The sequence below is a fragment of the Pseudomonas sp. Leaf127 genome (assembly GCF_001423155.1).
Taxonomy (GTDB): Bacteria; Pseudomonadota; Gammaproteobacteria; order Pseudomonadales; family Pseudomonadaceae; genus Aquipseudomonas; species Aquipseudomonas ovata.
The window spans coordinates 282,589-511,762 of sequence record NZ_LMOA01000020.1; the positions used below are offsets into that span (position 1 = coordinate 282,589).

Consider the following 229,174-nt stretch of genomic DNA (forward strand, 5'->3'; position numbering starts at 1 on the left):
CGTCGTGCCGCGCGCCGCCATCAGTGTCGACGATGCCGTGCGCTCTTACCTGTTCAACAGCCAGCTATTGACCCGAAGCGACGGTTCGATGCTGCTGGTGGTGCCCCAGGAGTGCCAGGACAACCCTCGGGTCTGGAGCTACCTGCAAGGCCTGTTGGCCGAGGGTGGTCCCGTCGCGCAAGTCAAAGCCTTCGACCTCAAGCAAAGCATGCGCAACGGTGGCGGGCCGGCCTGCCTGCGCTTGCGCGTGGTGCTGAATGAGCAGGAGCTGGCGGCGGTCAATCCGGGCGTGATATTGAATGAGGCCCTGTATGAACAGTTGACCGGCTGGGTGGCGCGGCATTACCGCGACCGCATGCACGAACACGACCTGGCCGACCCGCAATTGCTGCTTGAATGCCGCACGGCATTGGATCAACTGACGCAAATCCTTACACTGGGGTCCGTTTACCCTTTTCAACAGAACTGACGATACAGCGTGATCGTGCGCTGAGGTTCATTTGCCTGGAGCATCCCCGTTATGAGCGACACCCTGCAGTTGATTCTTGAAGATGCCGACGGCAAGCAGACCGAGATTTCTTCGACGCGCCTGGCCGTGGTCTGGCAAGGCAAGCAAGTGTGGATCCAGCAGGACGGCCGTGGCCAGTTGCTGATCGGGGTCGATGTCGAAGAGGACGACGAAGAGTACGCCAACCTGCTGCTGCGCCCGCTGGCCACCAACCTGGTCAGCCTGCAGCTGGAGATGGAACCGGCTGACCCTGACGCCGGTGACGACCATGTCCACGGTCCGGACTGCAACCACTGAGGATCTGCCTATGCTCGCCCTCGGTAAACTGCTTGACCTGACTCTGGCGGGCCGCGAGCCTGCAGAAAAGACTCAACTGACCGTCGGCGGCGTACGCCTGCGCTGGCTGGACCAGGGCGCGCTGGAAGTGCGGCCCCCCGAGGGCCGCGACAACGGCCTGGACCTGTTGCTGTCGGCCGGCATCCATGGCAACGAAACCGCGCCCATCGAACTGCTCGATGCGCTGATCCGCGCCATTGCCCGGGGTGAACTCAAGCCCCGGGCCCGCATTCTTTTCCTGTTCGGCAACCCTGAGGCCATGCGCCGTGGGGTGCGCTATGTCGAGCAGGACGTCAACCGGCTGTTCAGTGGCGGTCACGAGCAAAGCAGTGGCCTTGAGGCCCTGCGTGCCTGCCTGCTGGAACGGCTGGCAGCCAGCTTCTTCAGCCTGCCCGGGCGCGAGCGTGTGCATTACGACCTGCACACGGCGATTCGTGGCTCGGCGATCGAGCAGTTTGCCCTGTGTCCGTGGAAAGAAGGGCGTCAGCCTTCGCGTGCCGAACTGGCACGCCTGCAGGCGGCCGGTATCAGTGCTGTGCTGTTGCAGAGCAAGCCTTCCACCGTATTCAGCGCCTACACCTGTGATCGACTCGATGCCCAGGCCTTTACGCTGGAGCTGGGCAAGTCCCGGCCCTTTGGTCAAAACCAGCAGGTCGACCTGTCAGCCTTGCGCGAACGCCTGATGCAGATGATCGAAGGCCGCGAGCCTGAAACCGACGGCTCGTTGCAAGGCTTGCAACTGTTTCGGGTGGATCAGGAAGTGATCAAGTACAGCGAGGCCTTCCTGCTGCACCTGGCCGAGGATGTGGAGAATTTTTCACCCTTGCAGAAGGACTATGTGCTGGCCCAGGACATCGGCGGCAAGCGCTGGGTGATCGAGCGCAAGGGCACGCGCATCATCTTTCCCAACCCGCGGGTGGCCAGCGGCCTGCGGGCAGCACTGCTGATCGTGCCGGCCACAGATGCTGTACTGGAGGATTGAGCCGCCTTTGCGGGCAGGCAGGTTGCTGATACAGCACTGCTACGCAGCAAACATCGGACGCTCATCAAACACAACGTATGATCGGCATGAAAATCACCTTCCTGGAGCGACCGACGGTCGCGAACGCCGCAGTGAATCATGCGGATCTTTTCGCGACCGTTGGTCGCTCCTACAGATCGGGTGTTTGCTGCGCGACAGCACGGCAACAATTAAACATCCAGAAAGCAAAAGGTTGTGGCTTTCTGACAGCAGCTGCCTGAGCCGCGGATCCTCGAATCAGCCTGCCGCTTTCTGCGGCGCGGCCAGGTGATGCAGCTGACGCACCTTGGCCAGCGTATCGGCGCAGGTGCGCGCGGCTTCTTCACCTTTGTGCACGAAGTGCTCAAAGAAGAATTTGTGGTGTTCTTCGCCGGCGTGGAAATGGTGCGGGGTCAAAACCACCGAGAACACTGGCACCTGGGTTTCCAGCTGCACTTGCATCAGGCCGCTGATCACCGACTGGGCGACGAATTCGTGACGGTAGATACCGCCGTCGACCACCAGGCCTGCAGCGACGATGCCGGCATAGCGGCCGGTGTTGGCGAGCAGTTTGGCGTGCAGGGGAATTTCAAAGGCGCCGCCGACTTCGAACAGGTCGATATCGTTTTCGCTATAGCCCAGGCGGGTGATTTCGGCGAGAAAGCCCTTGCGGCTCTGGTCGACGATGTCCTTGTGCCAGCTGGCCTGGATGAACGCGATGCGTTCGTTGGCGTGGCTCTTGCTGTTGATAGCGGTAGGTTGCACGTGTTCTGACTCCTGTTTATCAATAAAACAGGGCGTTTTGATCGAAGGGGATACCGGTGGCGCATGAGCGCATCGAAACCTTGCAAGCTTTCGATACAACACTCGATACGGTCGACACACATCCCGTTCTCTCTTCATCCGGACTGTGACCGTCGGCCCCGGGATCACACCGGGTCTGCTGACCTGCGGCCATGAGGCTGCAGCGCTCGCGGGCTAGACGTTGTGCGTCATTACCGCCGGTGGGGACTTGCACCCCGCCCTGAGAACGTTGCCGACACTGTGTGGCGCCGGCGCAGGATTTTTATCACAGTTATGGCCAAGATGCTTGGACACTTTAGTATGGTGTTCATGCATTTTACTTATAACGGCGGCGCTCTGCCACGATGCCCGCGTTTTGCTCAGGGAGTTTTTCATGATCACGATCGATCTGCGCAGCGACACGGTTACCCAGCCCTCTGTCGGTATGCGAAAGGCCATGGCCGAGGCACCGCTGGGCGATGATGTGTACGGTGAAGACCCCACCGTCAATCGCCTGCAAGCGGTGCTGGCCGAACGCCTGGGTTTTGAGGCGGCGTTGTTCGTGCCCAGCGGCACCATGAGCAACCTGCTGGGCCTGATGGCCCATTGCGAGCGAGGCGATGAATACATCGTCGGCCAGCAGGCACACACCTACAAATACGAAGGCGGCGGCGCGGCGGTACTGGGTTCCATCCAGCCACAGCCGCTGGAAGTGCAGGCCGATGGCTCGTTGGACCTGCAGCAGGTGCTGGCTGCGATCAAGCCGGACGACTTCCACTTTGCCCGCACCCGCTTGCTGGCCCTGGAAAACACCATGCAGGGCAAGGTGCTGCCGCTCGATTACCTGGCCGCCGCCCGCCAGTTGACCCACGCGCACGGCCTGGCCCTGCACCTGGACGGCGCCCGGTTGTACAACGCCGCGGTGCGACTGGGTGTCGATGCCCGGGAAATCACCCGGTATTTCGACTCGGTTTCGATATGCCTGTCCAAGGGCCTGGGCGCGCCGGTAGGGTCGGTGCTGTGCGGCTCGCAGGCGCTGATCGGCAAGGCGGCGCGGTTGCGCAAGATGGTCGGCGGCGGCATGCGCCAGGCCGGCCTGCTGGCGGCCGCAGGGCTCTATGCCCTGGATCACCAGGTGCAGCGCCTGGCGGACGACCACGCCCATGCTGCCCGTCTGGGCGAGGGACTGAGCGCGCTGGGCCTGGAAGTCGAGCCGGTGCAGACCAATATGGTCTATGTGCACATGGGCGAGCGTGCCGCCGCACTCAAGGCGTATTGCGCTGCGCACGGCGTGATCGTGAGTGCCGCGCCGCGCTTGCGCCTGGTGACGCACCTGGATGTCTCGGCGGCGCAGATCGAGCAGGTGCTGGAAGTATTTGCAGGCTTTGTCCGCGCCTGAAGCCCCCAAGGCACCTTTGAAAGCGCCGGCGATGACAACGCCTGTAGTTTCTGGGGTGCCCGATAGTCCAATTGAACGTCCCTATCACACAAACACACTGTACCGAGGCGGTAACGCCTATATAATGCGGCCCTTTGCCGTCGTTACGTCGCGTGACGTTGTGTACGGGCCTGGCTGCAGTTTCCGTGGAAGAACCTAATGAAAAGCGCAGAAATCCGTGAAGCCTTCCTGAGCTTCTTCGAAGAGCAAGGCCACACCCGTGTTGCCTCCAGCTCCCTGATCCCGGGCAACGACCCGACCCTGCTGTTCACCAACGCCGGCATGAACCAGTTCAAGGACTGCTTCCTGGGCCAGGAAAAGCGGGCCTACACCCGTGCCGTGACCAGCCAGAAGTGCGTGCGTGCCGGTGGCAAGCACAACGACCTGGAAAACGTCGGCTACACCGCCCGTCACCACACATTCTTCGAAATGCTGGGCAACTTCAGCTTCGGTGACTATTTCAAGCGTGATGCCATCACCTTCGCCTGGACGTTCCTGACCTCCGACAAGTGGCTGAACCTGCCCAAGGAAAAGCTGTGGGTCACCGTCTACGCCACCGACGACGAAGCCTACGACATCTGGACAAAGGAAGTCGGCGTACCGGCCGAGCGCATGGTGCGCATCGGCGATAACAAGGGCGCGCCTTACGCTTCGGATAACTTCTGGACCATGGGCGACACCGGTCCCTGCGGCCCGTGCACCGAGATCTTCTTTGACCATGGCGCCGACATCTGGGGCGGCCCGCCCGGTTCGCCCGAAGAAGATGGTGATCGCTACATCGAGATCTGGAACAACGTCTTCATGCAGTTCAACCGCACCGCTGATGGCGTGTTGCATCCGTTGCCAGCGCCGTCGGTCGACACCGGCATGGGCCTGGAGCGGGTCAGTGCGGTCATGCAGCATGTGCATTCGAACTACGAGATCGACCTGTTCCAGAACCTGCTGGCCGGCTCGGCCCAGGCCATCGGTTGCAGCAACGATGCCCAGGCCTCGCTCAAGGTCGTGGCCGACCACATTCGCTCGTGCGGCTTCCTGATCGCCGACGGGGTGCTGCCGTCCAATGAAGGTCGCGGCTACGTGCTGCGTCGCATCATTCGTCGTGCCTGCCGTCACGGCAACAAACTGGGCGCCAAGGGCAGCTTTTTCCACAAGATCGTCGCCGCGCTGGTGGCCGAGATGGGCCACGCCTATCCGGAGCTGGTGCAGCAGCAGGCGCACATCGAGCGCGTGTTGCAGGCCGAGGAAGAACAGTTCGCCAAGACCCTGGAGCAGGGCCTGAAAATTCTCGAGCAGGACCTGGCCGAACTCAAGGGCACCGTGGTGCCGGGTGAAGTGGTGTTCAAGCTCTACGACACCTACGGTTTCCCGATGGACCTGACCGGCGACATCGCCCGCGAGCGCGAGCTGACCCTGGATGAGGCCGGCTTTGAGCGTGAGATGGAAGCCCAGCGTGTGCGTGCGCGTTCGGCCAGCTCGTTCGGCATGGACTACAACAGCCTGGTCAAGGTTGATGTACCGACCGTGTTCACCGGTTATGCCGCCACCTGCGGCGATGCCGCTGTGGTGGCGCTCTACAAGGATGGCCAGGCAGTTGCGCAGCTCGGTGAAGGCGAGGAGGGCGTAGTCATCCTCGACACCACGCCGTTCTACGCCGAGTCCGGCGGCCAGATCGGCGACAGTGGCTACCTGCAGGCGGGCGATGTGCGCTTTGACGTGCGTGACACCACCAAGACCGGTGGTGCGTTCCTGCACCATGGCGTCGTGGCCTCTGGCAGCCTGAAAGTAGGCGACCGGCTGCAGACTCAGGTGACTGCCGAGGTGCGTCAGGCCACGTCCCTGAACCACTCGGCCACCCACCTGTTGCACGAGGCCCTGCGCCGCGTGCTCGGTGAGCATGTGCAGCAAAAAGGCTCGCTGGTCGACAGCCAGCGCCTGCGTTTCGACTTCAGCCACTTCGAGGCCATCAAGCCCGAGCAGTTGCGCCAGCTCGAAGACATCGTCAACGCCGAAGTGCGCAAGAACACTGAAGTGCTGACCGAAGAAACCGATATCGAAACCGCCAAGGCCAAGGGCGCCATGGCGCTGTTCGGCGAGAAGTATGGCGACACCGTGCGCGTACTGAGCATGGGCGGGGATTTCTCCGTCGAGCTGTGCGGCGGTATCCATGCCAATCGCACCGGCGATATCGCGCTGTTCAAGATTGTCAGTGAAAGCGGCGTGGCCGCCGGCGTGCGTCGTATCGAAGCGATCACCGGTGCAGCGGCACTGGCCTGGCTGAACTCGGCCGAGGAACAACTCAAGGAAGCGGCGACCCTGGTCAAGGGCAATCGCGACAACCTGCTCGACAAGTTGTCGGCGGTGCTGGAGCGCAATCGTCAGCTGGAAAAACAACTGGAACAACTGCAGGCCAAGGCGGCCAGCGCAGCCGGCGACGATCTGTCGTCGGCCGCAGTGGACGTCAAGGGTGTGAAGGTCCTGACTGCCCGCCTGGATGGTCAGGATGGCAAGGCGCTGCTGGCGCTGGTCGATCAGTTGAAGAACAAGCTCGGTCGCGCAGTGATCCTGCTCGGCGGGGTGCAGGATGGCAAGGTCGTACTGGTTGCAGGCGTGACCAAGGACCTGACCGGCCAACTCAAGGCCGGTGATCTGATGAAGCAGGCGGCCGCGGCGGTCGGTGGCAAGGGCGGCGGTCGTCCTGACATGGCCCAGGGCGGCGGCGTCGATGCGACGGCGCTGGATGCGGCGCTGGCATTGACCGTGCCTTTCGTGGAACAGGGTATCTGACCCGGCGTGCCGGCCTGTCGGACAACCGGCAGGCCGGGCCTGGATTGAATGTTAACGGGTGCCTTTTAAAGGCTCTGAGGCGGCATTGAGATGGCTTTGATCGTACAGAAATTTGGCGGCACCTCCGTCGGCACTGTCGAGCGGATCGAACAGGTGGCCGAGAAAATCAAGAAGTTCCGCGAGGCCGGTGACGACCTGGTGGTCGTGCTGTCGGCCATGAGCGGCGAAACCAACCGGCTGATCGACCTGGCCCGGCAGATCACCGATCAGCCGGTCCCGCGCGAGCTGGACGTGATCGTGTCCACCGGCGAACAGGTGACCATTGGTCTGCTGGCCATGGCCCTGATCAAGCGTGGCGTGCCGGCGGTGTCCTACACCGGCAACCAGGTGCGGATCCTGACCGACAGTGCGCACACCAAGGCGCGTATCCTGGACATCGATGACCAGAAGATTCGCGCCGACCTCAAGGCCGGTCGCGTGGTGGTGGTGGCAGGGTTCCAGGGGGTCGACGAGAGCGGCAACATCACGACCCTCGGTCGTGGCGGTTCGGACACCACGGGCGTGGCCCTGGCGGCAGCCCTGAAGGCCAGTGAGTGCCAGATCTACACCGACGTCGACGGCGTCTACACCACCGACCCTCGGGTCGTGGCACAGGCGCGGCGGCTGGAGAAGATCACCTTCGAAGAGATGCTGGAAATGGCCAGCCTCGGGTCCAAGGTGTTGCAGATCCGTTCCGTCGAGTTCGCCGGCAAATACAATGTCCCGCTGCGCGTCCTGCACAGCTTCAAGGAGGGTCCGGGCACCCTCATTACCATTGACGAAGAGGAATCCATGGAACAGCCGATCATTTCCGGCATCGCTTTCAACCGCGATGAAGCCAAGCTGACGATCCGTGGCGTGCCAGACACCCCGGGCGTGGCCTTCAAGATCCTGGGTCCTGTCAGTGCCGCAAATGTCGAAGTCGACATGATCGTGCAAAATGTTTCGCACGATAACACCACCGACTTCACCTTTACCGTGCACCGCAACGATTACCAGGCGGCCTTGCAGATCCTGGAGAACACGGCGCGCGAAATCAGCGCCCGTGAAGTCTCCGGCGATACCAAGATCGCCAAGGTGTCGATCGTCGGTGTCGGCATGCGCTCGCACGCCGGTGTCGCCAGCCGCATGTTCGAGGCCCTGGCCAAGGAGAGCATCAATATCCAGATGATCTCCACGTCCGAGATCAAGGTGTCGGTCGTCATCGAGGAGAAGTACCTCGAGCTGGCCGTACGCGCGCTGCACACGGCCTTCGAGCTGGATGCCCCTCGTCAGGGCGAGTGAGCTGCAACTGACATAAGGCGCGGCATGACCGCGCCTTGTGCTTTTTGAATGGCGCACACAGCCTGTTCTTTTCGGTGGGTTGGTCAATACTCAGGCTTGGCTCGTGGCTTTCTTGTCGCCAGCTGTTGCCGGGTGGTGGTGCAGACTGTTGTTCCTGAATGTATTGCGTGAGGAGAAAAGTATGCTGATTCTGACTCGTCGGTGCGCAGAAAGCCTGATCATTGGTGATGGTGAGATCACCGTGACTGTGCTCGGCGTCAAGGGTAATCAGGTGCGTATTGGTGTGAATGCGCCCAAGGAAGTCGCGGTTCACCGTGAGGAAATCTACCTGCGGATCAAGAAAGAGAAGGACCAGGAACCAAGCCATTAATTTATTTGAATTTTTTGTTTGCAAAGCGGGATAAGCGTGGTTATTATACGCCCCGTGTTGCGGAGAGCTGGCCGAGTGGCCGAAGGCGCTCCCCTGCTAAGGGAGTACACCTCAAAAGGGTGTCGGGGGTTCGAATCCCCCGTTCTCCGCCATTATTTGTGTAGTGCGTCGAGTCTGGCTTTACCTGAAACCTTCTACTCGGGGTGATGGAAAAAGCGCTTTACAAAACGATTCGACGACCTAAAATGCGCAACACTGAATATGCACTCGTAGCTCAGCTGGATAGAGTACTCGGCTACGAACCGAGCGGTCACAGGTTCGAATCCTGTCGAGTGCACCATTTAAAGGTTGTTTGCAAGAACCGGGCTTGGTCGCTCAAGTTCTGGCAAGTAACCTGTTTCAACCAGAGATGGTCTGGTCTAAAAACATACCTGCACTCGTAGCTCAGCTGGATAGAGTACTCGGCTACGAACCGAGCGGTCACAGGTTCGAATCCTGTCGAGTGCACCATACACCAGAAAGCCCATATCGAAAGGTATGGGCTTTCTGCTTTTCCGGCTGCTGTATTTCAACAAAGCCCGGTTATTTTCTGTTGCCGTAAGTCGTTGAATTTATTTTAAAAAATCGCTTTACAGAATAATTTCCTGGCCTATAATGCGCACCAACAAATGCACTCGTAGCTCAGCTGGATAGAGTACTCGGCTACGAACCGAGCGGTCACAGGTTCGAATCCTGTCGAGTGCACCAAACATCAGAAAGCCCGTATCGAAAGATACGGGCTTTTTGTTTGGTCAGCGTTTTCCTTTTACGCAGCCGTCTTCGTCGAATGTTACCTGGTGGCTGCGTCCACCTTTCTGTGCGTAGTGATAGCGCATCTCGCCGTTGCGTTGGGAAACCTTGTCGGGACGACCCAGCAGGCTTTCGACGTCGCGCCGGGTCATGCCGGCCGGGGTGCGCTGGTTGATGATCGCGCTGCGCCGTTGCTCGGCGCTCAGGCGGTTGCCGCAACCGTCATCGTGCTGGCCGACCACCACAAGCTCCCTGGGTGCTGCGCGTGCCGCTCTGTCGGCTCTGCCCGAAGGCAGTATGTGCTGCAGGCTGCCAGGTGGTGCGTTGTAGGCATTGACCTGCTGACTGTGCTGCTCGGCCTGGCAGCCCAGCGAAGTGTAGGTGATGGCGCCGCTGGCGTCCTCGCAGCGCTGGACAGTGCTGGTGGCCTGGCTTGCAAGCGGCAGGCAGAGCAGGGCACCTATCAGGGTGCGGGCGGTCTGAATAGGCATCGTCGAGTCCTCCATGACTGATCCGCCACAGCCTAGTGCGACTTGATTGCAGCGGCGAGCGTGTTTTCTTCGCAGGATGTGACGTCGTAGTAATACTGACTCGCACGATTGTTAGGTTTGTGCTGCAAGCATCTGTTCTTGCCCGAATTTTCTCACATGCTATCCGGCCAAAGCGGTGTATCATTGCGCCCGTCAGCCCCGCCGGGGCTTATGGAATACCTCCATGGACTTACCCAGTAGTTACTTGACATCACATTTCACCAATCAAGTCTCACCTGATTGATCCCCCGGCGTGCTCCGCTGCTGGGGGTGGAGTTCGCCTATGACCGAAAGAGAAGTAAAAAAAACGCAGGCAAGCCTGCAGGATCGTCTGGCGCAAGTCATCGACCTGCTGCACCGCCAGCGTCTTGTCGAAGACCTGACCCATCGTCAGGAAAGCCAGCACCAGGACCGCGTGGAAAACCTGGTGCACCGGCAGAACCTGGTCGAGCTGCAGCGCAAGCTCGACGACCTGCACTCCGCCGACGTCGCCTATATTCTTGAGGCCTTGCCGCTGGAAGACCGCCTGACGGTCTGGCAACTGGTCAAGGCCGAGCGTGACGGCGACATCCTGCTTGAAGTCTCGGACGCGGTGCGCGAAACCCTGATCGCCGACATGGACGATCATGAGTTGCTGGCCGCTGCCCGCGACATGGACGCCGATGAACTGGCGGACCTGGCGGCCGAGCTGCCGCGCGATGTGGTCCATGAGTTGATGGAAACGCTGGATGCCCAGCAACGCGAGCGTGTGCGTTCGGCGCTGTCCTACGATGAGGAGCAGGTCGGTGCGCTGATGGACTTCCAGATGGTGACCATCCGCGAGGATGTCAGCCTGGAAGTGGTGTTGCGCTACCTGCGTCGGCTCAAGGAGCTGCCCAGCCACACCGACAAGCTGTTTGTCGTCGACAGCGATGGCGTGCTCAAGGGCGTGCTGCCGATCAAGCGCCTGCTGGTCAACGACCCGGAGCGGCAGGTCGCCGATGTCATGGCCAACGACCCGGTCAGCTTCCACCCTGAAGGTGACGCCTACGAGGCCGCGCAGGCATTCGAGCGTTATGACCTGATTTCCTCGCCGGTGGTGGACAAGAACGGCAAGCTGATCGGCCGTCTGACCATCGATGAAATGGTCGACCTGATCCGTGAAGAAAGCGAAAGCGAAGTGCGCAGCATGGCCGGTCTGCGTGAGGATGAAGACATCTTCGCTTCGGTCTGGCGTTCATTGCGCAACCGCTGGGCGTGGCTGGCCGTCAACCTGATCACCGCCTTCCTGGCGTCGCGGGTCATCGGCCTGTTCGAGGGTTCCATCGAGAAGCTGGTGGCGCTGGCAGCGCTGATGCCGATCGTCGCCGGTATCGGGGGCAACTCCGGTAACCAGACCATTACCATGATCGTACGCGCCATGGCGCTCGATCAGGTCAGTACCGGCAATACCGCGCGCCTGTTGCGCAAAGAGCTGGCGGTCGGGCTGGTCAATGGCCTGGTGTGGGGTGGTGTGATCGGGGTCGTGGCTTTCCTGCTCTATGACAGCTGGTCGCTGGGTGTGGTGATGACCGCTGCGATGACCCTCAACCTGCTGCTGGCAGCCTTCATGGGCGTAACCATTCCGATGACCCTGGTGCGTTTCGGGCGTGACCCGGCAATGGGGGCCAGCGTGATGATCACGGCCATGACCGACAGTGGAGGGTTCTTTATCTTCCTGGGGCTGGCAACGGTCTTTCTGCTTTAGTTGGTTAAATGGCACGCACAAAAAAACCGCTTTAAAGCGGTTTTTTTGTGGCCTGAAGAAACGTCCTACAACTAACGGGGCGTTTTATAACCTTAAAACAGCCAGCAGTGAGCTGGCTTTAACAGCGTGCACATCGCTTACGAATCTTCGTTCGCAAGTTCGGTATCGTGTGCAATCAGCGATACCAGTGCAGTCTGTTGCCGGTGTGAAAGTTGACGGAAACGCTGAAGCAGTTCGCGTTCGTTCAGGGTCAGCTCAGGGCTATCAAGGCGCACGCTTGGCTCGTCGCCAAAGGCACCTTCCTGGATCAGACTCTGCTCGAGGCGAGCAATGATTTCCGAGTTCATGCTGCGGTGATGATTCTTGGCCACCTCTTGCACACGATTACGCATGCCATCGGGTAGACGGACGACGAACTTGTCAGCCGTACGGCTGGAATAAGTAGCCTGTTTCATAGGGCTCATATATTTAACCGGTTAGTTCAGGGGAAGCGGTTCTAGCAAATGGCCGCAAGCTTGTCCACGTATGACAATCCATTTGGCCAAATGTTCAACCGCGCTATCGGGGGGTCAGCATCATGCCCCATTACGACGATTACTTGGCGTCAAATCTGTGACAAATATTGACTCAGATAAAGGCGTTTGGCCAGCACCGATTATCAGAATTGCGAATTACTTTGCATAGCGGGGAAGCTGTCGCTTTGCTGTCGGTGCGGTGAACGTCTGACTGCTTTTTGCCATCATGGCTATCTGTATTCAGAGCGTAGATGGTTATGGAAACGAATACGAATCCGGTCCGACAAACGCGCTGTAAAGGGCGAGCGTCATGACTGGTAGCAGGAGAAGGTGAAGCAGAGAGGGGGCTGGATCATGTCGCCGATGCCTGGCCATAACGTCAGACCAGTACGACCATCAGCGTGAAAGGTTGATTGAACTCTGGGTGCGGCAGGAGGTTCTGAAGGTGCGATGCGACAGATTCAGCCTCAGCGCAATACCGGATCGAACTTGAAGCGACGGCCGATGATGAGGGCGCCGAAGAACAGGCTGCCAAATACCCCGGCGATAGCCTTGGCTGCAGTACTGAAGGCGGGGGCCTGGTCGAGTAACAGCAGGTCAGTGGCAATGGCCATCAGGGTCAGGATCAGAAATGACAGTGCGGATTTCGACATGGCGGCTCTCTCATGTGGGGATGATGCTGCTAGAGACGGTTCAGAAGACCCAACGCTGTGCCGCACTGCTTGTTGCCTGGGGCATCTGTTGCGCGTCATTGGTCAGCATAGCCGGGTTGGCGCCTTTGTCAGCCATGATTGCCAGTTGAGGCGTCTGGCGCAGGGTGTGCTGGATCTGTGCATGATTGTTCAGCTGGGTCTCCTGGCTGGCAGTGCCTTGAAAATGAAAAGTCACCAGGGCCACCAGGGCTGTTGCGTTCAACGCGGTGAGGATCATGTTCATTTTGGGTACCTGCGCCGGAGGGTAGAAAAAAGTCTGCTCGCTTGAAAGAGATAATGCAGCGTGCATGCCAGTTTCCTTCATTAAAAAAACTCATATAAATCAATGGCTTAATCTTGCATTCAAAGCTCTGGGCCTTGCGTTTTGCAATGCTGGCCATTTGGTAGATTGCAAATTGCACGACAAGGGCACGGAACCGTATCCTCAGGATTGTGTCGGCAATGGCTGACAAGACAGAGGGATGGCTATTCATGCAGGATGCCGTTCAGCGTCTCGGGTCCACAGCGAGGGCACGAAGTTTTTGCTAAATCCTTGTTTTTGCGTAAAATGCCCAGCACCTGATGGCAAGTCTTCAGGTCATTTCAGTTGATGTTGAGTCCTCTTAGTTCAACGGATAGAACGAGCCCCTCCTAAGGGCTAGATGCAGGTTCGATTCCTGCAGGGGACACATTCCAGCATCTGGGTCAGCCTCCGCCTGACCATCGATTCATGACACCTTGTCTGCATCCCGCCTCGTCCCCACTCCCAAAATGCATGTCCGTCCCATGACTGTTCGTCGGCTGTGCTGAACAGGGTGGCTGCGCGCCCGGTCGACTTCACGAGGGAAGCGCACTGTGCCTCCCGTGCCGTTAATCTCACGCCGTCAATCTGAAGGGATGAAACCCGCGATGAGCAGAACAGCAAGCAGAAAGACGCTGGACGACCTGTTTATCCACGAACTGTCCGACGTCTACAGTGCCGAAAAACAACTCACCAAGGCCCTGCCGAAACTGGCTCGTGCCGCCACCAATGAAGCATTGCAGGAGGCTTTCAAGTCTCATCTGGAAGAAACCCAAGGCCAGATCGAGCGCATCGACCAGTTGGTCGAGGCTTCGAATTTCAGACTCAAGCGCGTCAAGTGCCTGGCCATGGAAGGCCTGATCGAGGAGGGCAAGGAGTTGATCGAGGAGGTCGAGCGTGGTCATGTGCTCGATGCCGGCCTGATCGCGGCCTGCCAGAAGGTGGAACACTATGAAATTGCCAGTTATGGCACCTTGATCGCCATGGCCAATCAGCTCGGCATCAAGGACGCCGCCAAGCTATTGCGCAAGACGCTGGACGAAGAGAAGTCTGCCGATCAGAAGCTGACCATGATTGCCGAACAGAGCGCCGGGCAGGCGACCGAAGAAGATGATCAGGCACGTGCCCGGCAAAGGCCTGCCGGGCGCGACGCTGACAAGCAGTCGCTCAACACTCCACGAGGCTGACCGCCAGGCCGCCGCGTGAGGTTTCCTTGTATTTGTCGTGCATGTCGGCACCGGTATCACGCATGGTGCGGATTGCCTGGTCAAGGGAGATGAAGTGTTCGCCATCGCCGCGCAGCGCCATCTGCGCGGCGTTGATGGCCTTGACGGCGGCGATGGCATTGCGCTCGATGCAGGGCACCTGGACCAGGCCGCCCACCGGGTCGCAGGTCAGGCCGAGGTTGTGCTCCAGGCCGATTTCGGCAGCGTTCTCTACTTGCGAGGGCGTGGCACCGAGAATTTCGGCGATACCGGCGGCAGCCATGGCGCAGGCCGAGCCCACCTCGCCCTGGCAGCCGACTTCAGCACCGGAGATGGACGCATTCTTCTTGCACAGGATGCCGACGGCCGAAGCGCTGAGGAAAAACCGCACTACGTCGTCTTCGTTGGCGGCCGGATTGAATTTCATGAAGTAGTGCAGCACGGCTGGCACGATGCCGGCCGCGCCATTGGTGGGCGCCGTCACCATGCGCCCGCCGGCGGCGTTCTCTTCATTGACTGCCAGGGCGAACAGGTTGACCCACTCCATCGCGCTCATGGTCGAACCGATGACATTGGGGTTGTCCAGATTCAGCAGGTTCTGGTGCAGGCGATAGGCACGGCGACGTACATTCAGCCCGCCTGGCAAAATGCCCTGTTCCTTCAGGCCCTTGTTGACGCAGGCCTGCATCGCCTCCCAGATGCCCATGAGTTTTTCACGGATCTCGGCTTCGCTGCGCCAGACCTTTTCGTTCTCCATCATCAGCGTCGAAATGCTCATGTTATGGGTCTTGCACAGCGCCAGCAGTTCCTTGCCGCTGGAAAAGTCATAAGGCAGCACGGTGCTGTCGCCATCCAGTGTGCCGCTGGCCGCTTGCCGGGCGTCGATGACAAAGCCGCCCCCGATCGAATAGTAGGTCTGCTCGTACAGCTCGCCGCTCTTGCCATAGGCGCACAGGGTCATGCCATTGGGATGGAAGTCCAGGCTTTCGTCGAGCAGACGCATATCGCGTTGCCAGACGAATTCAATCTCCCGTTCGCCGCCCAGCAGCAACTGGTGGGTGTGAAGCAGAGCTTCGATCCGCTCATTGACTGCGCTGGGATCAACCTGGTCGGGCCATTCGCCCATCAGGCCCATGACGGTCGCGCGATCAGTAGCATGGCCGATGCCAGTGGCCGACAGAGAGCCGTACAATCGCACCTCCATCCGCTCTACGCTGTCGAGCAGGTTTTGCTCGCGCAGGTCGGTGACGAACAGTGCCCCGGCTCGCATCGGCCCCACCGTGTGCGAACTGGAAGGTCCGATGCCGATTTTGAACATGTCGAAGACGCTGATAGCCATCTGGTGCACCCTTGGGATAAGTAGCCTGAGGCGCAATGACCTCATCTGTAATGGGGCTATCTTTGGCTGGGCACCGTGAAACGACAAACGATTGTTCCTATGCAACGTATTAGCAGAACTCCTCAATGAGCCGAATCTTCAATGCCCAGATGCACGCGTGGCTGCAGGTCTTTGCCTGTGCGGCGCGGCACCTGTCGTTTACCCGCTGCGCCGATGAGCTGCACGTCACCCCGGGGGCCATCAGCCAGCAGATGCGCCAGCTCGAAGAGCGCCTTGGCTTTGCCCTGTTTCACCGGGTTGGGCGCGGTCTGGAATTGACCGCTGAAGGCCAGCGCCTGGCGCTGGTGGCCAACGAGGTGCAAAGCCGCATCAGCGATGAATTGCGGCTGTTGTATTCGGGGCGTATCGGCGGCGTGTTCAAGCTGCGCTCGATTCCCTCGTTCCTGCATAAATGGCTGATGCCGCGCCTGCCGCGCTTGCAGCAAGCCTTTCCCGATATCCAGCTGCGCATCATTGCCGAAGACAGCAGTGGCTCGTTGCGCGACGACGATTTCGACCTGGCCATCGATCTTAATGACGGCAGCTATCCGGGGCTTCTGACCACGCCGTTGCTGGAGGAGGAACTGTTTCCGGTCTGCTCGCCGGCCTTGCTCGAAGGCCGCCCGCCGCTGGACGGTCCCGGGCAACTGGTGCATTTCCCGTTGCTGCACGACATCACTGCCTGGCGGGGCAGTTATGAATATGCCGAGTGGGAGTTCTACCTGGCCGCCATCGGAGCCGCCGGCGTGGATGTGCGGCGCGGACACACCTTCAACCGCAACCACCTGACCATCGAGGCGGCGCGCATGGGCATGGGCGTGGCGATTGCGCGCAAGACCCTGATCACCGACGAGCTGGTGCAAGGCTCGCTGATCGTGCCGTTCGGCCAGCCGATTAAGGCACGCAAGAAGTACGTGCTGGTCTACCGCGAAGGCGCCCTGAACACCCCGGCCCGCCGTGCAGTGCACGACTGGCTGGTGAATGAAGCCGGTGCAGGATCGGTGCTGGCCGGGAACGGCGCAACCTGATGTAGACGCCATTCCTGCAGGACCGGCCGGGGGCGAACCGCTTCAGCCGGGAAAGCGGGAACGGCGCAGCAGGGTGTTTGCGCCAGTCGTGGCTGAAGCGGTTTATACCAGCGGCGGCACCCGCAGTTGTGTCGAGCATTCCAGCAGTGAACGACGCTGGGTGTCGGCGTACAGCTTCAACTCATTGATGGTCTCGCGTCCCAGGTCGAGCTGGAACTGCTGCTGGTTGGAGCTGGCCGAGTAGTGCGCCTGCGAGTCGTCGCCCAGGTTGGACTGGAAAATACCCGCCGCACTGACCGGCAGAAAATCTTCATACACCAGTGGCGCAAAATCGATATGGCCGGCCTCGATCAAGGCTTCCAGATCCTTGAGCGGCAGCTCGCTGCTGCGCGCGGCCAGGCCTTTGTCGGTCGCGAAGAAGCGGAAGTAGGCCAGGCCCTGCGTGCGCATGGCGTTCAGGTCGTCGGGGAAATCCTTGAAGGCCTTCTCCAGCAACTGCGCGTAACGCACGGCATTGGCTTCGTTGGGGAATTCACCCAGTTCATCACGCGCCGCATTGAGCAACTGGTCGTACAGCGCACGGCCCTTGGGTGTCAGCGCGGCCCCGCGTTGTTCGATCTCGCCGAAGCGTGCCGAATGGCTGCCTGACTCGTTGACGCCCTGGCCGACAAAGGTGATCGGCTCTTCCAGCGCCTTGAAGCTGGTCTGGCGCAACAGGATCGGGTGCTGGCGGCGCGGTGGGCCTTCGACCACCGCCTTGGGTGTGATGCCCTTGAGTGGCATGCCGCTCTGCACGGTGTCGATGTCCAGGGTGCGCGGGGTCAGGTGATTGATGTGCGGACCACGAAACGCCACCACGTCGGCGATCAGCCGGTGCTGGGCCAGCAGTTGCTGGTATTCGCCCAGCGACACGGTCGAGGTGTTGTGCCAGCGAAAGGTTTCCAGCGCTTGTTCGACGAACTCGGCCGCCTCGGATTCGCTCAGGCCGCCATCGCGCTCATCCTGGGCGATCAGTTCCAGCGCACGCGGGGTAAAGATCGAACGCTTGGCCAGAACTTGAGATGCGAAAGCGCGCAGCTCGGCGTTATCGATCAGTTCCAGGCGCAGCAGCGAGGTGAACACCCGGAACGGGCTGACCTGCAGGGCGTCTTCATGCACGGCACGAAAGGCGGTGGAGTGCACCGGCACGCCGGCCGGGGTCAGGTCGTAATAGCCCACCGGCTGCATGCCCATGACCGCAAACAGGCGCGCCAGAGTCGCCAGTTCCTGCGGGGTGCCGACACGAATGGCGCCGTGACGCTCCATGTCCAGGCGCTCGATTTCGCCGGTTTTCTTCAGGCTGTCCAGGAGCTGGGGCTGGTGTTTGAATACGTCCGCGTTGGTCTCGGCCACCAGTTCCATCAAGGTGCCGTACAGTGGCACCTCCTGTTGGTACATGTGCGACATGGCGCGGGAAAAGCTGGCGCGAATCAGGTCGCGGTCAGCGAAATTTGCAGTGCTCATCAAGGATGTCTCTCCGCACAAAATCCGGTCAGTCAACGGGGGCTTGTCAGTTCAGTTCGGCCAGGCAGCGCTCGAAGATGTCCAGCCCTTCTTCAAGAATTGCCAGCTCCGTGGTCAGCGGTGGCAGCAGGCGAATGATGTGTCGCGCCTTGCCGCTGGGCATCAGCAACAGCCCGGCCTCGCGGGCGGCACCCAGCAATTGCGCCAGTTGCGCAGTGCCCGGTGCGCCTGCGGGCGTCACCAGTTCGATGCCACGCATGCAGCCCACACCGGTCAGGCGTCCCAGGTAAGGCGAAAGCCCGGTTTCCTGCCAGGTGTGGTAGCGATTGACGACAGCCTGTTCCTGGCGCTGGCCCCACAAGGCCAGGTTTTCGTCAGTCATCTGTGCCAGCGAGGCCAGGCCCGCCGCACAGGCAATCGGGTTGCCGGAATAGGTGCCACCCAGCCCGCCCTTGGGCAGGGTGTCGAGCAAGGCGCGGCGTCCGACCACCGCACCCAATGGAATGCCGCCAGCGATGCTCTTGCCCAGCAGGATCAGGTCCGGCTCGATGCCCAGGCGAGAAAAGGCGAAGCGCTGGCCGGTACGACCGAAACCGGACTGGATTTCATCGGCGATCAACAGAATGCCGTGGGCATCGCACAAGGCGCGCAAGGCCACGGCGAACGCCGGTTCCAGCGCCAGAAAGCCGCCTTCGCCCTGTACCGGCTCAATGATGAAGCAGCCGATTTCATTGACATCGATCTCGACACTGAACAAGCGGTCGATGGCTTTGAGTGCCTGTTCAGTGGTGATGCCGGTGTCCTGGCTCGGGTACGGCACATGAAACACCGGGCCGGGCAGCACGCCGATGCGTTGTTTATAAGGCGCGACCTTGCCATTGAGGTTCAGGGTCGCCAGGGTACGGCCATGAAAACCGCCGTCGAAAGCAATCACGCCGGTGCGGCCGGTGACGCCACGGACGATCTTCAGCGCATTTTCGGCCGCTTCCGCGCCACTGTTGGTGAGCATGCCGCTGAGCGGGTAGCTCACGGGCATGAACGCCTCCAGCCGATCCATGAACCGGATATACGGATCGTGCGGCACAGCATTGAAGGCATAGTGGGTCAGTTTGCCGGCCTGGTCCTGGATGGCCCTGACCACGTCCGGGTTGCAGTGCCCCAGGTTCAGTACGCCAATGCCACCCATGAAGTCGATGTAGCGCTTGCCGGCGGTATCCCAGACTTCGGCATTGCGGCCGTGGGAGAGGGTCAGCGGGTGCACCGCCGAGATCGACTGGCTGATGTTCTCGCGGCTCATGGCATGAACCTCGTGAACGCAATGTGGGTAGAACGTGAAGCGGGGGCATGCGGCATGCCGGCGTGCGAAGACATGGTTCATCCTGGCTGTTGGACGTTTTCTCTATCTAAGCGAACAACCGGCCGGCCCCGCAAACGAAATAAAATCGTTGTGTCATTCCAATAATTCGGGAAGTCGCCGATGCCATGCCTCATGGCGTACCGGTGTTGACCTTGTGCCGGATCCAGTCCACGAACGCCTTGACCTTGGGCACTTGGGCGGCATGTTCGGCGTGTGCCAGAAAATGCGAACCGTCGCTTTGCAACGGATGATTCCAGGCAATGACCAGCTTGCCCTCGGCCAGCTCTTCATTGACCAGGTAACGCGGCACCAGCGCGATGCCGCACCCGGCCTGCGCGGCGCGGATGCACATGTAGAAAGTGTCGAAGCGCGGGCCATGGTAGCTGTTCTGCGAATGCAGGTTCTGCTCCAGAAACCATTCGTGCCAGGCCTCGGGGCGCGAGGTGCATTGCAGCAGCAAGTGTCCGGTCAAGGCCTCGGCGCTCTCGAACACATGGCGGGCCATGATCTCCGGGGCGCAGACCGGCACCACCTGTTCCTTGAACAGCTCGATGCAGGTGGCGCCGGGCCAGGTGCCCTGGCCGAAAAAGAACGCCACGTCAGCCTTGGCCCGTACCAGGTCGAACGGCTCCAGCTCGCTGCGGATGTCCAGATGGATGCCGGGATTGTGGCTGCTGAAGCCCTTGAGGTTGGGCACCAGCCAGCGGTCGCCGAAGGTCGGCTGGGTGGCGATTTTCAAGACTTCGGTCTCGCCACCGTAAGTCAGGATGTAGCGGCTGGACATGTCGACCTGGATGAGGATCTTGTTCACCTCGGCCATGTACAGCTCGCCGGCCGGGGTCAGGTGCAGGCGCCGGCGAATGCGCTGGAACAACGGATGGCAGAGCATTTCTTCGAGCTGCGCGACCTGTTTGCTGACCGCGCTCTGGGTCAGGTGCAATTCCTGCGCGGCGCGGGTGAAGCTCAGATGCCGGGCCGCTGCCTCGAAACATTGCAGGGCGGTGGTGGAGGGCATCAGACGCTTGGACATCGGTGGGTTCCTGCTAAGGTAGAACATTCCAAAACGGAATCATGTTTTTCTAAATCGTCGTTTGTGACGATGGCGGGTGTGGATCAATACTGACCGACATCAATGCTTTCAACCAGTGTCAACGCAGGAGAATCAACGTGGTTGCCAAATTGTTAGAAAGTCTGGGCGTGGATAAAAGTGCCTACACGGGCGGCAACCATGCCGTCTTCACTCCCATCGATGGCAGCCAGATCGCTTCCGTCACCCTCGAAAGCAAAGAGCAGGTCGCCGCCCGTGTGCAGCGCGCCCACGACGCCTTCCTGAAGTGGCGCAGTGTGCCGGCCCCTCGTCGTGGCGAGCTGGTGCGCATCCTGGGCGAGGTGCTGCGTGAGCACAAAGCCGAGCTGGGCGAGCTGGTGTCGATCGAGGCCGGCAAGATCACTCAGGAAGGCCTGGGCGAAGTGCAGGAAATGATCGACATCTGTGACTTCGCCGTCGGCCTGTCGCGCCAGTTGTACGGCCTGACCATCGCCTCCGAGCGTCCGGGGCACCACATGCGTGAAACCTGGCACCCGCTGGGCGTGGTCGGCGTGATCAGTGCCTTCAACTTTCCGGTGGCCGTCTGGGCCTGGAACACCGCACTGGCACTGGTGGCCGGTAACGCCGTGCTGTGGAAACCGTCGGAAAAGACCCCGCTGACGGCACTGGCCTCCCAGGCGCTGTTCGACAAGGCGCTGAAAATCTTCGGCGATGCGCCCGAAGGCCTGGCGCAACTGATCATCGGCGACCGTGAAGCCGGCGAAGTGCTGGTCGATGACCCGCGCGTGCCGCTGGTCAGCGCCACCGGCAGCACTCGCATGGGCCGTGAAGTCGGCCCGCGTGTGGCCGCCCGTTTTGGCCGCAGCATCCTCGAACTGGGTGGCAACAACGCCATGATCCTGGCGCCGAGCGCCGACCTGGACCTGGCCGTACGCGGCATCCTGTTCAGCGCCGTCGGCACCGCCGGCCAGCGTTGCACCACCTTGCGCCGCCTGATCGTGCACCGTTCGATCAAGGACGAAGTGGTGGCCCGCGTCAAGGCCGCCTACGCCAAGGTGCGCATCGGTGACCCGCGTGAAGGCAACCTGATCGGCCCGCTGATCGACAAGCAAGCCTTCAGTGCCATGCAGGATGCGTTGACCAAGGCCCGCGACGAAGGCGGCCAGGTGTTCGGCGGCGAGCGGCAACTGGCCGAGCAATTCCCCAACGGTTACTACGTCAGCCCGGCCATAGCCGAGATGCCAGGCCAGAGTGCTGTGGTACGCCACGAAACCTTCGCGCCGATTCTGTATGTGCTGGCCTACGACGAGTTCGAAGACGCCCTGCGTCTGAACAACGAAGTGCCGCAAGGCCTGTCGTCGTGCATCTTCACCACCGACGTGCGTGAAGCCGAAGCCTTCCAGAGCTCGGCCGGCAGCGACTGCGGCATTGCCAACGTCAACATCGGCACCAGCGGTGCGGAAATCGGTGGCGCTTTTGGCGGCGAGAAAGAAACCGGCGGCGGTCGCGAGTCCGGCTCCGATGCCTGGAAAGGCTACATGCGTCGCCAGACCAACACCGTCAACTATTCCCGCGAGCTGCCACTGGCCCAGGGCATTGTGTTTGATTGATCGGCTGGCAAGCTGTCTGATGTAGGAGCGCGCTCTGCCCGCGACCGGCTGCGCAGCAGTCGTAGATTTTCAGCGTTTTCGAGATTTCTGCGAGCGCTTCGCACTCGGTCGCGGTGGTCCGGCATTCCGGCAGAGCGCGCTCCTACCTGTCTTTTATTCTGGCCATTGCCGGGGAGTTCTTGCATGGCGCAATTTCGTCAAGGGTGTCTCTGGGAACAGTTGACCCCACAGCGCCCGATCCATCCGCCATTGACAGGCGAGCGCAGCGCCGACGTCTGCATCATCGGCGCCGGCTTTACCGGTCTGTCGGCCGCCTTGCAGTTGCTTGAAGGCGGCAAGTCGGTGTGTATCGTCGAGGCGCATCAGGTCGGCCATGGCGGTTCGGGACGCAATGTCGGGTTAGTCAATGCCGGCACCTGGGTCGCCCCCGACGACCTGGACAAAGCCTTGGGCAGTGCCGAGGCCACGCGCCTCAACACGGCCCTGGGGGCGGCGCCGTCGCTGGTGTTCTCGACCATCGACAAGTACGCCATCGACTGCCAGGACACCCGCACCGGGACCTTGCACATGGCGCACAACGCCAAGGGCCTGGACGATCTGCGCAGCCGTGTCGAACAATGGCAGCGCCGGGGCGCGCCGGTCGAATTGCTGACCGGCAAGGTCTGCGAAGACGCCTGCGGCACCGATAAAATCGCCGGTGCCGTGCTCGACCACCGTGCGGGCACTGTCAACCCGATGGCTTATGTCTCGGGGCTGGCGCTCAACGTGGTGAAAAAGGGCGGCGAGCTGTATGGCGATTCGCCGGTCAACGGCTTGCGTCGCACGGGCGATGGCTGGCAGGTGACCACCGAGCGCGGCAGTGTGCGTGCCGAAAAGGTCATTATCGCCTCCAATGCCTATACCGAAGGGGAATGGACCGACATCAAGAGCCACATCTTTGCCGGTTACTACTACCAGGTGGCCTCGACCCCGCTGCAGGGTGCCGAACAGGCCGGCATTCTCAAGGGCGGCCAGGGGTCATGGGACACCCGCACCGTGCTGAGCAGCATCCGTCGCGATGTGGACGGGCGCCTGGTGCTGGGCAGCCTGGGCAATGCCGGCAATTATCCACTGTGGTTCATTCGCCAGTGGGCCGACCGCATCCAGCAGCATTACTTCCCGCAACTGGGCAATAAGGTCGAGTGGGAGTGCACCTGGACCGGGCGCATCGGCTTTACCCCCGACCATTTGCTGCGGCTGTTCGAGCCGGCGCCGGGCCTGTTGGCCGCCACCGGTTTCAACGGGCGTGGCGTGACCACCGGTACCCTGGTGGGCAAGTGCTTTGCCGACTACCTGTTGGGCGACAACGATGCCAGGGCCTTGCCCGTGTCGTTCACCACCGGCAAGGCGGCGGCAGGCAATTCGTTGCGCAGCCTGGCGTATGAGGCCGGCTTTTCGCTGTACCACGCCGGCCAATGCCTGCGCGTGGTGCTCTGATCAGGCGCGCCGGCTAAAACAACAATAAGGCTTCATTTCATCCGCTGATGTCCGCCTGCGTGCCGGCGCCAGCTCTCGATGCAATAAGCAGGCTTGTCTTATCGGCGAGCCTGCCTTCAAGCCAATCACAGTGCTGATTCAGCATTACGTCGCCTTGTGGCGCGGCGCGGTCTCGGCTGCGTGCAATTGGGCGTCCACGTTGAGAGAACACCATGACGACAGACAAGAAAAACGAGCACCGCTCACTCAAGCACGGCCTGACTTCGCGTCAGGTGTCGATGATCTCGATTGCCGGCATCATTGGCGCCGGGCTGTTCATCGGTTCGTCCAACGCCATCGCCACGGCCGGCCCCGCGATCCTGATTTCCTACCTGATCGCCGGGACCCTGGTTCTACTGGTCATGCGCATGCTGGGTGAAATGGCCATCGCCAACCCCAACAGCGGTTCATTCTCCACCTACGCAGGCCAGGCCATCGGGCCATGGGCCGGCTTTACCATCGGCTGGCTGTACTGGTGGTTCTGGGTGCTGATCATTCCGGTCGAAGCCATTGCCGGCGCCGACATCCTGCACGCCTGGATGCCCGCCGTGCCTTCCTGGCTGTTCGCTTTCCTGATCATGATCGTGCTGGCCGGTACCAATCTGGTCAGCGTGAAGAACTTCGGTGAGTTCGAGTACTGGTTCGCGCTGGTCAAAGTCATCGCCATCCTGGCCTTTATCGGCGTGTGCAGCGCGGCAGTGCTGGGCTTCTGGCCACTGGCCGAAGTCTCTGGCGTGCAGCACCTGTGGCAGAGCGGTGGCTTCATGCCCAATGGCTTTGGTGCCGTGCTGGGCGGCGTGCTGGTCACGATCTTCTCGTTCTTCGGGGCCGAGATCGTCACCATTGCCGCTGACGAAACGGCCAACCCCAAGGAAAAGATCCGTCGCGCCACCAACCTGGTGGTGTACCGCATCGCGATTTTCTACATCTTCTCGATCTTCTTCATCGTTTCGCTGGTGGCCTGGAACGACCCGCAACTGCTCAAGGTCGGCTCGTTCCAGCGCGTACTGGAAGTGCTCAACGTACCTGGCGCCAAGCTGATGGTCGACATCGTGGTGTTCGTGGCGGTGACCAGTTGCATGAACTCGGGCCTGTATACCGCCTCGCGCATGCTGTATTCACTGGCCGCGCGCGGCGAGGCGCCTGATGCGGTGCGTCGCGTTTCGGGCAATGGCGTGCCGACCGTGGCGGTGGTGCTGTCGACCCTGGCCGGTTTCGTCGGTTGCTTCGTGAACTATGCCTTTCCGGGTCAGGTGTTCGGTTTCCTGTTGTCCACCACCGGGGCGATTGCCTTGCTGGTGTACCTGGTGATCGCCGTTTCGCAATTGCGCATGCGCGCCATCATGGAACGCCAGGGCACCGAGATTGCCTTCAAGATGTGGTTGTTTCCATGGCTGACCTGGCTGGTCATCGGCCTGATCACCCTGGTGCTGGGCTATATGCTGATCAGCCCGAGCTACCGCTATGAAACCCTGCTGACGGCTGCGGTGACAGGCGCCATCCTGTTGATCGCCTTTGCCCGCCGCAAGCCCGCAGTGAATATCTACGCACAGCAACGCTAGTAGGAGCGCGCTCTGCCGGAATGCCGGACCACCGCGACCGAGTGCGTAGCGCTCGTAAAATCTGCGAAACGCCACAGATTTACGGCTGTGAACACTTAAAATCTGCGAAACGCCACAATTTTACGACTGCTAACGCAGCCGGTCGCGGGCAGAGCGCGCTCCTACCGCACGCGTCAGGGATGACGGGGTTGTCTGATCAGGGGCGGTTGCAAAATGCCGTACACGTATCTGATAATAACTTTCATTCCCATCGAATGAAGTCCCATGACTGTCGATTCTCCTTCCTTGCGCTGTGCCGTCAACGACCTGTACATCGAGCACCACGGTTGGCTGCAAGGCTGGTTGCGCCAGCGCCTGGGCAATCGCAGCGATGCGGCGGACCTGGCACAGGACACCTTCGTGCGTCTGCTCAAGGCGCGTACGGCGCTGGAAGTGCGCGAGCCTCGCCATTACCTGTCGACCATTGCCCGTGGGCTGCTGATCGACCTGTTCCGCCGACGTGCCCTGGAACAGAGTTACCTGGAGTGGCTGGCCAGCGTGCCGCCGGGCGAGCAGCCGTCGCTGGAAGACCAGGCCATCATTGTCGAGAGCCTGATCGAGATCGACCGCATGCTTGACGGCCTGGGTGGCAAGGTCAAGCAGACCTTCCTGCTGGCGCAGTTCGACGGCCTGACCTACCCGGTCATTGCCGAGCGCCTGGGCATTTCGGTGCGCACCGTCAACAACCACATGGCCAAGGCGATGGAGCATTGTTGCCTGATGCAGTTTTCATGACGGCGCCGACGTGAGTCCTTCCGGCCCCGAGCGCGAAGCCATTCGCGTGGCCGCGCACTGGTATGCGCGGCTGGCCAGTGGCGAAGACAGCGAGCATGACCGCGAGGCCTGGCAACGCTGGCATGATGCCGACCCGCTGCACCGGCAAGCCTGGCAACGGGTCGAGTCAGTCAGTTCGCAATTTGCCCGGGTGCCCGGCCAGGTCGCGGCGCCCGTGCTACGGGGCGGCCAGTCGCGGCGCCAGGTGCTGCGCAGCGTGGTGCTGCTGGCAGCCGCCGGCGGCCTGGGTATTGCTGGCTGGCGCAGCGACACCGGGGCCGCCTTGCTCGCCCAATACCGTACCGCTGTGGGCGAGCAGCGCGACCTGCAACTGGCCGACGGCAGCGTCATCAAGCTCAATACCGACACCGCGCTGGATGTCGACTTCAATGCCCGGCAGCGGCAGTTGACCCTGCGTGCCGGCGAAATCCTGGTCAATGCCTCGTCCGATTCATTGGGCCGGCCGCTGTGGGTGCAAACCCCCTATGGTCGCGTGCAGGCGCAGGACACTCGCCTGACCGTGCGCATGCTCGGGCACGGCGCGCAGGTCTCGGTGCTGCGCAACAGTGCCGAGGTGCACCTGCCCGATAGCGGCCCGGCGCAATCGCTGCAGGCGGGCCAGCAGGTGCAGTTCGACCGCGAACATATCGAGGCCGTGCGGCCCAATACGCCGGCCACGGCTGCCTGGCAGCACGGCAGCCTGCTGGCCATCGAACAACCCTTGGGCGAGCTGCTGGCCGAGCTGAGCCGCTACCGGCGTGGCTGGTTGCGCTGCGATCCGGCCGTGGCCGGACTCAAGGTGTCGGGTGCCTTTCCGCTGGCCAATACCGACATCGCCCTGGCGGCGCTGGAAAGCGGCCTGGGCCTGAAAGTGGTGCGCCATACCGCCTTGTGGGTAACCGTCAGCCGCGCCTGACAGAGGCTGTTTTCGCAGCACGGCAAGCGTGCGCAAATAAAAATGCATCGTCTTTGCATTAATCGGGTGTCCCGTTCGGCTAACCCCTCGATACCGGTCATTACATACCCGAGGGGAGGGGACACATGACACCTTGCAAGCCCAAGTACAGCGTGTTGAGCACGGCCATTCGCGTTTGCCTGTTCGGCCTGGGGGCTGTCTGCCTGATGCCATCGTTGCAGGCGGTGGCCGCCGAAACCGCGAGCGAAAGCCGTGTGCGCAGCTATGACATTGCCAGCGGCAGCCTGACCGAAGTGCTCAGCCGCTTTGCCGTCGAGGCCGGGGCGGCCATCTCGTTCGATGCCGCGCAATTGCAGGGGCGTCAGTCGCCGGGCCTGCGTGGCAGCTACAGCCTCCATGAAGGCTTTGCCACGCTGCTGGCCGGCAGCAACTTTCAGGTGGTGGCGCAGGGTAACGGCAGTTATGTGCTGATCGCCAGACCCGAGGTGCTGGCTGACGGCGCCGTCGAACTGGGCGCCATCAGTGTGACCGGCAGCGGTCTGGGCAGCGTGACCGAAAACTCCGGCTCCTATACCACCGGTGCCGTGAGCATCGGCAAATCGCCGCAGACCCTGCGCCGTACCCCGCAATCGGTCACGGTGCTGACCAGCCAGCGCTTGCAGGATCAGGGCCTGACCAACCTGACCACAGTGCTGGAGCAGACGCCGGGCGTGGTCGTCGATTATGTCGACAGTGAACGGGTTACCTATTATTCGCGCGGCTACCAGATCGACGCGATCCAGTACGATGGCGCGACAGTGGTGCAGGGCAGTGGTGGCGGCTCGTTCATCCAGAGCGACTCGGCAATTATCGACCACGTCGAGGTGCTGCGTGGCGCCACCGGCATGCTGCGCGGTTCGGGCAACCCGTCCGGCACGGTCAATATGGTGCGCAAGCGCCCGACACGCGAGTTCCAGGGTTCGGCCAGCGTCACCGCCGGTTCCTGGGATGCCCAGCGTTATGTACTGGACGTGTCCGGCCCGCTGGCCGCCGAAGGTGCCCTGCGTGGCCGGATGATCGCGGTGCACGATGACCGCGACCTGTTTCAGGACAGCCGTATGGAGCGCAAGAACGTGCTCTACGGCTCGCTGGCCGCCGACCTCGGCGAGCGCACCACCCTGACCACTGGCATCGAGTACACCGAGCTGGACGCCACCGGCGCCTGGGGCGGGTTGCCGGCGGATTTCAGCGGCCAGCCGCTGGAGCTGTCGCGCAGCGCCTACCTGGGGGCCGACTGGAACCGCTGGAACCGCAGCAACCTGCAGACTTTTGTCGAGCTCGAGCATCTGTTCGATAACGACTGGGCACTGAAACTGTCCGGCACGCGCACGCATTTTCGCCTGGACAATAATGGCTTCAAACAGACTTTTATCGAGCGTGCCAGTACCACCAACCCTTACCTGATGAACATGCAAGTGACCGAGGGCGATGGTGGTGAAAGCGAGCAGACCAATCTCAGCGCCACGCTTAACGGTCCATTCGATCTGTTCGGTCGCCAGCATGAACTGATGCTGGGTCTCGAACGTATTCGCAATGATTCCACCGCCTCGGCCACCAATCGGGTCGTGGGTGTCTTGAGTGACTTCGATATCCGTAACTGGGACCCCAAGGCGATTGCCGAGCCTGCCATCAACATCACCGCCCGCCCGGTCATGACCCGCACCACCCAGGAAGGCGCCCACGCCACCTGGCGCCTCTCGCTGGCCGAGCCATTGACCGCCATCCTCGGTGCGCGCATGAACTGGTGGAAGTACGACCAGTCGACCACCGCCACCGGCGACTACAGCGTCAACCAGGAAGTCGTCCCGTACGCGGCGCTGATCTACGACCTCAACGACAATTTCAGCACCTACGCCAGCTACACCGAGATATTCAACCCGCAAAGCGCCACGGACGCGGCCGGTTCGGTGCTGGAGCCGATCACCGGTGAGGCCTATGAAATGGGCATCAAGGGCGAGTTCTATGAGGGGCGCCTGAACACTTCGCTGGCGCTGTTCCGCATCAATCAGGTGGGCAAGGCACTCGACGACATCAACAGCCCCAACCCGTGCCCGCCGTTCTACGCCTCCGGCTACTGCCAGACGGCCAGCGGCAAGAGCCGCAGCGACGGTTTTGAGATCGAAGTGTCCGGTGAGGTCCTGCCCGGCTGGCAGGTGTCCGGTGGCTACACCTACACCAGCACCGAATACCTCAAGGACACGGTCAGCAATACCGGTAACGTGCTGCGCTCCACCGACCCCAAGCGCATGCTCAAGCTGTTTACCAGCTATCGCCTGCCTGGCGCCTGGTCGGACCTCACCGTCGGTGGCGGGGTGCGGGCGCAGAGCGATATCTACTCGCGCAGCGGCAATGCCCTGGCCACCCAGAGCGGCTATGCGGTGTACAGCGCCATGGCCAACTATCGCTTCAATGACCATTATTCCGTGCAGCTCAATGCCAATAACCTGTTCGACAAGGCCTATTACAAGAAGATTGGCACGACGGCCACCAGTTATTACTGGGGTGAACCGCGCAGCCTGGAGGTGACCGTGCGCGGCACGTTCTGATCGCGGGTTATAACGGTCCGTGTAATAAAAGGGATGTCCCCTCAAATGAGGGGGCATCCTTTTGTTGTCGGTCAGGGAAAAGGTTATTTGAGGGGGTTGCAGTTGTTCAGTGCCGTCATAGAAATGAAGCATTAAAATAATCGATAAATTCAGGCCGTTTGTGCGACGAGAAAGTTCCGTCCAATGGTTTGACAGTTGAATAATGCTGCGACATTCTAGTGTTCGTTGATAGGCCATTTAAGCCCTCTAGTGCACCGGTTATGGTGCGCTTAAAGCACGTATTGGCCGGTGGTCAAGGCGCCCGGCGGGTGCGTATATCCGTGGTGGCAGCGTCCTCGTTGCGTGACCCATTCTTATAATAATTACAGTGCGTCAAGGGTGGGCTGGCGGTGCGTTTTCGTGACCGCAGGAAACCCTGTTTAATCTGTATTAATCCGCTGCCAGGTTCGCTTATAAGCATTCGGGGCACAGGCCCTGAACCATTCAAACTATAACTTTGTTAGGGCAGGATGCATGGAATCGCATAGCCTGATGCACGACTTCAACCGTCGGCGTTGCCAGTCATATTATTGGTGGGAGGGCGCACCGGCGTCTTACCCGGTGTTCAAGGCGCGGATGCTCAAGGACTACCCGCAAGCCCATGACTGCATCGAGACGCTTCTGCCTGTGGGATTTGCCTCGGCCGAGGCGGGTATCGGAGGCGCGATCACGACCCTGGCTTCGATCAACACCTATCTCAATTCCAACCTGCAGCACTGGGCGCGTCGTGCCCGACCCTGGAGTCAGTTACTGACGCCGGCCCCGCTGCATCGAACGCTCTATGAAGCCGCCTTGCGCGAAAGCGCCGAATTGCTGTTCGACGCCTGGCAGGCCAGTGAGGCGGTGCGTGGCTGGGTGGCCGTAGAGATCGAGCCGAGTGAGTATCACAGCGCCGCTGGCACGCTCAGGCGCGCACGCGAGCTGGCCAACCTGATGCCCAATATCATGGTCAGCGTGCCACTCAGCGAAATGGGATGTGAGGTCATCGAAGAATTGGTCGCCACCGGTCATGCGGTCAATGCCAGCCTGTGTTTCAGCGTGGCACAACTGCGGGCGGGGCTGGCGGCCATTCGGCGCGGGCGCCAACGTGCCTTGAGCCAGGGCGTCTGCCTCAAGCGTACCCGGCATCTGATCAGCGTCATCTATACCGGTTTGATGACTCACCCTGAATTCAAGATGCAGGCCGCGCAGTTTGGCATTGAACTGTCGGCCACCGAACAGCGCTGGGCCGAGGTTGCCCTGTATCGGGCCTTGAGCGGTGCCATGCTTGGCTACAGCGAGGCCACCTGGCTGATGGTGCCGGGCCTGGCGCCGGATCCACAGGGCGCTTTGGCCAGGGGCTGGCCGGCCCAGGGCAGTGTCCAGGAGCCTGTGCTCTACAGCGCCGACGATCGTCAGATCGAGGCACTCATCCGCGTCAGTAGTGACGCACCGTCGAGTGAGGATCAAGACCTTGCGGCCGTACCGGTCGACATCATGCAGCGTTTGTTGCGTATCCCGGCCTTTCGCCAGGTCTGGGGCGCTGACAGCCTGGCCAGTGCCTGCTTTGCCCGGCATCCGGTTTTTCTACAGAACATTGCGCAAAGTTTGCGTGCCTATACCAGGCTACTGGGGGTTGCCCGGCAAGTGAGCCCGCCATCGTATAGCCCCGTGCTTTCATCGAACGAACCTTTCCAGACCGGTGCCTGCCTCAGAAAAAGTGGCTGAAACATGCCCTTTGGTCGCCGACAGCCCTTGATTGTGTTTATTACGCAATGAAATGGCTGTTGGCAATGGCTTTGCGCCTGTATGTTGAGGCGCTTTGATCGCTGGGATGCGTTTTGCGGTCCAACCCTCTGAGAGCCTTACCGGATGTCGGCAACGCCTATTCGCCTGGACTCGCCCAGAATGCTTGATGCACTCAGGGCGCAGACAGGCCATTTGCACACCCGGCTGGAAAAGCGCATGCCGTTTTTCTCGCCCGGCATGAATCACGCGCTGTATGTCCGCCTGATTCAAGCCTATTACGGTTTCTACCAGCCGCTGGAAGCGGCGCTCATGGACTGCATGTGCGCGCCGTCCGGGCTCGACCTGGCCCTGCGCCTGAAGGCCCCGACCCTGCAGCGCGACCTTCAAGCCCTGGGCCATGACGTCCACTCGTTCGCGCAATGGCCTGTGTGCCAGGACCTGCCGCTCATCGACAGCCCCGGCGCGTGCCTGGGGGTGCTGTATGTACTGGAAGGGGCGACCCTGGGCGGCCAGGTCTTGCGTCGGCAGATGCACGCCACTCTGGGGCTGGATGAGCACACGGGCGCTGCGTTCATGAACGTCTACGGTGTCGAGACCGGTCGCCGCTGGAAGGCCTTTCTGGCGCTGCTGGACGAGCAGCCGGCAGACCCTGCCTTGCATCAGGCCGCCGCCCAGGCCGCGTGTGCCACGTTCAACTGTTTCGAGCAATGGCTTGAACGTCAGGGAGTCCTGTCATGAGCCCGCACGATCCGGCACTCTTCAAGCAGTTACTGGCCAACTGTGCCAGCGAGCCGATTCAATATCCCGGGGCCATCCAGCCCCACGGTGTGCTGTTGACGCTGAGCGAGCCGGGCCTTGAGCTGTTGCAGGTCAGCGCCAACATCGAACCCCTGTTCGGCGTGCAACCGGCGCAGGTGCTGGGCCAGCCCCTGGCTTGCCTGCTGGGTCCGGTACAGGCTGCCAGCATTGCCGAGGCTTGCACCGCCGAGTCATTCGTTGATGCCTCGCCCTTGCGGGTCAGTATCCAGGGCCACGCCTTCGAAGCCTTGCTGCATCGTCACCAGGGTGTGCTGGTGCTGGAACTCGAGCGCCAGGACCTGCCGGCCATGCCGGTCGACGACAAGGCCACGAGCCGCAACCTGGGGCGTATCCTGCGTAACCTGCAGGCCGCACAAAGCCTGCCGGCCTTGTATGAAGCCTGCGTGCACGAGATTCAGCGGCTCACCGGTTACGATCGGGTGCTGATCTACCGCTTCGAAGCGCAAGGTCACGGCCAGGTGATTGCCGAAGCGTCTTCGCCGGCCATGGAACTGTACAACGGCCTGTTTTTTCCGGCCTCCGACATTCCCGAGCAGGCGCGTGAACTGTACCGGCGCAACTGGTTGCGGATCATTCCCGACGCCGACTACACGGCGGTCGAGCTGGTGCCGTCGTTGCGTCCCGACACCGGCCAGCCGCTGGACATGAGCTTTGCCACGCTGCGCAGCGTGTCGCCGGTGCATTGCGAGTACATGCGCAACATGGGCGTGCGTTCGTCCATGAGTGTGTCGCTGCTCAAGGGCGACCGGCTGTGGGGGTTGATTACCTGCGGCCACCGTACGCCGCTGTATGTGCCACCTGAACTGCGCAGCGCCTGTCAGACCCTGGGGCAGGTGCTGTCGTTGCAGATCAGTGCCATGGAGGCGCTGGAAGTCAGCCGCCAGCGTGAAACCAAGTTGCAGACCCTGGCGCGGCTCAATGGCTTGATGATCAATGCGCAAGACACGGTGTTCGAAGGCTTGAGTGCAGAGCCGCAAACGTTGATGGACATGGTCGATGCCAGCGGCGTGGCGATCATCGAAGGCACGACCTTGCACCGATATGGCAAGTGCCCCGAGCCCGGGCAGATCCATGCCTTGCACGCCTGGCTGCGGGCGCAGGGCGAGCCGGTGTTCGCCAGCCATCATCTGTCCAGCGTGTATGCACCGGCCGCCGATTACCAGAAAGAGGCCAGCGGTGTATTGGCCATGAGCCTGCCCAAGCCGGTGGATAACGGGGTCTTGTGGTTTCGTCGGGAGGTCAAGGAAAGCATTCCGTGGAGCGGCAACCCGGAAAAGCCGCTGGACATGAGTGATGCCGAAGGCACGCCGCGCCTGCGGCCACGCACCTCGTTCGAAATCTGGAAGGTCGAGGTGGCCGGCATTGCCGCGCCGTGGAGTCATGGTGACCTGTTCGCTGCCCAGGACCTGCGCCGTTCGGCCCTGGAAAACGATCTGGCTCGTCAGGTCTTGCGTGAACAGCAGGCTGTCCGGGCCCGCGATGATCTGGTCGCGGTGGTTTCCCATGACTTGCGCAGCCCCATGACCGTGATTTCCATGCTCTGCGGCATGATGCAGAAGTCGTTCAGTTCCGAAGGGCCGCACGCATCAAGGCGTATTTCTTCGGCACTCGACACCATGCAACAGGCGGCCAGCCGCATGAATGTGCTGCTTGAGGATCTGCTCGACACCTCGAAAATCGAAGCCGGGCGCTACACCATTGCTCCACGCGTGCTGGAAGTCAGCCAGATTTTCGATGAGGCCTATACGCTGCTGGCACCGCTGGCGCTGGACAAGGCTGTCGAGCTGGTCTTCATGCCGTGCCTGGACCTCAGGGTCAATGCCGACCCGGAGCGTCTGTTCCAGGTGTTGTCGAACCTGATCGGCAATGCCATCAAGTTCAGCCCCAAGCAGGGCCGTATCACCGTCACAGCCGAGCCGTGCGGCAGCGATATTGCCTTCAGTGTGCGCGACAGTGGCGAAGGGATTGCCCCTGAGCAACTGCCGCACATTTTTGATCGGTACTGGACGCTCAAGGACAACAACCCCAGTGGCACCGGCCTTGGACTGTACATCTCCCAGGGCATTATCAAGGCTCATGGTGGGGTGCTGACGGCCGAAAGCGAAGTGGGACAGGGCAGCGAGTTTCGTTTCACCGTCCCGAGGGTGCTGTAGGACCGGCTTTAGCCGGGAAGGGCACACCACACGCCTGTGTCATGCCCTTTACGGCCAAAGCGATTCACCGCCCGGCCGCTCCTGCCAAGGCGCTACAGCACGTCTCGATCAGTAGCGGATCATCACCGATTTGAGCTCGGTGTAATCATCAATGAACGCTTCGCCGAACTCGCGGCCGATGCCTGAGGCCTTGATCCCGCCGAACGGCACGGCCGGGTCGAGCAGGGTGTGCATGTTGACCCACACGGTGCCGGCTTCAATGCGTGGCACCATGCGCATGGCCTTGCCCAGGTCGTTGGTCCACAGGCTGGCGCTCAGCCCGTAAGGGGTGTTGTTCATCAGGGACAGCATTTCCTCCTCGTCGTCATACGGCAGGAAGGTGGCGATGGGGCCGAAGGTTTCTTCGTTGAGCAGGCTGTCGTTCACCGAGTTGGCCAGGATCACGGTCGGCTCGACATAGAATCCCTCACGCTCGATCAGCCGGCCGCCATGCACGATGGTGCAGTGTTCGGCGCGCGCCTTGTCAAAGAACGCACCCAGTTTCTGTTGGTGGACACGATTGGTGACCGGCCCGAACTCGGTGCTTTCATCCAGCGGCGAGCCGATCTTCAAGGCCTTGAGGCGCAGCGACAGCTTGTCCATCAGCTCATCAATCCTGTGACGCGGCGCAAAGAAGCGCTCGGCTGCTGCGCAGATCTGCCCCGAATGCAGGAAACCGGCTTCAATGGCGCCGTTGACCGCCTTGTCGATGTCCACATCGGCCAGGAAACCTACCGAGTTCTTGCCACCCAGCTCCAGCGTGGCACGGGTCAGGTTGGCGCCAAAGGCCGTCTTGCCCACTGCAATGCCGGTCGGTACGGAGCCGGTGAACGACACCTTGTCGGTGCCCGGGTGTTCGATCAGCGCCTGGCCGACCTTGCCCATGCCGGTTACCACGTTCAGCGCGCCGGCCGGCAGCCCGGCCTGCATGCCCAGTTCAGCGATGCGCAGGATGGTCAGCGGGGTGAACTCGCTCGGCTTGATGATCACGCTGCAGCCGGTGGTCAGCGCCGAGGCCAGTTTCCAGATGGCGATCATGGTCGAGAAGTTCCACGGCACGATGCCGACGACCACGCCGATCGGCTGGCGCAGGGTGTAGGCGGTGTACTGCTCACCGTTGAATGATGGCAATGACGGGGTGATGGTCTGCCCGGTGATCTTGGTCGCCCAGCCGGCGAAATAGCGCAGGAAATTGGCGGCCATGCCGACTTCGAAGGCCCGCGAGATCTGAATGATCTTGCCCGATTGCAGGGTCTCGATCTGTGCCAGCTCTTCGCCATGCTGCTCCATCAGGTCCGCCAGCTTGTGCAGTACGCTGCTGCGCACCGCCGGTGCTGTCTGTGACCAGGTCTTGAAACCTTGGCGCGCCGAGGCCACCGCCGCGTCAATGTCTTCGCCGTTGGCATTGCTGACCCGCGAGATGACCTGGGCGTTGGCCGGGCTGACCACGTCGATTTTCTCGCTGCCGTGCGCAGCAACGTGGCGGCCCTCGATGAACAGGCCATGGTCACGGTCCAGAAAGGCCTGGACCTGGGGAAGCAGTTGAATATCGGACATGCAATGTACCTCGGGCAGCAGCGGCGGCAGAAAGGGAAAGTCGCAGGCGTTCAGGGTACTTTTCGGCTGGCCGGCAATCTTGATCGTCCCTGACCCGGGCTTGTCTCTGCCTGCCAGATGGGAGCAGGCCAATGCAGAGGCGCACGCTATGAAAAGTGCAATCTTCCATGTGGAAGGTGCATTTTCCAGGGCGTGGGCGACGCCCATACTGAAGTCGTATTCGGGTGGCAGGGCAGGACCTTCAAGGTGATGCCCGATGCGCCAGCCCGCAAAGCGTTTTCCAATAATAAGCAGAGCCCCCTCATGAAAAAGCCCAATCCGCTGCTCGAAGACCTGCGTGCAATCCTGCCAGCCATCGCGGCCAATGCCGCCCAGGCCGAGAAGGACCGCCAGGTGCCTGACGAGAACATCGCCATGCTCAAGCGCATCGGCCTGCACCGTGCCTTCCAGCCGCGCCATTACGGTGGCCTGGAGATTTCCCTGCCACAGTTCGGTGATTGCATCGCCCTGCTGGCCGGCGCCTGTGCCAGCACCGCCTGGGCCATGAGCCTGCTGTGCACCCACAGTCATCAACTGGCCATGTTCTCGTCCCGCCTGCAGGATGAAGTCTGGGGTGAAGATCGCGACGCCACCGCCAGCAGCAGCGTGGCGCCGTTCGGCCGCACCGAAGAGACCGAGGGCGGCGTGATGTTCAGCGGCGAGATGGGCTGGAGCAGCGGCAGCGACCATGCCGAGTGGGCCATCGTCGGTTTTCGGCGCAAGAACGCCGAAGGCACCCAGGACTACTGCTTCGCTGTATTGCCGCGCAGCGACTATGAGATTCGTGATGACTGGTACGCCGCCGGCATGAAGGGCAGCGGCACCAAGACCTTGATCATCGACAACGTATTCGTGCCCGAGTACCGCATCGAGAAAGCCAAGGACATGATGGAAGGCAAGTCCGCAGGTTTTGGCCTGTACCCGGACAGCAAGATCTTCTATTCGCCGTACCGCCCGTATTTCGCCAGTGGCTTTTCGACCATCAGCCTGGGCGTTGCCGAGCGTATGCTGGTGGCCTTCCGCGAAAAGACCCAGAACCGTGTGCGCGCCTACACCGGTGCCTCGGTGGGCGCCGCCACGCCTGCGCTGATGCGCCTGGCCGAGTCGACCCATCAGGTGGCGGCGGCACGGGCTTTTCTGGAAAAGACCTGGCAGGAACATGCTGACCATAGCGAGCGTCACCAGTATCCTGCGCGTGAAACCCTGGCCTTCTGGCGCACCAACCAGGCCTACGCGGTCAAGATGTGCATCCAGGCCGTGGACCGCCTGTTCGAAGCCGCCGGCGGCACCGCCTGGTACGAAAGCAACGAGATGCAGCGCTTGTTCCGCGACGTGCACATGACCGGCGCGCACGCCTACACCGACTATGACGTCTGTGCGCAGATTCTGGGTCGTGAACTGATGGGCCTGGAGCCCGATCCGTCGCTGGCCTGATCCGCGGCGTCCTCCCTTCATTCTCATAAAAATCGTCAGCAGGGCAGCGTGTCGAGCGCTGCCCGGGAGTCTTGCATGTCCGAATCAGCCACTGCTGCACCTGCCGTCAACAACCCGCTGGACGGCCGCGCGTTTCGCCGTGCCCTGGGCAACTTCGCCACCGGCGTCACGGTGATCACCGCCGCCACCGAAGCCGGCCAGAAGGTCGGCGTCACCGCCAACAGTTTCAACTCGGTGTCGCTGGACCCGCCGTTGATCCTCTGGAGCCTGGACAAGCGCTCTACCAGCCATGAAGTGTTCGCCGAGGCCTCGCACTTTGCGGTGAACATCCTGGCGGCCGACCAGATTGATGTGTCGAACAATTTTGCCCGACCCAAGGACGACCGCTTTGCCGGTATCGAGCATGAGCCGGGTGTGGGCGGCTCGCCCTTGCTGGCTGACTGTTCGGCGCGTTTCGACTGCGAGAAATACCAGCAGATCGACGGCGGCGATCACTGGATCCTGATCGGCAAGGTGGTGGCCTTCGACGACTTTGGCCGCTCGCCCTTGCTGTATCACCAGGGTGCCTACTCGATGGTGCTGCCGCACACGCGGATGACCAAAAGAGAAGAAGGCCAGCCACCGAGCAGCCACTTCCAGGGCCGCCTGCAGCACAACCTGTATTACCTGATGACCCAGGCGCTGCGGGCCTATCAGGCCGGTTACCAGCCGCGCCAGTTGTCCACCGGGTTGCGCACCAGTGAGGCGCGCATGCTGATGGTGCTGGAAAACGATGCAGGGCTGGCCCTGAGCGAACTGCAACGCGAAGTGGCAATGCCGGTCCGCGAAATCGACGAGGCCGTGGCCAACCTGCGACGCAAGGGGCTGGTGTGCGACCGCGACGAGCGTGTGTGCCTGACGCCCAAGGGCGTGGACGAGACCGAGGGGCTGTGGAGCATTGCCCGCGAACAGCAAGACAAGGTGTTCAGCCAGTTCAGTCAGGAGCAGATCGACACCTTCAAGCACGTCTTGCAGGCGGTGATCCGCAACGGCTGAAGGGCCTGCCGTGATTGACCCAAGACCCCGACCCTGTGTCGGGGTCTTGCCTATCCGCCACTTTGGCAGGGCGATGCAAGCAGGTTGGCAGCCATGCACATGCACGCGGGGGGCGATCCGGGATCAGATTGGCGTTGAAGCCTTTATGTCCGGAGTGCACCGATGTTTTTCAAGAACACTACGTGGGTCGATGAGCTCCGGCCGGTGCTGCAACGCATCGCCGCCGGTCAGCCGGTGGGTGAGGTGCAGGGGACGACCTTGCAGCGTTTTCCGGCCGTGCTTGATGATCTGGCGCAACTGGCCGATCAGTACGCTGGCTTGCGCGAGCGGGTCGGGCAGGAAACTGCCGGGCAGGCCGCACTGCAGGCACAATTGCGCAGTGAGCATGAGGCGCGCCAGGCGCTGGAGTCCGAACACTGGCGTCTGCAACAGCAGGTCCAGGCCTTGCAGGACGAAAATCGTCAATTGCACGAGCGCGTGCAGGCGGCTCAGCAAGAGCAAAGGGCCTGGACCTTGTTGCAATCGACCATGACCGAAGGCTTCTGGGACATTCGGGTTGCCAATGGCCGCATCGACGATCCGGCGAGCCTGATGCGCATTTCCGACCCGTTTCGCACCTTGATGGGCTATGCCCCTCACGAACTGCCCGACGGCTGGGACACTCAGGTCAATATCTCGCACCCCGACGACCTGCCGGGTGTCATGGCCATCTTCGAGCGTGAAATCGTTGCCCCCGGCGGCAGCGGCGAGTACGTGTTCGAATTTCGCATGCGCCACAAGAGTCGCGGCTATATCTGGTGCCGCGAGCGTGGCCGGGCCATCCGTGACGAGCGCGGTGTGCTGCAACGGGTGATGGGCGCGGTGCGCGACATCAGCGACGAACGCTCGGCCAAGGCCAGTCATGCACAGATGCTGGAGCACAACGACGCCACCTACGGGCAGATATCCACGGTGGTCGGCGTCATCAAGGGTATTGCCGACCAGACCAACCTGCTGGCCCTGAATGCTGCCATCGAGGCGGCGCGTGCCGGGGATGTGGGGCGAGGTTTTGCGGTGGTGGCCGATGAGGTCAAGAAACTCGCCGAAAGCACGCGCCATGCGACCCAGCAGATTCAGACGATGCTGGTGCATAAGTAAAGGGCACCCTGACCCGGATAGGGGATCATTCGCCATCTTGGTACGCGGCAAATGGCCTGGCGCCGGTTTTCAGGGCATAAAAAAACCCCGCACGCGTGCGGGGTTTTTTATTACGCCAGGTCAGTCAATCAGGCTTGAACGACCGGGATGTTGGCGTTGGCGGCCGCTTCACGGAACTCGGCGATCTGGTCGAAGCTCAGGTAGCGGTACACGTCCGCTGCCATGGTGTCGATCTGATTGGCGTATTCCATGTACTCCTCGACGGTCGGCAGGCGACCCAGGATCGAGGCAACCGATGCCAGCTCGGCCGAGGCCAGGTAGACATTGGCGCCGTCGCCCAGACGGTTCGGGAAGTTACGGGTCGAGGTCGACACCACGGTGGAGTTCGGCTCTACACGTGCCTGGTTACCCATGCACAGCGAGCAGCCTGGCATTTCCATGCGTGCGCCGGCCTTGCCGTAGATGCCGTAGTAGCCTTCTTCGGTCAGCTGGTGAGCGTCCATCTTGGTCGGCGGCGACAGCCACAGGCGTGTAGGCAACTGGCCCTTGACCTTGTCCAGCAACTTGCCCGCTGCGCGGAAGTGGCCGATGTTGGTCATGCACGAACCGATGAACACTTCGTCGATCTTCTCGCCCTGTACGGAGGAGAGCAGGCGGGCGTCGTCCGGGTCGTTCGGGGCGCAGAGCACAGGCTCCTTGATGTCCGCCAGGTCGATCTCGATGATCTCGGCGTATTCGGCGTCCGGGTCGGCAGCCAGCAGTTGCGGGTTGGCGATCCAGGCTTCCATCGCCTGGGCACGACGCTCCATGGTCCGCGCATCGCCGTAGCCTTCGCTGATCATCCAGCGCAGCAGGGTGATGTTGGACTTGAGGTACTCGGCGATCGGCTTCTCTGGCAGCTTGATGGTGCAACCGGCGGCCGAACGCTCGGCCGAGGCGTCGGACAGTTCGAACGCCTGCTCGACGGTCAGTTCGTCCAGGCCTTCGATTTCCAGGATGCGACCGGAGAAGGCGTTGATCTTGCCTTTCTTCTCGACGGTCAGCAGGCCTTTCTGGATGGCGACGTAAGGAATGGCATGGACCAGGTCACGCAGGGTGATGCCCGGTTGCATCTTGCCTTTGAAGCGCACCAGGATCGACTCGGGCATGTCCAGCGGCATTACGCCGGTGGCGGCGGCGAAGGCGACCAGGCCGGAACCGGCCGGGAAGGAGATGCCGATCGGGAAGCGGGTGTGCGAGTCGCCGCCGGTGCCGACGGTGTCAGGCAGCAGCATGCGGTTCAGCCAGCTGTGGATGATGCCGTCGCCAGGACGCAGGGACACGCCGCCACGAGTGCGGATGAAATCCGGCAGGGTGTGGTGGGTGGTGACGTCGATCGGCTTTGGATAGGCCGCGGTGTGGCAGAACGACTGCATGACCAGGTCGGCAGAGAAGCCCAGGCACGCCAGGTCTTTCAGCTCGTCGCGGGTCATCGGGCCGGTGGTGTCCTGGGAACCGACGGTGGTCATCTTCGGTTCGCAGTAGGTGCCAGGGCGCACGCCTTTGCCTTCTGGCAGGCCGCAGGCCTTGCCGACCATCTTCTGTGCCAGGGTGTAGCCCTTGCCGGTGTCGACCGGGGCTTCAGGCAGCTTGAACAGGTCGGTCGGACCCAGGCCCAGTTCGGCACGGGCCTTTTCGGTCAGGCCACGGCCGACGATCAGCGGGATACGGCCGCCGGCGCGGACTTCGTCCAGCAGGACCGGGGTCTTGAGTTCGAACGTGGTGATGACTTCTTCGCTGTCGTGCTTGCAGACCTTGCCCTGGTGCGGGTACAGGTCGATCACGTCACCCATGTTGATGTTCGAGACATCGAATTCGATCGGCAGGGCGCCGGCGTCTTCCATGGTGTTGTAGAAGATCGGTGCGATCTTGGTGCCGAAGCAGAAACCGCCGGCACGCTTGTTCGGCACGTACGGAATGTCGTCGCCGAAGAACCACAGGACCGAGTTGGTCGCCGATTTGCGCGAGGAGCCGGTACCGACCACGTCACCAACGTAGGCGACCGGGAAGCCGTCGCCGTACATCTGGGCGATCTGCTTCATCGGGCCTATGGAGCCTTGCACGTCAGGCACGATGCCTTCGCGGGCCATTTTCAGCATGGCCAGGGCGTGCAGCGGGATGTCCGGGCGCGACCAGGCATCGGGCGCCGGCGACAGGTCGTCGGTGTTGGTCTCGCCGGTGACCTTGAAGACGCGCAGGCTGATCTTGTCGGCCAGGGTCGGGCGCTTCTTGAACCACTCGCCATCGGCCCACGATTGCAGGACAGCCTGGGCATTGGCATTGCCGGCCTTGGCTTTTTCGGCTACGTCGTGGAAGGCGTCGAACATCAGCAGGGTGTGCTTGAGCTGTTCGGCAGCGACGGTGGCCAGATCGGCGTCGTCGAGCAGTTCGACCAGGGTGGCGATGTTGTAGCCGCCCTGCATGGTGCCCAGCAGTTCGGTGGCGCGCTTCTTGTCGATCAGCGGGGAGGTGACTTCGCCCTTGGCCAGGGCAGACAGGAAACCGGCCTTGACGTAGGCCGCTTCGTCAACGCCTGGTGGTACGCGGTTGGTGATCAGGTCGACAAGGAAAGCTTCTTCGCCAGCCGGGGGATTCTTCAGCAGCTCGACCAGGCCTGCGGTTTGTTCGGCGTTAAGCGGCTGGGGCACGATGCCCTGGGCGGCACGCTCTTCGATATGTTTACGGTAGGCTTCAAGCACAGTATTACCCTCATCAGTGGTCCCAAAAGGGTGTCCGGGACGCTCATCCAGATAAATGTCGTACCTTGTGTGTGGATGCTTTTCGAGCATGCTGACCAGGGTAACGACCTTATCTTACGAAGCTGTTTTCAAAGTTTTACGCCTGCTGAACGGCTGGGTGGGACAGTCGGTCGGCCATTCGTGATGAGGGAATGGCCGGGTCGACACCGGACGGCGGGATAACTTGACTGTGCTCGTGACGCTTTGAAAACAGCTTCCGACGGACATTGGCGCCTTATAAGGCCCGGTGATTCTACGGGAAAACTTCAACAAAGGTAAGTTAGCCCCTACATGTTCAGGGGTGACCCTGGTTAGACAAAGGGCTAACATGACGCCTCGTTCCACCAGTCGCTGCCCGCCCTTCATGCCTGATCAGATCATCAAGACGCCTTGCATAGGCCTTTGCTCCACCGTCTTTGGCGACCGGGTGTGCCGTGGTTGCAAGCGTTTCCACCATGAAATCGTCAACTGGAACGCCTACAACGAAGACGAAAAGCGCGCCGTGTGGCTGCGCCTCGAACAGTTGCTGGTGCAGGTCATGACCGCCAAGGTCGAAATCTTCGATGTGGAAAAACTGCGCGGGCAACTGACGATGCGCAAGATCCGTTTTGTGGCGCACCAGTCCGAATACTGCTGGGCCTACCAGTTGATTGCCCGTGGCGCGCGGGTGATCAATCAGGTCGAGGCCTATGGCTTTGTGCTGCTGCCCGAGTTTCGCGACTGGGCGCTGCCGGATTTGCGCGACGCCATCGACCGGGAATTCTTCCTGCTGTCCGATGCGCATTACGACCGCTACATCGCCCCGGCCTTTTTGCGCGATGCGTTCGATCGCGCCACGCCGTAGGCGTAAAGGGTGATGCCATTGCCGGCAAGTCGCCTCCCACAGTCTGATGCCAGGCCCGAGATCCAGAACAACATCAATCCTGTGGGAGGCGGCTCTGCCGGCGATGACGTCAGCAAGGCCCACACACCTGCTGCGCCTTTCCCATCGCCATCGCCGGCAAGYCGCCTCCCACAGACTGATGCCAGGCCCGAGATCCAGAACCACATCAATCCTGTGGGAGGCGGCTCTGCCGGCGATGACGCCAGCAAGGCCCATACACCTGGTGCGCCTKTCCCATMGCCATCGCCGGCAAGCCGCCTCCCACAGGTCTTGTGTCAGGCACGAGATCCAGAACMACATCAATCCTGTGGGAGGCGGCTCTGCCGGCGATGACGTCAGCAAGGCCCATACACCTGCTGCGCCTGTCCCATAGCCATCGCCGGCAAGCCGCCTCCCACAGACTGGTGCCAGGCACGAGATCCAGAACAACATCAATCCTGTGGGAGGCGGCTCTGCCGGCGATGAGGCCAGCAAGGCCCACACACCTGGTGCGCCTTTCCCATAGCCATCGCCGGCAAGCCGCCTCCAACAGTCTGGTGTCAGGCACGAGATCCAGAACAACATCAATCCTGTGGCGGCTCTGCCGGCGATGAGGCCAGCAAGGCCCACACACCTGGTGCGCCTTTCCCATCGCCATCGCCGGCAAGCCGCCTCCCACAGCCTGGTGTCAGGCCCGAGATCCAGAACAACATCAATCCTGTGGGAGGCGGCTCTGCCGGCGATGAGGCCAGCAAGGCCCACACACCTGGTGCGCCTTTCCCATCGCCATCGCCGGCAAGTCGCCTCCCACAGTCTGATGCCAGGCCCGAGATCCAGAACAACATCAATCTGTGGGAGGCGGCTCTGCCGGCGATGACGCCAGCAAGGCCCACACACCTGCTGCGCCTTTCCCATCGCCATTGCCAGCAGTTGCTGCCTCCCACTGTTGAGTGTCAGGCGCAAAAACGGGTGAAAACCGGCTTGGCTGACGGGCATTGGTCCTGCGTGGCAGGCGTGAGTTATTGTGTCGCGAGCGGCGCCTATGGCTCGTATAATGCACCGCTTTGCCCAGCCGTCCTCGTGAGCCTATGTACCCGATCCCTGAAATCGAAGCCTTTCTGCTGTGCCGCACCCCCGATGCCTGGGTGCAGGCGGCGCTGCGCAACCTGGATATTTTGCTGATCGACCACGCCAACAACGAGAAGAAAGCGGCCGGTGCGGCGTTCCAGTTCATGTTCCAGTACAACGACAAGTTCGACCTGCAGGCCAAGATGTCGCGCCTGGCGCGTGAAGAGTTGCGCCACTTCGAGCAGGTCATCAGCCTGATCCGCAAGCGCCAGATCCCCATGGCCAATATCAGCTCGGCGCGCTACGCCGGTGCCTTGCGCAAACATGTGCGCAACCACAACCCGTACCGGCTGACCGACGCGCTGATCGTCGGTGCCATCGTCGAGGCGCGCTCGTGCGAGCGCTTCGCCGCCCTGGTGCCGCACCTGGATGAAGAGCTGTCGAAGTTCTACGCCAGCCTGCTCAAGTCCGAGTCCCGGCATTTCCAGGACTACCTCAAGCTGGCCTATGCCTATGGCGAAAAGGCTGACGTCGACGCCAAGATAGAAGAGATCCGCCTGGCCGAGCGCGAGCTGATCGAAAGTCCCGATGAAGATTTTCGCTTCCACAGCGGCGTGCCGATCGCGGCGTAATCGACACGGGCAGCACCCTCGAAAACGACCGGCTCGCCACCGGTCGTTTTTTATGGGTAATTAATAAGCAAGCTAACGAAGGCTTTGACATTGGCTGCCCAGGCAGTAATATTTTGCAATAACTGCCTAAGCAGCTTTTCGGGTGAATTCTTGAAACATTTTTCGGCGGACAACTTCGACTCCAGCCTGATCGGCCTGTTGGTGGGGCGTACCAATGCGCTCAAGGACCGCATGCTGGACAAATACCTGGAGCCCCACGACCTGACCTTTGCCCAGTTCAAGGTGCTGATCGTCATTGCCCAGTTCTCCTCCGACACCCCGGTCGAGCTGTGCCGGCACCTGTCGCTGGACAGTGGTTCGATGACGCGCATGCTCGATCGCCTCGAACACAAGGGCCTGGTGGTGCGCAGCCGTTCGGCTGCCGACCGGCGTCAGGTCAAGGTGGTGCTGACCGCAAAGGGCCAGGCCATCGCCGACTTGCTGCCGAGCATTGGCGCCGATGCCATGAACGACACGTTCGCCGCGCTGGACAAGGAAGAGATCGAAACCCTGCAGCGCATCCTGACCAAGGTGCTGGTGGCCGCCGATGATCACCTCACCCTGACGCGTCTGAGTTTCAAGTCCGCCGGTGCCCATGAAAAGCCGTGAGGTGAATCGCCACGTCATGTGCCTGGCAGCGGCTTTGCCGACGATGCCGGGCTCCCGGATTCCAACCGTTTTGCAGACTACAAGGTAATCGCCATGGCCACTGATGCTCCTGATTCTTCATCCGCCAGCCCCGCCAGGGAACAGGGCTCCGGCAAACGCAAGGTGCTCCTGCTTGGCCTGTTGCTGCTGGTGATTGCCGGTGGTCTGGGTTTCTGGGCCTGGCATGAGCTGTATGGCCGTTGGGGCGAAAGCACCGACGATGCCTATGTAAGCGGCAATGTGGTGGAAATCACGCCGCTGACCACCGGCACGGTGATCAGCATCGGCGCCGACGATGGCGACCTGGTGCGCGAAGGTCAGGTGCTGCTCAGGTTCGACCCCAGCGATGCCGCTGTCGGCCTGCAAAGTGCCGAGGCCAACCTGGGCAAGGTGGTGCGCCAGGTGCGCGGCCTGTACAGCAATGTCGACGGCATGAAAGCGCAACTGGCGGCCCAGCGCGCGGCGGTGCAAAAAGCCCAGGACAATTACACCCGGCGGCGCAACCTGGCCGCCAGCGGGGCGATCTCGCAAGAAGAGCTGTCGCATGCCAAGGATGACCTGGTCAGCGCGCAAAGCGCCCTGAGCAATGTCCAGCAGCAACTGGCCAGCAGCGTGGCGCTGGTGGACGACACACAGGTTTCCTCGCACCCCGATGTAAAGGCCGCCGCCGCGCAATTGCGTCAGGCCTGGCTGGCCGATGCCCGCACCACATTGGTGGCGCCGGTGACCGGCTACGTGGCCAAGCGCAATGTGCAACTGGGCCAGCGGGTGCAGCCGGGTGTTGCGACCATGGCCGTGATTCCGCTGGACCAGCTGTGGATCGATGCCAATTTCAAGGAAACCCAACTGGGCAAGATGCGCATCGGCCAGCCGGTCGAAGTGCACGCCGACCTGTACGGCAGCGATGTGACCTACCACGGCACCATCGACAGCCTGGGCGCCGGCACCGGCAGTGCCTTTGCTTTGCTGCCGGCGCAGAACGCCACCGGCAACTGGATCAAGATCGTCCAGCGCGTGCCGGTGCGTATTCATATCAACCGCGACGAACTGGCCGATCACCCGTTGCGCATTGGCCTGTCGACCACCGTGGAGGTCGACCTGCATGACCAGAGCGGCCCGGTGCTGGCCCAGCAGCCGCCCAGGCAGGCGAGCTTCAGCACCTCGGTGTATGACGAGCAACTGGCTGAGGCTGACGCACTGATCGCACGCCTGATCCATGAAAACAGCGCCGCCGGCAGCAAGGCCACCGCACAGCGCTGATCAACCTGCTGTTCTGCCAGGGCGCCGACACTGTGCGCGTGCCCGGGCGTCTCTTCCGGTATCCAGGGATTTGCGATGAGTCAGAACGCACCCGCTTCATTCACGCCGCCCAGCCTGCTGATGTGCACCATCGGCCTGTCGCTGGCGACCTTCATGCAAGTACTCGACACCACCATCGCCAACGTGGCGCTGCCGACCATTTCCGGCAACCTGGGGGTCAGTTCCGAGCAGGGCACCTGGGTGATCACCTCGTTCGCCGTCAGCAACGCCATCGCCTTGCCCCTGACCGGCTGGCTGAGCCGGCGTTTTGGCGAGGTCAAGTTGTTCCTCTGGGCCACGCTGCTGTTCGTGCTGGCCTCGTTCCTGTGCGGCATTTCCCAGTCGATGCCCGAGCTGGTGGGCTTTCGGGTGCTGCAAGGCGTGGTTGCCGGCCCCCTGTACCCCATGAGCCAGACCCTGCTGATCGCCATCTATCCACCGGCCAAACGGGGGATGGCGCTGGCGTTGCTGGCCATGGTCACGGTGGTGGCGCCGATTGCCGGTCCCATACTGGGTGGCTGGATCACCGACAGCTACAGCTGGCCGTGGATCTTCTTCATCAATATCCCGATCGGCTTGTTCGCGGCGTTCGTGGTCAAGACCCAGATGGCCAAGCGGCCGGTCAACACCAGTCGCCAGCCGATGGACTACATCGGCCTGTTGACCCTGATCATCGGCGTGGGTGCCTTGCAGGTGGTGCTCGACAAGGGCAATGACATGGACTGGTTCGAGTCGGGTTTCATTGTCATCGGCACGTTGATTTCGGTGGTGGCGCTGGCGGTGTTCGTGATCTGGGAAATGACCGACCGTCATCCTATCGTCAACCTGCGGTTATTTGCCTATCGCAATTTTCGCGTTGGCACCATCGTTCTGGTGTGCGGTTATTCGGGGTTCTTCGGCATCAACCTGATCCTGCCGCAATGGTTGCAGACACAGATGGGCTACACCGCGACCTGGGCGGGGCTGGCAGTAGCGCCGATCGGTATCCTGCCGGTATTGATGTCGCCGTTCGTGGGCAAGTACGCGCACCGCTTCGACCTGCGCCTGCTGGCGGGCCTGGCGTTCCTGGCCATGGGCTTGTCGTGCTTCATGCGTTCGGGGTTCACCAACGAGGTGGACTTTACCCATATCGCGCTGGTGCAGATGTTCATGGGCATTGGCGTGGCGCTGTTCTTCATGCCGACCCTGACCATTCTGTTGTCGGACCTGCCGCCGCACCAGATTGCCGATGGATCGGGACTGGCGACCTTCCTGCGAACCCTGGGCGGCAGCTTTGCCGCGTCGCTGACCACCTGGATCTGGATCCGTCGTGCCGACCAGCACCATGCTTACCTGAGCGAGCACATCAGCACGTATGACCCGGTGACCCGCCAGACCCTGGACACACTGGGCGGCGCCGGTCCGCAGGCGTACGCGCGGCTTGAACAGACCCTCAACAGCCAGGCCTACATGATGTCGACGGTGGATTATTTCTACTTGCTGGCCTGGGGGTTCATGGGGTTGATCCTGCTGGTGTGGCTGGCCAGGCCCCCGTTCGCGGCCAAGGCCGGACCGGCGGCGGGGGGAGGGCATTGAGGGGGATGGGTGTTTAGAGATTTTGTGGTGATCTGTGAGATAGATTCCGACCCTCTCCGGGTCGGGTCACTTTGGTTATGGCCAAAGTAACCAAAGCCATTGCTCCTGGTTCCGGCCCCTTCGGGGTCCCCTCCTTCCGGCGTCGCTCGGGGGGGCGCCGCTTATGGGCCGTCCCTGGCCCAAGTGGCTAACAGACCCTAGCCCTTTTCCCCCTGCGCAACGCCTCCACTCGGCCTGCACAAGTCGCGATTTGTGTCGCCTGTACTATCGCGCATGAAAAGCAAAGCAAGCGCTTTTGCTTCTGCCTGCTCTTGCTCTTCTATGCAAATCTCACAGACAACACCGTTCGCGACCTGGGCGCGGCCCGATGGAGTGGCGCCGAAAGGAACCCGGCCCGGAAAGGGGCGTAATCTTTCTGAAAGACCCCTGCAGAAAGCCCGAGCAACCCAGACCTCAAAAAAACCATCAACCCCGTCTTAATAAACCCCGCCACCACTGGTCGGTGCCGGCGCGTCCTTGAAGGCGCCGGCCAGGGTCTGCAGGCCGCGCATCAGCACCGTGGTATCAACGCCAACCGCCACGAACCGGGCCCCCAGTTCGATATAGCGCCGCGCCAGGTTCTGGTCGGCGCTGAGAATGCCCGCCGCCTTGCCGGCCTTGCCGATCCGTACGATGGCGTCCTCGATGGCCGCCTGCACATCAGGGTGGCCAGGGTTGCCACGGTGCCCCATGGCTGCGCTCAGGTCGGCAGGCCCGATGAACACACCGTCCACGCCGTCTACCGCCAGAATCGCATCCAGATTGGCCAGCCCCTGCAGGTTCTCGATCTGCACCAACAGGCACATCTGCTCATCGGCCTTGTCCAGATAGCCCGGGATGGTGTTCCAGCGCGACGCCCGCGCCAGCGCACTGCCCACGCCACGAATGCCGCTGGGCGGGTAGTGGATGGCCCGCACCAGCTCACGGGCCTGGTCTGCACTTTCGACCATCGGCACCAGCAGCGTCTGCGCGCCAATGTCGAGGATCTGCTTGATCAAGGCAGTGTCGCCGATCACCGGGCGGATGACGGCCTGGCTCGGGTAGGGCGCCACGCTCTGCAACTGGCCCAGCAAGCCACGCAGGTCGTTGGGGGCGTGTTCGCCGTCGATCAGCAGCCAGTCGAAACCGGCATTGGCCGCCAGCTCCGCACAATACGGATCGGCCAGGCCCAGCCACAGACCGATCTGCGCCGGGCCGGTTTGCAGGCGTTGCTTGAAGGTGTTGATAGGCATATCCATGTTCAGCTCCTTGGGTGCGCACCCCGGTAGGAGCGCGCTCTGCCCGCGACAGAGTGCGCAGCGCTCGCAAAAATCTGCGAAACGCTGAAAGTTTACGACTGCTACGCAGCCGGTCGCGGGCAAGCGCGCTCCTACCGATCGAGGGGGGTCAGACAAACCGGCAAGCGATGCTGCCGAGCTGGTCGTAGTCGACGTGGAAGGTGTCGCCGGGGTTGGCTGCCACCGGACGGGTGAACGAACCGCCCAGGATGATCTGGCCCGCTTCCAGGGTCACGTCATACGGCGCCAGCTTGTTGGCCAGCCACGCCACGCCCTTGGCCGGGTGGTTGAGCACCGCCGCCGAGACGCCCGATTCTTCGATCACGCCATTGCGGTACAGCACCGCCGGCACCCGGCGCAGGTCGATGTCATTGGGCCGCACCGGCCGTCCGCCCATGACCACGCCGGCATTGGCGGCGTTGTCCGAGATGGTGTCGAACACCTTGCGCGTCACTTTGCTCTGCGGGTCGACCTGCTGGATGCGCGCATCAATGATTTCCAGCGCCGGGATCACCCACTCGGTGGCATCGAGCACGTCGAACACGGTCACGTTCGGGCCCTTGAGCGGCTTGCCGAGGATGAACGCCAGCTCCACTTCCACGCGCGGCACGATAAAGCGATTGAAGGGAATGTCGGTGCCTTCGTCGAAGAACATGTCGTCGAGCAACGCGCCGTAGTCAGGCTCGGTGATATTGGAAGAGACCTGCATGGCCCGCGAGGTCAGGCCGATCTTGTGGCCGACCAGCTTGCGCCCGTCCTGGATCTTGCGCTGTACCCAGGCGCGCTGGATGGCGTAGGCGTCCTCAATGGTGATGTCCGGGTATTGCAGCGAGAACTGGCCAACCTGTTCGCGGGAGCGTTCGGCCTGGTCAAGCCGCTCGGCGGCTTGCTGGATGAGGTGTTTATCAAGCATCGGAAACGTTCCTTATTGCGGGTTGACGATGGCGGCCGGGGTGCGCAACACCAGCAGGCTGCCCAGGGCGATCAGCAGTGCCAGCACATAAAGGGCCAGGCTGGCGCTGTGGGTGGTGTCGCGCATCCAGCCAATCAGGTAGGGCGCGAGAAACGCGGCGATGCTGCCGAACGAACTGATCAGGCCGATACCGGCCGCTTGCGTGCGGCTCGACAGGAACGCCGGCGGCAGTTGCCAGAACATCGGCAATGCCGCGCTGGCGCCCATGCCGGCCACGATCAGCCCGGCCAGTACTGGCAGCGTGCTGCCAGGGGCGATGCCGGCGGTGGCAATGCCGACGGCGCACATCAACAGCGGCACACACAGGTGCCAGCGGCGTTCGCGATGGCGGTCTGAAGAACGCCCGCAGGCGAGCATGAAGAACACGCCGGCCAGGTACGGCAACGCGCTGAGCCAGCCGACCAGGCTGTCACGGGCGATACCGGCGCCGTGGATCAGGGTCGGCATCCAGAAGGCCAGGGTGTTGACCGCCAGCATCACCGCAAAGTAGATCGCCACCAGCAGCCAGACATGCCCGTCACGCACAATGCCGGCGAACGAGGTGATGGTCTTGCGTTGTTCTTCTGCCTTCAGTTCGTCGCCCAGGCGCTGCTTCTGCTCGCGGCTCAGCCAGCTCACCTGATCAAAGCGCTCGGGCAAGACACGCCAGACCAGCAGGCCGAGCAGCACCACCGGTGAGCCCTCGAGCAAGAACATCCACTGCCAGCCGCGCAGGCCGCCGGCATCGTTGAGGTTTTCCAGGATCATCCCGGACAACGGCCCGCCGATCACCCCGGCCATGGGCACGGCAATGGCGAACAGCGCGGTGATCTGTGCCCGGCGGCTGGCCGGGTACCAGCGATTGAGGTACACCAGGATGCCGGGGAAGAACCCGGCTTCGGCCACCCCGAGCAGAAAGCGCAGGGTGTAGAAGCCGCTGGCGGTCTCGACCAGCAACATGCCCGTGGACATCACACCCCATACCACCATCAGCATCGCGATCCAGCGCCGTGGGCCGACGCGGTCCAGGGCCAGGTTGCTCGGCACACCGAATAGCGCGTAGGCGACGAAGAACAAACCGGCGCCCAGGCCGTATACGGTGTCGCTGAACTGCAGGTCGGCACTCATCTGCATCTTGGCAAAGCCGATGTTGATGCGGTCCAGGTGCGCGAACAGGTAGCACACCAGCAACAGCGGCATCAGCCGCCAGGTCACGGTGCGGTGGGTCGAATCGCTGACGGCGTGAGGCGTGCCGACAGTGTGGGCGGATTGAACAGTGCTCATGGTCTTGTACTTTTTATTGAGTGAAACGGCACAGGGAAAACGCAGGTTCAGAGGGCCTTGTTGAACAACGGGTGCAGGCTGCTGTGCTTGCCGTCGTAGACCTGGCCGACGCTTTCGTCGATCTGCAAGGTGATGCCTATGGGGCGTTGTTGCACGATCGGGTCCAGGTGCTGGTGCAGCACGGCCAGCAGGCTGTCGCCGGTGGTCTTGTGCACCGTGGCACTGCGGCCTGCGGCCATGCGCAGGTTGGCGTAAATGAACCCATAGTCGCCCTTGCCATCGGCCACCGCACTGTGGGCGGCGGGGTAGGCCAGCACCCGGGTACCGCCGGTGGGGAACACTGCCTTGCCGCTTTCATCGCGCTGTTCGAGCATGGTGTCGGCCAGGGCGCGGCACAGGCCGCTGATATCAGCGTCGCGTTCCAGGTCCTGGGTGTAGAGCAATACCAGATGCGGCATGGGGTGTTCTCCGTGATGGGTGGCTTGGGACGCGCATCGTGCGCGAGGTCCTGTGTATTACAACCGGCTCGTGGACACCACCGCAGCCGGGTTGGCGGCCTGTGCCGCCGGAATGGCCGAGCCATCTTGCGGGGTGACCGGGAACAGGGCGTTGATCTGCCCGGTGCCCGAGGAGCCGAAGTAAGGCGTCAGCACCTCGACGTTGCCGTCGTAGTTCGACCAGCCCAGCGCGCCGAGCAGCATGGCGGTGTCGTGCATGAAGCCTTCGCCATGCCCCTTGGAGGCGTACTCGGGCAGCATGCCGCAGAATTCGGGCCACTCGGCGTTCTCCCACATCTTCACCACACGGTGGTCGAGGGTTTCCAGAAACGGGCTCCAGACCTTGGTCGAGAAATCGGGCGCCTGGCCGTTCTGGGCAAAGCGGTGGGTCAGCGAGCCGCTGGCCAGGAACGCCACGGTGCCGTCGTAATGATCTTCAACGGCCTTGCGCATTGCCCAGCCCAGGCGGGCGCTGTCGTTGAGGTAGTGTGAAGTGCACAGCGCCGAGACCGAGATCACCTTGAAGTGCTGGTCCTGGTTCATGTAGCGCATCGGCACCAGGGTGCCGTATTCAGGCCCCAATGTCGTGGCGTGGTGGGCCATGGTCTCGACATTGAAGCGGTTGCATTCCTCGGCCAGCAGCAGGCCCAGTTCCTTGTTGCCAGGGAACTCGTATTCCATGTTGCTGATGAAGTGCGGCAGTTCGTTGCTGGTGTACACGCCTTTGTAGTGCGGGCCACACAGCACGTGGTAGTTGGCGTTGACCAGCCAGTGGGTGTCGAACACCACGATGGTGTCCACGCCCAGTTCGCGGCAACGCCGGCTGATCTCGTAATGACCGTCAATGGCCGCCTGGCGAAAGCCCTGGCGAGGGCCGGGCAGTTCCGACAGGTACATCGACGGCACGTGGGTGATCTTGGCAGCGAGAGCGAGTTTGCCCATGGTGATCTCCAGATTGTTCTTATTGACGCCGCCCCCTGTGTAGGAGCGCGCTTGCCCGCGACCGGCTGCGTCAGCAGTCGTAAATTCGTAGCGTTTCGCAGATCTACAGCCGTAAATTTTCAGCATTTCGCAGATCTACAGCCGTAAACGTTCAGCGTTTCCGAAATTTTGCGAGCGCTGACGCACTCGGTCGCGGGCAAGCGCGCTCCTACGTGTCAGGAGCGGCAGGTCAGGCGGCCGTTCAGATCCCCCAGCGCGGGATGTGGTGGCTGCCCATGGATATACACACGTTCTTGATTTCGGCAAACACCTCGAAGCTGTACTGACCGCCTTCGCGGCCGGTGCCCGAGCCTTTCACGCCGCCGAACGGCTGGCGCAGGTCGCGTACGTTCTGGCTGTTGATGAACACCATGCCCGCTTCGATGCCATAGGCCAGGCGGTGGGCCTTGCCGATGTCCTGGGTCCAGATGTAGGAGGCCAGGCCGTATTCGGTGTCGTTGGCCAGTTGCAGGGCTTCGGCTTCGTCCTTGAACGGGATCAGGCAGACCACCGGGCCAAAGATTTCTTCCTGGGCAATGCGCATCTTGTTGTTCACGTCGGCGAACACGGTGGGCTGGATGAACTGCCCGCGTGCCAGGTGCGCCGGCAGGTTCGCCGGACGTTCCAGGCCGCCAGCCAGCAAGGTGGCGCCTTCTTCCAGGCCGATCCTGATGTAGCCGGTGACCTTGTCGTAGTGGGCCTGGGTGATCATCGAGCCGACCTGGGTCTTCGGGTCGCTCGGATCACCGACAATCAGGCGCTTGGCGCGGGCGGCGAATTCGGCGACAAATTGCGGGTACACGCTTTCCTGGATGAAAATCCGGCTGCCGGCGGTGCAGCGTTCACCGTTGAGCGAGAAGATGGTGAACAGGGCCGCGTCCAGCGCACGCTCCAGATCGGCATCTTCGAAAATCAGTACCGGCGACTTGCCGCCCAGTTCCATCGAGTACTTCTTGAGGCCCGCGGTCTGCATGATTTTCTTGCCGGTCGCGGTGCCGCCGGTGAACGAAATCGCCCGTACGTCCGGGTGGCGAACCAGCGCGTCGCCGGCGGTGGCGCCGTAGCCCTGGATCACGTTGAGCACGCCGTTGGGAATGCCGGCTTCGACGGCCAGGCGGCCCAGCTCGTTGGCGGTCAGCGGCGACAGCTCGGACATCTTCAGCACCGCCGTGTTACCCAGCGCCAGGCACGGCGCGGTCTTCCAGGTGGCAGTCATGAACGGCACGTTCCACGGCGACACCAGGCCACACACACCCACTGGCTGGTACAGGGTGTAGTTGAGCATCTGGTCATCGACCGGGTAGCTGTGGCCGTCCATGCGCGTGCAGACTTCGGCGAAGAAGTCAAAGTTGTGCGAGGCGCGCGGAATCAGCACGTTCTTGGTCTGGTGGATCGGCAGGCCGGTGTCCATCGTCTCCAGCTCGGCCAGCTTCGGCACGTTCTGGTCGATCAGCTCGCCGAGCTTGCGCATCAGGCGGGCGCGTTCCTTGGCCGGGGTATTGGCCCATTTCGGGAACGCTTCCTTGGCCGCTGCCACGGCCTGGGCAACTTCTTCGGCACCGCCGCTGGCGACCTCGCCGATGGCCTCGCCGGTGGCCGGGTTGTAGTTGACGAACACGTCTTTGCTTTCGACCTCACGGCCGTTGATCCAGTGCTTGATCATGGGGTTCACGCCTCTTGTTGTTGGGTTGGCAAGGCGAAGAACTCGGCTTCGCTGACAATACGGTTGACCAGACGGCCCACGCCTTCGACTTCCACGATCACTTCATCGCCCGGCACCACATCGGCCAGGCCTTCAGGCGTGCCGGTGGCGATCATGTCGCCTGGTTGCAGGGTCATGAAACCGGACAGGTATTCGATCAGGTAAGGGATGTCGAAAATCATGTCCTTGGTGCTGCCTTCCTGTTTCAACTCACCGTTGATCCAGGTGCGCAACTTGAGGTCGGATACATCCGGCACATCGGCGACATCGACGATGAACGGGCCGACCGGGGTCGTGGCGTCGCGGTTCTTCACCCGCAGGTTGGGGCGGTAATAGTTTTCCAGGTAGTCACGGATCGCGTAGTCGTTGCACACCGTGTAGCCGGCCAGGTACTCCAGCGCGTCTTCGCGCTTGACGTTGCGCGCCGGCTTGCCGATCACGGCCACCAGTTCGCACTCGTAGTGCATGTACTTGACGTTGTCCGGGCGCCAGGTGACCTGGTTGTGGCCGGTGTAGGTGCCCGGCGACTTGACGAAGGCCAAGGGCTCGGTGGGCGGGGCGAAGGCCAGCTCGGCGGCATGGTCGGCGTAGTTGAGCCCCAGGGCGAACATGCTGCCGGTGGCCGGGGGCAGCCACTGCACCTGGTCTTCGGCGATCAGACGACCGTCGGCCAGGCGCACGCTGTTGCCGTCTTCGACCGTAACGGCCTGCACCTGACCCTCGAAACGGATACGGGCGTGTTTCATGGGCGCAGCTCCTCGGCAATGATGGTGTTGCTCAAGCGGCCGCAACCGGTGATCTCGACGCTGACACGGTCGCCGGGCTGTACATCGACGCGGCCTTCAGGGGTGCCGGTGATCAGCACATCGCCTTCGTGCAGGGTCATGAACTCGCTGATTTCGGCGATCAGTTGCGCCACGTTGCGCACCCAGTTGGCCGTGGTGTTTTCCTGGCGCAGTTCATCATTGACGAACAACTTGAGGGTCAACTGGCCGGCATCGGCAATCTGGCCGACCGGCACCAGTTCCGGGCCCAGGGCACAGAAGCCGTCGCGGCACTTGGCCTTGACCGCCGGGCGGTAGTAGCTGTCTTCGGGCAGGCTGAATTCATTGACGATCACGTAGCCGGCCACATGCGCCAGGGCATCGGCCTCACTGACCCGGCTGGCGCGCTTGCCGATCACCACGCCCAGTGCAGGGCCCGGTTGCAAGCGCTCGACACCCGCCGGGTAGACCACCGCACCCTCATGGCTGTTGCGGGTGTTAGGGGTCTTGATGAACAGCACCGGCTTGACCGGCGGCTTCTGGTAGGGCGCTTGCTCGAATTCGGCGAGGCGTTGGCCCAGCAACCCCTGGTAGTTCAGCGCTACGCCGAACAGGGTGCCGTTGGCAACGTCGTGCAGGGCACGGCTCATGCTTTTCTCCTGGCGGTGACCGGGCAGCGGCTGCCGGGTCGATGATTTTGTTAATGTGTTAACTTTATAAGTTAAGATGTTAACGATCGTCAAGTGCGAACCATCGCTCCACTGTTCGGCGCCACAAAAAAGGCGGAGCATGAGCCTCGTTTCGCCCGCAGGCCGACAACAAAAAGAGAACGCTCCGATGAATGATCGACAGCCGATCCCTAACATCAACATTGGCCAGGTCTATGACCAGCGCTACAGCGATGCCGAGGTGCACTACGACAAGCTCGGCAACCTGGCCGGGTTTTTCGGGCGCAATATGCCCGTGCACCGCCACGACCGTTTTTTCCAGGTGCATTACGTCAACAGCGGCACCGTGCGGGTGTACCTGGACGACCAGCAGTACGTCGAGTCCGGGCCGATGTTCTTTCTCACGCCGCCGACCATTCCCCACTCGTTCGTCACCGAGCCGGACAGCGATGGCCACGTGCTGACCGTGCGCCAGCAACTGGTCTGGGCACTGATCGAGGCCGACCCGACGCTGGCGCCTGGTCCGCAATTGCCGGCGGCCTGTGTCGCGTTGTCGCGCCTGGGGCCGGAATTTGCCGGCGAGATCCGTCGCCTGGGGTTTCTGTTCGAAGAACTGCGCGAGGAAATCAACGGCCAGCGCGCCGGACGCGGCATGGCGCTGGACAGCTTGACCCAGTTGATCATGACCAGCCTGCTCAGGCTCTGTGCACGCTCGTTGCAGGCACGCCCGGCGCGGCATGAGGACTTGCAGATCTTTCACCGTTTCAATGAGCTGATCGAGGCCCATTACCTGCAGCACTGGGCACTGTCGCGTTATGCCAGCGGCATTGGCGTGACCGAAGCGCGGCTCAATGATGTCTGCCGGCGCATCGCCGACCTGCCGTCCAAGCGCCTGATCCTGGAGCGCCTGATGCAGGAGGCCCGGCGCCTGCTGCTGTTCACCGGGCTGTCGGCCAACGAGATCTGCTACCGCCTGGGCTTCAAGGACCCGGCGTATTTCAGTCGCTTCTTCCATCGTTATGCGGGCGTGACGCCGGGGGAGTATCGCCAGCGACAACCCGGCTTGCGGTAAAGCGGGCATGATGAATGGCCGGATAAAAAAAAGCCGCGCAAGCGCGGCCGAAGTAATGAGAATGTTGCCGTTGCCCGAGGCTTGGCCGTCTGTTCCAGGCATCAGGTTCGCTCATGGCCATGATGGGCATCGGCAGCGATGCCGGAAATGGCTTTTCGACAGAACCGATTGCACTTTTCGCGGGCCATGCAAACACTGAACTGTTCGTTTACTTGTTAATTACGTGTCGGCTATAGTCCCAGCCCATTGTTTGACTATCCGAACCGCGAACGCTCATGCCGACCCCCAGACCTTCCCTGACCCTTACCCTGCTGCAGGCCCGTGAGGCCGCGATGGCCTTTTTTCGTCCATCGCTCAACGAGCATGGCCTGACCGAACAACAATGGCGGGTCATTCGCATCCTGCGCCAGCAGGGCGAGATGGAAAGCCATCAACTGGCCGACCAGGCCTGCATCCTCAAGCCGAGCATGACCGGCGTGCTGGCACGCCTTGAGCGCGATGGCATCGTGCGGCGCTGGAAGCCGGCCCACGACCAGCGGCGCATGCTGGTCGGCCTGACCGAGCAGGGCCAGCAGTGCTTCGTGTCGATGAGCGAAGACATGGAGCGCAACTACCAGCGCATCCAGGCGCAGTTCGGCGAAGAAAAGATGCAGCAACTGCTCGAACTGCTGCGTGACCTCAAGCGCATCGAGCCCTGACCCGACAGCCACCCGTGCAAGGCTCAAGCGCGCAGGTGGCTTGTCATTGTGCAAACACACAGCAAAACCTCGCCGCTGTGGTGCAAACCTCCAAAGCGTTTTGATTGATGCCCTTTTATGATCGGCTGGCTGCCCCGCAAGCTTCATAAAAACAACAAGCTTTGAGGAATCTCCCATGTCCCACTCGCCGACTCGCGAGGCTCAAGACGTGCAAGGCAATCAGGTCTATCGCCTGATCACCCTGCGTCTGATCCCCTTTATCTTCATTTGCTACCTGTTCAATTACCTGGACCGGGTCAACGTCGGCTTTGCCAAGTTGCAGATGCTCGAGGCCCTGAATTTCAGCGAAACAGTGTACGGCCTGGGTGCCGGGATCTTTTTCATCGGCTATGTCTTGTGCGGCCTGCCCAGCAACCTGGCGCTCAACCGCTTCGGGCCGCGGCGCTGGATCGGCCTGATGATGATCACCTGGGGCACTTTTTCCACCTGCCTGCTGTTCGTCACGACGCCTGTGGAGTTCTATGCCCTGCGCTTTCTGACCGGCATGGCCGAAGCCGGCTTCTTCCCCGGCATCGTGCTGTACCTCTCGCGCTGGTACCCGAACCAGCGCCGTGGCCGGATCATGGCCTTGTTCATGTGCGCCATCCCGGTCTCCGGGCTGCTGGGCGGACCGTTCTCCGGCTGGATCCTCAACCACTTTGCCTTGGGGCAGGGCGGCCTGCAGGGCTGGCAGTGGATGTTCCTGATCCAGGGTCTGCCGACCGTGGCGCTGGGCGTGCTGGCCTTCAAGCTGCTGTGCGACAAGGTCGAAGACGCTGCCTGGCTGACGCCCGAGCAACGCCAGCGGGTCAGGCTTGACGTGGCCAACGATGAACTCAATCGCCCCGTACAGGCCGCTTCATCGGTCGCCAGCGTACTGACCATGCCGGTCATCTGGGTCTTGGGTTTCATTTATTTCTGTATTCAGAGTGGCGTGTACGCGATCAACTTCTGGCTGCCCTCGATCATCAAGAACCTGGGCTTCAACGATGCGCTGGTGATTGGCTGGATCAGTGCCATTCCGTACCTGCTGGCCGGGGTGTTCATGCTGTTGGTGGGGCGTTCGGCGGACCTGCGCAACGAGCGCCGCTGGCACCTGGTGATACCGATGCTGATGGGCGCCGCCGGGCTGATCATCGCGGCCAACTTCGCGGCTGTGCCGGTCATTGCCATCGCCGGACTGTGCATCGCCACCATGGGTGCGCTGACCAGCCTGCCCATGTTCTGGCCACTGCCGACCGCGCTGCTGAGCGCCAGCGTTGCCGCCGGCGGCCTGGCCCTGATCAACTCCATCGGCCAGATGGCGGGCTTTCTCAGCCCGTATCTGGTGGGCTGGATCAAGGATCAGACCGGCTCGACCACCGTGGCGCTGTACTCGCTGGCGGCACTGACCATCGTCGGCAGCCTGATCGCCCTGCGCCTGAGCCGTCAGTCGACTGCGCAACGCGCCGCCGCCGAAACAGCGCTTAGCGACCCCAACGTATAAACAGTAGGAGCGACCAACGGTCGCGAAGGCCTATTTGCGACCTTTACTCGCGAAGGCCTATTCGCGACCGTTGGTCGCTCCTACACGGGTGTTTGCGGCACGCCAAGGCGGCTGGTGATCTCCTGCGATCTTGCGCCGCTACTCAACCGCCTCGTACGGCAGTCCCACATAGTTTTCGGCAATGGTCTGGCGCCCGGCCTGCGAGCCGATGTAGTAGTCCAGTTCGGTCTGCTGGATGCGCTGGCTGAAGGCGTCAGTGTCGGGAAACTTGTGCAGCAGCGAGGTCATCCACCACGAGAAGCGTTCGGCCTTCCAGACCCTGCGCAGGCAAATGGCCGAGTAGCGCTCCAACAGGTCGGTACGGCCTTCGCGATAGACCTTGAGCAGGATGTGGTACAGGGTGCTGACGTCGCTGGCGGCCAGGTTCAAGCCCTTGGCACCGGTAGGCGGCACGATGTGCGCGGCGTCGCCGAGCAGGAACAGGTGGCCGTACTGCATCGGCTCGACCACGAAGCTGCGCAGCGGGGCGATGCTTTTTTCGATCGAAGGCCCGGTGACCAGGCGCTCGGCCAGGTGCGTGGGCAGGCGGGTCTTGAGTTCGGTCCAGAAGCGTTCGTCCGACCAGTTCTCGACCTGCTCTTCGGCGCCCACCTGCACGTAGTAACGGGTGCGGGTGGCCGAGCGCATGCTGCACAGGGCAAAGCCACGCGGGTGGTTGGCGTAGACCAGTTCTTCGTTGACCGGCGGGGTATCGGCCAGCACGCCCAGCCAGCCGAACGGGTAGACGCGCTCGAAAACCTTGAGGCTGTCGCTGGGGATCGACTGGCGCGACACGCCATGAAAACCGTCGCAACCGGCAATGTGGTCGCAGTCGATGCGCACGGTTTCGTTGCCTTGCCGAAAGGTCACGTACGGACGCTTGCCCTTGAGTTCGTGCAACTGCACGTCCTCGGCGTTATACAGGGTCAGGGCACCGGCCGCCTGGCGGGCTTCCATCAGGTCGCGGGTGACTTCGGTCTGGCCGTAGACCATCACGGTCTTGCCGTCGGTCAGGCCCTTGAGGTCGATGCGCTCGCAACGCCCGTCGAAGGCCAGCTCGAAGCCGTCGTGCACCAGGCCCTGTTCGTCCATGCGCGCACTGACGCCGGCTTCACGCAGCAAGTCGACCATGCCTTGTTCGAGCACGCCGGCGCGGATGCGCGACAGAATGTAGTCGGGGTCTTTGCGTTCGATGATGATGGTGTCGATGCCGGCACGCTGCAGCAACTGACCCAACAGCAGCCCGGACGGGCCTGAGCCGATGATTGCGACTTGGGTTTTCATGGTTGTTGTCCTGTCTGTGATCCCGGCAACCTGGGGCTTGCGGGATGTCGTTGTTTTTGTCTCCTGCATTTTTAATGGATGCACAGTGCATAAGAAGGCACTATCGAGGCCATTATCTGGACTTTTCAAGGATTGCCTTGCCCATTGGCAAGGTAAGGGGAGTGACCATGTCCAAGCGTGTCGTCAATCCGGTACCGGTGTTCAAGCTGTACGGCGAAACGGCCGCCTGGCCCACGCCGGACCTGATTCACTGCGAGACGATCCCCGAGCGCAGCAGCCTGCATGACTGGGAAATCAAGCCGCATCGGCACGGCGACCTGGTGCAGTTGCTGTACGTGCAATCGGGTCAGGCCCTGCTCAAGGTCGAGGACGAGGTGCGCGAGGTGCAGGGCCCGGTGCTGCAGGTGGTGCCGGCCCTGAGCGTGCACACCTTCCGTTTTGCCGAGAATATCCAGGGCCACATCCTCAGTCTGGCCAGCCCGTTGGTGGAGCAGCTCGAAGCGGTGCTCGACGGCTTGAGCCTGGGCGTGGCGCAGTGTCACGTGCCCGATGATGACCCGGCGCAACTGGATCAGCTATTCAATGCCATCGCCGACGAATACCGCCAGCCGCGCAGCGGCCGCGACCTGATGCTGCACGCGTTGATCACGATGCTCATGGTCTGGCTGAGCCGGCGTCATCAGGCGCAGGCAGCGGGGCACGAGACGGGCACGCCAGACCGCGGTCGCGAGCATCTGCAGGCGTTCATGCACCAGCTTGAGTCGAGCTTTCGCCTGCACTGGCCCATAGACGAACATGCCCGGCGCCTGGGCCTGAGCGCTGCCCACCTGAACGCGTTGTGTCGTCGATTGTGCGATCAGTCGGCGTTGCAGGTGATCAACCAGCGCCTGCTACTGGAGGCCAAACGCAACCTGGTGTACACCGCCATGACCATCAATCAGGTCTCCGACAGCCTGGGCTTCTCGGAGCCGGCGTATTTCACGCGCTTTTTCAAGCGCGCCACCGGCCTGTCACCCCGGCAGTTTCGCCACCCGCGTTGACACGGTGCTGAAATGCCTTTCCCTTAAAAAATAAGCCACTGATTTTATTGGATATTAAATTCACATCTGTAGGCGATGATCCTGTGTCACTGGCACCGCGCCAAGGCGGCACGCTTTCGCGCAGCAAACACTGGCCCGGTAGGAGCGCGTTTACCCGCGACCGGCTGCGTAGCAGTCGTAAAATTGCAGCGTTTCACAGATTTCTGCGAGCGCTTCGCACTCGGTCGCGGGCAAGCGCGCTCCTACCGGGTCCCCTGTTTGCTGCGCGACAGCGCTTCGCCTTGGGCCTGTGTCAGCTTACGACCTGATAGCAGGGTACGTATTCGGCACCGCCGGGCAGTTTCATGCGGTGTTGCTCGACAAACGCCTGCAGCAGTTTGTCCAGCGGCTGCATGATCGCCGGGTCGCCGTGGATCTGGTACGGGCCGTGTTCTTCGATCAGGCGGATGCCCTTGTCCTTGACGTTGCCGGCCACGATGCCGGAGAACGCGCGGCGCAGGTTGGCGGCCAGTTCGTGGGGCGGCAGGGCATGGCTGAGCTTGAGCTGGGCCATGTTCTCGTGGGTCGGATCGAACGGGTGCTGGAAGCTTTCGTCGATCTTGAGCAGCCAGTTGAAGTGAAAGGCGTCGTTGCGCTCGCGGCGGAACTGCTTGACCGCCTTGAGGCCCTGGGCCATCTGGCGTGCCACCTCCGACGGGTTGTCGATGATGATCTGGTAGTGACGACGGGCGTCCTCGCCCAGGGTCGCCTGCACGAAGGCATCCAGCTGGCGCAGGTAGGGTTCGGTGCTTTTCGGGCCGGTGAGGATGACCGGGAAGGGCAGGTCATGGTTGGCCGGGTGCATGAGGATGCCCAGCAGGTACAGGAATTCTTCAGCCGTGCCGGCGCCGCCCGGGAAGATGATGATGCCGTGGCCAACGCGAACGAAGGCTTCGAGGCGCTTTTCGATGTCCGGCAGGATCACCAGTTCGTTGACGATCGGGTTCGGCGCCTCGGCGGCGATGATGCCCGGCTCGGTCAGGCCCAGGTAGCGGCCACCGTGGATGCGTTGTTTGGCATGGGCAATGGTGGCGCCCTTCATCGGGCCTTTCATCACGCCAGGACCGCAGCCGGTGCAGATGTCCAGGCTGCGCAGGCCCAGTTCGTGGCCGACCTTCTTGGTGTACTTGTATTCTTCGGTGTTGATCGAGTGACCGCCCCAGCACACCACCAGCTTCGGTTCCACGCCCGGGCGCAGGGTGCGCGCATTGCGCAGCAGGTGGAACACGTAGTCGGTGATGCCTTGCGAGCTGCTCAGGTCGATGCGCTGGCTGTCCAGTTCGCTTTCGGTGTAGACGATGTCACGCAGGGCGCTGAACAGCATTTCCCGGGTGCTGGCGATCATTTCGCCATCGACGAAGGCGTCGGCCGGGGCGTTGAGCAGTTCCAGGCGTACGCCACGGTCCTGCTGGTGGATACGCACTTCGAAGCTCTCGTAGGCTTCCAGGATGGTCTTGGCGTTGTCGACATGGGCGCCGGTATTGAGAATGGCCAGGGCGCACTGGCGAAACAGGGTATAGACGCTGCCGGAACCGGCGGCGCTCAGTTGCTGCACTTCACGCTGGGACAGTGTTTCAAGGCTGCCTTTGGGGCTGACCGAGGCATTAATCACGTTTCTTGGGATCATTCTATTTTCCATTGGATCGACGCCGTGCGGCCTGGGCTCAAGGCCCGGTGGGGCAGGCATCCGGATGGTGAGCATCAAGGATGTTCACGCCTGACCGGTATTCTTGCTGGCAGCCGGACAGGAAAGCAAACCAAACCATGCCTGGAGACTATCGGGTAAGCGTTGCCAGGCCAAGAATGAACCTGAGCCGTTTTGCAAGGTCTGTAGGCTGATGGATGTGCGCCTGTTCTGCAGACCCTGGTGGTGTTGCAGGTCACGGCCCGCCACTTGATGCCCATCGTGCGCCGGCCCGTTCATCGCGGCCTTTGTTTTATCCAGCCAAGACAGTTATTGCCATGCCTCGTCATTTTTTCGCACTGCGGGCTCCAGCTTCCGGCCTGTTCTCTCTCGCGACCACGCGCCGCACCCTCAAGCGCGGGCTGTTGATCGGCCTGTTTGGCCTGCTGGCACCCCAGGCGCTGCAAGCGGCCGGCAACGACCGCTGGATCAGCGACAGCCTCAATACCTATGTACGCAGTGGCCCGACCGACGGCCACCGGATCGTCGGCACGCTCAAGTCCGGCCAGAAAGTCGAATTGCTGGAAACCCAGGGCGACTACAGCCGGATTCGCGGCGAAGGCGGCAGCACCGTCTGGATTCTCAGCAGTGACCTGCAGGCCGAGCCGGGCCAGTCCGAGCGCTTGCCGCAACTGACCGGCCAGGTGGCGCAACTGACCGATCAGTTGGCCAAGATCGACGACACCTGGAAGGTTCGCGTGCAGGGCATGCAGGAAACCCTGGATACGCGCAAGGCACTGATCGACGAACTGGAGACGCGCAACAAGGAACTCAACGAACAACTGACCCAAGCGCAATCGCAACTGCGCGACGCCCAGGCACGCCTGGGCAATGAAAACCAGCAGGCCCTGATGGGCTATATGGTCTACGGCGGCAGCATTGCCGGCGCCGGTTTGCTGGTCGGCCTGATCCTGCCCTCGCTGACCCGACGCCGCAAACGCAACGATGGTTGGTCATAACACCTCCCTTTTCACCCTTTGACAGGGTGACCCAGGTCTCTTTTTCAGCCGCTGCGCGGACGCAATGTCTCGCGCAGCAAGATCTGGTTCTATAGTTTCCCCACCTTTGGTCGAAAACCTTCAGGAACATGCAAGCCTGCAGGTGCGACAGGATGTGTGGAAAACTGTTTGATGGCACGTTGCCGTTAGCTATCATCTGCGCCCTAGCAACCGACCGAACGTCTGAGCCCAGGCAGTCGAGCACGGCTTTGCACTTTGAAAAACAGGATTCTGGATGCTGGCGTACAACCAAAAAAGCTTTCTGATCGTTGACGACTTTTCCGACTTTCGCAGTTCGGTCAGGTCCATGCTGCGTGAGCTGGGCGTCAAGGAAGTGGATACCGCCGACACCGGCGAGCAGGCCTTGCGCCAGTGCTCGCAAAAACGTTACGACTTCGTTTTGCACGACTTCAACCTGGGCGATGGCCGCAAGAATGGCCAGCAGGTGCTTGAAGACCTGATGACCGAGCGGCTGCTCAGTCACGAAAGCGTGTTCATCATGGTGACGGCTGAAAACAGCCAGGCCATGGTCATGAGTGCGCTGGAATGGGAGCCGGACGGCTACCTGACCAAGCCGTTCAACCGTGCCGGCCTGTCGCAGCGCCTGGAAAAGCTGGTGCAGCGCAAGACTCTGCTCAAACCCATCTTCCAGGCCCTGGACCGTCAAAAGCCGATCGAGGTGCTCACCGCCTGCACCCAACTGACCCAGAAAGACCCACGCCTGGCCCCTTTGTGCCTGCGCTACAAAGCCACGGCCCTGCGCGACCTGAACCAGTTCGAGCCATTGCACAAGCTGCTGACCTCGATCATCGCTGACCGGCCCACGCCCTGGGCGTTTGGCATGCTCGGCAGCCTGTTGCTCAAGCGTGGCAAGACCAGCGAGGCGCTGGCGGTCTACGAGCAGGCCACCAAGGCGTTCTCGATGTTCCCGGCGCTGTTCGATGGCCTGGCTGACGTGCTGGTTGCGCGCGGGGAGGTCAAGCGCGCGCAGAACGTACTGGAAGCGGCCGTGCGCCTGTCGCCGCTGGCGGTTCGCCGGCAGACGCTGCTGGGCAAGCTGGCGCTGGACAACAACGACTTCGACGGTGCTTCGAAAGCCTATCGCCAGGCGGTCAGCCAGGGGCGCCATTCCCGTTTCAAGGACCCGGAAACCAACCTGGGCCTGGCCCAGGCGCTGATCAGCCGCAGCGGCGACATGGGCCTGGATGCCCGTACCCGGGTAGAGATCAACCAGGCGCTGGGTGAGGTCGCCAAGGACAACTCCGACGACGAAGGCCTGCAAGTGCGTGCACGGCTGATGAAAGCCACCAGCCTGCAGCAGTCGGACCCTGAGACGGCAGTCAAGCTGACCGAGCAGGCAGTCGGGCGCCTGGACAAGATGAGCCAGTTCCTCAGTGCGCCGGCGGCCCTGACGGTGGCCACCCAGTTGGGGCAGCTGGGGCAGGCCGAGGCCAGCGCCAGCGTGCTCAAGAGCACGGCAGAAATCTACGGCGACGACCCCCAGGTGATGAAAAGCCTGGCGCGCCTGACCGATGACCCCGAAATCCTGGGGGCCAACAAGGCGGCCATCGACCTCAATATCCAGGGTGTACGCTGTTACAAGGCCGGCCAGTTGGGCGAGGCCCAGGCCCTGTTTCGCAAGGCCCTGGCGTTGCAACCCAAGAACATCAGTATTGCCTTGAACCTGGCGCAGTCACTTTTGCACCCCGGACAGAACCTGGGGCCTGAAGCGAACCAGGAATGCCGGGCCTGCCTGAGTATGGTGGGCAAGATGCCCGACACTGATCCGCGTTTCGATCGTTATCAGAAACTCAAAGACAGGGCGTTCGGCGATGAATGATAAAGAGCAAGGCCTGGACTTTTCCATGGTGATCGCCTCCACCGTGCACGACATGAAGAATTCGCTGGCGACCCTGACCCGGGCCCACAGCGAGTGGCAGGCACAGTTGCCGGTCGAGCAGCGTCGCTCACCCGGGCATGGCGTGATCGAATACGAGTTCGCCAACCTCAACGGCATGCTGGTGCAACTGCTGGGTCTGTACAAGCTGGGCGTCAACCAGTTGCCCTTGCGGCCTGACTACCATGAGCTTGATGACTTTATCGAGGCGCAACTGGCCCACCACCAGGACGTGCTCGAAAGCCGGAGTATTGGCGCCAGCTTCGAGCTCGACGAGCTCATCCCGCTGGGCTTCTTCGACCGCGAACTGATCGGCTCGGTGGTCAGCAACATCCTGGTCAATGCCATCCGTTTCGCCCGCGAGAAAATCGCCGTCGAGATCGGCGAGCAGGATGGCCAGTTGTGCATCACCATTAACGACGACGGCCCCGGTTACCCGGTGCACATGATCGAAAAGCAGACCGATTATGTCCAGGGCATCAATGCCATGAGCGGCAGCACCGGCCTTGGCCTGTACTTCGCTTCCCATATCGCCCGGCTGCACCAGCGCAACGGTGTACAGGGACGCATCGAAATCGCCAATGGCGGGGCGCTGGGAGGCGGGCGGTTCAGTATTTTCCTGCCGTGAGGCCGGTGCAGTCACTGACCTTGCGCAATTTCATTGCAGTGCTTGAAATCCTTGAGGCCCGCTGCCTATGGTGTACACCTTGCCGCCGGGCGGTTTGCGTGAACGAAGGATCGAAAGATGGCCTGCAATGAGCACCCTGACATGACCGGGTTACTGGACGGGGTGGATGAAGTGGAATGCGTTACGCCGGATCTCAATGGCGTGCCGCGAGGCAAAGTGATGACCGCCGAGGGCTTTCTGGCCGGGCGGCGTCTGCAAATGGCACGAGGCGTCCTGTTGCAATGCGTCATGGGTGGGTATCCGGCGGCGCGTTTCTACGGCAGCGATGACGGCGATCTGGCGCTGGTGGCTGACCCGCAGCAGGTGCATCGCCTGCCCTGGAGCGACACGCCGCGGGCACTGGCCATCTGCGCCGCCGACGAGATCGACGGCCAGCCTTGCAATCTCTCGACCCGGGCGCAGCTCAAGGCCGTATTGGCGCGCTATGCCGAGCGCGGCCTGGCGCCGGTCGTGGCGACCGAGCTTGAATTCTATGTGTTTGCCCATAACCCCGATCCCGGCCAGCCATTCCTGCCGCCTGCGGGGCTGGACGGGCGCCGCGAGCAGGGTTTTTCGGCCTTCAGTGTCAGTTCCAATAACGGTCTGCGACCCTTTTTTGCCGAGGTACGGGCCTGCATGGCTGCCCTGGGGCTGCCGCTGGACACCGTGATGCACGAGATGGGCGTCAGCCAGTTCGAGATCAACCTGCTGCATGGTGACGCGCTGTTGCTGGCCGACCAGACCTTTCTGTTCAAGCACCTGCTCAAGGAAGTGGCGCTCAAGCATGGCTTGACCGTGGTGTGCATGGCCAAGCCGCTGGCGCACGCAGCCGGCAGTTCGATGCATATTCACCAGAGTGTGGTGGACGCCCGCTCGGGACGTAATGTATTCAACGATACCGACGATCAGCCAACGGCGGCCTTCCGGCACTTCATTGGTGGGCAGCAGGCGTGCCTGGCGGACTTTACCGCCCTGTTCGCGCCGAATGTGAATGCCTATCAGCGACTGTTCCACCCCTATGCTTCGCCCAACAATGCCTGCTGGTCGCACGACAACCGCGCCGCCGGCCTGCGCATCCCGGCCAGCGTGCCCCAGGCGCGGCGGGTCGAGAATCGCCTGCCGGGGGCCGATGCCAACCCGTACCTGGCCATTGCCGCCAGCCTGGCTGCCGGCCTCTATGGCATCGAACATGCGCTTGAGCCGACACCGGCCTTGCAAGGCGAAATCGAGGTGCCCGACAGCCTGGCCTTGCCCGACACCCTGCAATCGGCCCTCAGGCGTCTTGGACGCAGTGCACGGGCGCGGGAACTGTTCGGCCAGCCGTTCATCGAAGGCTTCATCGCCAGCAAGACCCTGGAGCTGACCAGCTTTCTGGACGAGATCACACCCTGGGAGCGACGGGTGCTGGGCAGCCAGATCTGATTGTGAATCCTGCCGGCTGGCAGGACCCTGAATGTTCGACCACGCCCATCCGGGCGACTCTTTCTAGTCGGGAATACCATGCGCCAAATCTGGAAGTCTTTTCGAGCGCTCTACTTTGCTTCACTGATGATGCTGATCGGTTCCGGCCTGCTGAGCACCTACCTGGCCTTGCGCCTGGCGGCTGATCAGGTCGACAGCCTGTGGGTCGGTGCATTGATGGCCGCCAACTATTTCGGCCTGGTGCTGGGCGGCAAGATCGGTCACCGGCTGATTGGCCGGGTCGGGCATATCCGCGCCTATGCCACCTGCGCCGGGATTGTCGGTGCGGCGGTGCTCGGGCATGGCATGACCGACTGGCTGCCGGCCTGGCTGGGGCTGCGGATGATTGTGGGCCTGGGGATGATGTGCCAGTACATGGTCATCGAAAGCTGGCTCAACGAGCAGGCCAATGTCAGCCAGCGTGGCATGGTCTTCAGCGGTTATATGATTGCGTCCTACCTGGGCCTGGTGCTCGGCCAGTTGATCCTGGTCGTGCACCCGCAACTGGGGCCGGAACTGCTGATGCTGGTCGCCATGTGCTTTGCACTGTGCCTGGTGCCGGTGGCCATGACCCGCAGCATTCACCCGGCACCGCTGCACCCGGCGCCGCTGGAGCCACTGTTCTTCATGAAGCGGGTGCCGCAATCGTTGACCACGGTGCTAGGCGCAGGGCTGGGGCTGGGCGCCTTCTATGGCCTGGCGCCGGTGTATGCCGCCAGCCATGGCCTGTCCACCGAGCAGGTGGGTCTGTTCATGGGCTGCTGCATCATGGCCGGTTTTGTCGTGCAATGGCCGCTGGGGCTGTTGTCGGACCGTTATGACCGCTCGCAACTGATTCGGGTGTTCGCAGGCCTGTTGTGCGTGGCCAGCCTGCCGCTGATCGTGCTCACCGGGGTGCCGGCAGAGGCGCTGTTCATCATCGGCTTTATCGCCTCCCTGATGCAGTTCAGCCTCTACCCGCTGGCAGTGGCCTTCGCCAATGACCATGTCGAGGCTGAAAACCGGGTATCGCTGACGGCCATGCTGCTGATGACCTACGGCATCGGGGCCAGCGTCGGACCGCTGCTGGCCGGGGTGCTGATGCAGGCGTTTGGCGGCAACATGCTGTACGCCTTTATCTGCGTCACGGCCGGGATACTGGTGGTGATGATTCGGCCCAAGGCGGTTACGCGTCTGCATGAGGTCGAGAACGCACCGCTGCAACACGTGGCCATGCCCGACAGCATGGCGAGCTCGCCGCTGGTGGTCGCGCTTGACCCGCGGGTCGACGAGCAGGTGGTGCATGACCAGATGCACACTACGGTGGAGCCAATACCGGAGTCAGAGTCGGACTTGCAGACAGCGTCGCCAGCAGAATCGACGGGCGAGCCTGCAGCCCCGTCCACACAGGATCAGGATCAGGATCAGGATCAGGATCGGAAAAAGGAAGAGGAGCTGGACAAACCCTACGGTGGATGCCCGTAGGTCACGATCAGGGCCGCGCTGTATCAGGCAGCGCGGCCTTTGCCATCAGAAGTCGTCGTCTTTGTCGAAGCGGCGTGCTTCACGCTGCAACTGATAGACGAAACGTTCGACCTGGCGCTGCACCAGGCCACTGACATTGTGGAAGCGCACGCCGGCAAAGGTGGTGTTGAAGCGCTCTTCGAAGTGCAGGTAGCGCAGTTCAACGGCGGAGGTCATGGCGCCGAAAGGCAGCCTGGCGACGAAACGGTCATACACCTGGCCCAGTTGTACGCGCTCGGAGATGTCGCCTTCGAAGCGCAGCTTGCAGCCGGTGGCCGAGATGTCCAGCAGTTTGCCCTTGATCGGGAACTTGAGCTTGTCGCCGTCAAGGTCGATGTCGACCAGCTGTGACAGCTTGAGGGCGGCACGGAACGCGTTGCGGCGCTGGTGATAGATGACTTCCGAAGGCATCGGGCCGCTGTACAGGCGCTGGCCGGGGGTGTCGACGATGTTCATCGGCGCACTGCATTCCCAGGCGATGCGCACACCATCATGAAAGCCTTCGACGCGGAAGGTCTCGCCGTTGCTCAGGAAGCGTTCACCGTCGCGCGGGATCATCTCATCCAGCTCGATGAGGTTGGTGTCGCGGTCAACTTTGACCAGATAACTCTGGAAGCGTTGGGAGCGCTCATGGAAAGTAATGATCAGGGGATCGTGGTTTTCCATGAGTAACCGCAGGTTGGCGGCAATTTCCAAAGGCGTATTGAGAACCTTCGGGGGTTGCGGAGCATCATCCGCGGCTAAGCCATTCACTTTTAAGTTTCTCCAGGCAAAATACTACGGCAACGCAATGACGGGCATTCTGCCATCATGTGGGGCGGCTTTAAACAGCAAGTTAGGCCTGGCTGAGAGGGCGCGGCTTGGCTCTACCGGCTGTTGAGCCCCGGCTGTCGTATAGCGAGGGTGTCTCGCCGCCGTTCAGAATGCGCAATTGATGAGCGGTTGTCATCTGCTGCAACTGAATCAGCTTGCCGTTTTGTTCGTTGAGTGCCTGGCATTCGCCGATGAGAGTCGCCAGTTCGTCACCGGCTTCAAGCAATTGCTCGCCTACAGAGGACTGGCCGGCCAATGTTTCCAGGCCCTGGCGGTTGGTCGGCAGGCCCAGGCTGGCCAGCACCTGGCTGCGCCTCCGGCCGTGTTGCTCGAGCTGGATCACCAGCGCCTGCTTCTGCGCGAGGATCCGCTCCATCTCGGTCATGTCCCGACCGTGCAGCACCAGCGACTCGCTCTGCAATAACTCCAGCAGTTGGCGGGTCGGGACCATGTCATCGGTAATCATCTGCAGCAAAGTAGTGTCTTGCATCGCATGCTCTGGTTTTCAAGCGTCCAGAAAGTCCCGCGCGAGACTTAGCGCGCGGCTTCGAAGCCGAGCAGCTTGCTGGCTACACGGTTGCTGTCGACCACGTAACTGCCGTCTGCGATCGCCTGTTTGAGCTCGGCAACCCGGGCACTGTTGACGGTCGGCAGATCAGCCAGCTTGTCGGTGATCTTCTGCAGCTGTTGAGCCTCACTGCTCAGGTGTACTGATTCGCCGGCATTCTTGGTGGCGGCCGTCGCAGGCAAGCTCTCGGCCTTGCCGGTTTCCTTGGCGCCGCTGGTGCGCGAAGTACTGCCTACGGACTGTGAGTTACTAAGTCGACTGAAATCGATGGGCATGATTGAAAACCTCTGGGTATTTTGGACGCTTGCCTTGTTTTCGGCTAACCCATGGAAAACTTTAGGCGCAATGTTGCAAAGCCTGGACAGCAGGCATTGCGCGCCTGGATATGCGGTGCAGTCTAGAAAAAACCGGCGCCACACACCAGCTTCAATCGATATCAATGCCGTTCACATGGCCACTTCCACTTGCCCGGGGCCTGTAATGCTGGCCTTTATCACCCGCTTGGAGTTGAGGTTGCGTACCCGTATCTGTTCATTGAGCCCGCCATCGGACAGTGCCTCGCCCGGCATGCGCACCGCCAGGCTGGCGCTGCGCGCGATAATCACCACCTGGTCACCCTTGCGGATCATGGCGGGTTGTTCGAGAAACGTGGGCGACAGCACCTGATCGACGACCGCTGGTCGGACAAGTTTCTGCCCGATGGCCAGGTCCAGTGATGGCAGAAAGCCCTGGTTCAGCGTGCCGACATCCCGCTCGCGCAAGGCAATGTCTTGCTCATTGATGACCGTGTCACGCTTGAGCGGTCGCGTGGCGATGACCACGGTGCGAAACAGTTGCACCTGGGCCGGCACATAGACAGTCCAGGGGGATGAGCCCTCGCAGCGTACCCGCACGGTGACCCGGCCTACCGGGCGCTGGCTCTCCAGTGTCGCTGTCAAATCCTTGTCGCAAAACGCCAGGCGCATGCGCGGGTCCAGTTGCCGGACCTGAATCTCATGGCGGCCCTCGATCTGGCTGCTCGCCAAATACTCTTGTACGGTGTACTCAAGAAACCCCTCGGTGACGCCGATAAGCTGTTCAGGCAGTGTGAAATTCTCGGCTCGACCGGGATTTGCAGTGCACAACAGGCACAGCATGACGATTGCGCCCAGCCAGTGGCGGGTTTCTAATGCGGCGTGTCGAAAAATTGTCGTCTTGTCGTTCATGACGTATAAAAAGCAAGGCTCGTGCCGCTTGCCATCCCTGGCATGTGGTAATCGATGGTTGAGGTAAGGGGGGCAGGGCATGGCAGGTGTAATGGATTCGGTAAACCAGCGCACGCAGCTGGTTGGTCAGAATCGCCTGGAGCTGTTGCTGTTTCGCCTGCAAGGCAAGCAGCTCTACGGGATCAACGTTTTCAAGGTCAAAGAAGTACTGCAATGCCCGAAACTCACCATCATGCCCAAATCGAGCAGGATCGTGCGTGGTGTGGCCAATATCCGCGGTGGCACGATTCCGATTCTGGACCTGGCCATGGCCACCGGTTCCGCCGGGATGATCTCGCTGGAAAACACCTTCGTCATCATCACCGAGTACAACACCAAGGTGCAGGGGTTTCTGGTGCATTCGGTCGAACGCATCGTGAACATGAACTGGGAGGAGATTCATCCGCCACCCAAGGGCACTGGTCGCGACCACTACCTGACCGCCGTCACGCGCGTCGACAATCAGTTGGTGGAAATCATCGACGTCGAGAAAATCCTGGCCGAGGTGGCGCCGATCTCCGAAGCCGTGTCGGTCGGTGTGATTGATGCAGACACTCATCATAAGGCTGTCTCGCTGCGGGTACTGACCGTCGACGACTCGTCCGTGGCGCGCAAGCAGGTCAGCCGTTGCCTGGAAACAGTCGGTGTAGAAGTGGTCGCGCTCAATGATGGTCGCCAGGCGCTCGATTACCTGCTGGCGCTGATCGCCGAGGGCAAGAAACCCGAAGAAGAATTCCTGATGATGATCTCCGACATTGAAATGCCGGAGATGGATGGCTATACCTTGACGGCAGCCATACGCAATGATCCGCGGATGAACAAGATGCACATCACCCTGCACACTTCGTTGTCGGGGGTGTTCAACCAGGCAATGGTCAAAAAAGTCGGTGCCGATGATTTCCTGGCGAAATTCCGGCCCGATGACCTGGCGGCACGCGTCGTGTCCCGGATCAAGGCAGCAGACCAAAGCTAGCAAAGTGGGTCGCAGGCTTGCATGCGCACCTGCGAGCCGTCCCACCAGGGTCATGCACCCTGCACGTTCACATGATTTGAGAGGCGGTACTTTTGTCTACGGGTAATTTGGATTTTGAACAGTTCCGGGTCTTTCTGGAAAAAGCCTGTGGCATCCTGCTGGGTGAAAACAAGCAGTACCTTGTTTCCAGCCGCCTCAACAAGCTGATGGAGCAGCAGGGCATCAAGAGCCTGGGCGAACTGGTGCAGCGCATGCAGTCCCAGCCGCGCAGCGGGCTGCGCGAGCAGGTGGTCGACGCAATGACCACCAACGAAACCCTGTGGTTTCGCGACACCTATCCGTTCGAGGTGCTCAAGAACAAGGTCTTGCCCGAGCAGATCAAGGCCAGCCCTGGCCAGCGCCTGCGTATCTGGTCGGCGGCCTGTTCTTCCGGGCAGGAGCCGTACTCGTTGTCGATGTCGATCGACGAGTTCGAGCGTAGTAACCCGGGGCAGCTCAAGACCGGTGTGCAGATCGTGGCCACCGACCTTTCCAGCCTGATGCTCAATAACTGCAAGAGCGGCGAATACGACAGCCTGGCCATCGGCCGCGGCCTGTCGCCGGAACGCCTGCAGCGGTACTTCGACGTCAAGACGCCGGGGCGCTGGGCGGTGAAGGCACCGATCAAGAGTCGGGTCGAATTCCGTTCGTTCAACCTGCTCGACAGCTATGCCAGCCTGGGCAAGTTCGACATCGTGTTCTGTCGCAACGTGCTGATCTACTTTTCCGCCGAGGTGAAGAAGGACATCCTGCTGCGCATCCACAGTGTGCTCAAGCCGGGTGGCTATTTGTTCCTGGGGGCTTCCGAAGCGCTTAACGGCCTGCCGGATCATTACCAGATGGTCCAGTGCAGCCCGGGCATCATCTACAAGGCCAAATAAGCCGCCCTTGCCGTTGCGTGATCTGCCACGCAGCGGCAACCCTCGTGCCATCTTCTGGCAAAAAAACGACACTCCGCTTGCCGCCGCCTCCCTCCTGGCGGTAATCCCTTGCCGCTTTTCTGGCATGCCTGCCGCCTGTGCGTGGCAAAACCCTAGCAAACATGGCGTTCGACAACATGGCATGCCGATTGCTTTGTCTGTGATACGTACATCAGGTCAACCGGTAAAGGTTTCCCGACATGAGCATCAATTTCGATAAAGCACTTGGCATCCACGAAAAAGCCCTGAATTTCCGCGCCCAGCGGGCCGAGGTGTTGGCCAACAACATTTCCAACGCCGATACCCCGGGCTACAAGGCGCGTGACCTGGATTTTTCTGCCGTGCTGGCGGCCGAGACCGAGAAGGTCAACAAGGGCCAGTTCGCCATGAACACCACCAACGGTCGCCATATCGAGGCTCAGGGCAGCGGCAGCGACAACGAGGGCGTGCTGCTGTATCGCACCCCGTCGGCGCCGTCGCTGGACCAGAACACCGTCGACTCGCAAGTGGAGCAGGCCAGTTACACCCAGAACTCCATGTCGTTCCAGGCCAGCTTCACGCTGCTCAACAGTAAGTTCAAAGGGCTGGTATCGGCCCTGCGCGGAGAGTGATTCATGTCGCTATCGAATGTCTTCAACATTGCCGGCAGCGCCATGAGTGCCCAGACCACGCGTCTGAACACCACTGCCAGTAACATTGCCAACGCTGAAACCGTGTCGTCGAGCATGGACCAGACCTATCGTGCCCGTCATCCGGTGTTCGCCACCGTGCTTGAAGGCCAGCAGTCGATCGGTGGTGGTTCCCTGTTCCAGGACCAGGGTCAGGCCGGGCAGGGCGTGCAGGTCTCGGGCATCATCGAGGACACCTCCAACCTTGAAGCCCGCTACGAGCCCAATCATCCTTCTGCCGACGGCAACGGGTACGTCTACTACCCCAACGTCAATGTCGTGGAAGAAATGGCCGACATGATTTCCGCCAGTCGTTCGTTCCAGACCAACGTCGAAATCATGAACACCGCCAAAACCATGATGCAGAAGGTTCTGACCCTGGGTCAGTAATGAGGGCATGAACCATGGCTGTTGAAAACGATGTATCGGCGAAATTCATCAATTCGCTGCAGAACCCGACCAAGACCAAGACCAACGACGGCACCAGTGCCCTGGGCAAGGACGCGTTCCTGCAACTGCTGGTGACCCAGATGAAGAACCAGAACCCTCTGGATCCTCAGGACAACACCCAGTTCGTGGCCCAGCTGGCGCAGTTCAGCAGCCTGGAAAGCATGCAGAACCTGACCGGCACGGTCGATTCCATCGCCACCATCTACAAGTCGTCGCAGGCCCTGCAGGCCTCGTCGCTGGTCGGGCGTTCGGTGATTGTCGAGGCCAGCAGTGTGCACGTTGATGCCGGCAAGGGCCTGACCGGTTCGGTGGTCGTCCCGGCCACCACCACCAGCACCACGCTCAGTGTCTACGATGCCAACGGCACTCTGGCCGACACCGTCGACCTGGGCGCCTTGCCGGTTGGTACCCAAAGCTTCACCTGGGACGGCATCAAGGATGACGGCAGCGCAGCACCGGCCGGCAACTACACCTTCAAGGTCAATGCGTCGATCAATGGCGAGGGCACCGCCCTGGGCACCTACCTGCCGGCCACCGTCAACAGTGTGACGACCGCGACCACAGGCGGCGACATGACCCTTAACCTGGCCGGCGGCAGCAGCATCGCCCTGTCCAAAGTACAGACCATCGGATTGTAAGAGCCGGGCAGACGGCGAGGAGTTGTAAATGTCTTTCAATATCGGTCTTAGTGGTCTCTTTGCGGCCAACAAGCATCTTGACGTCACCGGCAACAACATTGCCAACGTCGCCACCAATGGCTTCAAGTCGTCGCGTGTCGAGTTCCGCGACCAGTATGCCCAATCGATTCGTGCCACCTCCGGCGGCGTCAGCACCGGCAGCGGCGTGGCCATCGGCGCTATCTCGCAGGAGTTCACCCAGGGCAACCTGGCGACCGGTACCGGCAACAGCCTGGACATGGCCATCAACGGCAGCGGCTTCTTCATGCTGACCAACAACGGCGAGAAGCTCTATACCCGTGCCGGTGCGTTCCACACTGACCGTGAAGGCTACATCGTCAACAGCGAAGGTATGAACCTGCAGGGCTACAACGTCGACGGCAATGGCGCGATCGGTGTGGGTACGCTGGGCCGGATGCGCATTGACACCTCGAACCTGGTGCCCAACACCACGTCGCAGATCACCAACTCCGCGAACCTGAACTCCTCGACTGCCCTGCCGACGCTGTCGACCTTCGACGCGACCGACACCAAGTCGTACAACTTCAAGTACGACACCCCGATCTATGACACCCAGGGTAACGAGCACAAGCTGGAAAACTACTTCGTCAAGACCGGCGTCAACACCTGGTCGATGCACAGTCTGGTCAACGGTCGCAACATCACCGATCCGACGACGACAACCACGACTGAAACCAAGCTGACCTTTGATTCCAGCGGTAACCTGATCAACTCGGGCACCGGTGCACCGGTCACCTCGGGCGCCGTGACCCTCAATGCCGACGGCACCTTGCAGGTCAATGGCTGGGTCCCCGGCGTACAGAGTGGCACCGGCACCACCGCGACCTGGGCCGCCAACGGCGCTGCCGGTTCGCCCACCGGCATCAAGCTGGACATGACGAACGTCAAGCAGACCGCCGCAGCGTCCGGCCTGATCAGCCAGACCCAGAACGGCTATGCCACCGGGCAAGTCAGCGCCATGAGCGTCGACGCCAGCGGCAGCCTGTTCGCCACCTACACCAACGGCCAGTCGAAAGTCATCGGCCAGGTCTCGCTGACCACCTTCGCCAACGTGCAGGGCCTGGAAGCGGCCGGTGGCACCAACTGGCGCGAGACGTTCTCGTCGGGCGTGCCGGTCAGTGGCGCGCCACAAACCGGTACCCTGGGCTATGTCACCGGTCAGGCGCTGGAAGAGTCCAACGTCGATCTGACGTCCGAGCTGGTCGAGCTGATCAAGGCGCAAAGCAACTACCAGGCGAACGCCAAGACCATCTCCACCCAGAGCACCATCCTGCAGACCACCATCCAGATGTAATGTCTGTTGCGTGAGTCTCGAAAAGCCCCTGCCTGCAGGGGCTTTTTTGCGTCCGGGGATTAAAAATGTGATGGTGTCGTTAACTTAAAAGTCCCAGGAAAGTTCCTACTTTTAACAGTGGAAATTCCCACTTTCATTGATGCGAGACTGAAATTCGCAGGCGTTCAGGCCGGGTGATTCGTGACGAATGCCGGTGCCGAAGAGCGAACCCTCAAGCCTCTCAATGAACGGCCGCGCCAGGCGGCTCAGGAGTTTCCATGACATTCAATGTTGCCATGAGCGGGCTGCGCGCGGCCCACAAGCGCCTTGAAGTGGCGGGTAACAATATTGCCAACGTCGGCACGGTCGGCTTCAAGTCTTCCCGGGCAGAATTTGCCGCCCTGTATTCGGCCGCGCAATTGGGTGGCGGCCAGAACGCTGCAGGTGACGGGGTGCGCCTGGCCAATATCGCGCAGAACTTCAGCTCTGGCGTGGCCATGAGCAGTGCCGGCGCGCCGTTGGACATGCGTATCCAGGGCAACGGTTTTTTCGTGGTCAGCGAACAGGGCTCGCTGGCCTATACCCGCGCCGGGGCCTTTCACAAGGATGCCGAGGACTTCATTGTCGACAGTGACGGCAACCGTCTGCAGGGGTATGGCGTGGATGCCCAGGGCGCAATCATCAATGGCGTGCGCAGCGACCTGAAGATCGACACCTCGGTCATGCAGCCGGCCGCCAGTCGTGAACTCAAGCAGGCGGTCAATCTCGGTGCCGGCATGCCTTCGCTGGCCACGCTGCGGCCATTCGATGCCGGAGACCCCAACACTTACACGCGGGTGGTGACACGCACGATCCAGGACCAGGGCGTGGCGGCGGTGCCTGAGCTGGTCGATGCCGGCGGCGTGGTCATTCGTCCCGGCAGTCCGGCCGTGCCGCCGGCTGACCATGAATTCAAGCAGTATTTCGTCAAGACCGATGCTGATCGCTGGGAGGTGTACGTCACCGTCGACGGGCGCAACCCGCTGGACCCGACGGCCAGTACGCCGCTGCAATGGGCCGTGCGCCGGCACAGCGATGGCAGCGTTGTGCTGGCCGGCGGCAATCAGCAGGTCAGCAAGGTCTCGGACACCGAATTTGCCCTCAGTGGCTGGAAGCCTGCCCGGCAGGTCAACGGGCAATGGACGGCCAGTCCTGCCGGTAACGGTGGCAAGGTGGCCTTGCCACTGCTCGACGGGGGGTTGAGCCTGATCGATGAAGCCGACCCGCTCATGGCGCGTCCTTTGCCAGCGTTTCGTCCCAGTGATGTCGGGGCCTACAGCAAGATGTTTTCCAGTGCGATTCATGATTCGCTGGGCAATGTCCATGACCTGCGGCAGTACTTCGTCAAGGACGGCACCAATAGCTGGAAGCTGCATGTGCTGGTCAATGACCGCAATCCGGTCGACCCGCAAAGCAGCGAGCCGATGACCGCCAGCCTGTTGTTCGACAGCAGTGGCCAACTGAGCAGCGTCACCGGCAGCCCAGGGCTTGAGCTTGATGGCGATGCGCTGGTGGTGCACGGCTGGCTACCGGCGTGGCAGCCACGTCGCGGTGAGGCGCTGTGGGCGCCCAATGGTGCCACGGCGCATCCCGACGGCCTGCGGATCCAGATCGACCGCCTGACCCAGCACAATGCCGATACTGCGCGCAGCTCGGTGCACGTCGACGGCCATGCGCCCGGTGCCTTGTCCGGCATCAGCGTAGGGCGTGACGGCGTGTTGCAGGCTTCGTTCAGCAATGGCCTGTACCGGCCCATTGGCCAGGTGATGCTGGCGCGGTTCAGCAACGAGCAGGGCTTGATCCCGCAGAGCGAAACCCGCTGGCGCCAGACCCATGCCTCGGGCATTGCTGATTATCAGACGCCAGGGCAGGGGGGTGTGGGCAGTCTGGTGGCCAACTCGCTGGAGGCATCAAATGTGGACCTGACCGCTGAACTGGTTGAGCTGGTGCAGGCGCAAACCGCTTTTCAGGGCAACTCCAAGGTGATCTCGACCGAAACCAACCTGCTGCAGACCCTGATCCAGTCCACATAGCGATACGCTGGGCGGTAGGACCGGCTTCAGCCGGGAAGGCGGGCGGCACGGATCTCATTCGTGCCGTCAGCGGCCGAAGCCGCTCTCAGGCACAAATAACTCACTGATTCTATTGAATATTGAATTCACCCCTGTAGGAGCGCGGGGGCGGCCATCCGTCTTGCCCGCGACCGGCTGCGCAGCATTCGTAAATTTTCAGCGTTTCCGCGATTTTGCGAGCGCTACGCACTCGGTCGCCCAAGCGCGACCCACGCCAATGCGGAGCGCTGTTGCGCAGCAAACATAAGGGCGGCGTAGGAGCGGCTTTAGCCGCGACCGGCTGCGTTAGCAGTCGTAAATTTGCAGCGTTTCGCAGATTTCTGCGAGCGCTACGCACTCGGTCGCGGGCAAGCGCGCTCCTACCAGGGCCCCATGTTTGCTGTGAGGCAGCGCGGTGTCAGTGATGCGGGGGCGTCAGATCGAGCAGTCGGACTTGACGTAAAAGCCATTCAGCCGTGTCCAGCCATGCCCTGGGCTGGTCTGGGCGCAGACAACACGGTCGGTGCCTTGCCATTTGTAATAGCGCGCAGGCGCCGCATGGGCGAGGGCGGCGCAGGTGAGCAGGCTGGCGGCCAGCAGGCCGGTGATGCCGTGGCGCCAGCCACAAAGGCGTTGCATGCGATTCTCCAGGAGGCAAACCTCAGAATGCTGAAACAATGGCCACTACGATAAGCGCCCCTCGCGCATTCGCCAAGCGCCGTCCATGAAGTTTTTTTGGCGCCTGGCGGCAGTTCGTCGCCGCCTTGCCGCGCACCCCGTTACGGCCCGTCTCGGCAGGGCCCTGTCATTGCTGCCGATAGGCAACTTTGTATCGGCTTTGAAAAACTGGTCCGAAACTTGCTGGGTAATGGCATAACAGCTACAGGCGGCAAACGTCTGTCGGAGGAGGAAGACTGTGGACAAGTTGCTTTACGTGGCCATGACCGGTGCTTCGGAAAACGCCGTTGCGCAAAAGGCGCGAGCCAACAACCTGGCAAACGTGTCGACCAATGGCTTTCTGCGCGATTTCGAGCAGGCCCGGTCGATGCCGGTGTTTGGCGAGGCGCTGCCGTCGCGGGCGTACGCCTTGACCGAGCGTCCCGGCACCGACTTTTCCAGCGGCACCCTGATCGAGACCGGGCGCGACCTGGACATCTCGGTCAATGGCGATGGCTGGATTGCCGTGCAGACCGCTGATGGCGGTGAAGCCTATACCCGCACCTCCGGCATGAACATCGACGCGCTGGGTATCCTGCGCGACGGCAGCGGTTTGCCGGTCATGGGCAACGGCGGCCCGATTGCCGTGCCGCCCCAGCAGCAGATCGAAATCGGCTCCGACGGCACCATCAGCGTCCGCGCCCTGGGTGAGAGCCCGCAGGTGATGGCGCAGATCGACCGTATCAAGCTGGTCAACCCGGACCTGTCGACCATGGAAAAAGGCCCCGATGGCCTGATCCACACCAAGAGCGGCCAGGCCGCCCCGGTGGATGCCAACGTACGGGTCGAGTCCGGCTTTCTGCAGGCCAGCAACGTCAATGCGGTCGAGGAAATGACCTCGATCCTGGCCTTGTCCCGGCAGTTCGAATTGCACGTAAAAATGATGAAGACAGCAGAAGAAGACGATGCGGCAATGGCTCGCGTCTTGCAGATCTGACCCCCATTGACAGCCTGCGCCGACAAACCGGCGCTTGAGGAGAAACCCCATGCTTCCTGCTCTCTACGTCGCCAAGACCGGTCTGGCCGCTCAGGACACCAACCTGACGACCATCTCCAACAACCTGGCCAACGTCTCGACCACCGGCTTCAAACGCGACCGCGCCGAGTTCCAGGACTTGCTGTACCAGATCAAGCGTCAGCCAGGTGCCCAGTCGACCCAGGACAGCGAGTTGCCTTCGGGCCTGCAACTGGGTACCGGTGTGCGCATCGTCGGCACCCAGAAAAGCTTCGTGGCCGGCAGCCTGCAGACCACCGAGAACCCGCTGGACCTGGCGGTCAACGGTCGCGGCTTCTTTCAGGTCATGCAGCCTGACGGCACCATCGCCTACACCCGCGATGGCACCTTTCACCTGGACAGCACCGGCCAGATCGTGACCTCCAACGGTTTTGCCCTGGAGCCTGCAGTGGTCGTGCCGCAAAACGCCCAGACCTTCACCGTGGGCCAGGACGGTACCGTCACCGTGACCCTGGCAGGCGCTACGGCCACGCCACAGGTGATCGGCAACATCCAGACCACCGACTTCATCAACCCGGCCGGCCTGCAGGCCATGGGTGGCAACCTGTTCCTGGAAACCGCTTCCAGCGGCGCGCCGCAAGTCGGCCAGCCTGGCCTGAACGGCCTGGGCCCGGTGTTGCAGAACACCCTGGAGAACTCCAACGTCAGCACGGTCGAGGAACTGGTCAACATGATCACCACCCAGCGTGCCTACGAAATGAACTCCAAGGTCATTTCCAGCGCCGACCAGATGATGCAGAACCTGGTGCAAACCCTTTAAGCCCTGATGGATCAGCTCAATCCGACACGGCGCCTGTCCGGCGCCGGCTTCACCGCGAGGTTTCAAGAGTCATGAAACGCTTCTCCGTTTCGCGTTTTCCAGTGCTGATCGCTCCGCTGTGCGCCGCTGCCCTGCTGACAGGTTGCGTAGCACCGGCGGCCAAGCCCGATGACCCTTATTACGCTCCGGTGCTGCCCCGCACGCCGATGTCGGCGGCGGCCAACAATGGCGCCATCTACCAGGCCGGCTTCGAGCAGAACCTGTACGGCGACCGCAAGGCCTTCCGGGTCGGTGACATCATCACCATCACCCTGTCCGAGCGCATGGCGGCCAGCAAGGCGGCCAGCTCCGACATGAACAAGAAAAGCAATACCAGCGTCGGCCTGACCTCACTGTTCGGCTCCGGCCTGACCACCAATAACCCGATCGGCAGCAATGACCTGAGCCTGAGCGCCGGCTACGAAGGCTCCCGTGCCAACGAAGGTGACAGCAAGGCGGCGCAGAGCAACAGCCTGACCGGTTCGGTTACCGTCACCGTCGCCGACGTGCTGCCCAACGGTATTCTTTCGGTGCGGGGTGAAAAGTGGATGACACTCAACACCGGCAATGAGCTGGTGCGGATTGCCGGCCTGATCCGTGCCGATGACATCGCCACCGACAACACCGTGTCGTCGACGCGGGTAGCCGACGCGCGCATCACCTATTCAGGTACTGGGGCCTTTGCCGATACCAGCCAGCCAGGCTGGTTCGACCGGTTCTTCCTCAGCCCGTTGTTCCCTTTCTGATCGCGGGATAGCCATGCGCACGCTCAATAAACTGATTACTGCCGTTTTGCTGATTTGCGCGCCTCTGGCTGCGCAGGCCGAACGCTTGAAAGACATTGCCAGCATCTCCGGCGTGCGGACCAACCAGTTGATCGGCTACGGCCTGGTGGTGGGTCTCAACGGCACCGGTGACCAGACCACCCAAACGCCGTTTACCTTGCAGACGTTCAACAACATGCTGGCGCAGTTCGGCATCAAGGTGCCGCCTGGTTCCGGTACTGTGCAGCTCAAGAACGTGGCCGCCGTGGCCATTTATGCCGACCTGCCGCCGTTTGCCAAGCCTGGTCAGCAAGTGGACATCACCGTGTCTTCGATCGGTAACTCCAAGAGCCTGCGCGGTGGCAGCCTGCTGATGACGCCCCTCAAGGGTATCGACGGCAACGTCTATGCCGTGGCCCAGGGCAACCTGGTGGTCGGCGGCTTCGATGCCGAAGGCCGTGACGGCTCGAAGATCACCGTCAACGTTCCGTCGTCTGGCCGTATTCCGGGTGGCGCGACGGTCGAACGTTCGGTACCGAGCGGTTTTAACCAGGGCAATTCGCTGACCTTGAACCTCAATCGTTCCGACTTCACCACCGCCAAGCGCGTGGTCGACAAGATCAACGACCTGCTGGGTCCGGGCGTTGCCCAGGCCCTGGACGGGGGTTCGGTGCGGGTGACCGCGCCGCTGGACCCGGGTCAGCGCGTCGACTACCTGTCGATCCTGGAAAACCTGGAAATCGACCCGGGCCAGACCGCTGCCAAAGTGATCATCAATTCGCGCACCGGCACGATCGTGATCGGCCAGAACGTCAAGGTCTCGCCGGCCGCCGTGACCCACGGCAGCCTGACCGTGACCATCACCGAAGACCCGATCGTCAGCCAGCCAGGCGCACTGTCCGGCGGCCAGACGGCGGTAGTGCCGCGCTCGCGCCTGAATGCACAGCAGGAAATGAAGCCGATGTTCAAGTTCGGCCCTGGCACCACGCTTGATGAGATCGTACGTGCAGTCAACCAGGTAGGCGCCGCGCCCGGCGACCTGATGGCCATTCTTGAAGCCCTGAAACAGGCCGGCGCCTTGCAGGCCGACCTGATCGTGATCTGAGGAGGCGTCCATGGATATGCCCAAGAGCGCAGGGTCCGGTGTGGTTGATTCGGGTGCCTACACCGACGTCACCCGCCTGGCCTCGTTGAAAAACGGTGACAAGGACAGCCCGGAAAACCTCAGGAAGGTCGCCCGCGAGTTCGAATCGCTGTTTGTCAGCCAGATGCTCAAGGCCATGCGTTCGGCCAACGAAGTGCTGGCCAAGGACAATCCGATGAACACCGCGGCCACCCGCCAGTACCAGGACATGTACGACCAGCAACTGGCCGTGACCCTGTCGACCCGTGGCAACGGCATCGGCCTGCAGGACGTGCTGATGCGCCAGTTGTCCAAGGACAAGGGCGTGAACCACGCGCCGGCCACCCAGCTTGATCCTGCTGCCGCCACCAAGGCCACTGACGCGGCCGGTGAAAAAGCCCCGCGTCCAGGGCTGGCCTCGGGCATCTACCAGCAGCCGTTGTGGGCCAGTCGCTCGAATTCGGCTCAAGCCCTGGCGGCCACCGACGCGTCCGGTCATGCCCGCAACGACATGGCCATGCTCAATACACGGCGCCTGTCGCTGCCCGGCAAGCTCACCGACCGCCTGCTGGCCGGCATCGTGCCGTCGGCGGCCACCGCCCAGGATCAGGCCAATCATCGCATCAACGTGCCCGGCGCCACCGGCGCTGGCAATCACAAGGAACTGGTGGCCCGCGGCAACGGCGACTGGACCCTGGACCCCAGCCTGGCAGCACCGGCGATCGAGTCGACCCGTACCGTGGCCCAGCCACCGCTGGCCCCGGCCAAGCGGGCGTTCAGCAATGCCGACCAGTTCGTCGAGACCATGCTGCCGCTGGCCAAGGAAGCCGCCGCTCGCATTGGCGTCGACCCGGTCATGCTGGTGGCCCAGGCGGCGCTGGAAACCGGCTGGGGCAAATCGATCATGCGCCAGGGCGATGGCAGCAGCAGCCACAACCTGTTCGGCATCAAGGCCATGGGTAAATGGCAGGGCGCCGAGGCGCGCGCCATCACCAGCGAGTTCCGTGAAGGCAAGATGGTCAAGGAAACGGCGAACTTCCGCGCCTACGACTCCTTCGCCGACAGCTTCCATGACCTGGTCAGCCTGTTGCAGAACAACAGTCGCTATAAAGAAGTGATCAACTCGGCCGATAAACCGGAACAGTTTGTAAAAGAGCTGCAAAAGGCCGGGTATGCCACGGACCCGGACTACGCCAGCAAGATTACCCAGATTGCTAAGCAGATGAAGAGTTACCAGAACTACGCCGCCGTGACGGGCTCTTCCACGACTTTATAAAGGCTTGAACCATGTCGCTGATTTCTATTGGGCTCTCAGGGCTGAATGCCAGTACTGCCGCGATCAACACCATCGGCAATAACACCGCCAACATCGACACCGATGGCTATTCACGCCAGCAAGTGCGAACGACCGCAGCGGTGCAGATCAGCGTCGGTGTAGGCATCGGTTATGTCGGCACCGGCACCACGTTGCAGGATGTGCGTCGCATCTACAACGGCTACCTGGAAACCCAATTGCACAACAGCACGGCGCTGACGGCCGATGCCGCCGCCTATTCCAGCCAGGCCAGCCGTACCGACACCTTGCTGTCCGACAGCACCACGGGTGTGACGGCGCAGCTGTCGTCGTTCTTCACCAAGCTGCAAACCATGTCGGGCAACGCCACCCAGTCGGCCGAGCGCACCGCGTTCCTGACCCAGGCGTCGTCGCTGGCCGCGCGCATGAACTCCATCGCCGGGCAGTTGAGCACCCAGAACGACAACCTCAATATCCAGCTCAGCAGCTACACCGACGGCGTCAATGAGTTGACGACGACCATTGCCAGCCTCAACAAGCAGATCGCCCAGGCTTCCGGCGGCAACACCTCGCCCAACAGCCTGCTCGACTCGCGCAATGAAGCAGTGCGCAAACTCAATGAGCTGGTCGGCGTCAAGGTCATCGAGAACGACGGCGGCTACGACGTGTACACCGGCACGGGCCAGTCGCTGGTGGTGGGCGGCTCGTCTTTCAAGATGAGCGCAGTGCCCGGCGCCAACGACCCTTCGCAGTACACCGTGCAGGTCACCTACGGCAACAGTGCGACCGACGTCTCTACTGTGGTCACCGGGGGGTCCATTGGTGGCCTGCTGCGCTATCGCTCTGACGTGTTGCAACCGGCGGGCAACGAACTGGGCCGTATCGGCCTGGTGCTGGCCGATCAGGTCAACACCCAACTGGCCCAGGGCATCGACCTCAAGGGCAATTTCGGCAGCGCGCTGTTCAGTGACATCAACTCGACGGCCGCCATCGGCCAGCGCAGCCTTGGCCAGACCGGCAACAGCCCAGGCTCGGGCAACCTGAATGTCACCATCAAGGACACCAGTGTCCTGTCGACCAGCGACTACGAAGTCACCTTTACCAGCGGCAGCGCCTACACCGTGCGTCGCCTGCCCAATGGTGAAAGCGTGGGCACCGGCAACCTGACCGACAACCCGGCGCCAACCTTCGAGGGCTTCTCCCTGTCGTTGCAGGGTGGCGGCATGGCTGCCGGCGACACCTTCAAGGTGACCCCGACCCGTAACGGCGCCTCCGGTATCTCGGTGGTCATGACCGACCCGCAGGACATTGCCGCCGCCGCGCCCCTGACCGCCGCTGCCGGCGTCAGCAACAGCGGCACCGGTGGCTTTACCCAGCCGGTCCTGACCACGACCCCGAACATCTACAACGCCACGGAACTGAACAACCTGCAGAGCGGCATCAAGGATGCCACGCCGATGCGCCTGGTCATGGGCGACGTCAATGGCGGCGTACAGGGCTACAGCCTGGTCAACGCCCAAGGCGTGGCCGTGAGGGACCCAAGTGGCAACGCCATCACCGGCACCGTGATCCAGGGCCAGACCAACACGCTGAAATTCAACGTAGGGACGGGAGCGAGTTCGTTCGGGTTCGAAATGAGCCTGTCGGGCACCTCCAACCCCAAGGACACCTTCAGCATCAGCCTGACCGGTGCCGGCTCCTCGGACAACCGCAACGCCGCAGCCGTCATGGGCCTGCAGACCGAGCGCACCGTGGGCGTGGCCAATGGCAGCGTCGGCGTGAGCATGACCCAGTCCTACGCCAGTATCGTGTCCAGCGTCGGCACCTATGCCAGCCAGGGCAAAAGCGATGTGACCGCCACCGAAGCAGTGCTGGCCCAGTCCAAATCGGCGCGGGACTCGGTGTCCGGCGTCTCGCTGGACGAAGAAGCCGCCAGCCTGATCAAGTATCAGCAGTACTACACGGCCTCGTCGCAAATCATCAAGGCGGCGCAGACCATGTTCAGCACGCTGATCAACAGTCTTTAAGGAGTCGTAGACCATGCGCATTTCCACCGGCCAGATTTACGAGACCTCGGCAGCCAACTATCAGCGTAACTACGCCAAGTACGTCAAGACCGGCGAAGAAGTCAGCAGCGAGAACAAGCTCAACACCGCCAGCGATAACCCGGTGGGCGCAGCACGTGTGCTGCAACTGGCCCAGCAGAATGCGATGCTTGAGCAGTACGCCAATAACATCACCATCGTGAACAACAACACGGCCAATACCGAAACGGCGATGACGAGCATCATCACCGCGCTGCAACGTGCCAGCGAACTGGTGATCAGCTCCGGTAACGGTGGCCAGACTGACTCTGACCGCCTGGCCAACTCCCAGGAGCTGGTGCAGTTGCAGAGCCAGATCATGGGCCTGATGAACAGCCAGGATGCCAACGGTCGTTATCTGTTTTCCGGTTCCGATTCGGCGCAGCCGCCGTATATTCGTAACTCTGATGGCACTTACAGTTATCAAGGCGACCAGAACGGCGTCTCGCTGGAAGTGGGTGATGGCCTGGTACTTAACAGCATCACCACAGGCTGGGAAGCGTTCGAGCAGGCGGTCAACACGACGCGCACCTCTGCAACCCTGACCCGTCCGGCTGTTGATGATGGCAAGATCAACCTGTCCAGTGGCAGCGTGTCGTCCACCAGCACCTACAATGCCAGCTATGTCGCGGGCCAGCCGTATACCCTGTCATTCGTTGATGGTCCGCAGATGCTGATCACTGATAACGCGGGTAACGATGTCACGGCCGATGCCTCCACGGCCGGCAAGTTTGATTACGCCAGCTCAGCCAGCCAGGGCTTTATCTTCCGTGGCGTGGACATGACCCTGAACGTCAACCTGTCGGCGACTGAGCGGGCCAGTGCCGACGCGGCCGAAACGGCGTTGCAGAACCGTACCTACCAACTGACCTCCACACCCAGCAGCATCAGTGCGACACGCAGCCCCGGCAACACCTCGTCTGCAACCATTACCCAGGCAGCGGTGGGGACTACGGCGACCGAGCAAGCCCTGTACAACAACGCCTTTCCTACCGGTGGCGCGATTCTCAAGTTCACCAACAGTGGTTATGAGCTGTATGCCTCGCCGGTCAGCAATGGCAACCCGCCCGTGGCCACCGGCAGTGGTTTTGGTCCGCAGATCAATGCCGCCGGCGCCAGGTTCACCGTCAGTGGTACGCCGCAGCAAGGCGACCAGTTCATCATCGAGTCCGGCACGCACCAGACCAAAAACATTCTCAACACCCTGACGGACATCATTACCGCTCTCGATACCAAGGTCGACAACGACGGGGTGGGCCTGCAAAAGCTGCAGGCTTCGCTCAGCTCGGCACTGGGTAACCTGGCCAGCGGCAGGGAGCAACTGGCGACTGCGATTTCGGCCAGTGGTGCACGGCAAAAGGCGGCGATTGATCAAGGTGTGACCAACGACATGATCAAGGGCAACAACGTCACCGAGTCAGAGACCTTTACCAAGTCTGACGGCGTTGAAGCCGCGACCCGTTTGACCTTGCAGCAAAACATGCTGCAAGCGTCCCAACAGGTCTTTATCCAGGCCTCCAAGCTGAACCTGTTCAGCCAGATCTGATGCCTTGCAATCAGACGCTTCAGCCTTTTTTGGTAGCAAGGGAGTCGCTTGCTGACTCCCGTAGCCCATGAGTCCGCACTGTGAATTCAGCTCCTCTCGTCAGTCTTGTTATCCCCGCTTTTAATCCCCGCTTTTTTCGGGCCGCCTTGCAAAGCGCGCTTGATCAGTCTTACGAGCCTTTGGAGATCATCGTATGCGATGACTGCCAGACCGGCGAGATCAAGACCGTTTTCGATGAGCTTGTCCAGGCTGGCAGCCCGCGTGCGCGCTATGTCGCCAATCCGCAACGATTGGGCTTTCAGGGCAACCTGCTCAAGTGCCTTGAAGAGGCGGGTGGCGAGTACATCAAGTTTTTGTGTGACGACGATCAGCTTTTGCCGTTTTGCATTGCCAGGCAGGCTCAGGCGCTGAGTCAGAACCTTGATGTCGGGTTGGTCGTGTCGCGCCGAGACTTTATTGACGCCGATGACTGTGTCTTGCCCGGGCGGATGGAAAATGCAGGCCTGGTGCCCTACGACGCGCTGTTCAATGGCGTGGACCTGCTGTCTGAATTTGACAAGCTTTTGTCCAATGACCTTGGCGGGTTCAGCGCCGCCCTGATGCGACGGGAGCCTGTTCTGGAGTATCTGCCGGAACTGGTTCAAGACGGCCAGGGGTTTATGGCACTGCTGGATTTTGCCCTGTTCATCTGCCTGTTGCGGCGTACCCACCTTGTTGCGCTGCACACGGTCGCTTTGGTAGAGCGGTTGCACCCTGATCGTTTGAGCAGCAGCGCCAAAGCCACCAGTGCCGCTCAGGTTGAGAACGGATGGTTGCGGCAGATGCTCGACGTGCGCGAGGAAAAAACCGATTCGTTGCTTGGCTGGACACGGTTTGTGCCTTTGCACAGCACCCATATCGAGCCGCGTGAATGGGATGACGTAGGGCTTTATGCACTGGCAGCCACGCGTCAAGGCATTATGCGTAACCGGGTAGGCACTTCGGCCCAGAGTTATGCCGAACTGTATGCGCAATGGCTGGCTTGCCGAACATACACGCCCGCCCAGAAAAAACTTTTACCGCAGCGCATCGCTTCGTGGCGTAGCCGTCCCCGCATCGTCCCGATCATTATGGACGTTGCCGGCGATCCAGGGCTTCTCGACATCACCCTCACCAGCCTCGAAAAACAGGACTATGCGCCTGAGTCAATCGTCGTGCTGGGCGGTGAGCAAGCTCCGGCGCAGGCCCAGGTTCAGATTCTGCATATTCCCTTGCAGGAGAACTGGACTCAGCAACTCAATGACGTGCTGCTTCTGCTCGAACACGCCGACTGGATTTATGTGGTACGTGCCGGTGACAGGTTGATTGAGCCTGCGCTGCTGATCCTGGCTGAGCGAGTGGCTCAAATGCAGGGGCTCAAGTGCGTATACAGTGACGAAGGTGCCTTGCACGAAGATCGCTCTCAAGATCCGGTCTTCAAACCTGATTTCAATCTGGACCTGATGCGCAGCTACCCCTATATAGGGCGTGTTTTGGCTTTTGAGCGGCGCAGTGTTCTGGCGCTTGGAGGTTTCGATCCGGCGCACGGCGAGTTGGCACCGCAGGATGTGATCTGGCGGATTGTCGAAAGTGCAGGCCTGCAGGCAGTCGAGCATATTTCTGAGGTGCTGGTCGAATCCAGTCTGGCATTCGCTGACTGGCTGGCATTGCCTGCCGTTACCCAGGCAAGCGAAGCACTGACGGCTGGGCATTTACAGCGTATGGGTGTCCCGCACGTCATTCATCATGATGATGGTCAGTTACTCAACCGGATCGAGTACCAGCATGGCGCCCAACCGCTGGTCACGATTGTGATCATCATCCGCGATCACCTGGATGCCTTGGAACGCTGCCTCGATAGCCTGCTCAGTACGACGACCTATCCCTATTACGAGGTGCTGATCGTTGATCATGGCAGCCAGGGTCAGCAGACTTTGGCCTGGCTTGCCGCAATGAGCTCGATGAACTCTGACAAGCTGCGGATCGTCAGCACGGTTGACGGGGATAATGAGGCCGGGGCCTGGAATCTGGCCACCCAAGAAGCGCGAGGCGACTACTTGCTGTTTCTGGGTGTGCATACGCGCGTTTGCAACGGCAACTGGATTGAAGGCCTGCTCAATCATGCGCAACGACCTGAAGTCGGTGTTGTGGGGCCGATGATTCTCGATTCGCAAGACAGAATCGAGCATGCCGGCAGGGTATTGGGGATGGAAGGTTTTGCTGGCAGGCCTTCGCTGCATGCCTCACCGTCCTCAAGTGGTTACATGCAGCGTCTCAAGACCGCTCAAAACTGGACAGTTTTAAGCGGTCGTTGCCTGATGGTGCGCAAGGCCGTTTTGAATGAGCTTGGGCCGCAGGATGAAACCACGTTCATCCAGGGGCTTAACGATCTTGATGTGTGCTTGCGTGCCGGTCGGCAAGGCTATCTGGTGGTTTGGGATCCGGTAACCCGGATTGTGCTGGAAGAGGCGAAAGCCGAGGCGCGATCGCTTGAACGTCAAAAGCAGTTGCTCAATGCGCAGACGGCTCTTTGCCTGAAGTGGTTACCCACCTTTGCCCGCGACCCGGCTTATAACCCTAACCTGATGCAGACCGAGGTACAGTCCTGGCAGCTCAAGCCGGGCCTGCGCAAGGGCTGGAATCCTTTTTGTACCCAGCACCTGCCTTCCATTCTCGGCATGGCAGTGAACTCAGGGGCCGTCGGACATTATCGGCTCAGTCAGCCGATGGCTGAGCTGGAGGCGGCTGGGCGTATCGTGGGGAAGGTGGATTATGAAATGCCCTCGATTGCCGATGTTGAGCTGCAGAAGCCAGATGTCATTGTGATTCAAGGGCGTTACAGCGAAATAAGATTGCTTGAGATCGAGCAGGTCAGGGTGTGCTCCAATGCCATGCGCATCTTTGAACTGGATGATTACATTGTCGATGTGCCGGAAAAGAATGAGCATCGACGCAGCATGCCGGAAAACATGGAAAGCGTGTTGCGCAGAGGTATTGGCATGTGCGACCGGCTGGTGGTGTCGACCCAGCCCCTGGCCGATGCCTTGTCGAGCATGCACCATGATATTCGGGTCGTGCCAAATATGCTGGCCCCACACCTCTGGAGCAACCTGAAGAGTGTGCGTCGCTCTTCGACCAAACCAAGAATCGGTTGGGGCGGTGGCACCAGCCATCGTGGTGATCTGGAGCTGATTGTCGATGTCGTTCGCGAGTTGGCTGATGAGGTCGAGTGGGTTTTCTTTGGCATGTGCCCAGAACTGCTGCAGCCCTATATTCACGAGTTTCATAAAGCGGTCAGCCTTGAGCGCTATCCCGCCAAGCTGGCAAGCCTGAATCTGGATCTGGCATTGGCTCCCCTGGAACTTCATATTTTCAATGATTGCAAAAGTAACTTGCGATTACTGGAGTACGGGGCATGTGGTTATCCGGTCATCTGTTCCGACACCAAGGCGTATCAGGGACACCTGCCAGCCACGCGTGTCGTGAGTAACAGTTCACACGAGTGGCTTGACGCAATCCGTATGCACTTGTCCGATCCGGCTGCCAGTTACCGGATGGGGAATGAGTTGCGCGAGACCGTGCTACGGGATTTCATGCTGCGCGGCGAGAATCTGCAGTATTGGGCCAGCGGTTGGTTGCCCGATTAATAGGCGATAGGACGAATTATGTTTAGCGATAATGGCAATGCAGTTGCATCTCTGGACCCACGCCTGACTCTGGTACTGATTGCCAAAGAGCAACCGGATTTTCTGCGCCGCGCATTGGCCTGGTATTGCGATCTGCCGGTGACGATCAAGGTGTGCGATGCCTCGCGGCACGCCGACCATGAAATAGCCGCGCTTGAAACTGTCGAGTATCTGCATAGCCCGGCACTGGGCGAGGCCAGCCTGGCTGCCCGTATCAACGACGGTCTGCGTACGGTGGTAACGCCTTACGTGGTGTGGGTCGATGTGGAAAGTCTGTTGCTGCCTGAGGCGCTGAACGAGGCCGTGCAGTTTCTCGATAACCATCCCGGTTACAGCGCCGCCCAGGGCTATAGCCTGACTTACGAAGCACACTTGGATCGGGTCGAGTATTACGTACGTGACCGCAAGGTGCTCGATGGCCACGATGCTGAAGGCCGGGTTGAGCGGGTCGAGCGTTTCATGGAGCAAAGTGTATCGTTGCTCCATGCGGTGACCCGTACACCAGTGCTTCAAACCTGGTTTAACGCACTACCGGACGATGCCAGCGATCAGATGCTGGATATCGGCCATACCTTGTATCTGATCAATGCCGCACGTGTGCATGTTCTGGCTGTGCCCTATGCCTTGCATCTGACACCTCCTGAAGCGCTGGCCCGCTACACGGCAGCCTTGCAGGATGTCTTACTGCATAACGACCCTGCGGCGCGGGCGAAACGCGATGCCTGGGTCGCGTGCGTGGCAGGCGTGCTGGTCGACAGGCCAGACATTGATGAGGACTCGCTTCACGAAGGGCTGCGGATTTTGGCTGAAAGCCTCAGAACGTCGCCTCGGCAAAGCAGAGAGAAAATTGTCAGCACAGTGTGGAATCTGGCGCTGGAGCGGGGAGAGCCGAATTTCGAGCCCCGGCAGTTTCTGGAAATGCCGTTTTATACGCAGGGTTTCTTTGACGAACTGGCGCGTGTCGAGTTTTTGGTCCATGCCTTGCCGGCGGGCGATGTCCAGATAAAAGAACTGGAGGCCGCCTTGCTTCGGCAGGTCGAGTTGTCAGCCTCGCAGAGTAATCCGGATGCTGAATCGTTACTCAACAGATTGTGGCAAGCCTATGCAACCTATCCCTTCAATGCGGATATTGTACGCACGCTGGTCCATGAACTGAAAACCCAGCCGCGTGACCCATCGTCCACTGAAGAAGACCTTGTGGAGCAGATCGAGCAACTGGCAGCCTGGGATGAACGCTTGAGAGCGGTCAGCTTCCATGATACTGGCTCCTTGCTTGATCGGTTGCCTTCCGGGCGTGTACTTGAATGGCTGAAATCGCGGAGCCCTGAAGCGGCCAGCCTGCAACAATTGGTGGCGCGCCAAGGCACTCGGCCAAAAGGTTCGCAAATCGGTATTTTGCTGCTGGACCTTGAGGGCGATGTTTTCAAGTTGCAGGCCACCTTCGACAGTCTGATCAATGGCCACTACCGCAATTTCAATGTGATCGTATTCACCAGTGGTGAGCTGCCAGCTGTCACGACCTTGCAGCACACCTTGCATTTCGTGAAAGTGACCAGTAGCAACTACATCGATCGTATAAACCAGACGGTCAAACAGGCGACCAGTGACTGGTTGATGCTGGCAGTGGCAGGCGAGCAATTTACTGCGCCCGGGCTGCTGCTAGCCGCTGACGAATTGGTGGGCGCCGATCATTGCCGGGCGGTCGCCGTCGATGCCATTCACCGTCAAGCCGATGGCACACTCAAGCCTGCGCTGTTTCCGGACTTCAATCTCGACTTACTGGTGGGGTTGCCAGGATTTGTTGCGCGTCACTGGTTGGTAAGGCGTACCGCAGTGGTCAAGGCCGGTGGTTATTCACGTGATTACCCGCAGGCACTTGAATTCGACTTGCTGTTGCGCCTGATCGAGCAGGGCGGTATGGAAGGGCTGGCTCATTTGAGTGAACCCGTGGTGATTTGTCAGGCGCCAGAGTTGACCGACAACGATGACGAGCGTCAAACCCTTATCCGCCATCTCAGGGCTCGTGGTTATCAGGCCGAGGTCGAAGCGTTGCAGTCCGGGGGCTGGAAAATCGACTACCGCCATGCTCACCGTCCTGTCGTTTCGATTCTTGTCCATAGCCAGGATAATCTCGCTGACCTGCAGTTCTGCCTCCACAATCTTTTGCAACGCACGCGCTACCCTCGTTATGAAGTGCTGATTGGCGATAACAACAGCCATTCTCCAGAGCTTCTGGCCTGGCTGGACGAGCAAGAGCAACTATCAAGCCGGATTCGCGTGTTTCGCGCCGATCAACGCATGAGCGCTGTCGCCATGTACAACCAGCTCAGCCAGCAAGCCCAGGGTGAGTACCTGATACTGCTGGATGCGCAAAGCGGGATCGTCAACGTCGGCTGGATCGAGTCCATGCTCAACCAGGCTCAACGCCCTGAAGTCGGGGTTGTGGGTGCCAAGCTGGTGGATCGCGAGGGTAACGTAACCCAGGCGGGGTTGATTCTTGGATTCGGTGGCAGTGTTGGCTCGGCTTTCGTGGGCGAGCCCAAGCAGTCCGAGGGTTATATGCAGCGGTTGACGGTGGAGCAGAATTACTCGGCCGTTTCCATGAGCTGCCTGATGATCGAAAAAGCGCTGTTCGAGGGACTTGGAGGATTGGACGAGGGCAACTTTGCCGAGGCTTTCGCCGATGTGGACCTCTGTCTGAAGGCAGGACAAGCCGGCTACCTGACAGTGTGGACGCCTCAGGTCCAGGTTGTGCATCCAGGCACTGTAGTGCAATCGGCTGATGCACTTGAAGCGCTGCGCAGCAAGTGGCCGGCGGCGTTCGAGCATGACACGGCCTATAACCGACACCTCTCCCTCAAGGGGAGTGGTTTTACCCTGGGTGACAGTTCCCAAGGCTGATGCTGTCTGGCGTCAATGCCAGCAGAAAGGGGATGTATCCGTAATGGATACATCCCCTTGGCTGATGATTCAGCGGTGTGCAACGTCAATCAGCCGAACAGATAAGCGATCTCACTGTTAATGCCTGTCAACATGACGAGCTGTCCATCGGCTGTCTGTAACTCTTCGATGGTGTTGTAACCGTTAAACCAGTCCTTGAGGCGTACACCGTCTTGCGGCGTTTCGCCCGCAGCAAAACCTGATCGGTGGAAGTAAAGGTCGTTGTCAGCCTTGGTGATCATGAGTTCACTGTAGCTGATGTACGACAGGATTAATGTGTCGCCGTTACTGGTGCCGTCATCCTGAATCGTCATCAGCTTCGCCGTATCGGCGGTATACATATCATTGCCTTGACCCCCATTGGCCAAACCGCTGCCCTTCAGTACCAGCCTGTCATCACCGGCGCCGCCCAGCAGTGAAAAGTCCAGGCCCGTGCCGGTCAGCAGGTCGTTGCCTTCGCCGCCATCGGCCGTGCCACTGGCCACAGTGATGACGTCACCGCCGGCTTCACCGTAAACCTTGCTACCCCGATCATCGGCAGCGGTGACAATGGTGTCGTTACCATTGCCGCCGTATATCACATCAGCCTGTGGTCCGTTATTCACGCCCGCCAGTGTGAAGGGACCAATCTGCGACGTCAGCCCGCCATAAAGGTAATCGTTGCCATCGCCGCCCCTGATGACATCGTTGCCCAGTCCCCCTTCAAGATAGTTGGTGGCAGCGTCGCCGGTCAGGGTGTCGTTGAAGTGACTGCCTACCACACGCTCGATATTGGTCAGCACATCACCTGCGGCATCGCCACCGGTATTGACCTGGGTTTGCAGGTTGACGGTGACCCCGGCAGTACTGGTGATATACCAGGCGCTGTCCAGGCCTTCGCGGCCATCAATGCTATCGGCCCCGGCACCCCCCACGAAAATGTCTACCAGACGCGAACCTGATAGCGTGTCGTTGAAGTTGCTGCCCTGGAAAATTTCAATCGCGGTGTAAGTGTCACCTGCGGCATCACCCGCGTTGGCACCGGTGGTCAGGTCGATGGTCACCGCACTGTTGGATTTTACATAGGTCACCAGGTCCGTGCCGCTTGCACCTTCCAGCCCCATAGGCGAACTGGCAGCATAGAAAATATCGTTGAAATTCGACCCGCCGATCGCTTCGATACTGGTGTAGGTATCACCGCTTGCAATGCCGGAATGCACGCCGGTTTTCAGGTCGATGGTCATGGCCACTTTGCTGTCGAGGTAGCCTACGGTGTCATAGCCGTCCCCGCCGATGAACTGGTCGGCACCGGCACCGCCGTACAGGGTGTCATTGCCCGAGCCGCCGGTGATGATGTTGTTGCTGTCGTTGCCGTAGCCCTTGAAGTTTCTATCACCGACGAAGGTCAGGCGTTCGACGTTGGCGGCCATGATGGTGCCGCTGGGATTGATYACCGACACGCGGATTTCATCGTTGCCGCCATCGGCCTGTTCGATGATGGTCGGTGTGGTGCCGTTGTTGATGTAATAGATATCGTTGCCGGCCCCGCCGGCGTGGCCCTGGCATCGGCACCGGAGGTGAAGGTGTCGTTGAATTTCGAGCCGATGACGCTCTCGATATTCGTCAATGTGGTCCCTTCGGCATCCCCGCCAGTGCCTACAGCGCCTGTCCCGAGACGAACCTCGACGTTCACCCCGGCAGCCGAGGCAGAGTAATCCACCGTATCGACACCAGAGCCGCCGTCGAAATCGATACCGCTGCCATTGCCGACAAAGGTGTCGGCAACGTTCGATCCGCTGATCGTCTCGATACCRTTATAGGTATCGCCTGTGGCAATGCCGGTGTGCACACCGGTCTTGAGGTTGACCGTGACCCCGACCTTGCTGTCGAGATAGCCTGCGGTATCGATACCGGCTCCGCCGATGAACTGGTCGGCACCGCCACCACCGTGCAGGGTGTCATTGCCCGAGCCGCCGGTGATGATGTTATTRCTGTCGTTGCCGTAGCCCTTGAACGCCTTGTCGCCGATATAGGTCAGGCGTTCGACGTTGGCGGCCATGATGGTGCCGCTGGGATTGATTACCGACACGCGGATTTCATCGTTGCCGCCATCGGCCATGTAATAGATATCGTTGCCGGCGCCGCCCTCAAAGCGGGTCGGTGTGGCTCTGGCGTCTGCACCAGAGGTAAAGGTGTCGTTGAATTTCGAGCCGATGATGCTCTCAATGTTGGTGAGGACATCCCCCTCTGCATCACCACCCCGTCCAACCAGCCCGACACCCAGGCGTACATCTACATTAATGCCTTGGGCAGACGTCGAATAGTCAACGGTGTCCGTACCCACGCCGCCATCGATCTTGTCTGCACCGGCGCTGCTTGTGATCACATCGTTGCCGGCCAGGGCCTTGATCTCATCATCCCCTGCGGTACCTGCAAGCGTGTCTGCGCCAGCGGTTCCATTGATAATTGCCATGTGTGTTTCCTTCCGTTGGTATCAAGAGAACATCGTGAAAATCTTGTTCGCTTCCAGTGATTGAATAAGTGGCATTCTCATCTTTTCGGCGGGTGCAAATAAAACGTGAATGGAAGATTGAAGTGTTGACCTGAAATGTGACGCAGGTTTTAAGCGCTCCGTAAAAACCGGCGCTTACGCTGACGTCCGACAGCCGACGATAGATCCAGGTGCTGTAAATCAGAGGCGTGTACCTATGCCGTACAATCGCGCCTATAATTCGAACCATCGGCAGGCTGGACAGGCTTCGCATCGAGTGCAACGCAGCCGTAGAGTAGGAGCGATGGCTGGCCTGACATGTTTTGGTTTACCGAGGCCACGAACAATCCGGGTTGTTCGTGGCCTTGCCGTTCAAGGGGCAGGCCAGGCGCTGCGAGATGAAATTAAGCGTGACCTTCAGCTCGCGGCAAGCATCTTCACTGTATCGTACGAGGCCGGCCTGGCCTGATGCCGGGGCATGATCGGGCCGCCGCAAGCCACCTTTTGAGTCACGCCTTTCGGCCATTGAAAGGCGTTGTTAACCGTTTACTACTGGGAAGCCACGATGATTGGCATAAAAAGCATAGCGAGTTACGTGCCCACCGAAGGCGTGGATAACTACGCTCAAGGTGCCAGGTTCGACAAGGATGAAGAATTCATCCTGGGCAAGATCGGCTCGACCTTTCTGCCGCGCAAGGATGCCGCACAGGAAACCTCCGACCTGTGCGTTGAGGCGGTCAACAAGTTGCTGGCTGGCAACCCTCAGTTGTCGCGTGACAGCATCGATGTGTTGATTGTCGTCACCCAGAATGGCGACGAGGAAGGCTTGCCGCACACGGCAGCCATTGTCCAGGACAAGCTGGGGCTGACCACTGCCGTGGCGGCGTTCGATATCTCGCTGGGCTGCTCGGGTTATGTGTATGGCTTGTACGCCATCAAAGGGTTCATGGAAGCCACGGGCCTGAAGAACGGCATCCTGGTGACGGCTGATCCGTATTCGAAAATCGTCGACCCGGACGACCGCAACACCACCATGCTGTTTGGCGATGCTGCCACGGCAACCTGGATGGGCGAAGACGCCGCCTGGCTGCTGGGCAAAGCCAAATTCGGCACTGATGGTTCCGGTGCGCCGCACCTGAAGGTCAGCAACGGCGTCTTCTATATGAATGGTCGGCAAGTGTTCAACTTTGCCCTGCTCAAAGTGCCTGCGCATTTGCATGAACTGTTGGCCGACTCAGACCTGACACCTGATGACATCGACGCCTTTTGCATTCACCAGGGCAGTGCGGCGATTGTCGATGCCGTGGCACGGCGCTTCGAAGATCAGCCTGAAAAGTTCGTCAAGGACATGGTCGAGACTGGAAATACGGTGTCGTCGAGCATTGCGTTGCTGGTCGAAAAGCATGTACTGGGCTCGTCCTGGAAGCGGGTCGCGCTCAGTGGCTTTGGTGTCGGCTTGTCGTGGGGCTCGGCCATTATCTATCGCGCCTGACGCTGATGCCGATGACAGGCGGGCCAGGCGAACGTTTCGCCGGGGCTGCTTCAACCGCCTTGCCGGAGCAGGCGCCTGGCTAACACCTTTGCCCGATTGAGGTACGATCGGGCAATCACGGGCTGCAGCACGCTCAAGCGCATGATCAACACGCGCTTGATTAAGCGTCAGACTATCAACGAGTTACACAACTGTTTGGCATGTTTCATGAATGCCTGCTTGTGGTGTCAAGAATGCTTCCTTTCATCCCTGATCGATGACTTGCTGATAGGTAAAAACATGTACCCCCAACCGCTCTCGGATGAACTCACCGCGCACTGCATGCAAGCGATTCCAGGCGGTACGGCTTCAATTATCGAAGTGTCCAGCTACAGCCCGTCGCTGGCCGAGCAAGTCAAAAAAGCGTTGCCACAGGTCAAGTACACCTGCGTAACGGCTGACAGGTCTGTCTATACCCAGGCCCAGGCTGTTTGCGACCGTGTCGAGCTGCTGAAAGTCACGGATATCGATGACGCTTTCTTTGCCGCGCACCGCGACCAGCAATGCTGGGTGCTGGGCGAAGCCTTGAGTCAGGTGGCAGATCCCTGGGCGTTGTTGAGCAATGTCAAAAAAAACCTGGCGTCGGGCGGGTGCGTCATTCTGTGCATGCCTAACGCACAGCATTGGTCGTTGCAGGTAAAACTGGCCGCCGGGGCTTTTGGTTATCAGGATGAAGGGCTGCTGCATCGGTCCCATTTGCGCTGGTTCACTCGAGAAACCCTGCTCCAATTGCTCGATGAGGCAGGCTTTGAAATAACCCAGGGCCTGCCGCACAGTTCAGTCAATCCATTGGCCGACGTATTCCTGCCGCTGATCGGTCAAATTGCCAAGGCGGCAGAACTCAACGTTGAAATGGCCATGGCCGATGCCACGCCAAGCCACTACATCATACGAATGGTGCCCAAGGGTGAAAGCGTTGTGTCAAGCGTGCCTCGCCCTGTGCTTACCAACGAGCAGTTCGTGGTTGAGGATCGTGCTGCACCGAAGGACGACAGAGTCTGGGCGTTCCCGGTCTGTGCGTTCGATCACTTGCTGACCGGAAACGACCGTGCGGTATTCGAAGCGGTTCGCTACCGCGGTGATATTCGTAAAGTGGTACTGACGCGCAACAAGGCATTTGATCTGGCGGGTGAAAATGTCCTGGTGGTGCCGCTGGCCAGTCGTGAAGGGCAGGATGCCTTGATTTCTGCCGGCTACATTTTTGCCAAGCATTCGGCTGCGGTGAACGCGCCTTACCCGCTGGATGCGAATCGGCATCGGTTCATCAATCTTTGGCATGGCATCCCGCTCAAACGTATCGGCATTGCCTCGCTGGACAATGCGTCCCGCAAGGAGAACCTGGTGCGTGAACATGCCAGGCATCACGCTGTTATCGCCTCGTCAAGAATGGATCAACTGGCAATGACCGTGGCGTTTCATCCGTTGCCCATGGACAAGATCTGGATCACGGGGCTGCCCCGCAACGACGTTGTGCTTTGTGCAGAGCAGGATCTTGCCGAGGACTTTGCCGAGCAACTGACCAGGCTGCGAAGCGAGCTGGGGGGGCGTCGCCTGGTGCTGTTTGCACCGACCTTCCGTAACGGGCAGGGCAGGGCGTATTACCGCTTCAATGATCAACAGCGTGAAGCCCTGGTCGATTGCCTGGAGCGTCATGATGCCGTGCTGGGTATCCGCGAGCACATGGCGGACATTGCGCACAGCTACACCGCTGCATTGATGAGTCGGCCAGGGCCGTTTCTCAGCCTGGATCGACAGCTGTTCGCTGAAATAGAAGTCATTTATCGAGAGGCGTATGCGCTGATCACGGACTACTCGAGCTGCTTTATCGACTTCATGCTCACCGGCCGACCGCAGATTTCCTTTGCTTTCGACAAGGATCAATACGCCGGGCAAGAGCGCGGTATGTTCTATAACCTTGAAGACGTCTTTCCAGGGGTGGTGTGCGAAGACTTCTCCACGTTGCTCGATACCCTTGATCGCGTTTTGAGCGGGGAGGTGACCGAGCACCCTGTAAGGTATGAGCAAAAAAGGCGCATGTTTTTCGAGTACCAGGATGACCAGAACAGCCGTCGCCTGGTGGATCGCTTGTTGCTGGAGGCGCGAGCATGAGGACGGTCCTCACCTATGGCACCTTCGACGTGCTGCATGCCGGGCACGTGCGGTTGCTTGCGCGGGCCAAGGCGCTGGGAGATCGACTGATCGTGGGCTTGTCCACCGACGACTTCAATACGCTAAAGCACAAGAGCTCACTGCTGGATTTCAATAATCGGCGGATCGTGCTGGAGGCCATGCGTTATGTGGACCTGGTCTTCCCGGAGGGAAACTGGGATCAGAAGCTTGCCGATGTACGTCGCTACCATGTGAACGTATTTGTGATGGGCGATGACTGGGAAGGCAAGTTCGATTTTCTCAAGTCGGAGTGCGAAGTGGTCTATCTCCCACGCACTGAAAACATTTCGTCGACCTTGATCCGGCAAGAACTCCAGGATATTGGCACTCAAGGTCTCTAGACCTGCTGAGGCCCCCCTGCCGGTTGGCGGGGGGAGCCTCTCTGTCAGTCGTCACATTATTGCTCATTGCCTGCCATACGCCCCTCTCTGGTACCCGGCTGCTGTTCGTCTTGCCGGCCGCTTGAGGCTGGAGGGCAGGGCGGGCCTCTGCGATGTTCGTCTTGCCCCTTCCGCGCGGTCCTCTCTTTTTCATGCCGCCGGTCGCCAGCTTTTCTCTGCAGTGGCAAGCGGTTCACAGTCTGGCCTTTCCCAACTACGTTGCGCAGGCCTGTGCTGTCCTTCTGAAGCTACTCTAAGGCCTTGTTTTATCTGGCTTGGCACCGTGCCACTAAAAAAAATCAAAAAAAACCTCAAGCAACGAGGTATGCCGACGATAACTATTACGAAGGTTCTCTAGGCACACCCGGCGCTTGCAGGGGCCGGAAGCCACAGCAAACAATCCACGAGGAATTCATCATGGCTTTAACAGTAAACACCAACGTTGCCTCCCTGAACGTACAGAAGAACCTGGGCCGCGCTTCCGATGCTCTGTCGACTTCCATGACCCGTCTCTCCTCGGGCTTGAGAATCAACAGCGCCAAAGACGACGCCGCCGGCCTGCAGATTGCTACCCGCATCAACTCGCAGATCCGTGGTCAGACCATGGCCATCAAGAACGCCAACGACGGTATCTCGATCGCGCAGACCGCTGAAGGCGCCCTGCAAGAGTCGACCAACATTCTGCAGCGTATGCGTGAACTGGCCGTCCAGGCGCGTAACGACAGCAACAGTGCTGACGATCGTATCGCCCTGAACAAAGAATTCAGCCAGATGAGTCTTGAGCTGACCCGTATCGCTGAAAGCACCAACCTGAACGGCAAGAATCTGGTCGACGGCTCTGCCAGCACCATGACTTTCCAGGTCGGCTCCAACAGCGGTGCTGAAAACCAGATTACCCTGAGCCTGAGCCAGAGCTTCACCGCCAACTCGTTGAATGTTGGATCGACCATTAGCATTACTGGTTCGACCACTGAAGAGGCTGAGGAGAGCTTCTCGGCAGCCATCGCAGCTATCGACTCGGCCCTGTCGATCGTCAACTCGAGCCGTGCGGACCTCGGTGCTGCGCAGAACCGTCTGAGCAGCACCATCTCCAACCTGCAGAACATCAACGAAAACGCCACCGCTGCACTGGGTCGCGTACAAGACACCGACTTCGCTTCTGAAACGGCCCAGTTGACCAAGCAGCAGACTCTGCAACAGGCGTCGACTTCGGTTCTGGCCCAGGCCAACCAGCTGCCGTCTTCTGTACTGAAACTGCTTCAGTAATCCTGGCATGATCTTTAGCGGGAGGGTGCGGGTGCGTACCCTCTCGCTTTTTTACTTTCAGAGGTGACAAAACATGGATATGGGCATCAGGCTGAATGTGTCTTATCCGGTCGCCAAACCGGTAAGCGACTCTGTCGGCGTCGATAAAAGTGCGGCGGTCAATTCGACCCAACCTGTGCGCGTCGTCGATGCATCGGCCAAAAGCGAGAGCAATAGCAGTAGCTCTGAGCGCAAGGACGATGATCAGGTAAAAGCGGCGGCCGCAGAGATTCAGGACTTCTTTCAATCAGTCAAGAGAAATCTTGAATTTTCGGTTGATGATCGTTCTGGCAAAGTGGTGGTCAAAGTGATTGCGAGTGATTCGGGTGAAGTCATTCGACAGATTCCCAACGAGGAAGTGTTGAAGCTGGCCGAAAGCCTGAGCGACGCAAGCAGTCTGTTGTTCAGCGCGAAAGCCTGATAGCGGACACCCCCCCATGTTGCTGGTTTTTATGTGTTTCACAAGAACCGAAAGACCGGCAGCATTCAAGCAAGGAGACACTGATGGCAAGTCCAATTTCAACGTCGACCGGTATCGGCTCGGGTCTGAAAATCACCGAAATCGTGACGGCTCTGGTTGATGCCGACAAGGCCGCCAAGCAGAAACAGATCACTACTAACTCATCTAAAAACACGGCTTCGTTATCGGGCGTCAGCCAGCTGAAATCGGCCCTGGCGGCCTTTCAGGCGACGATGACTAATCTGGGCAGTACCACAGGCTCGGCGTTTCAGGGCTTTGTAGCCAGTTCGTCCAACGAGTCGCTGGTCAAGGCAACCGCCGATAACACAGCTGTCGGTGGCATTTATTCCATCAAGGTCAATCAGCTGGCGACAGCGTCCAAGGTGGCCACTGTAGCGATCGACTCGGCCCAGGCGAGTGCTATTCCGAGTGGGAATCTGACCATCACTCAAAATAGCATTGATACGGTCATCAAGATCGATGCGGGCTCTACCCTGCAGCAGGTGCGCGACAAGATCAACTCCGAGATGCAGTTCAAGGGCATCAGCGCCAACATCATCAACGATGCCAATGGCTCACGGCTGGTCTTCAGCTCATCCAACACCGGTGCAGGCAGCGATATCAGCGTCAAGGGCAGTGGCGATATCGGCTCTCTGATGGATATCGACGGCAAGCAGTTGATGAGTGCCAGCGGCACGTCGGGTAATCCGGGCGCTGGTGCCATCGTCGGATTCGCGCAGGATGCCAAGTTCTCGGTTGATGGGCTGGAGTTGACCAGTTCCAAGAATACCGTTGACAAGGCTATTTCCGGTCTGACCTTCAATCTTGTTGCCGCTGATCCGAACAAAGAGACAGTCATTACGCTGGCCTCCAATACCGACGGTATCAAGGCTTCTCTGCAAAGCTTTGTCGACTCCTACAACACGCTGGTCAAGCTGGTCACGACGCTGACCAAGGGCAGCACTGCCGCTGACGGTACCTTTACCGCTGCTGCACTGACCGGTGACTCGACACCGCGTAACATGCTGGCGGCCATTCGCTCCCAGATTGCTTTTGCGTCTGATAATGCGGGATTGGGATCCCTGGCCCAACTCGGGATCAGGACTCAGCAAGTTGACGGTACGCTCTCGCTCGACAGCGCCAAGTTTTCGGCGGCCATGACTGACAAGAAAATGGGCAGCGAAATCCAGAAGTTGTTTACAAGCGATACAGGGCTGATCAAGCGTATCAGCGATTCGATTGAGCCTTACACCAAGGCCAATGGCGTCCTCGCGCAAAAAGACACCAGCCTTAACAAGATCAAGACCCGGCTTGGCAATGAACAAGAGGCTCTTGATCGTCGTGTTGCCACGCTGACCGAGACCTTGACCAAAAAATACAATGCGATGGACCTTGCGGTAGCGAAGCTCAAGGCCACCGCCAGCAGCATCACCTCGATCTTCGACGCGATCAACGCGCAGAAAAACGCTTCCTGATCCAGGCGTTTAATCGTGTGACAAGAACCCGACCTCGTGTCGGGTTCTTGCATTAAGCCTAAAGTTTTCCCGTGTCACGTCGATAGCCTGAGTATCCAGCGTTCAGACTTGCCAAGAGGTCCTCCTATGAATCCGATGTTAGCGTTACGCCAGTACCAGAAAATCGGCGCCCAGGCTCAGACATCCGAAGCCAGCCCGCATCGCCTGGTGCAGATGTTGATGGAAGGCGGTCTTGATCGCATTGCCCAGGCCAAGGGTGCCATGTCGCGTCGTGACATCGCTGCCAAGGGCATTCTGATTGGCAAGGCCATCGACATCATCGGCGGCCTGCGCGAAGGTCTGGACCTGGAGAACTACGGCACTCCTGCCCTGCGTAATCAGGACAACCTCTACGATTACATGCAGAAGCGCCTGACCGAAGCCAATGCCAAGAACGATGCCACGATCCTCGATGAGGTCACTGACCTGCTGATCACCGTCAAAGAAGGTTGGGACGCCATCGCGGCGGCCTGATCATTCACTGCTGCACGGAGACCCTTCCCATGAGCGCCACGCAACGTATCGCACAAACCCGCGAGGCCTTGGTCGAGGCTTTGGCAGAGCGCGACTGGGAAGCCATCGGCAGGCTTGATCAGGCCTGCCGGGAATGCATGGAGACGGTGACGGTCGAGACTTCGTCCAGCGAGCCTGACCTGCGCGACAATCTGCAAGAGCTACTGAGCGTGTATCGGCAATTGATTGACGTGGCCACTGGCGAGCGTCAGGCCGTTGTCGAAGAAATGTCGCAGCTGCAGAAAGCCAAACAGGCTTCAAAAGTGTACGATCTGTTCGGCTGAAAATTTCTTGTCGGACAAGATTCACGCCATAAATTTGACTGTGTCCGTTTTTTTGACTTAACTAGTGATGTTTTCTGTTGTCTGGCGTCTGATCAGATGTAACGGCTAAGATGCCAAGCTGCCCACGACCGATGGGCGTACACGTTTACTAGGGAAGTTGCGATTGCATGTGGCGTGAAATCAAAATCCTGCTGATCGATGACGATAGCCAGCGCCGCCGCGATCTGGGCGTCATCATGAACTTCCTTGGTGAAGAAAACCTCTCATGCTCCAGTCAGGACTGGCAGCAAGTGGTGGGTTCTCTGTCGTCTACGCGTGAGGTGCTGTGTGTCCTGATTGGCAGTGTCAGTGCACCGGCAACGCTGCAAGGGCTTCTTAAGACCATCGCCGCATGGGATGAGTTCCTTCCGGTGTTGCTGATGGGTGAAAGTTCTTCCGTCGAGCTGCCTGAAGACCTGCGCCGTCGGGTGTTGTCGTGCATCGACATGCCGCCCAGCTACAGCAAGCTGCTCGACTCCCTGCACCGTGCCCAGGTCTATCGTGAAATGTACGATCAGGCCCGTGAGCGCGGTCGTCATCGCGAGCCCAACCTGTTTCGCAGCCTGGTCGGCACCAGCCGGGCCATCCAGCATGTGCGGCAGATGATGCAGCAAGTGGCCGACACCGACGCCAGTGTGCTGATTCTTGGCGAGTCCGGCACTGGCAAGGAAGTGGTCGCACGCAACCTGCATTACCACTCCAAGCGCCGCGATGCGCCCTTTGTGCCGGTCAACTGTGGTGCCATCCCGGCCGAGTTGCTTGAAAGCGAACTGTTCGGCCACGAGAAGGGCGCCTTTACCGGTGCCATTACCAGCCGTGCCGGGCGTTTCGAGCTGGCCAACGGCGGCACCCTGTTTCTTGACGAGATCGGCGACATGCCGTTGCCGATGCAGGTCAAGCTGCTGCGTGTCCTGCAGGAGCGCACCTTCGAGCGGGTCGGCAGCAACAAGACCCAGAGCATCGATGTGCGCATCATCGCGGCGACGCACAAGAACCTTGAGCATATGATCGAGGTCGGCAGCTTCCGCGAAGACCTTTATTACCGCTTGAATGTGTTCCCCATCGAGATGGCGCCCCTGCGCGAGCGGGTCGAAGACATTCCGCTGCTGATGAACGAACTGATCTCGCGCATGGAGCATGAAAAGCGCGGTTCGATCCGTTTCAATTCGGCCGCGATCATGTCGGTGTGCCGGCACGCATGGCCGGGCAACGTCCGTGAGCTGGCCAACCTGGTCGAGCGCATGGCGATCATGCATCCCTATGGCGTCATTGGCGTGGCCGAGTTGCCGAAGAAATTTCGCTACGTCGAAGATGAAGACGAGCAAATGGTCGACAGCCTGCGCAGCGACCTCGAGGAGCGTGTGGCAATCAATGCCACGACCCCGAGCTTCGCCACCGGTGCCATGCTGCCGCCCGAAGGTCTGGACCTCAAGGATTACCTGGGCGGCCTGGAGCAGGGCTTGATCCAGCAGGCGCTGGATGATGCCAACGGCATCGTGGCCCGTGCTGCCGAACGCTTGCGTATTCGCCGCACGACCCTGGTCGAGAAAATGCGCAAGTACGGCATGAGTCGCCGCGAGGGTGATGAACAGTCGGAGGATTGACGCCGGCTGATCGGCTGCCTTTGAAAAGCCTCCGCACCTGCGGAGGTTTTTTTTGGCTTGAGGATGAGCATTGGTACCACGACAGCGCGGGTCAATTGCAGGGTCTGTCGCGAGCAGGACTCCCTCCCACAAGTTTTGCTTTGACCCTCTGCCCGGCACGAGGATTGCTAACTCTCTTTTCTACGCGCCGTTTAATGACGGTTCGCCCCGCGAGAGAGAATTCAATGTCCCAGGCCGTGCAGATGTGCAATGAACTCCCGAACCCGATGGCGCCGCCACTGCCTTCGCTGGAACTGGAAAGCCGTCAGGGGCTTGAGCAGGCTTTTGCGCTGTTCAATCAGATGTCGGCACAGCTGACTGATTCCTACAGCGTGCTTGAAGCGCGGGTGAATGAACTCAAGGGCGAACTGGCCGAGGCGGGGGTGCAGCGTATGCAGGAACTGGCGGAAAACGAACGCCTGGCCTATCGCTTGCAGAACCTGCTGGACCTGCTGCCAGGGGGGGTAATTGTCATCGATGGCACGGGTGTGGTGCGTGAAGCCAATCCGGCCGCCCTGGATCTGTTGGGTCAGCCGCTGGTGGGTGAGCTATGGCGTCAGATCATAGGCCGCAGCTTTGCGCCGCGTGAGGATGACGGTCATGAGGTCTCGCTCAAGGATGGCCGGCGCGTGTCTATCGCCACCCGTTCGCTGGATGCCGAGCCTGGCCAGTTGGTGCTGCTGACCGACCTGACGGAAACCCGTCGCTTGCAGGACCAGCTTTCGCGCCACGAGCGTCTGTCCTCGCTGGGCCGCATGGTCGCCTCGCTGGCGCATCAGATTCGCACACCGCTGTCGGCTGCCATGATTTATGCCAGCCACCTGGCGGAACAGGAATTGCCGGTGCACACCCAGCAGCGTTTCGCCTCGCGCCTCAAGGAGCGCCTGCATGAACTGGAACATCAAGTGCGCGACATGCTGGTGTTTGCCCGCGGCGAGTTGCCGCTGACCGACCGGCTGAGCCCCGAGGCGTTGTTTCTGGCCTTGCAGGCGGCGGCCCAGACCCATGTGCGTGAAGCACAGGTGCGCTGGCAGTGCGACCCTGTCCCTGGTGAGCTGTTGTGCAATCGCGACACGCTGGTCGGTGCGTTGCTCAACCTGATCGAAAACGCCATGCAGGCCAGCGAGGCCCCCGCCCGCCTGAAAATTCATGCCTATCGCTACGGCGCCATGCTGCGCCTGTGCATCAGCGACAGTGGCCGCGGCATCGAGCCTGCGGCCCTGGCCCGTATCGGCGAGCCGTTCTTCACCACCAAGACGACCGGCACCGGCCTGGGTTCGGCAGTCGTCGTGGCCGTGGCGCGGGCCCATCAGGGTCATGTGCAGTATCGTTCCCGAGTGGGGCGCGGCACCTGTGCGATCGTCAGTCTGCCGTTGATCCCTTCCTGAGTGCCTGGAGTACGTTGATGACACGTCGAATCCTGCTGGTCGAGGACGACCGCTCACTGCGCGAAGCACTGGGCGACACGCTGGAACTGGCCGGCCATGCCTATCGCGCAGTGGGATCGGCCGAAGAAGCGCTGACGGCCGCAGCGGGTGAGGCGTTCAGCCTGGTGATCAGTGATGTCAACATGCCGGGCATGGACGGGCACCAGTTGCTGGCCCTGCTGCGCACCCGCCACCCGCAATTGCCGGTGTTGCTGATGACCGCCTATGGCGCCGTGGAGCGGGCAGTGGAGGCGATGCGCCAGGGGGCGGTAGACTATCTGGTCAAGCCGTTTGAGCCTGCGGCCTTGCTGACACTGGTGTCGCGCCACGCCCTGGGACGTCTGGAGCCTGCTGGCGGAGAAGGGCCGGTGGCAGTCGAGCCGGCCAGTCTGCAGTTGCTGGAACTGGCCAGGCGGGTGGCGAAAAGCGACTCCACCGTGCTGATCTCGGGTGAATCAGGCACCGGCAAGGAGGTGCTGGCACGCTTTATCCATCAGCACTCGCCGCGCGCGGCCAAGCCGTTTATCGCCATCAACTGCGCGGCCATTCCCGACAACATGCTTGAAGCCACTTTGTTCGGCCATGAGAAGGGCTCGTTCACCGGGGCCATTGCGGCCCAGGCCGGCAAGTTCGAGCTGGCGGAAGGCGGCACGATCCTGCTCGATGAAATATCCGAAATGCCCATGGGCCTGCAGGCCAAGCTGCTGCGGGTGTTGCAGGAGCGCGAGGTGGAGCGGGTCGGTGCCCGTCGACCGATCAGTCTGGACATTCGCGTGCTGGCAACCACCAACCGGGATCTGTTGGGCGAGGTGGCGGCGGGGCGTTTTCGTGAGGACCTGTACTACCGTCTGTCGGTATTTCCGCTGGCCTGGCAGCCATTGCGTCAGCGGACCGCCGATATTCTGCCGCTGGCCGAGCAGTTATTGAGCAAGCACGTCAATAAAATGAAACACGCGCCGGTGCATCTTTCAGCCGAGGCCCGCGCCTGTCTGGTGGCCTATGCTTGGCCGGGCAATGTGCGTGAACTCGACAATGCCGTGCAGCGGGCCTTGATCCTGCAGCAGGGCGGGGTGATCCAGGCGCAGGATTTCTGCCTGGCGGGGCCGGTGCATTTCAATGCGCCGACACCCGTGGCGCCTGCGGCAGCCGGGCTGCCGGAACCGGCAGAGCCCGCCGGGGCACTGGGCGAAGACCTGCGCCGGCGCGAGTTCCAGTTGATCATCGACACCCTGCGCAGCGAGCGCGGGCGACGCAAGGAGGCGGCCGAACGGCTGGGCATCAGTCCGCGCACGCTGCGCTACAAGCTGGCGCAGATGCGTGATGCCGGCATGGACGTGGAGGCGTATCTGTTTGCGACGTGACCTGCGGCCTTTTGTCCTCATTTCTGTGATCTGTGTCAAATTGTCGATACAACGAAACATCACATCGTTATCATGATGGCCTGTCGATACATCGGACACGGGTGAGGCCACGCAGCAATCGGATACGCAAGAAGGTATCTGCTTGGTGAAGCGCTTGTACGTCACTGGCACTCTTGTTGCTATGACATTGTTATCCGTAGAAACCAGTGTCAAAAAATTGCGGGCCTTACGAGAGATAAAGTCCATGAGCCAAGGTGTTGAATTTAATCGCTTGATGTTGGATATGCGGGCCATGCAGATGGACGCCATGTCCGCCTCCAAGCCCGTTGCTGGCGTTCAGGAAGTGGCCGGCAGCAACTTTGCCGACCTGCTGGGTCAGGCGATCAACAAGGTGGCCGACACCCAGGCCGCCTCCAGCCAGATGGCCAATGCCTTCGAGATGGGCAAGAGCGGCGTCGACCTGACCGACGTCATGATCTCGTCGCAAAAAGCGAGCGTGTCGTTCCAGGCGTTGACCCAGGTGCGTAACAAGCTGGTGCAGGCGTATCAAGACATCATGCAGATGCCGGTTTAAGGGACGTACTGATTAATGGCTGACGCAGCAACCGATCCCGTTCCGGCCAGGCCGGGCGCTCCGGAGGGTAAAAAGCCGTTGTTCGGCTTTGCTTTCCTGGAAAACCTCTCCGAGATGACCATGCTGCGTCAGGTCGGCCTCATGGTCGGTCTGGCGGCGAGCGTGGCGATCGGCTTTGCCGTGGTCCTGTGGTCGCAGCAACCCGATTACCGGCCGCTGTATGGCAGCCTGGCGGGCCTGGACAGCAAGCAGATCATGGATACCCTGGCCACTGCCAATATTCCCTACACCCTGGAGCCCAACTCCGGGGCGCTGCTGGTCAAGGCCGATGACGTACAGCGTGCGCGCATCCAGCTGGCCCAGGCTGGTGTGTCGCAGAACAATACCGGCATCGGTTTCGAGATTCTCGACAAGGATCAGGGGCTGGGCACCAGCCAGTTCATGGAGGCCACCCGTTACCGTCGCGGCCTTGAAGGCGAACTGGCGCGCACCATTTCTTCGTTGAACAACGTCAAGGCTGCCCGCGTGCACCTGGCGATTCCGAAAAGCTCGGTGTTCGTGCGCGATGACCGCAAGCCGACTGCCTCGGTGCTGGTCGAGCTGTATCCAGGGCGTGCGCTTGAGCCAGGCCAGGTCGCGGCGATCACCAACCTGGTGGCCACCAGCGTGCCGGAGCTGACCAAGTCGCAGGTCACCGTGGTCGACCAGAAGGGCACGCTGCTGTCTGATCAGGGTGAAAACTCCGAGCTGACCGTGGCCGGCAAGCAGTTCGAGTACACCCGGCGCATGGAAACCATGCTCTCGCAGCGCGTGCAGAACATTCTGCAACCGGTGCTGGGTAACGACCGCTACAAGGCCGAAGTGTCGGCCATGGTCGACTTCAGTGCCGTGGAGTCGACCGCCGAAAGCTTCAACCCCGACCAGCCTGCACTGCGCAGCGAGCAATCGGTGAACGAACAGCGCTCCACCAGCTCGGGCACCGGCGGCGTGCCGGGTGCCCTGAGCAACCAGCCGCCCGGTCCTGCGACCGCGCCACAGGTGGCTGGCGGCGCCGCCGGTGCTGCACCGGCCATTGCTCCCGGTCAGCCGCTGCTCGATGCCAACGGCCAGCAGATCATGGACCCGGCGACCGGCCAGCCGGCGCTGGCGCCTTACCCGACCGACAAGCGTACCCAGTCGACCAAGAACTTCGAGCTTGATCGCTCGATCAGCCACACCAAGCAACAGCAGGGGCGCCTGAGCCGCCTGTCGGTGGCGGTGGTGGTTGACGACATGGTCAAGACCAACCCGGCCAACGGTGAGGTGACCCGCGCGCCGTGGAGCACCACGGACCTGGCCCGCTTCACTCGCCTTGTGCAGGATGCGGTGGGCTTCGATGCCAGCCGTGGCGACAGCGTCAGTGTAATCAACGTACCGTTCTCGACCGAGCGCGGCGAGGTCATTGCCGAGATTCCGTTCTACTCGCAGCCCTGGTTCTGGGACATCCTCAAGCAGGCCGTGGGGGTGATCTTCATCCTGATCCTGGTGTTCGGTGTGTTGCGCCCGGTGCTCAACAACATTACCAATCCCAAGAGCAAGGAGCTGGGCAGCTTCGGTGGTGACGCCGAACTGGGCGGCATGGGCGGCCTGGATGGCGAGCTGGGCAGCGACCGGGTGAGCCTGGGTGGCCCGCAAAGCATTCTGTTGCCGAGCCCGACCGAGGGCTATGACGCACAACTCAACGCTATCAAGAGTCTGGTGGCCGAAGACCCGGGTCGTGTGGCCCAGGTCGTGAAAGAGTGGATTAACACTGATGAATGATCGAGCCGCCGCAGTCAAACTGAGCAAGGTCGAGAAAGCCGCCGTATTGCTGCTTTCGCTGGGCGAAACCGATGCCGCCCAAGTGCTGCGGCACATGGGCCCCAAGGAGGTCCAGCGCGTGGGCGTGGCCATGGCGCAAATGCGCAATGTGCACCGCGAGCAGGTCGAGCAGGTGATGAACGAGTTCGTCAACACGGTCGGCGACCAGACCAGCCTGGGCGTCGGCTCTGACGGCTATATTCGCAAGATGCTGACCCAGGCCCTGGGTGAAGACAAGGCCAACGGCCTGATCGACCGCATCCTGCTGGGTGGCAACACCAGCGGCCTGGACAGCCTGAAATGGATGGAGCCGCGCGCGGTGGCCGACGTCATCCGCTACGAGCACCCGCAGATCCAGGCCATTGTGGTGGCTTATCTGGACGCCGACCAGGCCGGTGAAGTGCTGGGCCATTTCGACCACAAGGTGCGTCTGGACATCATCCTGCGCGTGTCGTCGCTCAACACGGTGCAGCCGGCAGCGCTCAAGGAACTCAACCAGATCCTCGAGAAACAGTTCTCCGGCAACGCCAACACCTCGCGCACCACGCTGGGGGGCATCAAGCGTGCGGCCGACATCATGAACTTCCTCGACAGCTCCATCGAAGGCACGCTCATGGACTCGATCCGCGAGGTCGACGAAGACCTGTCGGTACAGATCGAAGACCTCATGTTCGTCTTCAACAACCTGGCCGATGTCGACGACCGTGGCATCCAGGCGCTGCTGCGCGAAGTGTCTTCGGACGTGCTGGTGCTGGCGCTCAAGGGTTCGGACGAGGCGGTCAAGGAAAAAATCTTCAAGAACATGTCCAAGCGTGCCGCCGAGCTGCTGCGCGACGACCTGGAGGCCAAGGGGCCGGTCCGGGTCAGCGATGTCGAAACGGCACAGAAAGAAATTCTCACCATCGCCCGTCGCATGGCCGAGGCTGGCGAGATTGTTCTCGGTGGCAAGGGCGGCGAGGAAATGATCTAAGGATCCAGTTCGCACATGTCCAGCTCCAGTAAAGAAGCGCAAAGCGACCTGATTCGCGCCAAGGATGTACGTGGGCTCGACCTGTGGGCCTTGCCCAGTTTCGATCCGTACGTGGCGCCGCCGGAGCCTGAACCGCAGCCTGAACCCGAGCAGGATGCGGTCGAGGAAGTCCCGCTGGACGAAGTCCAGCCGCTGACCCTCGAAGAGCTGGAAAGCATTCGCCAGGAAGCCTGGAACGAGGGTTTCGTCACCGGTGAGCGCGAAGGCTTTCACAGCACCCAGATCAAGGTGCGCCAGGAGGCGGACGTTGCCCTGGCGGCACGGCTCGACAGCCTCGAGCAGGTCATGCGCCAGTTGCTCGACCCGTTGGCCGAACAGGACACGCAAATCGAAAAGGCCGTCGTCCATCTGGTCGAACACATTGCCCGTCAGGTGATCCAGCGCGAGCTGCAGACTGACTCGCAACGGATCGTCCATGTGCTGCGCGACTGCCTCAAGCTGCTGCCGATGGGGGCCAGCAACCTGCGCATTTTCGTCAATCCACAGGATTTCGACCTGATCAAGGCGTTGCGCGAGCGCCATGAAGAGACTTGGAAAATCTTCGAGGATGACAACCTGCTCCCCGGCGGTTGCCGTATCGAGACCGAACACAGCCGCATCGACGCCAGCGTCGAGACGCGTATCAGTCAGGCCATTGCGCGGATGTACGACCAGATGCACGAGCAGGTCGCCCATCCTGCTGCCCCCGACATGAGCCTTGAGCTGCCTGAAGTGTCCACCCCGCGCGCCAGCGCCCCTGCCGAAGAGCCCTCCGATGCGTCTTGAACGCCTGAGTTTCGGCAAGCGCCTGGGGGGCTACAGCGAGGCCATCGATCTGCCGACCCAGCCGGTGGTCGAAGGTCGCCTGCTGCGCATGGTCGGCCTGACCCTGGAAGCCGAAGGCTTGCGTGCGGCAATGGGCAGCCGCTGCGTGGTGATCAATGATGACAGTCATCACCCGATGCAGGTCGAAGCCGAGGTCATGGGCTTTTCCGGTGGCAAGGTGTTCCTGATGCCGGTGGGCAGTGTGGCCGGCATTGCGCCGGGTGCGCGCGTGGTGCCATTGGCCGACACCGGCCGGCTGCCGATGGGCATGAGCATGCTCGGAAGGGTGCTTGACGGTGCGGGCCGACCGCTCGACGGTCGTCCGCCGATCAAGGCCGAAGACTGGGTGCCGATGGACGGCCCGGCCATCAACCCGCTCAAGCGCGACCCGATCAGCCAGCCGCTGGACGTGGGCATTCGTTGCATCAACGGATTATTGACGGTCGGCCGTGGCCAGCGCCTGGGCCTGTTTGCCGGTACGGGCGTCGGCAAGAGTGTGCTGCTGGGCATGATGACGCGCTTTACCGAGGCCGACATCATCGTGGTCGGCCTGATCGGTGAGCGGGGCCGGGAGGTCAAGGAGTTCATCGAGCACATTCTGGGCGAAGAAGGCCTGAAACGTTCGGTGGTCGTGGCCTCGCCGGCGGACGATGCACCCTTGATGCGCCTGCGTGCCGCGATGTACTGCACGCGCATTGCCGAATACTTCCGTGACCGTGGCAAGAACGTATTGTTGTTGATGGATTCGCTGACCCGCTTTGCCCAGGCGCAGCGTGAAATCGCCCTGGCGATCGGCGAGCCGCCAGCCACCAAGGGCTATCCACCGTCGGTGTTCGCCCGCCTGCCCAAGCTGGTCGAGCGCGCCGGCAATGCCGAGGCCGGGGGCGGTTCGATCACGGCGTTCTACACCGTCTTGTCCGAAGGCGACGACCAGCAGGACCCGATCGCCGACTCGGCGCGGGGGGTACTGGACGGGCATATCGTGTTGTCCAGGCGTCTGGCCGAGGAGGGGCATTATCCGGCCATCGACATCGAGGCCTCGATCAGTCGGGTGATGCCGGCCGTCGTGAGCCCCGAGCACATGACCCGCGCCCAGCATTTCAAGCAATTGTGGTCGCGCTACCAGCAAAGCCGCGACCTGATCAGCGTTGGCGCCTATGTGGCCGGTGGCGACCGCGAGACAGACCTTGCGATCTCGCTGCAACCGGCGCTGGTGCGTTACCAGCGTCAGGGGCTGCGTGAGAATGTCAGCCTGCAAGGCAGTGGCGATGCCCTGGCCGCTGTATTCGGGCCCGCACCGGGCGGGTGATGACGCATGGCTAACAGTCGAGCGGCGCGCCTGGCGCCGGTGGTCGAGATGGCCGAAGCCGCCGAGCGCACCGCAGCGCAGCGCCTGGGTTATCTGCAGGGCCAGGTCAACCTGGCGCAGAACAAGCTGCAGGAACTGGATCAGTTTCGCCTCAGTTACCAGGAGCAGTGGATCAATCGCGGCAGCCACGGCGTTTCGGGCCAGTGGCTGATGAACTACCAGCGCTTTCTGAATCAGCTCGAAACGGCCATCGGCCAGCAGCGCAAGAGCCTGGCCTGGCATCAGGTCAACCTCGACAAGGCCCGCGGTGCCTGGCAACAGGCCTACGCCCGGGTCGAAGGCTTGCGCAAGCTGGTACAACGCTACCTCGACGAAGCCCGGCAGCTTGAAGACAAGCGCGAGCAGAAGCTGCTCGATGAGTTGTCCCAGCGTCTGCCGCGTCAGGACGGGTATTAGGCAAAATCCCGTGGGGCTGGCGTCATCATGGTCTAGGCTGTGTCATATCGGTAACACAGCAAAGGAGGCTGTCCCATGACCGTCACGTCAGCGCTTTCTGCGGATGGCCGGCAAGTGACCCTGCTCGTCGAAGGGCGTTTTGATTTTGCGTCTCACCAGGCCTTTCGTGCCGCCTATCAACACCTGCGTGCTGACCTTGACTATGTTGTCGACCTGCGCGGTACGCATTACCTGGACAGTTCGGCGCTGGGCATGCTGCTACTGCTGCGCGATCATGCCGGCGGCGACAAGGCTGTGGTGCAGTTGATCAACTGCACGCCGGATGTGATCAAAATCCTTACCATCTCCAACTTTTCCCGTCTGTTCCAGGTCGGCTAGGCCTTGCAAGCCGATAACGCTTGCCTGCGCATTCTGATCGCCGACGACAGCCCCAGCGATCGCTTGCTGCTGTCGACCCTGATCACGCGTCAGGGTCATCAGGCCCTGGTGGCTGCCAACGGTGTCGAAGCGCTGGCGTTGTACCGCCTCCAGCAGCCGCATCTGGTGCTGATGGATGCCATGATGCCGGTCATGGACGGCTTCGAGGCGGCCCGGCAGATCAGGCAACTGGCCGGCGAGTCGCTGGTGCCGATCATTTTCCTGACGGCCCTGACCGAAGGCGAAGCGCTGGCGCGTTGCCTGGATGCCGGTGGCGACGACTTCATTGCCAAGCCGTTCAACCCCTTGGTGCTGGCCGCCAAGATCAATGCCATGAACCGTCTGCGTCAGTTGCAGGACACCGTACTACGCCAGCGCGACCTGCTGGCCAGTCATCGCGAACACCTGCTCAACGAGCAGCGCGTGGCCAAGGCCGTCTTCGACCAGGTGGCGCATTCGGGCTGTCTGGACTCGCCCAATATCCGCTACCTGCAATCGCCCTATGCGCTGTTCAACGGTGACCTGATGCTGGCGGCCTGGTCGCCTGCCGGACACATGTATGTGTTTCTCGGCGACTTTACCGGCCATGGCTTACCGGCTGCGGTCGGCGCCATGCCGCTGGCCGAGGTGTTCTACGGCATGACCGCCAAAGGCTACGGCTTGCCGGAAATGCTGCGCGAGATGAACACCAAGCTCAAGCGCATCCTGCCGGTGGGCATGTTCTGTTGTGCAACCTTGCTGTGCATCGATTTCAAGCAGCAACAGGTCGAACTCTGGAACGGTGGCCTGCCGGACGGCTACCTGCTGCACGCGGGTGCTGGCGGCTACCAGTCCCTGCCGTCACGCCATTTGCCGTTGGGTATCCTGCCAGCCAGTGCTTTTGACGAGCGCACCGAAGTCCTGCCATTGGCGCCGGGCGACCGGATCTTCTTGCTCTCCGATGGTGTCATGGACACGCGCGACGCCCAGGACCGCCTGTTCGGCACCCAACGGTTGTGCGAGGTGCTGGCCGCCAACCGCGAGCCTGCACAACTGATCGAGGAAATCCTCCAGGCGCTGAATGATTTTGGTGGCCAGGCACGCGATGACGTCAGCATGCTGGACATCAGCACCTCGGTCCCGCTGGGCGAGAGCATGCCGGTGGCGAGCCGGATTGATGACGGTCCGGCCAATCCGCTGGACTGGTCAGCCAGTTTCGAGTTTCGCGCCGCCACCCTGAAAACCTTCAATCCCCTGCCTTATATCCTCCAGCTGTTATTGGAGGTGCACGGTTTGCGCGACCAGAGCGGGGCGCTATACAGCGTACTGGCCGAGCTGTACAGCAATGCGCTGGAACATGGTGTACTGGGTCTCGATTCGCGCCTTAAACACAATGCTGCCGGATTTGCCCGCTATTATCAGGAGCGGGCCCGGCGCCTTGAACAGTTGCAGAGTGGTTTTATCCGTCTGCAACTGGAGGTTCGGGCCAGCGCCGAAGGGGGCGTACTGAGTATCAACCTGCAGGACAGCGGCAACGGGTTCGATGTGCCAGGTGTGCTGGCTCGTTCACCTGCGGATGAGCAGTTGTGCGGTCGTGGTCTCAGGCTGGTCCGCTCGCTGTGCAGCGATGCCCGCTGGTCAGAGGGGGGGCGGGCGGTTTGCGTGGAGTTTTCCTGGGGGCTGGTGGCATACTTGCCTCCGGTTTCTTGATCAAGGAGTGAGCAAGTGTCAGCCGTTCATATGGATTACAGTGTGTTGACGACCTTGCAGGACGTCATGGAAGACGAGTACCTGACCCTGATCGACGTCTTTCTCAAGGACTCCGACCTGCGCATGGCCTTGTTGCGCCAGGCGGTGCTTGCCGCGCGCCTGGGCGGCGCCTCGCTGGATTTTGTCGAGCTGGGGCTGGCGGCCCACAGCTTCAAGGGCAGCAGCAGCAACATGGGGGCGGTGTGGCTGTCGGAGCTGTGCCGTCAACTCGAAGAGCAGGCCCGCCATCAGATCGTCGAGGGGCTGCAGGCGCTGGTCGAGTCGATCAATGGCGAATACCTGATCATCCGCCGGTTATTCGACGCCGAGCGTGAAGTCCTTGTCGCCCAGGCCTCACCTTTGGTGACCTGAAACAGACCCTTTTGTGACATGGCCCGCATCTTGCTGGTGCAATGATATTGTGCTGCCCGATGCGGAGATTCAAATGTCCCTTGCCCCTAATGTATTGCTCCAGACCAATGCGGCGACCTCGGCCAAGTCCAGTGCCGCCAGCCATTCGTCCAGGTCTGCTGAGATCGGCAAGGACCCGGCGTCCGGCTTCGCCAAGGTATTCAACCGCGAATCCCGCGAGGCGCCAAAGGCCGACCGCGATGTACAGCCCAATGCGGCCCGCGAACGCAATGCGCCTGACAAGGCCAGGGCCACGGCTGGCAAGGACAAGCCGAACGAGGCGCCAGAGGTTGCCGATAACACCTCGGCCGTTGCCGAAAGCGGCAATGACTTGCCAGCCGAGACTGTGACGCAAGCCGGCGACCAGGGGCATTCGGGCGAGCAAGGCGCCGACGGCGCGGCGCAGAATGCGACCGGTAGCACCGCCGAGCAGGCCGAGCAGGCAATGGCTGCCGCACAGGCCGGGCAGGGCGCGCTGCCCTTGATCCTGCCGGCGGCGACAGTGGCTGCCGAGGCGGTCGCCGAGGAGGCCTTCGATCCTGACGTTGATCCACTCGCGGGGCTGCATGCCTTGCAGTTCGCCCTGGAAAGTGCCAACGGTCGCCGTCCCGGCGCGGCTCAGGCGACTGCCCAGACGCCGACAGCGCAAAATGGTGCCTTGGTTGACGGGGAAGTGACGGACGCGCAGAACATCGTCAATAACCTGGCAAGTCTGCAAGGCGATCAGGATCTGGAAGGCGGAACCGAGGGCGGTGAGAAATCCCTGGCCGGCCTGCTCGATGACGGCCTGAAAGACGTCAAGGCGGCTGCGGGCGATACCCGCGTCGACAACTTCGCCGAGCGCCTGGCCGCCTTGAGCCAGGCGGCACAGCCAGCCAGGGCAGGCAGTGCCACGCCCGTGGCGACACCGGTCATCAACCAGCCGCTGGCCATGCACCAGAGCGGCTGGAGCGAAGGCATCGTCGAGCGGGTGATGTACCTCTCCAGCCAGAATCTCAAGTCGGCGGAAATCAAACTCGAACCGGCCGAACTCGGCCGCCTGGACATCCGCGTCAATATGGCGCCGGACCAGCAGACCCAGGTCACCTTCGTCAGTGCTCATCTGGGGGTGCGTGACGCACTGGAAAGCCAGATGATCCGCCTGCGTGAATCCTTCCAGCAGCAAGGTCTTGGCCAGGTCGACGTCAACGTTTCCGACCAGTCGCAGCAACAGGCCCAACAGCAGGCCCAGGAACAGGCCAGTCGTGCCCAGCGCGGTGGTTCGCGTGTCGACTCAGGCAGTGGCGATGCGCCTGACGGGCACGCCGCAGAACCGACCGTCGCCGCCAGCCAGCCAGTGCAGCGCGTGATCGGCAGCAGCGAGATCGACTATTACGCCTGATGGGGTCGTAGACACAGGCTCTGGTAGGAGCCCGCTTGCCGGCGACCGAGTGCGCAGCGCTCGCAAAAATCTCGAAAACGCTGCAAATTTACGACTGCCACGCAGCCGGTCGCGGTGGTCCGGCATTCCGGCAAGCGCGCTCCTGGCCCCCTCTCTGCTACGTGACAGCGTGCTGCCAGGAGGCAGGTTGATCGCCGGCGTGGCGCGCATGTGTTGCACTCTGGCATAACCTTTGCTCTGCCTCAGTCACGTAACAGTGAACCCCCTGAATAGTGACGGATTATTGGCATGGCGCAGAGCGAAGCAGTCAAAGAGCCCGGCTCGAAGAAAAAACTCAAGCTCATCATTCTTGGGGCGGTAGGCCTGATCCTGGCCATCGGCCTTTCGGTCGGTGCGACCTGGTTTCTGATGCACAAGTCCGATCCCAAGCCGGACCCGGCGGCCGCAGCCGCGCAGGCCAATGCCAAGCAGGCGGCGGTGTTCGAAGCCATGACGCCGGCTTTCGTGGTCAACTTCAATGTCAACGGTCGCCAGCGCTATATGCAGGTCAGCATCACCATGCTGGCGCGCAGTGCCACCGACATGGAGGCCCTGAAGGTCCATATGCCGACCATTCGCAACAATCTGGTGTTGTTGTTCGCCGGTATTCCGTTCGATTCGCTGACCACGCCGGTGGGCATGGAAATGCTGCGCCAGAAGGCGACTGCCAGCATTCAGGAAGTGGCCCAGAAAGAGCTGGGCAAGACCGTGGTCGAGCAGTTGCTCTTCACTAACTTCGTATTGCAGTAGGATCCACGACATGGCCGTGCAAGACCTGCTGTCCCAGGATGAAATCGACGCGCTGTTGCATGGCGTGGACGATGGCATGGTGGATACCGACACCATTTCCGAACCCGGTACGGTCAAGACCTATGACCTGACCAGCCAGGACCGGATCGTGCGTGGACGCATGCCGACCCTGGAAATGATTAACGAGCGCTTCGCCCGTTACACCCGCATCAGCATGTTCAACCTGCTGCGCCGTTCGGCGGACGTGGCGGTGGGCGGCGTGCAGGTGATGAAGTTCGGTGAATACGTGCATTCGCTGTACGTGCCCACCAGCCTCAACCTGGCCAAGATCAAGCCGCTGCGGGGTACGGCGCTGTTCATCCTCGATGCCAAGCTGGTGTTCAAGCTGGTGGACAACTTCTTTGGCGGCGACGGGCGTCACGCCAAGATCGAAGGGCGTGAATTCACCCCGACCGAGTTGCGCGTGGTGCGCATGGTCCTGGACCAGGCCTTCGTCGACCTCAAGGAAGCCTGGCAGGCGATCATGGAAGTCAATTTCGAGTACATCAACTCGGAAGTGAACCCCGCCATGGCCAACATCGTCGGTCCCAGCGAGGCCGTGGTGATCTCGACGTTCCACATTGAACTCGATGGCGGTGGCGGCGACCTGCACGTGACCATGCCGTACTCGATGATCGAGCCGATCCGCGAAATGCTCGATGCCGGTTTCCAGTCCGATCTCGACGACCAGGACGAGCGCTGGGTCAAGGCGCTCAAGGAAGACGTGCTCGATGTGTCGGTGCCGGTGACCACCACGGTGGCCAATCGTCAGTTGCTGCTGCGCGACATCCTGCACATGCAGCCCGGTGACGTGATCCCGGTGGAGCTGACCGACACGCTGGTGATGCGCGCCAACGGCGTGCCTTCGTTCAAGGTCAAGCTCGGCTCGCACAAGGGCAACCTGGCCCTGCAGATCGTCGAACCCATTGAACGGCGCTGATCGTCACGGTCGCGCTGCACCCTGTTGTGTAATTGAATGACTGTTTCCGAGGACAACCCATGGCTGCTGATAACGATATGACCTCTGCTGAAGATCAGGCGCTGGCCGATGAATGGGCTGCGGCCCTGGGCGAAGCGGGCGATGGCCAGGCAGACATCGATGCCTTGCTGGCTGCCGATGCTGCACGCCAGCCTGCTTCCAGCCGCATGGCGATGGAAGAGTTCGGTGGCGTGCCGAAAAATTCGGCGCAGGTCACCCTCGACGGCCCCAACCTGGATGTGATCCTGGACATCCCTGTGTCGATCTCCATGGAAGTGGGCAGCACCGACATCAGCATTCGCAACCTGTTGCAGCTCAACCAGGGTTCGGTGATCGAGTTGGATCGTCTGGCCGGCGAGCCGCTGGACGTACTGGTCAACGGCACCCTGATCGCCCACGGCGAAGTGGTGGTGGTCAACGAGAAGTTCGGTATTCGTCTGACAGACGTAATCAGCCCGAGCGAACGTATCAAGAAGCTGCGTTAAGTGAAGCGCCTGCCCTATGCCCTGTTGCTCATGCCGCTGATGGCATGGGCCGCCGATCCGGTCGCGCCCGGACCTGCAGTCGTGGACCCGGCGCCGGTCACCCAGGCGTCAACGCATGCGGTGGCGGCCGCGCCCCAGGTCGGCAGTGCGCTGTCGGGCGGCATGGGCGGGCAACTGCTGCAATTGATGCTCGGCCTGCTGCTGGTGATCGGCCTGATCTTCCTGCTGGCCTGGGTGATGCGCAAGGTGCAGGCTGGTAGCCTGGGCAACCAGCAGGTCATCGAGCTGGTCGGTTCGCGCGCCCTTGGGCCACGCGACCGGCTGGTGCTGGTGCAGGTGGGCAAGGAACAGATTCTGCTGGGCGTCACGCCGGGGCGTATCACGCCGCTGCATGTGCTCCGCGAGGCGGTGGACGTTCCGGTCCGCCAGCCGGCCACTCCCGAATTCGCCCAGCGCCTGCTGGAGCTCATGGGCAAGGACAAGGACAAGACGTAATGGGCATCGTGCGTTTGCTGATAGTGCTGCTGTTGGGGATGGCGGCGCCGCTGGCGCTGGCAGCCGACCCGTTGTCGATTCCGGCGATCACCCTGTCCAATGGCGCCAACGGCCAGCAGGAGTACTCGGTCAGCCTGCAGATCCTGATGATCATGACGGCGCTGAGCTTCATTCCGGCGTTCGTCATCCTGATGACCAGCTTCACCCGCATCATCGTGGTCTTTTCGATCCTGCGCCAGGCACTGGGCCTGCAGCAGACACCGTCCAACCAGGTGCTGATCGGCATGACCCTGTTCCTGACCATGTTCATCATGACGCCGGTGTACGAGCGGGTGAACCGCGATGCCCTGCAGCCCTACCTGGCCGAGACGATGTCGGCGCAGGATGCCCTGGTCAGGGCGCAGGTGCCGGTCAAGGATTTCATGCTGGCGCAGACCCGCACCAGTGACCTGGAGCTGTTCATGCGCCTGTCCAAGCGCACCGACATCCAGACCCCGGAAGCGGCGCCGCTGACCATCATCGTGCCGGCCTTCGTGATTTCCGAGCTCAAGACCGCCTTCCAGATCGGCTTCATGATCTTCATCCCGTTCCTGATCATCGACATGGTGGTCGCCAGCGTGCTGATGGCCATGGGTATGATGATGCTCTCGCCGCTGATCATTTCGTTGCCGTTCAAGATCATGCTGTTCGTGCTGGTCGACGGCTGGGCGTTGATCGTGGGCACGCTGGCCGGCAGCTTTGGCGGCGTATGAAAGCACTTCTGAACACTGCCTGCGACGCATCCCGTAGCCGTTCTGCCGAGGAGCCTGTCCGATGACCCCTGAAGTTGCGGTCGACCTGTTCCGTGAGGCCTTGTGGCTGACCACCGTGCTGGTTGCGATCCTGGTGGTGCCCAGCCTGATCTGCGGCCTGATCGTGGCCATGTTCCAGGCCGCCACGCAGATCAACGAACAGACCTTGAGCTTTCTGCCGCGCCTGCTGGTCATGCTGCTGACCCTGATCGTCACCGGCCCCTGGCTGCTGGGTGTGTTCATGGACTACGTGCTGAATCTGTACAACAGCATTCCGACCCTGATCGGCTAGCGCCCATGCAGCCGATGCTCGCCCTGACCGATACCCAGATCAGCACCTGGGTGGCCAGCTTCATGCTGCCGATGTTCCGCATCGTCGCGGTGCTGATGACCATGCCCATCATCGGCACCACCCTGGTTCCGCGCCGGGTGCGGCTGTATTTCGCCTTTGCCATCACCATCGTCGTCGCGCCGGTGCTGCCGCCCATGCCGGCGGTGCAGGCGCTGGACCTCAGTGCGCTGTTGCTGATCGGCGAGCAGATCATCATTGGTGTCGGCCTGGGGTTGTCGCTGCAGTTGTTCTTCCATATTTTCGTAGTGGCCGGGCAGATCATTGCCACGCAGATGGGCATGGGCTTTGCGTCGATGGTCGACCCTACCAACGGCGTGTCTTCGGCGGTGGTGGGGCAGTTCTTCACCATGCTGGTGACCCTGATGTTCCTGGGCATGAACGGCCACCTGATCGTGCTGGAAGTGCTGGTCGAAAGCTTTACCACGATGCCGGTGGGCGGCGGGGTGCCGGTGGGCAACTTCTGGACCCTGGCCAACGGCCTGGGCTGGGTCATGGCTTCTGGCCTGCGCCTGGTGCTGCCGGCGGTCACGGCCTTGCTGATCATCAACATCGCCTTCGGCATCATGACCCGCGCCGCGCCGCAGCTTAATATCTTCTCCATCGGCTTTCCGTTGACCCTGGTGCTGGGGATGGTAATCCTGTGGATGAGCATGGCCGACATCCTCAGCCAGTATCAGCCCATGGCGGTCGAAGCCCTGCAACAAATACGTGATCTGGTGAGGGCCCGCTGAGATGGCAGAAAGCGAGAGCGGTCAGGACAAAACAGAAGAACCCACGGAGAAAAAGGTCCGCGACAGTCGGGCCGAGGGCCAGGTGGCACGCTCCAAGGAGCTCACCACGCTGGTGGTGATGATGATGGGGTCGGTGGGGCTGTTGATGTTTGGTGGCGGCGTGGCGCAGATGCTGGCCGAAGCCATGCGCGAGAATTTCTCGATCAGCCGCGAGATGCTGATGGACCCCATGTGGATGGGGCGCATGCTGCTCAAGACCGGGCAGACCGCCATGCTGGTGGTGTTGCCGTTCATGATCGCCATGCTGGTGGCGGCTTTTGTCGGGCCGATCATGCTGGGCGGCTGGTTGTTCGCCACCAAGTCGCTGGCGCCCAAGTTCAGCCGCATGAACCCGTTGTCCGGGGTCAAGCGCATGTTCTCGGTCAACTCGCTGGTCGAGCTGCTCAAGGCGTTCGCCAAGTTCCTGGTGATCCTCGCCGTGGCCCTGGTGGTCATCAAGAAAGACCGTAACGACCTGATCGCCATTTCCCATGAGCCGCTGGAAATGGCGATCATCCACAGCCTGCAGCTGGTCGGCTGGAGCACCTTGTGGATCGTGTGCGGGCTGATTCTGATCGCTGCCGTCGATGTGCCGGTGCAGTTGTTCCAGGCGCACAAGAAACTGCTGATGACCAAGCAGGAAGTGCGCGACGAACACAAGAACAGCGAGGGCAACCCGCAGGTCAAGCAGCGCATTCGCCAGTTGCAGCACGACATGGCCAACCGGCGCATGATGGCCGCGATCCCTGATGCCGATGTGATCATCACCAACCCGACGCACTTTGCCGTGGCGCTCAAGTACGACCCTGAAAACGGCGGCGCTCCTCAGTTGCTGGCCAAGGGCGTGGACCTGATTGCCTTGAAGATCCGTGAGATCGGCAACCACAATCAGATCATGATCCTCGAGTCGCCGGCGTTGGCGCGTTCGATCTACTACAGCACCGAACTTGAAGAAGAAATCCCCGCCGGGCTGTACATGGCTGTCGCCCAGGTGCTGGCGTACGTCTACCAGATCCGCCAGTTCCAGGCCGGCCGCGGCAAACGCCCCACGCCGCTTGGCGACATCTCCATCCCCCCCGACCTGCAGCGCGACGAATAGATGCAGGACCGGTCGGTCCTGCAGGTTAATGCCGGGCAGTTAAGCCTTGACGCGGGCCTGTGGGAGGCAGCTTTGCTGGCGAATGCGGCAGTACAGGCGCAGCAGGTGTTTTGGCCTTGCTGGCCTCATCGCCGGCAAGCCGCCTCCCACAGGATTGATGTGACCCTGACTTCGGGCCTGGCACCAGATTATGGGAGGCAGCTCTGCTGGCGAATGCGGCAGTACAGGCGCAACAGATGTACCTGTATCGGTATTAGTCCTGCACGTCCTGCACATTGTTGCGCTGAGTTGGACAGCTTTTTGCAATAGGTCGGGACAGGGCGCCTGTAGCGTCAAAGTTTTGTTTTGGTCTAGTGCGGTGGGGCATCAGTGGATCGATCTCAGTTAGTCAGTGGCGCACGCAACCTGGGCCGCAATCATAGTCAACTGGCTGTACCGGTGCTGTTGCTGGCCCTGCTGGCCATGATGATGTTGCCCATCCCGCCGTTTCTGCTGGATGTGTTCTTCACCTTCAACATCGCCTTGTCGATTGTCGTGCTGCTGGTGTGTGTGTATGCACTGCGCCCGCTCGACTTCTCGGTATTTCCGACCATCCTGTTGGTCGCGACTCTGTTGCGCCTGGCACTGAACGTGGCCTCGACCCGCGTGGTGATGCTCCACGGCCAAGACGGTCACGACGCTGCGGGCAAAGTGATCCAGGCCTTCGGTGAGGTGGTGATCGGCGGCAACTACGTGGTCGGTATCGTGGTCTTCGCCATCCTCATGATCATCAACTTCGTGGTCATCACCAAGGGTGCCGGGCGGATCTCCGAGGTCAGCGCGCGTTTCACCCTTGATGCGATGCCAGGCAAACAGATGGCCATCGACGCCGACCTCAATGCCGGCCTGATCGATCAGAACCAGGCCAAGGTGCGGCGTGCCGAAGTCGCGGCCGAGGCCGAGTTCTATGGTTCGATGGACGGTGCCAGCAAGTTCGTGCGCGGCGACGCCATTGCCGGCCTGCTGATTCTGTTCATCAACCTGATCGGCGGCATGCTGGTGGGCATGCTGCAACACGGCATGACCTTCGCCGATGCCGGGCGCATCTACACCTTGCTGGCCATTGGTGACGGTTTGGTGGCGCAATTGCCATCACTGCTGTTGTCCACTGCCGCCGCGATCATGGTGACCCGTGCTTCCGGTTCGGAAGAAATGGGCAAGATGATCAATCGCCAGATGTTCACCTCGTACAAGGCATTGGGTGTTTCTGGCGCGATCATGATGGTCATGGGCATGGTGCCAGGCATGCCGCACTTCGCCTTCATCAGTCTGGGCCTGGCGGCCTCCGGTGCCGCCTACTGGCTGTGGCGCCGTGATCAGCAGAGCAAGATCGTGGCCCTGGCCGAGGTGCAGCGCCAGCAGGACCTGCTGCCGCCACCGGGCCGTGTGCAGGACTCCAAGGAACTGGGCTGGGATGACGTGACCCCGGTGGACATTATCGGCCTGGAAGTCGGCTATCGCCTGATTCCGCTGGTCGACCGCAACCAGGGTGGGCAGTTGCTGGCGCGGATCAAGGGGGTGCGCAAGAAGCTCTCCCAGGAGCTGGGCTTTCTGATGCCCACCGTGCACATCCGCGACAACCTCGACCTGGCGCCCAGCGCCTATCGCCTGACGCTGATGGGGGTGATCCTGGCCGAGGCCGAGATCTACCCGGACCGGGAGCTGGCGATCAACCCCGGCCAGGTCTACGGCACCCTCAACGGTATCAGCGCGCGCGACCCGGCTTTCGGTCTGGAAGCGGTCTGGATCGAGATCAGTCAGCGCAGCCAGGCACAGTCGCTGGGCTACACCGTGGTCGATGCCAGTACCGTGGTCGCCACGCACCTCAACCAGATTCTCTACAAGCATTCCCATGAGCTGATCGGCCATGAAGAAGTCCAGCAACTGATGCAGTTGCTGGCCAAGAGTTCGCCAAAACTGGCGGAAGAACTGGTGCCGGGTGTGCTGTCGCTGTCGGGTCTGCTCAATGTCCTGCAGGCGCTGTTGACTGAGCACGTGCCGGTGCGGGATATCCGCACCATCGCCGAGGCCATCGCCAACAACGCTTCAAGGAGTCAAGATACCGCCGCTTTGGTGGCGGTGGTGCGTGTCGCCCTGAGCCGCGCAATCGTCCAAAGCATTGTAGGAATTGAGTCTGAGCTGCCTGTCATCACGCTTGAGCCAAGGTTGGAACAAATCTTGCTCAATAGTCTGCAGAAGGCTGGTCAAGGTCAGGAAGAAGGCGTTCTTCTTGAGCCAAGCATGGCCGAGAAGCTCCAGCGATCGTTGATCGAGGCTGCACAGCGTCAGGAAATGCAAGGTTCGGCGGTGATTCTGCTGGTAGCAGGACCGATCCGGGCCATGCTGTCACGGTTTGGACGATTGGCTGTACCGAACATGCATGTGCTGGCGTACCAGGAAATTCCGGACAACAAGCAAGTCACCATCGTAGCGACTGTCGGGCCCAACGGCTGAGGTAGTGAGTCATGCAAGTTAAGCGATTTTTCGCCGCCGATATGCGTCAGGCCATGAAGCTGGTTCGCGATGAGCTGGGCGCCGAGGCGGCCATCATTGGTAACCGGCGCATTGCCGGTGGCGTCGAGCTGACCGCTGCCCTGGATTACAAGTTGTCTGCCCTGGCGCCACGGGTACCGAACATGGAGCTCGAGGATGAACTGCGCAAGACCCAGTCGCGCATCGTCTCCGCCCAGGCCGAGCTTGAGAACCCTACAGACAGCGATGCCAGCAATAACCTCCAGCTGTTTTCCGGGCTGCCGCTCAGCGCGGCCGATACGCATATCGAGCCGACGTTCGAAGAGCCGCCACGTGCCACTGCGCCCTCGTCGGCCTCGCCGGTCACTGACGCCGCCGTAGGGCAGCGTGTGTTCGAATCGATGTGCTCGGAACTCAATGGCCTGCGCGAGCTGCTCGAAGTGCAGCTTGGCTCCCTGGCCTGGAACCAGTTGCAGGGCGCGCGCCCGCAACAGGCCAACCTGTGGCGCCGCCTGCAGCGCATCGGCCTGTCCGGCCCGTTGTCACGTGACCTGCTGGGCATGATCCCGGATATCGAAGACCCCAAGCAGGCCTGGCGCATGCTGCTGGCGTACCTGGCGCGGATGATCAGCGTGCCGGAAATCGAACCGCTCGAAGAGGGCGGCGTCATTGCCATGGTCGGTCCGGCCGGCATGGGCAAGACCACGACACTGGCCAAGCTGGCCGCGCGTTACGTGCTCAAGTACGGCGCGCAGAACATCGCCCTGGTGAGCATGGACAGTTTTCGCATTGGCGCCCAGGAGCAGCTCAAGACCCTGGGACGGATTCTCAATGTGCCGGTGACCCATGTCGATCCTGGCCAGTCGCTGGCCCAGGCGCTGGAGCCGTTGATTCGCAAGCGCGTGGTGTTGATCGACACCGCCGGCCTGCAAGCCAGCGACCCGGCCTTGCGCCTGCAACTGGAAAGCCTGGCCGGGCGCGGCATCCGTGCCCGCAACTATCTGGTGCTGGGCACCACCAGCCAGAAACAGGTACTGACGGCGGCCTATCACAGCTACAAGCGCTGCGGCCTGGCCGGCTGCATCCTGACCAAACTGGACGAAACCGCCAGCCTCGGCGAAGTCCTGAGCCTGGCGATCAGTCACGAATTGCCTGTGGCCTATCTGACCGATGGGCCGCGTATTCCTGATGATCTGCACCTGCCGCGTCGTCACCAGCTGGTGAGCCGCGCGGTCAGTGTGCAGATGCAGGATGAGCCGAGTGAGGAGGCCATGGCGGACATGTTCGCCGACCTCTATCACAAACCCGGCAAGCAAGTGGGGTAATTGATGGAAACGATTGGAAGGTCCCTGCATATCTGGTCTGCCAGGCATTGTTCGCAAGCGAACGTGCAGCCCGTAATGTGGTTTCGGTCTACGCATGACAAGGTAATGAAATAACATGGGCAGCATGCATCCCGTACAGGTTATCGCCGTGACCGGCGGCAAAGGTGGCGTCGGCAAGACCAACGTGTCAGTGAACCTTTCACTGGCGCTGGCCGAGCTTGGGCGACGTGTCATGTTGCTCGATGCCGACCTTGGCCTGGCCAATGTCGATGTCTTGCTGGGCCTGACCCCCAAGCACACCCTGGCCGACGTCATCGAAGGCCGCTGCGAACTGCGCGACGTGCTGTTGCAGGGCCCTGGCGGCGTACGCATCGTGCCGGCGGCTTCCGGCACCCAGAGCATGGTGCACCTGGCGCCCGCCCAGCATGCCGGCCTGATCCAGGCCTTCAGCGAGATTGGCGACAATCTTGACGTGTTGGTCATCGACACCGCTGCCGGTATCGGCGAGTCAGTGGTCAGCTTTGTGCGCGCCGCCCAGGAAGTGATGCTGGTGGTGTGCGACGAGCCGACCTCGATCACCGATGCCTACGCCCTGATCAAGCTGCTCAACCGTGACTACGGCATGAACCGTTTCCGGGTCCTGGCCAACATGGCCCAGAGCCCCCAGGAAGGGCGCAACCTGTTTGCCAAGCTGACCAAGGTCACCGACCGTTTCCTTGACGTGGCGCTGCAGTATGTCGGTGCCGTTCCCTATGATGAGTGTGTACGCAAGGCCGTGCAGAAACAGCGCGCCGTCTACGAAGCGTTTCCACGTTCCAAGTGCGCCCTGGCGTTCAAGGCCATTGCCCAGAAGGTCGACACCTGGCCTCTGCCGGCCAATCCGCGCGGGCACCTTGAGTTCTTCGTCGAGCGGCTTGTTCACCAGACCAGCGCAGCGGGACCCGTTCAATGACAGCCAGCGGTTACCAGATGTACAGCAAGGCTTCCAGGAATTCGCAGTACGAACTGATCGAGCGTTATGCGCCGTTGGTCAAGCGCATTGCCTATCACCTGCTGGCGCGCCTGCCGGCCAGTGTGCAGGTGGAAGACCTGATCCAGGCCGGCATGATCGGCCTGCTGGAAGTGTCGACCAAATACGATTCGAGCAAGGGCGCCAGTTTCGAGACCTACGCCGGCATCCGCATTCGTGGCGCGATGCTCGATGAGGTGCGCAAGGGCGACTGGGCACCGCGTTCGGTGCACCGTAATACCCGCATGGTCAGCGATGCGATTCGTGGCATTGAAGCAAAAACCGGCCGCGACGCTAAAGATCATGAGATTGCGGCCGAACTCCAGTTAAGTCTGGATGATTATTACGCTATCTTGAACGACACCTTGGGCAGCCGCCTGTTCAGCTTTGACGACCTCTTGCAGGACGGCGATCATGACGGGCTGCACGAGGATGGCGCCAGCGCTTCGCTGGAGCCGTCGCGGGACCTGGAAGACGAGCGCTTCCAGGCCGCGTTGGCCGATGCCATCGCCAATCTGCCGGAGCGTGAGCGTCTGGTATTGGCGCTGTACTATGACGAAGAGCTGAACCTCAAGGAAATCGGTGAGGTCCTGGGGGTCAGCGAATCACGGGTCAGCCAGTTACACAGCCAGTGCGCCGCACGTTTGCGGGGGCGTTTGGGGGAGTGGCGCGCACGCTGACAGCGTCCGGAGTGTCCGGGCGGCTGCAGACCGGCTGTGCAAGGCGTCACGTGTCGAGTACCCGGACAAGGCAGGAGCCTGTCAGCATCCCTGGGGATGACTGGTTCAGGCGTTTGCCCGTGTCCATGTGCCAGGCCTGTGAAAGCGGCAAGCGGTCGAAAATGTGCTGTGCCGGTATTGAGTGAACAGCGGGTCCGGGAGCCGGGCTCGTTCAGGACTGTTTGGAGGTCGAATTGGACAAGAACATGAAAATCCTCATCGTTGACGATTTTTCAACGATGCGGCGGATCATAAAAAACCTGTTGCGTGACCTGGGGTTCACCAACACGTCGGAAGCCGATGACGGCCTGACCGCATTGCCGATGCTGCAAAGCGGTGGTTTCGATTTTCTGGTCACTGACTGGAACATGCCCGGCATGTCGGGTATCGACCTGTTGCGTCAAGTGCGCCTGGACGAACGTCTCAAGCACATTCCGGTGCTGATGGTGACTGCCGAAGCCAAGCGTGAGCAGATCATCGAAGCGGCCCAGGCTGGCGTGAACGGCTATGTGGTCAAGCCTTTTACCGCCCAGGTACTGCAAGAAAAGATCGAGAAGATCTTCGAGCGCGTCAATAGCTGATGCATGCCGCGAGGGCGCTATGGACAACAACGATTCATTGGGCGACTTCGAGTCGACCCTGAAAAAACATGCGCACGAGCTTGTCGCCAGCCTTGAAAGAGGCAAGTTCGGCGATGCCGTGCAATTGATCCATGAGCTCAACCAGACTCGGGACCGCGGCCTTTATCAGGAAGTGGGCAAGCTGACACGTGAATTGCACAGTGCGATCGTCAACTTCCAGATAGACCCGCAGATGCCACAGGCCGAAGAGGTGTCGCAGATCACGGACGCCACCGAACGCCTGTCGTATGTTGTGCGCCTGACCGAGGGCGCGGCCAACCGCACCATGGACCTGGTGGAGCAGAGCACGCCGCTGATGAACAGCCTGAGCGACGACGCCAAGGCGTTGAGCGCCGACTGGGGGCGCCTGATGCGCCGCGAAATCGGTGCCGAAGAGTTTCGTGGGCTGGCAAAGCGCGTCGAAGGCTTTCTTTCTCGTACCGAAAAGGAAAGTCACAGCGTGGCGACCAACCTCAACGACATTCTGCTTGCTCAGGACTATCAGGACCTGACCGGCCAGGTGATCAAGCGCGTGACGCAATTGGTCACCGAAGTTGAAAGCAATCTGCTCAAGCTGGTGCTGATGGCCAGCCATGTCGATCGCTTTGCCGGCATTGAACATGATCGTGAAGCACTGTTGGCGGAAAATAATCCGAAAAAAAATCTCGCCCAAGGTGAAGGTCCGCAAATTCATGCCGATAAACGGGAAGATGTCGTTTCCGGTCAGGATGATGTGGACGACTTGTTATCGAGCCTCGGCTTCTAGGTCTTGACGGTTAATTTTAGGGAGCACCCCCATGAGCTTCGGCGCCGATGAAGAGATCCTTCAGGATTTTCTGGTAGAGGCCGGCGAGATTCTCGAGCAATTGTCCGAACAGCTGGTCGAGCTTGAAAGCCGACCGGATGACGCAGACTTGCTCAACGCAATTTTTCGCGGTTTTCACACTGTTAAAGGGGGCGCCGGCTTCCTCCAGCTGCATGAGCTGGTGGAGTGCTGCCACATTGCCGAGAACGTGTTCGACATCCTGCGCAAGGGTGAACGACGCGTAGATTCAGAATTGATGGACGTGGTTCTCGAAGCCCTGGACACCGTCAACAGCATGTTCGGCCAGGTGCGCGAGCGCAGTGACGTCACGCCTGCCACCCCTGAACTGCTGGCGGCGCTGGCGCGTCTGGCCGATCCGCAGGCCGCTGATGAAGCACCTGCGGCCGCGGAGCCTGTGGCACAACAGGCTGCAGAACCTGAAGCCCCGGCCCCTGGCGATGAAATCACCGATGACGAATTCGAGCGTCTGCTCGATTCGCTGCAAGGTGCCAAGTCCGATGCCCTGGCACCTGCTGCACCTGCACCTGTACCGTCTGCGCCGGTGGCGGCCAGCGATGAAATCACCGACCACGAATTCGAAGCGCTGCTCGACCAGTTGCATGGCAAGGGCTCGTTCGATGCCGGCATCGCAGCGGCAGCCCCCGCTGCCACAGCGGCAGTGCCAGCGTCGGCAGCGGCCCCAGCGGTGAACAGCGACGAAATCACCGACGACGAATTCGAAGCGCTGCTTGATCAGTTGCATGGCAAGGGCTCGTTCGATGCCGACAAGGCGACACCCACCGCAGCGGCCAGCCCGGCGCCTGTGGCGGTCGCCAAGGTCGAAGTCAAGGCTGAGGCGGGCGCCGATAAAAAACCGGCGTCTTCGGACGAAATCAGCGAGCACGAATTCGAAAACCTGCTCGACCAGTTGCATGGCAAGGGCAAGTTCGAGCCGGCCGCCGTAGCCGATGCCGTGGCGGCCGCCGTTTCTGCACCGGCCGCACCCGTCAAGCCAACTGCGCCGGCCGCTGCAGCACCGGCTGCCAAGGCGGCACCCGTGCCAGCCGCAGCGCCCGCCCGTGCCGCCGCGCCGGCCCCGGCCCGTGCCGCGGCGCCAGCGCCGGAAAAACCGGCAGCGGCAGAGGTCGAGACCACCGTGCGCGTCGACACCGCGCGGCTGGACGAGATCATGAACATGGTCGGCGAACTGGTGCTGGTGCGTAACCGCCTGGTGCGCCTGGGGCTCAACAGCGGCAACGAAGCCATGTCCAAGGCGGTGTCCAACCTGGATGTGGTGACCGCTGACTTGCAGACCGCGGTCATGAAGACCCGCATGCAGCCGATCAAGAAGGTCTTCGGTCGCTTCCCGCGTCTGGTTCGCGACCTGGCCCGGCAGCTCAAGAAAGAAATCAACCTGGAGCTGGTCGGTGAAGAAACCGACCTCGACAAGAACCTCGTCGAGGCCCTGGCCGACCCGCTGGTCCACTTGGTGCGCAACGCGGTGGACCACGGTGTGGAAACCCCCGAAGAGCGCGAGGCCTCCGGCAAGCCGCGTGGCGGCAAGGTGATACTGTCGGCCGAACAGGAAGGCGACCACATCCTGTTGTCGATCTCCGACGACGGCAAGGGCATGGACCCTGCGGTCCTGCGCGCCATTGCCGTCAAGCGCGGTGTCATGGACAAGGATGCCGCCGACCGTTTGAGCGACAGCGACTGCTACAACCTGATCTTCGCCCCGGGGTTCTCGACCAAGACCGAGATTTCCGACGTGTCCGGGCGAGGCGTGGGCATGGACGTGGTCAAGACCAAGATTTCCCAGCTCAATGGCTCGATCAATATCTACTCGACCAAGGGCCAGGGCTCCAAGATCGTCATCAAGGTGCCGTTGACCCTGGCGATCATGCCGACCCTGATGGTCATGCTGGCCGACCAGGCCTTTGCCTTCCCGCTGGTCAACGTCAACGAAATCTTCCACCTGGACCTGTCGACCACCAATGTCGTCGATGGCCAGGAAGTGGTGATCGTGCGCGACAAGGCCTTGCCGTTGTTCTACCTCAAGCGCTGGCTGATCCGTTCGGCGGCGCATGAAGAGCAGCGCGAAGGGCATGTGGTGATCCTGACGGTGGGCACCCAGCGCATCGGCTTTGTGGTCGACCAGTTGGTGGGTCAGGAAGAAGTGGTCATCAAGCCGTTGGGCAAGATGCTGCAAGGCACGCCAGGCATGTCGGGCGCCACCATCACCGGTGACGGCCGCATTGCGTTGATCCTCGACGTTCCGAGCATGCTCAAGCGTTACGCCTCGCGGCGGATTTGATTCTGGTGCCGGGGCCGCTCAGGCGGCCCCGGGCGCCTATTGGAGTGTTTATGGCAGTCAAGGTCCTGGTGGTGGATGATTCCGGTTTTTTCCGCCGCCGAGTTACGGAAATCCTGTCTTCGGACCCACTCATCGAGGTGGTCGGTACTGCCACCAACGGCAAGGAGGCCATCGAGCAGGCCCTGGCGCTCAAACCCGATGTGATCACGATGGACTACGAAATGCCGATGATGGATGGCATTACGTCGGTGCGTCACATCATGCAACGCATTCCCACCCCGGTATTGATGTTCTCCTCACTGACCCATGAGGGCGCGCGGGTCACCCTCGACGCCCTGGACGCCGGTGCGGTCGACTTCCTGCCGAAGAATTTCGAAGACATCTCGCGCAACCCCGACAAGGTTCGGCAGTTGCTGTGCGAGAAGATCAACACCATTGCCCGCAGCAATCGTCGTTTCGGCGGCTACAGCGCCCCGGCTCCGGCTGCCCCTGCTGCGGCCAGCACGCCGGCATTTGAAGCGCCGCGCCGATCGTTGCCTACACCGCCGCCGGCTCCGGCCGCCACACGGGCGCTGCCGACACGCACCCCTGTATCGGCAGCGCCTGCGGCTGCCCATCATGCCCCGGCGCATCATTCGCCCGCGCCAAGGCGCAAGTCCTACAAGCTGGTGGCCATCGGCACCTCGACCGGGGGGCCGGTGGCGCTGCAGCGGGTGCTGACCCAACTGCCCGCCAACTTTCCGGCGCCTATCGTGCTGATCCAGCACATGCCGGCGGCCTTCACCAAGGCCTTCGCCGAACGCCTCGACAAACTGTGCAAGATCAGTGTCAAGGAAGCCGAGGATGGCGATGTACTGCGTCCGGGCCTGGCATTGTTGGCGCCGGGTGGCAAGCAGATGATGGTCGACGGCCGTGGCACGGTGAAAATCCTGCCCGGTGACGAACGCCTCAACTACAAGCCCTGCGTCGACATCACCTTTGGTTCGGCCGCCAAGACCTATGGCGACAAAGTGCTGGCGGTGGTGCTTACCGGCATGGGTGCTGACGGCCGTGAAGGGGCGCGCATGCTCAAGCAGAGCGGCAGCAATGTCTGGGCCCAGGATGAAGCCAGTTGCGTGATCTATGGCATGCCGATGGCCATCGTCAAGGCCGACCTGGCCGATGCGGTCTACAGCCTCGATGATATCGGCCGGCATCTGGTCGAGGCTTGCCTGTAATGGATGTTCTGAGCCTTATCGGTCTGATCCTGGCCTTCATCGCGATCATCGGCGGCAACTTTCTCGAAGGTGGTCATGCCGGTGCCTTGCTCAATGGCCCGGCGGCGCTGATCGTACTGGGTGGTACGCTGGCCGCCTCGCTGATCCAGTCGCCCATGAGTGCCTTCAAGCGCAGCATGCAGATCTTTCCATGGATCCTGTTTCCACCACGCTTCGACTTGTCCGGCGGCATCGACCGGATCATCAGTTGGAGCCTGACCGCGCGCAAGGAAGGCCTGCTGGGCCTGGAGTCTATTGCCGACACCGAGCCGGACCCGTATGCCCGCAAGGGCCTGCAACTGCTGGTCGACGGCGCCGAGCCGGAAACCATCCGCAGCATCCTGGAGGTGGACTTCATCACCCAGGAAACCCGCGATATCCAGGCGGCCAAGGTCTTTGAAGGCATGGGCGGCTATGCCCCGACCATCGGTATCATCGGTGCGGTCATGGGCCTGATCCACGTCATGGGCAACCTGGCCGACCCCAGCCAGTTGGGCAGCGGTATCGCCGTGGCCTTCGTGGCCACCATCTATGGCGTGGCCAGTGCCAACCTGTTCCTGCTGCCGGTGGCCAACAAGCTCAAGGCCATCGCCCTGCGTCAATCGCGCTACCGGGAAATGCTTCTGGAAGGGCTGCTGTCGATTGCCGAAGGCGAGAACCCGCGCTCCATCGAACTCAAGCTGCAAGGCTTCATGGAGTAGCCGTCATGGCCCGTCGTCGTCCTCGTGAAGAACACGAAAACCATGAGCGCTGGCTGGTGTCCTACGCCGACTTCATCACGCTGTTGTTCGCCTTTTTCGTGGTGATGTACTCGATTTCGTCGCTCAACGAGGGCAAGTACAAGATCCTGTCGCAGGCGCTGGTCGGGGTCTTCAACGATGCCGAACGCACGATGCAACCGATTCCGATCGGCGAGCAGCGGCCGCAGACCGTCAAGCCGGCCGAGCCCTTGCTCAAGGACAGCGAGGAAACCGATGCCGGGATTGGCAAAAACAGCATTGACCCGCTGCAAACCATTGCCGATGAAGTGCGTGCAGGCTTTGGCGACCTGATCAAGTCCGACCAGATGACCGTGCGCGGCAACGAGCTGTGGATCGAGATCGAACTCAACTCCAGCCTGTTGTTCGGCAGCGGCGACGCCATGCCCAGCAATCGGGCCTTCGGCATCATCGAAAGGGTTGCGACCATCGTCAAACGCTTCGACAACCCGATCCATGTCGAAGGCTTCACCGACGATCAGCCCATCAATACCGCACAGTTCCCGACCAACTGGGAACTGTCTTCGTCACGGGCGTCTAGCATCGTGCGCCTGCTGGCCATGTACGGTGTCAGTCCGGCGCGCATGGCCTCGGTCGGCTATGCCGAGTTCCAGCCGGTGGCGGCCAATTCGACCGCTCAGGGCCGTGCCGAAAACCGCCGTGTGGTCCTGGTCATTTCGCGTAATCTGGATGTACGTCGCAGCCTGACCAGCAGTGGCTCGGCCAATGCCCAGCCGGATGCGGCCTTGCGCCGTGCTGGCACACAAACTGCACCGGCACCGGCAAGACCGCCGTCAGGCAACAATGCTGTCAATTCTCCGTCACCTGTTCGCTAGCCGAAACCCGGTATGGAAGTTGCCGTGCGCAAGGAATACACCGAATGAGAGTCTGGGCAGTCGCCAATCAGAAAGGTGGGGTCGGCAAGACCACCACGACCATTGCCCTGGCCGGGTTGCTGGCCGATTCGGGCAAGCGCGTGGTCGTGGTCGATCTTGACCCGCACGGCTCGATGACCAGTTATTTCGGGCACAACCCCGACGAACTGGAGCACAGTGCGTTCGACCTGTTCCAGCACAAGGGCGTCGTACCGCAGGACTTGCCAGGCCAGTTGCTGCTGCCCACCAGTGACAAGCGGATGTTTCTCATGCCGTCGAGCACGGCGCTGGCCACCCTGGAGCGTCAGTCGCCGGGGCAGAACGGCCTGGGCCTGGTGGTCGCGAAAAGCCTGGCCCAGCTGTGGCAGGATTTTGACTATGCGCTGATCGACAGCCCACCCTTGCTGGGGGTGCTGATGGTCAATGCCCTGGCGGCGAGCCAGCAACTGGTGATTCCGGTGCAGACCGAGTTTCTGGCAGTCAAGGGGCTGGAACGCATGGTCAATACCCTGGCGATGATCAATCGCTCGCGCAAGACACCCTTGCCTTACACCATTGTCCCGACCCTGTTCGACCGTCGTACACAGGCCTCGATGGGCACCTTGAAGCTGCTGCGCGATTCGTTTCCCGAACATGTCTGGAAAGCCTACGTGCCGGTCGACACGCGCCTGCGCGATGCCAGCCGGGCAGGCATCACGCCTTCCCAGAACGACAGCAAGAGCCGGGGGGTGCTGGCGTACCGGGCGCTGCTCAAACACCTGCTCGCCGAGCAACTGACGACGCAGGTGGCCTGACGTGAGCCGCAACCGTTTGTGGGCCTTGCGCTCAAGTTCGCTGTGCTTGCAGCCGATACTCCGGACAAGCCCCCTTGGCACTTTTTTCCGTTGGGCACTGACATGATCCGCCCCGTAGATGTTGCAACCCGGCCCCAACTGGCGCTGCAGTCGTACCTTGATGCCTTGCTCCAGGACGCCACCGAAGAGGCGCCGCTGGTGCTTGAGCCTGCCAGCTCCCTGGACGAGTTCCAGGCGGCGGTGCTCGAAGAGCAGGCCCGTGATGCGCAGGTGCCAGCGCGCAAGCCGCTGGCCCTGGCGGTCGCCGCTCCGGCCGCGGTGGCGCAGCCGGTGGCCGTGGCCGCTCCTGTGCAGGTGGCCGTCGAAGTCCCGGTGGTGCCGGTTGACATCGTGCCCGTGGCCGTACCGGTCACAGCCCCTGTGGCGGTGCCTGTCGTGGCCGAGCCGGTGCAGACGCTGGTCGAGCCGGTGGCTGAACTGAACAAACCGCTGGGCCTGATCGTGCCGCCGCCCCCGGCCGGCAGCCAGCGCCCGGAATGGGCTGCCGAGCCCTTCGAATGCCTGCTGTTCGACGTAGCCGGCCTGACCCTGGCGGTGCCGTTGGTGTGCCTGGGCGCTATCTATCCGCTGGATGGCCAGGAGCTGACGCCCCTGTTCGGCCAGCCTGACTGGTTCCTGGGCATCCTGCCGTGCCAGGCGGGTAACCTCAAGGTGCTCGACACGGCGCGCTGGATCATGCCCGAGCGTTACCGCGAGGATTTCCGCCAGGGACTGCAATACGTGATTTCGGTCCAGGGCTATGAGTGGGGGCTGGCGGTCCATCAGGTCAGCCGTTCATTGCGCCTGGACCCCAACGAGATCAAATGGCGCGCCCAGCGCGGTCACAGGCCCTGGCTGGCCGGAACGGTGATCGAGCACATGTGTGCGCTGGTGGACGTGGCCGAACTGGCCGAGCTGATTGCCAGTGGCGCGGTCAAGCGCCTGGACAAGAAACGATAAATCATCGGACGGCGCACTGTGCGCCGCCTGCACAGCACACACCTGAGGGGTTGAAGCATGAACAAGTCGTCTGCACAGGGTTCCGAAGATCCTATCCTGCAGTGGGTTACCTTCCGTCTGGACAACGAGTCGTACGGCATCAACGTGATGCAGGTCCAGGAAGTGCTGCGTTACACCGAAATCGCTCCCGTGCCGGGCGCGCCAAGCTACGTGCTGGGCATCATCAACCTGCGCGGCAACGTGGTCACCGTGATCGACACCCGCCAGCGCTTCGGCCTGCCGCCGGTCGAAGTCAGTGACAACACCCGTATCGTGATCATCGAGGCCGACAAGCAAGTGGTCGGTATCCTGGTCGACAGCGTGGCCGAAGTGGTCTACCTGCGCCAGTCCGAAGTCGAAACCGCACCGAACGTGGGCAACGACGAATCGGCCAAGTTCATCCAGGGCGTGTGCAACAAGAACGGCGAACTGCTCATCCTGGTCGAGCTGGACAAGATGATGACTGAAGAAGAGTGGTCCGAACTGGAGAACATCTGACCAATGCTTGAGGCCGCCGTCATTGTTCTGGGCATTCTCTGGGTCTTTACCCTGTTGATGCTCGTGAGCCACATCAAGCGTCAGCGCCGCCTGGATGCCGAACGCGACAAGGTCAGCAGCGCGCGCGAACAGCGCATGCGCGATCTGGCCCGTCGCGTCGACAATTTCCAGAGCGGGACCATTCGCATGGGCGAAGAGCTGCACGACCTGCGTGCGACCGTGGCCTTGTTGCCTGACAAAATCACGTCACTGGAACAGCGCGACCCCTCGACCCTGACCTTCGCCCAGGCTGCACGCCTGGTGGGCATGGGTGCCAGTGTCGAGGAACTGACCCAGTCCTGCGGCCTGACCCAGGCCGAGGCGCAACTGGTCAGCAAGCTGCACCGGCATAACAACAAGCTGTAACGCGCGTCCCTGTGTAGGAGCGCGCTTGCCGGAATGCCGGACCACCGCGACCGAGTGCGCAGCGCTCGCAAAAATTGTGTGGCCGCTGAAAATTTACGACTGCTGACGCAGCCGGTCGCGGGCAAGCGCGCTCCTACCSGGTCCCCTGTTTGCTGCGCGACAGCGCATCCGCCTGTTCACTTCGGCGTRATGTCCTTCTCGATCGGCGGATCGTCCGGGCCCAGGCCCACCGGATACTTGCCCTTGAGGTGCCAGGCAAAGGCGATGATCTCGGCGATGCTCAGGTACAGCTCACGCGGGATGCTGTCGCCCAGCTCCAGGCGCGCCAACAACAAGCTGTAACGCGCGTCCCTGTGTAGGAGCGCGCTTGCCGGAATGCCGGACCACCGCGACCGAGTGCGYAGCGCTCGCAAAAATTGTGTGGCCGCTGAAAATTTACGACTGCTGACGCAGCCGGTCGCGGGCAAGCGCGCTCCTACCGGGCCCCCTGTTTGCTGCGCGACAGCGCATCCGCCTGTTCACTTCGGCGTRATGTCCTTCTCGATCGGCGGATCGTCCGGGCCCAGGCCCACCGGGTACTTGCCCTTGAGGTGCCAGGCAAAGGCGATGATCTCGGCGATGCTCAGGTACAGCTCACGCGGGATGCTGTCGCCCAGTTCCAGGCGCGCCAGCAGGCTGACCAGTTCGGCATTCTCGTAGATCGGCACGTCGTGTTCACGGGCGATGGCGAGGATTTCCTCGGCCAGTCGGTCGTCGCCCTTGGCACTCAGGGTCGGCGCCTGCTGGCCGTCGTAGGTCAGGGCGATGGCCTGGCGGGGGGCGGCAAGGTCTTGGTTCATCAGGCGTTCTCGTCGATCCAGCGTTGCTCGAGGGAGGTGCGCGCACCTTGTGGGGCACTGCCGTGGCTGCAGGCCAGTTCGCCGACGCTCAGGCCACAGGCCACCAGGCGTTCGCGCAGGTGGCCCAACTCGCGCTCGATCATCCCGGCACTGGACTCACGTTCCGCCCACAGCTGGCTGGACAGCGTGCCGCGCACCAGTCGTGCATGCACCTGCAACGGGCCCAGCGGCTCCAGGTCGAACGCCAGATCGATGCGCCACAACTGTTCGCGTTGCGCCTCCTTGTCCTCGTTTTTCTGTCCACCCGGGCCTTCGTCCGGTGGCGATTCCTCGCGCTGCACCTTGACCTGCAGCGGCACGATGTCATGGGCATTGCGGGTCGGCACTTCCAGTTGCCAACTGGTCAGTTGTGTACCGTCGGGTAACTGGCGGGTCTGTTCCAGTGCGCCGAGTTGATGGCTTTGCAGGCGCGATACGGCGGCGGCGGCCAGCTTGAGCAGCATTTCCAGGTCATCCTTCTCGCCACTGGCGACCTGGCGCGAGGGCAGGGGGAAACTGTCCGGTGCACTGCGCGCCGCCACCAGCCCCAACGTGCCCAGAGCATTGCGGATGGCGTTGGGCATCACCCGCGCCAGGGTGTTGGACGCGGCAGTTGCGCCGTACGAAGTGTTGGCCGGCAGGCCCGGCAGGATCTGGGCGATCAGACGCATCAGGTTGGCTTTGAGGTCCGGCGTCTGTTGCAGGTTCTGCCCGGCCAGCAGGCGCGCCTCCATGAACAGACCGCTGGCATTGAACGCCTGGGCCAGGCCGCGCGCCGTGCCCAGTTGCTGGAAGTCGGGCAGGTCGGCCAGCAACTGCTGGATGCTGGCTTGCAGCGCCGGGGTGCTGGCGGTCGAGGTGGCCGGCAGGTTCTGCAAGGCGTTGAGCAGGGTGTCCAGTGAGCCCTGGCGGCTTTGCTGCACGCCCAGTTGCTGGGCCACGGCCAACTGGTCGAGCCGCCCGGGCAAGGGCACGAAGCTCAATGACTGATTGTCCTGCACCCGGGCGCTGAGCAGGCTGCCGATGGTCAGGGCCTGGGCGCTTTGCACGCTGATGGTGGTGCCGGCCAGCGGGCCGTTAAGCAACAGCACCAGCGAACGATAAGCCGTTGGCGTGCTGCCTGCATTATTTGCATGGCCGCCTGGCGACGGCGTGCCGGTGCGCCCGATGTCGTCCATGGCCTGGCTGAGCGCCTGGCTGGTCATGACCTTGCCCTGCAACAAGGTGCCAGGCGGCGCCTGGCGGGGATCGAGTTCAGTGGTCACGTTATTCAGCGCGGCACTGACCTGCTGTAACGGCATCAGCAACTGGCCGGGGGCGGCCTGGATCACCTGGAACAGCGTACCGGGTGTCAACGGCACACGGCTGTTGACCGCGACGCTGGTCTGGGTGCCGTTGGCCAGGTTCAGGCGCAACAGCATCTGAAAATTCGGGGCAACCTGCTTGAGGCTGATGACCTGGGCCTCAGCGGTTTCACCGTCGCCCAGCACGTTGGCGGCGGCATTGAACAGGGTCATGACCTGGCCGGGTGCGGCATTGCCGCGCAATTGCGCCAAGGCGGCATTGGCCGGCGGAACCTGGGAAATATCACCTGTCATTGAGCTGCAACCAATTGAATTAGACCTCTTGGGAGCAGGGCGCCCATGTATAATGCCGGCCCTTTTTGCCGGATTAGCAATCAAGTTGCATCAATGTAACGGCCGTTTCAAGGCTGACTTGAACGCCCATTTTTTCCTCTCGGAGGCAGGCTTGCCGATCCCCTTATGGCCACGCGGCAGTGGCTTTGCGCCATGACCCCGACCTTGCAGGCCTGCGACCTTGGTTGCGAGCGTGACGCGCGGTTGTTGTTCGAGCACCTGGAGCTGCAACTGAAGGCCGGCGACCTGTTGCAGGTCGCCGGCCCCAATGGCAGTGGCAAGACCAGCCTGTTGCGCCTGCTCTGTGGCCTGATGCCGCCCGCTGAAGGCGAAGTGCGCCTCAATGGCCAGCCGCTGGCCGGTCAGCGGGCACACCTGGCCCGGCACCTGCTGTGGATTGGCCATGCCGCCGGCATCAAGGACGTGCTCACCCCGCTGGAAAACCTTGTCTGGCTGTGCGCCCTGAACCAGCGTGCCGACCGCGCTGCAGTGTGGCAGGCACTGGAGCAGGTCGGCCTGCAAGGGTTCGAGGATGTGCCGTGCCACACCCTGTCGGCCGGCCAGCAGCGCCGTGTGGCCCTGGCGCGCCTGTACCTGCCGGCGCCGCCCATCTGGATTCTTGACGAACCGTTCACCGCCCTTGATACCCAGGGCGTGGCACAGCTTGAGGCGCGCCTGGCCCGGCACTGTGAGCAGGGCGGGCTGGTGGTGCTGACCACTCATCACCCACTGACCTGCCGACCTGCCGGTTATCGCCTGCTTGAACTGGGGCAGGTGCGACCATGAGCCCGGTGTTTATCCTGTTATTGATGCGCGAAATGCGCCTGTTGGCGCGCCGTCCGGCGGAGTTGCTCAACCCGCTGGTGTTTTTCGCTATCGTGATTGCGTTGTTTCCCCTGGCCGTCGGACCCGAGGCACAGTTGCTGCAAACCCTGGCGCCGGGTCTGGTCTGGGTCGCGGCGTTACTGGCGGTGCTGCTGTCGCTGGATGGACTGTTTCGCAGTGACTTCGAAGACGGCTCGCTGGAGCAGTGGGTCCTTTCGCCGCACCCGCTGGCGCTTCTGGTTCTGGCCAAGGTGCTGGCACACTGGTTGTTTTCGGGCCTGGCGCTGGTGCTGCTGGCACCCTTGCTGGCCCTGATGCTGGGCCTGCCCGGCGCGTGCCTGCCGGTCTTGATGCTGTCGCTGTTGCTGGGCACCCCGACGTTGAGCCTGTTGGGTGCCGTGGGGGCTGCGTTGACCGTCGGCCTCAAGCGTGGCGGCCTGCTGCTGGCATTGCTGATCCTGCCGCTGTACATCCCGGTGCTGATCCTGGGCAGCGGCGCGTTGCAGGCCGCCTTGCAAGGCTTGCCGGCCACCGGCTACCTGTTGTGGCTGGGCAGCCTGGCCGCCCTGGCCCTGACGCTGACGCCGCTGGCGATTGCCCAAGGACTGAAAATCAGCGTGGCTGAATAATCGAGGTGCTGGGGCCGTTGTGCGACGGCCACCAGTCGACACCCGCCTACCGTGATAAAGGCAGTTTGATGAAAAGCAACTTCAGTTGGGCCTGGTTTCACCGCCTGGGCTCACCGAAAACCTTCTACGACCTCAGTGGCCGCTGGCTGCCGTGGCTGGCGGCGCTGGCCGTGCTATTGCTGGGCATCGGCGTGGTCTGGGGCCTGGCCTTTGCGCCGCCCGATTACCAGCAGGGCAACAGCTTTCGGATCATCTATATCCATGTGCCCAGCGCGATACTGGCGCAGTCCTGCTACGTGATGCTGGCCGTGTGCGGCGTGGTCGGGCTGGTGTGGCGCATGAAGCTGGCCGATGTGGCCTTGCAGTGCGCGGCGCCGATCGGGGCCTGGATGACCGCCCTGGCGCTGCTGACCGGCGCCATCTGGGGCAAGCCGACCTGGGGCGCCTGGTGGGTCTGGGATGCGCGGCTGACCTCGATGCTGATCCTGCTGTTTCTGTACTTGGGGCTGATCGCGCTGGGCAATGCCATCAGCAACCGTGACAGCGCCGCCAAGGCCTGCGCGGTGCTGGCGATTGTCGGGGTAGTGAACATCCCGATCATCAAGTATTCGGTCGAGTGGTGGAACACCTTGCACCAGGGTGCGACCTTCAGCCTTACCGAAAAACCGGCGATGCCGGCCGAAATGTGGCTGCCGCTGCTGTTCACCACCCTGGGCTTCTATGCCTTTTTTGCCACCGTGCTGTTACTGCGCATGCGCCTGGCCGTGCTCAAGCGCGAGGCCCGCAGTCGCTGGGTGCAGGACGAGGTGCGCAAAGCCCTCGGCCTGCCCGCTGCCGCAACGGAGCACCTGTCATGAGTTTTGCGTCCTGGAGTGATTTTCTGGCCATGGGCCGCCACGGGCTGTTCGTCTGGTCGGCCTATGGTCTGTTTGCCGCCGTGCTGGCCATCAATGTGATCCTGCCATGGCTGGCGCGACGCCGTTACCTGCAGGAACAGGCGCGTCGTGTGCGTCGGGAGTCGCGATCGTGAATCCACAGCGCAAGAAGCGCCTGCTGCTGATCCTCGCGCTGGTCGTCGGGATCGGTGCAGCCACAGGCCTGGCCATGACTGCCTTGCAGGAAAACATCAACCTGTTCTACACCCCGACCCAGATTGCCAGCGGCGAAGCGCCGCAAGGCACGCGCATCCGCGCCGGCGGCATGGTCCAGCAGGGCTCGTTGCAACGCTCGGGCGACTCGCTGGCGGTGCAATTTGTGGTCACCGATTTCAACCGCTCGGTGACCATCCGCTACCACGGCATCCTGCCCGACCTGTTTCGCGAAGGGCAGGGCATCGTCGCGCTGGGCCGGCTCAATGCCGACGGCGTGGTCGAGGCCGATGAAGTACTGGCCAAGCATGACGAGAAGTACATGCCGCCGGAGGTCACCAAGGCGCTCAAGGACAGCGGCCGCTTGCCGGCGGCGCCGGTGCCGTCACTGCCACCCGTCAAACAGGGCTGACCGATGATTCCCGAACTCGGCCATCTGGCCATGATCCTGGCGCTGTGTTTTGCCCTGGTGCAGGCCAGCCTGCCGTTGATCGGCGCCTGGCGCAACGATGCCTTGTGGATGAGCCTGGGCCGTCCGGCCGCCTGGGGGCAATTCGGCTTTTTGCTGTTTGCCTTCGGTTGCCTGACCCAGGCATTCATGAGCGACGATTTTTCCGTGGCCTATGTGGCGCACAACTCCAACAGCGCCTTGCCCTGGTATTACAAGTTCAGCGCGGTGTGGGGCGCCCATGAAGGCTCGCTGTTGCTGTGGAGCCTGATCCTGGGCGGCTGGACCTTTGCCGTGTCGGTGCTGTCGCGGCAGTTGCCGGCGGTGATGCTGGCGCGGGTGCTGGCGGTGATGGGCATGATCAGCGTGGGCTTTTTGTCGTTTTTGATCCTCACCTCCAATCCATTTACGCGCATCCTGCCGCAAATGCCCGCCAACGGCCGCGACTTGAACCCCTTGTTGCAGGACATCGGCCTGATCGTGCATCCGCCGATGCTGTACATGGGCTATGTCGGCTTTTCAGTGGCCTTTGCCTTTGCCATCGCCGCCTTGCTTGGCGGTCGGTTGGACGCCGCCTGGGCCCGCTGGTCGCGGCCGTGGACCATCGTTGCCTGGGCCTTTCTCGGCGTGGGCATCACCCTGGGATCCTGGTGGGCCTACTACGAACTGGGCTGGGGCGGCTGGTGGTTCTGGGACCCGGTAGAAAACGCCTCGTTCATGCCCTGGCTGGTGGGCACTGCCTTGATCCACTCGCTGGCGGTGACCGAAAAGCGCGGGGTGTTCAAGAGCTGGACCGTGCTGCTGGCCATCGCGGCGTTTTCCCTGAGCCTGCTGGGGACCTTTCTGGTGCGCTCCGGGGTGCTGACCTCGGTGCATGCCTTTGCCACCGATCCGGCGCGCGGGGTGTTCATTCTCGTATTCCTGCTGATCGTGGTCGGCGGCTCGCTGGCGCTGTTTGCCGTGCGCGCACCGGTGGTCAAGAGTCAGGTCGGCTTTGCCCTGTGGTCACGCGAGACCTTGCTGCTGGCCAATAACCTGCTGCTGGTGGTCGCCGCCTCGATGATTCTGCTCGGCACCCTGTACCCACTGGTGATCGACGCCCTGAGCGGGGCGAAGATGTCGGTCGGGCCGCCGTACTTCAATACCCTGTTCGTACCGCTGATGGCGCTGCTGATGGCAGTGCTCACGGTCGGCGTGCTGGTGCGCTGGAAAGACACGCCCGGCCGCTGGTTGCTGGGCATGCTCACTCCGGTGCTGATCGCCAGCATGGCGTTCGCGCTGGTGCTGGGCCTGGTGCTGGGCGAGGGCCAGTGGGCAGTGCTGGCCACCGTATTGCTGGCCGCCTGGGTGGTGTTCGGCGCGCTGCGCGATATTCACGACAAGACCCGCCACAAGGGCCTGCTCAAAGGACTGCGCAGCCTGACCCGCAGTTACTGGGGCATGCAGGTGGCGCATGCGGGGCTGGTGGTCTGCGCGCTGGGCGTGGTGTTGTCCAGCCAGCACAGCATTGAACGCGACCTGCGCCTGGCGCCTGGGCAGGCCACCGAGCTGGGCGGCTACCGCTTCGTGTTCGACGGCGCCGCGCATTTCGAAGGGCCGAACTTCACGTCTGATCGCGGCACCGTGCGGGTGTTCGAGCATGAGCGCCTGGTCAGCGTGCTGCACCCGGAAAAGCGTCTGTACAGCGTGCAGCAGTCGATGATGACCGAGGCCGGCATCGATGCCGGTTTCACCCGCGACCTGTATGTGGCGCTGGGCGAGCCGCTGGACAACGGCGCCTGGGCGGTGCGTATTCATATCAAGCCGTTCGTGCGCTGGATCTGGTTCGGTGGCCTGTTGACCGGACTGGGTGGCGTGCTGGCGGCAACCGACCGGCGCTACCGGGTCAAGGTCGGGCACAAGGTCCGTCAAGCCCTCACGCCTTCTGGAGCCCTGTCATGAAACGCTGGATCCTGCTGCTTCCGCTGGTGGTCTTTCTCGGCTTGAGTGCGCTGCTGTTTCGCGGTCTGTTTCTCGACCCGGCGGCGCTGCCCTCGGCGCTGATCGGCAAGCCGTTTCCCGAATTCAGCCTGCGCGAGGTGAATGGCGACAAGGTGCTGACCCGTCAAGACCTGCTCGGGCGCCCGGCGCTGGTCAATGTCTGGGCCACCTGGTGTGTGGCCTGCCGGGTCGAGCACCCGGTGCTCAATCGCCTGGCGCAGCAGGGCGTGGTGATCCACGGCATCAACTACAAGGACACCAACGCCGAGGCGCAGAAGTGGCTCAAGGACTTTCACAACCCGTATCAACTGAACCTGCGCGATGACGACGGCAGCCTGGGCCTGAACCTGGGCGTGTACGGGGCGCCGGAAACCTTCCTGATCGACGCCAAAGGCATCATTCGCCACAAGTTTGTCGGCGTCGTCGACGATCAGGTCTGGCGCGAGCAACTGGCCGGCCGCTACCAGGCGCTGGTCGACGAGGCCCGCCCATGAAGCGCTGGATGATCGCTGCTGTGTTGAGCCTGGGGTTGAATGCCCAGGCCCACGCCGCCATCGAAGCCCACAGCTTTCGTGATGAGGCCGAGCGGGCCCGCTACGCCGAGCTGACCCGCGAACTGCGCTGCCCCAAGTGCCAGAATCAGGACATCGCCGACTCCAATGCGCCGATTGCCGCCGACTTGCGCAAGGAAATCTACCGCTTGCTGGAGGAGGGCCGCAGCAACCGGCAGATCGTCGACCATATGGTGGATCGTTATGGCGAGTTCGTGCGCTACAAGCCGGCACTGACCTCGCGCACCTGGCTGCTGTGGTTTGGCCCGGCCCTGCTGTTGCTGCTCGGCGCCGTGGTGATCGGCGTGACCGTGCGCCGCCGCCGGCAAGCATCCACCGGGGCGGTTGCGCACCTTTCCGACGAGGAGCGCCAGCGCCTCGCCCACCTTCTGGATAACACCCGTCAATGATCGATTTCTGGATGGCCGCCGGGCTGCTGTTGCTGGTGGCTGCAAGCCTGTTGCTGATCCCGGTGCTGCGCCGCCGGCCGCTGACCGCCGGGCAGGACCGCACCGCGCTCAACGTCGCGCTGTATGAGGAGCGCCTGGCGCAGTTGCAGGAGCAGCATCGCGCCGGTGTGCTCAGCGCCGGGCAACTGGACAGCGGCCAGGCCGAAGCCGCGCGTGAGCTGCTGGCCGATACCGATGGCGTCGCACCCGCCGCCGCGCATCGCGCCCTGGGCAGGGCGGTGCCGCTGCTGACGGTGGTGCTGGTGCCGGTGCTGGCGCTGGGTCTTTACCTGCATTACGGCGCCAGTGAGCGGGTCGCCCTGTCGCGTGAGTTCGCCCAGCCGCCCACGTCCCTGGCCGACATGACCCGGCGCCTGGAGCGTACTGTCGAGGCCCAGCCGGACTCGGCCGAAGGCTTTTACTTCCTGGGTCGCAGCTACATGGCCCAGCAGCGCCCGGCCGATGCTGCCCGGCAATTCGAGCGCGCCGCCGCCCTGGCCGGTCGTCAGCCCGAACTGCTGGGGCAGTGGGCCCAGGCGTTGTATTTTGCCGCCGCCAAGACCTTCAGCCCTCAGGTCCAGGCCTTGACCGACGAGGCCCTCAAGGCCGACCCCAACGAGGTCACCAGCCTGGGCCTGCTGGGTATTGCGGCCTTTGAAGACAAGCGCTTCGCGCAAGCCGTTGAGTACTGGACGCGTTTGCAAGCCTTGCTGCCGCCCCAGGACCCGTCCCGCGAGGCGCTGCAAGGCGGTATCGCGCGTGCCCAGGCCAGCCTGGCGCAGGGCGCAGCAGTGGCGCCGAATGCGAAGGCGGCGACACTCAAGGTGCGTGTGCAACTGGCTGCAGCCCTGCAGGACCAGGTGCAGCCGGGTGACAGCGTATTCATCTTTGCCCGCGCGGTGGACGGTCCGCCGGCACCGCTGGCGGTCAAGCGGGTGACGGTGGCGCAATTGCCGATCGAGGTCGAGCTGGGCGACAGTGATGCAATGATGCCGCAACTGAAACTGTCGAACTTTGCGCAAGTCCAACTGCTTGCACGCATCTCGCGGGCCGGGCAACCGACCCGTGGTGAGTGGGTGGGCAGCAGCCCGCCGCTGGAGCGCGCCCGTGCAGGCCAACAGACATTGACCATCGACCGTCCCGATCAGTAGGAATCCGCCATGCCCGCAATCACCTGGCACCTTGCCCGCACCGGCTTGCTGGCCGCCGCCATAGGCCTGAGTGCCTGTACCACGATGAAGCCGCCGCAATCACAAGGGCCGCGCAGTGGCGAACCGATCCAGAGCCTGCCGGGCTCCGGTACGCCGCGTTCGACGCCCAGCCCCGGACAACCGGTCAAGGCGCCCAAGGCCCCGGCCAAAACCTCGGCCAGCTTTGCGCCGCCGCCGGGGGTCAAGAGTCACTGGGACCCGCGCCTGGGGGTGTATGTGCTGGATGGCAAGACCAATACATTCTATCGCCAGCGCACTTATTACCAGTGGGACAGCGGCTGGAACTGGTCGACGCAGCCTGACGGGCCGTGGCAGGCGACCGACAGCAGCGGCGTGCCGGCCGGGTTGGGGCGTGAATTCGGGAACTGACCGGTAGGGTTTTTGGGGGAGTGTCTGGGCTGGTGTGGTGTGTCTGTGCGAGAGGTTCCGACCCTCTTCGGGCCGGAACCCCTCTAACTGACCGCCCACAACACTCAATAACGTCCCCGTCCTAAATCACCCAATCATTTCCCCGGATAAACCTGGTCAAACACCCCGCCGTCGATAAAGTGCGTCTTCTGCACCGTACGCCAGTCCCCAAAGGTCTTCTCCACCGACAGGAATTCGACCTTCGGGAAGCGATCCTGGAACTTGGCCAATACCTCGGGATTGCGCGGGCGCAGGTAGTTGTTGGCCGCAATTTCCTGGCCTTCAGGCGACCACAGGTACTTCAGGTAGCCTTCAGCCAGAGCACGGGACTGTTTCTTGTCCACGACCTTGTCGACCACACTCACCGGCGGCTCGGCTTCAGCCGAAACGCTCGGGTAGACCACCTCGAACTTGTCACGACCGAACTCGCGGGCAATCATTTCCGCCTCGTTCTCGAACGTCACCAGCACATCACCGATGCCGTTGGTCATGAAGGTCGTGGTGGCCCCACGGCCGCCGGTGTCGAGCACCGGTACATGCTTGAACAGATCGCCTACAAACTTCTTCGCCGCCGCTTCGTCGCCACCATTCTTCAGCGTATAACCCCAGGCCGACAGGTAGGTGTAGCGCCCGTTGCCCGAAGTCTTGGGGTTGGGCACGATGACTTCCACGCCGTCCTTGACCAGGTCGTTCCAGTCCTTCAGCGCCTTGGGATTGCCCTTGCGCACGATGAACACGGTGGCCGACGTGAACGGCGCACTGTTGTTCGGCAGACGGGTCACCCAGTCGTTGGGCACCAGGGCGCCGTTGTCGGCCAGGGCATTGATGTCGGTGGCCATGTTCATGGTGATGACATCCGCCTGCAGGCCATCGATCACTGCCCGTGCCTGCTTGCTGGAGCCGCCGAACGACATCTGGACCGTGACGTCTTCCTTGTGCTCGGCCTGCCAGTGCTTCTGGAAGGCGGCGTTGTAGTCCTTGTAGAAGTCGCGCATCACGTCGTAAGAGACGTTGAGCAGGGTCGGTGCAGCCTGGGCGGTGCTGCCCAGGGCCAGGCCGGCGGCCAGTAGCGAGGCGGCGAATAGTTTCTTCACTGCAGATTCCTTTTGATGAACAGCTGTCATGAGTGCGGCTTTTTATGCAGGCGTACAAAACGCCTTGGGCAAACTGTCGCGATCATAGCGGGGTGTCACCACGCCATTAAAGATTAAAACAGTATTTCCTTATGCCGAATCGTTCTGCTTGGCAAACAAGGCATTGCCGCATCGTGAACAGAACGCCGCCCCGTGCTCATGGTGCTTCTTGGCGCACACCGGGCAATCATGCTTGAGCTGCTCGCCGCGCATGGCATTGGCCAGCTCGGCGGTAAAGATCCCGGTGGGCACGGCAATGATCGAATAACCGATAATCATCACCACCGAAGACACCATCTGGCCCAGCGGCGTCTTGGGCACGATATCGCCGAAGCCCACGGTGGTCAGGGTGACGATGGCCCAGTAGATGCCCTTGGGAATGCTGGTAAAGCCGTTCTGCGGGCCTTCGATCACATACATCAGCGTGCCGAACACCGTAACCAGGGTCGAGACGCTGACCAGGAAAACGATGATCTTCTGTTTGCTGCCCTGCAGCGCGGCCAGCAGGTAATGCGCCTGGCGCAGGTAAGTGCCCAGCTTGAGCACCCGGAAGATGCGCAGCATGCGGATGATGCGCACGATCAGCAGGTACTGCGCATCACTGTAGTAAATCGCCAGGACGCCGGGCACGATGGCCAGCAGGTCGACCAGCCCATAGAAGCTGAACGCATACTTGAGCGGGCGCGGCGAACAGTACAGGCGCAGCAGGTACTCGACGGCAAACACCAGGGTGAAACCCCACTCGATCCAGGCCAGGAACGTGGCGTAATCGCGATGAATGCTCTGGATGCTGTCGATGATCGTGACCAGCAGGCTGAGCAAAATGACCACCAGCAAGGTTTGGTCAAAGCGTCGCCCGGCCGGCGTATCGGTCTGGAAAATCACGGTGTGCAGCCGCTCGCGGCGGCTTGTGGCGGTGGTCATGGAGGTGCTCGACGGAAAGATCGGCCGATGCTGGGGCAAAGCAGGCGGGGGTGCAAGGGTGGCAATTCTATAAGGCTTGGGCACCGTGCTATCGCGTATCCGCTTCAAAGGTTCGGTACATCCACCGTCGGAGCGAGCGTCAGATCGCGAATACTCAGTATCAGCCACTGAAGATGACGGCTTTGCCGCAGCCTTTGAACCTACTTCTCCCACCCCCCACCCAATGCCAGGAACAGATCGATCTGCCCCATCGCCACCTGCGTATTGGCCGCCGCCAGTTGCGCGCGCATGTCGGTGTAGGTGCGTGTGGCCTGCAGGTCTGCGAGAAACGACGCACGTCCCGCCTGGTAGAAGCGGTGGGTCTGGTCGGCGGCTTCACGGGCCGATTGTTCGGCGTCCTTGAGCGCATCGCGGCGTTCGAGCAGGGCGGTGTACTGGGCCATGCCGGTCTGGGTTTCGCGGATGGCGTTGAGCACCACCGCATCGAAACGCGCCAGTGCCGCCTGGGCCGAGGCTTCGGCCTGGTGGATGCGGGCGCGGCTGCCGTTGCTGGGCACGGTCCAACTGATCAGCGGGCCGAAACTCCAGCGGTTGGTGGCCGGCTTGCCCAGATTATCGATGATGCCGATGGTGGCCACCGAAGCGCCGATGCTGATGTCCGGGTACAACTCGCCGGTGGCCACGCCGATCCGGGCGGTGGCCATGGCCAGGTGGCGTTCGGCCTGGCGGATGTCGGGACGGCGCTTGAGCAGGGTGGCGCCGTCGCCCACCGGAATGACCTGCGCCACATGCGGCAACTCATGGCAATCGCCGACGCCGGCCGGCAGTTGCGCCACAGGCTTGGCTAAGAGCATCGACAGGCGAAACAGCGCGGCCTGGCGCAAGGCCTGGTAGCGTGGCAGTTCGGCGCGCAGCGACTTGAACTGGGTCTGCGAGCGAGTGACCTGGGTTTCGTCGCCGCGCCCGGCATCGCGCAGGCGCTGGCTGAGGGTCACGCTCTGCTGTTGCAGGTCGAGCGACTCATGGGCAATCGCCAGTTCTTCATTGGCGGCGCACACCTGGGTGTAGGCGCGCACCACGTCAGCCACCACGGTGATGCGCGCGGTGTCGGCCGCCGCCTGGGTGGCGTCGACATTGGCCTGGGCCGCTTCGATGCCGCGCTGCAAGGTGCCGAACAGGTCGAACTGGTACGAGGTGGTCAGGCCGATATCGCCGACATTGGCCACCGGCACCTTGTCGGCGAGCAAAAACGCTTCGCCCGACTCCTGCAAGCGCTGCGCACCGGCCTTGGCACTGCTGGTAAAGCCCCCGGCGGCCTCGGCCTCGGCGGTCTGGAAGCGTGAGCGTTGCAGGTTGGCAGCGGCAATGCGCAGGTCGGTATTGCTGGCCAGCGCCTGGCGCACCAGTTCATCCAGTTGCGGGTCCTGGTACAGCCGCCACCAGTGCGCCGGCACCGGGGCGGACACCACATTGCCCGAACCGGCCAGCGGGCCTTGCAGGTCAGGACGGTTGATCGCGGCTTCGGCCGGTTGCTGGTAGTCGGGGCCGACGGTCTGGCAGGCCGAAAGCAGGGCGGTCAGGCCCAGCACCAACAGCCGTGTAGCAGGCTTGATCACTGCGCACTCCTTACACGGCTGTCATCAACGATCGACACCGTGGCGGTGCGCCCGGCAATCATGCGGAAATCGGCAGGCACTTCATCAAAGGCGATGCGCACCGGGATGCGTTGTGCCAGGCGCACCCAACTGAACGCCGGGTTGACGTTGGGCAGCAGATTGGCGCCGCTGCTGCGGTCGCGGTCTTCGATGGCAGCCACGATGCTGACCACATGGCCGCTCAGCCGGGCATTGTCGCCGACCACCCGGATGTCCACGGGCGAGCCGATGTGGATGGCGCCCAGCTTGGTTTCTTCAAAATAACCGTCAATGTGGTACGAGGCGGCATCGACCACCGACAGCACCGGACGGCCAGCGGTGACGAACTCATGCGGGCGCGGTGCACGGTCGTTGAGGTGGCCGTCCACCGGGCTCTTGATCACCGAGCGGTCCAGGTTCAACTGGGCGGCGTCCACCGCGACCCTGGCCTCGTTGAGTGCCGACAGGGCACGGGCCTCGCGGGACTGGCTTTCTTCGAGCTGCTCACGCGCCACCAGGTTGCCCAGGCCACGGTTGCGCTTGCTCTCGCGGCGCGCCTGCTCCCAGGTTTCCTGGCGTTCGGCCACTGTGGCCTGGGCCTGGCGCAGGGCCAGGCGGAAGCGGTCCTGGTCGATGGTGAACAGCACCTGGCCTTTGTGCACCTTCTGGTTGTCGGTCACCTCGACCTGCTGGATCAGCCCGGAAACGTCCGGGGCGATCTGCACGATGTCGGCGCGAATGTGCCCGTCACGGGTCCAGGGGGCGTACATGTAGTACATCACCATGCGCCAGACGACGACGGCGGCCAGCACCACCGCCAGCAGGGTCAGGACCACGCGGCCCAGGGTCAGGATCGGCTTTTTCATATCATCAGGTATCGACTAAAAGTGTCTACGGCGCCCAGCAACAGGGCGTACAGAGCGGTATTGAACAAAGCCCGGTGCCAGACCAGGCGATAGAAGCCGGTGCGTGACAGCACGGCATGCAGGCCCAGAAACAGCAGCCAGGCGATGCCCATCACGGCCAGAAACGTGGGGATAAAGATCCCGCTGATGTCCAGTTCGCCAATCATGACGGCGCTCCATCCAGGCCTTGCGGCGGTTGTTCGATCAGCTCGCCATCCCGGCTGACGATCTCGACGCCTGGCAACAGCGCCAGGCGCAGGCCGCTCAAGGCGTGCAGCAGGTGCAGGCGCGCAGGCTCTTCACCCATGGCCTGGGCGTTCAGCGTGCGGCGGGTGCGGTCCAGGGTCAGCAGCAGGCCGGTGGGCGCCGGCAGGCGCACACCGGCCTTCAGGCAGGCGCGGAAATAATCGCCGACCTGTGCCACCACCTGGCGCAGTGCCGGCTGGCAAGGCACCGCACTGCGCGGAATCCAGGCCAGCAGGTCGAGCAGGTTCAGCGCCACACGCACTTCACGCAGCGCCACACTGGTGTCCTGGGCGGTCTGGGTCAGGCGCGGCAGTTGCTGCATCAGCCGGTCGAGCATCAACACGCCCTGGCGTCGGTGTTCGGCCAGGCTGGCCGTTTCACTGAGGCTGGCAATGTCGCGCCAGCTGAAGCGGGTCATGCGCCGCGCCGCCAGCTCGACCCCGAACGGGCGCATGATCAGCGTCCAGACAAAAGCAAACAGCAGCCCCGCAGGCCCGGCCAGGTTGGCATTGATGAAATTCAGAAAGTCAGCGTCGTAGGCGCCCTGGATGCTGATGAATGACGAGGTGTTGACGATGGTCAGCAAGGTGCCAAGGAAGAACTTCGGCTGCACGGTCAGGGTGCCGACGCAGATGAACGGCACGGCAAAGGCCAGCACCAGCATGGCAAAGTCGTGCAGGTTGGGCAGCACCACGAACAGGTACAGGCTGGCGAACACCACCGACAACAGCGTCCAGAAAAAGAACCGGTAGATCTGCGGCGCCGGGTCGTCCATGGCGGCAAAGAAGCTGCACGCCACGGCCGCCAGTATCACCGCGCTGGCGCCGTCGTGCCAGCCGGTAAGGATCCACAGCCCACAGGCAACGATGATCGCCAGGACCGTGGTGGCCACCGAATACAGCATCAACCCGCGGTCCAGGAACGGCGACAACCGCCCCAGCCGCCAGTGCCGGTACACCGCCTGCCAGGGCGTGGCATCGTCGCGGTCGATGGCCTGTTGCAGGGTGCGGCAGTCGAGCCACAGGTCGATCCACTCACCCAGGCGATACAAGGCGTTGGACAACAACAGGTCGTCGCGCTGATCCAGTCGGGCCGCGTCCGGCTGCAACTGCTCAAGGGCCTGGTGCAAACGCTGCCAGTGCGCGCGTTGCGGGTCCTGGGCGGTGCTGGCCAGCCACTGGCGCGTGTCGTCCAGCAATGGCACAAGGCTCGCCCACAAGGTCGGGCTGCGCCGCTCCAGCGCCCAGAGCGCATCGTCCAGGGCGTCGATGACCGGCAACAAGTGGATCATGCGCCCGCGCAGTTCCCGGGCATGGCGCACGGTCTGTTTGCGGGCGCCTTCGTGGCTGAGCTGGCCGATCATCATTTCCAGGCTGTTGAAGCCGCCGACCATGGCATTGCGCAGCCCGGCAATTTCCTCACTCTTGATGTCCCGCGCCAGAAAGCGCTCGCTGTAGGTGCAGGCTTCGGTAAACCATTTGTTGACCGCGCCCTGGAATACCGGGGCCAGGCGCCGGGGCCAGAACATCGCACCGACCACCGAGGCGCACAGGATGCCCAGGAAAATCTCTTCGCTGCGCGACACCGCCAGTTCGAACACGGCCTGTGGGTTGTCCACCGCCGGCAGGGCGATCATCGGCATGGTGTAGCCGGCCAGCATCAGCGCGTAATTGTTGGCGGTGCGCAGGTGCAGTGACAGAAACAGCAGGCTGCCAGTCCACAACGCTACCACCACCGCCAGCAGCAGCGGGGTCTGCACGAAGATCGGCACCAGCAGCACCGCTGCACTGGCCCCGGCCAGGGTGCCGAGCACGCGGTAGAGCGCCTTGGAGCTGGTGGCGCCGACAAACGGGCTGGAGACGATGTACACCGTGGCCATGGCCCAGTAGGGCCGGGGCATTTCCATGATCAGGGCGATGTACAGCGCCAGCATCGAGGCGCCGAAGGTGCGCACCCCGTAGAACCAGTCGCGGCCCGGCGGAAAGCCGGCAAAGAATTGCCTGGCGTCGAAGCCTTTCACAGCACCCCCGCCTCGGGCAAAGCCGCATCGTTGAAGGCCTGCAGAACTCGCAAGGTCGCATCAAGGTCAGCCGGGGCAATGCCCTTGAGCACCTCGGTGCGCAGCCGGCTCAATTCGACCTCGATCGAGGCGGCCAGGTCACGGCCCTTGTCGGTCAGGCACAGGGCCTTGGCGCGGCGGTCGTTGGGGTCTTCGGCGCGGCAGACCAGGCCGGCCTTGCACAGTTGATCGAGCAGGCGCACCAGGGTCGGGCTTTCCATGCCGGCCGCATGCGCCACCTTGACCTGGTTGATGCCATCGCCCAGTCGCGCAATGGCCAGCAACGGGCCGGCGCAGGCTTCGCTGATGCCATAGCTCGACAAGGTGGTGTGGCACAGACGCCGCCAGTGACGCGAGGCGGCGACCAGCCCGCTGCTGATCGCCCGGTGCCGGGTCTGGGGGGTCATAAGGTCATTCATAAGTCATTAGGAGAGAAACTGTTAGCTGGGATATTAGTAGCTTGCTAACTATTAGCATGGTGTAACAATACGTTTCAGTCAAATGAAAATTTGTCGAGTGAGTGGCGTCAGGTCGCTGCGCTGTTGGCAAAAAACGCCTGTGCGGCCTCGACAAAGCGTTGGTTGGCCAGCGACAGGTACTCCTGTCGACGCCAGCACAAGCCAAAGCTCAAGACCTGCGGCGGGTCGAACGGCACACCGATCAGCTCCGGCTCGTGTTGCAGCACCGAGCGCAACAGGGTGCACATGCCCATGCCGTCTCGGGTCAGGCGGGTGACCAGCGACACGAAATTGCTTTCCAGTGCGATCCGGTAGCTGACCTGATCGGCCGCGCAAAAAGCATCAAGCACATGGCGCTGCAAGAACGTCTGGTCGAACACCAGCATATCGACCGCCTGCAATTGCCGAGCGCGCAGGCTGGTTTCGGTGGCCAAGGGGTGGGCCGGGCTCATGCATAGCAGCATCTCGTCCTGGCCCAGCGCCACACGGTCCCATTCCGGCTCGATGCGGCGTTGCTCCAGCAGCGCCACATCAATGCGGCGGGTGCGCAAGCGCTGGCCGATGTCCTCGGCGCTGCCCTCGACGACATGCATGGCAATGCCGGGATGGCGCGCCCGAAAGTGCGCGAGCAACTCCGGGATATGGCGCAGGCCATACATCGGCGGGATGCCGACCCGGATCTCGCCGCTGTCCAGGTGCGTCATGTCCTTGAGCGCCTGGCGCGCGCCGTCCAGCGCCACCAGGCTGGCCGCCACCCGGTCCAGAAACAACTGGCCCTCGGCGGTGACGGTGACCTGGCGGGCGGCACGATTGAACAATTGCACGCCCAGTTCTTCTTCGAGCCGGCCCACAGCCATGCTCAACGCCGGTTGCGCGACATGCAGGCTGTGCGCGGCCTGAGTGAAACTGCCCAGCCGGGCCACGGCCACGCAATAGGTCAATGCCTTGAGGTTCATGCTGTGGCTCGCAACAAAAAGTGATGGAAGCTATCACAAATGGATATTTTTTGTGATGAGGTGCATGCGGCACGATGTCGTCCACACCGAACCCTCACGAGACCCCCGACATGCACGCACCGCGCATTTTCCTGATTCACGCCACGCCGTTGTCCATCGCGCCGATCAACGCCGCCTTTGACCGGTTGTGGCCGCAAGCCGAACGCGTCAACCTGCTGGAAGACTCGCTGCCACGCGACCTCAAGGCCGCCGGCGGCCTGACCCCGGCCCTGCACCAGCGCTTCCTGGCCCTGACCGACTATGCCGTCAGTGCTGGCGCCGAGGCGATTCTGTTCACTTGCTCGGCGTTTGGCGAAGCCATTGATGCCTGCAAACAGGCGGTGAAGATTCCCGTGCTCAAGCCCAACGAAGCGATGATCGAGGAGGCCTTGGCGCAAGGCTCACGGTTGGCCTTGCTGGCGACGTTCGAGCTGGCACTGGTGTCGATGCAGGCAGAATTCCGGGCAGTTGCGCAGCAGGCGGGCAAGGCACTTGAGCTGCAATTGCACGCGGTTGAAGGCGCCATGCAGTTATTGGCTGATGGAGATGAGACCGGCCACGACCGGCGCATTGTCGACAAGGCCGGTGCGCTAGACGGGGTCGAGCTGATCTGCCTGGCGCAGTTTTCCATGAGCGGCGCCGCCGATCAGGTACGCCAGGCCACCGGCCTGCCGGTGCTGACCACGCCTGACAGCGCAGTGCTCAAGTTGCGCCGGCAGTTGCAGGCCTGACCAGGCAGGCCCCCTGGCGCGCATCAAACAGGGGACGTGGGGGAGGGCGCTTGCTCGCGATCAGCCGCGCAGCCGGTCGCGGCTGAAGCCGCCCCTGCGCACCGGCCGACAGTGCAGGGCGGCGACGATCAGTTCAGGCCCAGTTTGCCGCGCAGGGTCGACAGGTCTTCGGCGAGGGTGTTGACCGGGCCGATCAGGGCCTTGCGGTCGTTTTCCTTGACCTTGTCGTAGGTCATGAAGCCGCCATCGGCGGTCTTGTACTTGGCCAGGATGGTGTCGACCGTGGCGAAATTCTTGTCGACCTTGGCCATGAACGCCTTGTCCTGCTGCTCGACCTGGCCACGGAACAGGTCGACAATTTTCTTGGCGCCGTCGACGTTGCCCTGGAAGTCATACAGGTCGGTGTGGCTGTAGCGGTCTTCTTCACCGGAGATCTTGGTCGCCGCGACTTCTTCGAGCAATACGGCGGCGCCACCGACGACTTTTTCCGGCGGGAAGGTCAGCCCGGCGATGCGGGTCTGCAGGTCCTTGACGTCGGCGTTGAGCTTGTCGGCAATCGCACCCTGGTCCTTGGTGGTGTTCTTTTCGAACAGCGCATGTTCCAGGCGGTGGAAGCCGGTGAAGTCTTCAGCGTCGACCCCTTGCTCGTGGTCATCGACCCGCGAGTCGATCGAGGCGTCCAGGTCGCTGAACAGCTCGGCGATCGGCTCGACACGCTCGTAGAACACCCGCGTTGGCGCATACAGCTTCTTGGCCGTGGCGATGTCGCCCTTTTTCACTGCATCGGTGAACTGCTGGGTGTGGCTGACCAGATCGTCGATATTTTCGGTCACGTAGATCTTGTAGTCCGACACCGGGCCCACCAGGTCCAGTGGAGCTGGGGCGGCAAAGGCCGACAGCGGGGCGCTCAGGGCGAACAGCAAGGCAAACGGGGTCTTTTTCATGTTCATTGCACTCTTGCGGTTGAGGTTCAGGCCGATGGTGAGGAGGACGCCGCCAGCAGCGAACGACCGATGAAGTCCTGGTCGTTGGTCACCCCTGGCAAGGTGAAGAAATAACCGCCGCCGACCGGCTTGAGGTATTCCTCCAGCGGTTCGCCGTTAAGGCGGGTCTGCACGGTGATGAAGCCTTTTTCCAGGTCGGCCTGGTAACAGATGAACAGCAGGCCCATGTCCAGCTGGCCGTTCTTGTTCACGCCGTTGGAATAGTTGAACGGCCGGCGCAGGATCAGGTTTTTCTGGCTTTCAGGTGTGCGCGGGTTGGCCAGGCGGATGTGCGAGTCCATGAAGGTCTTCTTGCCGTGCGGGTCGGCGGCGTAATTGGGCACGTCGGCTTCCACCTGACCGTCCATCGGCGCGCCGCTGGCCTTCTTGCGGCCGAAGATCGACTCCTGCTCCTGCAACGGCGTGCGGTCCCAGCGCTCGACAAAGTTACGGATGATGCGCACTGCCTGGTAGCTGCCGTTGGCCGCCCAGGCCGGTTCGTCGCTGCCGGACTGAACCCAGACCAGTTCGTTCATGACCTTCTGGTCGTTGGAGTCGGGGTTGGCCGAGCCGTCGCGAAAGCCCAGGAAGTTACGTGCGCTTTCTGCCGGCTGGCCGGGCTTTTTCGGCGCCTGGGCCGGCACCGTGCCTTCCTGTTTCCAGCGCACCAGCAGCAGATCCGGCAGGTTTTTAACGATGTCGCGCAGGGCGTGAATATTGCTGTCCGGGGTGTTGGAACAGAACTGGATGCTCAGGTCGCCGTGGCAACTGGCGGCGTCCAGCGCGTCGTTGGGGAAACCGACCATGCGGCTCAGGCGCTTGGGCTTGACTGCCGCCAGGCCGAAGCGCTCGTCGAACAACGACTCGCCCACCGACACGGTGATGGTCAGGTTGTCCGGCGTCACCACCGGGCCCAGGATGCCGGAGTCCAGCGGCGGCAGCTTGGGGTCGATGTCGGCCACCGGGCCGCCGGTCATCAGAAACGCAATGCGCTCGTTGAGGGTGCGAAACAGTCGCTCCAGGTCGGCACGGTCAGCGGCCAGCACGTCGAAGGCCACCAGCATGCCGGCGGCCGGGCGCGGGTTGACGATGCCGCTCTGGTGCACGCCATGAAACGGATTGCTGTCCTGGGTCTTTTCGCTGTTGGGCGCTTCGGTGACCTTGGCGGGCGCGGCGGCCAGGGCCTGGCCTGCCAGGCTGCTGCCGGCCAGGGCGGCACCGGCCGCACCGAGGCCCATCAGCACACGGCGGCGTTGCAGCGAATCGGGGGCATTGTTGGCGTCTGGGTTACTCATCGGGGACTCCATAACTTACAGGCTCGACAGGCCCAGGGCCGGGTCGACTTCGTGCAGGGTGTCGGCCAGGGCCTTGGCCCGGTCGGCGATTTGCTGGCGCGCGGCGTCATCGACCTGATCGTAAGGGCGGTAGCCGGTCTCGGTTTTCAGGCCGTTCAGGGTCTCGTCCAGCGCTGCGCTGGCGGCATCCAGGCGTTGCTGCAACTGGGCGTGGTTGCGCTCCAGCAGTGGGCGCAGCAGGTCGATGACTTTGCGCGCGCCTTCAAGGTTGCCGGCAAAGCCGTTGAGGTCGGTGTGGCTGTAGCGCTCCTCTTCACCCTTGCTGCGGTTCTGCGCCAGGCTCAGCAGGTTGCGCATTACGATGCCGGTCAGTTGCTCGGGCGCGATGTTTTGTGCGAGCAGTTCCTGCTTGAGGCGGGTGACGTCGGCATTGAGCTTTTGCGCCACCGGGGCCAGCCCCTGGACACTGTTTTGGGCGAACAGGCCATGCTCGAGGCGGTGGAAGCCGCCAAAGCCCGGGTCCTGCTCGCGTTTTTCGAAGTAATCGGCCCGGGCATTGATGGCGTTGTCCAGCTCGGCCAGGCGCTGGGCGGCCGGGGCGATGCGCTGGTAGGCGCTGCGGGCCGGCAGGTACGCGGCCTTGGCGGCGGCCAGGTCACCGGCGTCGATGGCCTGTTGCAGGGCGGTAACCGCCTTGATCAACTGCGTGCCTTGCTGGCTCAGGTACACCCGGTATTCCGACAGCGGGCCGATGAACGCCGTCATCGACGGGCGTGCCTTGGCCAGGGCGTCGGACTCGGCGGTCGGAGTCACATGTAAGGTGCCACGCGGGTTGCTCAGCAGCCCGCAGGTGATGGCGTAGTCGCCGGGCATCAGGTTGGCGTTGATCACCTGGCTCATGCCGGGGGTGATGTTTTCGCGCTCTTCGATCACCAGCACGCCGTCCAGAATTTCCCATTCCACCGCGCGGTCGGACTGGTTGACGATGCGAAAGCTGTTCTTGCCGGCCGGCACCGTCAGCGCATTGGGTTCGCAACTGCGCGGGTGAATGTTGATCACGGTCTCGTCGCCGGTATTGGCGGCACGCTTGTGCGCCGCCATCTTTGAGGCGTAATAGAACATCCCGCCGGCGGCGATCATCAGTACCACGGAGCCGGCCACCGCCAGACGCAGGACACGGGGAGACCAGGCTTTCTCGGAAAGCCCGGAAGGTGAATTGGACATGGGTTCCCCTCGGGACTATTGATTCATGGCGGACGGGCGCGCAGGTTGCGCCTGTTCGCGGTAAGGCAGAAAGAACAGCACCAGCGCGCCGACCAGGTAGATCAGCCAGGCACCCAGCACGCTGACGGTCGGGGCATCCTGGTAACCGAACATGCCGGCCAGCACCGAACCGGTCGGACCGTCCATCGGCAGGGTGGCGCTGATGTCGAACACCACCTCCTGCAAGTGATTCCAGACCCCGGCCTCGTGCAGCGAGCGCACCGAGTTACCCAGGATGCCGGCGGCCACCACCAGGATGAACAGCCCGGTCCAGCGGAAAAACAGGCCCAGGTTCAGGCGCAGGCTGCCGCGGTACAGGGCAATGCCGAAGGCGGCCGAGAGCATCAGGCCCAGCAGGGCGCCGAGCGGCGCGCTGGCGTCGCTGCTCTGCTGGAACACGGCGAGCAGGAAAAACACGGTTTCCAGGCCCTCGCGGGCCACGGCAAAAAACACCATTGCGATCAGCGCCCAGGTCTGATTACGCGAACCGCCCAGGGCGCTGTCCAGTGACTGGTGCAGTTCAGTCTTGATCGAGCGGCCGACCTTGCGCATCCAGAACACCATGGAGCTGAGAATGCCAACGGCCAGCAGGCCGACCAGGCCTTCGAACAGCTCTTGCTGTTTTTGCGGGAACTCGGCGCTCATCAGCTCCAGGCCGCCGCCGACGAACAGCGCCAGGGCGCAGGCCAGGAACACACCGATCCACACCGCCGGCATCCACTGGCCGCGACCGGTCTGTTTGAGGTAGCTGGCAATGATGCCAACGATAAGCGCGGCTTCGATGCCTTCGCGCAACATGATCAGGAAAGGAACGAGCATTGTTCACCGGGAATGACTGCGGACGCATGAAAGGTTCAGTGTGTTGCAACTGAAACAATGCGTAACATAATGATAGTCATTCCCGAATAAGATCTAGTTGTTTTTGCGGGAAAGGCGAATTTCTTGCGATCGTTCAGGCAAGGTTCAGCTCATTTTTCAAGCCTGCCGCGCTGCCTCGGCAGGCTTGATTGAAGCGTCTGGATCAGTGTTTTCAGGGTGTTTCAGGAGTGTTGCGGGTGGCCAGGATCGTGGCGATTCGCTCGGCCAGGCGTACCCGTTCGGCATTGGGGTAATTGCGATTGGCCAGAATCACGATACCCAGTTGCCGCGCCGGCACGAAGGCCACGTAGCCACCAAAACCGTTGGTTGAACCGGTCTTGTTGATCCAGGCATCTGCCGGTGGTGCCATCGGTGGGTTCAGGGTCATGACTGGCTGGGTGCGCAGTGCCATTTCATTGGCGTTACCGGCCAGCAGGGCGTCCAGGCTCACTGGCGGTGGGTAGTATTCCCAAGCCAGCGCCTGGGTGGCCGGGCCGAAAGTGAAGTGGCCGACCTGAGTGGACCTGATCGCCGCTTGCAGGGATTTGTCGAGTGCATCCGGTTGCAATTGCGCCTCGATGAAGCGAATCAGGTCGGCACTGGACGATTTCACGCCGTAAGCCTCATCGGCCAGCACGCCGGGGTTTACACGCACCGGTGCACCCTGGCGGTCATAGCCCTGGGCATACAGCGTTTGCTGGCCGGCCGGCACGTTCAGGTAGGTGTTCGACAGGCCCAGTGCCGGAAACAGCTTTTGCTCCATCGCCTGGCCGAACGGCTGCCCCAGGCGCTGCGCAGCGATGACCCCGAGCAGGCCGATGCTCGGGTTGGCATAGCTGCGGTGGGTGCCGGGCAGGTACTCCGGTTGCCAGGCCTTGAAATAGGCCTTGAGCTGTTCGTTGTTCTGCACGCGCTCTGGCACCTGCAGAGGAAAGCCGCCAGCGGTGTGCGTGGCCAGGTGCAGCACCGGCACCTGGCCCAGGCGGCTGCCTTGCAGATAGGGCAGGTAGGTCTGGATCGGTTCGCTCAAGGCCAGCTTGCCTTGCGCCTGGGCCCAGGTGGCCAGGGTGGCGGTGAAGGTCTTGCTGATCGAGCCCAGTTCGAACAGGGTCTGGTTACCCACCGCTTGTCCGGTGTCCTTCGAGGCCAGGCCGTGGTTGTAGAAGCGTCGGGTGCCGTGGTCGGTGACGGCGATGGCCATGCCGGCGATGTCGTGCTGCTTCATCACTTGTTGCATGGCCTCCTTGATCAACTGATCCTGGCGGGTGCTTTGCGTCCTGGCCTGGTCGAGCACAGCCCGGTGTTGGGCTACAGGGCTGGCCGACACGGACGGTGGGGTCGCTTGTGCACTTGCCTGGCCTGAGCCCAGGCCGATGAACATGGCGGCGGCGATAAAGGGGGTTCTGCTCATTCAGGGGGACTCCAATGTGAAAGGCATGACCATACGGATTGACCCGGCAGGCTCAATAAACATTCGGTCACTACATGTTGCCTTGCGTCCGGGGCTTCAGCCTGACTGGCCGCAGGCCATGGCATTGCGTAACATGCCAGCTTTTTGCGCACCCGTCTGGCGGCGCATTCTGTCTGGTGAGTCATGAAACCCAAACGTATTCGCGCCGATGTCCTGGCCGGCCTGACCACTTCCTTTGCGCTGGTGCCCGAGTGCATCGCCTTTGCCCTGGTCGCTCACCTCAACCCGCTGATGGGCCTGTACGGCGCTTTCATCATCTGCACCCTGACCGCGCTGTTCGGCGGCCGGCCGGGGATGATCTCGGGCGCGGCCGGCTCCATGGCCGTGGTGATCGTGGCGCTGGTGGTCGAGCACGGGGTGCAATACCTGCTGGCCACGGTCCTGCTCAGTGGTTTGCTGATGCTCCTGTTCGGCCTGCTGCGCCTGGGCAAACTGGTGCGCCTGGTGCCGTACCCGGTGATGCTTGGCTTCGTCAACGGCCTGGCCATTGTCATTGCCATGGCCCAGCTGGAGCACTTCCAGCATGACGACACCTGGCTGAGCGGCCAGGCGCTGTACATCATGCTGGGCCTGGTGGCCGTGACCATGACCATCGTCTACCTGTTGCCGCGCCTGACCCGCGCCACGCCGCCGGCACTGGTGGCCATTCTGGGTGTGGGCCTTGCGGTGTACCTGCTCGACCTGCCGACCCGCACCCTGGGCGACATGGCGCACATTGCCGGTGGCCTGCCGGACTTTACCTGGCCGCAAGTGCCGTGGACCCTGGAAACCCTGTACATCGTCGCGCCCTATGCGCTGGTGATGGCCATGGTCGGCCTGCTGGAAACCCTGCTGACCCTGAACCTCACCGATGAAATCACCGAGAGTCGCGGCTTTCCGGACCGCGAGTGCGTGGCGCTGGGCGCGGCCAACATGGTGTCCGGGGCGTTCGGCGGCATGGGTGGTTGCGCGATGATCGGCCAGACCGTGATCAACCTGAATTCCGGTGGTCGCGGACGGCTGTCGGGGATCGTGGCCGGGGTCATGATCCTGATGTTCATTCTGTTCCTGTCGCCGTTGATCGAGCGCATTCCGCTGGCCGCGCTGGTCGGAGTGATGTTCGTGGTTGCCCAGCAGACGTTTGCCTGGGCCTCGCTGCGGATCTTGCGCAAGGTGCCGACCAGCGACATGCTGGCCATCGTGGCGGTGACCGTGGTCACGGTCCTGACCGACCTGGCGATGGCCGTCTTGTTCGGCGTCATTGTCGCGGCCCTGGACTTTGCCTGGAAACACGCCCGTGACTTGTACACCGACATCCACGAAACAGACGTGCAGGGCAAGGTCTACCAGGTGCGCGGCACGCTGTTCTTTGCCTCGACCACGCGCTTTCTCGAGCAGTTCTCGCCGCAGCAGGACCCCGACCAGGTGACCCTGGACTGCGCGCACCTGAGCTTTGTCGACTACTCGGCCATCGCCGCGCTCAAGACCCTGCGCGAGCGCTATGAAAAAGCCGGCAAGCACCTGCGCGTGGTGCACTTGTCCGAGCGCTGCCGCAGCATGCTGCGCCGCGCCGGCGTGCAACATTGACTCTACAAGGAGTGTGACCGATGACCCCGTTGCCCCCTTTGCAAGCCTACGAACAGGCCCTGCAGAACGGCTTCCAGCCTGATGCTTCGCAACGCGAGGCGGCCGAACAGTTGCAGCGCTGCTGGCAGGCCCTGGCCGGGCAGGGCACGCCACGGGGCATCTACCTGTGGGGGCCGGTGGGGCGTGGCAAGACCTGGCTGATGGATCGCTTCTACGACAGCCTGCAGGTGCCCGCGCGGCGCCAGCACTTTCATCACTTCATGCGCTGGGTGCACAAGCGCATGTTCGAATTGACCGGCACCGCCCAGCCACTGGCGACCATTGCCCGTGAGCTGGCGGTCGAGGTGCGGGTGCTGTGTTTCGACGAGTTGTTCGTCACCGACATCGGCGATGCGGTGATCCTCGGCGGCCTGCTGCAAACCATGTTCGAAGAAGGCGTGGTGCTGGTCTGCACCTCCAATATCCCGCCGCCCCAGCTGTACAGCCACGGCCATAACCGCGAGCGCTTCCTGCCGGCGATTGCGGCCATCGAGCGCTACATGCAGGTGGTCGAGGTCGACGGCGGCGAAGATCACCGCCTGCACCCGGGGCAGTTGTTGCAACGCTACTGGGTCAAGGAACCGGGCGCCAAAGACAGCGCGCTGGGCGAGATTTTCCAGGCCTTGACCGGCGGCCAGCCTGCCCACGACACCCAGGTGATGCTTGGCTATCGCAGCATCAACGTGGTGCAGCACACCGACAATGTGCTGTGGTGCCGCTACCGCGACCTGTGCGAGCAACCGCTGGCAGCCATGGACTTTATCGCCCTGTGCGACCGCTTTGCCGTGGTGCTGATCAGTGAGGTGCCGGCCCTGAGTGCGGTGCAGCGTGAGGCGAAGATCGCTCGCGGCACCGAGGACGGGGTCGAGCAGGTCAAAGCCGGTGACCGCGAGCTGCCGCAACTGTCGCCCAAGGATGACAGCGTGCGGCGCTTCATCGCCCTGGTCGACGAGTGCTACGACCGGCGTATCCCGCTCTACATCGAGGCACAAACGCCGATGGACCAGCTCTACACCCAGGGCTACCTGGAATTTCCCTTCCGCCGCACCCTGAGCCGGCTGCAGGAAATGCAGCTGCAGCGCTTTACCGACACGCAGGGCTAATGCCGATCAGTCTTCGTCGAATGCCGAACAGGTGGAAGGGCGCTCTGCCCGCTATGAGGCCAGCAAGGTCCATACATCTGCTGCGCCTGTCCCATAGCTATCGCCGGCAAGCCGCCTCCCACAGTCGGGTGTCAGGCCCGAGACCTTGGGCGACATCCAACTGGTGGGAGGSGGCTTGCCGGCGATGAGGCCAGCAAGATCCACACATCTGCTGCGCCTGTCCCATAGCTATCGCCGGCAAGCCGCCTCCCACAGTCTGCTGCCAGGCCCGAGCCTTTGGGCGACACCAATCTGGTGGGAGGGGGCTCTGCTGCGGGCGGCGATCCGGCGATGAGGCCGGCAAGGCCGATATATCTGCTGCGTCTGCTCCATAGCCATCGCCGGCAAGCCGCCTCCCACAGTCCGGTGTCAGGCCCGAGCCTTTGGGCGACACGAATCTGGTGGGAGGGGGCTTGCTGCGGGCGGCGATCCGACGATGAGGCCGGCAAGGCCGATATATCTGCTGCGTCTGCTCCATAGCCATCGCCGGCAAGCCGCCTCCCACAGTCTGGTGCCAGGCCCGAGCCTTTGGGCGACACCAATCTGGTGGGAGGGGGCTCTGCTCCGGGCGGCGATCCGACGATGAGGACAGGGCAGCTGATAGACAGGCAGCGCTTGTAAACCCGTTATTGCCAGACCGTTGCTGCCTCCCACAGGTCTTGTGTCAGGCACGAGATCCGGGGGCGCTCATCGAACCTGCTCAGACCCGGTCCCGGCGACGCTGCGTGAGCAGGTGCCGGGCGCCTTCGAGCACCAGCACCAGCACCGCCATCCAGATCGGGATGTAGGTCAGCCATTCGTCGCCGCTGATGCTTTCGCCCAGCAGCAACGCCACGCCCACCAGCAATACCGGCTCGACATAGCTGAGCAGGCCAAACAGGCTGAACGGCAACACGCGGCTGGCAATGATATAGCTGACCAGCGCCGAGGCGCTGATGACGCCCAGCAGCGGGATCAGCAGGTACAGGCGCGGTGTGTCCTGGGCGGCGGCCGGGTCGCCGCTGGCGATGAACCACAGCCCGATGGGCAGCATGAACAGCATGTCGAACCACAGCCCGCCGAGGTTATCGGTCTTGAGCTTGCGGCGCAGCACGAAATACACCGGGTAGCCGATGGCGACCACCAGCGTCTCCCAGGAGAAACTGCCCATTCGCCACACTTCGTGGGCCACCCCGAAGGTGGCGAAGGCCGCCGCGATCTTCTGCAGGTGCGACAAGTGTTCGCCATACACCACGCGCCCGGTGAGGATCATGGTCAGGGGCAGCAGGAAATAACCCAGTGACACTTCCAGGCTGCGCCCGTGCAAGGGCGCCCACATGAACAGCAACAATTGCGCGCCCATCAGCACCGATGACAGCATCACGCCTGCCACCAGCGCCGGCTGGCGCCACAGGCGCACGGCCAGGACACGTACCAGCGGCCAGTCGCCACTGATCAGCATGAACAGCGTCACGCAAGGAACGGTCAGCAACATGCGCCAACCGAAGATTTCCTCGCCGGTCAGCGGGGTCATCAAGGAGGTATAGAAGTACATGACCCCGAACAGGCAGGAAGCCAGTACCGACAGCGCGATGCCTTTATGCACGACGGACTCTTGGATGGAGATGAGGGTGTGAGGACTTGCACCGAATCGGGGCAGATTTGCGCGTATTCTAGGCACTGTTCACGATTCAGAACAGTTGCGTAGTCAATTGTGGTGCAAGTTGGCGGAAAATAGTGCGCCCAGGTCGCTCACGGTCACTTTCAGCGCACGGCTTCACGCTTTATCCGGCCAGGTGCCGGGCTGAACACCTACGGTCTTCGCGCGTCTGATTGCGCATGCCCATCGACCTTTACGCAGCCTTTTACAAGGAGTTTGCATGACATCTTTTGAACACCCTGACGCCGCCACGGGCAGTACCGCCACGGGCAGTAACGCCACGGGCAGTAACGCCCAGCAGCAACAGACCGCCACGCGGCTGGCCTTTTTCATCGCCGGTTTCAGCATGGCCGCCTGGGCGCCCTTGGTGCCTTATGCCAAGGCCCGCGTCGGGCTGGACGACGGCATGCTGGGCCTGTTGCTGCTGTGCCTGGGGGTCGGATCGATCAGCGCCATGCCGGTGGCGGGCGCCCTGGCGGCGCGCTGGGGCTGCCGGCGACTGCTGGTGGGCTCGACACTGTTGATCTGCCTGTGCCTGCCGTTGCTGGCGACGGTGTCGAGCCTGCCGCTGCTGGTGGCGGCCCTGTTTGTGTTCGGCATCGGCATGGGAGGGGTCGACTGCACGGCCAATATCCAGGCGGTGATCGTCGAGCGTGCCAGCGGCAAGACCATGATGTCGGGGTTTCATGGCTTGTTCAGCCTGGGCGGCATCGTGGGGGCGGCCGGCGTCAGTGCGCTGCTGGGGCTGGGGGCCTCGCCGCTGGTGGCGATCCTGGTGGTCGTGGTGTTGACCTTGCTGACCTTGTTCAAGGCCAGGCCGCACCTGTTGCCTTATGGCGGCTCGACTGATGGGCCGTCGTTTGCCATTCCGCGCGGGGTGGTACTGTTTATCGGGTTGTTGTGCTTTACCGTGTTTCTGGCCGAAGGGGCGATGCTGGACTGGAGCGCAGTGTTCCTGAGTTCGGTGCGCAGCATGGACACGGCCTGGGCGGGGCTGGGGTATGCGGTGTTTGCGGTGACCATGACCCTGGGGCGGTTGTTTGGCGATGCCATTGTGCGCCGGGTCGGTCCTAATCGGGTGATCATTCTCGGCGGGTTGCTGGCGGCCGTCGGGCTGGCGTTGTCGACTGTGGTGCCGGCCTGGGAGGCGGCGTTGCTGGGGTATGCGCTGGTGGGGGCGGGCTGTTCGAATATCGTGCCGGTGTGCTACAGCGCCGCTGGCCGGCAGACCGCGATGCCCGAAAGCGTGGCGATTCCGGCGGTGACGACGCTGGGGTATGCCGGGATTCTGATGGGGCCGGCGGCGATCGGCTTTATTGCGCATGTAAGCAGCCTGGCGACGGCCTTCATGATCGTGGCGGTGATGCTGCTGGGGGTGGCGGTCAGTGGGGCGCGGTTGAGGGCTTGATACGTGGTTTTCCGGGTTTTCTTTTAAGGGGTGTCTGGACGGTGTATGGCGATTTGTCAGAGGGGCTGCGACCCTCTTCGGGCCGGAACCCTCTCACAGAAAGCACACAACAGCCCAAACACCTAACCACCCAATCACAAATACCGCGCCATCCCCGAAACCCGGATCGAAGCGCCGGGCTGGTCGGTGATCTCGGCCCGCAGCCGCGACGGGCTGCCCATGTCTTCGCCCTGCAGGATGTCGATCACCCCGCCATGCGGCCAGCCGATGTCGCGCAGGTAACCGGCCAGGGCGGCGGTGGCCGCACCGGTGGCCGGGTCTTCATAGACCCCACCGAAGGCGAACGGGTTGCGGGTATGGAACGACTGCTCGCTTTCAGCGAACACCAGCAAAATGGTTGCCCAGTTCTCGCGCACCATCAGCGCATGGCCGGCCGCCTGGTCATAGCGCATGGCCCTGAGCGCCTCGCGGCTGTTCAGGGCCAGCACCAGATGCCCGGCACCGCCATTGATCCGTGCCGGCGGGATGCGCAGGTCCAGCTCGTCGCGGCGATAACCGAACAGCGCCAGCGCTTCGTCCACCAGCGCCTCGTCGGCCAGTTGGCTGTGGGTGGGCGGCGATTGCAAGGCCGCCGAGACCCGTTGGCCCTGCGCATGGCCTTCGACCGTGATGTGTGCCTGGTTCAATTGCAGCTTGAACACCCCATCACCGTTGCGAGCGGCCAATGCTGCACCCAAAGCAATGGTGGCGTGGCCACAGAATGGCACTTCGGCCAGCGGCGAGAAATAACGCACGCGCCAGCCGTCATCCAGCGGCGCCGCGAAGGCGGTTTCGGAAAAGCCGACCTCGGCGGCAATGCGTTGCATCGTCGCCTCGTCGGGCAACGCCTCGCCGATCCAGACGCCAGCCGGGTTACCGCCCTGGTCGCCATCGCTGAAGGCCGCCAGCTTGAGAATGTCTGTGCTCATCGATTAACACTCCTGATTGTTGATCGACACAGTGTGCGACAACTGGCCGGCGAGGGCCTCGTACAGCTCGTCGGGCATTGACCGTATCAGTTGTTGCAGACACCGTTGGCCGTGGCCGGTTTGTCACGCATCACCCGCTCGCGCAGCATGTCGTAGCCCCAGTTGAACGCCATGGTGTAAGGCAAAAAGAACAACAGCACACCGATGTCGAGCCAGAACGCCTGCCACAGGCTGATCGACAGCCACCACGCTACTATCGGCACGACTACCAGAATCAGCCCGCCCTCGAAACCCAATGCATGCAGCACGCGTGCGCCAAAGGTCATCTCAAACCGCAAGCGGTTTCGAAGGCGGTCAAACAGGGTATTGAACAGCATGTTCCAGAGCATGGCGGCTGTGGAGATCATGATCGTCAGCGCGCCCATTGTTCCCAGCGAATAATCCAGCAGCCAGGCCAGCAGCGGCGCGCAGATCAGCACACCCAAAGTTTCGAACAGCAGCGCATGCACAACGCGCTCCTTGAGGGTTTTGGCCGGCAGGGCCGGTTGGGATGAGGTCATGGCAGCAGCACCGGATTACGAAAGAGGTCTGATTGTCATCGGTTATTCTGTGCTCGAGAAATTGGTTACCATCGGGAAAACCGATAGAGACGGCAACCATGAGTTATTCCCCCGAAGCGCTCGAAGCTTTTGTGCAAATCAATGCGCTGGGCTCGTTCAGTGCCGCTGCACGGCGGCTGGGCAAGCGCCAGTCGACCATCAGCGAAGCCATCGCCCGGCTGGAAATCGACCTGGGCCTGGAACTGTTCGACCGCTCGGCCCGTCAGCCGGTGCTGACCGAAGCGGGCAAGGCCATGCTGGTGCGCGTCGAAGACATCCTCTGCGCCACCGACCGCCTGCAACGCACAGCCGCACGCCTGGCCCAGGGCATCGAGCCGCGCCTGACCCTGGTGTTGTCCGATGCCAACCAGTTCGCCGAATTCGAAGTGCGCATGGGCGAGCTGGATACGCGCTTTCCCGACCTGGAGCTTGAATGCGTTTTCGCCGAGCACGGTGATGCCGTCAACCTGATCCAGAGTGGCCGCGCCTGCCTGGGACTGCTTTCGGCCCAGGCCAGCTATCCGCCGGAAATCGGCCACGCGACCATTGCCGAATGCGCTGATTTCGGTCTGTTCGTCGGACACAAGCATCCATTGGCGGCGTTCGAGACGGTCAATTACGTGCAACTGGACCAGCACCGCGCCCTGCGCCTCAATACGCTGGTCGAGAACGCTGTTCCCACCGACGATTTGCCCGCCGGCAATTGCAGTCAGTGGTCGGCACCCAACTACCTGCTGCTGATGGACATGGCCGCATTCGGCTTTGGCTGGTCGGCCCTGCCGCGCTGGCTGGTGTCCGGCTATGCGGGCGGGCGGCTCAAGGAACTCAACGTGCCCGGCTGGCCACGCAGCTCGGCGGTGGATGTGATCTGGTCGCGCCAGCACCGCCTGGGCCCGGCCGGGGCGTGGCTGCTTGAAACGCTGATCCCGGGGTGGGCTTGACCGGGGCCTGAGGTCAGGAGCCGCGTGCGTTGATCAAGTAAAAATAACCCTCTGATTTGAAATTGACCCCCTGTAGGAGCGCGCTCTGCCCGCGACCGGCTGCGTTAGCAGTCGTAAATTTTCAGCGTTTCATAAATTTTTCGGTCATTCGCTGCAGATTTTCAGCGTTTTGGAGATTTTGCGAGCGCTACGCACTCGGTCGCGGGCAGAGCGCGCTCCTACACAAGGAGATTCGATACCCAGCGAAAAGAGCACCGTTCATCGGCATTGGGTGCTTTGTAATATCACTTTAACATCGCCGGCTTAGGGTCATCCATTTACGTACGCGCAATGGCCCGGCAATGAAAGCAGAGCATTTTCAATTCATGCGTCCCCGCGTGCCTCGGGACCACAAGTGTGCCGGCGATTTGTGTAATGACGTACCCGCCATCGATGTCGATGCGCCCAATTCGCAGGTCATGGAAATCTTCACCGACCAGCGTGAGCTGGTGTGCCTGGCGGTGGTCGAACAGCAGCGGCCGATCGGCCTGATCAACCGCAACATCTTCATGTCGCAGATGAGCAAGCTGTACCACCGCGAACTGTACGACAAGAAAAGCTGCATCGCTTTCATGGACAAGGAGCCGTTGATCGTCGATGCCGGCATGAGCATCGAGGAATTGACCTTCAAGACCGTCGAGTTCGGTGAGAAGGCCCTGGCCGATGGCTTTGTGGTCACGCGTGAAGGCCGCTTCGCCGGGTTGGGCAGCGGTTTGCAGTTGATTGCCGTGGTGGCGGCCATGCAGGCCGAAAAGAACCGCCAGATGATGCAAAGCATCGAGTACGCCAGCGTTATCCAGCGCGCCATGCTGCGCGCCTCGCGCGAGGCGCTGACGGCGATCCTGCCTGATGCAGCCCTGGTCTGGGAGCCGCGTGATGTAGTGGGTGGCGACTTCTACCATTTTGCCCAGTACCCCGACGGCTGGTTCGGCGCCATTGCCGACTGCACCGGCCACGGCGTGCCGGGCGCGTTCATGACCCTGATCGCGTCTTCGGCGCTGAGCCAGGCACTGGACCAGTACGGGCCGCGCAACCCGGCCGCGCTGTTGTCGGCGGTGAACAAGAGCGTCAAACACATGCTTGGCCAGGATCAGACCCAACGCCTGGACGGCACCTCATCGTCCGACGATGGCCTGGATGCGGCGTTCTTCTGGTTCGATACTCACACCTGGTCCTTGCGCTTTGCCGGCGCCCGCCTGTCGTTGTACGTGCTGCCTCCGGAGGCCGAGCAGTTCGAGGTCATTGCCGGCCAGCGCATGGGCGTGGGCTATGTCGACAGCGCAACGGACTACCAGTGGGCGGCACAGAGCGTGCCGGTCTGTCCCGGCAGCCTGCTGTTCATCACCACCGATGGCTTGACCGACCAGATTGGCGGCGCCAAAAGCATCGCTTTCGGCAAGCGCCGGGTGCTGGAGACGCTGCAGGCCAACCGTGACAAACCGGCTGCCGGGATCGGCCAGCAGGTGTTGCAGGCGCTGGAGCACTGGCAGGGCCAGCAGAACCGGCGAGACGATCTGACTTTCTTTTGCGCGCGACTCAGGAGCGTTGATGATTAATTTGCCAGGCGCCACAGCAGAGCAGGACATGAGCTTTTTCGACGTTGCCCAGCAGCGCAACGTGATTTTCTACCACATGGGCTATTTCTCCCACAGCGTGGTTTCGGCCATGGCCGAAGTCGTCAAGCTGCAATTGCAGGTGTCCGGCGTCGGTGCACCGACCCGGCGCAAGCTGTTTTCCTCGTTCATCGAGCTGTCGCAGAACATCGTGCATTACTCCGCCGATGCCTTGGGCGAGTCGGCCGATGATACGCCTGGGCTGCGCCAGGGCGCGGTGTGCATCAGCACCGACCACGACCGTTTTGTGATGCTGTGTGCCAATCCTGTGGCCAGCAGCGAAGTCGAGCGCTTGCGCGCCAGCCTCGAACCGCTGCGCGGCATGTCGGTCGAGGAAATCAAACAGGCCTACAAGGTGTCGCTGCGCGCCGAAACCCCTGAAGGCAGCAAAGGCGCCGGGCTGGGGTTCCTGACCATGGCCCGCGATGCCAGCGCGCCGCTGGAATACAGCTTCCAGCCCAGGCCGCAAGACCCGGACACCACCTTGTTCTGCCTCAAAGCCACTATTTGAAAGAGTGATTGATTGCCATGGACAACTTTTTTGTCGAAGCCACTGCCACTTCGCCGGAGGTCGACTTTCGTTTCGACCAGCACCTGTTGAGCCTCAAGGGCGAGTCGTACCCGGAAAATGCCGCCGCCTTCTATGCGCCGGTGGTGCAACGGCTGCGCGATTTTCTGGCGCAGTGCAGCGGTGTCTCGATCACCGCGAACATTGCCCTGGCGTACTTCAACAGCTCCAGCACCAAGATGCTGTTCAGCATTTTCGACACCCTCGACGCCGCTGCCGGGGCGGGCAACACCATCGTGGTCAACTGGTATTACGACGAAGAAGACGAAACAATCTTTGAATTTGGTGAAGAGTTGAAGGCCGACTTCACGGCCTTGACCTTCAATGATCATCCCGTTTCGATTTCCTGAGGAACGTTTGTCATGGTAACTGCAGGTTCTGTGGCCAGCGTCCGGGCCGACCAGGCGCTGGACCTGTTCAGTGGCGAGACCGAGGCCTTGCTGCAGGCCCGCTCGATCCTGGCACTGGCCGATGCCGATGCGGCAGTTTATCGCCAGTCACTGACCGAACTGACCGGGCATTTCGAACGGCTGATTCGTGAAACCCGGCGCCTGATTACCCGCAGCGACCGGGCCGAGCGCGACATGAACGCCCTTAATCTGCAATTGCAGGCCCTGGCCGAACAACTGGAGTACCGCGCCACCCACGATGCGCTGACCGGCGTGCTCAACCGCGGCGCGGTGATCGAACAGGCCAGGGGCATGCTGCAAAGCACCGGTGCGGTACTGATCGTGCTCGATATCGATCACTTCAAGCAGGTCAATGACGATTTTGGCCACCCGGCCGGCGACGCGGTGATTCGCGGCATTGTCGAGTGCCTGCACGGCATTGTCGGCCAGGGCGGGATCATCGGCCGGGTCGGCGGCGAGGAGTTTACTGTGCTGCTGCCCGGCGGCACGTTGTCCGAGGGCCTGGCCCTGGCACACGCCATGTGCGCAGCCGTCGCTGCCCATGTGTTCCCGGCGCCGGTCGACCGGCGCATCTGTGCCAGCTTCGGGGTCAGTGCCAGCCCGGCCGGGACCTGTTTCGACAGCGCCTACAGCCAGGCTGATAGCGCCTTGTACAAGGCCAAGCGCGGTGGGCGCAACCGCGTGGAGCAGGCCGATACTTGAGGAGCATGGGAGGTGTACGCGGGCGCTTGACGGATGTTGCAACATCGGACGGCAGGTCAGCGTCAGGAACATGGCGTTCTGCCATAATCCGCACTCGTACGTGATCCTTTCCTGACAAAGCGCTCTTATGTTACTCAGCGATCCCTTTTCCCTGCTGCTGATCGTCATCCCGTTCGGGATCATGACCGCCTTGCTGCTGTGCCTGTCCTATGTCGGGCCGGGCAGGCGTCATGCTGCACTGCACTGGTGGTTGCTCGGCGAGGTGCTCAACACCGGTTATCGCGTCTCGGAAATGCTCCAGCCCGGCTTGCTGATGCCACAACTGTCATGGCTGGAAATTCTCTCGCCCCGGGCTGCGCTGTTGGCCAGCACCGGGCTACTGATCACCAGCATCGGTTTCCATACCCTGGCCTTGTGGCATTTTCTTGGCGATGCCGGCACGCGGGTGGCGCAGGCGCGGCTGGTGCTGATACCGCCGCTGGTGTACCTGGCCGGGGCGTGGGTCCTGCTCGACACCTCGTGGGTGCTGCCATGGTTTTCGGGCATGGTCATGCTGGTCGCGGTGCTGCAATTGCGTGTCAGCCTGAAGCTGCGTACGCAGTACCGGGGCGTCTGGGGCATCATCGTCACCCTGGTGTTTGCCCTGGGCTTTCATGCCTGGTCGGCCATCGGCTTGCTGCTGGAGCCGATACCGCCGCTACCCTTCGATGAGCCAGACATGCCCTCGCGCATGGCCCTGCTGGTGGATTTTGTCGTGTCGTTCCTGCTGACCCTGAGCTTTGCCTTGATGCTGCAGGAGCAACTGCGCATGCAGGCGCTGAAGCTGAGCATCACCGATGTGCTGACCGGGGCGCTGAACCGCCGGGGTGCGCAGGCGATCCTGACCCAGGAATGGGCGCAGGCCGCATTGGGACGTTACCCGATGGCGGTGGCGATGATCGACCTGGACCACTTCAAGAACATCAACGACAAGCACGGCCATGCCGTGGGCGACAGCGCCTTGCAGGTGTTTGCCGACACGGTGTTTGCGCTCAAGCGACATTCGGACGTGTTTGTGCGCTGGGGTGGGGAGGAGTTTCTGTTGCTGTTCCCGCGCACGGACATTGCCCAGGCCCAGGTGTTCATGACCCGTTTGCGCGAGGCGCTGCTGGGACGCGAACTGGACCCGGTGCTACCGCTGCGCCTGGCCTTCAGCGCCGGCCTGACCCAGACCGATTGCCAGCAACCGGCCCAGAGCTTCGATGCCTTGCTCAACGCCGTCGACCATGCGCTGTACCGCGCCAAACAGCACCGCGACCGGGTTGAAGTGGTCGGGGCGCAGGACTAGGGTCTGTTACCTCAGGCCGGGCGTTTGAGCACCAGGGTCAGGATGTCGTAGCTGGCCACCAGCTCGCCGTTCTGGTTGGTGACTTCGACATCCCAGGCCACTACGCCTTGCGGTTCGTCCTTGGCGCTGAGCTTGCCTTGGTCGATCTTGCGCTTGCAGGTCAGCCGCGCCCGGATGGTGTCGCCGATGCCCACCGGGTTGATGAAGCGCAGGGTGTCCAGCCCATAGTTGGCCAATACCGGGCCCGGTGCTGGCGAGACGAACAGCCCCGCCGCCGCCGAGAGCACGAAGTAGCCGTGGGCGATGCGCTTGCCGAACTGCGATTCCTTGGCGGCAATGTCATCGAAGTGCATATAGAAGTGGTCCCCCGACAAACAGCCAAAGTTGACCAGGTCGGCTTCGGTCACGGTGCGGCGGTGGGTCAGCAACGACTCACCGATGCGCAGGTCTTCGAAGTGGCGGCGGAACGGGTGCACCTCGGTCTCGTACAGCGCCGCGCCGCGTACGTATTCGCCGGTGACCGCCATCAGCATGCTCGGCGAGCCTTGCACGGCGGTGCGTTGCAGGTAGTGCTTGACCGCGCGCAGGCCGCCCAGCTCTTCGCCGCCACCGGCGCGGCCCGGGCCGCCGTGCTTGAGCTGCGGCAGCGGCGAGCCATGGCCGGTGGATTCGGCCGCTGATTCGCGGTCCAGAATGTGCAAGCGGCCATGCAGGGCAGCAGCGGCCGGCACCACTTTGGCCGCGACCTTCGGGTCTTTGGTGATCAGGCTGGCGACCAGGCTGCCCTTGCCGCGGGCGGCCAGGGCGATGGCTTCGTCCAGGTCGTCATAGGCCATCAGCGTGCTGACCGGGCCAAAGGCTTCGATGTCATGGGCGCCGCCCTCGGCATGCGGGTTGCGGCTGCGCAGCAGGGTCGGGGCAAAGAACGCACCTTCGGCCACGCCCTCGCCACGCGGGGCAAAGCCGTCGCCGGCCCCCAGCAACAGGTCACTGCTGGCCAGCAGGGCCTGCACGCGCTCGGCCACATCGTTCTGTTGGGCGTGGGAGGCCAGCGGGCCCATGCGCACGCCTTCTACCGACGGATCGCCGGTGACCACCTTGGCCAGCCGCTCGCGCAGCTTTTCGGCCACCGCGTCGATGTGCCGGGCCGGGACGATGGCGCGGCGGATGGCTGTGCACTTCTGGCCGGCCTTGACGGTCATTTCCCGCGCCACTTCCTTGATGAACAGCTCGAACTCAGGATCGTCCGGGGTGACTTCCGGCGCCAGGATGGCGCAGTTCAGCGAGTCGGCCTCGGCATTGAACGGCACCGACTGGCGAATCAGGTTGGCATTGACCCGCAGCTTGGCGGCGGTGTCGGCTGAACCGGTAAAGGTCACCACGTCCTGGCCGTTGAGGCGGTCGAGCAGATCACCAGTGCCGCCGATGATCAGTTGCAGGCTGCCGGCGGGCAGCAGGCCGGAGGCGTGCATCAGGCGCACGGTGGCTTCGGTCAGGTAGCTGGTGGCGGTGGCCGGCTTGACGATGCACGGCATGCCGGCCAGGAAGCTCGGTGCGAACTTTTCCAGCATGCCCCAGATCGGGAAGTTGAACGCATTGATGTGCACCGCGACGCCGCCGCGCGGCACCAGGATATGGCTGCCGACAAACTGGCCCAGCTTGCCCAGCGGCATGGCCGGGCCTTCATGCACCAGATTGCCCGACGGCAGTTCGCGTCGGCCCAGGCTGGCGTAGGCGAACAGGGTGCCGGCACCGCCTTCGATGTCGACCCAGCTGTCGCCACGGGTGGCGCCGCTGTGCAGCGACAAGGCGTAGAGCTGTTCCTTGTGTTCGAGCAGGTATTTGCCCAGGTCGCGCAAGCGTGCGGCGCGCTGCTGGAAGTCCAGCGCCAGCAACTGGCTCAGGCCCTGCTGCCGGGCGTGATCCAGCGCCTCGCCGAAATCCGGTGATTCTTCATGGGTGCGGGCGATGCCCTGGCCGTTGATGGCGCTGCGCAGGATCGAGGCGCCATGCTGGCCGATCCAGCGGCCGCCGATGAAGCTTTGCAGGGTAGGGGCGTTGCTCATCAAGAAAGTCTCCATAGGTCATTCCAATCATTCAAGGCCGGGCGCCTGGTAGGAGCGCGCTTGCCCGCGACCGAGTGCGTAGCGCTCGCAAAATTGATGAAACGCTACAAATTCGTGGTTGTGAACACATTCAAAATTTGCGAAACGCCACAAATTTACGACTGCTAACGCAGCCGGTCGCGGGCAGAGCGCGCTCCTACAGGGCGGCATCGAATGCCTTTACCAGAGCGCCAGGGTGTAGCCGACGATCAGGCGGTTTTCGTCCAGGTCGGTGCTCAGGCCGTTGCCCGAGCGAAAGGTCAGGTTGCGCCAGCGCAGGCTCAGGCCCTTGAGCGGGCCGCTTTGCAGCACATAGGCGATGTCGGTGTTGCGTTCCCATTCCTCGCCGTGGTCGCCGGTGGCGGTGCGGGCGTTGCGACCGTCGACATAGCGGGTCATGAAGGTCAGGCCCGGCACACCCAGGGCGGCAAAGTCATAGTCGTAGCGCAGTTGCCAGGCGTCCTCCCCGGCGCGGGTGAAGGTGTTGAAGGTCACCAGGTTGACCGAGTACGGGTCGCCTCCATTAAGAAACGGAAAGGCGCTGTCGCCGGACAACTGCTGGAAGCCCAGGCCGAACTTATGCCCGCCGTGGGTCAGGGTGAACATGCCGTTGATGTTGCGGTTATCGATGCGCCCGGCGCGTTGCTGGCCGTCGTTGCCGCTGTCGAAATAACGCAGGTCGCTGCGCAGGCTGAGCTTTTCCCCCAAGGGCTGGGTGTGCACCAGGCCCACGAAGTGCTGGCGATAGATATTCTCCAGCTTGCCGTAGTAGTAGCTGGCCGTGAGTGTCGGGTTGATCGCGTAGCTGCCACCGGCAAAGTCGAAGGCGTCGCTGCTGGCCGCGCCGTAGCCGATGTCGTCGCGGCTGGAGGAGTCACGCAGGTTGGCGCGGGTCAGGCGCCCGGCATTGACGGTCAGGCCGTCGATTTCCCTGGAGGTCAGCATGCCGCCCTGAAAGGTCGAGGACAGCAGCCGCGTGTCGTTGTAGGTCACCACCGGCAAGGCCGGTTGCAGGGTACCGACCTTCAATACCGTTTTGGAGAAACGCAACTTGCCCGCCACGCCCAATTCGCTGTAGTCGTCCACCGGCTCGCCGCTCGCCGGGTCAAAGGCCAGCAGGCCCGTGTTGCGCCGGTCGCGGCTGGAGTCGAGCTTGATTCCCAGCTCGCCAATGGCATCGACGCCCACACCGATCGTGCCTTCGGTAAAGCCCGATTCGAAGCGTGCGGTAAAGCCCTGGGCCCATTCTTCGGCCTTGGCCTGGGGCGCGTTGCTCTGGCGAAAATCGCGATTCAGGTAGAAATTGCGCATTTCCAGGCTGGCCTTGCTGTCTTCCATAAAGCCGGCCATGGCGCTGCCGGCCAGGGTGGCGCTGGCAGCGGCCAGCAGCGAGGCAGTGATACGGATCGTGTGCATTCTTGTTATTCCGTCCGGGTAAGGTTGATCAGTGCCGGCTGGCGCCTGCCGCGCCAAAGCCTGTCATCGAGCGAATGAATTGCGCCATGTAGCGGCCGCGTTCGGCCTGGGCGCGTTCCGACTGGTCGGTCACCGAGAACAGCCAGGCACCGACAAAGGCACAGGTCATCGAGAACAGCGCCGGGTTCGAATACGGGAACAGCGCGCTGTCATTGCCCAGCACCTTGACCCACACCACGGGACTCAGCACCAGCAGCACCACCGCCGAGATCAGTCCGGCCAGGCTGCCGGCCACCGCACCGCGGGTGGTCAGGCCCTTCCAGAACATCGAGAGAAACAGCACCGGGAAATTCACCGACGCGGCAATCGCCAGCACCAGCCCGGACAGAAACGCGATGTTCTGCGACTCGAAGAGGATGCCGAGGATCACCGCCAGCACGCCGATCACCAGGGTGGTCAGGCGCGACATGCGCATTTCTTCGCGCTCGGTGGCTTTGCCCTTGCGGATCACACAGGCATACAAGTCATGGGCCACCGCCGAGGCGCCGGACAGCGCCAGGCCGGCCACCACCGCCAGGATCGTGGCGAACGCCACCGCCGAGATAAAGCCCAGGAACAGGCTGCCGCCCACCGCTTGTGCCAGGTGCACCGCGACCATGTTGCCGCCACCGATGATGGCGCCGGCGCTATTGCGGAAAGCAGGATCGGTACCGACCATGACGATGGCACCAAAGCCGATGGCGATCAGCAGCAGGTAGAAGTAGCCGATGAAACCGGTGGCGTAGAGCACGCTCTTGCGCGCTTCACGGGCGTCCTTGACGGTGAAGAAACGCATCAGGATGTGCGGCAGTCCGGCGGTGCCGAACATCATGCCCACGGCCAGCGACAAGGTGTCGATCGGGTTGCTGAGCATGCCGCCCGGCGCCATGATCGCCACGCCCTTGGCATGCACGGCGGCAGCGCCGGCAAACATCGCCTCGGGGCTGAAGTTGAAGTGACGCAGCACCATGAAGGCCATGAAGCTGGCACCGCACAGCAGCATCACCGCCTTGATGATCTGTACCCAGGTGGTGGCCAGCATGCCGCCGAAGGTCACGTAGAACACCATCAGCACGCCGACCAGCAGCACCGCTTGCAGGTAGGAGATGCCGAACAGCAGTTCGATCAGCTTGCCGGCGCCGACCATCTGCGCCATCAGGTACATCAGTGCCACGATCAGCGTGCCCAGGGCGGCGGTGATGCGGATCGGGGTCTGTTCCAGGCGGTACGAGACCACGTCGGCAAAGGTGTACTTGCCCAGGTTGCGCAGGCGCTCGGCAATCAGGAACAGGATGATCGGCCAGGCCGCCACCACGCCCAGCGAATAGAGCAGGCCATCGTAGCCGGCCATGAAGATCATCGCCGAGATGCCCAGGAAGGACGCCGCGCTGATCATGTCGCCGGCAATCGCCAGGCCGTTCTGGAAACCGGTGATGCCGCCGCCGGCGGTGTAGAAATCACTGGTCGAGCGGGTGCGCAGCGCTGCCCAGCGGGTCACGCCCAGGGTGAACAGCACGAACACCAGGAACATGCCGATGGCATGCCAGTTCAACGGCCGGGTGGCCGGCTCGGCGGCCAGGGCTGCACCACTGAGCAGCAGGCCACCGGTGAGGGCAAACAGCGACACGGCCTTCATGGGCGGGTCTCCTGCAACAGACGGGCGGCCAGCGGGTCGAGCACCTGGTTGGTCTGGCGTACATAGAACGCCGTGAGCACGAATGACAGGACGATCACGGTGATGGCCAGCGGAATACCCCAGGTCATGACGCCGCCGCTGAGCGAGCGGCCCAGTACCTGTGGGGCGAAGGCCATCACCAGCACGAAGCCGTAATAGATGGCGAGCATGGTCAGGGTCAGCGACCAGGTCAGGCGCTGCTTGCGCCGCACCAGATCGATGAAGTCGGGGTGCTGCTGCAAGCGTTCAAGCTCTTGTTGGGTCATGGCGGCTCTCTGTTGTTGTGATTGTCGAGATGAGCATTATCAAAGGTGTATCAGGGTGCCCCGTAGGAGCGCGCTTGCCCGCGACCGAGTGCGCAGCGCTCGCAAAATTGATGAAACGCTACAAATTCATGATCTGAAAATGTGCGAGACGCCATACATTCACGATCTGAAATTTGCGAAACGCTAAAAATTTACGACTGCTAACGCAGCCGGTCGCGGGCAAGCGCGCTCCTACCGGGGGGTCAGAGCTGGTCGAAGTCCAGCACCACTTTGTCGCTGAGCGGGAAGGCCTGGCACGACAGCACGTAGCCGGCGGCCACTTCGTAGTCTTCCAGGGCAAAGTTGCTGTCCATTTCCACTTCGCCTGCGATCACCTTGCACTTGCAGGTCGAGCACACCCCGGCTTTGCACGAGTAGGGCAGTTCGGCACCCTGGGCGTTGCCGGCGTCGAGCACGCTGATGCTGTTGCGCGCCAGCGCAAACGACAGCTCGCGACCATCGCTGATCACGGTGATCTCGCTCATCGCGGCATCGAGCTGCGCGGCGGCCTGGCGGGCTTCGCGCTTGTGGCTGCTGCCGGCCGCGGCAAACAGTTCGAAATGCACGCGCTCGGCGGCCAGGCCGTTGGCAACCAGTTGCTCGCGCACGGTCTCGGTCATCGCCTGCGGGCCGCAGATAAAGGCCGCCTCCAGGGATTTGACGTCGATCCAGCGGCTGAACAGCTGGCCGCATTTGTCAGCGTCGATGCGGCCGTTGTACAGGTCGACATCCTGTTGCTCGCGGCTGAACACGAACACCAGGTTCAGGCGTTGCAGGTAGCGGTTCTTGAGGTCTTCGAGCTGCTCGCGAAACAGCGCCGCGTTGCTGGAACGGTTGCCGTAGATCAGCGTGAACTGGCTGTGCGGTTCGTTCTGCAGGGTGGTCTTGATGATCGACAGGATCGGCGTGATGCCACTGCCGGCGGCGACCGCCAGGTAATGACCCTGGCGCGCCGGGTCCAGGGGCACATGAAAGTGCCCCGAGGGCGGCATCACATCCAGGCGCTGGCCGACCTTCAATGTTTCGTTGGCGTAGGCCGAAAAGGCCCCGCCGGCCACGCGCTTGATCGCCACGCGCAGCTCGCCGTCATTGGCCCCGGTGCAGATCGAGTAGGAACGCCGCACTTCTTCGCCGCCAATGTGCGTGCGCATCACCAGGTGCTGGCCCTGGGTGAAGCGAAAGCTGTCGGCCAGCTCCGCGGGCACCTCGAAGGCAATCGACACCGCCTCACGGGTTTCGGGGCGAACATCCTTGATGACCAGGCTGTGGAATTTGCTCATTGTTGTTCTCCGGCGAGCATGCCGCTCAGATGCACTTGAAATAGTCGAAGGGTTCCAGGCAGTCGCGGCAGCGGTGCAGCGCCTTGCAGGCCGTGGAGCCGAACTCGCTGAGTTGCTCGGTGTGCGTGCTGCCGCACTGCGGACACTGAATCTGCGGCGCTTCACCCAGCAGGCTGCGCTTGCTGGCGCTGCCCTCGGGCGGGGCGATGCCATAGGCGCGCAGACGCTCGCGGCCGCTGCCGGTGATCCAGTCGGTGGTCCAGGCCGGGGTCAGCCGGCGTTCCAGTTGCGGCGCAGCAAAGCCGGCCTGCTCCAGCGCCTGGGCGATGTCCTGCTCGATCACCTCGGTGGCCGGGCAACCCGAATACGTCGGGGTGACCACCACATGCAGGTGACCGGCCTGCCAGTCCAGGCCGCGCACGATGCCCAGCTCGACCACGCTGACCACCGGCACTTCCGGGTCCATGACCGCGTCCAGTACCGCCCAGGCCCGCGTCAGGTCGTCGGCCTGCACCGCCCGGGCGCCGCGGTCGCCGGCGATCAGCTCACCAGGTCGCATCGGGATAGGCCCTTTGCAGAAATTGCATTTCGGCCAGCAGCAGGCCCAGGTGCTCGCTGTGCAGGCCCTGACGGCCGCTCAGGTAGAAATAACTGGCCGGGGCTGGCAGTGGCAGGGTGGCGCGGGCGAACTGGTCGGCGACCTTGCTGTGCCAGGCGCTGGCGACTTCGCTCGGGTCCGGGGCGATGCCGGCCTCGAACAGGCGTTGCTCGACCTCGTCACCGGCGGTCAGCTCGACGGTGAAGCGCCAGACCTTGTCGACCGCCTTGAGCATGCGCGCATGGCTTTCTTCGGTGCCGTCGCCCAGGCGCTCGACCCACTCGCCGGAGCGGCGCAGGTGATAGGTGACTTCCTTGACCGCCTTGGCAGCGATGCCGGCGATGCGGGCATCGCTGGAGGTGCTCAGCCCGTGCAGCACTTGCAAGTGCCAGGCGTCGAACAGGAACTGCTTGGTCATGGTCACTGCGTAGTCGCCGTTGGGTTGCTCGACCAGCAGCAGGTTGCGGTAGGCGCGCTCGTCACGGCGAAAGGCCAGGTGATCGGCGTCGCGGCCATCAGCCAGCAGCTCGGCGGCGTATTCGAGCCAGTTGCGCGACTGGCCGACCAGGTCCAGGCCGACGTTCATCAGCGCCAGTTCTTCTTCGACCGCCGGCGCACCACCGCACCATTCGCACAGGCGCTGGCCCTGGATCAGGGCGGTGTCGCCCAGGCGCAGCAGGTACTGGATCAGATCGTCTTTTTCGCTCATGACCCATTCCTCACATGTGGCCGACTTCGGGCGGCAGCTCGTAAAAGCTGGCGTGGCGGTAGATCTTGTCGCTGGCCGGGTCGAACAGCGGGTCCTTCTCATCCGGCGAGGACGCGGTGATCAGCGCCGACGGCACCACCCACAGGCTCACGCCTTCGTTGCGGCGGGTGTACAGCTCGCGGGCGTTCTCGATGGCCATGGCGGCGTCGGCGGCGTGCACGCTGCCCACATGCTTGTGGTTGAGCCCGTGCTTGCTGCGCACGAAGACTTCGAAAAGGGTCCATTGGGACATGGCAGGGTTCTCCGCATCAGGGGTGCTTTATGGCTCAGGCGGCGTCGCGTCTGGCGTGTTGTTTTTTGGCGTAGGCCACGGCCGCTTCACGGACCCAGGCACCGTCTTCCATCGCCTGGCGGCGCTTGGCGACGCGTTCCTGGTTGCATGGGCCGTTGCCCTTGAGCACTTCGTAGAATTCCTGCCACTGGATCTCGCCGAAATCGTAGTGGCCGCGTTCTTCGTTCCATTTCAGGTCCGGGTCCGGCGCCGTGCAGCCCAGCAGCTCCAGCTGCGGCACGGTCTGGTCGACGAAGCGCTGGCGCAGTTCGTCGTTGCTCTGACGCTTGATCTTCCAGGCCATGGACTGGGCGCTGTTGGGCGACTCGGCGTCGCTGGGGCCGAACATCATCAGCGACGGCCACCACAGACGGTTGATGGCGTCCTGGACCATGTCTTTCTGGGCCTGGGTGCCTTCTTGCATCATGGTCAGCAGCAGCTGGTAGCCCTGGCGCTGGTGAAAGCTTTCTTCCTTGCAGATGCGCACCATCGCCCGTGAGTACGGACCGTAGGAGGTGCGCTGCAGCACCACCTGGTTGACGATGGCAGCGCCGTCGACCAGCCAGCCCACTGCGCCCATGTCGGCCCAGGTGAGGGTGGGGTAGTTGAAGATGCTCGAGTACTTGGCCTTGCCGTTGTGCAGCTTGGCGAATTCTTCGTCGCGGTCGGCACCCAGGGTTTCCATGGCGCTGTACAGGTACAGGCCGTGGCCGGCTTCGTCCTGGATCTTGGCCATCAGTTGCAGCTTGCGCTTGAGGGTCGGGGCGCGGGTCACCCAGTTGCCTTCGGGCAGCATGCCGACGATCTCGGAGTGGGCGTGCTGGGAGATCTGCCGGATCAGGGTCTGCCGGTAGGCGTCGGGCATCCAGTTCTTGGGCTCGATCTTGATTTCGGCGTCGATCTTTTCCTGGAAGGCGCGCTCTTCGGGGGACATCTCATCCAGCGACTTGATCCGCTTGACGCCGGTCTCGACCAGTTGTGCGTACATGCTGTGTCTCCAGCTCGGTTATCGGGTGGCTTGCGCCATGGATGTAGTTGTAAGCGATACCGAAAAAAATATCAAACGTAAATTTGTGTTTTGTTTTTGGTTTGTGTATCGCTTTGATGGGTTTTTCTTGGCTTTTAGGGGTTTTTGTTGGTTTCTTCGGGGTTTCATGGGTGTCCGCTTGGTTATATAAGCGATACGGAATGTGATTTCTATTGTTGGTTTATGAGTTTTTAATCCGTAGGAGCGACCAACGGTCGCGAAGGCGATGGGGCAGGCGATACAAGAGGGATGTCTTGCAAGAACGCTGTGTTCTGTCTGCCACAAAGGTTCCGGCCCTCTTCGGGCCGGAACCTCTCTAAAGGCCAGTCAAAGCAGCCCCGAACAACGCCGTATCAATAGGCGCCAGCCAGCACTTTGATTACCCATGACCGTAAGTCAGCCATCGCCGGCAAGCGGGCGCCGGCAAGCCGCCTCCCACAGGTGAGTGTCAGGCCAGAAATCCGGGGTTGCCATCGACCGCGCAGGCCTCACCCCCGGGGGCGATTGTCAAACACATGGCACGCCTTGCCCTCGGATCGCTTGAGCGCATGGAACGGCTGGATCAACACCCGCGAACTGATGCCGATATGCGTCTTGATCTGCCGCCCCAGCTCATCGGCCACGCGCTTCTGCTGGTCGGCCTCCATGCCTTGCAAGTCATGCTTGAGCTCGACATGCACATCCACGCTGTCCAGGTTGCCGTTGCGATGCAGGTGCAGCTCATAGACCTCGGCCAGTTGCCTGATCTTGAGAATCTGCTCCTCGATCTGCGTCGGGAACACATTGACCCCACGAATGATCAGCATGTCGTCGCTGCGCCCGGTGATCTTGTCGATGCGTCGCATCGGCCGCGCCGTGCCCGGCAGCAGGCGGGTCAGGTCGCGGGTGCGGTAGCGGATCATCGGCAGGGCCTCCTTGGACAAGGAGGTGAACACCAGCTCGCCCATCTCGCCGTCCGGCAACACGGCACCGGTGACCGGGTCGATGATCTCGGGGTAGAAATGATCCTCCCACACGGTCGGGCCGTCCTTGGTCTCGGCGCATTCCATCGCCACGCCCGGCCCCATGATTTCCGACAGACCATAGATGTCCAGCGCGGTAATGCCCAGTCGTTCTTCGATGGCGCGGCGCAGCTCGGCGGTCCACGGCTCGGCACCGAAGATGCCCAGGCGCAGCTTCAGATCATGCGGGTCGATGCCCTGGCGCTCGATCTCGTCGGCCAGGTTGAGCATGTACGACGGCGTGACCATGATGATGTCGGGCTGGAAGTCGCGAATCAGTTGCACCTGTTTCTCGGTCTGCCCGCCGGACATCGGGATCACCGTGCAGCCCAGGCGCTCGGCGCCGTAGTGCGCGCCCAGCCCGCCGGTGAACAACCCGTAGCCATAGGAAATATGCACCTTGTCGCCCCGGTGTCCGCCGGCGGCGCGAATCGAGCGTGCCACCACGTTGGCCCAGGTGTCGATGTCGTTCTGGGTGTAGCCGACCACCGTCGGTTTGCCGGTGGTGCCGCTGGAGGCGTGCAGGCGCACGATGTCGCTTTGCGGCACGGCGAACATGCCGTAGGGGTAGTTGTCGCGCAGGTCGCTCTTGCCGGTGAACGGGAATTTGCTCAGGTCGTCGAGGTGGTGCAGATCGTCGGGGTGCACGCCGGCTTCATCGAAGCGCTGGCGATACAGCGGCACATTGTCGTAGGCGTGCTTGAGGCTCCAGCGCAGGCGATCGAGCTGGTGCTGGCGCAACTGGTCGATGCTGGCGGTTTCGATGGGGTCGAGCAAGGCGGTGTTGGTGGCGATCATGTTCATGGTTCACTCGATTGTTTTTGTGCGGGCCACGGTGCCCTGAGTGTCAATGGCGAGGATACTCCCCGCGTCGGTAGTCATGCTTTTGTCTGCGTGTCAGAAGCTTGTGTGTTTCAGACCCGCTCGATGATCAGGGCGATGCCCTGGCCGACGCCGATGCACATGGTGCACAGCGCATAGCGGCCCTGGCGCGCTTCCAGTTCATGCAGCGCGGTAGTGATCAGGCGCGCGCCGCTCATGCCCAGCGGGTGGCCCAGGGCGATGGCGCCGCCGTTGGGGTTGACCCGCGGGTCGTCATCGCCCAGGCCCAGTTCGCGCAGCACAGCCAGGCCCTGGGCGGCAAAGGCTTCGTTGAGTTCGATCACGTCCATGTCGGCCAGCGACAGGCCGGTCAGGGCCAGCACCTTGCGGGTGGCCGGCACCGGGCCGATGCCCATGATGCGCGGTTCGACCCCGGCGCTGGCCATGCCCACCACCCGGGCGCGGGCCTTCAGGCCGTGCAGGCGGGCCGCTTCGGGGCTGGCCAGCAACAAGGCGCAGGCGCCGTCGTTGACGCCTGAGGCATTGCCGGCGGTGACGCTGCCGCCCTGGCGGAAGGGCGTGCCCAGCCGGGCCAGTTGCTCCAGGGTGGTGTCACCGCGTGGGTGTTCATCGTGCTCGACGACCTTGGCAGGGCCCTTGCGCTGGGCAATGGTCACCGGGACGATTTCCTGGGCCAGGCGACCACTGGCCTGGGCGGCAGCGGCCTTGTGCTGGCTGCGCAGGGCGAAGGCGTCCTGCTCGGCGCGGGACACGTTGAACTGCTCGGCGACGTTCTCGGCGGTCTCGGGCATCGAGTCGATGCCGTACTGGTCCTGCATCAGCCGGTTGACGAAGCGCCAGCCGATGGTGGTGTCGAAAAGCTCGGCGGCGCGGCCGAACGCCTGCTCGGACTTGCCCATCACGAACGGTGCCCGCGACATCGACTCGACACCGCCGGCAATCGCCAGCCCCGCCTCGCCGGTGCGAATGGCCCGTGCGGCACTGCCCACCGCGTCCATGCCCGAGCCGCACAGGCGGTTGAGCGTCGTGCCGGGCACCGTGACCGGCAGGCCGGCCAGCAGGGCCGACATGCGCGCCACGTTGCGGTTGTCTTCGCCGGCCTGGTTGGCGCAGCCGTAGAACACCTCGTCAATGTGGCTGAAATCCAGTTCCGGGTGGCGTTCGATCAGTGCCCGGATCGGCACGGCACCCAGGTCGTCGGCACGCACGCTGGACAAGGCGCCGGCGTAGCGGCCGATGGGGGTGCGGATGGCGTCGATGATCAGCGCGTCAGTCAAGGAATGGCTCATTGGGAAAGCTCCGGGTCGATCAGGGTGCCGCGCACTTGGTAGGACTTGCCATGGAACAGGGCGATCAACTGCCCGTGCTGGTTTTCGATGCGCACGTCGTAGTTGCCGGTGCGCCCGCTGCGGCTTTGCTCGCTGGCGGTGGCGGTGAGTTCGTCGCCCAGCCGGCCGGGTGCCACATAGTCGATGCTGCAGCCAAGGGCCACGGTGACGGCGTTATAGGTGTTGCAGGCAAAGGCAAAGGCCGAATCAGCCAGGGCGAACAAATGGCCGCCGTGGCAGGTGCCGACGCCTTGCAGCATGTCGGGACGTACGGTCATGACCATTTGCGCGTGGCCGGGGCTGATCGACAGCAGGCGCATGCCCATGGCTTTGCTGGCGGCATCGCGCTCGAACAGGGTGCTGGCGCAGGCTTCGGCCAGTTGTTGCGGGTCAGTGGTCATGCAGGGTGCTCCCTTGTTCGGCGCAGCGCCGCAGCAGCAACGAGGGGCGATAGCGCGCCTCGCCGTACGCGGCCTGCAGGTTTTCCAGGGTCTTGAGCACCGGCTCAAGACCGATGGCATCGGCCCAGGCCAGCGGTCCGCGTGGATAATTGACGCCAGCACACAGGGCCAGATCGATGTCGGCGGCACTGGCCACGCCGTGCAGCAGCGCGTCGCAGCCTTCATTGGCGAGCATGGCCACGGTACGCAGCACCACCAGTGCCGGGGTGTCGCTGAGCAGGCTGACCTTGAGCCCGGCGCGTTGCAGCAGGGCGATCGCCTGTTGCCGTGCCTGAGGTGAAATGCCGGCGGCGCAACTGATGGCCAGGCGTTCGGCGCGTTGGTAGTCCAGCGCCAGGTCGATCAGCACCAGGTTGTGCAGGCCGTCCTGGCGCGCGCGCTGGCTGGCCAGCCGGCCATCGCTGAGTGCCAGGGTGGCGTCGCCGACCCGCAGCAGGCCGTGGCCGTCGCGCCGGGTGATGGTGATGCCGGCCTGTTGCAGGCGCTCGACCAGCGGGCCCGCGATGCCCAGGTCGCCTTCGACCACGCAGCTGTCGACGCAGGCGGTGCTGTGGGTTTCAACCGGCTGCGGGCGCTCGGCGCCTTCGTGGTAGGCGTAGAAGCCCTGGCCGCTCTTGCGCCCCAGGCGGCCGGCATCGACCAGTTCTTTCTGGATCAGCGAAGGCTGAAAGCGCATGTCACCGTAGTAGGCGTCGAACACCGAGCAGGTGACCGCGTAGTTGACGTCGTGGCCGATCAGATCGGTGAGTTCGAAGGCGCCCATGCGAAAACCGCCGGCATCGCGCAGCAGGGCATCGAGGGTGGCGCAGTCGGCGGCGCCTTCCTGCAGCAGGCGCAGGCTTTCGGCATAGAACGGCCGCGCCACGCGGTTGACAATAAAGCCCGGGGTCGAGCGGGTGTGCACCGGTTTTTTGCCCCACGCCTGCGCCGTGGCGTACAGACGTTGGGCCAGGGCCGGGTCGCTGGCCAGCCCTGACACGATTTCGACCAGCGCCATCAGCGGCGCCGGGTTGAAGAAATGCAGGCCGATGACCCGCTGCGGATGGGTCAGGCCCGCCGCAATGCCGGTGATCGACAATGACGAGGTGTTGCTGGCCAGGATGCACTCGGCGCTGCAGACCGCTTCGAGCTGCGCAAACAACCCGCGCTTGACCTCCAGGTTTTCGACGATGGCTTCGATCACCAGGCCCGCTTCGGCCAGGTCTTGCAGGCTGGCCGCCGGTTGCAGGCGTGCGACCGTGGCGCGGCGGGCCTCGCCGTCGAGCTTGTCCTTTTCGACCAGGCGGCCCAGCTGCCGGTCGATGCCGGCAATCGCCTGGGCGGCGGCGCCTTCACGAGTGTCGTAGAGCCTGACCGGGTGCCCGGCCTGCGCGGCCACCTGGGCGATGCCGGCGCCCATGGCACCGGCACCGATCACGGCGACGACGGTGCGTGTATCGAGTGCGGTCATCGCTCAGCGTCCTTTGAAGGTGGGAGTGCGTTTGTTCATGAAGGCCGACACGCCTTCGCGGTAATCCTCGCTGCGCCCGGCCAGGCGTTGCAGGTCGCGCTCCAGCTCCAGTTGCTCGTCGAAGCTGTTACTGGCGCTGGCGTTGAAGGCGCGCTTGATCAGGGCCAGCCCGTAAGTCGGCTGGGTGGCCAGGTGGCGGGCGAGCTTGAGGGCTTCATCGCGCAGGTCGGCGTCGTCGACCACCCGGTAGATCAGCCCCCATTGCTCGGCCTGCTCGGCGCTCAGGCGCTCGCCCAGCAGGGCCAGGGCCTTGGCGCGGGCCGGGCCGACCAGGCGCGGCAGGTTCCAAGTGCCGCCCGAGTCGGGCACCAGGCCGATCTTGCAGAACGCCTGGATAAAACTGGCCGAGCGCGCCGCCAACACCAGGTCGCAGGCCAGCGGAATGTTGGCGCCGGCACCGGCGGCCACGCCATTGACGGCGCAGATCACCGGCAGTGGCAGGTCGCGCAGGCTGCGGATCAGCGGGTTATAGAACTGCTCGATCGACAGGCCCAGGTCGGGCATTTCGGCACCCGGTGCGACATTGCGGTCCGACAGATCCTGCCCGGCACAAAAGCCCCGGCCTTCGCCGGTCAGCAGCAATACGCGCACTTCATTGTGCTGGCGCACCTGCTTGAGGGCTTCGCGCACTTCAAGGTGCATCGCGGCATTGAAGCTGTTGAGCTGCTCGGGGCGGTTGAGGCTGAGAAGGGCGACGCCGTCCTCGATGGAAAACAGGATGTGCTGGAAGTCCATGGCTTGCGCTCTCTTATAGGAATGAGGGGTTACTGGCCGGTGAAGGTCGGCCGGCGTTTTTCCTGGAAGGCCTGGATGCCTTCGCGCCGGTCGGCCGTGCCGGCCAGCACGGTGAACGCCTGGCGCTCGAAACGCAGGCCGCAGGCCAGGTCTAGGTCTTGCGCCTTGAGCAGCGCTTCCTTGGCCAGGCGCACTGCCAGCGGCGCCTTTTCGGCAATGCTGGCGGCCACCTGCAGGGCGCGCTCGACAGTGAACTCCGGCTGGGTCACTTCGCTGATCAGGCCGGCGCGCTGGGCATGGCGGGCGTCGATCGGCTGGCCGGTGAGGACCATCTGCATGGCCAGTGACTTGCCCACGGCGTGCAACAGGCGTTGGGTGCCGCCGGCCCCGGGCATGATCCCCAGGTTGATTTCCGGCTGGCCGAAGCGGGCGTCTTCACCGGCGATGAGGATGTCGGCGTGCATGGCCAGCTCGCAGCCGCCACCCAGGCAGAAGCCGTTGACGGCCGCGATCAGGGGTTTGCGAAAGGTGCCGATGCGTTGCCAATAGCCGACGCGGGGATCATTGAGAATGCCCACCAGGTCGCGCTCGGCCATCTCGTGGATGTCGGCGCCGGCGGCAAAGGCCTTGCGGCTGCCGGTGATGACCACGACGCGGGTCTGGCTGTCGTGCTCGGCTGCTTCCAGTTCGGCGGCCAGTTCGCCCAGCAGCTCGGTGTTCAGCGCGTTGAGCGCCTGCGGGCGCTGCAGGGTGATCAGGCGCACGCCGGCAACAGGGGTGGTCACGGCAAGGGTGTGAGGCATTCGAGAATCCTCCGGCGGCACGGGCGGCGTCGTGTGCGCCGCTGATTATTGGAATGGGCCCACGCGGGGCCGTGCTGGGCTGAGTATAAGCATTAAGCGATACAAGACAATATGGTTTTTAATGATTTTTTGTGTCTTGATTGATTTTTGCAGAAGCGAAAAATAAAACGTTTTTATCTGTTAAGGCCGTCTGGATAGCGGTTTTTGCACGGTTTTTCGAGTGGGCCTGTATTCGATACGTCACTTGTGTTTTTCTGTGGTCAATTGTTGTGATACAAGAATTTAAAGCAGTTGCGATGCAGCGGCGTTTATTACAGGAGGATTTACCATGACCTGCTACAGCCTCGATGGCCTGACCCCGGTGGTCCACCCCACCGCTTATGTGCACCCCACGGCCGTCCTGATCGGCGATGTGATCATCGGCCCTGGCTGCTATGTCGGCCCGCTGGCCAGCCTGCGCGGCGACTTTGGCCGCATTGTGCTGGAGGAGGGCGCCAATATTCAGGACACCTGCGTGATGCATGGTTTTCCGGACAGCGACACGGTGCTGGGGCGCAATGGCCATGTCGGCCACGGCGCGGTGCTGCACGGCTGCCGTATCGGCGAGGATGTGCTGGTGGGCATGAATGCGGTGGTGATGGACTATGCCGAGATCGGCGCGCGTTCATTCGTGGCGGCCACCAGCTTCGTCAAGGCGCGCTTCAGGTGTGAGGCGCAGTCGCTGGTGATCGGCTCGCCGGCGGCAGTCAAGCGGGCACTCAGCGATGACGAAGTGGCCTGGAAACAGGCCGGTACCCGGGAGTACCAGCAGCTGGCCCAGCGCTGCCTGGCGTCGCTGGTGGCATGCGAGCCGCTGAGTGAAATCGAACCGCAGCGTGCGCGTATCAGCGACAGTGCATTTCGTCCCAAGGCCGGCGGTTGATGGGCAGGCTCGCCGCAATTGGTGCCGGGCAGGTATATTCGACGTCTTTATCGTCGTCGCCCGGTAGGCCCATGTCGTCCCTTGCTCCGTTGAACCACCTTATCCAGCGCTTTCAGGAGCGCACGCCGATTCGTGCCAGCTCGCTGATCATCACCCTGTATGGCGATGCCATCGAGCCGCACGGCGGCACGGTCTGGCTGGGCAGCCTGATTCAATTGCTCGAACCGATGGGCATCAACGAACGATTGATCCGCACCTCGATCTTTCGCCTGAGCAAGGAGGGCTGGCTGACGGCCGAGAAGGTTGGGCGGCGCAGTTACTACAGCCTGACCGGCACCGGTCGGCGACGTTTCGAAAAAGCCTTCAAGCGCGTGTACAACGTCAACGTGCCGGCCTGGGACGGCGCCTGGTGCCTGGTGGCGCTCTCGCAACTGCCGGCTGACAAGCGCAAGCAGGTGCGTGAAGAGCTGGAGTGGCAGGGCTTCGGTGCCATTGCCCCGACCATGCTGGCCAGCCCCCGCAGCGACAAGGCCGATGTCAATGCCACGTTGCAGGAGCTTGATGCGCTGGAAGACAGCATCGTGTTCGAGACCCGCAGCCAGGACGTGTTGGCGTCCAAGGCCCTGCGGGCGCAGGTGCGCGAGAGCTGGAACATCGATGAGCTGGGCAAGCACTACAGCGAGTTCATCAAGCTGTTTCGCCCGTTGTGGCAAGTGCTGCGCGAGCAGGACAGCCTGCGCGGCGAGGACTGTTTCCTGGCCCGCACCCTGCTGGTCCACGAATACCGCCGCCTGCTGTTGCGCGACCCGCAGTTGCCTGATGAGCTGCTGCCCGGCGACTGGGAAGGACGTGCGGCACGCCAGCTGTGCCGCAATATCTACCGGCTGGTGTGCGCCCGTTCCGAGGAGTGGCTGAATGCCGCGCTGGAAACGGCCGACGGGCCGTTGCCCGATGTGGGCGAGGGGTTCTACCAGCGGTTTGGCGGGTTGCGCTAGAAACAAGCCTACGCACAAAACCGTGGGAGGCAGCAACTGTCTGGCAATCACGGGTTTACAAGCGCTGCCGATCTGTCGGCTGTCCTGGCCTCATCGACAGATCGCCGCCCGCAGCAGAGTTTCGATGTGATCCCGGATTTGTGCTTGGCACCAGACGGTGGGAGGCGGCTTGCCGGCGATGGCGATGTGACAGGCGCAGCAGGTGTGTTGCCCTTACTGGCCTCATCGTCGGATCGCCGCCCGCAGCAAGCCGCCTCCCACAGGATGGGTGTTGCCCAGGATCTTGTGCCTGGCCCTGACTGTGGGAGGCAGCTCTGCTGGCGATGGCGGTGTGACAGGCGCAGCAGATGTGCCGGTCGTGCTGGCCGGTTAAAAATCCCCGCGCAAAGTCAGCACATAGCTGCGGGGCTCGCCGAACAGGTTCGAGCGGTCCAGGGCCGCCGAGGTGGTGTAGTACTTGCGGTCGAACAGGTTCTCGGCGTTGAGCGACACTTTCCAGTGTTCGTCGAGCTTCCAGCTGGCGCGGGCGTCCCAGATGGCATAGCCGGCCACGCCGTAGTCGATCCCTGCAGTGTTGGGCACCGCGTACGCCGACTGGGTGGTGACGCCGGTGCCCAGGGTCAGGCGGTTCCAGTCACCGGGCAGGTTGTAGCTGGCGTTCAGGCGCAGCATGTGTTTCGGGGTTTCGTAAGTCAGCTGTTCAGAGGTGCTGCTGCGCACCATGTTGTAGGTATAACCGCCGAACACTTGCAGCCCCGGCAATACTTCACCGCTGGCCTCGATGTCGAAACCCTTGCTGCGCTTGACCGTGCCGTTGGAATAGCAGGTGCCGAACGAGTCGTTGCTCAGGCAGGCGCCGGAGTTGTCGACGTCTTCGACGGCCACATCTTCCTGCTTGATATAGAACAGCGCCATCGACAGGTTCAGGCGCTTGTCGAACAGCTCGCCTTTCAGGCCGGTTTCATAGTTGGTGCCTACCGCCGGATCCAGCGGCGAGCCGCTGACGTCGCGGTAGTTGCCTTGCGGGGTGAAGATGTCGGCGTAGCTGGTGTACCAGGTCCAGTTCTCGTTCAGGTCATACAGCAGGCCCACGAAGGGGGTCAGCTCGCGGGTTTCCTTGGAAGTGTAGCTATTGGCCGCGCCGGTCTTGACGTCGTAGTCGTAGCTGTACCAGGTGGCGCGGCCGCCGAGTACCAGGCTCAACGGCTCCGCCAGGCGCAGACGCACGTTGCCGTACAGCCCGGAGCGCTCTTCGGTAGCATCGATGTCGGTGCCCCAGGCCGGCCGCGACGGCCTGGCCAGGGCATGATGATTGACGTCGAAGACATTGATCGGCGAGTTGACCGCAACTGTGGCCTGCTTGGTGTTGAATGCCTGACGTGACCAGGTGGCGCCGAGGGTGACCTCATGCTCAAGGCCGAAGGCGTCGAAGCTGCCGTTGAGGTGGCTGTCCAGGCCGGTGCTCTTGACCTCGTCGCTGCGCAACAGCACGCCCTGAAACCGCGAGCCGGCCAGGGTCGCCGGGTTGATCGCGCCGCGGGCGTAGGCGATGGCCTGGTCGAAGCTGCCTTCTGAATAGGTCAGCGAGGTCTTGCCGGTCCAGGTGTCGTTGAAACGGTGCGCGACCTCGGTGAACACCTCGTTCATGTCGCTTTCCAGGCGGTTCCAGTCCTGGGCCAGGTTGGTCGAGCGTGAGATGTCCAGGGCATTGCCGTTGTTGTAGCGCGGCAGGCCATAGATCGAGTAGCCGTTGATGACGTTGGTCTGCCGGCGCAGGCTCATGGTCAGGGTGGTGTCTTCGTTCAGGTCGGCCTCGACGATGCCGTACAACAACGGCGTGCGGCTGTCGCGGGCATCCATGTAGGAGCCGGCGTCTTCATAGGCAGCGACCAGGCGACCACGCACGCTGCCCGACTCGTTGAGACTGCCGCTGCCGTCCAGGTCCAGGCGATAGTTGTCCCAGGAACCTGCCCGGCTGGTGACCGAGAATTGCGGCACGGCGGTGGGGCGCTTGCGCACCATGTTCACTGCGCCACCCGGTTCGCCTGCCCCGACCAGCAGGCCGGTGGCGCCGCGCAGCACTTCGATGCGGTCATAGATGGCGGTGTCGGGTTTCATCCAGCCGGTGACCTGGTAGGCCTGGCCTGGCACACCGTCGTACAGGAAACTTTCGGCGGCCATGCTGAAGCCGCGCGAGGTGTACAGGTGGCCGCCGAAGTTACGGTATTGAAAGCTGATGCCTGGGGTCTTTTCCAGCACCTTGTCCAGGCTGTTGAGGTTCTTGTCATCGAGAAACTGGCGCGTGACCACGGTGACCGTCTGCGGCGTTTCACGCAGCGACTGGGTGCTCTTGCCAATGGTCGTGGCGCCGGTGGTATAGGAGCCGGTGCTTTCGGTGGTGGTGCCCAACTGGCTGGAATTGACCGTGGTCGCGCCCAGTTCCACCTGCCCATTGCTCACCGCCACGCGTGGCACCACCCGGTAACCGCTGCCGGCCGCCAGTGCCTGCAGGTTGGCCGGTGCCAACAACTGCTGCAAGGCCTCCTCGACGCTGTAGCGCCCCTGTAGCCCGGCACTGCGCAGGCCCAGGGTCAGCGAGGAGTCGACGGCGATCATCACGCCAGCCTGCTGGCCGAGCGCACCCAGGGCCTTGTCCAGGCTGCCGGCCGGGATGGCGAAGGCCTGACGCTGGGCGTCGTCTGTAGCCGCCTGGACGGGTGCGGCCAGAACGACAGCGCTGGCACTGGCAATCGACAGACCAAGCAGGGTAGCGCGCAAGGCGCGGGCAAGCGGGGTAGGGCGGGTGAGCATTAGAGCGATCCGTTTGATAAATGAAGGCAAGGGCGCGCTGTTATTCAGCGTCTACACCTGTCTTGATGCTCGAGACGGGGAAAACTGCCTTGGTAGATGAAAAATAGTTTTATTTGCATTGAAACAGTTGGGGGCAGGCAGTAGCGAAACGATTGGCTGCATATGAACTGACCGGCTGTAGGAGCGCGCTTGCCGGAATGCCGGACCACCGCGACCGAGTGCGAAGCGCTCGTAAAATCTGCGAAACGCCACAAATTTACGACTGCTGCGCAGCCGGTCGCGGGCAAGCGCGCTCCTACGCAGCAGGCCCTAGGGTCTGTTGCCGTTTCAGCACGAGCCGCGTTGCTGGGCCAAATCTCGCCAGGCCAGGCGGAGGACGCAGAAAAGGGTCGCTCCCTTTTCAAGTCCTCCAACACCAGACGCATGGCTAGGGTCTGTTGCCGGGTCTGTTGCCGTTTCAGCACGAGCCGCGTTGCTGGGCCAAATCTCGCCAGGCCAGGCGGAGGACGCAGAAAAGGGTCGCTCCCTTTTCAAGTCCTCCAACACCGCCTGGCGAGATTTGGCACGCAACCCGAAGGGCCGGGCCTGTTTTGCCGCGAGACTGCGTTACTCGCCACTCATCTGGAATGACCAAACGTCGCGGCGCCTGCCTTGCCTCGCGGCAAAACGGGCGCCGGCGCGGCCGTGATGAAACGGCAACAGACCCTATGCCGGGACGACGTTGGTCCAGTAGCCCAGCACGGTGTTGACCTGCACTGGCAGGGTGCGGGCCAGCAGGTCGAGGCTGGCCTCGGGGTGGTCCAGGGAGAAGGCACCGGAGACCAGCAGGCCGGCCACGGCCGGGTCGCAGCGCAGCAGGCCGCGCCGGTAGCGGTCCAGTTCGGTGATGACTTCGCCCAGCGGGGTGCGCTCGGCGATCAATTGGCCGCGGATCCAGGCAGTCGTCGCTTGCGCCAGTTCTTCGGGGCGGGCGACGTGTCCGGCGTCGAACCGAGTCTGCTGGCCGGCATTCAGGTCTTGGGGTGTGCCGCGGTCAGGTTGCAGCAAGGCCTGGCCGCTGAGCATCTGTACGTGAGTATCGCGGGCCTGGGCGACGATCAGACGGGCTTGCGCCGCCGGCCTGACCCAGCCGTTGGGGGTGCGAATGGCCAGGTCCTGGTCGGTGCCATTTTCCAGCCAGACCCGGCCACGGGTCAGCATGAGCTGTTGTCCGGTGCCCCGATGCTCAATGTCCAGCAGGGTTTGCGTGTCCAGTTGCAGGTCCAGGCTGCCCAGGCGCAGGGTGCGCCGTTCGCCGGTGCCGGTGTGGTAGTCGCTGAACAATTGCGGCAGCAGCACCCGCTCACGCGCCCCCCAGCCGGCGGCCGTGACGACGCCAAGCCCGGCAAAGCCCTTGAGCAGGGTGCGCCGCGAGGTGCCGCTGCGTGCCTTGAGCAACTGACGGGTCTGCCGGGCCGGCAGGTTGGCGGCACCGCTGCGCAGGTCCTGGCCGATGCCCATCAGTCGTTGCCAGGCTCGCTCATGCTCGGCGGCGGCCTGGCGCCAGGCGGTACAGGCCGCCTGCTGGGCATGGTCGGCGGTGCCCGACTGCAGGGTCACGGCCCAGAGCATGGCCTGCTCCAGCACCTGCGGGTCGATCGGGCGACGATTGTCCAGGGGCTGGAACAGGCTCATTGCTCATAGACCGCGGCATAGCAATGCCGCAGCGCCTTGAGCATGGCCTTTTGCACGCTGTTGACGCTCAGGCCCAACTGTTCGGCAATCTGCGGGTAGGTCAGGCCATCGAGTTGCGAGAGCAGGAAGATTTCCCGCACCTTGCCGCCCAGCCCGTCCAGCACCCGGCCCACTTCGTCCAGGGCTTCGAGCACCAGCAGGCGGGTTTCCGGGGAGGGCCACAGTTCGGGCTCAAGCAGGGCCAGCGAATCGGTGTACGCCCGCTCCAGCGCCTGGCGGCGGTAGTGCTCGATGCACAGCCGGCTGGCAACAATATTCAGGTAGGCTCGCGGCTCGCGGATCGGTGGCAGCTTTTCGCTGCGCAGGATGCGCACGAAGGTGTCTTGCGCCAGGTCCAGGGCCGATTCCCGGTCGCCCAGCTTGCGCCGCAGCAATTGCACGACCCAGCCGTGATGCTGGCTGTAGAGCTCGCCCACGATGCGTTGCTGGGAGGAAGTGGCGGTCATGAAGATCGATCCTGTGCGAAAGGCGGTGGCAAATGCGACGTGCATGGTAATGGTTCTTATTAAGTTGTTGAATGATTAATTGCACTTTCAGATGAACGCAGACGCCCATGTGCCTTCGCAGGGGGCTGGATTGTCTTTGCCAGCGGACGGTTTTTCTCGTAGCGTGCTGCTGTCGTCTTGCCAGTGCGGTCATCCGCCCCACCCGTGCCGGACCGGCGTCTCAATTTCAGGATGTAACGCTGTGACCGATTACGATATTCAAGCCCTGCGCCATCGCGTCAGCGCCCTGGAAGCCGAAAACCACCGCTTGCACGACCAGCTCTCGCTGCGCAGCCAACAGGCCGATGCTGCCCTGGCCCGCTCGCAGGAACGCTATCGCTTTTTGTTCGACTCGATGGACGAAGGCTTTTGCATCATCGAGTTCTTTGATGGCCCGCACGGCCCGCTGAGCGACTACATCCATATAGAAGCCAACGCGGCCTATGCCTTTCATGCCGGAATTGCGAACGTGGTCGGGCAGAAAGTGCGCGAGATGGTCGGTGCCGAGGCCGACGGCTGGATCGAGCTGTACGGCGGGGTACTGCGCACCGGCGTGCCGATCCGCTTTGAGCGCGAGCTGGTGGCCACCGGGCGTTACCTGGCGCTGACCGCCTTTCGTATCGAGCCTGCCGAACGTCATCAGGTTGCGGTGCTGTTTCAGGACATCACCCAGCGCAAGAACGCCGAGCGTGCCTTGCAGCAATTGAATGCCACCCTGGAAACCCGGGTGCGCGAGGCCGTGGCCGAGCGCAATGTGCTGGCCGACGTGGTCAATGGCACCGATGCCCGCATCCATGTGATCGATCTGAATTACCGCTGGCTGGCGGTCAATGCCATGGCGACCTGGGAATTCGAGCGCCTGTTTGGCGTGGTGCCACGGGTCGGGCACAGCCTGCTCGAAGCCCTGGACGCTGAGCCCGGGATCCGCGAACAGGTGCGTCTGCTCTGGGCGCGCGCGCTGGCGGGTGAGGAGTTCATCGAGATCACTCGTTTCGGTGAGTCGGCGCGGGATTTCGAAATCCGCTACAGCCCCCTGCGCAACGCCGAAGGCCAGATGGTCGGCGCCTATCTGTTCGCCTATGACATCAGTGAGCGATTGCTGGAGCAGGAGCGTCTCAAGCAGGCCGAAGAGGCGCTGCGGCAGTCACAGAAAATGGAAGCGGTGGGGCAGCTCACCGGTGGCATCGCCCATGACTTCAACAACCTGTTGACCGGGATCAACGGCTCGCTGGAGCTGTTGCGCACACGGCTGAGCCAGGGGCGCTACGGTGAAATCGAACGTTACGTGTCTGCCTCGCTGGATGCCTCGCGTCGAGCGGCGTCACTCACTCACCGATTACTGGCGTTTTCCCGGCGCCAGACGCTGGACCCCAAGCCGGTGGACGTCAATCGCCTGGTGGCGGGCATGGAAGAGCTGATCCGCCGCTCGGTAGGGCCGCACATCACCGTTGAGGTGGTGACAGCCGTGGGCCTGTGGTCGACCTTCATTGATGCGCCGCAACTGGAAAATGCCCTGCTCAACCTGTGCCTGAATGCCCGCGATGCCATGCCCGGCGGCGGGCGGATCACCATTGAAACCGCCAACAAATGGATCGACGAGCGCGCGTCGAGGTTTCGCGACCTGTCACCGGGACAGTACCTGTCGCTGTGCGTGACCGACACCGGCACCGGCATGACGCCGGAAGTCATGTCGCGTGCTTTTGACCCGTTCTTTACCACCAAGCCATTGGGGCAGGGCACCGGGCTCGGGTTGTCGATGGTGTACGGGTTCGTGCGCCAGTCCGGTGGGCAGGTGCGTATCTATTCCGAGCCTGCGCAGGGCACCACCATGTGCCTGTACCTGCCACGCCATTATGGTGACGAGGTCGAGCAGTCAACGCAGGAAACCGGGGATGAACACGAGGCGCGCAAGGCCACGACCACCCGTACGGTCATGATCGTGGATGATGAGCCCACCATTCGCATGTTGGTTGGCGAAGTGCTGGCCGACCAGGGCTACAGTTCGCTCGAGGCGCCGGAGGGCGCCAGCGCGCTGCGTATTCTGGAGACCGATGTGCGTATCGACCTGCTGGTCACCGATGTCGGCCTGCCCGGCGGCATGAACGGCCGGCAACTGGCCGATGCCGCTCGCCTGCTGCGCCCTGAACTGAAAGTACTGTTCATCACCGGTTACGCCGAGAACGCCATTATCGGCAATGGCCATCTTGACCCTGGCATGTGGATCCTGACCAAGCCGTTCACCATGGAAGCCTTGGCCAATCGCATTCACGAGATGATCGAGCTGGACTAGCCGGCCTGAGCACCTTTGGCCTTGGGCTGGCTGGCCTGGGTGCGCGGCACTGGCGTCTTGAGCAGCGCCTGGATGGCCTGGCTGTAGGCCTGGCGGCCCAGGCGCATGCTGTTGTTGTGAGTACCGCCGGGGATCAGCAGCAGGTTCTTGGGCTCGGCGGCGGCGGCAAACAATTCTTCGCTGAAGCGCGGCGGCACATAGCGGTCGGCGGTGCCGTGGACGATCAGCACTGGCATGTGGATAGTGGCGATCTTGTCCTGTGAGTCGAATTTCTGCGACAGCAGCCAGCGCACCGGCAACGAGGTGTAGCTGCTGGCGACCGAGGTGGCCACGTCTGCCAGGTTGGTGAAGGTCGACTCGATGATCAGGCCGCGTGCCTGCACCGGGCTGTTGTTCCTGGCGGCGTCACGGCCCAGTTCGGCGGCCAGGTCGACCGCGACCGCACCGCCCAGTGAATGGCCGTAGATCAGGCGCCGGCTGGGGTCCGGCTGCAACAGCTTCAGACGCTCCCAGGCGATGCGCGCATCTTCATAGACGCTTTTTTCCGACGGCAGCTCGCCCACGCTCTGGCCAAAGCCGCGGTAGTCGATGGCCAGCACCGAAAAGCCCAGGGCGCGCAATTGCTCAATGCGGAACAACTGGCCGGTGAGGTTCCAGCGCGAGCCATGCAGGTACAGCACGGTGGCGGCGTCCTTGCGTGGCGCCGGCCACCACCAGGCATGGATGTTCTGTTTATTGCCCAGCGCCGGGGTCTTGAGTTCCAGTTCTTCGACGCCGGCGGGCAAGCCGCCGTACCAACTGGCCGTGCCCGGCTCGATGCGAAATACCAGCTCGCGCTCCTTGCGCTCAAGAACCACGCAGCCGACAGGCAGGCCGATGATGATCACAGCCATCAGCGCCAGGACAAGGCGACGCCATTTGCGAGAAGCAGGTCGAGACAGCGGCATGCAGGCAATCCGTTCATCAAAATGAAATAGAGGCTGTTTATGCCGTGGCATTGCACCGCACGACAGGCATTATGCGTTACAGGATATTGCCCGAACGGACTGTTCGTGGATAACCGACTGCCGGACTTGCAGAATCTTGCGTTGGCGACTCTTCAGGGGCTGTGCAGGCGGCTCGGGTTGTCAGGTCGCAGGGGGCGTGTCATTTTGCCTGCACGGATTAAAAGTCTGGCGGCTGCCGGGGGGGATATGGTTTATTCAACCGGTGTCACAGGATTTCACACCCCCCCGCTGCAGCGCGTGCTCTTCAATTTCTTCAAAAGGTATTCGCAATGTTCCTACATCGTCCCATGGAAGAAAAAGACATCGCCGCCGTCTGTGCCCTTCCTCAGAATCCCGATGAGCTGTTCTACATGTTCCCCCAGGCGGTGTACCCGTTCACTCCGGCGCAACTGCAAGAGTCGCTGGAGCAGCGCTCCGACCCCACCGTGGTCGAGCTGCATGGTGAAGTGGTCGGCTACGCCAATTTTGTGCGTTGCGTGTTTCGTGATCGTTGCACGCTGGGTAACGTCATCATCGCCAGCCACGCGCGTTCCAAGGGCGTGGGGCGTTACCTGATCGCCTGCATGGCCGAGATTGCCTTCGACAAGCATGAAGCCCGTGAAGTGACCTCCTCGTGCTACAACCACAACGTCACCGGGCTGGTGTTTTACTCCAGGCTCGGGTTTCGGCCATTCTCCATTGAAGAGCGGCGTGACAAGCAAGGCGCACCGGTGGCGCTGATTCACCTGCGTCTGACACGGCCGGAATAAGCCCTTGCGTTGCCACCGGATCTGGTGAGTCAGATCCGGTCCGGGGCGCGCCGCTGCGCTTCACATCCCCTGTTCAAACGTTAACAAGTTTTACTCGTCCGGCCGCTAAAAATAAATTGTTTATAAGATGAAACGATTTTCCTTTGTCCGTTATCAAATAAATAACGGGTTGTTCTGCTGCACGTCGAAACTTCATTGCCGGTGCTGCCGCCAACGCGTATAAGGGTTGAAGTTAACCGCTGCCTGCGGTGGCCGTTGTTGGGCAGGCTCGAGGCCTGTCTGTTATTAACACCAATAAGCGTAAGCGCCGGATGGATGATTCAAGGTGCTCGCAATAAGGAGATAGCAAATGATCGCTTGTGGACTGTCTACGCTCGAACTACGCAGTATTGTTGAAGGTGCTTTTCTGCCGCTCAGTTGTACCTGCACCATTGCGCCGGATCGCTCCATGACCATTCAGATCGCAGAGCCCACCACCGGGCGTGTCGATCTGCTGGTCACCGGCATTGACCTGATGCGCCTGGACAGCAGCCGGGCCATCAATGACCTGGTGGCCGGCCTGCGCGAAGAACTGGACAGCGTCAGCCGTCCCCAGGTCTATTCGCGTCGCGCCTGAAGCACCGCAGCACCTCCGAACACCCTGGTCGACACTACTCTTGTGTCGATCTGCGGCGTTGCCATTTTATTGGCGTCGGTTTTCGGCGGCCCTGCGCACCACCCATCTAAAAAAACAACCAGGCCGGCGGGCCACGCGTGCCTGTCATGACCGCTTCCCGTTTGCGGAGGTTGGGCGAAATTGACCTGAAAATCAGGGCGTTGCCTGGCACTGCAAGTGTGTTCAAGCCCCGGCTGGTTATTTGACACTGTCCCGGAATCTTTGTAACTATCGCGCCCACCACATGGCCTTGAAGACGGCCGCTCAACGCCTTTACCGGTATCACCTCAAGCGCTGTCGCGTGGGGCGGTAGCGTGGCTGCGTATTGTTTGAACTCCCTTTGCTTATTAGAGTCACTGCCCGCCCGGTCGGGGGCGTGAATGTGGCGCAAACGTTTGTTCGTTGCGTTATAACTTTGACAGGCCTGCAACGGGGTTAAAGAAGTTGTGCAACGTGATGATTCACAAGCCTCCACCACAGGAATGTAAGTTGTTGTTTCCTGCATTGGGAACTTGCCCTTCCGATGACGCAAGACAGGAACCTCTTATCAACAGGCCAAGGAAGACACTATGTTTGAAGATCATATGCACGTGACGTGTGCCTGCGTTGTCGGTGGCGCAGGGGTGGCGGGCATGGGCTTTCTGTTCAATGCCTTGAAAACCGGAACGCTTGCCGAACTGGCACGCAATGGCCTGATCATTGTCGACGCCAGCGAGACCCCGGGCATCGGCAGTCTTGGAAATTACTGCATCACCGCCAATTCGGTGGGCGATGTGTTCATCGATTGCCTGCGCGACCCGCGGCTGGCCGACATTTTCGAGCCGCTGGAGTATTCGCCGGCCTATTGGCGCATTCGTCGCCAGGCCAACAGCGCGCCACCGCTGGCCGAGGCCGGGGAACTGATGGCCGAGGCTTCGCAATTGGTGCTGCGCCATATTGTCCAGCACTACGGCGTCAGGATCTGGCACAGCACCACGATCACCGAAGTGATCTGGCAACCGGGTCAACTGTGCCTGCGGGTCGAGACCGCCGGGTACGAGCGGCGTATTCATTGCCAGGGCCTGGTGCTCAACTTGGGCGGTCGCCAGGACCCCCGGCATCTGGTCGAGCACCTGGCCGCACAGGGGCTGCACCTCTCACGATCAGCCCGGATCCTGGGCTCGGACGCCATCTTGCGCATGAATGCCGTGCAGTTGCGCGAGCACCTGGTGCCCTTCATTGCCAATGGACAACGCATCAGCGTGATCGGCGGTTCGCACAGTGCCTTTTCAGTGCTGGAAAATCTGGCCGATGCGCTGGAGTTCGCCGGCTTGCGTGAAGTGACCCTGATTCACCGCACCCCGATCCGGCTTTTCTACGAAACGGTCGAGCAGGCGCAAGAGGAAGGTTGCCAGTTCGACCCGCAACAGGATGTGTGCCCGCTGTCCGGACGGGTCAACCGCTCGGGCGGGCTGCGCTACCGGGCGCTCGACATTGGCCGCGAAGTGCTGGCCCGTTCACGTATCGGCAAGACCGGCGTCGGCGTGCAGCGCATGCAGACACACCAGGGGCCGCCGGGCGATCTGGAGCGGGCGGCGCAGGCCCTGGCTGAACCGGGTGCGGTGATCCAGTGCACCGGTTATCAACCCGTACTGCCTGTGCTCAGCCACGCCGACGGTACCCCTGTCGAGTTGCGCCAGGCCCGCGGTGGCCTGGATTCCGATGCCAACGGTTGTCCGCTGGACCAGCAAGGGCGGCGGCTGGATGGCCTGTACCTGTTCGGCATCGGCTCGGGGCTGGCGGCCGATCCGCAGTTGGGCAGCGAGCCGTCATTCGAAGGCCGTATCTATGGCGTCTGGCAATTTCACCATGATGCCAGCCGTGTGGTGATCGAGGCGTTGCAGGCGCGGTTGCGACGGCTGGCCTGTGCCGCGGATCATCCCCGGCAGACCCTGATCCAGGTCCTGGATGAGCGCATGCACCTGTTGCTGCCAGGCCTGGCCGGCAAGCGCTGAGCGCGCTTTAGCCGGTGCAGTCCCCTTTGTCCCGTACAGTCATCAGGCTGTCGGGATTTTTTTTGCGTCATCTATTCTTGTACGCGTTGAACTTCATCGTCCGATGCCTATCGATTGAGGGCATCAAGTCCGATGCACGCCATTCGGATCAAGCCAGGGAGAGCCACTTCATATGCGCATTCTGATGGTCGGTGCCGGTGCAGTAGGCGGTTACTTCGGTGGCCGGCTGCTGGAAGCCGGTCGTAATGTCACTTTTCTGGTGCGGCCACGCCGCGCTGAAAGACTTGAGCGCGACGGCCTGCGGGTGCGCAGTCCGCACGGCGATATTCATTATCCGTCACCGCCGTGTGTGCTGGCCCACCAGTTGACCACACCCTTTGATCTGATCGTGCTGACCTGCAAGGCCTACGACCTTGAAGAGACGATCAACGATTGTGCGCCGGCAGTCGGACCGGGTACGGCGATCCTGCCGCTGCTCAATGGCATGGCTCACCTGGACCGGCTTGTCGAGCGCTTCGGCCCTCAGGCCGTGCTGGGCGGGCAATGCCTGGCATCACTGGATCACAATGCCGATGGCGTGATCCTGCACCTGGGAATGCATCATCAATTGCGTTTCGGTGAACTCAGCGGTGCGTCCAACCAGCGCATCCTGCGGGTGGCTGAAGCGCTGGCCGATGCCGGTTTCGACGCCAGTTTCAGCCAGCACATCCTGCAGGACATGTGGGATAAGTGGTGCTTTATCGCCACTCTGGCCGCCGTGACCGGTACCCTGCGTGCCGCGCTGGGCGATGTGCTGGCTGGCGGCGGSGAGCCGCTGTTGGTCGCGACCCTGCAAGAGTGTGCGCAGATTGCCCTGGCGGCGGGTCATCCCTTGAGTGCCCAGGCGCAGCAGCGGTGCCTGGCAATGCTGACCACACCGGGTTCGACCTTGAGTGCTTCATTGCTGCGTGACATCGAGCGTGGTGCGACCACCGAAGGCGAGCATGTGCTGGGCGACCTGCTGGCGCGTCGTCAGGCGCTGGGTGTGGCGACCAGGGGATTGTCGATGCTGGAGGTGGCGTGTATCCATCTGCGGGCCTTCGAGGTACGACGCCGGCGTGAAGGTTGAGCCTGGCTGGCTGACACCCTGTGGCCTGCTACCCTTAGGATTCCTTTTCATCCGATGGAGGCCGATTCATGCCAGTCAAACATGATCTGTACGCGGATTTGCATTTGAGCAGGGAAGACGTCATGGCGCGTGGCAAGCGCGACGAGCGTTTGCAGCAGTTGCTCCATGAGTACCAGCAAGCCGATGATGACGTCATCAAGGCCGAAAAAGGACCGGCAGGCGGCATCGGTGACGAGGAACTGAGAAAGCTCAAGGAGCATCGGCTGTTGGTCAAGGACCGCATCGCTGCCCGGCTTGAGGCCGCCGACTGAACCAGGCCGTGCGCGGCCCTGCCAGTGCAGGGCCGCTGCCCGGGTTCAACCCAGACCCGCCGAGGTGGTTTGCAGCGGGTCGTGCCTTGTCCACTTGCGCTCGACCGGCGGCAGGCTCCGGCCCAGGGCGGCACCCAGCGCCACGGCGATGCCTGCCAGGACCAGCGGCTGCTGATGCGCCAGATCACTCACGCCGGTCTGCAGGCGTTGGCCCTTGATCTTGAGTGTGCCTTCGGCGCTGCCTTTGTCAGGCGTCAGCTGACGGGCTTTTTCCTTCAGGCGCGAAGCCGTGGCCTGCACCTTGCCCTTGACGTTATCGACGCTGTCGGCGAGCGGTTCAAGCCGTGAGCCGGATGAGCCGCCGGCACGGGGCGAAGTGTTGCGCTGGCCGACCACCAGCCAGGCCACGCCCACCGACATCAACAGCGTGGGCAGCGGGTTCTGCCGCACGCTCTGCCCCAGGTTGCCGACAAACTCCCCACCGTTTTGCCGCGTATAGGCCAGGGCCTGATCGATCCATTGGCCGGGTGACATCTTTTTCTCCAGGGCATCGACGATCTGGCCGATGCTGGAGCGCTGGGCGTCGACTTCACGCTCCAGTTCTTCAGGGCTCTTTTGCCCGGGATCGGTGGCCTGGGCGGCGGTGTCAAACGTGCTGTCGTTGCTCATGATGCTTTCCTCTGGAGGGTTTGCTTGTCCTTGTTCAAGGCCTGGGCGGTGCGTTCAGGCGTCAGGCTGGAAAGGTCGAACTGGCGGTTGCCGGCCTTGAGCAATACGGCCCCTGCAATCATCGCCGCGATGCCGACGACCAGTGCGGCCAGCCACAGCGCGATGTACCAGGCCAGGATCTGCACCACGGCCAGCAAGACCACCACGAGACCGGCGAGCAACAGCACAATGCCACTGGCGATCGAGCGGGCGCCGTTACGCGTGGCCACCAGCGATTCGCGCAATTCGGCCTTGGCCAAGGCCATTTCCTTGCTGACCAGCAGTGGCACTTCATGGGCCAGTTGGCGCACCAGTCCCAAAACCGACGTGTCGCTGTCGGGACCTGGCGTGTTTAGAGAGTCGCTCATCGTCAGACTCCTTTTCTGGAGGATGCAGGAAGGTCCGGAACGGGCCCGGTAGTGGGCATGCCCGGGTCGCTGAGGTCAGCCGTACTGGCAGGTCCGGGCGGCACGCTGTTGTAGGCCATGCCGGCGGTTTCCTGGGTGGGGGTCGAAGGCATGGCCAGATCGGACGATTCTGTAGCCGCGCCGGGTTCAGCCTGTGGACTGTCGGTCCTGAAGGTACGTGACAGCGCAAAGCCCAGCGCAACACTGCCCAGCATGAACAGCGTCGGGTTGTCTTGAGCCATCTTGACCGCCTGCTGCAGCGCCTGGTCGGCATTCTGGTTGCGCAGGTTGTCGGCCAGGTGCGCAATGCGCTCGGCCAGTTCGTCGATATAGCCGGCCAGGCTCTGGGTATCGCTGTCTGCCGGGGCGGGCGAGGAGGCGAGCCGATCGCCGCTGGCAGCGGTTTCAGCGTACAGCGGGTCCAGCGGGTCCCGGATCAGGGAACCCTCTTTGCGGGCAGTGTTGCCCGCAGACGTTTGGTGGGTGTTTGCCATTGTCATTCACCGTTCGGGTTGACGGATAAAATGCGCGGCTCACTGCACACAACGGGCGGGCATCGAACAGGGTGTTCGCTTCAGATGGACTCAAGGGGAAGCGCCGACGTTCCGGCAGAATGACCAATGGCCTGCCGGGCGGGAACCGCGACAGCAAGCCGATAACACAAATGAAAACGGCACCCTGGTAGGTGCCGTGATGCCATCCACCTGTTCAGGCAGTGCCGTTCGGGTGGATCGCTTGAATCAAGGGGGGAGCGCCAGGAATTATTGGGAGTTCTGGGTCGGGGCCAGTTCTGCCTGGATACGCTTGTAGATTTCTTCACGGTGCACGGAAACGTTTTTCGGTGCATTGATGCCCAGGCGTACTTGCAGCCCTTGAACACCAAGAATCGTCACGGTGATGTCGTCACCGATGTTTATGCTTTCGCCTACTTTGCGAGTGAGTATCAACATAATCTTTTCCTTGATGGCCTCTTGTAACGCCTCTATCAAGAGGCTGGCGTTTGCCTTTGCGTGGTGATTGTTGCCGAGTGCATCCAAATGCGTCCATCAGTATGACGTTGCAGCGGTGAATTTAATTCCCTCGGTTCATTACCCTGTCACCTTGATTTGCATCAACACAGTCAGGAGTGGACCAATTCTGCCCGTTTTATCCTGTAAATGCCCGTATTTACTGGTAAATGCTGCAAAAAGCCTTGATTGGATCCAGATTGACATGATCACTGCGCACGCATTGCAATGTAGGACACTGCACCTGATTGCGTAGTCCCTCGCCGACTTTCAGCGTAGGCGTTTGCACGCATCATTGCCTGAGGTTTCTGATAATTCAATTGGAAGAAGGTGATATCAGGTAGGAAACAGCGATTATGCAGGCGTTTGAACAGCGCGATCGAGCGGGCAGCACACAGGGGTGTGCGCCAGTCGACAAGAACAGCGTGTGTTGTTGAGCAAGTGTGCGGCTGTCGGAGGAATTGTCCGACAGCCGCCAGGGTGCAGTAGAGGCGTGAGGCGGAGGCTTTAAAGCAAGGTCGAGAGCAACATGATGAAGATGATGCCGACCACCGAAAGAATGGTTTCCATCACCGTCCAGGTCTTGAAGGTTTCGCTGACCGTCATGTTGAAGTACTGCTTGACCAGCCAGAAGCCTGCATCGTTAACGTGCGAAAGAATCAGCGAGCCGGCGCCAGTGGCCAGCACCAGCAGCTCACGGTTGACCCCTGGCACCATGCCGACCACGGGTGCGACGATACCGGCACCGGTGATGGTCGCCACGGTGGCGGAACCGGTGGCGATACGGATCACCGCCGCCACCAGCCACGCCAGCATGATGGGGTTGAGTTGCGCTTGCACGGCCATGTGACCGATCACATCGCCCACGCCGCTGGCGACCAGCATTTGCTTGAAACCACCGCCGGCACCGACGATCAGGACAATGGCGGCCACCGGCGTCAGGCTGTGGTCGAGCATTTTCATGATCTGCGAGCGATCAAAGCCGCGTGCTGCACCAAAGGTGTAGAAAGCCAGCAGCAGGGCCGCGAGCAGGGCGGTGATCGGGTGGCCGATAAAGTCCATCCAGATACGGAAAATGTTGTTTTCCGCCAGCACGACGTCAGCAAAGGTCTTGAGCAGCATCAGAAACACCGGCAGCAGGATCGTCACCAGCGTGATGCCAAAGCCAGGCAGGTTCTGGGTATTGGATTCCTTGGCGATCTGGTCCATCAGCTCTTGCGAGGGGCTGCCAGGGATGTATTTGGAAATCCACTTGCCATAGATGGGGCCGGCGATGATGGCGGTCGGCAAGGCGACCAGCAGGCCGTAGAAAATGGTCTTGCCGATGTCGGCACCGAAAATGCCGATGGCCAGCAGCGGGCCCGGGTGTGGCGGTACCAGGCCGTGTACGGCCGAAAGACCGGCCAGCAGCGGGATGCCGATCTTGATGATCGACACGCCCGTGCGCCGCGCAACGATGAACACCAGCGGGATCAGCAGCACGAAGCCGATTTCGAAGAACAGCGGGATGCCCACCAGAAAGGCGGAAAACATCATTGCCCAGTGCACCTTCTGCTTGCCGAAGACGCGGATCAGGGTCTGGGCAATCTGGTCGGCACCGCCGGAGTCGGCCATCAGTTTGCCCAGCATGGTGCCCAGGCCAAGAATGATGCCGACAAAGCCTAGCACGCCGCCGAAGCCGTCCTGGAATGCCTTCATGACCTTTTCCACCGGCATGCCGCTGGTCAGGCCGAGAAAGCCGGCTGCCAGGGTCAGGGCGACAAAGGGGTGAACCTTGAATTTGGTGATCAATATCACCAGGCCGACGATCGTAACCAGCGCGTCGACCAACAGGTAGGTCTCGTGGGTCATTCCGAACATGAGTGTTCTCCGGTTGTCATTATTTTATGGAGCGGTTGGGCGTGTGAGTGTTCATTTAAGGTAGCGCTGTCTTTTGCGCCCAGGCGTCTGGCCCGAGCGTTAGCCCTGTCGTGAAGCCTGCCACCAGTCGGCGGCCTGACGGCCAATATCCTCAAGGCTGTGGCGGGCATCGACCACTAGGGTGCGCGGTTCGCCATCGGGCTTTTCCAGCGCGGCAAACTGGCTGTCGACCAGGCTGGCAGGCATGAAATGGTCAGGCCGTTGGGCGCAGCGCTGGCGAGCCATTTCCGGGGACAGTTCGAGAAATACGAAGCCCAGCTGCGGTACGGCTTCACGCAGGCGCTCGCGATAGCGGCGCTTGAGCGCCGAACAGGTCAGCACCGGGCGTTCGCCACTGGCCACGGCGCGGGCCAGTTCTTCCCCCAGGCGCGTCAGCCAGCCGGCGCGATCGTTATCGTCCAGGGCAATGCCGGCGCTCATCTTCTCGATGTTGGCAGCCGGGTGAAAACTGTCGCCTTCGATCAGGCGGCCTTCAGCGTGGTCGGCAATGCGCTGGCCGACCTCACTTTTGCCGCAACCGGAAACGCCCATGATCACCAAGGCAGAAATAGCTGTCGTATCTGTTGTCACTGTGGCCATCCTTGCTGAAGACAGCGCTGTCTTTCGCGCATTGGGCGTAAGACCAGCTGAACTGTTCCAGCGCTTGTCGTTGTTTTTGTAGGTAATATCCGCATCGCGCATCTCCGTGTGCCTGGCAGGCAGCAGGTGAGAGGCGCAATTCATTGCCACGGGCGATGAGATAGCGCTACCTTAGTGCCGCCCCGGCACCTTGGCAACCCCTCTTTCAGTTGGCAACACATGGCACGCATTGGTTCCCGCTCCACTGGCCGTCCGACCCTCAATGAAGTGGCGCACCTGGCCGGCGTTTCTCCCATCACCGCTTCCCGGGCTTTGCGCGGGGTGGCTACCGTGGCCCCGGCGCTGGCCGAAAAGGTCCAGGCGGCCGCCCAGCGGCTGGGTTACGTGGCCAACCCGGCAGCCCGGGCGCTGGCGTCTTCGAGCAGCCCGACCGTGGTGGTGCTGGTGCCCTCGCTGTCCAACCAGTTGTTCATCGAGACCCTGGAAGCGATCCAGAACGTGTTGCGCCCGCGGGGGCTGGAAGTGGTGATCGGCAACTACCACTACAACCCCGCAGAAGAAGAAAAGCTGTTGCGCAATCATCTGGTCAACCGCCCGCGCGGCATCCTGCTGACCGGGCTGGACCACACCCCGGCGGCGCGACGCCTGCTGGCCGCCAGTGAAGTGCCGTGCGTGCACATGATGGAACTGGACATTACCGAACAGGCGCACTGCGTCGGTTTTTCCCAGCACCAGGCCGGTGCCGAAGCGGCACGGCACCTGCTGGCGCGCGGGCGTACACGCCTGGCCTACATGGCCGCGCAGCTCGACCCGCGGGTGTTGCAGCGAGGCGCCGGTTTTCGTCAGGCGCTGGTCGAGGCGGGCCTGGACGACCCGCAATTGCACGTCATGTCACCGTTGCCTTCATCCATCGGCCTGGGCTGTGAGTTGTTCAGCCAACTGGTCGAGGCGCACCCCGACGTGGATGCGGTGTTCTTCTGCAACGACGACCTGGCCCAGGGCGCAGCGCTGGAAGCTTTGCGCCGAGGCATCGATATTCCGGGACAGGTGGCGCTGGTGGGGTTCAACGACTTGCCGGGGTCGGCCCATATGGTGCCGCGCCTGACCTCGATTCGCACCCCGCGTGAGGCGGTCGGCCAGCGGGCGGCGCAGATGCTGCTGGCGCTGATTGATGAGCAGACGCTCGAAACCCAGGTTGACCTGGGTTTTGAGCTGGTGGTACGCGAGAGTTCTTGAGGATCACCGCTTGGTCGCGAACAACAGCAGTGCCAGCGCCGGGAGTACCGCGCCGGCCAGGGCAATGCCGCTCCAGGCAAACGACTGGTAGAGCATGCCGGCCAGTGCCGAACCGAGGGCGCCACCCAGAAAGATACTGGTCATGTACAGCGCATTGAGCCGCCCGCGGCTGGCCGGGTCCAGGGCGTAGACCTCGCGCTGGCCCAGCACCATGTTCATCTGCACTGCAAAGTCCAGCAGGATGCCGGTCAGGGCCAGGCCCCACAGGCTGGCGCCGGGCTGGCTGACACCGATCAGCATGGCCAGTGGCGCCAGGGCCATGGCCACCTGCGAGGCGCGGCGGGTGTGGCCGGCATCGGCCAGGCGTCCGGCAATCGGCGCGGCAATGGCGCCAATGGCACCGACCAGGGCAAACACCGCAATCTGGCTTTGCGACAGGCCGTGCGCCTGCATCAACTCGATGGGCACAGCGGTCCAGAACAGGCTGAAGGCCGCAAACATTAGGGCCTGGTACAGCGAGCGCTGACGCAGCAGCGGATAACGACGCAGCAGGGTCAGCAACGAGCCCATCAGTTGGGTGTAGCTGGCGCGGTGCTCAGGCAGGCGACGTGGAATGAGCAACGACAGCAACGCAATGATCCCCAGCATCACCAGCGCCGCGCCCATGAACATGATCCGCCAGCCGAAATGACCGGCCACCAGGCTCGACAGGGGCCGCGCCAGCAGAATGCCCAGCAGCAGGCCGCCCATGATCGACCCTACCACCCGGCCACGGCTGTGTTCCGGCGCCATGTGCGCGGCCAGGGGAATCAGCATCTGCACGGCTACCGAGCTGAAGCCGATCAACAGCGACAGTGCCAGGAATACGCCACCCTGCTGACTGAGCCCGGCCAGCAACAGGCTGACTGCGGCGACCAGCGAGGTGAAGATCATCAGCTTGCGGTTTTCCACCAGGTCAGCCAGCGGCACCAGAAACAGCAAGCCCAGCGCGTAGCCGATCTGCGTCAGCGAGACGATCAGGCCGGCGCTGCCGGCGCTCAGGTGCAGGTCGGCGGCGATCAGTCCGACCACCGGCTGGGCGTAGTAGATGTTGGCGACGATGGCGCCGCAGCAAAAGGCGAACAGCATCACCAGCAGGCGCGACAAGGTGTGTGGGGGCGAGGCGGGGACAGCAAGGCTGGCATTCATGGCGGTGGCTCCGGCAAGGCGTGAGTGAACAGTGCCATGAAGGTTATGTTTTGCGTTAAGTGGAGAGAATACGTGCAAGACGCAACATAGCATTGCGCCTGGCGCAAAGGCGTCATGCATCTACATCCTGGGGCGTAGGAGCGCGCTTGCCCGCGACCGGCTGCGTTAGCAGTCGTAAATTTTCAGCGTTTCCGAGATTTTTCGGCCGAAAACCATAAATTTTCAGCGTTTCCGAGATTTTTCGGTCATTCGCTGTAGATTTTCAGCGTTTCCACAATTTTGCGAGCGCTTCGCACTCGGTCGCGGGCAAGCGCGCTCCTACAGGGGGTTGAACTGGATATCCAGGACTTCCTGCAGGAAATCGATAAAGGCGCCCACCCGCCGTGAGCCGCGGTGGTTGGGCAGGTAGAGTGCGTTGATGCCGTGGCTGGCCTGGTCCGGGTTGCATTGCCACTCAGGCAGCACCCGCACCAGCCGGCCGGCGCGCACATCTTCAGCCACCAGCCAGTCGGCCAGCAGGGCGATGCCTGTGTCGTCGAGGGCGGCCTGGCGCAGGACATCGGCATTGTCGCTGCGCAAGCGCCCCTGGATCGGTACGTCAATCTGTTCATCCAGGCGCTTGAAGCACCACACTTGGCGCGCCGCGCCATAGCTGAAGCGCAGGCAGGCGTGGGTCGCCAGGTGCTCTGGGCGTTCAGGCTGCCCATGGATGGCAAGATAGGCCGGGCTGGCCACGCTCCAGCGTCGAAAGTCCGCCAGGTGCCGACACACCACCTCGGCGTCGGTGGCCGTCTCACCCAAACGGATGGCAACATCGAAGCGGCCATCGAGCAGGTCGTCGAAGCGATCACTCAGACTGATGTCCAGCGCAAGGCCCGGATACTGCTTGAGCAGTCGCCCCAGGTGCGGCGCAATCAGCCTTCGGCCAAACTCCACCGGCACACACACGCGCAGGCTGCCCACTGGTTCCAGGCCACGGTCGGCGACTTCGGCGTCGGCCTCGGCCAGGTCTTCCAGCAGGCGCCGGGCTTTGTGGTAATAGCGTGCCCCGGCGTCGGTCACGGAAATCTGCCGGGTCGAGCGGTTGAGCAGGGTGGCGCCCAGTTCGCTTTCCAGCGCGTCGATCGCCCGGCTGACCGAGGACGTCGCCAGCCCCAGCTTGCGCGCTGCGGCGGAAAACCCGCGGGCATCGACCGCTTCGACGAACAGCGTTATCGCCAGCAACTTGTCCATGCCTGTTTCCTTGCCCTGATCGAGTCGCGATTCTACCCACTGTGCACCTGCGCCATGTCGACTAACCGTTCAAGCAGGGCGGCGCATGGCGGCAGCAGATCCTGTTGTTCCAGCTCGCGCAGGACCTGGGCGTAATCGATGCGATGGTAGTCCAGGGCCTGCAACGTGGCGGCCATTGGCGAGCCGGCCGGCTCGGTGCTGCCCAGTTGCGCCCGACCGCGCAGGCCGCAGGCCAGGCCGACCAGTCGATTGCGTTGCTGCACAGCCTCGACGCAGACGCTGTGATCGGTGTCGACGCTGGCATCGCACGGTAAAGGATCGGTGCCCAGCCAGGCAAGACGCGCTGCCACGGCCTGCACGCAGGCTTCAAGGTTCAGCGTGGTGCGCCAGTGCTGGTCGATCAGCCCGGCCTTGAGCGTATGCGGGGGCAGTTCGAGCAGGGTTTCCAGGCGCTCGAACAGCAGATTGACGAACGCCGTTTCCTGAGGTCCTTGCAGGTACGGCACCAGCAAATAGACACTGCCGGTTCTGGAGTTGCCACGCCGTTGCAGGTCGTGCAGAGCAATCAGGCTGCCCAGCAGGGTGTCGAGTATCAGGGCGGGAATGGCCTGGCCGTGGGCGTCGAGCATCACGGGGCAATACCGGTGCAGGCCATTGACCCGCAGCAGCAACAAGGCCCGCCCCGGCAGCCTCAATTCGCCTCCACCGGCGGCCTGGTAGTGTCGGTCGGCCGCCAGTTCGCCGGCCGGGTACAGGTCGCCTTGCATCAGGGCCAGCCAGTGACGATAGATCGTGAACCGGTCCAGTGCCGTGCCGGTGTCGACGAGCACCGACACCGCCGCTTCCAGCAGTACATCGCTGATGCCGGCAACATCGCAGACGCCGGCCCGGCTTTGCGCGGCGAGGCAGATTTGCAGGTGCAGGCCGTGGTGCCTGAGCAGGATCGCGCTGGGCTGCCGGGGGTCGCCCTGAAAGCCCAGGTAGTGTTGCGGGTGCTGCAGGCCGGTCTGCTCACCGCCCACCCGGGTCACGGTCAACTGGCCGTTGATGATCCGGTAGTGGCGGGCATCGACATGGCTGCCGGTGGCCAGTGGCACGACGCTGTCAAGCCATTCACGCGTACGCACCACGACGTGCGCGGCGCGTTGCGGGTTGTGCCCGGCGTCAGGCTCCAGGCCCGGCTCCAGGGCAATGGCTTCGCTGTTGTATAACGCCTGGTACAGCGAGCCCCAGCGGGCGTTGGCAGCCTCAAGCAGTGGCTTGAGCAGGGTGGCAGGCACTTGCAGGCACGGGCCGTACTGGTCGCTGATTTCCAGGTCGACATTGGCCGTGCTGGTACGAAAGGGCGCCGGCACGGCTTGCAGGTAGCCGATCTTTTGCAAATGACGATGCCAGTCACCGGGTGCAACGGACTTGCCCGCATGGGCCTGATGCCAATGGGCGAGGGCGTGCTGCAGGCGCTCGCGCTCGACCAGCAGGTCGCGCACCAGAGGGGCCAGCTCATGGACCAGTGCATCGCAGCGCTCCCAGAACAGATCCGCTGCCAGAGGAATGCCGACCAGCACCTGCTGCTCGACGAAACGGTGCAGGCTGGCGGCGACTTTGAGGCGGTTGCAGCACACATAGTCCATCATCGGGGCTCCTTTCGAAGAGGCCGTGCGGGGTGGATGAAACGCTCATCCGTGTCAGGCCGGCACCCGCAAAGGGCTCGAAAGGCGTGCGGCAGTGTTGTCAGTCGGCGTTCAGGGCCTGGATGCCGACCTTGGCCACTTGGGCGTCATGTTCAGACTTGACCCCGGACACGCCCACGGCGCCAATCACCTGGCCATCAATGATCACCGGCACGCCGCCTTCCAGCGATGTCAGCAGCGGCGCGCTCAAAAAGGCGGTGCGGCCACCATTGACGATTTCTTCATAGCCCTTGGACTCACGGCGACCCAGGGCGGCGGTCCGGGCCTTTTCGATACTGATATAGCTGCTGATCGGATTGGCGCCGTCCAGGCGTTCGAAGGCCAGCAAGTGACCGCCGTCATCGACGATGGCAATGGACACGGCCCACTCGTTGGCCAGGGCTTCCTGGCGTGCAGCCGCCAGGATCTGGCTGATTTCGGTCTGGGTCAGTACGGCTTTGATTTTCATGCAGCATCCTTTTCAATGGGGCAACGGGTGCCCTGTACACGATCAAGGTTGGCAGCATAGCGGCTGCTGCCTGAACGGCAATACGCCTGATCATTGTGGCGCAGCGCCTGGATTGTCCATGCACAAACTGCTGGTCTGCGCCTGCCAGTGCCTCGGCACTACGGCCAATGCCTTGATAAAGTCTCGACGATTCAAAGGCTTATAAAGCACTTTAACGTTCGTCGCCGCGCCCTGGCAAAGTCAATGGTTTGCCGCGCTATGCACAGCGCTTGACTCAGGCTAGTCTCAGGGAATGAAAATCCTCGCCTTGCAGTTGCTATTCGGAGACTTCCTCGCCCGCAGCGTGCGGGGTATCTCGTGCGCGCCGCCTCGCAAAAGCTGAACGCCACCCAGGGGGCACTCCCTGAAAACCCGCGTGTTCACTTTTCTGCAAGGAGCCAGACCATGGCTGATCTCTACGACAACCCGATGGGCCTGATGGGCTTTGAATTCATTGAGCTGGCCGCGCCCGCGCCTGGCATTCTGGAGCCGGTGCTGCACAAGCTGGGCTTTACCGAAGTGGCGACTCATCGCTCCAAGGCGGTGAGCCTGTACCGCCAGGGCGATATCAACCTGATTCTCAATAATGAACCGCACAGCCTGGCGTCGTACTTTGCTGCCGAGCATGGGCCTTCGGTGTGCGGCATGGCGTTCCGGGTCAAGGACTCGCACAAGGCCTACGAGCGCGCCCTGGCACTGGGTGCCCAGCCGCTGGACATCGCTGTCGGCCCCATGGAGTTGCGCCTGCCGGCGATCAAGGGCATCGGTGGCGCGCCGCTGTACCTGATCGACCGGTTTGGTGAAGGCACCTCGATCTATGACATCGACTTCAATTTCATCGAAGGCGTCGACCGTCACCCGGTGGGCGCCGGGCTCAGGTTCATCGACCACCTGACCCACAATGTGTACCGCGGGCGCATGGCCTACTGGGCCGGGTTCTATGAAAAACTGTTCAATTTTCGCGAGCTGCGCTACTTCGACATCAAGGGCGAATACACCGGCCTGACCTCACGGGCCATGAGCGCCCCTGACGGCATGATCCGCATTCCGCTCAACGAAGAATCGTCACGCGGTGCCGGGCAGATCGAAGAGTTCCTGATGCAGTTCAACGGCGAAGGCATCCAGCACGTGGCGTTCTGCACCGATGACCTGCTCAAGACCTGGGACGCACTCAAGGCGTTGGGCATGCCGTTCATGACGCCACCGCCGGACACTTACTACGACATGCTCGAAGAACGCCTGCCGGGGCATGGCGAGCCGGCAGACCAGCTCAAGGCCCGTGGCATCCTGCTGGACGGCACCTGCGAAGGCGGCCAGCAACGGCTGTTGCTGCAGATCTTTTCCGGGACCTTGCTGGGGCCGGTGTTTTTCGAATTCATCCAGCGCAAGGGCGATGAGGGCTTTGGCGAGGGCAATTTCAAGGCGCTGTTCGAGTCCATCGAGCGTGATCAGGTACGGCGTGGGGTGCTGGCAAGCGAATGATGGCGATGGCACAAGAACAACATCAGGAGACCGCCATGACAACCCTGCCTGCCTTGAATTACCAGTCCGGCTTTGGCAACCATTTCACCAGCGAGGCGCTGCCCGGCGTGGTGCCGGTCGGGCAGAACTCGCCGCAGCGCCCGGCACTGGGGCTGTATGCCGAGCAGTTTTCCGGCACGGCCTTCACCGTGCCGCGCAGCGAAGCGCGGCGTACCTGGATGTACCGGATCATGCCGTCGGCGGCCCACCCGGCCTACACGCCACTGACGCGTCAGATCCGTGGCAGCGAGGACGGCACGCCGACCCCCAACCGATTGCGCTGGAACGCCTTCGACGTACCGGCCGAGCCCACCGACTTTCTTGATGGCCTGGTGGCCCTGGCGCGTACCGCCGCCGCCGAGCAGGCCGAAGGGGTCAGCATCTATGTCTATGGCGCCAACCGCTCGATGCAGCGCGCGCTGTTCAATGCCGATGGCGAATGGCTGATCGTGCCGCAGCAGGGGCGCCTGCGCATCATCACCGAACTGGGCCTGATCGAGGTGGCGCCACAGCAGATCGTGGTGCTGCCACGCGGGCTGAAATTCAGTGTGCACCTGCTCGATGCCACGGCACGTGGCTATATCTGCGAGAACCATGGCTGCCCGTTGCGCCTGCCGGAGCTGGGGCCGATCGGCAGCAATGGCCTGGCCAACCCGCGTGACTTCCAGGCCCCGTGCGCCTGGTTCGAGGATCGCCAGGAACCGATGGCGCTGGTGCAGAAATTTCTTGGCAGGCTATGGACCACCACCTTGAGCCATTCACCGTTCGACGTGGTCGGCTGGCACGGCAATAACGTGCCGTACCGCTATGATCTGCGCCAGTTCAATACCCTGGGCACGGTCAGCTTCGATCACCCGGACCCGTCGATCTTTACCGTGCTGACCTCGCCGGGCGCCGTGCCGGGCCAGGCCAATGTCGATTTCGTGATCTTCCCGCCACGCTGGATGGTGGCGCAGAACACCTTCCGCCCGCCGTGGTTTCATCGCAACCGGATGAACGAATTCATGGGTCTGATCGAAGGTGTCTACGATGCCAAGGCGGCAGGCTTCATGCCCGGCGGTGCGTCGTTGCACAACTGCATGAGTGCCCACGGCCCCGATCACCTCACGGTGCAGAACGCGATGGCCGCTGACCTGGTGCCGCACAAGATCGAAAATACCCTGGCGTTCATGTTCGAGACCGGCAAGGTCCTGCGGCCCAGCCACCATGCGCTGGCGTGCCCGCAACTGCAAAACGATTACGACCACTGCTGGGACGGCATGGCCCGCACCTTCGGGCGGGAGCCGCAGGCATGATCACTACGATGCAACGCCGCAGCTGGCTGGCCTCTGCCAACGGTCACCCGGACTTTCCCTTGCAGAACCTGCCGCTGGGTATTTTCAGCCATGGTGATGAGCGCCGTCGGGGCGGGGTAGCCATCGGCGACCAGGTGCTGGACCTGGGGGCGGCCGTGCAGGCCGGGTGGTTCGAGGGGCTGGCCCACACGGCTGCCCACATCGCCAGTGGGCCGAGCCTCAATGCCTACTTTGCCTTGGGCGCACCGGCCTGGCAGGCATTGCGCCGCGCCTTGCAGGTGCTGTTCGACCAGGACAGCCCGCACCCCCAGGCGCTGGCGGCCTGCCTGGTGCCCATGAGTGAGTGCCACATGCATCTGCCTGCACAGGCAGGCGACTACACCGACTTCTATGTTGGCATTCATCACGCCACGAATGTCGGCACCCTGTTTCGCCCGGACAACCCGTTGCTGCCTAACTACAAGTACGTGCCCATCGCCTACCACGGGCGGGCGTCGACCCTGTGTGTTTCCGGCACGCCGATCAGCCGGCCCCATGGCCAGATCCTGCCGCCGGGTGAGTCGGTGCCGGTGCTGGCGGCGTGTCGCCGGCTGGACTATGAGCTGGAGCTGGGTGTCTGGGTCGGACCCGGCAATACGCAGGGCCAGGCCATTGCCATTGCCGATGCGCCCAGGCACATTGCCGGTTTCTGCCTGCTCAACGACTGGTCGGCGCGTGATGTCCAGGCCTGGGAATACCAGCCTTTGGGGCCGTTCCTGTCCAAGAGCTTTGCCACCAGCCTGTCGCCCTGGGTGGTCAGCGCCGAGGCACTGGCGCCGTTTCGCCGTGCACAACCGGCGCGACCGGCCGGTGACCCGGCGCCTCTGGACTATCTGTTCGATCCGGCCGACCAGCAGGGCGGCGCGCTGGACATCGAGCTTGAGGTGCTGCTGCTTACCGAGCGCATGCGCCAGCAAGGGACGCCGCCGCAACGCCTGGGGCTGAGCAACAGCCTGCACATGTACTGGACCGTGGCGCAGATGATCACCCACCACAGCGTCAACGGCTGCAAGCTGCAGGCCGGAGACCTGCTGGGCACTGGCACCTTGTCCGGTCTGCAGGCCAGTGAACTGGGCAGCCTGCTGGAAATGACCCTGGGCGGCCAACAGGCCGTGGTGCTGGATAACGGCGAAGAACGACGGTTTCTGCAAGACGGCGACGAAGTGATCCTGCGCGCCCGCTGCCGGGGTGAAGGGCAGGTGTCGATCGGTTTTGGCGAATGCCGGGGACGGGTGGTGGGGTAGGGTGCATGGGTCATGAGTTCTGACTCGGACCCTGATTCAAGGCAACTGATACCAGCCCAGAAACAGGTCCAGCGCCGACTCCACGACATCATGGCGTTTTTGTTCGTCCAGCAACGGGGCGTTGAGAGTCAGTTGTGGCCAGAAGGCAAAGGCCTTGAGCAGGGCGTGGATCTGGCTGGCGGCAAAGTCCGGGTCGACGGTCTTGAGACGGCCATCCTGCTGGGCCGCACGGATCCACACGGTGAAGGTTTCTTCACGCTCATTGAGGCGGTTCATCCAGTCCTGGGCGCGGTCCGGCGAATGCATGGTCGCCCCCAGCACCACACGGGCCAGGTCCAGGAAGTTGCTGTCGTTGAGCGTGTCCATCTTGACCTGCAGCAGGTCGCGCAATTGCTCGCGCAAGCCGCGCTCTGCGCTGTAGGCCGCGTCGGGCCGGGGCGCCGCGCAGATCCACAGGCGCTGGAGGATCTCGGCGAACAGTTCTTCCTTGCTCGGAAAATGGTTATAGACCGTGCGCTTGGACACCTGCGCACGGGCGGCAATACGGTCCATGCTGGTGACTTCGAACCCCCGGTCGCGAAACTCGGCAATGGCTGCCAGGACAATGGCTTCGCGTTTCTGGTCGGTCAGGCGTAGGGGGGTGCTCATAAGGTCCGTGGCTTCAAACGTGCGTTTAGAGAAAATTACACTCGGCAGTTTACTTGCCTCACGCATTCCTGCAAGCTTAAAACTACACCGTGTAGTGTAATTGTTTCGTCTTGTTACCTTGCCTTCATCGTCATTCGTACACCCAAGGAGCTGCGCCCCATGGCCAAGACCCACCGAACCCCGGACGTCACGACCTTGCCTGTCTTGCCTCGCGAGCAGGGGCGCTACCGTAATCAGGCGGCGATGAAGCCCCTGAGCCTGATGCGCACCCTGGGCGTGTTCTGGGACCAGTTGTTCAATAAACCCGCCGGCACCCGTCCGGCCGGTCCGATTCCCGTGCAGGCCTTGTCGCGCCAGCAATTGCTGGCGGCGCCCGACAACAGTGTCTGGCGCCTGGGCCACTCCACCGTACTGCTCAAGCTGCGCGGCAAATTCTGGCTGACCGACCCGGTGTTCGCCGAGCGGGCCTCGCCGGTGCAATGGGCCGGTCCCGAGCGCTTTCACCAGCCACCGATCAGCCTTGCCGACTTGCCGCCGCTGGAGGCGGTGATCCTCTCGCACAACCATTACGATCACCTGGACCACATGACCATCCAGGCCCTGCAAGCCCGGACCGCGTATTTCCTGGCGCCGCTGGGCGTGGGCGACACCTTGGTGCAATGGGGCGTGCCGGCCGGCAAGGTGCGTCAGTTGAACTGGTGGCAGTCCACAGAAGTGGCGGGCATCGAATTCATTGCTACCCCGTCACAACATTTTTCCGGACGCAGCCTCTGGGACAGCAACCGCAGCCTGTGGTGTTCCTGGACGATCATTGACGGTTCGCAGCGGATCTTCTTCAGTGGCGACACCGGTTATTTCGATGGCTTCAAGCTGATCGGCGAGCAGTATGGGCCGTTCGACCTGACCCTGATGGAAACCGGGGCCTACAACGTGCAATGGCCCATGGTGCACATGCAGCCTGAAGAAACCCTGCAGGCGCACAAGGACCTGCGCGGGCGCTGGTTGCTGCCGATCCATAACGGCACCTTCGACCTGGCCATGCACGAATGGCATGAACCGTTCGACCGCATCCTGGCGCTGGCCTGGGAGAACAACGTCAACATCACCACACCCAGGATGGGGCAGGCGTTTTATCTGCAATACCCCAGCCACGGCGACACCTGGTGGCTGGAGGTCGACGAGGCGCCCGAGCCTGGCGTACAGCCCAAGGCGAGCCCGTTGCGGTGCAGCGGCCATTGCGCCGGTCGGCGGCAGAACGCCTGATCCTGATTTTTCGATAGCGCGCGCTGTTTTCTGATTTGCACCCGTCGTGCACCGTTTTGCCTAATGAGGGCCTGACCCGGACAGGAGAGCCCCGTGCAAGACGCCCCAAGCACCCCATTGCCCATGACCCGCCTGCAGCGCTTCGGGCTGCTGGCCTGCCTGATCGGTGTCGCCCTGAACCTGCGCCCGTCGATGGCTGCGGTGGGGCCTTTGCTGTCGGCGATTCGCCTGGAGATACCGCTGGGGTTCGGCCTGGCGTCGCTGCTGACCATGCTGCCGGTCATGGCCATGGGGCTGGCGATGTTCTTCGGCCTGCGCCTGGCCGGCCATTTGGGGCTGTACCGCAGCATCAGCCTGTCGCTGTGGGTGATCGGCCTGGCCACCGTGGCACGTCTGTTTGCCGACTCCAGCCTGTACCTGATTGTCAGCGCCGTGCTGGCAGGTGTTGGCATTGCCATGGTCCAGGCCTTGATGCCAACCCTGATCAAGACCCGCTTCAAGGACCATGTGTCGCTGTGCATGGGGCTGTACGTGACAGCGATCATGGGCGGCGCGGCGCTGTCGGCGTCACTGGCGCCCTCGGTGCTGAGCCTGACCGGCAGTTGGCGGGTGGCGCTGGCCATCTGGGCGGTTTTGGCAGGTGTGGGCCTGATGCTGTGGACCTGGCAGCGCCGCCGCCTGCACGACGGCAGCGCGCCGGTCTCCACGCGTGGGGTTTCGTTTGCCCGTGTGCCGCGGGCCTGGACGCTGGGCGTGTTCTTCGGCCTGGGCACGGCGGCCTACACCTGTGTACTGGCCTGGCTGGCGCCTTATTACGTGGAGCAGGGCTGGAGCGAGCAACACGCCGGCCTGCTGCTGGGCTACCTGACCCTGATGGAAGTGGTATCGGGGCTGGTGGTGCCGGCCCTGGCCAACCGCAGCCGCGACAAGCGCCGGGTCGTGGCGGCGTTGCTGGGCTTGATGCTGTGCGGCTTTGCCGGCCTGATCCTGGCGCCGCAACAGGCCAGCCTGGTGTGGGCCAGCCTGTTGGGGCTGGGCATTGGCGGGTTGTTTCCCATGAGCCTGATCGTGTCCATGGACCATGTGGAGGACCCGCAAGGCGCCGGGGCCTTGACCGCGTTCGTGCAGGGCATCGGTTACCTGATCGCCAGCCTGTCGCCCTTGCTGGCCGGGATACTGCGCGACCAACTGGGCAGCTTCAGTACCGCCTGGTGGTCATTGCTGGTCGTGGTCGCGGTCATGCTGGCGATGGTGGTGCGTTTCGACCCGCGGACCTATGCCCGCCACCTGCAAGTCAAGGCAGAGAAGGCGCCGGTGCCTGCCGCCTGAAAGGGTTTGATGCTATTGTGCTATCGGCGGATCCGATCAGCGCCGGCGAGACCTCACCATGCTCAACAGCAAC

At 62.2% G+C, this 229,174-nt stretch carries 207 protein-coding genes, 5 tRNA genes, 1 pseudogene and 1 riboswitch (2 of these 214 running past the window's edge); of the genes and pseudogenes, 136 read left to right on the forward strand and 77 right to left on the reverse strand.

All coding sequences use genetic code 11. The features are described 5' to 3' along the window. The 4 genes from astB to ASF84_RS29080 all read left to right on the forward strand — a co-directional run. Positions 1-469: the 3' end of an N-succinylarginine dihydrolase gene (astB, locus tag ASF84_RS11950; RefSeq protein WP_056838533.1), read on the forward strand. Its footprint begins 878 nt before the window's first position; only the last 469 of its 1,347 coding nucleotides appear in the window; its start codon lies beyond the left edge, outside the window; the stop codon is at positions 467-469. A 51-nt stretch (positions 470-520) separates the two neighbouring features. Next, the gene (locus ASF84_RS11955; protein WP_056838535.1) at positions 521-805 is read left to right on the forward strand and encodes a hypothetical protein; all 285 of its coding nucleotides are present in this window, start codon (positions 521-523) and stop codon (positions 803-805) included. 10 nt (positions 806-815) lie between these two features. Continuing rightward, positions 816-1,826, forward strand: coding sequence for a succinylglutamate desuccinylase (astE, locus tag ASF84_RS11960; RefSeq protein WP_056838537.1), 1,011 nt, complete (start codon positions 816-818; stop codon positions 1,824-1,826). Between the two features lie 86 nt (positions 1,827-1,912). Beyond that, positions 1,913-2,086, forward strand: coding sequence for a hypothetical protein (locus ASF84_RS29080; RefSeq protein WP_156684218.1), 174 nt, complete (start codon positions 1,913-1,915; stop codon positions 2,084-2,086). 16 nt (positions 2,087-2,102) lie between these two features. On the opposite strand, the gene ASF84_RS11965 is transcribed toward ASF84_RS29080, so the two are convergent. Further along, complete coding sequence (locus ASF84_RS11965; RefSeq protein ID WP_056838539.1) at positions 2,103-2,609, reverse strand: 6,7-dimethyl-8-ribityllumazine synthase; 507 nt, start codon at positions 2,607-2,609, stop codon at positions 2,103-2,105. 121 nt (positions 2,610-2,730) lie between these two features. Continuing rightward, a riboswitch (FMN riboswitch) is annotated at positions 2,731-2,880 on the reverse strand. Between the two features lie 141 nt (positions 2,881-3,021). Between ASF84_RS11965 and ltaE the strand changes: the two genes are divergently transcribed. From ltaE to ASF84_RS12005, 8 genes are all read left to right on the forward strand, one after another. Then, a complete protein-coding gene (ltaE, locus tag ASF84_RS11970) occupies positions 3,022-4,026 on the forward strand; it encodes a low-specificity L-threonine aldolase (protein ID WP_056838542.1) in 1,005 nt (334 codons plus the stop codon). A 198-nt stretch (positions 4,027-4,224) separates the two neighbouring features. After that, positions 4,225-6,849 (forward strand): alanine--tRNA ligase, encoded by a 2,625-nt coding sequence (alaS, locus tag ASF84_RS11975; RefSeq protein ID WP_056838543.1) that lies wholly within the window; start codon positions 4,225-4,227, stop codon positions 6,847-6,849. Positions 6,850-6,939: 90 nt separating this feature from the next. Continuing rightward, complete coding sequence (locus ASF84_RS11980) at positions 6,940-8,172, forward strand: aspartate kinase (protein WP_056838545.1); 1,233 nt, start codon at positions 6,940-6,942, stop codon at positions 8,170-8,172. 181 nt (positions 8,173-8,353) lie between these two features. Next, positions 8,354-8,542, forward strand: coding sequence for a carbon storage regulator CsrA (gene csrA / locus ASF84_RS11985; protein WP_020290522.1), 189 nt, complete (start codon positions 8,354-8,356; stop codon positions 8,540-8,542). Positions 8,543-8,603: 61 nt separating this feature from the next. Further along, positions 8,604-8,694 (forward strand) — tRNA-Ser (locus tag ASF84_RS11990). Between the two features lie 111 nt (positions 8,695-8,805). Next, positions 8,806-8,882, forward strand: a tRNA-Arg gene (locus ASF84_RS11995). Between the two features lie 93 nt (positions 8,883-8,975). Next, positions 8,976-9,052: transfer RNA gene (locus tag ASF84_RS12000), tRNA-Arg, on the forward strand. 160 nt (positions 9,053-9,212) lie between these two features. Beyond that, positions 9,213-9,289 (forward strand) — tRNA-Arg (locus ASF84_RS12005). Positions 9,290-9,333: 44 nt separating this feature from the next. On the opposite strand, the gene bamE is transcribed toward ASF84_RS12005, so the two are convergent. After that, a complete protein-coding gene (gene bamE / locus ASF84_RS12010; RefSeq protein ID WP_056838547.1) occupies positions 9,334-9,822 on the reverse strand; it encodes an outer membrane protein assembly factor BamE domain-containing protein in 489 nt (162 codons plus the stop codon). 322 nt (positions 9,823-10,144) lie between these two features. Here bamE and mgtE point away from each other — a divergent pair, with 322 nt between their 5' ends. Beyond that, positions 10,145-11,587 (forward strand): magnesium transporter, encoded by a 1,443-nt coding sequence (gene mgtE, locus ASF84_RS12015; protein WP_056838549.1) that lies wholly within the window; start codon positions 10,145-10,147, stop codon positions 11,585-11,587. Positions 11,588-11,724: 137 nt separating this feature from the next. Here mgtE and ASF84_RS12020 read toward each other — a convergent pair whose 3' ends face one another. The 3 genes from ASF84_RS12020 to ASF84_RS12030 form a co-directional block, all read right to left on the reverse strand. Beyond that, positions 11,725-12,051 (reverse strand): Arc family DNA-binding protein, encoded by a 327-nt coding sequence (locus tag ASF84_RS12020; protein ID WP_056838550.1) that lies wholly within the window; start codon positions 12,049-12,051, stop codon positions 11,725-11,727. Positions 12,052-12,569: 518 nt separating this feature from the next. After that, a complete protein-coding gene (locus tag ASF84_RS12025; RefSeq protein ID WP_056838552.1) occupies positions 12,570-12,755 on the reverse strand; it encodes a PA3371 family protein in 186 nt (61 codons plus the stop codon). Between the two features lie 40 nt (positions 12,756-12,795). Continuing rightward, positions 12,796-13,104: a hypothetical protein gene (locus ASF84_RS12030; RefSeq protein ID WP_442963045.1), complete on the reverse strand. Its 309-nt coding sequence runs from the start codon at positions 13,102-13,104 to the stop codon at positions 12,796-12,798. Positions 13,105-13,411: 307 nt separating this feature from the next. Between ASF84_RS12030 and ASF84_RS12035 the strand changes: the two genes are divergently transcribed. Both ASF84_RS12035 and ASF84_RS12040 read left to right on the forward strand, forming a co-directional pair. After that, positions 13,412-13,483 (forward strand) — tRNA-Arg (locus tag ASF84_RS12035). Between the two features lie 220 nt (positions 13,484-13,703). Then, positions 13,704-14,282 (forward strand): YciE/YciF ferroxidase family protein, encoded by a 579-nt coding sequence (locus tag ASF84_RS12040; protein WP_082481548.1) that lies wholly within the window; start codon positions 13,704-13,706, stop codon positions 14,280-14,282. Here the strand turns inward: ASF84_RS12040 and ASF84_RS12045 are convergent. Then, positions 14,263-15,639, reverse strand: a complete 1,377-nt coding sequence (locus tag ASF84_RS12045) for an L-serine ammonia-lyase (RefSeq protein ID WP_056838556.1) — start codon at positions 15,637-15,639, stop codon at positions 14,263-14,265. The genes ASF84_RS12040 and ASF84_RS12045 overlap by 20 nt on opposite strands. Before the next feature lie 125 nt (positions 15,640-15,764). On the opposite strand from ASF84_RS12045, the gene ASF84_RS12050 reads away from it, so the two are divergent. After that, entirely contained in the window at positions 15,765-16,706 is a 942-nt protein-coding gene (locus ASF84_RS12050) for a LysR substrate-binding domain-containing protein (protein ID WP_056838559.1), read from the forward strand. Positions 16,707-16,808: 102 nt separating this feature from the next. Here ASF84_RS12050 and hglS read toward each other — a convergent pair whose 3' ends face one another. From hglS to ASF84_RS12065, 3 genes are all read right to left on the reverse strand, one after another. Then, on the reverse strand, positions 16,809-18,209 hold the full coding sequence (hglS, locus tag ASF84_RS12055; RefSeq protein ID WP_056838561.1) for a 2-oxoadipate dioxygenase/decarboxylase HglS: 1,401 nt from the start codon (positions 18,207-18,209) through the stop codon (positions 16,809-16,811). A gap of 46 nt (positions 18,210-18,255) precedes the next feature. After that, the gene (locus ASF84_RS12060; RefSeq protein ID WP_056838563.1) at positions 18,256-19,506 is read right to left on the reverse strand and encodes a 2-aminoadipate transaminase; all 1,251 of its coding nucleotides are present in this window, start codon (positions 19,504-19,506) and stop codon (positions 18,256-18,258) included. 190 nt (positions 19,507-19,696) lie between these two features. Then, a complete protein-coding gene (locus ASF84_RS12065) occupies positions 19,697-20,596 on the reverse strand; it encodes a LysR family transcriptional regulator (RefSeq protein WP_056838565.1) in 900 nt (299 codons plus the stop codon). Positions 20,597-20,733: 137 nt separating this feature from the next. Between ASF84_RS12065 and amaB the strand changes: the two genes are divergently transcribed. From amaB to ASF84_RS12110, 9 genes are all read left to right on the forward strand, one after another. Beyond that, positions 20,734-22,224 carry an L-piperidine-6-carboxylate dehydrogenase gene (amaB, locus tag ASF84_RS12070; protein ID WP_056838567.1) on the forward strand — a complete coding sequence of 497 codons (1,491 nt, stop codon included), beginning with the start codon at positions 20,734-20,736 and terminating at the stop codon, positions 22,222-22,224. A 183-nt stretch (positions 22,225-22,407) separates the two neighbouring features. Then, on the forward strand, positions 22,408-23,700 hold the full coding sequence (gene amaA, locus ASF84_RS12075; protein ID WP_056838569.1) for an L-pipecolate oxidase: 1,293 nt from the start codon (positions 22,408-22,410) through the stop codon (positions 23,698-23,700). A 212-nt stretch (positions 23,701-23,912) separates the two neighbouring features. Next, on the forward strand, positions 23,913-25,301 hold the full coding sequence (locus tag ASF84_RS12080; protein ID WP_056838571.1) for an amino acid permease: 1,389 nt from the start codon (positions 23,913-23,915) through the stop codon (positions 25,299-25,301). A 264-nt stretch (positions 25,302-25,565) separates the two neighbouring features. Then, positions 25,566-26,075, forward strand: coding sequence for a sigma-70 family RNA polymerase sigma factor (locus tag ASF84_RS12085; RefSeq protein WP_056838572.1), 510 nt, complete (start codon positions 25,566-25,568; stop codon positions 26,073-26,075). A gap of 10 nt (positions 26,076-26,085) precedes the next feature. Continuing rightward, positions 26,086-27,030, forward strand: a complete 945-nt coding sequence (locus ASF84_RS12090; RefSeq protein ID WP_056838574.1) for a FecR domain-containing protein — start codon at positions 26,086-26,088, stop codon at positions 27,028-27,030. Between the two features lie 125 nt (positions 27,031-27,155). Further along, positions 27,156-29,615 carry a TonB-dependent siderophore receptor gene (locus ASF84_RS12095; RefSeq protein ID WP_056838575.1) on the forward strand — a complete coding sequence of 820 codons (2,460 nt, stop codon included), beginning with the start codon at positions 27,156-27,158 and terminating at the stop codon, positions 29,613-29,615. Positions 29,616-30,128: 513 nt separating this feature from the next. Then, positions 30,129-31,361 (forward strand): transaldolase family protein, encoded by a 1,233-nt coding sequence (locus tag ASF84_RS12100; RefSeq protein ID WP_056838578.1) that lies wholly within the window; start codon positions 30,129-30,131, stop codon positions 31,359-31,361. A gap of 144 nt (positions 31,362-31,505) precedes the next feature. Next, positions 31,506-32,120, forward strand: coding sequence for a biliverdin-producing heme oxygenase (locus ASF84_RS12105; RefSeq protein ID WP_056838580.1), 615 nt, complete (start codon positions 31,506-31,508; stop codon positions 32,118-32,120). After that, the gene (locus tag ASF84_RS12110) at positions 32,117-34,354 is read left to right on the forward strand and encodes an ATP-binding protein (RefSeq protein ID WP_056838582.1); all 2,238 of its coding nucleotides are present in this window, start codon (positions 32,117-32,119) and stop codon (positions 34,352-34,354) included. Before ASF84_RS12105 ends, ASF84_RS12110 begins: the two co-directional genes overlap by 4 nt. A gap of 108 nt (positions 34,355-34,462) precedes the next feature. On the opposite strand, the gene ASF84_RS12115 is transcribed toward ASF84_RS12110, so the two are convergent. After that, on the reverse strand, positions 34,463-35,950 hold the full coding sequence (locus ASF84_RS12115; RefSeq protein ID WP_056839073.1) for an aldehyde dehydrogenase family protein: 1,488 nt from the start codon (positions 35,948-35,950) through the stop codon (positions 34,463-34,465). Positions 35,951-36,253: 303 nt separating this feature from the next. Between ASF84_RS12115 and ASF84_RS12120 the strand changes: the two genes are divergently transcribed. The 3 genes from ASF84_RS12120 to ASF84_RS29985 all read left to right on the forward strand — a co-directional run bounded on the left by ASF84_RS12120 (position 36,254) and on the right by ASF84_RS29985 (position 39,595). Next, positions 36,254-37,423 carry a p-hydroxyphenylacetate 3-hydroxylase oxygenase component gene (locus tag ASF84_RS12120; RefSeq protein ID WP_056839076.1) on the forward strand — a complete coding sequence of 390 codons (1,170 nt, stop codon included), beginning with the start codon at positions 36,254-36,256 and terminating at the stop codon, positions 37,421-37,423. Positions 37,424-37,498: 75 nt separating this feature from the next. Then, positions 37,499-38,458 (forward strand): p-hydroxyphenylacetate 3-hydroxylase reductase component, encoded by a 960-nt coding sequence (locus tag ASF84_RS12125; RefSeq protein WP_056838584.1) that lies wholly within the window; start codon positions 37,499-37,501, stop codon positions 38,456-38,458. 162 nt (positions 38,459-38,620) lie between these two features. Further along, on the forward strand, positions 38,621-39,595 hold the full coding sequence (locus ASF84_RS29985) for a methyl-accepting chemotaxis protein (protein ID WP_056838586.1): 975 nt from the start codon (positions 38,621-38,623) through the stop codon (positions 39,593-39,595). 128 nt (positions 39,596-39,723) lie between these two features. Here the strand turns inward: ASF84_RS29985 and acnB are convergent, their stop codons facing one another. Further along, on the reverse strand, positions 39,724-42,333 hold the full coding sequence (gene acnB / locus ASF84_RS12135; RefSeq protein ID WP_056838588.1) for a bifunctional aconitate hydratase 2/2-methylisocitrate dehydratase: 2,610 nt from the start codon (positions 42,331-42,333) through the stop codon (positions 39,724-39,726). A 403-nt stretch (positions 42,334-42,736) separates the two neighbouring features. On the opposite strand from acnB, the gene ASF84_RS12140 reads away from it, so the two are divergent. The 5 genes from ASF84_RS12140 (at position 42,737) to ASF84_RS12160 (ending at position 48,495) form a co-directional block, all read left to right on the forward strand. Next, on the forward strand, positions 42,737-43,216 hold the full coding sequence (locus tag ASF84_RS12140; protein ID WP_056838589.1) for a DUF1289 domain-containing protein: 480 nt from the start codon (positions 42,737-42,739) through the stop codon (positions 43,214-43,216). A 1,106-nt stretch (positions 43,217-44,322) separates the two neighbouring features. Beyond that, positions 44,323-44,934 carry a tRNA-(ms[2]io[6]A)-hydroxylase gene (locus ASF84_RS12145; RefSeq protein ID WP_056838591.1) on the forward strand — a complete coding sequence of 204 codons (612 nt, stop codon included), beginning with the start codon at positions 44,323-44,325 and terminating at the stop codon, positions 44,932-44,934. Positions 44,935-45,084: 150 nt separating this feature from the next. After that, entirely contained in the window at positions 45,085-45,582 is a 498-nt protein-coding gene (locus tag ASF84_RS12150; RefSeq protein ID WP_056838592.1) for a MarR family winged helix-turn-helix transcriptional regulator, read from the forward strand. Between the two features lie 93 nt (positions 45,583-45,675). Beyond that, positions 45,676-46,881 carry an HlyD family secretion protein gene (locus ASF84_RS12155; protein WP_056839078.1) on the forward strand — a complete coding sequence of 402 codons (1,206 nt, stop codon included), beginning with the start codon at positions 45,676-45,678 and terminating at the stop codon, positions 46,879-46,881. 75 nt (positions 46,882-46,956) lie between these two features. Further along, entirely contained in the window at positions 46,957-48,495 is a 1,539-nt protein-coding gene (locus ASF84_RS12160; protein WP_056838595.1) for a DHA2 family efflux MFS transporter permease subunit, read from the forward strand. Between the two features lie 476 nt (positions 48,496-48,971). Here the strand turns inward: ASF84_RS12160 and hpaI are convergent, their stop codons facing one another. The 8 genes from hpaI to ASF84_RS12200 all read right to left on the reverse strand — a co-directional run bounded on the left by hpaI (position 48,972) and on the right by ASF84_RS12200 (position 56,641). After that, positions 48,972-49,772, reverse strand: a complete 801-nt coding sequence (gene hpaI, locus ASF84_RS12165) for a 4-hydroxy-2-oxoheptanedioate aldolase (RefSeq protein ID WP_056838597.1) — start codon at positions 49,770-49,772, stop codon at positions 48,972-48,974. A gap of 148 nt (positions 49,773-49,920) precedes the next feature. Beyond that, on the reverse strand, positions 49,921-50,724 hold the full coding sequence (gene hpaH, locus ASF84_RS12170; RefSeq protein ID WP_056838599.1) for a 2-oxo-hept-4-ene-1,7-dioate hydratase: 804 nt from the start codon (positions 50,722-50,724) through the stop codon (positions 49,921-49,923). 12 nt (positions 50,725-50,736) lie between these two features. Further along, a complete protein-coding gene (locus tag ASF84_RS12175) occupies positions 50,737-52,047 on the reverse strand; it encodes an MFS transporter (RefSeq protein ID WP_056838601.1) in 1,311 nt (436 codons plus the stop codon). A 47-nt stretch (positions 52,048-52,094) separates the two neighbouring features. Then, positions 52,095-52,505 carry a 5-carboxymethyl-2-hydroxymuconate Delta-isomerase gene (locus tag ASF84_RS12180; RefSeq protein ID WP_056838603.1) on the reverse strand — a complete coding sequence of 137 codons (411 nt, stop codon included), beginning with the start codon at positions 52,503-52,505 and terminating at the stop codon, positions 52,095-52,097. A gap of 57 nt (positions 52,506-52,562) precedes the next feature. Then, on the reverse strand, positions 52,563-53,486 hold the full coding sequence (gene hpaD, locus ASF84_RS12185) for a 3,4-dihydroxyphenylacetate 2,3-dioxygenase (protein ID WP_056838604.1): 924 nt from the start codon (positions 53,484-53,486) through the stop codon (positions 52,563-52,565). A 241-nt stretch (positions 53,487-53,727) separates the two neighbouring features. Next, on the reverse strand, positions 53,728-55,188 hold the full coding sequence (hpaE, locus tag ASF84_RS12190; RefSeq protein WP_056838606.1) for a 5-carboxymethyl-2-hydroxymuconate semialdehyde dehydrogenase: 1,461 nt from the start codon (positions 55,186-55,188) through the stop codon (positions 53,728-53,730). Between the two features lie 5 nt (positions 55,189-55,193). After that, positions 55,194-55,973: a fumarylacetoacetate hydrolase family protein gene (locus ASF84_RS12195; RefSeq protein ID WP_056838608.1), complete on the reverse strand. Its 780-nt coding sequence runs from the start codon at positions 55,971-55,973 to the stop codon at positions 55,194-55,196. Beyond that, on the reverse strand, positions 55,970-56,641 hold the full coding sequence (locus tag ASF84_RS12200; RefSeq protein ID WP_056838610.1) for a fumarylacetoacetate hydrolase family protein: 672 nt from the start codon (positions 56,639-56,641) through the stop codon (positions 55,970-55,972). The genes ASF84_RS12195 and ASF84_RS12200 overlap by 4 nt, the downstream gene beginning before the upstream one ends. Positions 56,642-56,828: 187 nt before the next feature. On the opposite strand from ASF84_RS12200, the gene hpaA reads away from it, so the two are divergent. The 3 genes from hpaA (at position 56,829) to ASF84_RS12215 (ending at position 59,954) form a co-directional block, all read left to right on the forward strand. After that, positions 56,829-57,731, forward strand: a complete 903-nt coding sequence (hpaA, locus tag ASF84_RS12205; RefSeq protein ID WP_056838611.1) for a 4-hydroxyphenylacetate catabolism regulatory protein HpaA — start codon at positions 56,829-56,831, stop codon at positions 57,729-57,731. Between the two features lie 275 nt (positions 57,732-58,006). Next, positions 58,007-58,429 carry a homoprotocatechuate degradation operon regulator HpaR gene (hpaR, locus tag ASF84_RS12210; RefSeq protein WP_056838613.1) on the forward strand — a complete coding sequence of 141 codons (423 nt, stop codon included), beginning with the start codon at positions 58,007-58,009 and terminating at the stop codon, positions 58,427-58,429. A 175-nt stretch (positions 58,430-58,604) separates the two neighbouring features. Then, positions 58,605-59,954 carry an MFS transporter gene (locus ASF84_RS12215; RefSeq protein WP_056838615.1) on the forward strand — a complete coding sequence of 450 codons (1,350 nt, stop codon included), beginning with the start codon at positions 58,605-58,607 and terminating at the stop codon, positions 59,952-59,954. A 138-nt stretch (positions 59,955-60,092) separates the two neighbouring features. On the opposite strand, the gene pobA is transcribed toward ASF84_RS12215, so the two are convergent. Next, positions 60,093-61,277: a 4-hydroxybenzoate 3-monooxygenase gene (gene pobA / locus ASF84_RS12220; RefSeq protein ID WP_056838617.1), complete on the reverse strand. Its 1,185-nt coding sequence runs from the start codon at positions 61,275-61,277 to the stop codon at positions 60,093-60,095. Positions 61,278-61,444: 167 nt separating this feature from the next. On the opposite strand from pobA, the gene ASF84_RS12225 reads away from it, so the two are divergent. Continuing rightward, a complete protein-coding gene (locus ASF84_RS12225; RefSeq protein WP_056838619.1) occupies positions 61,445-62,317 on the forward strand; it encodes a helix-turn-helix domain-containing protein in 873 nt (290 codons plus the stop codon). A 292-nt stretch (positions 62,318-62,609) separates the two neighbouring features. Here ASF84_RS12225 and ppnN read toward each other — a convergent pair whose 3' ends face one another. After that, on the reverse strand, positions 62,610-63,983 hold the full coding sequence (gene ppnN, locus ASF84_RS12230; RefSeq protein WP_056838621.1) for a nucleotide 5'-monophosphate nucleosidase PpnN: 1,374 nt from the start codon (positions 63,981-63,983) through the stop codon (positions 62,610-62,612). Positions 63,984-64,318: 335 nt separating this feature from the next. On the opposite strand from ppnN, the gene ASF84_RS12235 reads away from it, so the two are divergent. The 5 genes from ASF84_RS12235 (at position 64,319) to ASF84_RS12255 (ending at position 70,527) form a co-directional block, all read left to right on the forward strand. Continuing rightward, positions 64,319-64,999, forward strand: a complete 681-nt coding sequence (locus tag ASF84_RS12235; protein ID WP_056838623.1) for a TIGR04211 family SH3 domain-containing protein — start codon at positions 64,319-64,321, stop codon at positions 64,997-64,999. Positions 65,000-65,273: 274 nt separating this feature from the next. Continuing rightward, complete coding sequence (locus tag ASF84_RS12240; protein ID WP_056838625.1) at positions 65,274-66,878, forward strand: tetratricopeptide repeat-containing response regulator; 1,605 nt, start codon at positions 65,274-65,276, stop codon at positions 66,876-66,878. After that, complete coding sequence (locus ASF84_RS12245) at positions 66,871-67,563, forward strand: sensor histidine kinase (RefSeq protein ID WP_056838627.1); 693 nt, start codon at positions 66,871-66,873, stop codon at positions 67,561-67,563. Before ASF84_RS12240 ends, ASF84_RS12245 begins: the two co-directional genes overlap by 8 nt. A 219-nt stretch (positions 67,564-67,782) precedes the next feature. Beyond that, entirely contained in the window at positions 67,783-69,024 is a 1,242-nt protein-coding gene (locus ASF84_RS12250) for a glutamine synthetase family protein (protein ID WP_162241260.1), read from the forward strand. 78 nt (positions 69,025-69,102) lie between these two features. Beyond that, a complete protein-coding gene (locus ASF84_RS12255; protein WP_056838631.1) occupies positions 69,103-70,527 on the forward strand; it encodes an MFS transporter in 1,425 nt (474 codons plus the stop codon). A gap of 45 nt (positions 70,528-70,572) precedes the next feature. Here ASF84_RS12255 and ASF84_RS12260 read toward each other — a convergent pair whose 3' ends face one another. The 4 genes from ASF84_RS12260 to flgA all read right to left on the reverse strand — a co-directional run bounded on the left by ASF84_RS12260 (position 70,573) and on the right by flgA (position 73,152). Further along, entirely contained in the window at positions 70,573-71,319 is a 747-nt protein-coding gene (locus tag ASF84_RS12260; protein ID WP_109511866.1) for a flagellar brake protein, read from the reverse strand. 82 nt (positions 71,320-71,401) lie between these two features. Beyond that, the gene (locus ASF84_RS12265) at positions 71,402-71,869 is read right to left on the reverse strand and encodes a flagella synthesis protein FlgN (protein ID WP_056838635.1); all 468 of its coding nucleotides are present in this window, start codon (positions 71,867-71,869) and stop codon (positions 71,402-71,404) included. Between the two features lie 44 nt (positions 71,870-71,913). Next, positions 71,914-72,222, reverse strand: coding sequence for a flagellar biosynthesis anti-sigma factor FlgM (gene flgM, locus ASF84_RS12270; protein ID WP_056838637.1), 309 nt, complete (start codon positions 72,220-72,222; stop codon positions 71,914-71,916). Positions 72,223-72,393: 171 nt separating this feature from the next. Next, entirely contained in the window at positions 72,394-73,152 is a 759-nt protein-coding gene (flgA, locus tag ASF84_RS12275; protein ID WP_056838639.1) for a flagellar basal body P-ring formation chaperone FlgA, read from the reverse strand. 79 nt (positions 73,153-73,231) lie between these two features. Between flgA and ASF84_RS12280 the strand changes: the two genes are divergently transcribed. The 7 genes from ASF84_RS12280 (at position 73,232) to ASF84_RS12310 (ending at position 80,284) form a co-directional block, all read left to right on the forward strand. Continuing rightward, complete coding sequence (locus tag ASF84_RS12280) at positions 73,232-74,164, forward strand: chemotaxis protein CheV (protein ID WP_056838641.1); 933 nt, start codon at positions 73,232-73,234, stop codon at positions 74,162-74,164. 92 nt (positions 74,165-74,256) lie between these two features. Then, entirely contained in the window at positions 74,257-75,084 is an 828-nt protein-coding gene (cheR, locus tag ASF84_RS12285) for a protein-glutamate O-methyltransferase CheR (protein ID WP_056838643.1), read from the forward strand. A 239-nt stretch (positions 75,085-75,323) separates the two neighbouring features. Further along, positions 75,324-75,734, forward strand: coding sequence for a flagellar basal body rod protein FlgB (gene flgB, locus ASF84_RS12290; RefSeq protein ID WP_056838645.1), 411 nt, complete (start codon positions 75,324-75,326; stop codon positions 75,732-75,734). Between the two features lie 3 nt (positions 75,735-75,737). Next, on the forward strand, positions 75,738-76,181 hold the full coding sequence (gene flgC / locus ASF84_RS12295; RefSeq protein WP_056838647.1) for a flagellar basal body rod protein FlgC: 444 nt from the start codon (positions 75,738-75,740) through the stop codon (positions 76,179-76,181). A gap of 14 nt (positions 76,182-76,195) precedes the next feature. Then, positions 76,196-76,879, forward strand: a complete 684-nt coding sequence (locus ASF84_RS12300; RefSeq protein ID WP_056838648.1) for a flagellar hook assembly protein FlgD — start codon at positions 76,196-76,198, stop codon at positions 76,877-76,879. Positions 76,880-76,907: 28 nt separating this feature from the next. Continuing rightward, complete coding sequence (flgE, locus tag ASF84_RS12305; RefSeq protein WP_056838651.1) at positions 76,908-78,233, forward strand: flagellar hook protein FlgE; 1,326 nt, start codon at positions 76,908-76,910, stop codon at positions 78,231-78,233. A gap of 257 nt (positions 78,234-78,490) precedes the next feature. Then, positions 78,491-80,284 carry a flagellar hook-basal body complex protein gene (locus ASF84_RS12310; protein WP_056838653.1) on the forward strand — a complete coding sequence of 598 codons (1,794 nt, stop codon included), beginning with the start codon at positions 78,491-78,493 and terminating at the stop codon, positions 80,282-80,284. Positions 80,285-80,737: 453 nt separating this feature from the next. Here ASF84_RS12310 and ASF84_RS12315 read toward each other — a convergent pair whose 3' ends face one another. Then, positions 80,738-80,941 carry a hypothetical protein gene (locus tag ASF84_RS12315; protein ID WP_056838654.1) on the reverse strand — a complete coding sequence of 68 codons (204 nt, stop codon included), beginning with the start codon at positions 80,939-80,941 and terminating at the stop codon, positions 80,738-80,740. Between the two features lie 277 nt (positions 80,942-81,218). On the opposite strand from ASF84_RS12315, the gene ASF84_RS12320 reads away from it, so the two are divergent. From ASF84_RS12320 to ASF84_RS12360, 9 genes are all read left to right on the forward strand, one after another. After that, the gene (locus ASF84_RS12320; protein WP_056838657.1) at positions 81,219-81,956 is read left to right on the forward strand and encodes a flagellar basal body rod protein FlgF; all 738 of its coding nucleotides are present in this window, start codon (positions 81,219-81,221) and stop codon (positions 81,954-81,956) included. A 49-nt stretch (positions 81,957-82,005) separates the two neighbouring features. Then, positions 82,006-82,794: a flagellar basal-body rod protein FlgG gene (gene flgG / locus ASF84_RS12325; protein ID WP_056838660.1), complete on the forward strand. Its 789-nt coding sequence runs from the start codon at positions 82,006-82,008 to the stop codon at positions 82,792-82,794. A 71-nt stretch (positions 82,795-82,865) separates the two neighbouring features. Then, positions 82,866-83,579 carry a flagellar basal body L-ring protein FlgH gene (flgH, locus tag ASF84_RS12330; protein ID WP_056838662.1) on the forward strand — a complete coding sequence of 238 codons (714 nt, stop codon included), beginning with the start codon at positions 82,866-82,868 and terminating at the stop codon, positions 83,577-83,579. A gap of 13 nt (positions 83,580-83,592) precedes the next feature. Beyond that, positions 83,593-84,702: a flagellar basal body P-ring protein FlgI gene (locus ASF84_RS12335; RefSeq protein WP_056838664.1), complete on the forward strand. Its 1,110-nt coding sequence runs from the start codon at positions 83,593-83,595 to the stop codon at positions 84,700-84,702. 10 nt (positions 84,703-84,712) lie between these two features. Beyond that, a complete protein-coding gene (gene flgJ, locus ASF84_RS12340; RefSeq protein ID WP_056838666.1) occupies positions 84,713-85,996 on the forward strand; it encodes a flagellar assembly peptidoglycan hydrolase FlgJ in 1,284 nt (427 codons plus the stop codon). An 11-nt stretch (positions 85,997-86,007) separates the two neighbouring features. Further along, entirely contained in the window at positions 86,008-88,041 is a 2,034-nt protein-coding gene (gene flgK / locus ASF84_RS12345; protein WP_056838668.1) for a flagellar hook-associated protein FlgK, read from the forward strand. Between the two features lie 13 nt (positions 88,042-88,054). Continuing rightward, positions 88,055-89,644, forward strand: coding sequence for a flagellar hook-associated protein 3 (locus ASF84_RS12350; RefSeq protein WP_056838670.1), 1,590 nt, complete (start codon positions 88,055-88,057; stop codon positions 89,642-89,644). Positions 89,645-89,724: 80 nt separating this feature from the next. After that, on the forward strand, positions 89,725-93,309 hold the full coding sequence (locus tag ASF84_RS12355) for a glycosyltransferase (protein WP_056838672.1): 3,585 nt from the start codon (positions 89,725-89,727) through the stop codon (positions 93,307-93,309). An 18-nt stretch (positions 93,310-93,327) separates the two neighbouring features. Then, on the forward strand, positions 93,328-96,249 hold the full coding sequence (locus ASF84_RS12360) for a TIGR00180 family glycosyltransferase (protein ID WP_056838674.1): 2,922 nt from the start codon (positions 93,328-93,330) through the stop codon (positions 96,247-96,249). 89 nt (positions 96,250-96,338) lie between these two features. Here the strand turns inward: ASF84_RS12360 and ASF84_RS29085 are convergent, their stop codons facing one another. Both ASF84_RS29085 and ASF84_RS29990 read right to left on the reverse strand, forming a co-directional pair. Next, the gene (locus tag ASF84_RS29085) at positions 96,339-97,697 is read right to left on the reverse strand and encodes a calcium-binding protein (protein ID WP_156684220.1); all 1,359 of its coding nucleotides are present in this window, start codon (positions 97,695-97,697) and stop codon (positions 96,339-96,341) included. Positions 97,698-97,717: 20 nt separating this feature from the next. Continuing rightward, on the reverse strand, positions 97,718-98,740 hold the full coding sequence (locus ASF84_RS29990; protein WP_056838678.1) for a calcium-binding protein: 1,023 nt from the start codon (positions 98,738-98,740) through the stop codon (positions 97,718-97,720). Between the two features lie 583 nt (positions 98,741-99,323). On the opposite strand from ASF84_RS29990, the gene ASF84_RS12375 reads away from it, so the two are divergent. From ASF84_RS12375 to ASF84_RS12585, 43 genes are all read left to right on the forward strand, one after another. Then, positions 99,324-100,250: a ketoacyl-ACP synthase III gene (locus ASF84_RS12375; protein ID WP_056838680.1), complete on the forward strand. Its 927-nt coding sequence runs from the start codon at positions 99,324-99,326 to the stop codon at positions 100,248-100,250. 141 nt (positions 100,251-100,391) lie between these two features. Next, positions 100,392-102,398 carry a CDP-glycerol glycerophosphotransferase family protein gene (locus ASF84_RS12380; RefSeq protein WP_056838683.1) on the forward strand — a complete coding sequence of 669 codons (2,007 nt, stop codon included), beginning with the start codon at positions 100,392-100,394 and terminating at the stop codon, positions 102,396-102,398. Next, positions 102,395-102,799, forward strand: a complete 405-nt coding sequence (gene tagD, locus ASF84_RS12385) for a glycerol-3-phosphate cytidylyltransferase (protein ID WP_056838684.1) — start codon at positions 102,395-102,397, stop codon at positions 102,797-102,799. The genes ASF84_RS12380 and tagD overlap by 4 nt, the downstream gene beginning before the upstream one ends. 456 nt (positions 102,800-103,255) lie before the next feature. Continuing rightward, positions 103,256-104,104, forward strand: coding sequence for a flagellin domain-containing protein (locus tag ASF84_RS12390; RefSeq protein ID WP_056838687.1), 849 nt, complete (start codon positions 103,256-103,258; stop codon positions 104,102-104,104). 73 nt (positions 104,105-104,177) lie between these two features. Further along, positions 104,178-104,564 (forward strand): flagellar protein FlaG, encoded by a 387-nt coding sequence (locus ASF84_RS12395; RefSeq protein WP_056838689.1) that lies wholly within the window; start codon positions 104,178-104,180, stop codon positions 104,562-104,564. An 83-nt stretch (positions 104,565-104,647) separates the two neighbouring features. Further along, entirely contained in the window at positions 104,648-106,078 is a 1,431-nt protein-coding gene (fliD, locus tag ASF84_RS12400; protein WP_056838691.1) for a flagellar filament capping protein FliD, read from the forward strand. 126 nt (positions 106,079-106,204) lie between these two features. Beyond that, the gene (fliS, locus tag ASF84_RS12405; protein WP_056838693.1) at positions 106,205-106,591 is read left to right on the forward strand and encodes a flagellar export chaperone FliS; all 387 of its coding nucleotides are present in this window, start codon (positions 106,205-106,207) and stop codon (positions 106,589-106,591) included. 29 nt (positions 106,592-106,620) lie between these two features. Beyond that, entirely contained in the window at positions 106,621-106,914 is a 294-nt protein-coding gene (gene fliT / locus ASF84_RS12410; RefSeq protein WP_056838695.1) for a flagellar protein FliT, read from the forward strand. Between the two features lie 167 nt (positions 106,915-107,081). Then, entirely contained in the window at positions 107,082-108,557 is a 1,476-nt protein-coding gene (fleQ, locus tag ASF84_RS12415) for a transcriptional regulator FleQ (RefSeq protein ID WP_056838697.1), read from the forward strand. A 224-nt stretch (positions 108,558-108,781) separates the two neighbouring features. Continuing rightward, positions 108,782-109,984 carry a sensor histidine kinase gene (locus ASF84_RS12420; RefSeq protein WP_056838699.1) on the forward strand — a complete coding sequence of 401 codons (1,203 nt, stop codon included), beginning with the start codon at positions 108,782-108,784 and terminating at the stop codon, positions 109,982-109,984. Positions 109,985-110,001: 17 nt separating this feature from the next. Then, positions 110,002-111,384: a sigma-54-dependent transcriptional regulator gene (locus ASF84_RS12425; protein WP_056838701.1), complete on the forward strand. Its 1,383-nt coding sequence runs from the start codon at positions 110,002-110,004 to the stop codon at positions 111,382-111,384. Between the two features lie 244 nt (positions 111,385-111,628). Beyond that, positions 111,629-111,958 carry a flagellar hook-basal body complex protein FliE gene (gene fliE / locus ASF84_RS12430; RefSeq protein ID WP_056838703.1) on the forward strand — a complete coding sequence of 110 codons (330 nt, stop codon included), beginning with the start codon at positions 111,629-111,631 and terminating at the stop codon, positions 111,956-111,958. 15 nt (positions 111,959-111,973) lie between these two features. Continuing rightward, positions 111,974-113,758, forward strand: a complete 1,785-nt coding sequence (fliF, locus tag ASF84_RS12435; RefSeq protein ID WP_056838705.1) for a flagellar basal-body MS-ring/collar protein FliF — start codon at positions 111,974-111,976, stop codon at positions 113,756-113,758. Further along, the gene (fliG, locus tag ASF84_RS12440) at positions 113,751-114,767 is read left to right on the forward strand and encodes a flagellar motor switch protein FliG (RefSeq protein WP_056838707.1); all 1,017 of its coding nucleotides are present in this window, start codon (positions 113,751-113,753) and stop codon (positions 114,765-114,767) included. The genes fliF and fliG overlap by 8 nt, the downstream gene beginning before the upstream one ends. A 15-nt stretch (positions 114,768-114,782) precedes the next feature. Further along, positions 114,783-115,592 carry a flagellar assembly protein FliH gene (gene fliH / locus ASF84_RS12445; protein WP_056838709.1) on the forward strand — a complete coding sequence of 270 codons (810 nt, stop codon included), beginning with the start codon at positions 114,783-114,785 and terminating at the stop codon, positions 115,590-115,592. After that, a complete protein-coding gene (gene fliI / locus ASF84_RS12450) occupies positions 115,582-116,940 on the forward strand; it encodes a flagellar protein export ATPase FliI (protein WP_056838711.1) in 1,359 nt (452 codons plus the stop codon). The genes fliH and fliI overlap by 11 nt, the downstream gene beginning before the upstream one ends. A 6-nt stretch (positions 116,941-116,946) precedes the next feature. After that, positions 116,947-117,396 carry a flagellar export protein FliJ gene (gene fliJ / locus ASF84_RS12455; protein ID WP_056838712.1) on the forward strand — a complete coding sequence of 150 codons (450 nt, stop codon included), beginning with the start codon at positions 116,947-116,949 and terminating at the stop codon, positions 117,394-117,396. Between the two features lie 75 nt (positions 117,397-117,471). After that, positions 117,472-117,774 carry an STAS domain-containing protein gene (locus ASF84_RS12460; protein WP_056838714.1) on the forward strand — a complete coding sequence of 101 codons (303 nt, stop codon included), beginning with the start codon at positions 117,472-117,474 and terminating at the stop codon, positions 117,772-117,774. A 3-nt stretch (positions 117,775-117,777) separates the two neighbouring features. Further along, complete coding sequence (locus ASF84_RS12465) at positions 117,778-119,502, forward strand: fused response regulator/phosphatase (protein WP_056838717.1); 1,725 nt, start codon at positions 117,778-117,780, stop codon at positions 119,500-119,502. A 30-nt stretch (positions 119,503-119,532) separates the two neighbouring features. Continuing rightward, the gene (locus ASF84_RS12470; RefSeq protein WP_056838719.1) at positions 119,533-119,913 is read left to right on the forward strand and encodes an Hpt domain-containing protein; all 381 of its coding nucleotides are present in this window, start codon (positions 119,533-119,535) and stop codon (positions 119,911-119,913) included. Between the two features lie 73 nt (positions 119,914-119,986). Continuing rightward, a complete protein-coding gene (locus tag ASF84_RS12475; RefSeq protein WP_056838721.1) occupies positions 119,987-121,333 on the forward strand; it encodes a flagellar hook-length control protein FliK in 1,347 nt (448 codons plus the stop codon). Between the two features lie 288 nt (positions 121,334-121,621). After that, the gene (gene fliL, locus ASF84_RS12480; RefSeq protein WP_056838722.1) at positions 121,622-122,122 is read left to right on the forward strand and encodes a flagellar basal body-associated protein FliL; all 501 of its coding nucleotides are present in this window, start codon (positions 121,622-121,624) and stop codon (positions 122,120-122,122) included. Positions 122,123-122,132: 10 nt separating this feature from the next. Next, positions 122,133-123,101, forward strand: a complete 969-nt coding sequence (fliM, locus tag ASF84_RS12485; RefSeq protein ID WP_056838724.1) for a flagellar motor switch protein FliM — start codon at positions 122,133-122,135, stop codon at positions 123,099-123,101. Between the two features lie 59 nt (positions 123,102-123,160). Further along, positions 123,161-123,625, forward strand: a complete 465-nt coding sequence (fliN, locus tag ASF84_RS12490) for a flagellar motor switch protein FliN (RefSeq protein ID WP_056838726.1) — start codon at positions 123,161-123,163, stop codon at positions 123,623-123,625. After that, on the forward strand, positions 123,626-124,120 hold the full coding sequence (gene fliO, locus ASF84_RS12495) for a flagellar biosynthetic protein FliO (RefSeq protein WP_056838728.1): 495 nt from the start codon (positions 123,626-123,628) through the stop codon (positions 124,118-124,120). After that, on the forward strand, positions 124,120-124,872 hold the full coding sequence (fliP, locus tag ASF84_RS12500; RefSeq protein WP_056838730.1) for a flagellar type III secretion system pore protein FliP: 753 nt from the start codon (positions 124,120-124,122) through the stop codon (positions 124,870-124,872). Before fliO ends, fliP begins: the two co-directional genes overlap by 1 nt. Before the next feature lie 61 nt (positions 124,873-124,933). Continuing rightward, on the forward strand, positions 124,934-125,203 hold the full coding sequence (gene fliQ, locus ASF84_RS12505) for a flagellar biosynthesis protein FliQ (RefSeq protein WP_056838732.1): 270 nt from the start codon (positions 124,934-124,936) through the stop codon (positions 125,201-125,203). Between the two features lie 5 nt (positions 125,204-125,208). Further along, positions 125,209-125,994: a flagellar biosynthetic protein FliR gene (gene fliR, locus ASF84_RS12510; protein WP_056838734.1), complete on the forward strand. Its 786-nt coding sequence runs from the start codon at positions 125,209-125,211 to the stop codon at positions 125,992-125,994. Between the two features lies 1 nt (position 125,995). Further along, on the forward strand, positions 125,996-127,132 hold the full coding sequence (gene flhB, locus ASF84_RS12515) for a flagellar biosynthesis protein FlhB (protein WP_056838736.1): 1,137 nt from the start codon (positions 125,996-125,998) through the stop codon (positions 127,130-127,132). A 369-nt stretch (positions 127,133-127,501) separates the two neighbouring features. Further along, complete coding sequence (gene flhA, locus ASF84_RS12520) at positions 127,502-129,625, forward strand: flagellar biosynthesis protein FlhA (protein ID WP_056838738.1); 2,124 nt, start codon at positions 127,502-127,504, stop codon at positions 129,623-129,625. Positions 129,626-129,636: 11 nt separating this feature from the next. Continuing rightward, a complete protein-coding gene (flhF, locus tag ASF84_RS12525; RefSeq protein WP_056838740.1) occupies positions 129,637-130,968 on the forward strand; it encodes a flagellar biosynthesis protein FlhF in 1,332 nt (443 codons plus the stop codon). Positions 130,969-131,083: 115 nt separating this feature from the next. Continuing rightward, entirely contained in the window at positions 131,084-131,920 is an 837-nt protein-coding gene (gene fleN / locus ASF84_RS12530) for a flagellar synthesis regulator FleN (protein WP_056838742.1), read from the forward strand. Continuing rightward, the gene (gene fliA, locus ASF84_RS12535) at positions 131,917-132,657 is read left to right on the forward strand and encodes an RNA polymerase sigma factor FliA (RefSeq protein ID WP_056838744.1); all 741 of its coding nucleotides are present in this window, start codon (positions 131,917-131,919) and stop codon (positions 132,655-132,657) included. Before fleN ends, fliA begins: the two co-directional genes overlap by 4 nt. Before the next feature lie 245 nt (positions 132,658-132,902). Beyond that, the gene (locus ASF84_RS12540) at positions 132,903-133,277 is read left to right on the forward strand and encodes a chemotaxis response regulator CheY (RefSeq protein ID WP_177339462.1); all 375 of its coding nucleotides are present in this window, start codon (positions 132,903-132,905) and stop codon (positions 133,275-133,277) included. Positions 133,278-133,296: 19 nt separating this feature from the next. Then, positions 133,297-134,082, forward strand: coding sequence for a protein phosphatase CheZ (locus ASF84_RS12545; protein WP_056838745.1), 786 nt, complete (start codon positions 133,297-133,299; stop codon positions 134,080-134,082). Between the two features lie 31 nt (positions 134,083-134,113). Next, on the forward strand, positions 134,114-136,435 hold the full coding sequence (locus tag ASF84_RS12550) for a chemotaxis protein CheA (protein WP_056838747.1): 2,322 nt from the start codon (positions 134,114-134,116) through the stop codon (positions 136,433-136,435). Between the two features lie 50 nt (positions 136,436-136,485). Further along, a complete protein-coding gene (locus ASF84_RS12555; protein WP_056838749.1) occupies positions 136,486-137,652 on the forward strand; it encodes a protein-glutamate methylesterase/protein-glutamine glutaminase in 1,167 nt (388 codons plus the stop codon). After that, positions 137,652-138,392, forward strand: a complete 741-nt coding sequence (locus ASF84_RS12560; protein ID WP_056838751.1) for a flagellar motor protein — start codon at positions 137,652-137,654, stop codon at positions 138,390-138,392. The genes ASF84_RS12555 and ASF84_RS12560 overlap by 1 nt, the downstream gene beginning before the upstream one ends. 5 nt (positions 138,393-138,397) lie before the next feature. Next, positions 138,398-139,285 carry a flagellar motor protein MotD gene (gene motD / locus ASF84_RS12565; RefSeq protein WP_056838754.1) on the forward strand — a complete coding sequence of 296 codons (888 nt, stop codon included), beginning with the start codon at positions 138,398-138,400 and terminating at the stop codon, positions 139,283-139,285. 44 nt (positions 139,286-139,329) lie between these two features. Continuing rightward, positions 139,330-140,118: a ParA family protein gene (locus ASF84_RS12570; protein WP_056838756.1), complete on the forward strand. Its 789-nt coding sequence runs from the start codon at positions 139,330-139,332 to the stop codon at positions 140,116-140,118. A 102-nt stretch (positions 140,119-140,220) separates the two neighbouring features. After that, on the forward strand, positions 140,221-141,117 hold the full coding sequence (locus ASF84_RS12575) for a CheW domain-containing protein (RefSeq protein WP_056838758.1): 897 nt from the start codon (positions 140,221-140,223) through the stop codon (positions 141,115-141,117). 57 nt (positions 141,118-141,174) lie between these two features. Further along, the gene (locus ASF84_RS12580) at positions 141,175-141,654 is read left to right on the forward strand and encodes a chemotaxis protein CheW (protein WP_056838760.1); all 480 of its coding nucleotides are present in this window, start codon (positions 141,175-141,177) and stop codon (positions 141,652-141,654) included. 3 nt (positions 141,655-141,657) lie between these two features. Next, positions 141,658-142,059 (forward strand): DUF2802 domain-containing protein, encoded by a 402-nt coding sequence (locus ASF84_RS12585; RefSeq protein WP_056838762.1) that lies wholly within the window; start codon positions 141,658-141,660, stop codon positions 142,057-142,059. A gap of 176 nt (positions 142,060-142,235) precedes the next feature. On the opposite strand, the pseudogene ASF84_RS29095 reads toward ASF84_RS12585, so the two are convergent. The 3 genes and pseudogenes from ASF84_RS29095 to fliK form a co-directional block, all read right to left on the reverse strand. Continuing rightward, positions 142,236-142,397, reverse strand: a pseudogene (locus ASF84_RS29095) (EscU/YscU/HrcU family type III secretion system export apparatus switch protein); the annotation flags it as partial. A 180-nt stretch (positions 142,398-142,577) separates the two neighbouring features. Continuing rightward, complete coding sequence (locus ASF84_RS12590) at positions 142,578-142,898, reverse strand: EscU/YscU/HrcU family type III secretion system export apparatus switch protein (protein ID WP_056838764.1); 321 nt, start codon at positions 142,896-142,898, stop codon at positions 142,578-142,580. Beyond that, on the reverse strand, positions 142,898-144,535 hold the full coding sequence (fliK, locus tag ASF84_RS12595) for a flagellar hook-length control protein FliK (RefSeq protein WP_056838766.1): 1,638 nt from the start codon (positions 144,533-144,535) through the stop codon (positions 142,898-142,900). The genes ASF84_RS12590 and fliK overlap by 1 nt, the downstream gene beginning before the upstream one ends. Positions 144,536-144,727: 192 nt before the next feature. Between fliK and ccmA the strand changes: the two genes are divergently transcribed. The 10 genes from ccmA (at position 144,728) to ASF84_RS12645 (ending at position 152,124) form a co-directional block, all read left to right on the forward strand. Further along, positions 144,728-145,360 carry a cytochrome c biogenesis heme-transporting ATPase CcmA gene (ccmA, locus tag ASF84_RS12600; RefSeq protein ID WP_056839081.1) on the forward strand — a complete coding sequence of 211 codons (633 nt, stop codon included), beginning with the start codon at positions 144,728-144,730 and terminating at the stop codon, positions 145,358-145,360. Further along, a complete protein-coding gene (gene ccmB / locus ASF84_RS12605; protein WP_056838768.1) occupies positions 145,357-146,028 on the forward strand; it encodes a heme exporter protein CcmB in 672 nt (223 codons plus the stop codon). Before ccmA ends, ccmB begins: the two co-directional genes overlap by 4 nt. 68 nt (positions 146,029-146,096) lie before the next feature. After that, entirely contained in the window at positions 146,097-146,885 is a 789-nt protein-coding gene (locus ASF84_RS12610; protein ID WP_056838770.1) for a heme ABC transporter permease, read from the forward strand. Beyond that, the gene (gene ccmD, locus ASF84_RS12615; protein ID WP_056838772.1) at positions 146,882-147,058 is read left to right on the forward strand and encodes a heme exporter protein CcmD; all 177 of its coding nucleotides are present in this window, start codon (positions 146,882-146,884) and stop codon (positions 147,056-147,058) included. Before ASF84_RS12610 ends, ccmD begins: the two co-directional genes overlap by 4 nt. Further along, positions 147,055-147,528, forward strand: a complete 474-nt coding sequence (gene ccmE / locus ASF84_RS12620) for a cytochrome c maturation protein CcmE (protein WP_056838774.1) — start codon at positions 147,055-147,057, stop codon at positions 147,526-147,528. Before ccmD ends, ccmE begins: the two co-directional genes overlap by 4 nt. A gap of 3 nt (positions 147,529-147,531) precedes the next feature. After that, positions 147,532-149,505, forward strand: coding sequence for a heme lyase CcmF/NrfE family subunit (locus ASF84_RS12625; protein ID WP_056838776.1), 1,974 nt, complete (start codon positions 147,532-147,534; stop codon positions 149,503-149,505). After that, positions 149,502-150,038: a DsbE family thiol:disulfide interchange protein gene (locus ASF84_RS12630; protein WP_056838778.1), complete on the forward strand. Its 537-nt coding sequence runs from the start codon at positions 149,502-149,504 to the stop codon at positions 150,036-150,038. Before ASF84_RS12625 ends, ASF84_RS12630 begins: the two co-directional genes overlap by 4 nt. Next, entirely contained in the window at positions 150,035-150,505 is a 471-nt protein-coding gene (locus tag ASF84_RS12635; protein WP_056838781.1) for a cytochrome c-type biogenesis protein, read from the forward strand. The genes ASF84_RS12630 and ASF84_RS12635 overlap by 4 nt, the downstream gene beginning before the upstream one ends. Next, on the forward strand, positions 150,502-151,695 hold the full coding sequence (ccmI, locus tag ASF84_RS12640) for a c-type cytochrome biogenesis protein CcmI (protein ID WP_056838783.1): 1,194 nt from the start codon (positions 150,502-150,504) through the stop codon (positions 151,693-151,695). Before ASF84_RS12635 ends, ccmI begins: the two co-directional genes overlap by 4 nt. A gap of 9 nt (positions 151,696-151,704) precedes the next feature. After that, positions 151,705-152,124 carry a hypothetical protein gene (locus tag ASF84_RS12645; protein WP_056838785.1) on the forward strand — a complete coding sequence of 140 codons (420 nt, stop codon included), beginning with the start codon at positions 151,705-151,707 and terminating at the stop codon, positions 152,122-152,124. 134 nt (positions 152,125-152,258) lie between these two features. On the opposite strand, the gene ASF84_RS12650 is transcribed toward ASF84_RS12645, so the two are convergent. The 8 genes from ASF84_RS12650 to ASF84_RS12685 form a co-directional block, all read right to left on the reverse strand. After that, positions 152,259-153,257: a sulfate ABC transporter substrate-binding protein gene (locus ASF84_RS12650; protein WP_056838787.1), complete on the reverse strand. Its 999-nt coding sequence runs from the start codon at positions 153,255-153,257 to the stop codon at positions 152,259-152,261. A 129-nt stretch (positions 153,258-153,386) separates the two neighbouring features. Further along, positions 153,387-154,220, reverse strand: coding sequence for an ion transporter (locus ASF84_RS12655; protein WP_056838788.1), 834 nt, complete (start codon positions 154,218-154,220; stop codon positions 153,387-153,389). Positions 154,221-154,420: 200 nt separating this feature from the next. Further along, positions 154,421-155,833, reverse strand: a complete 1,413-nt coding sequence (locus ASF84_RS12660; protein ID WP_056839083.1) for an efflux transporter outer membrane subunit — start codon at positions 155,831-155,833, stop codon at positions 154,421-154,423. Continuing rightward, a complete protein-coding gene (locus tag ASF84_RS12665; RefSeq protein WP_056838790.1) occupies positions 155,833-156,720 on the reverse strand; it encodes an efflux RND transporter periplasmic adaptor subunit in 888 nt (295 codons plus the stop codon). Before ASF84_RS12665 ends, ASF84_RS12660 begins: the two co-directional genes overlap by 1 nt. Next, positions 156,717-156,926 (reverse strand): DUF1656 domain-containing protein, encoded by a 210-nt coding sequence (locus ASF84_RS12670; RefSeq protein WP_056838792.1) that lies wholly within the window; start codon positions 156,924-156,926, stop codon positions 156,717-156,719. The genes ASF84_RS12665 and ASF84_RS12670 overlap by 4 nt, the downstream gene beginning before the upstream one ends. Further along, positions 156,923-159,025 (reverse strand): FUSC family protein, encoded by a 2,103-nt coding sequence (locus ASF84_RS12675; protein WP_056838795.1) that lies wholly within the window; start codon positions 159,023-159,025, stop codon positions 156,923-156,925. Before ASF84_RS12675 ends, ASF84_RS12670 begins: the two co-directional genes overlap by 4 nt. After that, positions 159,022-159,471 (reverse strand): MarR family winged helix-turn-helix transcriptional regulator, encoded by a 450-nt coding sequence (locus ASF84_RS12680; protein ID WP_056838797.1) that lies wholly within the window; start codon positions 159,469-159,471, stop codon positions 159,022-159,024. Before ASF84_RS12680 ends, ASF84_RS12675 begins: the two co-directional genes overlap by 4 nt. A 119-nt stretch (positions 159,472-159,590) precedes the next feature. After that, the gene (locus ASF84_RS12685) at positions 159,591-160,478 is read right to left on the reverse strand and encodes a LysR family transcriptional regulator (protein WP_056838799.1); all 888 of its coding nucleotides are present in this window, start codon (positions 160,476-160,478) and stop codon (positions 159,591-159,593) included. 74 nt (positions 160,479-160,552) lie between these two features. Between ASF84_RS12685 and ASF84_RS12690 the strand changes: the two genes are divergently transcribed. Next, complete coding sequence (locus ASF84_RS12690) at positions 160,553-161,248, forward strand: aspartate/glutamate racemase family protein (RefSeq protein WP_236709416.1); 696 nt, start codon at positions 160,553-160,555, stop codon at positions 161,246-161,248. A gap of 128 nt (positions 161,249-161,376) precedes the next feature. On the opposite strand, the gene efeO (ASF84_RS12695) is transcribed toward ASF84_RS12690, so the two are convergent. From efeO (ASF84_RS12695) to ampC, 5 genes are all read right to left on the reverse strand, one after another. Continuing rightward, positions 161,377-162,192, reverse strand: a complete 816-nt coding sequence (gene efeO, locus ASF84_RS12695) for an iron uptake system protein EfeO (protein ID WP_056839085.1) — start codon at positions 162,190-162,192, stop codon at positions 161,377-161,379. A gap of 26 nt (positions 162,193-162,218) precedes the next feature. After that, positions 162,219-163,538 carry an iron uptake transporter deferrochelatase/peroxidase subunit gene (gene efeB / locus ASF84_RS12700; RefSeq protein ID WP_056838803.1) on the reverse strand — a complete coding sequence of 440 codons (1,320 nt, stop codon included), beginning with the start codon at positions 163,536-163,538 and terminating at the stop codon, positions 162,219-162,221. Between the two features lie 3 nt (positions 163,539-163,541). Continuing rightward, complete coding sequence (gene efeO / locus ASF84_RS12705) at positions 163,542-164,750, reverse strand: iron uptake system protein EfeO (RefSeq protein ID WP_056838805.1); 1,209 nt, start codon at positions 164,748-164,750, stop codon at positions 163,542-163,544. A 15-nt stretch (positions 164,751-164,765) separates the two neighbouring features. Then, on the reverse strand, positions 164,766-165,608 hold the full coding sequence (gene efeU / locus ASF84_RS12710; RefSeq protein WP_056838807.1) for an iron uptake transporter permease EfeU: 843 nt from the start codon (positions 165,606-165,608) through the stop codon (positions 164,766-164,768). A 211-nt stretch (positions 165,609-165,819) separates the two neighbouring features. Further along, a complete protein-coding gene (gene ampC / locus ASF84_RS12715; RefSeq protein ID WP_236709417.1) occupies positions 165,820-167,058 on the reverse strand; it encodes a class C beta-lactamase in 1,239 nt (412 codons plus the stop codon). Positions 167,059-167,241: 183 nt separating this feature from the next. On the opposite strand from ampC, the gene ASF84_RS12720 reads away from it, so the two are divergent. After that, positions 167,242-168,684: a SulP family inorganic anion transporter gene (locus ASF84_RS12720; protein WP_056838810.1), complete on the forward strand. Its 1,443-nt coding sequence runs from the start codon at positions 167,242-167,244 to the stop codon at positions 168,682-168,684. 20 nt (positions 168,685-168,704) lie between these two features. Further along, positions 168,705-169,826, forward strand: a complete 1,122-nt coding sequence (gene zapE / locus ASF84_RS12725; protein WP_056838812.1) for a cell division protein ZapE — start codon at positions 168,705-168,707, stop codon at positions 169,824-169,826. Between the two features lie 739 nt (positions 169,827-170,565). On the opposite strand, the gene rarD is transcribed toward zapE, so the two are convergent. Next, a complete protein-coding gene (rarD, locus tag ASF84_RS12730) occupies positions 170,566-171,450 on the reverse strand; it encodes an EamA family transporter RarD (RefSeq protein WP_056838814.1) in 885 nt (294 codons plus the stop codon). Between the two features lie 274 nt (positions 171,451-171,724). Here rarD and ASF84_RS12735 point away from each other — a divergent pair, with 274 nt between their 5' ends. Continuing rightward, the gene (locus ASF84_RS12735; protein ID WP_056838816.1) at positions 171,725-172,912 is read left to right on the forward strand and encodes an MFS transporter; all 1,188 of its coding nucleotides are present in this window, start codon (positions 171,725-171,727) and stop codon (positions 172,910-172,912) included. Between the two features lie 134 nt (positions 172,913-173,046). Here the strand turns inward: ASF84_RS12735 and ASF84_RS12740 are convergent, their stop codons facing one another. Both ASF84_RS12740 and ASF84_RS12745 read right to left on the reverse strand, forming a co-directional pair. Further along, positions 173,047-173,880, reverse strand: coding sequence for a PhzF family phenazine biosynthesis protein (locus ASF84_RS12740; RefSeq protein WP_056838819.1), 834 nt, complete (start codon positions 173,878-173,880; stop codon positions 173,047-173,049). 86 nt (positions 173,881-173,966) lie between these two features. Beyond that, positions 173,967-174,440, reverse strand: coding sequence for a multidrug/biocide efflux PACE transporter (locus ASF84_RS12745; RefSeq protein ID WP_056838821.1), 474 nt, complete (start codon positions 174,438-174,440; stop codon positions 173,967-173,969). A 98-nt stretch (positions 174,441-174,538) separates the two neighbouring features. On the opposite strand from ASF84_RS12745, the gene ASF84_RS12750 reads away from it, so the two are divergent. The 6 genes from ASF84_RS12750 (at position 174,539) to ASF84_RS12775 (ending at position 180,079) form a co-directional block, all read left to right on the forward strand. Beyond that, entirely contained in the window at positions 174,539-175,420 is an 882-nt protein-coding gene (locus ASF84_RS12750) for a LysR family transcriptional regulator (RefSeq protein WP_056838823.1), read from the forward strand. A 365-nt stretch (positions 175,421-175,785) separates the two neighbouring features. After that, entirely contained in the window at positions 175,786-177,015 is a 1,230-nt protein-coding gene (locus ASF84_RS12755) for a SpoIIE family protein phosphatase (protein WP_056839087.1), read from the forward strand. Continuing rightward, positions 177,008-177,583: a SiaB family protein kinase gene (locus ASF84_RS12760; protein ID WP_056838825.1), complete on the forward strand. Its 576-nt coding sequence runs from the start codon at positions 177,008-177,010 to the stop codon at positions 177,581-177,583. Before ASF84_RS12755 ends, ASF84_RS12760 begins: the two co-directional genes overlap by 8 nt. Before the next feature lie 17 nt (positions 177,584-177,600). Further along, the gene (locus tag ASF84_RS12765) at positions 177,601-177,990 is read left to right on the forward strand and encodes a DUF1987 domain-containing protein (RefSeq protein ID WP_056838828.1); all 390 of its coding nucleotides are present in this window, start codon (positions 177,601-177,603) and stop codon (positions 177,988-177,990) included. A 12-nt stretch (positions 177,991-178,002) separates the two neighbouring features. Then, complete coding sequence (locus ASF84_RS12770; RefSeq protein WP_056838830.1) at positions 178,003-178,752, forward strand: GGDEF domain-containing protein; 750 nt, start codon at positions 178,003-178,005, stop codon at positions 178,750-178,752. A gap of 127 nt (positions 178,753-178,879) precedes the next feature. Then, positions 178,880-180,079 (forward strand): GGDEF domain-containing protein, encoded by a 1,200-nt coding sequence (locus tag ASF84_RS12775; RefSeq protein WP_056838832.1) that lies wholly within the window; start codon positions 178,880-178,882, stop codon positions 180,077-180,079. An 11-nt stretch (positions 180,080-180,090) separates the two neighbouring features. Here the strand turns inward: ASF84_RS12775 and paaZ are convergent, their stop codons facing one another. The 15 genes from paaZ to paaF all read right to left on the reverse strand — a co-directional run bounded on the left by paaZ (position 180,091) and on the right by paaF (position 196,245). Beyond that, positions 180,091-182,145 (reverse strand): phenylacetic acid degradation bifunctional protein PaaZ, encoded by a 2,055-nt coding sequence (gene paaZ, locus ASF84_RS12780; RefSeq protein WP_056838835.1) that lies wholly within the window; start codon positions 182,143-182,145, stop codon positions 180,091-180,093. A gap of 219 nt (positions 182,146-182,364) precedes the next feature. Further along, positions 182,365-183,600 (reverse strand): OprD family porin, encoded by a 1,236-nt coding sequence (locus ASF84_RS12785; RefSeq protein ID WP_056838836.1) that lies wholly within the window; start codon positions 183,598-183,600, stop codon positions 182,365-182,367. A 28-nt stretch (positions 183,601-183,628) separates the two neighbouring features. Further along, entirely contained in the window at positions 183,629-185,275 is a 1,647-nt protein-coding gene (locus ASF84_RS12790) for a cation acetate symporter (protein WP_056838838.1), read from the reverse strand. Next, positions 185,272-185,580, reverse strand: coding sequence for a DUF485 domain-containing protein (locus ASF84_RS12795; RefSeq protein ID WP_056838840.1), 309 nt, complete (start codon positions 185,578-185,580; stop codon positions 185,272-185,274). The genes ASF84_RS12790 and ASF84_RS12795 overlap by 4 nt, the downstream gene beginning before the upstream one ends. A 242-nt stretch (positions 185,581-185,822) precedes the next feature. Beyond that, entirely contained in the window at positions 185,823-186,899 is a 1,077-nt protein-coding gene (paaE, locus tag ASF84_RS12800; RefSeq protein ID WP_056838842.1) for a 1,2-phenylacetyl-CoA epoxidase subunit PaaE, read from the reverse strand. Positions 186,900-186,924: 25 nt separating this feature from the next. Then, positions 186,925-187,458, reverse strand: a complete 534-nt coding sequence (gene paaD / locus ASF84_RS12805; protein ID WP_056838845.1) for a 1,2-phenylacetyl-CoA epoxidase subunit PaaD — start codon at positions 187,456-187,458, stop codon at positions 186,925-186,927. Continuing rightward, a complete protein-coding gene (gene paaC / locus ASF84_RS12810) occupies positions 187,445-188,206 on the reverse strand; it encodes a 1,2-phenylacetyl-CoA epoxidase subunit PaaC (protein WP_056838847.1) in 762 nt (253 codons plus the stop codon). The genes paaD and paaC overlap by 14 nt, the downstream gene beginning before the upstream one ends. Before the next feature lie 10 nt (positions 188,207-188,216). Further along, positions 188,217-188,498 carry a 1,2-phenylacetyl-CoA epoxidase subunit PaaB gene (paaB, locus tag ASF84_RS12815; protein ID WP_056838849.1) on the reverse strand — a complete coding sequence of 94 codons (282 nt, stop codon included), beginning with the start codon at positions 188,496-188,498 and terminating at the stop codon, positions 188,217-188,219. A 34-nt stretch (positions 188,499-188,532) separates the two neighbouring features. Then, the gene (gene paaA, locus ASF84_RS12820) at positions 188,533-189,525 is read right to left on the reverse strand and encodes a 1,2-phenylacetyl-CoA epoxidase subunit PaaA (protein WP_056838851.1); all 993 of its coding nucleotides are present in this window, start codon (positions 189,523-189,525) and stop codon (positions 188,533-188,535) included. A 527-nt stretch (positions 189,526-190,052) separates the two neighbouring features. Next, the gene (gene paaK / locus ASF84_RS12825) at positions 190,053-191,369 is read right to left on the reverse strand and encodes a phenylacetate--CoA ligase PaaK (RefSeq protein WP_056838853.1); all 1,317 of its coding nucleotides are present in this window, start codon (positions 191,367-191,369) and stop codon (positions 190,053-190,055) included. A gap of 110 nt (positions 191,370-191,479) precedes the next feature. After that, positions 191,480-192,697 carry a 3-oxoadipyl-CoA thiolase gene (gene pcaF, locus ASF84_RS12830; protein WP_056838855.1) on the reverse strand — a complete coding sequence of 406 codons (1,218 nt, stop codon included), beginning with the start codon at positions 192,695-192,697 and terminating at the stop codon, positions 191,480-191,482. Beyond that, positions 192,694-193,137, reverse strand: a complete 444-nt coding sequence (gene paaI, locus ASF84_RS12835) for a hydroxyphenylacetyl-CoA thioesterase PaaI (protein ID WP_056838857.1) — start codon at positions 193,135-193,137, stop codon at positions 192,694-192,696. Before paaI ends, pcaF begins: the two co-directional genes overlap by 4 nt. Further along, entirely contained in the window at positions 193,127-194,647 is a 1,521-nt protein-coding gene (gene paaH, locus ASF84_RS12840) for a 3-hydroxyacyl-CoA dehydrogenase PaaH (RefSeq protein WP_056838859.1), read from the reverse strand. The genes paaI and paaH overlap by 11 nt, the downstream gene beginning before the upstream one ends. A gap of 3 nt (positions 194,648-194,650) precedes the next feature. Then, complete coding sequence (gene paaG / locus ASF84_RS12845) at positions 194,651-195,442, reverse strand: 2-(1,2-epoxy-1,2-dihydrophenyl)acetyl-CoA isomerase PaaG (protein WP_056838860.1); 792 nt, start codon at positions 195,440-195,442, stop codon at positions 194,651-194,653. Between the two features lie 29 nt (positions 195,443-195,471). Then, on the reverse strand, positions 195,472-196,245 hold the full coding sequence (paaF, locus tag ASF84_RS12850) for a 2,3-dehydroadipyl-CoA hydratase PaaF (protein WP_056838862.1): 774 nt from the start codon (positions 196,243-196,245) through the stop codon (positions 195,472-195,474). A 328-nt stretch (positions 196,246-196,573) separates the two neighbouring features. Between paaF and paaY the strand changes: the two genes are divergently transcribed. Both paaY and paaX read left to right on the forward strand, forming a co-directional pair. Continuing rightward, the gene (gene paaY, locus ASF84_RS12855) at positions 196,574-197,167 is read left to right on the forward strand and encodes a phenylacetic acid degradation protein PaaY (RefSeq protein WP_056838864.1); all 594 of its coding nucleotides are present in this window, start codon (positions 196,574-196,576) and stop codon (positions 197,165-197,167) included. Between the two features lie 71 nt (positions 197,168-197,238). Continuing rightward, the gene (gene paaX / locus ASF84_RS12860) at positions 197,239-198,162 is read left to right on the forward strand and encodes a phenylacetic acid degradation operon negative regulatory protein PaaX (RefSeq protein ID WP_056838866.1); all 924 of its coding nucleotides are present in this window, start codon (positions 197,239-197,241) and stop codon (positions 198,160-198,162) included. 369 nt (positions 198,163-198,531) lie between these two features. Here the strand turns inward: paaX and ASF84_RS12865 are convergent, their stop codons facing one another. The 3 genes from ASF84_RS12865 to ASF84_RS12875 all read right to left on the reverse strand — a co-directional run bounded on the left by ASF84_RS12865 (position 198,532) and on the right by ASF84_RS12875 (position 203,153). Beyond that, a complete protein-coding gene (locus ASF84_RS12865) occupies positions 198,532-200,973 on the reverse strand; it encodes a TonB-dependent siderophore receptor (RefSeq protein ID WP_056838868.1) in 2,442 nt (813 codons plus the stop codon). A gap of 705 nt (positions 200,974-201,678) precedes the next feature. Next, on the reverse strand, positions 201,679-202,647 hold the full coding sequence (locus ASF84_RS12870) for a DUF4880 domain-containing protein (RefSeq protein ID WP_056838870.1): 969 nt from the start codon (positions 202,645-202,647) through the stop codon (positions 201,679-201,681). Continuing rightward, on the reverse strand, positions 202,644-203,153 hold the full coding sequence (locus ASF84_RS12875; protein WP_056838871.1) for a sigma-70 family RNA polymerase sigma factor: 510 nt from the start codon (positions 203,151-203,153) through the stop codon (positions 202,644-202,646). Before ASF84_RS12875 ends, ASF84_RS12870 begins: the two co-directional genes overlap by 4 nt. A 241-nt stretch (positions 203,154-203,394) precedes the next feature. On the opposite strand from ASF84_RS12875, the gene ASF84_RS12880 reads away from it, so the two are divergent. Further along, a complete protein-coding gene (locus ASF84_RS12880) occupies positions 203,395-205,482 on the forward strand; it encodes an ATP-binding protein (RefSeq protein WP_056838873.1) in 2,088 nt (695 codons plus the stop codon). Here the strand turns inward: ASF84_RS12880 and ASF84_RS12885 are convergent. Beyond that, positions 205,479-206,429, reverse strand: a complete 951-nt coding sequence (locus tag ASF84_RS12885; RefSeq protein WP_056838875.1) for an alpha/beta hydrolase — start codon at positions 206,427-206,429, stop codon at positions 205,479-205,481. The genes ASF84_RS12880 and ASF84_RS12885 overlap by 4 nt on opposite strands. A 329-nt stretch (positions 206,430-206,758) precedes the next feature. Here ASF84_RS12885 and ASF84_RS12890 point away from each other — a divergent pair, with 329 nt between their 5' ends. The 5 genes from ASF84_RS12890 to ASF84_RS12910 all read left to right on the forward strand — a co-directional run bounded on the left by ASF84_RS12890 (position 206,759) and on the right by ASF84_RS12910 (position 211,306). Then, a complete protein-coding gene (locus ASF84_RS12890) occupies positions 206,759-207,238 on the forward strand; it encodes a GNAT family N-acetyltransferase (protein ID WP_056838877.1) in 480 nt (159 codons plus the stop codon). Between the two features lie 349 nt (positions 207,239-207,587). Continuing rightward, complete coding sequence (locus ASF84_RS12895; RefSeq protein ID WP_056838878.1) at positions 207,588-207,854, forward strand: DUF1652 domain-containing protein; 267 nt, start codon at positions 207,588-207,590, stop codon at positions 207,852-207,854. A gap of 608 nt (positions 207,855-208,462) precedes the next feature. Then, positions 208,463-209,887 (forward strand): pyridine nucleotide-disulfide oxidoreductase, encoded by a 1,425-nt coding sequence (locus ASF84_RS12900; protein WP_056838880.1) that lies wholly within the window; start codon positions 208,463-208,465, stop codon positions 209,885-209,887. Between the two features lie 172 nt (positions 209,888-210,059). Further along, a complete protein-coding gene (locus ASF84_RS12905) occupies positions 210,060-210,995 on the forward strand; it encodes a ketopantoate reductase family protein (protein ID WP_056838881.1) in 936 nt (311 codons plus the stop codon). 68 nt (positions 210,996-211,063) lie between these two features. After that, positions 211,064-211,306: a DUF465 domain-containing protein gene (locus ASF84_RS12910; protein ID WP_056838883.1), complete on the forward strand. Its 243-nt coding sequence runs from the start codon at positions 211,064-211,066 to the stop codon at positions 211,304-211,306. Positions 211,307-211,351: 45 nt separating this feature from the next. Here the strand turns inward: ASF84_RS12910 and ASF84_RS12915 are convergent, their stop codons facing one another. The 6 genes from ASF84_RS12915 to ASF84_RS12940 form a co-directional block, all read right to left on the reverse strand. Then, the gene (locus tag ASF84_RS12915) at positions 211,352-211,975 is read right to left on the reverse strand and encodes a DUF3618 domain-containing protein (RefSeq protein ID WP_056838886.1); all 624 of its coding nucleotides are present in this window, start codon (positions 211,973-211,975) and stop codon (positions 211,352-211,354) included. Beyond that, positions 211,972-212,382, reverse strand: a complete 411-nt coding sequence (locus ASF84_RS12920; protein WP_056838888.1) for a phage holin family protein — start codon at positions 212,380-212,382, stop codon at positions 211,972-211,974. Before ASF84_RS12920 ends, ASF84_RS12915 begins: the two co-directional genes overlap by 4 nt. A 2-nt stretch (positions 212,383-212,384) precedes the next feature. Then, positions 212,385-212,915, reverse strand: a complete 531-nt coding sequence (locus ASF84_RS12925; protein WP_056838889.1) for a hypothetical protein — start codon at positions 212,913-212,915, stop codon at positions 212,385-212,387. A 267-nt stretch (positions 212,916-213,182) separates the two neighbouring features. Continuing rightward, positions 213,183-213,371 carry a carbon storage regulator CsrA gene (gene csrA, locus ASF84_RS12930; protein WP_056838891.1) on the reverse strand — a complete coding sequence of 63 codons (189 nt, stop codon included), beginning with the start codon at positions 213,369-213,371 and terminating at the stop codon, positions 213,183-213,185. Between the two features lie 564 nt (positions 213,372-213,935). Next, the gene (locus ASF84_RS12935) at positions 213,936-215,288 is read right to left on the reverse strand and encodes a GntP family permease (protein ID WP_056838893.1); all 1,353 of its coding nucleotides are present in this window, start codon (positions 215,286-215,288) and stop codon (positions 213,936-213,938) included. 99 nt (positions 215,289-215,387) lie between these two features. Further along, on the reverse strand, positions 215,388-215,879 hold the full coding sequence (locus ASF84_RS12940; RefSeq protein ID WP_056838895.1) for a gluconokinase: 492 nt from the start codon (positions 215,877-215,879) through the stop codon (positions 215,388-215,390). A 267-nt stretch (positions 215,880-216,146) separates the two neighbouring features. Here ASF84_RS12940 and ASF84_RS12945 point away from each other — a divergent pair, with 267 nt between their 5' ends. Next, positions 216,147-217,163 carry a LacI family DNA-binding transcriptional regulator gene (locus ASF84_RS12945; RefSeq protein ID WP_056838898.1) on the forward strand — a complete coding sequence of 339 codons (1,017 nt, stop codon included), beginning with the start codon at positions 216,147-216,149 and terminating at the stop codon, positions 217,161-217,163. Between the two features lie 3 nt (positions 217,164-217,166). On the opposite strand, the gene ASF84_RS12950 is transcribed toward ASF84_RS12945, so the two are convergent. The 4 genes from ASF84_RS12950 to ASF84_RS12965 all read right to left on the reverse strand — a co-directional run bounded on the left by ASF84_RS12950 (position 217,167) and on the right by ASF84_RS12965 (position 221,723). Then, positions 217,167-218,351, reverse strand: coding sequence for an MFS transporter (locus ASF84_RS12950; protein WP_056838900.1), 1,185 nt, complete (start codon positions 218,349-218,351; stop codon positions 217,167-217,169). 318 nt (positions 218,352-218,669) lie between these two features. Continuing rightward, positions 218,670-219,584 (reverse strand): LysR family transcriptional regulator, encoded by a 915-nt coding sequence (locus ASF84_RS12955; RefSeq protein ID WP_056838902.1) that lies wholly within the window; start codon positions 219,582-219,584, stop codon positions 218,670-218,672. 32 nt (positions 219,585-219,616) lie between these two features. After that, positions 219,617-221,218 (reverse strand): hypothetical protein, encoded by a 1,602-nt coding sequence (locus tag ASF84_RS12960; protein WP_082481551.1) that lies wholly within the window; start codon positions 221,216-221,218, stop codon positions 219,617-219,619. A gap of 97 nt (positions 221,219-221,315) precedes the next feature. After that, entirely contained in the window at positions 221,316-221,723 is a 408-nt protein-coding gene (locus ASF84_RS12965; RefSeq protein ID WP_056838906.1) for a heme-binding protein, read from the reverse strand. Positions 221,724-222,167: 444 nt separating this feature from the next. On the opposite strand from ASF84_RS12965, the gene hppD reads away from it, so the two are divergent. The 3 genes from hppD to fahA are packed head-to-tail and all read left to right on the forward strand — an operon-like array spanning position 222,168 to position 225,861. Continuing rightward, entirely contained in the window at positions 222,168-223,244 is a 1,077-nt protein-coding gene (gene hppD / locus ASF84_RS12970; RefSeq protein WP_056838908.1) for a 4-hydroxyphenylpyruvate dioxygenase, read from the forward strand. A 35-nt stretch (positions 223,245-223,279) separates the two neighbouring features. Then, a complete protein-coding gene (gene hmgA, locus ASF84_RS12975; protein ID WP_056839089.1) occupies positions 223,280-224,578 on the forward strand; it encodes a homogentisate 1,2-dioxygenase in 1,299 nt (432 codons plus the stop codon). Beyond that, complete coding sequence (gene fahA, locus ASF84_RS12980; RefSeq protein ID WP_056838910.1) at positions 224,575-225,861, forward strand: fumarylacetoacetase; 1,287 nt, start codon at positions 224,575-224,577, stop codon at positions 225,859-225,861. The genes hmgA and fahA overlap by 4 nt, the downstream gene beginning before the upstream one ends. 36 nt (positions 225,862-225,897) lie before the next feature. Here fahA and ASF84_RS12985 read toward each other — a convergent pair whose 3' ends face one another. Continuing rightward, on the reverse strand, positions 225,898-226,509 hold the full coding sequence (locus ASF84_RS12985; protein WP_056838912.1) for a TetR/AcrR family transcriptional regulator: 612 nt from the start codon (positions 226,507-226,509) through the stop codon (positions 225,898-225,900). Between the two features lie 159 nt (positions 226,510-226,668). Here ASF84_RS12985 and ASF84_RS12990 point away from each other — a divergent pair, with 159 nt between their 5' ends. The 3 genes from ASF84_RS12990 to ASF84_RS13000 all read left to right on the forward strand — a co-directional run. Continuing rightward, on the forward strand, positions 226,669-227,772 hold the full coding sequence (locus tag ASF84_RS12990; protein WP_056838914.1) for an MBL fold metallo-hydrolase: 1,104 nt from the start codon (positions 226,669-226,671) through the stop codon (positions 227,770-227,772). 123 nt (positions 227,773-227,895) lie between these two features. Further along, positions 227,896-229,101 (forward strand): cyanate transporter, encoded by a 1,206-nt coding sequence (locus ASF84_RS12995; RefSeq protein ID WP_056838916.1) that lies wholly within the window; start codon positions 227,896-227,898, stop codon positions 229,099-229,101. Positions 229,102-229,159: 58 nt separating this feature from the next. Next, a protein-coding gene (locus ASF84_RS13000; protein ID WP_056838918.1) for a LysR family transcriptional regulator crosses the window boundary here: on the forward strand, positions 229,160-229,174 show its beginning. Its footprint extends 921 nt past the window's final position; 15 of the gene's 936 nt are visible here — the first part of the coding sequence; the start codon lies at positions 229,160-229,162; its stop codon lies off the right edge, out of view.

Bases quoted from the DNA above. Each gene is read 5' to 3' on its own strand.
- ASF84_RS12635 (WP_056838781.1), top strand. From the start codon at position 150,035: ATGAAGCGCTGGATGATCGCTGCTGTGTTGAGCCTGGGGTTGAATGCC.
- ASF84_RS12255 (WP_056838631.1), top strand. From the start codon at position 69,103: ATGCGCCAAATCTGGAAGTCTTTTCGAGCGCTCTACTTTGCTTCACTG.
- ASF84_RS12795 (WP_056838840.1), bottom strand. From the start codon at position 185,580: ATGACCCAACAAGAGCTTGAACGCTTGCAGCAGCACCCCGACTTCATC.
- ASF84_RS12045 (WP_056838556.1), bottom strand. From the start codon at position 15,639: ATGGCTATCAGCGTCTTCGACATGTTCAAAATCGGCATCGGACCTTCC.
- hmgA (WP_056839089.1), top strand. From the start codon at position 223,280: ATGACAACCCTGCCTGCCTTGAATTACCAGTCCGGCTTTGGCAACCAT.
- amaA (WP_056838569.1), top strand. From the start codon at position 22,408: ATGGCGCAATTTCGTCAAGGGTGTCTCTGGGAACAGTTGACCCCACAG.
- hpaI (WP_056838597.1), bottom strand. From the start codon at position 49,772: ATGGATATGCCTATCAACACCTTCAAGCAACGCCTGCAAACCGGCCCG.
- tagD (WP_056838684.1), top strand. From the start codon at position 102,395: ATGAGGACGGTCCTCACCTATGGCACCTTCGACGTGCTGCATGCCGGG.
- ASF84_RS12895 (WP_056838878.1), top strand. From the start codon at position 207,588: ATGATCGCTTGTGGACTGTCTACGCTCGAACTACGCAGTATTGTTGAA.
- ASF84_RS12310 (WP_056838653.1), top strand. From the start codon at position 78,491: ATGACATTCAATGTTGCCATGAGCGGGCTGCGCGCGGCCCACAAGCGC.
- paaZ (WP_056838835.1), bottom strand. From the start codon at position 182,145: ATGAGCAACGCCCCTACCCTGCAAAGCTTCATCGGCGGCCGCTGGATC.
- ASF84_RS12745 (WP_056838821.1), bottom strand. From the start codon at position 174,440: ATGACCTCATCCCAACCGGCCCTGCCGGCCAAAACCCTCAAGGAGCGC.
- fliQ (WP_056838732.1), top strand. From the start codon at position 124,934: ATGACCCCTGAAGTTGCGGTCGACCTGTTCCGTGAGGCCTTGTGGCTG.
- paaC (WP_056838847.1), bottom strand. From the start codon at position 188,206: ATGAGCGAAAAAGACGATCTGATCCAGTACCTGCTGCGCCTGGGCGAC.
- ASF84_RS12240 (WP_056838625.1), top strand. From the start codon at position 65,274: ATGCTGGCGTACAACCAAAAAAGCTTTCTGATCGTTGACGACTTTTCC.
- ccmB (WP_056838768.1), top strand. From the start codon at position 145,357: ATGAGCCCGGTGTTTATCCTGTTATTGATGCGCGAAATGCGCCTGTTG.
- efeB (WP_056838803.1), bottom strand. From the start codon at position 163,538: ATGGAGTCCCCGATGAGTAACCCAGACGCCAACAATGCCCCCGATTCG.
- fliP (WP_056838730.1), top strand. From the start codon at position 124,120: ATGGGCATCGTGCGTTTGCTGATAGTGCTGCTGTTGGGGATGGCGGCG.
- motD (WP_056838754.1), top strand. From the start codon at position 138,398: ATGGCCCGTCGTCGTCCTCGTGAAGAACACGAAAACCATGAGCGCTGG.
- ASF84_RS12550 (WP_056838747.1), top strand. From the start codon at position 134,114: ATGAGCTTCGGCGCCGATGAAGAGATCCTTCAGGATTTTCTGGTAGAG.
- ASF84_RS11955 (WP_056838535.1), top strand. From the start codon at position 521: ATGAGCGACACCCTGCAGTTGATTCTTGAAGATGCCGACGGCAAGCAG.
- ASF84_RS12630 (WP_056838778.1), top strand. From the start codon at position 149,502: ATGAAACGCTGGATCCTGCTGCTTCCGCTGGTGGTCTTTCTCGGCTTG.
- fliM (WP_056838724.1), top strand. From the start codon at position 122,133: ATGGCCGTGCAAGACCTGCTGTCCCAGGATGAAATCGACGCGCTGTTG.
- ASF84_RS12945 (WP_056838898.1), top strand. From the start codon at position 216,147: ATGGCACGCATTGGTTCCCGCTCCACTGGCCGTCCGACCCTCAATGAA.
- ASF84_RS12985 (WP_056838912.1), bottom strand. From the start codon at position 226,509: ATGAGCACCCCCCTACGCCTGACCGACCAGAAACGCGAAGCCATTGTC.
- ASF84_RS29080 (WP_156684218.1), top strand. From the start codon at position 1,913: ATGAAAATCACCTTCCTGGAGCGACCGACGGTCGCGAACGCCGCAGTG.
- paaY (WP_056838864.1), top strand. From the start codon at position 196,574: ATGACCTGCTACAGCCTCGATGGCCTGACCCCGGTGGTCCACCCCACC.
- ASF84_RS12080 (WP_056838571.1), top strand. From the start codon at position 23,913: ATGACGACAGACAAGAAAAACGAGCACCGCTCACTCAAGCACGGCCTG.
- ccmA (WP_056839081.1), top strand. From the start codon at position 144,728: ATGACCCCGACCTTGCAGGCCTGCGACCTTGGTTGCGAGCGTGACGCG.
- ltaE (WP_056838542.1), top strand. From the start codon at position 3,022: ATGATCACGATCGATCTGCGCAGCGACACGGTTACCCAGCCCTCTGTC.
- ASF84_RS12380 (WP_056838683.1), top strand. From the start codon at position 100,392: ATGATCAACACGCGCTTGATTAAGCGTCAGACTATCAACGAGTTACAC.
- ASF84_RS12020 (WP_056838550.1), bottom strand. From the start codon at position 12,051: ATGAGCCCTATGAAACAGGCTACTTATTCCAGCCGTACGGCTGACAAG.
- ASF84_RS12420 (WP_056838699.1), top strand. From the start codon at position 108,782: ATGTCCCAGGCCGTGCAGATGTGCAATGAACTCCCGAACCCGATGGCG.
- ASF84_RS12610 (WP_056838770.1), top strand. From the start codon at position 146,097: ATGAAAAGCAACTTCAGTTGGGCCTGGTTTCACCGCCTGGGCTCACCG.
- efeO (WP_056839085.1), bottom strand. From the start codon at position 162,192: ATGAAAAAGACCCCGTTTGCCTTGCTGTTCGCCCTGAGCGCCCCGCTG.
- ASF84_RS12235 (WP_056838623.1), top strand. From the start codon at position 64,319: ATGCCTCGTCATTTTTTCGCACTGCGGGCTCCAGCTTCCGGCCTGTTC.
- fliT (WP_056838695.1), top strand. From the start codon at position 106,621: ATGAGCGCCACGCAACGTATCGCACAAACCCGCGAGGCCTTGGTCGAG.
- ASF84_RS12360 (WP_056838674.1), top strand. From the start codon at position 93,328: ATGTTTAGCGATAATGGCAATGCAGTTGCATCTCTGGACCCACGCCTG.
- flgK (WP_056838668.1), top strand. From the start codon at position 86,008: ATGTCGCTGATTTCTATTGGGCTCTCAGGGCTGAATGCCAGTACTGCC.
- ASF84_RS12785 (WP_056838836.1), bottom strand. From the start codon at position 183,600: ATGCACACGATCCGTATCACTGCCTCGCTGCTGGCCGCTGCCAGCGCC.
- ASF84_RS12475 (WP_056838721.1), top strand. From the start codon at position 119,987: ATGTCCCTTGCCCCTAATGTATTGCTCCAGACCAATGCGGCGACCTCG.
- hpaD (WP_056838604.1), bottom strand. From the start codon at position 53,486: ATGGGCAAACTCGCTCTCGCTGCCAAGATCACCCACGTGCCGTCGATG.
- ASF84_RS12040 (WP_082481548.1), top strand. From the start codon at position 13,704: ATGAGCAGAACAGCAAGCAGAAAGACGCTGGACGACCTGTTTATCCAC.
- ASF84_RS11980 (WP_056838545.1), top strand. From the start codon at position 6,940: ATGGCTTTGATCGTACAGAAATTTGGCGGCACCTCCGTCGGCACTGTC.
- ASF84_RS12105 (WP_056838580.1), top strand. From the start codon at position 31,506: ATGTCGGCAACGCCTATTCGCCTGGACTCGCCCAGAATGCTTGATGCA.
- ASF84_RS12115 (WP_056839073.1), bottom strand. From the start codon at position 35,950: ATGTCCGATATTCAACTGCTTCCCCAGGTCCAGGCCTTTCTGGACCGT.
- ASF84_RS12935 (WP_056838893.1), bottom strand. From the start codon at position 215,288: ATGTTCGGAATGACCCACGAGACCTACCTGTTGGTCGACGCGCTGGTT.
- hpaR (WP_056838613.1), top strand. From the start codon at position 58,007: ATGCCGACCCCCAGACCTTCCCTGACCCTTACCCTGCTGCAGGCCCGT.
- ASF84_RS12955 (WP_056838902.1), bottom strand. From the start codon at position 219,584: ATGGACAAGTTGCTGGCGATAACGCTGTTCGTCGAAGCGGTCGATGCC.
- ASF84_RS12910 (WP_056838883.1), top strand. From the start codon at position 211,064: ATGCCAGTCAAACATGATCTGTACGCGGATTTGCATTTGAGCAGGGAA.
- ASF84_RS12940 (WP_056838895.1), bottom strand. From the start codon at position 215,879: ATGGGCGTTTCCGGTTGCGGCAAAAGTGAGGTCGGCCAGCGCATTGCC.
- ASF84_RS12110 (WP_056838582.1), top strand. From the start codon at position 32,117: ATGAGCCCGCACGATCCGGCACTCTTCAAGCAGTTACTGGCCAACTGT.
- ASF84_RS12735 (WP_056838816.1), top strand. From the start codon at position 171,725: ATGACATCTTTTGAACACCCTGACGCCGCCACGGGCAGTACCGCCACG.
- ccmD (WP_056838772.1), top strand. From the start codon at position 146,882: ATGAGTTTTGCGTCCTGGAGTGATTTTCTGGCCATGGGCCGCCACGGG.
- ASF84_RS12770 (WP_056838830.1), top strand. From the start codon at position 178,003: ATGGTAACTGCAGGTTCTGTGGCCAGCGTCCGGGCCGACCAGGCGCTG.
- ASF84_RS12580 (WP_056838760.1), top strand. From the start codon at position 141,175: ATGAACAAGTCGTCTGCACAGGGTTCCGAAGATCCTATCCTGCAGTGG.
- paaB (WP_056838849.1), bottom strand. From the start codon at position 188,498: ATGTCCCAATGGACCCTTTTCGAAGTCTTCGTGCGCAGCAAGCACGGG.
- hppD (WP_056838908.1), top strand. From the start codon at position 222,168: ATGGCTGATCTCTACGACAACCCGATGGGCCTGATGGGCTTTGAATTC.
- ASF84_RS12690 (WP_236709416.1), top strand. From the start codon at position 160,553: ATGTCGTCCACACCGAACCCTCACGAGACCCCCGACATGCACGCACCG.
- fliR (WP_056838734.1), top strand. From the start codon at position 125,209: ATGCAGCCGATGCTCGCCCTGACCGATACCCAGATCAGCACCTGGGTG.
- paaK (WP_056838853.1), bottom strand. From the start codon at position 191,369: ATGAACATGATCGCCACCAACACCGCCTTGCTCGACCCCATCGAAACC.
- hpaH (WP_056838599.1), bottom strand. From the start codon at position 50,724: ATGCTTGATAAACACCTCATCCAGCAAGCCGCCGAGCGGCTTGACCAG.
- ASF84_RS12960 (WP_082481551.1), bottom strand. From the start codon at position 221,218: ATGATGGACTATGTGTGCTGCAACCGCCTCAAAGTCGCCGCCAGCCTG.
- csrA (WP_020290522.1), top strand. From the start codon at position 8,354: ATGCTGATTCTGACTCGTCGGTGCGCAGAAAGCCTGATCATTGGTGAT.
- mgtE (WP_056838549.1), top strand. From the start codon at position 10,145: ATGACCGAAAGAGAAGTAAAAAAAACGCAGGCAAGCCTGCAGGATCGT.
- efeU (WP_056838807.1), bottom strand. From the start codon at position 165,608: ATGCTCGTTCCTTTCCTGATCATGTTGCGCGAAGGCATCGAAGCCGCG.
- ASF84_RS12915 (WP_056838886.1), bottom strand. From the start codon at position 211,975: ATGAGCAACGACAGCACGTTTGACACCGCCGCCCAGGCCACCGATCCC.
- ASF84_RS12390 (WP_056838687.1), top strand. From the start codon at position 103,256: ATGGCTTTAACAGTAAACACCAACGTTGCCTCCCTGAACGTACAGAAG.
- ASF84_RS12570 (WP_056838756.1), top strand. From the start codon at position 139,330: ATGAGAGTCTGGGCAGTCGCCAATCAGAAAGGTGGGGTCGGCAAGACC.
- ASF84_RS12540 (WP_177339462.1), top strand. From the start codon at position 132,903: ATGAAAATCCTCATCGTTGACGATTTTTCAACGATGCGGCGGATCATA.
- zapE (WP_056838812.1), top strand. From the start codon at position 168,705: ATGACCCCGTTGCCCCCTTTGCAAGCCTACGAACAGGCCCTGCAGAAC.
- paaE (WP_056838842.1), bottom strand. From the start codon at position 186,899: ATGAGCAAATTCCACAGCCTGGTCATCAAGGATGTTCGCCCCGAAACC.
- ASF84_RS12755 (WP_056839087.1), top strand. From the start codon at position 175,786: ATGCGTCCCCGCGTGCCTCGGGACCACAAGTGTGCCGGCGATTTGTGT.
- alaS (WP_056838543.1), top strand. From the start codon at position 4,225: ATGAAAAGCGCAGAAATCCGTGAAGCCTTCCTGAGCTTCTTCGAAGAG.
- fliN (WP_056838726.1), top strand. From the start codon at position 123,161: ATGGCTGCTGATAACGATATGACCTCTGCTGAAGATCAGGCGCTGGCC.
- ASF84_RS12885 (WP_056838875.1), bottom strand. From the start codon at position 206,429: ATGCCGCTGTCTCGACCTGCTTCTCGCAAATGGCGTCGCCTTGTCCTG.
- ASF84_RS12585 (WP_056838762.1), top strand. From the start codon at position 141,658: ATGCTTGAGGCCGCCGTCATTGTTCTGGGCATTCTCTGGGTCTTTACC.
- ASF84_RS12225 (WP_056838619.1), top strand. From the start codon at position 61,445: ATGTCCAAGCGTGTCGTCAATCCGGTACCGGTGTTCAAGCTGTACGGC.
- fliL (WP_056838722.1), top strand. From the start codon at position 121,622: ATGGCGCAGAGCGAAGCAGTCAAAGAGCCCGGCTCGAAGAAAAAACTC.
- ASF84_RS12180 (WP_056838603.1), bottom strand. From the start codon at position 52,505: ATGCCGCATCTGGTATTGCTCTACACCCAGGACCTGGAACGCGACGCT.
- flgC (WP_056838647.1), top strand. From the start codon at position 75,738: ATGTCGCTATCGAATGTCTTCAACATTGCCGGCAGCGCCATGAGTGCC.
- csrA (WP_056838891.1), bottom strand. From the start codon at position 213,371: ATGTTGATACTCACTCGCAAAGTAGGCGAAAGCATAAACATCGGTGAC.
- hpaA (WP_056838611.1), top strand. From the start codon at position 56,829: ATGAATGATCGACAGCCGATCCCTAACATCAACATTGGCCAGGTCTAT.
- ASF84_RS12990 (WP_056838914.1), top strand. From the start codon at position 226,669: ATGGCCAAGACCCACCGAACCCCGGACGTCACGACCTTGCCTGTCTTG.
- flgA (WP_056838639.1), bottom strand. From the start codon at position 73,152: ATGAACGACAAGACGACAATTTTTCGACACGCCGCATTAGAAACCCGC.
- ASF84_RS12175 (WP_056838601.1), bottom strand. From the start codon at position 52,047: ATGAGCACTGTTCAATCCGCCCACACTGTCGGCACGCCTCACGCCGTC.
- ASF84_RS12250 (WP_162241260.1), top strand. From the start codon at position 67,783: ATGACCGCCGAGGGCTTTCTGGCCGGGCGGCGTCTGCAAATGGCACGA.
- fliD (WP_056838691.1), top strand. From the start codon at position 104,648: ATGGCAAGTCCAATTTCAACGTCGACCGGTATCGGCTCGGGTCTGAAA.
- ASF84_RS12560 (WP_056838751.1), top strand. From the start codon at position 137,652: ATGGATGTTCTGAGCCTTATCGGTCTGATCCTGGCCTTCATCGCGATC.
- ASF84_RS12720 (WP_056838810.1), top strand. From the start codon at position 167,242: ATGAAACCCAAACGTATTCGCGCCGATGTCCTGGCCGGCCTGACCACT.
- ASF84_RS12685 (WP_056838799.1), bottom strand. From the start codon at position 160,478: ATGAACCTCAAGGCATTGACCTATTGCGTGGCCGTGGCCCGGCTGGGC.
- ASF84_RS12160 (WP_056838595.1), top strand. From the start codon at position 46,957: ATGAGTCAGAACGCACCCGCTTCATTCACGCCGCCCAGCCTGCTGATG.
- ampC (WP_236709417.1), bottom strand. From the start codon at position 167,058: ATGAGCAGAACCCCCTTTATCGCCGCCGCCATGTTCATCGGCCTGGGC.
- ccmI (WP_056838783.1), top strand. From the start codon at position 150,502: ATGATCGATTTCTGGATGGCCGCCGGGCTGCTGTTGCTGGTGGCTGCA.
- flgM (WP_056838637.1), bottom strand. From the start codon at position 72,222: ATGCCCATCGATTTCAGTCGACTTAGTAACTCACAGTCCGTAGGCAGT.
- ASF84_RS12265 (WP_056838635.1), bottom strand. From the start codon at position 71,869: ATGCAAGACACTACTTTGCTGCAGATGATTACCGATGACATGGTCCCG.
- ASF84_RS12665 (WP_056838790.1), bottom strand. From the start codon at position 156,720: ATGAAAAAGCCGATCCTGACCCTGGGCCGCGTGGTCCTGACCCTGCTG.
- flhF (WP_056838740.1), top strand. From the start codon at position 129,637: ATGCAAGTTAAGCGATTTTTCGCCGCCGATATGCGTCAGGCCATGAAG.
- ASF84_RS12750 (WP_056838823.1), top strand. From the start codon at position 174,539: ATGAGTTATTCCCCCGAAGCGCTCGAAGCTTTTGTGCAAATCAATGCG.
- ASF84_RS12280 (WP_056838641.1), top strand. From the start codon at position 73,232: ATGGCAGGTGTAATGGATTCGGTAAACCAGCGCACGCAGCTGGTTGGT.
- ASF84_RS12395 (WP_056838689.1), top strand. From the start codon at position 104,178: ATGGATATGGGCATCAGGCTGAATGTGTCTTATCCGGTCGCCAAACCG.
- astE (WP_056838537.1), top strand. From the start codon at position 816: ATGCTCGCCCTCGGTAAACTGCTTGACCTGACTCTGGCGGGCCGCGAG.
- paaA (WP_056838851.1), bottom strand. From the start codon at position 189,525: ATGTACGCACAACTGGTCGAGACCGGCGTCAAGCGGATCAAGTCGCTG.
- ASF84_RS12900 (WP_056838880.1), top strand. From the start codon at position 208,463: ATGTTTGAAGATCATATGCACGTGACGTGTGCCTGCGTTGTCGGTGGC.
- ASF84_RS12775 (WP_056838832.1), top strand. From the start codon at position 178,880: ATGTTACTCAGCGATCCCTTTTCCCTGCTGCTGATCGTCATCCCGTTC.
- flgE (WP_056838651.1), top strand. From the start codon at position 76,908: ATGTCTTTCAATATCGGTCTTAGTGGTCTCTTTGCGGCCAACAAGCAT.
- ASF84_RS12085 (WP_056838572.1), top strand. From the start codon at position 25,566: ATGACTGTCGATTCTCCTTCCTTGCGCTGTGCCGTCAACGACCTGTAC.
- ASF84_RS12760 (WP_056838825.1), top strand. From the start codon at position 177,008: ATGATTAATTTGCCAGGCGCCACAGCAGAGCAGGACATGAGCTTTTTC.
- ASF84_RS12025 (WP_056838552.1), bottom strand. From the start codon at position 12,755: ATGTCGAAATCCGCACTGTCATTTCTGATCCTGACCCTGATGGCCATT.
- paaG (WP_056838860.1), bottom strand. From the start codon at position 195,442: ATGGACTTCCAGCACATCCTGTTTTCCATCGAGGACGGCGTCGCCCTT.
- flgJ (WP_056838666.1), top strand. From the start codon at position 84,713: ATGGATATGCCCAAGAGCGCAGGGTCCGGTGTGGTTGATTCGGGTGCC.
- ASF84_RS12740 (WP_056838819.1), bottom strand. From the start codon at position 173,880: ATGAGCACAGACATTCTCAAGCTGGCGGCCTTCAGCGATGGCGACCAG.
- paaH (WP_056838859.1), bottom strand. From the start codon at position 194,647: ATGACCGCACTCGATACACGCACCGTCGTCGCCGTGATCGGTGCCGGT.
- ASF84_RS12145 (WP_056838591.1), top strand. From the start codon at position 44,323: ATGTACCCGATCCCTGAAATCGAAGCCTTTCTGCTGTGCCGCACCCCC.
- ASF84_RS12545 (WP_056838745.1), top strand. From the start codon at position 133,297: ATGGACAACAACGATTCATTGGGCGACTTCGAGTCGACCCTGAAAAAA.
- flgH (WP_056838662.1), top strand. From the start codon at position 82,866: ATGAAACGCTTCTCCGTTTCGCGTTTTCCAGTGCTGATCGCTCCGCTG.
- ASF84_RS12140 (WP_056838589.1), top strand. From the start codon at position 42,737: ATGCCTGATCAGATCATCAAGACGCCTTGCATAGGCCTTTGCTCCACC.
- ASF84_RS12555 (WP_056838749.1), top strand. From the start codon at position 136,486: ATGGCAGTCAAGGTCCTGGTGGTGGATGATTCCGGTTTTTTCCGCCGC.
- ASF84_RS12575 (WP_056838758.1), top strand. From the start codon at position 140,221: ATGATCCGCCCCGTAGATGTTGCAACCCGGCCCCAACTGGCGCTGCAG.
- flhB (WP_056838736.1), top strand. From the start codon at position 125,996: ATGGCAGAAAGCGAGAGCGGTCAGGACAAAACAGAAGAACCCACGGAG.
- ASF84_RS12100 (WP_056838578.1), top strand. From the start codon at position 30,129: ATGGAATCGCATAGCCTGATGCACGACTTCAACCGTCGGCGTTGCCAG.
- ASF84_RS12300 (WP_056838648.1), top strand. From the start codon at position 76,196: ATGGCTGTTGAAAACGATGTATCGGCGAAATTCATCAATTCGCTGCAG.
- paaI (WP_056838857.1), bottom strand. From the start codon at position 193,137: ATGACCACTGACCCGCAACAACTGGCCGAAGCCTGCGCCAGCACCCTG.
- ASF84_RS12425 (WP_056838701.1), top strand. From the start codon at position 110,002: ATGACACGTCGAATCCTGCTGGTCGAGGACGACCGCTCACTGCGCGAA.
- ASF84_RS12375 (WP_056838680.1), top strand. From the start codon at position 99,324: ATGATTGGCATAAAAAGCATAGCGAGTTACGTGCCCACCGAAGGCGTG.
- fliA (WP_056838744.1), top strand. From the start codon at position 131,917: ATGACAGCCAGCGGTTACCAGATGTACAGCAAGGCTTCCAGGAATTCG.
- ASF84_RS12950 (WP_056838900.1), bottom strand. From the start codon at position 218,351: ATGAATGCCAGCCTTGCTGTCCCCGCCTCGCCCCCACACACCTTGTCG.
- ASF84_RS12120 (WP_056839076.1), top strand. From the start codon at position 36,254: ATGAAAAAGCCCAATCCGCTGCTCGAAGACCTGCGTGCAATCCTGCCA.
- flgG (WP_056838660.1), top strand. From the start codon at position 82,006: ATGCTTCCTGCTCTCTACGTCGCCAAGACCGGTCTGGCCGCTCAGGAC.
- ppnN (WP_056838621.1), bottom strand. From the start codon at position 63,983: ATGATCCCAAGAAACGTGATTAATGCCTCGGTCAGCCCCAAAGGCAGC.
- fleN (WP_056838742.1), top strand. From the start codon at position 131,084: ATGGGCAGCATGCATCCCGTACAGGTTATCGCCGTGACCGGCGGCAAA.
- ASF84_RS12460 (WP_056838714.1), top strand. From the start codon at position 117,472: ATGACCGTCACGTCAGCGCTTTCTGCGGATGGCCGGCAAGTGACCCTG.
- ASF84_RS12095 (WP_056838575.1), top strand. From the start codon at position 27,156: ATGACACCTTGCAAGCCCAAGTACAGCGTGTTGAGCACGGCCATTCGC.
- ASF84_RS12060 (WP_056838563.1), bottom strand. From the start codon at position 19,506: ATGAGCCGCGAGAACATCAGCCAGTCGATCTCGGCGGTGCACCCGCTG.
- paaX (WP_056838866.1), top strand. From the start codon at position 197,239: ATGTCGTCCCTTGCTCCGTTGAACCACCTTATCCAGCGCTTTCAGGAG.
- ASF84_RS29085 (WP_156684220.1), bottom strand. From the start codon at position 97,697: ATGGCCGCCAACGTCGAACGCCTGACCTTCGTCGGTGATAGAAACTTC.
- fliF (WP_056838705.1), top strand. From the start codon at position 111,974: ATGGCTGACGCAGCAACCGATCCCGTTCCGGCCAGGCCGGGCGCTCCG.
- ASF84_RS12925 (WP_056838889.1), bottom strand. From the start codon at position 212,915: ATGGCAAACACCCACCAAACGTCTGCGGGCAACACTGCCCGCAAAGAG.
- ASF84_RS12920 (WP_056838888.1), bottom strand. From the start codon at position 212,382: ATGAGCGACTCTCTAAACACGCCAGGTCCCGACAGCGACACGTCGGTT.
- flgB (WP_056838645.1), top strand. From the start codon at position 75,324: ATGAGCATCAATTTCGATAAAGCACTTGGCATCCACGAAAAAGCCCTG.
- ASF84_RS12995 (WP_056838916.1), top strand. From the start codon at position 227,896: ATGACCCGCCTGCAGCGCTTCGGGCTGCTGGCCTGCCTGATCGGTGTC.
- ASF84_RS29985 (WP_056838586.1), top strand. From the start codon at position 38,621: ATGTTTTTCAAGAACACTACGTGGGTCGATGAGCTCCGGCCGGTGCTG.
- fliS (WP_056838693.1), top strand. From the start codon at position 106,205: ATGAATCCGATGTTAGCGTTACGCCAGTACCAGAAAATCGGCGCCCAG.
- ASF84_RS12470 (WP_056838719.1), top strand. From the start codon at position 119,533: ATGGATTACAGTGTGTTGACGACCTTGCAGGACGTCATGGAAGACGAG.
- paaF (WP_056838862.1), bottom strand. From the start codon at position 196,245: ATGCCTCACACCCTTGCCGTGACCACCCCTGTTGCCGGCGTGCGCCTG.
- ASF84_RS12215 (WP_056838615.1), top strand. From the start codon at position 58,605: ATGTCCCACTCGCCGACTCGCGAGGCTCAAGACGTGCAAGGCAATCAG.
- ASF84_RS12315 (WP_056838654.1), bottom strand. From the start codon at position 80,941: ATGCAACGCCTTTGTGGCTGGCGCCACGGCATCACCGGCCTGCTGGCC.
- pcaF (WP_056838855.1), bottom strand. From the start codon at position 192,697: ATGAGCCATTCCTTGACTGACGCGCTGATCATCGACGCCATCCGCACC.
- ASF84_RS12765 (WP_056838828.1), top strand. From the start codon at position 177,601: ATGGACAACTTTTTTGTCGAAGCCACTGCCACTTCGCCGGAGGTCGAC.
- fliK (WP_056838766.1), bottom strand. From the start codon at position 144,535: ATGACAGGTGATATTTCCCAGGTTCCGCCGGCCAATGCCGCCTTGGCG.
- efeO (WP_056838805.1), bottom strand. From the start codon at position 164,750: ATGTCCAATTCACCTTCCGGGCTTTCCGAGAAAGCCTGGTCTCCCCGT.
- ASF84_RS12790 (WP_056838838.1), bottom strand. From the start codon at position 185,275: ATGAAGGCCGTGTCGCTGTTTGCCCTCACCGGTGGCCTGCTGCTCAGT.
- ASF84_RS12065 (WP_056838565.1), bottom strand. From the start codon at position 20,596: ATGTCCAAGCGTCTGATGCCCTCCACCACCGCCCTGCAATGTTTCGAG.
- ASF84_RS12670 (WP_056838792.1), bottom strand. From the start codon at position 156,926: ATGATTGGCGAACTGGACATCAGCGGGATCTTTATCCCCACGTTTCTG.
- fleQ (WP_056838697.1), top strand. From the start codon at position 107,082: ATGTGGCGTGAAATCAAAATCCTGCTGATCGATGACGATAGCCAGCGC.
- ASF84_RS12890 (WP_056838877.1), top strand. From the start codon at position 206,759: ATGTTCCTACATCGTCCCATGGAAGAAAAAGACATCGCCGCCGTCTGT.
- ASF84_RS12870 (WP_056838870.1), bottom strand. From the start codon at position 202,647: ATGAGCCTGTTCCAGCCCCTGGACAATCGTCGCCCGATCGACCCGCAG.
- fliE (WP_056838703.1), top strand. From the start codon at position 111,629: ATGAGCCAAGGTGTTGAATTTAATCGCTTGATGTTGGATATGCGGGCC.
- ASF84_RS12200 (WP_056838610.1), bottom strand. From the start codon at position 56,641: ATGAGCCGTGCCCTGCACGACGTTGCCAACGGCACCCTGTTCGGCGTA.
- fahA (WP_056838910.1), top strand. From the start codon at position 224,575: ATGATCACTACGATGCAACGCCGCAGCTGGCTGGCCTCTGCCAACGGT.
- fliG (WP_056838707.1), top strand. From the start codon at position 113,751: ATGAATGATCGAGCCGCCGCAGTCAAACTGAGCAAGGTCGAGAAAGCC.
- ASF84_RS12335 (WP_056838664.1), top strand. From the start codon at position 83,593: ATGCGCACGCTCAATAAACTGATTACTGCCGTTTTGCTGATTTGCGCG.
- ASF84_RS12865 (WP_056838868.1), bottom strand. From the start codon at position 200,973: ATGCTCACCCGCCCTACCCCGCTTGCCCGCGCCTTGCGCGCTACCCTG.
- ASF84_RS12030 (WP_442963045.1), bottom strand. From the start codon at position 13,104: ATGCACGCTGCATTATCTCTTTCAAGCGAGCAGACTTTTTTCTACCCT.
- ASF84_RS12125 (WP_056838584.1), top strand. From the start codon at position 37,499: ATGTCCGAATCAGCCACTGCTGCACCTGCCGTCAACAACCCGCTGGAC.
- paaD (WP_056838845.1), bottom strand. From the start codon at position 187,458: ATGCGACCTGGTGAGCTGATCGCCGGCGACCGCGGCGCCCGGGCGGTG.
- ASF84_RS12965 (WP_056838906.1), bottom strand. From the start codon at position 221,723: ATGAAAATCAAAGCCGTACTGACCCAGACCGAAATCAGCCAGATCCTG.
- ASF84_RS12680 (WP_056838797.1), bottom strand. From the start codon at position 159,471: ATGACCCCCCAGACCCGGCACCGGGCGATCAGCAGCGGGCTGGTCGCC.
- fliI (WP_056838711.1), top strand. From the start codon at position 115,582: ATGCGTCTTGAACGCCTGAGTTTCGGCAAGCGCCTGGGGGGCTACAGC.
- ASF84_RS12875 (WP_056838871.1), bottom strand. From the start codon at position 203,153: ATGACCGCCACTTCCTCCCAGCAACGCATCGTGGGCGAGCTCTACAGC.
- ASF84_RS12645 (WP_056838785.1), top strand. From the start codon at position 151,705: ATGCCCGCAATCACCTGGCACCTTGCCCGCACCGGCTTGCTGGCCGCC.
- ASF84_RS12350 (WP_056838670.1), top strand. From the start codon at position 88,055: ATGCGCATTTCCACCGGCCAGATTTACGAGACCTCGGCAGCCAACTAT.
- hpaE (WP_056838606.1), bottom strand. From the start codon at position 55,188: ATGATCAAGCACTGGATCAACGGCCGTGAGGTCGAAAGCAAAGACGTG.
- ASF84_RS12655 (WP_056838788.1), bottom strand. From the start codon at position 154,220: ATGACCACCGCCACAAGCCGCCGCGAGCGGCTGCACACCGTGATTTTC.
- ASF84_RS12625 (WP_056838776.1), top strand. From the start codon at position 147,532: ATGATTCCCGAACTCGGCCATCTGGCCATGATCCTGGCGCTGTGTTTT.
- fliJ (WP_056838712.1), top strand. From the start codon at position 116,947: ATGGCTAACAGTCGAGCGGCGCGCCTGGCGCCGGTGGTCGAGATGGCC.
- bamE (WP_056838547.1), bottom strand. From the start codon at position 9,822: ATGCCTATTCAGACCGCCCGCACCCTGATAGGTGCCCTGCTCTGCCTG.
- pobA (WP_056838617.1), bottom strand. From the start codon at position 61,277: ATGAAAACCCAAGTCGCAATCATCGGCTCAGGCCCGTCCGGGCTGCTG.
- hglS (WP_056838561.1), bottom strand. From the start codon at position 18,209: ATGAGCACTGCAAATTTCGCTGACCGCGACCTGATTCGCGCCAGCTTT.
- ASF84_RS12050 (WP_056838559.1), top strand. From the start codon at position 15,765: ATGAGCCGAATCTTCAATGCCCAGATGCACGCGTGGCTGCAGGTCTTT.
- ASF84_RS12245 (WP_056838627.1), top strand. From the start codon at position 66,871: ATGAATGATAAAGAGCAAGGCCTGGACTTTTCCATGGTGATCGCCTCC.
- ASF84_RS12195 (WP_056838608.1), bottom strand. From the start codon at position 55,973: ATGAAACACGCCCGTATCCGTTTCGAGGGTCAGGTGCAGGCCGTTACG.
- ASF84_RS12155 (WP_056839078.1), top strand. From the start codon at position 45,676: ATGGCCACTGATGCTCCTGATTCTTCATCCGCCAGCCCCGCCAGGGAA.
- fliH (WP_056838709.1), top strand. From the start codon at position 114,783: ATGTCCAGCTCCAGTAAAGAAGCGCAAAGCGACCTGATTCGCGCCAAG.